210 protein-coding genes (2 of these 210 running past the window's edge) are annotated in these 230686 nt (G+C 46.2%); 96 read left to right on the plus strand and 114 right to left on the minus strand.

From position 1 onward, the window contains the following. The 5 genes in view from ABIE50_RS02000 to ABIE50_RS02020 are tightly spaced (at most 47 nt apart) and all read right to left on the minus strand, a layout consistent with a single transcriptional unit that may run on beyond the window. A protein-coding gene (locus ABIE50_RS02000; protein ID WP_209856535.1) for an ABC transporter permease crosses the window boundary here: on the minus strand, positions 1-625 show its beginning. 1763 nt of this gene lie to the left of the window's left edge; only the first 625 of its 2388 coding nucleotides appear in the window; the start codon lies at positions 623-625; its stop codon lies off the left edge, out of view. Between the two features lie 3 nt (positions 626-628). Further along, positions 629-2986 (minus strand): ABC transporter permease, encoded by a 2358-nt coding sequence (locus ABIE50_RS02005; protein ID WP_209856533.1) that lies wholly within the window; start codon positions 2984-2986, stop codon positions 629-631. Between the two features lie 2 nt (positions 2987-2988). After that, entirely contained in the window at positions 2989-5397 is a 2409-nt protein-coding gene (locus ABIE50_RS02010) for an ABC transporter permease (RefSeq protein ID WP_209856526.1), read from the minus strand. Between the two features lie 29 nt (positions 5398-5426). Further along, on the minus strand, positions 5427-6116 hold the full coding sequence (locus ABIE50_RS02015; RefSeq protein WP_209856524.1) for an ABC transporter ATP-binding protein: 690 nt from the start codon (positions 6114-6116) through the stop codon (positions 5427-5429). A gap of 47 nt (positions 6117-6163) precedes the next feature. Continuing rightward, a complete protein-coding gene (locus tag ABIE50_RS02020; protein ID WP_142684744.1) occupies positions 6164-7411 on the minus strand; it encodes an efflux RND transporter periplasmic adaptor subunit in 1248 nt (415 codons plus the stop codon). A 225-nt stretch (positions 7412-7636) separates the two neighbouring features. On the opposite strand from ABIE50_RS02020, the gene ABIE50_RS02025 reads away from it, so the two are divergent. The 5 genes from ABIE50_RS02025 to ABIE50_RS02045 all read left to right on the plus strand — a co-directional run bounded on the left by ABIE50_RS02025 (position 7637) and on the right by ABIE50_RS02045 (position 13681). Beyond that, complete coding sequence (locus tag ABIE50_RS02025) at positions 7637-8977, plus strand: sigma-54-dependent transcriptional regulator (protein ID WP_354027844.1); 1341 nt, start codon at positions 7637-7639, stop codon at positions 8975-8977. 117 nt (positions 8978-9094) lie between these two features. Further along, complete coding sequence (locus ABIE50_RS02030; protein ID WP_142684743.1) at positions 9095-10435, plus strand: sensor histidine kinase; 1341 nt, start codon at positions 9095-9097, stop codon at positions 10433-10435. Positions 10436-10474: 39 nt separating this feature from the next. Beyond that, complete coding sequence (locus tag ABIE50_RS02035) at positions 10475-11149, plus strand: lysoplasmalogenase (RefSeq protein WP_209856519.1); 675 nt, start codon at positions 10475-10477, stop codon at positions 11147-11149. A gap of 19 nt (positions 11150-11168) precedes the next feature. Then, the gene (nadB, locus tag ABIE50_RS02040; protein ID WP_209856517.1) at positions 11169-12767 is read left to right on the plus strand and encodes an L-aspartate oxidase; all 1599 of its coding nucleotides are present in this window, start codon (positions 11169-11171) and stop codon (positions 12765-12767) included. 53 nt (positions 12768-12820) lie between these two features. Then, positions 12821-13681 carry a lysophospholipid acyltransferase family protein gene (locus tag ABIE50_RS02045; RefSeq protein ID WP_209856516.1) on the plus strand — a complete coding sequence of 287 codons (861 nt, stop codon included), beginning with the start codon at positions 12821-12823 and terminating at the stop codon, positions 13679-13681. Positions 13682-13731: 50 nt separating this feature from the next. Here ABIE50_RS02045 and ABIE50_RS02050 read toward each other — a convergent pair whose 3' ends face one another. From ABIE50_RS02050 to ABIE50_RS02070, 5 genes are all read right to left on the minus strand, one after another. Beyond that, on the minus strand, positions 13732-14238 hold the full coding sequence (locus ABIE50_RS02050; RefSeq protein WP_209856514.1) for a BON domain-containing protein: 507 nt from the start codon (positions 14236-14238) through the stop codon (positions 13732-13734). A gap of 121 nt (positions 14239-14359) precedes the next feature. Continuing rightward, on the minus strand, positions 14360-15763 hold the full coding sequence (locus ABIE50_RS02055; protein ID WP_209856513.1) for an MBL fold metallo-hydrolase: 1404 nt from the start codon (positions 15761-15763) through the stop codon (positions 14360-14362). Positions 15764-15895: 132 nt separating this feature from the next. Next, positions 15896-16255: an ArsR/SmtB family transcription factor gene (locus ABIE50_RS02060; RefSeq protein WP_012788619.1), complete on the minus strand. Its 360-nt coding sequence runs from the start codon at positions 16253-16255 to the stop codon at positions 15896-15898. Positions 16256-16468: 213 nt separating this feature from the next. Next, entirely contained in the window at positions 16469-17146 is a 678-nt protein-coding gene (gene tsaB, locus ABIE50_RS02065; RefSeq protein WP_209856510.1) for a tRNA (adenosine(37)-N6)-threonylcarbamoyltransferase complex dimerization subunit type 1 TsaB, read from the minus strand. A 7-nt stretch (positions 17147-17153) separates the two neighbouring features. Continuing rightward, positions 17154-17819 (minus strand): 3-hydroxyacyl-CoA dehydrogenase family protein, encoded by a 666-nt coding sequence (locus tag ABIE50_RS02070; protein WP_209856502.1) that lies wholly within the window; start codon positions 17817-17819, stop codon positions 17154-17156. Between the two features lie 98 nt (positions 17820-17917). On the opposite strand from ABIE50_RS02070, the gene ABIE50_RS02075 reads away from it, so the two are divergent. After that, the gene (locus tag ABIE50_RS02075) at positions 17918-18301 is read left to right on the plus strand and encodes a RidA family protein (RefSeq protein WP_209856500.1); all 384 of its coding nucleotides are present in this window, start codon (positions 17918-17920) and stop codon (positions 18299-18301) included. 49 nt (positions 18302-18350) lie between these two features. Here the strand turns inward: ABIE50_RS02075 and ABIE50_RS02080 are convergent, their stop codons facing one another. After that, a complete protein-coding gene (locus tag ABIE50_RS02080; protein ID WP_209856498.1) occupies positions 18351-20021 on the minus strand; it encodes a L,D-transpeptidase family protein in 1671 nt (556 codons plus the stop codon). A 165-nt stretch (positions 20022-20186) separates the two neighbouring features. Here ABIE50_RS02080 and ABIE50_RS02085 point away from each other — a divergent pair, with 165 nt between their 5' ends. Next, complete coding sequence (locus ABIE50_RS02085) at positions 20187-20513, plus strand: cupin domain-containing protein (RefSeq protein ID WP_142684733.1); 327 nt, start codon at positions 20187-20189, stop codon at positions 20511-20513. A gap of 35 nt (positions 20514-20548) precedes the next feature. On the opposite strand, the gene ABIE50_RS02090 is transcribed toward ABIE50_RS02085, so the two are convergent. The 3 genes from ABIE50_RS02090 to ABIE50_RS02105 all read right to left on the minus strand — a co-directional run bounded on the left by ABIE50_RS02090 (position 20549) and on the right by ABIE50_RS02105 (position 23746). Further along, positions 20549-22099 carry an Rne/Rng family ribonuclease gene (locus ABIE50_RS02090; RefSeq protein ID WP_209856496.1) on the minus strand — a complete coding sequence of 517 codons (1551 nt, stop codon included), beginning with the start codon at positions 22097-22099 and terminating at the stop codon, positions 20549-20551. A 456-nt stretch (positions 22100-22555) separates the two neighbouring features. Then, positions 22556-23398, minus strand: coding sequence for a tetratricopeptide repeat protein (locus tag ABIE50_RS02100; protein ID WP_142684731.1), 843 nt, complete (start codon positions 23396-23398; stop codon positions 22556-22558). Between the two features lie 24 nt (positions 23399-23422). Continuing rightward, positions 23423-23746 carry an HU family DNA-binding protein gene (locus ABIE50_RS02105; RefSeq protein ID WP_502913955.1) on the minus strand — a complete coding sequence of 108 codons (324 nt, stop codon included), beginning with the start codon at positions 23744-23746 and terminating at the stop codon, positions 23423-23425. Between the two features lie 182 nt (positions 23747-23928). Here ABIE50_RS02105 and mutY point away from each other — a divergent pair, with 182 nt between their 5' ends. From mutY to ABIE50_RS02135, 6 genes are all read left to right on the plus strand, one after another. Then, the gene (gene mutY / locus ABIE50_RS02110; protein ID WP_209856495.1) at positions 23929-25002 is read left to right on the plus strand and encodes an A/G-specific adenine glycosylase; all 1074 of its coding nucleotides are present in this window, start codon (positions 23929-23931) and stop codon (positions 25000-25002) included. A gap of 197 nt (positions 25003-25199) precedes the next feature. Next, entirely contained in the window at positions 25200-25658 is a 459-nt protein-coding gene (locus tag ABIE50_RS02115) for a single-stranded DNA-binding protein (protein WP_142684729.1), read from the plus strand. Between the two features lie 132 nt (positions 25659-25790). Continuing rightward, positions 25791-27128 (plus strand): gliding motility-associated protein GldE, encoded by a 1338-nt coding sequence (gene gldE, locus ABIE50_RS02120; RefSeq protein WP_354027845.1) that lies wholly within the window; start codon positions 25791-25793, stop codon positions 27126-27128. A 28-nt stretch (positions 27129-27156) separates the two neighbouring features. Beyond that, positions 27157-27759 carry a gliding motility lipoprotein GldD gene (gene gldD / locus ABIE50_RS02125; RefSeq protein WP_209856493.1) on the plus strand — a complete coding sequence of 201 codons (603 nt, stop codon included), beginning with the start codon at positions 27157-27159 and terminating at the stop codon, positions 27757-27759. A gap of 72 nt (positions 27760-27831) precedes the next feature. Then, positions 27832-28401, plus strand: coding sequence for a DUF3109 family protein (locus ABIE50_RS02130; RefSeq protein WP_209856491.1), 570 nt, complete (start codon positions 27832-27834; stop codon positions 28399-28401). 46 nt (positions 28402-28447) lie between these two features. Continuing rightward, positions 28448-29821 carry a LutB/LldF family L-lactate oxidation iron-sulfur protein gene (locus tag ABIE50_RS02135; protein ID WP_209856489.1) on the plus strand — a complete coding sequence of 458 codons (1374 nt, stop codon included), beginning with the start codon at positions 28448-28450 and terminating at the stop codon, positions 29819-29821. Here ABIE50_RS02135 and ABIE50_RS02140 read toward each other — a convergent pair whose 3' ends face one another. The 5 genes from ABIE50_RS02140 to carB all read right to left on the minus strand — a co-directional run bounded on the left by ABIE50_RS02140 (position 29822) and on the right by carB (position 38886). Continuing rightward, a complete protein-coding gene (locus ABIE50_RS02140) occupies positions 29822-31018 on the minus strand; it encodes an energy transducer TonB (RefSeq protein WP_209856486.1) in 1197 nt (398 codons plus the stop codon). Continuing rightward, entirely contained in the window at positions 31011-31565 is a 555-nt protein-coding gene (locus tag ABIE50_RS02145; RefSeq protein WP_354027846.1) for an RNA polymerase sigma factor, read from the minus strand. The genes ABIE50_RS02140 and ABIE50_RS02145 overlap by 8 nt, the downstream gene beginning before the upstream one ends. 178 nt (positions 31566-31743) lie before the next feature. Then, on the minus strand, positions 31744-33258 hold the full coding sequence (gene purH, locus ABIE50_RS02150) for a bifunctional phosphoribosylaminoimidazolecarboxamide formyltransferase/IMP cyclohydrolase (RefSeq protein WP_209856483.1): 1515 nt from the start codon (positions 33256-33258) through the stop codon (positions 31744-31746). A gap of 260 nt (positions 33259-33518) precedes the next feature. Then, positions 33519-35621: a ComEC/Rec2 family competence protein gene (locus ABIE50_RS02155; protein WP_209856481.1), complete on the minus strand. Its 2103-nt coding sequence runs from the start codon at positions 35619-35621 to the stop codon at positions 33519-33521. 448 nt (positions 35622-36069) lie between these two features. Further along, on the minus strand, positions 36070-38886 hold the full coding sequence (gene carB / locus ABIE50_RS02160) for a carbamoyl-phosphate synthase large subunit (RefSeq protein WP_142684720.1): 2817 nt from the start codon (positions 38884-38886) through the stop codon (positions 36070-36072). Between the two features lie 705 nt (positions 38887-39591). Here carB and ABIE50_RS02165 point away from each other — a divergent pair. The 3 genes from ABIE50_RS02165 (at position 39592) to ABIE50_RS02175 (ending at position 41505) form a co-directional block, all read left to right on the plus strand. After that, entirely contained in the window at positions 39592-39834 is a 243-nt protein-coding gene (locus ABIE50_RS02165; protein WP_209856479.1) for a hypothetical protein, read from the plus strand. A gap of 85 nt (positions 39835-39919) precedes the next feature. After that, complete coding sequence (locus ABIE50_RS02170; RefSeq protein WP_209856477.1) at positions 39920-40846, plus strand: MbnB/TglH/ChrH family RiPP precursor modification enzyme; 927 nt, start codon at positions 39920-39922, stop codon at positions 40844-40846. Between the two features lie 5 nt (positions 40847-40851). Continuing rightward, positions 40852-41505 carry a hypothetical protein gene (locus ABIE50_RS02175; protein WP_209856475.1) on the plus strand — a complete coding sequence of 218 codons (654 nt, stop codon included), beginning with the start codon at positions 40852-40854 and terminating at the stop codon, positions 41503-41505. On the opposite strand, the gene ABIE50_RS02180 is transcribed toward ABIE50_RS02175, so the two are convergent. After that, positions 41506-42660 (minus strand): MFS transporter, encoded by a 1155-nt coding sequence (locus ABIE50_RS02180; protein ID WP_209856473.1) that lies wholly within the window; start codon positions 42658-42660, stop codon positions 41506-41508. Between the two features lie 26 nt (positions 42661-42686). Continuing rightward, the gene (locus ABIE50_RS02185; RefSeq protein ID WP_209856471.1) at positions 42687-43433 is read right to left on the minus strand and encodes a DeoR/GlpR family DNA-binding transcription regulator; all 747 of its coding nucleotides are present in this window, start codon (positions 43431-43433) and stop codon (positions 42687-42689) included. Positions 43434-43517: 84 nt separating this feature from the next. On the opposite strand from ABIE50_RS02185, the gene ABIE50_RS02190 reads away from it, so the two are divergent. Continuing rightward, on the plus strand, positions 43518-44075 hold the full coding sequence (locus tag ABIE50_RS02190) for a 5' nucleotidase, NT5C type (RefSeq protein WP_209856469.1): 558 nt from the start codon (positions 43518-43520) through the stop codon (positions 44073-44075). 9 nt (positions 44076-44084) lie between these two features. On the opposite strand, the gene ABIE50_RS02195 is transcribed toward ABIE50_RS02190, so the two are convergent. Both ABIE50_RS02195 and ABIE50_RS02200 read right to left on the minus strand, forming a co-directional pair. Continuing rightward, complete coding sequence (locus tag ABIE50_RS02195; RefSeq protein ID WP_209856467.1) at positions 44085-44624, minus strand: hypothetical protein; 540 nt, start codon at positions 44622-44624, stop codon at positions 44085-44087. Positions 44625-44771: 147 nt separating this feature from the next. After that, complete coding sequence (locus tag ABIE50_RS02200; RefSeq protein ID WP_209856465.1) at positions 44772-45371, minus strand: helix-turn-helix domain-containing protein; 600 nt, start codon at positions 45369-45371, stop codon at positions 44772-44774. 491 nt (positions 45372-45862) lie between these two features. Here ABIE50_RS02200 and ABIE50_RS02205 point away from each other — a divergent pair, with 491 nt between their 5' ends. Next, a complete protein-coding gene (locus tag ABIE50_RS02205; RefSeq protein ID WP_142684711.1) occupies positions 45863-46138 on the plus strand; it encodes a hypothetical protein in 276 nt (91 codons plus the stop codon). 158 nt (positions 46139-46296) lie between these two features. Here ABIE50_RS02205 and ABIE50_RS02210 read toward each other — a convergent pair whose 3' ends face one another. Beyond that, positions 46297-46521, minus strand: coding sequence for a hypothetical protein (locus tag ABIE50_RS02210; RefSeq protein WP_209856463.1), 225 nt, complete (start codon positions 46519-46521; stop codon positions 46297-46299). 487 nt (positions 46522-47008) lie between these two features. Between ABIE50_RS02210 and ABIE50_RS02215 the strand changes: the two genes are divergently transcribed. From ABIE50_RS02215 to ABIE50_RS02225, 3 genes are all read left to right on the plus strand, one after another. After that, the gene (locus ABIE50_RS02215; RefSeq protein ID WP_209856461.1) at positions 47009-48154 is read left to right on the plus strand and encodes a tetratricopeptide repeat protein; all 1146 of its coding nucleotides are present in this window, start codon (positions 47009-47011) and stop codon (positions 48152-48154) included. 112 nt (positions 48155-48266) lie between these two features. Further along, positions 48267-50180 carry an acetate--CoA ligase gene (acs, locus tag ABIE50_RS02220; RefSeq protein WP_209856460.1) on the plus strand — a complete coding sequence of 638 codons (1914 nt, stop codon included), beginning with the start codon at positions 48267-48269 and terminating at the stop codon, positions 50178-50180. Positions 50181-50253: 73 nt separating this feature from the next. Beyond that, positions 50254-51198, plus strand: a complete 945-nt coding sequence (locus tag ABIE50_RS02225; protein WP_209856458.1) for an alpha/beta hydrolase — start codon at positions 50254-50256, stop codon at positions 51196-51198. A gap of 174 nt (positions 51199-51372) precedes the next feature. On the opposite strand, the gene ABIE50_RS02230 is transcribed toward ABIE50_RS02225, so the two are convergent. The 6 genes from ABIE50_RS02230 to ABIE50_RS02255 all read right to left on the minus strand — a co-directional run bounded on the left by ABIE50_RS02230 (position 51373) and on the right by ABIE50_RS02255 (position 58074). Beyond that, entirely contained in the window at positions 51373-51939 is a 567-nt protein-coding gene (locus ABIE50_RS02230) for a L,D-transpeptidase family protein (RefSeq protein ID WP_209856456.1), read from the minus strand. Positions 51940-52067: 128 nt separating this feature from the next. Beyond that, positions 52068-55007 carry a M16 family metallopeptidase gene (locus ABIE50_RS02235; protein ID WP_209856454.1) on the minus strand — a complete coding sequence of 980 codons (2940 nt, stop codon included), beginning with the start codon at positions 55005-55007 and terminating at the stop codon, positions 52068-52070. Positions 55008-55162: 155 nt separating this feature from the next. Further along, on the minus strand, positions 55163-55504 hold the full coding sequence (locus tag ABIE50_RS02240; protein ID WP_209856452.1) for a hypothetical protein: 342 nt from the start codon (positions 55502-55504) through the stop codon (positions 55163-55165). A 29-nt stretch (positions 55505-55533) separates the two neighbouring features. Beyond that, positions 55534-56478: an outer membrane beta-barrel protein gene (locus ABIE50_RS02245; RefSeq protein WP_142684703.1), complete on the minus strand. Its 945-nt coding sequence runs from the start codon at positions 56476-56478 to the stop codon at positions 55534-55536. Between the two features lie 19 nt (positions 56479-56497). Then, positions 56498-57565, minus strand: a complete 1068-nt coding sequence (locus tag ABIE50_RS02250) for an anti-sigma factor family protein (protein ID WP_209856450.1) — start codon at positions 57563-57565, stop codon at positions 56498-56500. A 23-nt stretch (positions 57566-57588) separates the two neighbouring features. Beyond that, a complete protein-coding gene (locus ABIE50_RS02255) occupies positions 57589-58074 on the minus strand; it encodes an RNA polymerase sigma factor (RefSeq protein ID WP_142684701.1) in 486 nt (161 codons plus the stop codon). A gap of 381 nt (positions 58075-58455) precedes the next feature. Between ABIE50_RS02255 and kbl the strand changes: the two genes are divergently transcribed. From kbl to ABIE50_RS02275, 4 genes are all read left to right on the plus strand, one after another. After that, positions 58456-59643: a glycine C-acetyltransferase gene (gene kbl, locus ABIE50_RS02260; RefSeq protein ID WP_142684700.1), complete on the plus strand. Its 1188-nt coding sequence runs from the start codon at positions 58456-58458 to the stop codon at positions 59641-59643. Between the two features lie 177 nt (positions 59644-59820). After that, positions 59821-60624 carry a class D beta-lactamase gene (blaOXA, locus tag ABIE50_RS02265; RefSeq protein ID WP_209856448.1) on the plus strand — a complete coding sequence of 268 codons (804 nt, stop codon included), beginning with the start codon at positions 59821-59823 and terminating at the stop codon, positions 60622-60624. Between the two features lie 238 nt (positions 60625-60862). Then, positions 60863-61882 carry a VWA domain-containing protein gene (locus ABIE50_RS02270; RefSeq protein WP_209856446.1) on the plus strand — a complete coding sequence of 340 codons (1020 nt, stop codon included), beginning with the start codon at positions 60863-60865 and terminating at the stop codon, positions 61880-61882. An 11-nt stretch (positions 61883-61893) separates the two neighbouring features. Beyond that, positions 61894-62694, plus strand: a complete 801-nt coding sequence (locus ABIE50_RS02275; protein ID WP_209856444.1) for a tetratricopeptide repeat protein — start codon at positions 61894-61896, stop codon at positions 62692-62694. A gap of 58 nt (positions 62695-62752) precedes the next feature. Here the strand turns inward: ABIE50_RS02275 and ABIE50_RS02280 are convergent, their stop codons facing one another. Continuing rightward, positions 62753-63544 carry a helix-turn-helix domain-containing protein gene (locus tag ABIE50_RS02280; protein ID WP_209856442.1) on the minus strand — a complete coding sequence of 264 codons (792 nt, stop codon included), beginning with the start codon at positions 63542-63544 and terminating at the stop codon, positions 62753-62755. Positions 63545-63646: 102 nt separating this feature from the next. Here ABIE50_RS02280 and def point away from each other — a divergent pair, with 102 nt between their 5' ends. Beyond that, complete coding sequence (gene def, locus ABIE50_RS02285) at positions 63647-64168, plus strand: peptide deformylase (RefSeq protein WP_209856440.1); 522 nt, start codon at positions 63647-63649, stop codon at positions 64166-64168. A 338-nt stretch (positions 64169-64506) separates the two neighbouring features. On the opposite strand, the gene ABIE50_RS02290 is transcribed toward def, so the two are convergent. From ABIE50_RS02290 to ABIE50_RS02305, 4 genes are all read right to left on the minus strand, one after another. After that, positions 64507-65631, minus strand: a complete 1125-nt coding sequence (locus ABIE50_RS02290; RefSeq protein WP_209856438.1) for an efflux RND transporter periplasmic adaptor subunit — start codon at positions 65629-65631, stop codon at positions 64507-64509. Between the two features lie 39 nt (positions 65632-65670). Next, the gene (locus ABIE50_RS02295; RefSeq protein ID WP_209856436.1) at positions 65671-68913 is read right to left on the minus strand and encodes an efflux RND transporter permease subunit; all 3243 of its coding nucleotides are present in this window, start codon (positions 68911-68913) and stop codon (positions 65671-65673) included. Positions 68914-68949: 36 nt separating this feature from the next. After that, a complete protein-coding gene (locus ABIE50_RS02300) occupies positions 68950-70365 on the minus strand; it encodes a TolC family protein (protein WP_209856434.1) in 1416 nt (471 codons plus the stop codon). 113 nt (positions 70366-70478) lie between these two features. Beyond that, positions 70479-71342, minus strand: a complete 864-nt coding sequence (locus ABIE50_RS02305) for a helix-turn-helix domain-containing protein (RefSeq protein WP_209856432.1) — start codon at positions 71340-71342, stop codon at positions 70479-70481. Positions 71343-71485: 143 nt separating this feature from the next. On the opposite strand from ABIE50_RS02305, the gene ispG reads away from it, so the two are divergent. From ispG to ABIE50_RS02335, 6 genes are all read left to right on the plus strand, one after another. Beyond that, the gene (ispG, locus tag ABIE50_RS02310) at positions 71486-73447 is read left to right on the plus strand and encodes a (E)-4-hydroxy-3-methylbut-2-enyl-diphosphate synthase (protein ID WP_209856430.1); all 1962 of its coding nucleotides are present in this window, start codon (positions 71486-71488) and stop codon (positions 73445-73447) included. 80 nt (positions 73448-73527) lie between these two features. Next, entirely contained in the window at positions 73528-73824 is a 297-nt protein-coding gene (locus tag ABIE50_RS02315; RefSeq protein ID WP_209856428.1) for a hypothetical protein, read from the plus strand. A 632-nt stretch (positions 73825-74456) separates the two neighbouring features. After that, entirely contained in the window at positions 74457-75449 is a 993-nt protein-coding gene (locus tag ABIE50_RS02320; RefSeq protein ID WP_209856426.1) for a c-type cytochrome, read from the plus strand. Positions 75450-75470: 21 nt separating this feature from the next. Beyond that, on the plus strand, positions 75471-75890 hold the full coding sequence (locus ABIE50_RS02325) for a DsrE family protein (RefSeq protein WP_209856424.1): 420 nt from the start codon (positions 75471-75473) through the stop codon (positions 75888-75890). Between the two features lie 10 nt (positions 75891-75900). Next, positions 75901-76818, plus strand: a complete 918-nt coding sequence (locus ABIE50_RS02330) for a molybdate ABC transporter substrate-binding protein (protein ID WP_209856422.1) — start codon at positions 75901-75903, stop codon at positions 76816-76818. Between the two features lie 21 nt (positions 76819-76839). Further along, the gene (locus tag ABIE50_RS02335; protein ID WP_142684688.1) at positions 76840-77733 is read left to right on the plus strand and encodes a LysR substrate-binding domain-containing protein; all 894 of its coding nucleotides are present in this window, start codon (positions 76840-76842) and stop codon (positions 77731-77733) included. 16 nt (positions 77734-77749) lie between these two features. Here ABIE50_RS02335 and ABIE50_RS02340 read toward each other — a convergent pair whose 3' ends face one another. The 8 genes from ABIE50_RS02340 to ABIE50_RS02375 all read right to left on the minus strand — a co-directional run bounded on the left by ABIE50_RS02340 (position 77750) and on the right by ABIE50_RS02375 (position 81968). Next, entirely contained in the window at positions 77750-78256 is a 507-nt protein-coding gene (locus ABIE50_RS02340; RefSeq protein WP_209856420.1) for a GNAT family N-acetyltransferase, read from the minus strand. A 26-nt stretch (positions 78257-78282) separates the two neighbouring features. Continuing rightward, positions 78283-79026, minus strand: coding sequence for a metal-dependent hydrolase (locus tag ABIE50_RS02345; RefSeq protein ID WP_209856411.1), 744 nt, complete (start codon positions 79024-79026; stop codon positions 78283-78285). A 107-nt stretch (positions 79027-79133) separates the two neighbouring features. Beyond that, positions 79134-79625, minus strand: a complete 492-nt coding sequence (locus ABIE50_RS02350) for a lipocalin family protein (protein WP_142684684.1) — start codon at positions 79623-79625, stop codon at positions 79134-79136. Between the two features lie 126 nt (positions 79626-79751). Further along, positions 79752-80249, minus strand: coding sequence for a hypothetical protein (locus ABIE50_RS02355; protein ID WP_209856408.1), 498 nt, complete (start codon positions 80247-80249; stop codon positions 79752-79754). A 132-nt stretch (positions 80250-80381) separates the two neighbouring features. Next, positions 80382-80855, minus strand: a complete 474-nt coding sequence (locus ABIE50_RS02360) for a hypothetical protein (protein ID WP_209856406.1) — start codon at positions 80853-80855, stop codon at positions 80382-80384. Next, on the minus strand, positions 80846-81358 hold the full coding sequence (locus ABIE50_RS02365) for an RNA polymerase sigma factor (protein WP_209856404.1): 513 nt from the start codon (positions 81356-81358) through the stop codon (positions 80846-80848). Before ABIE50_RS02365 ends, ABIE50_RS02360 begins: the two co-directional genes overlap by 10 nt. Positions 81359-81462: 104 nt before the next feature. Further along, positions 81463-81684 carry a GNAT family N-acetyltransferase gene (locus ABIE50_RS02370; protein WP_209856402.1) on the minus strand — a complete coding sequence of 74 codons (222 nt, stop codon included), beginning with the start codon at positions 81682-81684 and terminating at the stop codon, positions 81463-81465. Continuing rightward, positions 81654-81968 carry a hypothetical protein gene (locus ABIE50_RS02375; RefSeq protein WP_209856400.1) on the minus strand — a complete coding sequence of 105 codons (315 nt, stop codon included), beginning with the start codon at positions 81966-81968 and terminating at the stop codon, positions 81654-81656. Before ABIE50_RS02375 ends, ABIE50_RS02370 begins: the two co-directional genes overlap by 31 nt. Before the next feature lie 149 nt (positions 81969-82117). On the opposite strand from ABIE50_RS02375, the gene ABIE50_RS02380 reads away from it, so the two are divergent. Genes ABIE50_RS02380 through ABIE50_RS02390 form a run of 3 tightly spaced genes read left to right on the plus strand, consistent with a single transcriptional unit; the run spans position 82118 to position 83975 of the window. After that, entirely contained in the window at positions 82118-82480 is a 363-nt protein-coding gene (locus ABIE50_RS02380; RefSeq protein ID WP_354027847.1) for an acetyl-CoA hydrolase/transferase C-terminal domain-containing protein, read from the plus strand. Continuing rightward, positions 82401-83408 (plus strand): lipid A-modifier LpxR family protein, encoded by a 1008-nt coding sequence (locus ABIE50_RS02385; RefSeq protein WP_209856397.1) that lies wholly within the window; start codon positions 82401-82403, stop codon positions 83406-83408. The genes ABIE50_RS02380 and ABIE50_RS02385 overlap by 80 nt, the downstream gene beginning before the upstream one ends. Before the next feature lie 57 nt (positions 83409-83465). Next, complete coding sequence (locus ABIE50_RS02390; protein ID WP_354027848.1) at positions 83466-83975, plus strand: hypothetical protein; 510 nt, start codon at positions 83466-83468, stop codon at positions 83973-83975. Here the strand turns inward: ABIE50_RS02390 and ABIE50_RS02395 are convergent. Next, positions 83962-84438, minus strand: a complete 477-nt coding sequence (locus tag ABIE50_RS02395; protein WP_209856391.1) for an SRPBCC family protein — start codon at positions 84436-84438, stop codon at positions 83962-83964. The two genes, ABIE50_RS02390 and ABIE50_RS02395, sit on opposite strands and share 14 nt — an antisense overlap. A gap of 106 nt (positions 84439-84544) precedes the next feature. On the opposite strand from ABIE50_RS02395, the gene ABIE50_RS02400 reads away from it, so the two are divergent. Together ABIE50_RS02400 and recR are read left to right on the plus strand one after the other, a co-directional pair. Then, complete coding sequence (locus ABIE50_RS02400) at positions 84545-86002, plus strand: Ig-like domain-containing protein (RefSeq protein ID WP_209856389.1); 1458 nt, start codon at positions 84545-84547, stop codon at positions 86000-86002. Between the two features lie 60 nt (positions 86003-86062). After that, positions 86063-86683, plus strand: coding sequence for a recombination mediator RecR (gene recR, locus ABIE50_RS02405; RefSeq protein ID WP_142684677.1), 621 nt, complete (start codon positions 86063-86065; stop codon positions 86681-86683). 88 nt (positions 86684-86771) lie between these two features. Here the strand turns inward: recR and ABIE50_RS02410 are convergent, their stop codons facing one another. Further along, the gene (locus ABIE50_RS02410) at positions 86772-86990 is read right to left on the minus strand and encodes a hypothetical protein (protein ID WP_209856386.1); all 219 of its coding nucleotides are present in this window, start codon (positions 86988-86990) and stop codon (positions 86772-86774) included. 421 nt (positions 86991-87411) lie between these two features. Between ABIE50_RS02410 and ABIE50_RS02415 the strand changes: the two genes are divergently transcribed. From ABIE50_RS02415 to ABIE50_RS02440, 7 genes are all read left to right on the plus strand, one after another. Further along, on the plus strand, positions 87412-88428 hold the full coding sequence (locus ABIE50_RS02415; protein ID WP_209856384.1) for a homocysteine S-methyltransferase family protein: 1017 nt from the start codon (positions 87412-87414) through the stop codon (positions 88426-88428). 44 nt (positions 88429-88472) lie between these two features. Further along, entirely contained in the window at positions 88473-90512 is a 2040-nt protein-coding gene (locus ABIE50_RS02420) for a dihydropteroate synthase (protein WP_502913901.1), read from the plus strand. A gap of 37 nt (positions 90513-90549) precedes the next feature. Then, positions 90550-91239 (plus strand): vitamin B12 dependent-methionine synthase activation domain-containing protein, encoded by a 690-nt coding sequence (locus ABIE50_RS32225; RefSeq protein ID WP_502913956.1) that lies wholly within the window; start codon positions 90550-90552, stop codon positions 91237-91239. Positions 91240-91363: 124 nt separating this feature from the next. Next, the gene (locus tag ABIE50_RS02425) at positions 91364-92128 is read left to right on the plus strand and encodes an exodeoxyribonuclease III (protein ID WP_209856368.1); all 765 of its coding nucleotides are present in this window, start codon (positions 91364-91366) and stop codon (positions 92126-92128) included. A gap of 12 nt (positions 92129-92140) precedes the next feature. Continuing rightward, positions 92141-92443, plus strand: coding sequence for a DUF4286 family protein (locus tag ABIE50_RS02430; protein ID WP_209856365.1), 303 nt, complete (start codon positions 92141-92143; stop codon positions 92441-92443). Between the two features lie 316 nt (positions 92444-92759). Further along, a complete protein-coding gene (locus ABIE50_RS02435; RefSeq protein WP_029465307.1) occupies positions 92760-93029 on the plus strand; it encodes an HU family DNA-binding protein in 270 nt (89 codons plus the stop codon). Positions 93030-93182: 153 nt separating this feature from the next. Beyond that, positions 93183-93302, plus strand: a complete 120-nt coding sequence (locus ABIE50_RS02440) for a 30S ribosomal protein THX (RefSeq protein ID WP_079471345.1) — start codon at positions 93183-93185, stop codon at positions 93300-93302. A gap of 79 nt (positions 93303-93381) precedes the next feature. On the opposite strand, the gene pdxH is transcribed toward ABIE50_RS02440, so the two are convergent. Further along, positions 93382-94029, minus strand: coding sequence for a pyridoxamine 5'-phosphate oxidase (gene pdxH / locus ABIE50_RS02445; protein ID WP_209856362.1), 648 nt, complete (start codon positions 94027-94029; stop codon positions 93382-93384). Positions 94030-94113: 84 nt separating this feature from the next. Here pdxH and ABIE50_RS02450 point away from each other — a divergent pair, with 84 nt between their 5' ends. Continuing rightward, positions 94114-95220 (plus strand): DUF3298 and DUF4163 domain-containing protein, encoded by a 1107-nt coding sequence (locus ABIE50_RS02450; protein WP_209856359.1) that lies wholly within the window; start codon positions 94114-94116, stop codon positions 95218-95220. A gap of 73 nt (positions 95221-95293) precedes the next feature. Here ABIE50_RS02450 and pyrH read toward each other — a convergent pair whose 3' ends face one another. The 8 genes from pyrH to ABIE50_RS02490 all read right to left on the minus strand — a co-directional run bounded on the left by pyrH (position 95294) and on the right by ABIE50_RS02490 (position 104859). Beyond that, positions 95294-96007, minus strand: a complete 714-nt coding sequence (gene pyrH / locus ABIE50_RS02455) for a UMP kinase (protein ID WP_142684670.1) — start codon at positions 96005-96007, stop codon at positions 95294-95296. Between the two features lie 200 nt (positions 96008-96207). Beyond that, on the minus strand, positions 96208-97032 hold the full coding sequence (gene tsf, locus ABIE50_RS02460; RefSeq protein ID WP_209856355.1) for a translation elongation factor Ts: 825 nt from the start codon (positions 97030-97032) through the stop codon (positions 96208-96210). 134 nt (positions 97033-97166) lie between these two features. Continuing rightward, complete coding sequence (rpsB, locus tag ABIE50_RS02465) at positions 97167-98150, minus strand: 30S ribosomal protein S2 (RefSeq protein ID WP_142684668.1); 984 nt, start codon at positions 98148-98150, stop codon at positions 97167-97169. Positions 98151-98242: 92 nt separating this feature from the next. Next, positions 98243-98632: a 30S ribosomal protein S9 gene (rpsI, locus tag ABIE50_RS02470; RefSeq protein ID WP_089890120.1), complete on the minus strand. Its 390-nt coding sequence runs from the start codon at positions 98630-98632 to the stop codon at positions 98243-98245. Between the two features lie 14 nt (positions 98633-98646). Then, complete coding sequence (rplM, locus tag ABIE50_RS02475) at positions 98647-99090, minus strand: 50S ribosomal protein L13 (RefSeq protein ID WP_142684667.1); 444 nt, start codon at positions 99088-99090, stop codon at positions 98647-98649. Positions 99091-99487: 397 nt separating this feature from the next. Continuing rightward, entirely contained in the window at positions 99488-100888 is a 1401-nt protein-coding gene (locus ABIE50_RS02480; RefSeq protein WP_209856352.1) for a RagB/SusD family nutrient uptake outer membrane protein, read from the minus strand. A gap of 38 nt (positions 100889-100926) precedes the next feature. Next, positions 100927-103902, minus strand: coding sequence for a SusC/RagA family TonB-linked outer membrane protein (locus ABIE50_RS02485; protein WP_209856349.1), 2976 nt, complete (start codon positions 103900-103902; stop codon positions 100927-100929). A gap of 267 nt (positions 103903-104169) precedes the next feature. Beyond that, positions 104170-104859 (minus strand): zinc metallopeptidase, encoded by a 690-nt coding sequence (locus ABIE50_RS02490; RefSeq protein WP_209856345.1) that lies wholly within the window; start codon positions 104857-104859, stop codon positions 104170-104172. 560 nt (positions 104860-105419) lie between these two features. Between ABIE50_RS02490 and radA the strand changes: the two genes are divergently transcribed. From radA to ABIE50_RS02520, 6 genes are all read left to right on the plus strand, one after another. Continuing rightward, entirely contained in the window at positions 105420-106796 is a 1377-nt protein-coding gene (radA, locus tag ABIE50_RS02495; protein ID WP_209856343.1) for a DNA repair protein RadA, read from the plus strand. Between the two features lie 27 nt (positions 106797-106823). Beyond that, positions 106824-107516, plus strand: coding sequence for a ComF family protein (locus tag ABIE50_RS02500; RefSeq protein ID WP_209856339.1), 693 nt, complete (start codon positions 106824-106826; stop codon positions 107514-107516). 96 nt (positions 107517-107612) lie between these two features. After that, positions 107613-108134, plus strand: coding sequence for a glutathione peroxidase (locus ABIE50_RS02505; protein ID WP_142684661.1), 522 nt, complete (start codon positions 107613-107615; stop codon positions 108132-108134). A 113-nt stretch (positions 108135-108247) separates the two neighbouring features. Continuing rightward, a complete protein-coding gene (locus tag ABIE50_RS02510; RefSeq protein ID WP_209856336.1) occupies positions 108248-108793 on the plus strand; it encodes a hypothetical protein in 546 nt (181 codons plus the stop codon). Positions 108794-108828: 35 nt separating this feature from the next. Next, positions 108829-109968, plus strand: a complete 1140-nt coding sequence (locus ABIE50_RS02515) for a DNA polymerase III subunit (RefSeq protein WP_209856333.1) — start codon at positions 108829-108831, stop codon at positions 109966-109968. A 147-nt stretch (positions 109969-110115) separates the two neighbouring features. Beyond that, entirely contained in the window at positions 110116-111636 is a 1521-nt protein-coding gene (locus tag ABIE50_RS02520; RefSeq protein WP_209856331.1) for a PSP1 domain-containing protein, read from the plus strand. Positions 111637-111836: 200 nt separating this feature from the next. Here the strand turns inward: ABIE50_RS02520 and ABIE50_RS02525 are convergent, their stop codons facing one another. Beyond that, complete coding sequence (locus tag ABIE50_RS02525; protein WP_209856326.1) at positions 111837-112889, minus strand: nucleoid-associated protein; 1053 nt, start codon at positions 112887-112889, stop codon at positions 111837-111839. Between the two features lie 153 nt (positions 112890-113042). Here ABIE50_RS02525 and ABIE50_RS02530 point away from each other — a divergent pair, with 153 nt between their 5' ends. After that, positions 113043-113945, plus strand: a complete 903-nt coding sequence (locus tag ABIE50_RS02530; RefSeq protein ID WP_209856322.1) for an SMP-30/gluconolactonase/LRE family protein — start codon at positions 113043-113045, stop codon at positions 113943-113945. 31 nt (positions 113946-113976) lie between these two features. Here the strand turns inward: ABIE50_RS02530 and ABIE50_RS02535 are convergent, their stop codons facing one another. From ABIE50_RS02535 to lptB, 8 genes are all read right to left on the minus strand, one after another. Further along, the gene (locus ABIE50_RS02535; protein ID WP_354027849.1) at positions 113977-116997 is read right to left on the minus strand and encodes a glycoside hydrolase domain-containing protein; all 3021 of its coding nucleotides are present in this window, start codon (positions 116995-116997) and stop codon (positions 113977-113979) included. Positions 116998-117114: 117 nt separating this feature from the next. Further along, positions 117115-118596, minus strand: a complete 1482-nt coding sequence (locus tag ABIE50_RS02540) for a RagB/SusD family nutrient uptake outer membrane protein (RefSeq protein ID WP_209856319.1) — start codon at positions 118594-118596, stop codon at positions 117115-117117. A 22-nt stretch (positions 118597-118618) separates the two neighbouring features. Continuing rightward, complete coding sequence (locus ABIE50_RS02545; RefSeq protein WP_209856316.1) at positions 118619-121789, minus strand: TonB-dependent receptor; 3171 nt, start codon at positions 121787-121789, stop codon at positions 118619-118621. Between the two features lie 242 nt (positions 121790-122031). After that, positions 122032-123135, minus strand: a complete 1104-nt coding sequence (locus ABIE50_RS02550) for a FecR family protein (RefSeq protein ID WP_209856313.1) — start codon at positions 123133-123135, stop codon at positions 122032-122034. A gap of 68 nt (positions 123136-123203) precedes the next feature. Further along, positions 123204-123779: an RNA polymerase sigma-70 factor gene (locus ABIE50_RS02555; protein WP_209856310.1), complete on the minus strand. Its 576-nt coding sequence runs from the start codon at positions 123777-123779 to the stop codon at positions 123204-123206. Positions 123780-123890: 111 nt separating this feature from the next. Then, positions 123891-124640, minus strand: coding sequence for a 3-oxoacyl-[acyl-carrier-protein] reductase (fabG, locus tag ABIE50_RS02560; protein WP_209856307.1), 750 nt, complete (start codon positions 124638-124640; stop codon positions 123891-123893). Between the two features lie 17 nt (positions 124641-124657). Further along, positions 124658-126190, minus strand: a complete 1533-nt coding sequence (locus ABIE50_RS02565) for a GH3 auxin-responsive promoter family protein (RefSeq protein WP_142684649.1) — start codon at positions 126188-126190, stop codon at positions 124658-124660. A 22-nt stretch (positions 126191-126212) separates the two neighbouring features. After that, entirely contained in the window at positions 126213-126974 is a 762-nt protein-coding gene (lptB, locus tag ABIE50_RS02570) for an LPS export ABC transporter ATP-binding protein (RefSeq protein ID WP_142684648.1), read from the minus strand. Between the two features lie 170 nt (positions 126975-127144). Between lptB and metF the strand changes: the two genes are divergently transcribed. Further along, the gene (gene metF / locus ABIE50_RS02575) at positions 127145-128098 is read left to right on the plus strand and encodes a methylenetetrahydrofolate reductase [NAD(P)H] (protein ID WP_142684647.1); all 954 of its coding nucleotides are present in this window, start codon (positions 127145-127147) and stop codon (positions 128096-128098) included. 279 nt (positions 128099-128377) lie between these two features. Here the strand turns inward: metF and ABIE50_RS02580 are convergent, their stop codons facing one another. The 6 genes from ABIE50_RS02580 to ABIE50_RS02605 form a co-directional block, all read right to left on the minus strand. Beyond that, entirely contained in the window at positions 128378-129052 is a 675-nt protein-coding gene (locus ABIE50_RS02580) for a porin family protein (protein ID WP_209856304.1), read from the minus strand. Positions 129053-129130: 78 nt separating this feature from the next. Beyond that, positions 129131-129805 (minus strand): porin family protein, encoded by a 675-nt coding sequence (locus ABIE50_RS02585; RefSeq protein WP_209856301.1) that lies wholly within the window; start codon positions 129803-129805, stop codon positions 129131-129133. A 45-nt stretch (positions 129806-129850) separates the two neighbouring features. After that, entirely contained in the window at positions 129851-130540 is a 690-nt protein-coding gene (locus ABIE50_RS02590) for an outer membrane beta-barrel protein (RefSeq protein WP_209856298.1), read from the minus strand. A 174-nt stretch (positions 130541-130714) separates the two neighbouring features. Then, complete coding sequence (locus tag ABIE50_RS02595; RefSeq protein ID WP_209856295.1) at positions 130715-131335, minus strand: porin family protein; 621 nt, start codon at positions 131333-131335, stop codon at positions 130715-130717. Positions 131336-131490: 155 nt separating this feature from the next. Continuing rightward, positions 131491-132192 carry a porin family protein gene (locus tag ABIE50_RS02600; protein ID WP_209856292.1) on the minus strand — a complete coding sequence of 234 codons (702 nt, stop codon included), beginning with the start codon at positions 132190-132192 and terminating at the stop codon, positions 131491-131493. A gap of 140 nt (positions 132193-132332) precedes the next feature. Next, complete coding sequence (locus tag ABIE50_RS02605) at positions 132333-133739, minus strand: DUF5106 domain-containing protein (protein WP_209856288.1); 1407 nt, start codon at positions 133737-133739, stop codon at positions 132333-132335. 75 nt (positions 133740-133814) lie between these two features. Between ABIE50_RS02605 and rlmD the strand changes: the two genes are divergently transcribed. The 11 genes from rlmD (at position 133815) to ABIE50_RS02660 (ending at position 145965) form a co-directional block, all read left to right on the plus strand. Next, positions 133815-135275 carry a 23S rRNA (uracil(1939)-C(5))-methyltransferase RlmD gene (gene rlmD, locus ABIE50_RS02610; RefSeq protein ID WP_354027850.1) on the plus strand — a complete coding sequence of 487 codons (1461 nt, stop codon included), beginning with the start codon at positions 133815-133817 and terminating at the stop codon, positions 135273-135275. A gap of 5 nt (positions 135276-135280) precedes the next feature. Continuing rightward, a complete protein-coding gene (locus ABIE50_RS02615; RefSeq protein ID WP_142684640.1) occupies positions 135281-136108 on the plus strand; it encodes a rhomboid family intramembrane serine protease in 828 nt (275 codons plus the stop codon). 47 nt (positions 136109-136155) lie between these two features. Next, complete coding sequence (locus tag ABIE50_RS02620) at positions 136156-137088, plus strand: rhomboid family intramembrane serine protease (RefSeq protein ID WP_209856285.1); 933 nt, start codon at positions 136156-136158, stop codon at positions 137086-137088. Positions 137089-137206: 118 nt separating this feature from the next. Then, positions 137207-138304 carry an endonuclease/exonuclease/phosphatase family protein gene (locus ABIE50_RS02625; RefSeq protein WP_502913902.1) on the plus strand — a complete coding sequence of 366 codons (1098 nt, stop codon included), beginning with the start codon at positions 137207-137209 and terminating at the stop codon, positions 138302-138304. 28 nt (positions 138305-138332) lie between these two features. Then, positions 138333-139475, plus strand: a complete 1143-nt coding sequence (locus ABIE50_RS02630; protein ID WP_502913903.1) for an endonuclease/exonuclease/phosphatase family protein — start codon at positions 138333-138335, stop codon at positions 139473-139475. Between the two features lie 144 nt (positions 139476-139619). Beyond that, positions 139620-141119, plus strand: a complete 1500-nt coding sequence (cysS, locus tag ABIE50_RS02635; protein WP_209856276.1) for a cysteine--tRNA ligase — start codon at positions 139620-139622, stop codon at positions 141117-141119. 19 nt (positions 141120-141138) lie between these two features. Then, complete coding sequence (locus ABIE50_RS02640; RefSeq protein WP_209856273.1) at positions 141139-142131, plus strand: M28 family peptidase; 993 nt, start codon at positions 141139-141141, stop codon at positions 142129-142131. A 65-nt stretch (positions 142132-142196) separates the two neighbouring features. After that, the gene (locus ABIE50_RS02645; protein WP_209856270.1) at positions 142197-142838 is read left to right on the plus strand and encodes a DNA-3-methyladenine glycosylase family protein; all 642 of its coding nucleotides are present in this window, start codon (positions 142197-142199) and stop codon (positions 142836-142838) included. Positions 142839-142879: 41 nt separating this feature from the next. Beyond that, entirely contained in the window at positions 142880-143497 is a 618-nt protein-coding gene (locus ABIE50_RS02650; RefSeq protein ID WP_209856267.1) for an alpha-ketoglutarate-dependent dioxygenase AlkB family protein, read from the plus strand. A 15-nt stretch (positions 143498-143512) separates the two neighbouring features. Then, a complete protein-coding gene (locus ABIE50_RS02655; RefSeq protein WP_209856264.1) occupies positions 143513-144412 on the plus strand; it encodes an SIR2 family protein in 900 nt (299 codons plus the stop codon). A gap of 110 nt (positions 144413-144522) precedes the next feature. Then, the gene (locus ABIE50_RS02660) at positions 144523-145965 is read left to right on the plus strand and encodes an META domain-containing protein (protein WP_209856261.1); all 1443 of its coding nucleotides are present in this window, start codon (positions 144523-144525) and stop codon (positions 145963-145965) included. 120 nt (positions 145966-146085) lie between these two features. Here ABIE50_RS02660 and ABIE50_RS02665 read toward each other — a convergent pair whose 3' ends face one another. The 5 genes from ABIE50_RS02665 to ABIE50_RS02685 form a co-directional block, all read right to left on the minus strand. Then, entirely contained in the window at positions 146086-146850 is a 765-nt protein-coding gene (locus ABIE50_RS02665) for an AraC family transcriptional regulator (protein ID WP_209856258.1), read from the minus strand. A gap of 121 nt (positions 146851-146971) precedes the next feature. Then, complete coding sequence (locus ABIE50_RS02670) at positions 146972-147316, minus strand: IPT/TIG domain-containing protein (RefSeq protein WP_209856255.1); 345 nt, start codon at positions 147314-147316, stop codon at positions 146972-146974. A 518-nt stretch (positions 147317-147834) separates the two neighbouring features. Continuing rightward, positions 147835-149265 (minus strand): anion permease, encoded by a 1431-nt coding sequence (locus tag ABIE50_RS02675; RefSeq protein ID WP_209856243.1) that lies wholly within the window; start codon positions 149263-149265, stop codon positions 147835-147837. A gap of 15 nt (positions 149266-149280) precedes the next feature. Then, complete coding sequence (locus ABIE50_RS02680) at positions 149281-150459, minus strand: porin (protein WP_209856240.1); 1179 nt, start codon at positions 150457-150459, stop codon at positions 149281-149283. A 147-nt stretch (positions 150460-150606) separates the two neighbouring features. Further along, on the minus strand, positions 150607-152769 hold the full coding sequence (locus tag ABIE50_RS02685; protein ID WP_209856238.1) for a S46 family peptidase: 2163 nt from the start codon (positions 152767-152769) through the stop codon (positions 150607-150609). Positions 152770-152976: 207 nt separating this feature from the next. On the opposite strand from ABIE50_RS02685, the gene ABIE50_RS02690 reads away from it, so the two are divergent. The 5 genes from ABIE50_RS02690 (at position 152977) to recA (ending at position 157986) form a co-directional block, all read left to right on the plus strand. Beyond that, positions 152977-153414, plus strand: a complete 438-nt coding sequence (locus ABIE50_RS02690; protein WP_209856234.1) for a hypothetical protein — start codon at positions 152977-152979, stop codon at positions 153412-153414. A gap of 89 nt (positions 153415-153503) precedes the next feature. Further along, positions 153504-154103, plus strand: a complete 600-nt coding sequence (gene rnhB / locus ABIE50_RS02695; protein WP_209856232.1) for a ribonuclease HII — start codon at positions 153504-153506, stop codon at positions 154101-154103. Between the two features lie 97 nt (positions 154104-154200). Next, positions 154201-155688, plus strand: coding sequence for an RNA polymerase factor sigma-54 (gene rpoN / locus ABIE50_RS02700; RefSeq protein ID WP_142684625.1), 1488 nt, complete (start codon positions 154201-154203; stop codon positions 155686-155688). A 14-nt stretch (positions 155689-155702) separates the two neighbouring features. After that, complete coding sequence (locus tag ABIE50_RS02705; RefSeq protein WP_209856229.1) at positions 155703-156398, plus strand: hypothetical protein; 696 nt, start codon at positions 155703-155705, stop codon at positions 156396-156398. Positions 156399-156975: 577 nt separating this feature from the next. After that, entirely contained in the window at positions 156976-157986 is a 1011-nt protein-coding gene (gene recA / locus ABIE50_RS02710; RefSeq protein WP_142684623.1) for a recombinase RecA, read from the plus strand. Positions 157987-158331: 345 nt separating this feature from the next. On the opposite strand, the gene typA is transcribed toward recA, so the two are convergent. Beyond that, positions 158332-160140, minus strand: coding sequence for a translational GTPase TypA (gene typA / locus ABIE50_RS02715; protein WP_142684622.1), 1809 nt, complete (start codon positions 160138-160140; stop codon positions 158332-158334). A gap of 263 nt (positions 160141-160403) precedes the next feature. Here typA and ABIE50_RS02720 point away from each other — a divergent pair, with 263 nt between their 5' ends. Next, complete coding sequence (locus ABIE50_RS02720) at positions 160404-161402, plus strand: alpha/beta fold hydrolase (RefSeq protein WP_209856227.1); 999 nt, start codon at positions 160404-160406, stop codon at positions 161400-161402. A gap of 86 nt (positions 161403-161488) precedes the next feature. On the opposite strand, the gene ABIE50_RS02725 is transcribed toward ABIE50_RS02720, so the two are convergent. From ABIE50_RS02725 to ABIE50_RS02735, 3 genes are all read right to left on the minus strand, one after another. Continuing rightward, complete coding sequence (locus tag ABIE50_RS02725) at positions 161489-161719, minus strand: hypothetical protein (RefSeq protein WP_209856224.1); 231 nt, start codon at positions 161717-161719, stop codon at positions 161489-161491. 37 nt (positions 161720-161756) lie between these two features. Then, the gene (locus ABIE50_RS02730) at positions 161757-163988 is read right to left on the minus strand and encodes a patatin-like phospholipase family protein (RefSeq protein WP_209856221.1); all 2232 of its coding nucleotides are present in this window, start codon (positions 163986-163988) and stop codon (positions 161757-161759) included. Between the two features lie 75 nt (positions 163989-164063). Further along, positions 164064-165086 carry a COX15/CtaA family protein gene (locus ABIE50_RS02735; RefSeq protein WP_354027851.1) on the minus strand — a complete coding sequence of 341 codons (1023 nt, stop codon included), beginning with the start codon at positions 165084-165086 and terminating at the stop codon, positions 164064-164066. 217 nt (positions 165087-165303) lie between these two features. Here ABIE50_RS02735 and ABIE50_RS02740 point away from each other — a divergent pair, with 217 nt between their 5' ends. Beyond that, positions 165304-165759: a hypothetical protein gene (locus tag ABIE50_RS02740; protein ID WP_142684618.1), complete on the plus strand. Its 456-nt coding sequence runs from the start codon at positions 165304-165306 to the stop codon at positions 165757-165759. Positions 165760-165845: 86 nt separating this feature from the next. On the opposite strand, the gene ABIE50_RS02745 is transcribed toward ABIE50_RS02740, so the two are convergent. Further along, positions 165846-168830: a serine hydrolase domain-containing protein gene (locus ABIE50_RS02745; RefSeq protein WP_209856215.1), complete on the minus strand. Its 2985-nt coding sequence runs from the start codon at positions 168828-168830 to the stop codon at positions 165846-165848. Between the two features lie 280 nt (positions 168831-169110). Here ABIE50_RS02745 and ABIE50_RS02750 point away from each other — a divergent pair, with 280 nt between their 5' ends. The 3 genes from ABIE50_RS02750 to ABIE50_RS02760 all read left to right on the plus strand — a co-directional run bounded on the left by ABIE50_RS02750 (position 169111) and on the right by ABIE50_RS02760 (position 171486). Beyond that, entirely contained in the window at positions 169111-169701 is a 591-nt protein-coding gene (locus ABIE50_RS02750; RefSeq protein ID WP_209856212.1) for an adenylate kinase, read from the plus strand. Between the two features lie 162 nt (positions 169702-169863). Continuing rightward, a complete protein-coding gene (gene obgE, locus ABIE50_RS02755; protein WP_142684615.1) occupies positions 169864-170889 on the plus strand; it encodes a GTPase ObgE in 1026 nt (341 codons plus the stop codon). A gap of 63 nt (positions 170890-170952) precedes the next feature. After that, positions 170953-171486: a hypothetical protein gene (locus ABIE50_RS02760; RefSeq protein ID WP_209856209.1), complete on the plus strand. Its 534-nt coding sequence runs from the start codon at positions 170953-170955 to the stop codon at positions 171484-171486. Positions 171487-171751: 265 nt separating this feature from the next. Here the strand turns inward: ABIE50_RS02760 and ABIE50_RS02765 are convergent, their stop codons facing one another. From ABIE50_RS02765 to ABIE50_RS02780, 4 genes are all read right to left on the minus strand, one after another. Continuing rightward, complete coding sequence (locus ABIE50_RS02765; RefSeq protein WP_209856207.1) at positions 171752-172300, minus strand: GNAT family N-acetyltransferase; 549 nt, start codon at positions 172298-172300, stop codon at positions 171752-171754. Beyond that, complete coding sequence (locus ABIE50_RS02770; protein ID WP_209856204.1) at positions 172287-172652, minus strand: DUF7674 family protein; 366 nt, start codon at positions 172650-172652, stop codon at positions 172287-172289. The genes ABIE50_RS02765 and ABIE50_RS02770 overlap by 14 nt, the downstream gene beginning before the upstream one ends. A 289-nt stretch (positions 172653-172941) precedes the next feature. Continuing rightward, positions 172942-174150, minus strand: coding sequence for a PepSY-associated TM helix domain-containing protein (locus ABIE50_RS02775; protein ID WP_209856201.1), 1209 nt, complete (start codon positions 174148-174150; stop codon positions 172942-172944). Between the two features lie 162 nt (positions 174151-174312). Further along, positions 174313-174615 carry a YbaB/EbfC family nucleoid-associated protein gene (locus tag ABIE50_RS02780; protein ID WP_142684610.1) on the minus strand — a complete coding sequence of 101 codons (303 nt, stop codon included), beginning with the start codon at positions 174613-174615 and terminating at the stop codon, positions 174313-174315. A gap of 112 nt (positions 174616-174727) precedes the next feature. Between ABIE50_RS02780 and ABIE50_RS02785 the strand changes: the two genes are divergently transcribed. The 3 genes from ABIE50_RS02785 to ABIE50_RS02795 are packed head-to-tail and all read left to right on the plus strand — an operon-like array spanning position 174728 to position 179707. Then, positions 174728-175963 carry an NAD(P)/FAD-dependent oxidoreductase gene (locus tag ABIE50_RS02785; RefSeq protein WP_354027852.1) on the plus strand — a complete coding sequence of 412 codons (1236 nt, stop codon included), beginning with the start codon at positions 174728-174730 and terminating at the stop codon, positions 175961-175963. A gap of 15 nt (positions 175964-175978) precedes the next feature. After that, positions 175979-177085: a DUF2891 domain-containing protein gene (locus ABIE50_RS02790; RefSeq protein ID WP_354027853.1), complete on the plus strand. Its 1107-nt coding sequence runs from the start codon at positions 175979-175981 to the stop codon at positions 177083-177085. Positions 177086-177145: 60 nt separating this feature from the next. Further along, positions 177146-179707, plus strand: coding sequence for a DUF3857 domain-containing protein (locus tag ABIE50_RS02795; protein ID WP_209856196.1), 2562 nt, complete (start codon positions 177146-177148; stop codon positions 179705-179707). Here ABIE50_RS02795 and ABIE50_RS02800 read toward each other — a convergent pair. From ABIE50_RS02800 to ABIE50_RS02810, 3 genes are all read right to left on the minus strand, one after another. Then, positions 179704-180897, minus strand: a complete 1194-nt coding sequence (locus ABIE50_RS02800; RefSeq protein ID WP_209856193.1) for a transporter — start codon at positions 180895-180897, stop codon at positions 179704-179706. The genes ABIE50_RS02795 and ABIE50_RS02800 overlap by 4 nt on opposite strands. A 9-nt stretch (positions 180898-180906) precedes the next feature. Then, positions 180907-181557, minus strand: a complete 651-nt coding sequence (locus tag ABIE50_RS02805) for an ATP-binding cassette domain-containing protein (RefSeq protein WP_209856190.1) — start codon at positions 181555-181557, stop codon at positions 180907-180909. Positions 181558-181663: 106 nt separating this feature from the next. Beyond that, positions 181664-183445: a DUF4836 family protein gene (locus ABIE50_RS02810; protein WP_209856176.1), complete on the minus strand. Its 1782-nt coding sequence runs from the start codon at positions 183443-183445 to the stop codon at positions 181664-181666. A gap of 225 nt (positions 183446-183670) precedes the next feature. Between ABIE50_RS02810 and ABIE50_RS02815 the strand changes: the two genes are divergently transcribed. Continuing rightward, entirely contained in the window at positions 183671-183937 is a 267-nt protein-coding gene (locus ABIE50_RS02815) for a YciI family protein (protein WP_260607387.1), read from the plus strand. 56 nt (positions 183938-183993) lie between these two features. Here the strand turns inward: ABIE50_RS02815 and ABIE50_RS02820 are convergent, their stop codons facing one another. Beyond that, positions 183994-185010 (minus strand): SRPBCC family protein, encoded by a 1017-nt coding sequence (locus tag ABIE50_RS02820; protein WP_209856172.1) that lies wholly within the window; start codon positions 185008-185010, stop codon positions 183994-183996. Between the two features lie 84 nt (positions 185011-185094). After that, positions 185095-185589, minus strand: a complete 495-nt coding sequence (gene msrB, locus ABIE50_RS02825) for a peptide-methionine (R)-S-oxide reductase MsrB (RefSeq protein WP_209856169.1) — start codon at positions 185587-185589, stop codon at positions 185095-185097. Between the two features lie 324 nt (positions 185590-185913). Between msrB and mutL the strand changes: the two genes are divergently transcribed. Continuing rightward, on the plus strand, positions 185914-187809 hold the full coding sequence (gene mutL / locus ABIE50_RS02830) for a DNA mismatch repair endonuclease MutL (RefSeq protein WP_142684601.1): 1896 nt from the start codon (positions 185914-185916) through the stop codon (positions 187807-187809). A gap of 319 nt (positions 187810-188128) precedes the next feature. Here mutL and ABIE50_RS02835 read toward each other — a convergent pair whose 3' ends face one another. Then, positions 188129-189592: a gluconokinase gene (locus ABIE50_RS02835; protein ID WP_209856167.1), complete on the minus strand. Its 1464-nt coding sequence runs from the start codon at positions 189590-189592 to the stop codon at positions 188129-188131. Positions 189593-189673: 81 nt separating this feature from the next. Here ABIE50_RS02835 and ABIE50_RS02840 point away from each other — a divergent pair, with 81 nt between their 5' ends. The 3 genes from ABIE50_RS02840 to ABIE50_RS02850 are packed head-to-tail and all read left to right on the plus strand — an operon-like array spanning position 189674 to position 193628. Further along, the gene (locus ABIE50_RS02840; protein WP_209856164.1) at positions 189674-191413 is read left to right on the plus strand and encodes a GMC family oxidoreductase; all 1740 of its coding nucleotides are present in this window, start codon (positions 189674-189676) and stop codon (positions 191411-191413) included. Between the two features lie 16 nt (positions 191414-191429). Then, positions 191430-192125: a gluconate 2-dehydrogenase subunit 3 family protein gene (locus tag ABIE50_RS02845; protein ID WP_209856161.1), complete on the plus strand. Its 696-nt coding sequence runs from the start codon at positions 191430-191432 to the stop codon at positions 192123-192125. Between the two features lie 48 nt (positions 192126-192173). Next, the gene (locus ABIE50_RS02850; protein WP_209856158.1) at positions 192174-193628 is read left to right on the plus strand and encodes a Gfo/Idh/MocA family protein; all 1455 of its coding nucleotides are present in this window, start codon (positions 192174-192176) and stop codon (positions 193626-193628) included. Positions 193629-193713: 85 nt separating this feature from the next. Here the strand turns inward: ABIE50_RS02850 and ABIE50_RS02855 are convergent, their stop codons facing one another. Next, the gene (locus ABIE50_RS02855) at positions 193714-195468 is read right to left on the minus strand and encodes a RagB/SusD family nutrient uptake outer membrane protein (RefSeq protein ID WP_209856155.1); all 1755 of its coding nucleotides are present in this window, start codon (positions 195466-195468) and stop codon (positions 193714-193716) included. Positions 195469-195478: 10 nt separating this feature from the next. Further along, on the minus strand, positions 195479-198547 hold the full coding sequence (locus ABIE50_RS02860) for a SusC/RagA family TonB-linked outer membrane protein (protein ID WP_209856152.1): 3069 nt from the start codon (positions 198545-198547) through the stop codon (positions 195479-195481). Between the two features lie 375 nt (positions 198548-198922). Here ABIE50_RS02860 and ABIE50_RS02865 point away from each other — a divergent pair, with 375 nt between their 5' ends. After that, entirely contained in the window at positions 198923-199579 is a 657-nt protein-coding gene (locus tag ABIE50_RS02865; protein WP_209856150.1) for a hypothetical protein, read from the plus strand. Here the strand turns inward: ABIE50_RS02865 and ABIE50_RS02870 are convergent. The 3 genes from ABIE50_RS02870 to ABIE50_RS02880 all read right to left on the minus strand — a co-directional run bounded on the left by ABIE50_RS02870 (position 199576) and on the right by ABIE50_RS02880 (position 203313). Continuing rightward, complete coding sequence (locus ABIE50_RS02870; RefSeq protein ID WP_209856146.1) at positions 199576-200868, minus strand: D-alanyl-D-alanine carboxypeptidase/D-alanyl-D-alanine-endopeptidase; 1293 nt, start codon at positions 200866-200868, stop codon at positions 199576-199578. The two genes, ABIE50_RS02865 and ABIE50_RS02870, sit on opposite strands and share 4 nt — an antisense overlap. 107 nt (positions 200869-200975) lie before the next feature. After that, positions 200976-202307 (minus strand): Gfo/Idh/MocA family protein, encoded by a 1332-nt coding sequence (locus ABIE50_RS02875; protein ID WP_142684592.1) that lies wholly within the window; start codon positions 202305-202307, stop codon positions 200976-200978. A gap of 40 nt (positions 202308-202347) precedes the next feature. Continuing rightward, complete coding sequence (locus ABIE50_RS02880) at positions 202348-203313, minus strand: formylglycine-generating enzyme family protein (RefSeq protein WP_209856143.1); 966 nt, start codon at positions 203311-203313, stop codon at positions 202348-202350. A 176-nt stretch (positions 203314-203489) separates the two neighbouring features. On the opposite strand from ABIE50_RS02880, the gene ABIE50_RS02885 reads away from it, so the two are divergent. From ABIE50_RS02885 to ABIE50_RS02900, 4 genes are all read left to right on the plus strand, one after another. Continuing rightward, the gene (locus ABIE50_RS02885; RefSeq protein WP_209856127.1) at positions 203490-204422 is read left to right on the plus strand and encodes a hydroxypyruvate isomerase family protein; all 933 of its coding nucleotides are present in this window, start codon (positions 203490-203492) and stop codon (positions 204420-204422) included. A gap of 106 nt (positions 204423-204528) precedes the next feature. After that, positions 204529-204879, plus strand: a complete 351-nt coding sequence (locus ABIE50_RS02890; RefSeq protein WP_142684589.1) for a phage holin family protein — start codon at positions 204529-204531, stop codon at positions 204877-204879. 34 nt (positions 204880-204913) lie between these two features. Next, positions 204914-206887 carry an alpha-ketoacid dehydrogenase subunit alpha/beta gene (locus tag ABIE50_RS02895; RefSeq protein ID WP_209856124.1) on the plus strand — a complete coding sequence of 658 codons (1974 nt, stop codon included), beginning with the start codon at positions 204914-204916 and terminating at the stop codon, positions 206885-206887. A 71-nt stretch (positions 206888-206958) separates the two neighbouring features. Then, on the plus strand, positions 206959-207102 hold the full coding sequence (locus ABIE50_RS02900) for a hypothetical protein (protein ID WP_209856121.1): 144 nt from the start codon (positions 206959-206961) through the stop codon (positions 207100-207102). A 212-nt stretch (positions 207103-207314) separates the two neighbouring features. On the opposite strand, the gene ABIE50_RS02905 is transcribed toward ABIE50_RS02900, so the two are convergent. The 3 genes from ABIE50_RS02905 to ABIE50_RS02915 all read right to left on the minus strand — a co-directional run bounded on the left by ABIE50_RS02905 (position 207315) and on the right by ABIE50_RS02915 (position 209201). After that, on the minus strand, positions 207315-207857 hold the full coding sequence (locus ABIE50_RS02905) for an O-acetyl-ADP-ribose deacetylase (protein ID WP_209856118.1): 543 nt from the start codon (positions 207855-207857) through the stop codon (positions 207315-207317). A gap of 4 nt (positions 207858-207861) precedes the next feature. Continuing rightward, entirely contained in the window at positions 207862-208611 is a 750-nt protein-coding gene (locus ABIE50_RS02910) for an NYN domain-containing protein (RefSeq protein WP_142684586.1), read from the minus strand. A 119-nt stretch (positions 208612-208730) separates the two neighbouring features. After that, positions 208731-209201, minus strand: a complete 471-nt coding sequence (locus ABIE50_RS02915; RefSeq protein ID WP_142684585.1) for a Dps family protein — start codon at positions 209199-209201, stop codon at positions 208731-208733. Between the two features lie 179 nt (positions 209202-209380). Here ABIE50_RS02915 and ABIE50_RS02920 point away from each other — a divergent pair, with 179 nt between their 5' ends. Next, entirely contained in the window at positions 209381-210568 is a 1188-nt protein-coding gene (locus ABIE50_RS02920) for an MFS transporter (RefSeq protein ID WP_209856115.1), read from the plus strand. A gap of 144 nt (positions 210569-210712) precedes the next feature. Here the strand turns inward: ABIE50_RS02920 and ABIE50_RS02925 are convergent, their stop codons facing one another. From ABIE50_RS02925 to ABIE50_RS02940, 4 genes are all read right to left on the minus strand, one after another. Continuing rightward, the gene (locus ABIE50_RS02925) at positions 210713-212158 is read right to left on the minus strand and encodes a DNA recombination protein RmuC (RefSeq protein WP_209856112.1); all 1446 of its coding nucleotides are present in this window, start codon (positions 212156-212158) and stop codon (positions 210713-210715) included. Between the two features lie 141 nt (positions 212159-212299). Continuing rightward, entirely contained in the window at positions 212300-213376 is a 1077-nt protein-coding gene (locus tag ABIE50_RS02930) for an iron-containing alcohol dehydrogenase family protein (protein WP_209856109.1), read from the minus strand. Positions 213377-213396: 20 nt separating this feature from the next. After that, on the minus strand, positions 213397-214122 hold the full coding sequence (kdsB, locus tag ABIE50_RS02935; protein WP_142684581.1) for a 3-deoxy-manno-octulosonate cytidylyltransferase: 726 nt from the start codon (positions 214120-214122) through the stop codon (positions 213397-213399). Between the two features lie 70 nt (positions 214123-214192). After that, complete coding sequence (locus ABIE50_RS02940; protein WP_142684580.1) at positions 214193-215383, minus strand: DegT/DnrJ/EryC1/StrS family aminotransferase; 1191 nt, start codon at positions 215381-215383, stop codon at positions 214193-214195. A 119-nt stretch (positions 215384-215502) separates the two neighbouring features. On the opposite strand from ABIE50_RS02940, the gene ABIE50_RS02945 reads away from it, so the two are divergent. After that, positions 215503-215940, plus strand: a complete 438-nt coding sequence (locus ABIE50_RS02945) for a YybH family protein (protein ID WP_209856106.1) — start codon at positions 215503-215505, stop codon at positions 215938-215940. 116 nt (positions 215941-216056) lie between these two features. Here ABIE50_RS02945 and ABIE50_RS02950 read toward each other — a convergent pair whose 3' ends face one another. Beyond that, positions 216057-216245, minus strand: coding sequence for a hypothetical protein (locus tag ABIE50_RS02950; RefSeq protein WP_209856103.1), 189 nt, complete (start codon positions 216243-216245; stop codon positions 216057-216059). A 380-nt stretch (positions 216246-216625) separates the two neighbouring features. Between ABIE50_RS02950 and ABIE50_RS02955 the strand changes: the two genes are divergently transcribed. Beyond that, a complete protein-coding gene (locus ABIE50_RS02955) occupies positions 216626-217171 on the plus strand; it encodes a CAP domain-containing protein (protein WP_209856100.1) in 546 nt (181 codons plus the stop codon). Here ABIE50_RS02955 and ABIE50_RS02960 read toward each other — a convergent pair whose 3' ends face one another. Together ABIE50_RS02960 and ABIE50_RS02965 are read right to left on the minus strand one after the other, a co-directional pair. Then, positions 217172-217441: a hypothetical protein gene (locus tag ABIE50_RS02960; protein ID WP_209856097.1), complete on the minus strand. Its 270-nt coding sequence runs from the start codon at positions 217439-217441 to the stop codon at positions 217172-217174. A 15-nt stretch (positions 217442-217456) separates the two neighbouring features. Next, positions 217457-218206 carry a glycoside hydrolase family 25 protein gene (locus ABIE50_RS02965; RefSeq protein ID WP_209856094.1) on the minus strand — a complete coding sequence of 250 codons (750 nt, stop codon included), beginning with the start codon at positions 218204-218206 and terminating at the stop codon, positions 217457-217459. 133 nt (positions 218207-218339) lie between these two features. On the opposite strand from ABIE50_RS02965, the gene ABIE50_RS02970 reads away from it, so the two are divergent. The 3 genes from ABIE50_RS02970 (at position 218340) to ABIE50_RS02980 (ending at position 221601) form a co-directional block, all read left to right on the plus strand. Next, positions 218340-219365: an SPASM domain-containing protein gene (locus ABIE50_RS02970; RefSeq protein ID WP_142684574.1), complete on the plus strand. Its 1026-nt coding sequence runs from the start codon at positions 218340-218342 to the stop codon at positions 219363-219365. 167 nt (positions 219366-219532) lie between these two features. Continuing rightward, positions 219533-219895: a BlaI/MecI/CopY family transcriptional regulator gene (locus ABIE50_RS02975; RefSeq protein WP_209856091.1), complete on the plus strand. Its 363-nt coding sequence runs from the start codon at positions 219533-219535 to the stop codon at positions 219893-219895. Between the two features lie 5 nt (positions 219896-219900). Next, the gene (locus ABIE50_RS02980; protein ID WP_209856089.1) at positions 219901-221601 is read left to right on the plus strand and encodes a TonB family protein; all 1701 of its coding nucleotides are present in this window, start codon (positions 219901-219903) and stop codon (positions 221599-221601) included. Here the strand turns inward: ABIE50_RS02980 and ABIE50_RS02985 are convergent. The 3 genes from ABIE50_RS02985 to ABIE50_RS02995 are packed head-to-tail and all read right to left on the minus strand — an operon-like array spanning position 221549 to position 222597. Then, a complete protein-coding gene (locus ABIE50_RS02985) occupies positions 221549-221896 on the minus strand; it encodes a hypothetical protein (protein ID WP_209856086.1) in 348 nt (115 codons plus the stop codon). The genes ABIE50_RS02980 and ABIE50_RS02985 overlap by 53 nt on opposite strands. A 20-nt stretch (positions 221897-221916) precedes the next feature. Then, on the minus strand, positions 221917-222378 hold the full coding sequence (locus ABIE50_RS02990) for a hypothetical protein (RefSeq protein ID WP_209856085.1): 462 nt from the start codon (positions 222376-222378) through the stop codon (positions 221917-221919). Positions 222379-222402: 24 nt separating this feature from the next. Then, positions 222403-222597 (minus strand): YtxH domain-containing protein, encoded by a 195-nt coding sequence (locus ABIE50_RS02995; RefSeq protein ID WP_142684569.1) that lies wholly within the window; start codon positions 222595-222597, stop codon positions 222403-222405. A 219-nt stretch (positions 222598-222816) separates the two neighbouring features. Between ABIE50_RS02995 and ABIE50_RS03000 the strand changes: the two genes are divergently transcribed. Beyond that, positions 222817-223893, plus strand: a complete 1077-nt coding sequence (locus ABIE50_RS03000) for an AI-2E family transporter (protein ID WP_209856082.1) — start codon at positions 222817-222819, stop codon at positions 223891-223893. Here the strand turns inward: ABIE50_RS03000 and nadD are convergent, their stop codons facing one another. The 5 genes from nadD to paaA all read right to left on the minus strand — a co-directional run bounded on the left by nadD (position 223894) and on the right by paaA (position 227219). Continuing rightward, entirely contained in the window at positions 223894-224463 is a 570-nt protein-coding gene (nadD, locus tag ABIE50_RS03005) for a nicotinate (nicotinamide) nucleotide adenylyltransferase (RefSeq protein ID WP_209856080.1), read from the minus strand. 83 nt (positions 224464-224546) lie between these two features. After that, the gene (gene paaD, locus ABIE50_RS03010; RefSeq protein ID WP_209856077.1) at positions 224547-225041 is read right to left on the minus strand and encodes a 1,2-phenylacetyl-CoA epoxidase subunit PaaD; all 495 of its coding nucleotides are present in this window, start codon (positions 225039-225041) and stop codon (positions 224547-224549) included. A 2-nt stretch (positions 225042-225043) separates the two neighbouring features. After that, positions 225044-225808, minus strand: a complete 765-nt coding sequence (gene paaC, locus ABIE50_RS03015) for a 1,2-phenylacetyl-CoA epoxidase subunit PaaC (protein WP_209856074.1) — start codon at positions 225806-225808, stop codon at positions 225044-225046. Continuing rightward, complete coding sequence (locus ABIE50_RS03020; protein WP_142684564.1) at positions 225805-226173, minus strand: 1,2-phenylacetyl-CoA epoxidase subunit B; 369 nt, start codon at positions 226171-226173, stop codon at positions 225805-225807. Before ABIE50_RS03020 ends, paaC begins: the two co-directional genes overlap by 4 nt. A 47-nt stretch (positions 226174-226220) precedes the next feature. Then, positions 226221-227219, minus strand: a complete 999-nt coding sequence (gene paaA / locus ABIE50_RS03025; protein WP_209856071.1) for a 1,2-phenylacetyl-CoA epoxidase subunit PaaA — start codon at positions 227217-227219, stop codon at positions 226221-226223. A gap of 111 nt (positions 227220-227330) precedes the next feature. Between paaA and ABIE50_RS03030 the strand changes: the two genes are divergently transcribed. Both ABIE50_RS03030 and ABIE50_RS03035 read left to right on the plus strand, forming a co-directional pair. Further along, positions 227331-228035, plus strand: a complete 705-nt coding sequence (locus tag ABIE50_RS03030; RefSeq protein WP_209856068.1) for a hypothetical protein — start codon at positions 227331-227333, stop codon at positions 228033-228035. A gap of 52 nt (positions 228036-228087) precedes the next feature. After that, a complete protein-coding gene (locus ABIE50_RS03035; RefSeq protein WP_209856065.1) occupies positions 228088-229533 on the plus strand; it encodes a S41 family peptidase in 1446 nt (481 codons plus the stop codon). A 47-nt stretch (positions 229534-229580) separates the two neighbouring features. On the opposite strand, the gene ABIE50_RS03040 is transcribed toward ABIE50_RS03035, so the two are convergent. Next, on the minus strand, positions 229581-230510 hold the full coding sequence (locus ABIE50_RS03040; RefSeq protein WP_209856063.1) for a M28 family peptidase: 930 nt from the start codon (positions 230508-230510) through the stop codon (positions 229581-229583). A 44-nt stretch (positions 230511-230554) separates the two neighbouring features. Then, positions 230555-230686, minus strand: the final stretch of a protein-coding gene (feoB, locus tag ABIE50_RS03045) for a ferrous iron transport protein B (protein WP_209856060.1). 2001 nt of this gene lie beyond the right edge of the window; 132 of the gene's 2133 nt are visible here — the last part of the coding sequence; its start codon lies beyond the right edge, outside the window — the gene reads right to left on this strand; its stop codon occupies positions 230555-230557.

The following is a 230686-nucleotide window of genomic DNA, read 5'->3' on the forward strand; positions in this document are numbered from 1 at the left end:
TGCTTTCCTCCAGCAACGGTACAGACGACATGGCCGCAAATGCCTCAAAGTCGATATGCGATTTTGAAGGAGCCGGCTCCATTACCCCACTAACGATAAAACTGCCAAACCGGTCGAACCGGATCACCTTTCCCATTGGATCGGTAGCACCAAAAAAGCGTTGGGCTGTTTCTGCAGTGAGCACAATGCTGTTAGGGGTAACCAATGCCGTGCGGGGATTGCCCGCAGCCAGCTTAAAACCAAACACCTCCAAAAAGGAAGGGGTTGCAAAAGCCCCATGGATGTTTATCTTCTTCTTATCTATCTTTCCTTCTCCATTTAACACACCATATAAAGTAGCTTCATTTTCAACAGCGGCATAACTACTTTTTAATGCAGGCCCCATGGGCAAGGGAACACTTGCCATATGGTACTTTCTTCCATCGGGCGTTTGCGCGTGCGTAGTGATCCGCCATGTGCGTGAGGCCGCCGGGTGAAAATTATCATAGCTTAAGTTTTCACGTACAGATATCAGTACGATCAGGCATACCGACATACTCACTGCCAGCCCGGCGATGTTGATAAAAGTAAACAACCTTTGCCGCTGCAGATTTCTGAATGTTATGACGATATAACGCTTAAGCATATACTATTCTGCTTTTAAAGAATTTACAGGATTTGCCAGGGCCGCTTTCACCGACTGGAAACTCACTGTTGCCAGGGCTATCACTATCGCCAGTATACCGGCAACGATAAAGATCCAGGCAGATAAATCAGTATGATACGCGAACCCGGACAACCAGTTATTCATCATATACCAGCTGACAGGAGTAGCCAGTAAGATACCGATAAGCACCAGGGTAAGGAATTCTTTCGACAGTAAACTGGTAACGTTCATTACAGAAGCACCGAGAACTTTCCTGATGCCGATCTCTTTTTTACGTTGCTCCGCAGTAAAAACCGACAACCCGAACAGGCCCAGGCAGGAAATAAGCACTGCTACCACTGCGAATACCTGCGCCAGTTTACGCAGCATCGTTTCCGATCTGTACATGTTGTCAAAGGTTTCATCGAGAAAATGATAATCCATTGGATAACCGGGATTCAGCCTGGTAAATACTTTTTCCACGGCGGCTACCTGGGCGGGCACATCTCCTTTCGACAGGCGAAGCATCATGTAACTGTTTTGCTTTGGCTCTAGCATTAACACCAGCGGCGAAATATTTTCCCTCATGGAAGCAAAGTGGTAGTCTTTTACTACACCGATGACAGTACCTTTTCCTTTCCAGAAGCTGATCTGTTTTCCTACGGGGTGGGTCATACCCATTACACGGGCAGCCGTTTCATTGATAATATAAGCTCCGGAGTCCGAAACAAAGTCCCGCGAAAAATCACGGCCTTCCTTCATTGCCATTCCCATAGTGGAAACATAATCATAACCCACCAATTGCGGCGCCGTATTCACTACCAGTTTATCCGGTTTTCCTTCCCAGCTAAGGTCGGCACTTGTTCCGTCAATTGACAGTGGCAGGAAATTATTGTAGGTAAACGATTTTACCTGCGGCAGCTGTGCCAGCGATTGTTCAATAGCGTCCTGGTTGGCAGCAAAGCCCTCATCCAGGGATATATACATCACATTTTCCTTATCCATTCCCAGGTTACGGTGGTAGATATACTGCATCTGGTTGTAGATCACCACGCTGCCCACAATAAAAATAAAAGAAAGCACAAACTGCAGCACCACCAGGTTCTTACGGAACAGCGACGCTCCTCCTTCACTGCTCAAATCTCCCTTCAATACTTTCACCGGCAGGAAACGGGATAACACAAAAGCCGGGTAACTGCCTGCCAGCAGACCGGTTACTATTATCACTCCCAGCAATAACAACAGGTATTTACCGGTAACAGGCAGCGTAAATGTAATATGCTTACCTGTAAAATTATTAAATGCCGGCATCAGCAAATACACCGCTATCGCTGCGGTAACAGCTGCCACAGCGCACATCAGGATGGCTTCCCCGGTAAACTGTAATATCAGTGAAAGCCTTGAAGCACCCATTGATTTTCGCACACCCACTTCGCGGGCTCTTTTAGAGGCCTGCGCTGTAGAAAGGTTCATAAAATTGATACAGGCAATAGCCAGTACAATAAGGGCGGTGATAAAGAACAGGCGTACGTATTCTATCCTTCCGCCAGCGACTTTCCCGTTTTCATATTTTTCATGCAGATAGATATCGCGGAAAGGTTGCAGCCATATTTCGTTCTTTTTATCGGGACTAACTGTAGCGTAATGCTGCTGCATTTTTGCAGTGAGGCGGGAAATATCTGTGCCTTCTTTTACCACCATATAATTAAATACGCTGTAACTGCCGGGCTTCAGCAGCCATGGATCTTCCTGCAGGGTAAGCGCAAAGGGAAGTATAAAATCGAACCGGATAGATGATGCAGCAGGTACATCTTTCACAATAGCAGTTACCTGAAATGCTTTATTATTTCCTACATTAATTATCTTTCCTACAAGATCAGTGGTACCATAGTATTTTCTGGCAAATGATTCGGTCAGCACAATGGAGTTGGGCTGAGCCAGTGCAGTATGCTTATCTCCCGCTACTACAGGAAAGTCCATTTCCTCCAAAAGATTGGAAGTAGCGAAGATGTAATTTTTTTCCAGGCCATATTGCTGCTCTTTTTTAAACAGCATATTGGCATTGGTAACACGAACTTTCACATTTGCTGTTATTTCCGGGAAATTATTTTTCAGATCATCTCCCAATATAACAGGCGTAACGCCCATAGTACGTATACCACCCCAATCAACATTTGCCTGCAAGCGGTAAATATTCTTCCCGTTCGAATGAAATTTATCGACGCTGTATTCGTCCAATACCCAGCAAAGGATAAACATACATACGGCCATTCCAAAAGCCAGACCGGCAATGTTCACGGCAGCAAAGAACCGGCTTCTTTTCAGATTCCTCCAGGCAATACGGAAATAGTTCTTAATCATGTTTATTCAGATCTAAGTGATTTAACCGGGTTCATTAATGCCGATCTGACCGACTGAAAACTGACTGTTCCCAATGCAATCAGCACTACAATAACGGCAGTGAGCACAAATACCCACCACTCGATATGTATCCTGAATGCAAAATGCTGCAGCCATTTTTCCATACCGTACCAGGCTATGGGAGAAGCAATACAGATTCCTATTAAAACCAGTTTGAGAAAATCTTTCGATAACAACAGGGAAATATTGGCAACAGAAGCACCCAGTACTTTACGGATACCTATTTCTTTTGTGCGTTGCCGGGAAATGAGCATAGATAATCCCAGCAGGCCCATACAGGCTATAAAGATGGCGAGGCCGGAGAAAATACCGAATAACTTTCCTAACGTGCGTTCCGAAACATACCGTGCCTGGATATCATCTTCCACAAAGGTGAAATTAAACGGCACATCAGCAATAATACTGTTCCAGGCCGATTCCACACGCTTCATGATGGCTTTCTGATCGCCCGCAGCCAGCCGCAGGGTGATAATGGCTACTTCATCCTGCCTTACCATGTAAATGATGGGATCTACCGGTGATTGCAGGGAACGGAGGTTAAAATCTTCCACTACGCCTATAATAGTGCCGTGCCTGCTCATATATCCGGGCCTCCACTCAATTCTTTTTCCTACCGCATCGTCCTTAAATCCCAGTTGTTTCGCAGCTGCCTGGTTAATGATATAGGCATCAGTTGAATCGGTTGACAGGGCCGGGTTAAAATCACGGCCGGCCACCAGCCTGATACCGGTTGTTTTAAGCAGGTCGAAATCCGACTGGATAATCCCGGCTACAAAGCCGTCTTTATCATCCTGTCCTTCACGTACCACAGGATTATTATTAAACACGCCGCTACCCATTAAAAAATTATGCATAGAGGCCTGCTGTACACCGGACTGGTTTAGGAAAGCCGTTTTCAACAATGTTGTTTTAGCGCCATCCACACCAGAGAGGTATACATTTACAAGATGTTCTTTATCGAACCCAAGATTCTTTGTTTGCCAGTAACGGAGCTGGGAGAATACAACAACAGTGGAGATGATGAGCGCCACCGCAACAGCAAACTGCGCTACTACCAGTCCTCGGCGGATGAACACCCGTGAGTCTGAAGTAATAAAATTGCCTTTCAATACCCGCACAGGTATCAGCCCGGATAAATAAAGCGCCGGATAACTGCCGGCGATGAGGCCAACAACCAGCACCAGCAATAACAAACCACCATATAAAAAACTATCTGCAGAAGAAAGCAACAACAGGTTTTTACCGGTAATTGTGTTAAACAGGGGCATCACCAAACCCACCAGCAGAATAGCCAGCAGGAAAGAGATAACGCTGATCACCAGCGATTCCGTGAGGAACTGCAGGATAAGGCTCTTTCTTTCGGCGCCCAGTACTTTCCGTAATCCTACTTCCCTCGCTCTTTCATGGGCTCTTGCCGTGGTAAGGTTCATAAAATTGATACAGGCAATGAGGATCAGGAAAACAGCAATAGCGATATACAGCCAGATCAGCGGGGAATTATCAAGACCTCTATCGCCTTCCGGGTGCAGATGTACATTCCGGATAGGCTGCAGCTCCAATGCAAATTGTATATTATGCCGTTTCAGTATTCCACCGATATGGGTAGATACAAATGTTTGCAGTTCTTTAGTGAGCTTAGCGGGGTCTGTATGATCATTTAGCTGTACATAAGTAACATTATTGCTGAACATAAACCACTGGGCTTCCATATCATTTCCACCTTTTAATGCTTCTTTGAGCATGGTAGAAAGCGATACCATCATGGTCATCCGGAGATCCGTATTCGCAGGAAAATCTTTTGCCACACCGGTTACTGTACAACTATAGGAGTTGCCTACCTTGATCAGCTTTCCGATGGGTGACGTATTCCCAAAATATTTTTTTGCAGCAGATTCGGTAAGTACAATGGAATAGGGTTCTTTTAAAACAGTGGCAGAATTGCCTTCCAGCAAAGGATAATTGAACATCCGGAAAAAGGCTTCATCTACAAACCCTGAATTTTCTTCCCAGATCTTTTTATCGCCCACTGTATAAAGCGTATTTCCCGGCGCGAAAATACGCACAGCTTCTTTTATGCTGCTGATCTCCTTTTTCAGGTTGGGGCCAATGGGAAACTGGGTGGCAGCGCCATATTCCGCAGTACCTGCCTGTCGTATGGATTGAGTGGTAACACGGTAAATATTATCCGCGTTATGATGGAACCTGTCAAAACTCAGCTCATCACGCACATACAGCGCAATCAGTATACAACAGGCCATGCCTACCGCAAGCCCGGAAATGTTGATCACCGTAATAAGCTTGTGACGTTGTAAATGGCGGACAGCAATTTTGAAATAATTCCGAAACATCATGATGTGGTTTTAGAATGGCGGAAAAAAAATCACACATGAAACTGTTCCTTGATATTCTCAGTTACCACGCGTCCGTCGAACAGGTTGATAATACGGTGGGCAAACCCGGCATCGTACGGGGAGTGCGTTACCATGATCAGGGTAGTACCGGCATTGTTCAGCTCCTGCAACAGTTTCATTACCTCTTCCCCGTTGGTGGAATCCAGGTTACCCGTGGGCTCATCCGCCAGGATCAGGTTGGGTTTGGCTACTACGGCGCGGGCAATGGCCACCCTTTGCTGCTGACCACCGGACAGTTGTTGGGGGAAGTGATTGCGACGGTGCATGATGTTCATGCGTTCCAGTACTTCTTCCACCTTTACTTTTCTTTCAGCGGCTGGTACTTTCAGGTACAAGAGGGGTAACTCTACATTCTCAAACACTGTTAACTCATCGATGAGGTTAAAGCTCTGGAATACAAATCCAATGGAGCCCTTGCGGAGCTGAGCCCTTTGTCTTTCACTCATACGCGCTACCTCTTTATCCCAGAAGTGATACTCACCATCGCTGGGGTTATCGAGCAGGCCCAAAATGTTCAGCAAAGTAGATTTGCCGCAACCGGAGGGGCCCATGATCGCTACAAATTCCCCATCCTGCACTTCCATGTTAATACCGTTGAGGGCAGTGGTTTCTACCTCTTCTGTTGTAAACAGCTTCTGTAAGTTAACAGTGCGTATCATAAGTGTTTGTGATTTTAAATACTAGTTTATAAAAAAATGGATGAATACTAAAAAGATAAAACATCTTTATTTCCGAAATTCTCATAAGAGGAAGTAATTACCTGGTCGCCTGGCTGCAGGCCTTCCAGTACTTCAAAATATAGCGGATTTTTACGGCCCAGTGAAATATTCCGTTTTACTGCACGGTTGCCGCTTTTATCCACTACATATACCCAGTTGCCACCGGTGTCGGAGAAAAAGCCGCCGAGCGGTAAAAGGATGGCTTCGGCCGACTTGCCCAATACAAGACGGATAGGAGATGATTGTCCGCGGCGGATGCCCTCAGGCATATTCTTCTCAAAGGTCATATCCGCCTGGAAGCGGCCGCTTTTTACTTCCGGATATACCTTGGTAACCACCATGTCGTAGGATTTACCATCAAATTCAAAGGTGGCTTTCAGCCCTGCAAATACCTGGGAAACATAGTGTTCATCGATATCGGCACGTAACTTAAAACCGTTCAGGTCATCGATCTGGCCGATATTCTGCCCCGCGGTGATGCTGGACCCTACTTCCACATCAATGGAAGAAAGCTGCCCGGAAACTGGGGCGCGCACAATCAGGCTGTTCAGGTTTTCCCTCATCAGGTCAAGGTTGCGCTGGGTTCTGGCCAGGGTGCCCTCCAGCTGGGTTATCTGCATTTTGGCATTGTCCTGCTGGTATTTTTGGGATTGCAGCTGGATGTCTCTCTGACGCAGGAGCCCTTCCAGTTCAAACTTGTTTTTATTAAACTCCTGCCGGGCCACGATCTTCTCTTCCACCAATTGCTTGTTCCGGTCGTACAGATCCTGTGCAGCCTCTATTTTGGCATCAATATCCGAGATAGTCTGTTGCATGGTGAACTCCTGTTGACGGATGCTCAGGCGGGTATTCTGCAGCTCATTGCGTAAGCGGTAGATCTCTGTTTCATGGTTTACGAAGTCCATCATCATGTGCTGGTTATCCAGCCGCAGGATAGAATCACCTTCTTTTACCATGCTTCCCCCCTCCAGGTATTTCCGGCTCACATATCCACCTTCAATGGCATCCAGGCGGATGGTTTTCAAGGGCATTACTACCGCGGTAACGGCAATATATACATCAAAGGTTCCTTTCTTTACTGTAGAGATGGTGATCTTGTCCTTTTCTACATTCAGGGTAGCCCGGTGATCCGCAAAAAGCAGCGTATACAACAGCAGCATTACTACCGCGGCGCCACCACCTATCATCAGGATGCGCTTTTTATTCCAAAACTTCTTTTCTAATTTTCTGTCCATGTTTTTTAGCGAAAAGTTTGCTGCCCGGAGAAAGTCAATCCACATGCCAAAGCTGAAAACACTTCACCAGAAACGTTTTCAACGAAAAACGATTAAAAAAAACGTCCTTTGCCGGACAAGCGGTGTCCATAATCGGACACTTTTAAAAGTTCCTGAAATTAGCTGTGGGTTTGAAAAAATCTTTGTTTAATATTGTCAACTATTCACCATTCGCATATGACTACCATGCAACCAGGAAAAATTTTAATTGTTGATGATGATGTGGATGTTTTACGTGCTGCCCGCCTGTTACTCAAAAGACACTTCGAACAGGTTGATTTTGAGAAGAATCCGCAGAAAATACCCTATCTCGTGTCCAACTTCGATTACGATGTGATCCTGCTGGATATGAACTTCACGCGTGACCTGAGCAGCGGCAAGGAAGGCTTTGAATGGCTGGACCGTATCCTGGACATAAAACCGGAAACGGCAGTTGTTTTATTCACCGCCTACGGCGACGTGGAAATGGCCGTAAGAGCTATCAAGGCCGGCGCTGTTGATTTTGTGCTCAAACCCTGGGAAAACGAAAAGCTCCTGGCTACCATCCAGAATGCCTATAACAAGCGTGCCGCGCAACAGGATAAACCACCTGCTGCCGTACATCATCCGGGCAACCAGGTAATTGGTAAAAGCCCGGGCATGCTCACGGTATTTGATACCGTATCCAGGGTAGCCGCCACAGACGCCAATATCCTCATCCTCGGTGAAAACGGCACAGGTAAAGATATGCTCGCCCGGCAGATACACGCCCAGTCGAACCGCAGCAACAAACCCTTTGTTAGCGTTGACCTTGGCGCCATCAGCGAAACCCTGTTTGAAAGTGAGCTGTTCGGCCATGTAAAAGGCGCCTTCACCGATGCCCGTGAAGACCGCGCCGGCCGGTTCGAAGAAGCCAACGGCGGCACCATTTTCCTGGATGAGATCGGGAATATCTCTATCCCCTTCCAGGCCAAACTGCTTACCGTATTACAAAACAGGTCCGTTACAAAAGTAGGCTCCAATAAAAGTATACCCATTGACGTTAGACTGATCTGCGCTACCAATCGCAACATTTCACATATGGCTGCGCAACACCTGTTCAGGCAGGATCTGCTCTACCGCATCAATACCATCGAAATACAACTGCCGCCACTGCGCGAACGGGTGGACGATATCATCCCGCTGGCAGAACATTTCCTGCAGCTGTACCGCGATAAATACAAACGCCCGGTAAACAGCATGCATGAATCACTCATTACCCAGTTGCAGCGGTACGATTGGCCAGGCAATATCCGCGAGCTACAGCACGCATTGGAAAGAGCAGTGATCCTGTCGCAGGGAAAAACCCTTCAGCCTAAAGATGTATTTGTGAAAAGTAACAACAACTCCGACCAGTCGATGGATACCGGCTACAACCTGGAAGAAATGGAGCGGAACATTATTTCACAGGCCATGAAAAAGTGTAATGGTAACATCACGGAAGCTGCCAAAGAACTGGGACTCAGCAGGGCTGCACTTTACAGACGACTGGAAAAATATAACCTATAGCAGAAAGCAGAAGGGGTAAAGCAAAAAGCTCCTGCATAATATGTTTAACGATACGTTTTTATTTTTTCAAAACAATAGCTTTTTTGCTTTCGCTTTCTGCTTTAAGCTCTTAAAACCATGAATCGCTTCAGCATTAATATCAGCTTACGGGTCATCCTGCTGGCGGCTACCCTAACAGCAGCCATCTGGTTGTATATGCACAATATGCAACCCCTTACCTTTCTCCTTATCCCCCTGATATTGATACAGCTGTATGGCATCTACTATTATCTTAACCGGATCAACCGGAAGCTTACACTGTTCCTGGAATCTATACGCTATGAAGATTTTTCTATCCGCTTCAGCGCCGATAACAAACTGGGCAAAAGCTTCAGTATGCTGAACCACCAGTTCAATGAAGTGTTGGAAGCCTTCCGGCAAACCAGGGCAGAAAAGGAAGCCAACCTGAAATATATCGATACCATTGTACAACACATCAGCATAGGCGTATTGTCGTTTGATACAGAAGGTAAAATAGAGCTTATTAACCCGGCGGCTTTCCGGCTGATGGGCATCTACCGGCTACGCAATATCCACGAGCTGAAAACAGTGCACCCGGGCCTGGCCGAATTACTGATGGAGTTGCCTTCCGGTAACAAAACACTGTATGCCACGCGACAGGAACAACAACTGTCTATACACGCTGCCACCGTGCGTTTGCAGGGCCGGCTCATCAAGCTAATCTCTATTCAGAACATCCATTCCGAACTGCAGAAAAAAGAACTGGAAGCCTGGCAGAACCTCACTAAAATATTACGCCATGAAATCATGAATTCCGTAACGCCTATTGTGTCGCTGATTGGTACCATGCAGGAAATTGTAGACCTGGATATTGCTCCCGGCGCACAGCACCAGGAAGGCATTTCCGACTTACGTGAAGCGCTGCAAACAGTGGAAAGCCGCAGCAAGGGGATCATGAACTTTGTAAATGCTTACCGCGATTATACTACGCTTCCGCAACCGCAGTTTACCAATGTAAATGTAAGATCTCTTGTAAACTCCGTTAGCAGCCTTTTCCAGGCAGATATGAAGCAGGCGGGCATCCGGTTTTCGGTAGAAACAGATGCCGAAAACATGGAAATCCATGCAGATATATCGCAGTTGCAGATGGTGCTGATCAACCTGGTTAAAAATGCGATGGATGCACTGGAACAAACTCCCCAGGCAGCCATCAGTATGAAACTGTATCTTAATAACGTTCAGCAGATCTGTATCGAAATCACTGATAACGGCCCTGGTATTGATGCAGAGGCGATGAACAAAATATTCATTCCCTTCTTTACGACCAAAAAGAAAGGATCCGGCATTGGCCTTAGCCTCTCACAACAGATCATACAAATGCATGGCGGGCAGCTGAAGGTGATAAGCCCGGGCATTAACGGTAACGGCACTACGTTTTATATCCTGTTGAATACTTAGGAGAAATATTGTAAATTACCGGTACAATTCCCGTTTTACATGTTGCGCCCTAAACACCTTATTGTTTATTTCCTTGCACTACTGGCTGATATTCTGCTGATTGCCTTTGACAAAGAAGAATACCGGTATGCAACCAAGCCGCTGCTGATGATTTTACTGGCAGTGTACACGTTGTATACCAACATAAAAATGCCCCGCTCCTTCCGTATTTTTTTATTGCTTGCCTTATTTTTTTCTTCTCTGGGAGATGATCTGTTGTTGTTCGATCACTTGTTTTTGCCCGGGCTGGGCAGCTTCTTTATAGCGCAGATCATGTACTGTATCTTCTTCCTGAAAATACGGTACAGCAATTTGCCGGTACCTTTATGCAGGTATCCGTATATCTTGCTGAATGCAGCAGTGATTATCCTGTTCCTTTTATTCCTGCTGCCACACCTGGGCAGCCTGGCCGTACCCGTTATTGCATATGCCATTGCGCTTTTCTTCCTGGTACAATGCGTGCTGCATGCCTTTCATTTCAGCCGGCAACCAACCGGCTGGTATTCTCTCGTTGGCGCCATATTATTCGTGATCTCCGATGCGCTGATAGCCACAGGCAAATTCTATCGCCCGCTCCCAGCCGGCGATATCCTCGTGATGCTCACCTATGGTTTTGCCCAATGGGGGCTTGTGTATGGCAGCACTGAGTACTTCCGGGTAAAAATTAACCGGTAATGCTTATTTTTGCTTTACTATGCAGCAAACAGATTTTCTTGTCATCGGTTCAGGAATTGCGGGGCTCACTTATGCGCTCAAGGTATCACAACAATGTCCGGATAAAAAGATTACTATCATCACAAAAAGCCGGGAGGATGAAACCAATACCAAGTACGCCCAGGGCGGCGTGGCGGTGGTAAATGACCTGGAGAATGATAGTTTCGAAAAACATATAGAGGATACCCTCATTGCCGGTGATGGCCTCTGTAATGAACAGGTGGTAGAGATAGTAGTAACCGAAGGCCCTGAAAGAGTGAACGAGATCATTGAATGGGGCGCTAATTTCGATAAAAACGCCGACGGCGACTTCTCCCTCGGCCGCGAAGGCGGGCACTCAGTTTTCAGGGTGATCCACCATAAGGACGTTACCGGCAAGGAAATAGAACGCGCACTGCTGGAAGCGATCCATCGCCGTCCGAATATTGAACTGATCACTCACTGCTTTGTGGTAGACCTCATTACCCAGCATCACCTGGGATACCTGGTCACCAAATCCACCCCGGATATAGAATGCTACGGGGTATACGTATTAAATCTTACTACCAATAAAATAGAAAAGATCCTTTCCAAAGTAACCCTCCTGGCTACCGGTGGCAATGGCCAGGTATACCGCAGTACCACCAATCCCAACATCGCTACCGGCGATGGCGTGGCCATGGTGTACCGTGCAAAAGGCCGTATCGAAAACATGGAGTTTATCCAGTTTCATCCTACGGCACTTTACCAGCCGGGTGTAAGCCCTTCGTTCCTCATCACAGAAGCAGTGCGGGGCGACGGCGGTATCCTGCGCAATATTCATGGCGAGGACTTTATGCACAAGTATGATCCGCGCTTGTCATTGGCCCCCCGCGATATCGTAGCCAGGGCCATCGACAGTGAAATGAAGATCACCGGTACCGAGCATGTTTATCTCGACTGCCGCCATATGGACCTGGAGAAATTCATTCATCATTTCCCCAACATCTACGAAACCTGTAAGGCAGCAGGGATCGATGTAGCGCAGCAAATGATCCCCGTATCACCAGCTGCACATTACAGCTGCGGCGGTATCAAAACCAATGAATGGGGGCTCACCTCTATCCGTAACCTGTATGCATGCGGCGAATGCGCCAGCACCGGGCTTCATGGAGCCAACCGCCTTGCTTCCAACTCGCTGCTGGAGGCAATGGTATTTGCACACCGCTGCTTTATGGATGCCACCAGCAAAATAGACCTGCTGGAATTCAAGGATAATGTTCCCGACTGGGATGCCACCGGCACCAGCGCGCCCAAAGAAATGATCCTGATCACCCAGAGCCTGAAAGAGCTGAAGCAGATCATGAGCGATTATGTAGGGATTGTAAGAACAGATGTACGTTTACAACGTGCCCTGCGCAGGCTGGATATCCTCCACGAAGAAACGGAAGACCTCTACGAAAAAACCATGGTATCGCCGCAATTATGCGAACTGCGTAATCTTATAACCGCGGGATACCTGATCGTAAAAGGCGCCGCCTTCCGTAAAGAAAGCCGTGGACTGCATTTCAATACCGACTATCCGTATAAGAGCGAGCTGGTACAAAACATTGTGCTGTAAGCCAAACGGCTGTCTTTCATTACCTTTGCGCTGGATTTACAACAATCAGGAATATGTATTATCTGCTGCTTGCTTTTTGCTATAGCCTTTCCATATTGCCTTTCCCGGTGCTTTACTTCATCAGCGATGTATTATACGTGCTGGTGTACTATGTGATCGGGTATCGCAGGAAAGTAGTGATGGAGAATCTGACCCAGGCTTTCCCTGATAAATCGAAAGAAGAGATCACCCTGCTGGCTAAAAAATATTACCACAACCTTACTGATATGATGGTGGAAACCATCAAGTTGCTAACCATGAGCAAGGCACAGCTGCAAAAGCGGTTCCGCTGTGATCTTACCGTGTTGCATGAACTGTATGCGCAGGGTAAGAGCTGCCAGCTCCACCTGGGGCATAATTTCAACTGGGAATGGGCCAACCTGTTTTGTATGCAGGGTGTGGCGTTTCCTTTCCTGGTAGTGTATATGCCGCTTACCAGCAAGCCCGCCGACAGGATGTTCCGTCACTTCAGGGAAAAATTCGGCACCATTCTTATTCCCGCCAACGATATGGGTAACAGCATGCGGGCATGGACCAACAAACAATATTTAATTGCCCTGGTGGCCGATCAGAATCCAGGCAATCCGCGCAGCTGCTACTGGTATCCTTTCCTCAATAAAATGACACCGTTTTACAAAGGCCCTGAAATGGGCGCTAAAAGAAGCAATATACCGGTGGTATTTGTAGATATCCGTAAAGTAAAGAGAGGATATTATCACGCTTCTCTGAAGCTTGCCTTTGAAGACCCCCAGCTGGAACCGGATGGAGCTATTACAGAAGCTTTTGTAAAATATCTCGAAAAAAATATCCACGAACAGCCCGAAGTATGGGTATGGAGCCACCGGCGCTGGAAACATGAATATAAAGGGAAGTAATTTTTCCGGGAGATGAATACTTCTTTATCTTCTCTCCGCTTCACGCTCTTCTACTTTACCTGTACATTATTCGTTACTTTCTTTGCCGGGAACTGTTGTGCTATCTGCAGCATGTTACGAACGTTTTTCTTCCTCACGCTTCCGCTGAGAATAACTTCTCCATCCGAAACAGTAACTGTTATATTATTAAACCTCCGGGCAGCGTAAACAGAATCGAGTGAACGTTTCAGAATAACGTCCCGGTTAGGCGCCGCTTCCACTGCCGGCGCCGGTGGTGGGGGCGGAACTGCTATGGTCGTTTTCACAGTAATGTTATCCTGTACAGCTGTCATTCCTTTCAGTCCTTTTAACGCATCTTCAGCGGCCGATTTGGCCACTTCATCACTCACTTCACCACTGAGTATCACTACCCCGTTTTTCACGTCTGCTGTGATACCGGGAATATGACTCAGCTTCTCATTCACTTCTTCCCTTAATTTCGCATCAGAAGGTTTACAGGCGAACATTCCTGCGCTTATAAATATTAATAAGGCTATTGCCAGGGTTTTGCTTGTCATGCCCAAACAATTTTGTTGCAAGAAGTTAACAAATACGTAGGGAATAGCCAAAAGAAAACGGGAGTGACAAGAAGAAGTAGGAACTTCTTCTTATCACTCCCGTTTAAAAATATAGAGGGATTTAGTTCAGTACAGTTTTTTCCTGTACAACCTGTAATCCTTTCTGGTCCTTCATTTTATCAAACCCACCTTCCACGTTGCGTAAATTGTGGATGCCTTCTCTTTTCATAATAGAGCAGGCAATGATGCTGCGGTAACCGCCCTGACAATGTACATACAGGTTATGATTATCTTCCAGGTCTGCTAATTTTCCGGGGTCCATCATATCACCGAGGGTAATATTGAGGGCGTTTTTGATATGGCCGTTGGCAAACTCAATTGGTTTACGAACATCAATGATCACCAGGTTGGGATCGTGCGGAACGTCCATTGCCAGTTCATCTGCTTCCACGGTGATGATCATATCTTTTGCCTCGCCGGCTGCTTCCCATGCGGGGTATCCGCCATCCAGGTAGCCCACCACATTGTCAAAACCAACACGGGCCATTCTTACCACAGTTTCTTCTTCTTTACCGATGGGCGTTACCAGGATGATGTCCTGGTCAAATGGCAGCAGACTGCCTGCCCATTCAGCAAAGCGGCCTTCCAGCCCTATGCTGATGGCGCCCGGAACATATCCATCGCCAAATTCAGTTGCCGGACGGGTATCGAGGATCAGTGCCCCGGCTTTAGCCTTTGCTTTGAACGCGGCAGGGGTAAGTGGCTGCATTGCCTTTTCCATTACCGCTTTCAACGCATCATATCCTTCCTTGTTTATTTTTGCGTTGATCGGAAAATAGGATGGCGGTGTAGCCAGGCCGCTGGTCACTTCTTCTATAAACTTATCTTTATCCGTAGCCAGTAATGCGTAGTTGGTGGCTTTCTCCTCACCAATGGTGCTGTAAGTATTTGGGCCCAGGTTTTTACCACAGGCAGAACCGGGACCATGTGCAGGATATACAATTACTGCATCCGGTAATGTTTTAATGCGGCTGTTGAGCGAGTCGAACAGGTAACCGGCCAGTTCTTCTTTGGTGAGGTTACCGCTGAAAAGGTCCGGGCGGCCAACATCTCCAACAAATAAGGTATCTCCGGTAAATACAGCATATGGCTGCTGCTGTTCGTCTGATAACAGGTAGCAGGACGATTCCATAGTGTGACCTGGTGTATGCAGCACTTTGAGGGTTACTGCGCCTATCTGGAATACTTCGTTATCTTTTGCTATATAAGAATCGAAGCTGGTTTCCGCATCGGGGCCGTATACGATTTTCGCGCCGGTAGCTTCTGCCAGTTCCAGGTGCCCTGAAACAAAATCTGCATGAAAATGTGTTTCAAAAATGTATTTAATGGTGGCGTTACGTTCTTTTGCCAGGTCCAGGTATACTTCAATATCACGCAATGGGTCAATCACTACCGCGATCCCGTTGGATTCTATGAAGTATGCCGCTTCCGACAAACAGCTGGTGTACAATTGTTTTACGTACATGGTTTTTGATTTTTACAAATTTACAACTTCTGAGGTTGCACACTCATGGATAAAATCTATACCAAAATAAAAAAGTAGCCGTATGGCTACTTTTTTATATAATACCTTCCGTAATGATACGGATCAATGCTTTTAACCAACAAGTTCTTCCACAAACTTCGCCACTTCAGCAATACGTTGCTTGTTGATGGTGTAGTGAATAAACTTACCATCTCTTTCTGTAATTACAATGCCTGCACGCCTTAATATGGCGAGGTGTTGCGATGCTACCGATTGTTCCAGACGCAATTTCACATAAATCTCCGTCACGGTCATTTTCTTGTGATCTTCCAGCAGCTTAATCATCTGCTGGCGCAGCTTATGGTTGATAGCACGTAAAACCATAGCAGCCTTCTTTACGGCAATGTAATCCAATTTGATCTGGTCTTTTTCATTGGTACCTCTAGAAATAATAAGAGTATTAGAAGAGGTAGTTAATAATGTTTTTTCCATCGCATAATAGTTTTAAAAAAATGATGAAATGAAAGGGATCAACGGACAGTACTCGCAAACAGTTAGACAACAACTGCGGTAATCGATTTATACAAAAATATAATATCTGTCACAATAAAAAAAATTTCCATACCTTATTTTATCATATATATGCCCCGGATACTTGCAAATTAGATGTAATTTGACTATTCTATGACAAAACTATTAGATATGTTATGGCTTCTGAGGAGAATAAAAAGGCTTGAGGTAAAATGGACTAAAATAGGCCAGGTCTGCAAATAATTTTTTGTCATAAGCCTGGGCCGATAAAGATGCCATGTGCGCGGCACTTATCTTATATTCTGTAAAAATAGCATTTTTATGTGAAGATAGCATCAGTTGCCATTTAGGGCTGCCATCCCCGAAAAAGTAGATCTTATACTCTGCCAGCGGGCCTTCCAGCGAAGATGGCTCCAGGATCATTGCCTGTGGAGGCATTATCTCCTGCAGGCGCGCGTCGTATAAGGCGGTGAACACTTCCTGCCTGCGGGCATCCAGCATAGGACAATACAATGCCTGCTCATCTTTTAGATCGGCAATTAATCCCTGCGCCATCATCTGAAGCGTGGAAACTGCCAGCAATGGCTTGTTCCAGGCATAACACAAACCTTTAGCGGTAGCCACGCCTACACGTAAACCGGTATACGAACCTGGTCCCGCGCTTACCGCTACTGCATCCAGCTGCGCGGGTGCGATACCCTGCTCTTTCAATATCTGCTGAACAAACAGGATCATAGCGGCGGCATGATCCTGCTGCTTTTCATTCACCAGCGTTTGAATGGCTTTCCCATCCCGGGAAAGACTCACAGAACCTGTTGTGGTTGCGGTATCTATATTCAGTATAAGTGCCATGTAAAGATCAGATTGCTTCGTAAGCTGTTTGCAATGAGGCTGCCACCTGGTACCGGTCGTCGCCGGTAGCGTCGTGTACAGCTTTTAATACTTCGTATACTTGTTTTATACCTATCCGTTCGCTCCATTCAAAAGGCCCGAAAGGATAATTGGTGCCTAAACGCATAGATGTATCAATATCTTCCCTCGATGCGGTGCCCTCCTGCGCAGTGAGATATGCTTCATTGATGATCGTGCATATCACCCTGGGTGTTACCAATCCTACGGCATCCGCCACCAGCAGGTATTCCCAGCCAAGCTTGTACATTAGCTCGTCCAGCGTTTTCCTTTGCCCATCGTCGAGTACCGATACTTCCAGCACCGGCCTGTTCACCATACCTGTCAGAAAGTTACAGCCCATGATATTGAAACCCTGCTCAAACGCATACTGGCCAATGATTTCACTTAATGAGGTTTTCACTATTCCAGCCAGCACCGGAATACCCGGATTTTTAGCATACACGAGCGCGTGATCCGGCCGGTCATCAAAAATAAGATCCAGCACCAGGTCAAATGCTTTAAGGGATAAAACCTCTTCCAGGCTTGTTTTCCATTGTACATTGTGATGCTGTTCCATTCCCTTTTCCTGCAATTCATCAAAGCGCTGCGCATCTGCTATTACCAGGATATTCATGCGTTAAATTTCGGCAAACCTAATAAAGAATCATTAATTATAATGCATCTGCACGGCATACATTGGTGCGTTCTCAATTATTATTTACTTTCGTTTTCATGGAAAAGCAAATTATTAACACCAACAATGCGCCCGCTCCTATAGGGCCTTACAACCAGTCGGTAAAAGCAGGCAACACCCTGTATGTATCCGGTCAGATAGCCCTGGATCCCGTTTCCGGCGAACTGATCAAATCCGGTATCATAGATGCAACGCACCAGGTAATGAAAAATTTACAGGCCGTTCTCACTGCAGCCGGGCTCGGATTTGAGCACGTCGTAAAAACCACCATCTTTTTAACAGATATGAAAACTTTCCCGCAGGTGAACGAAGTATATGGCAGTTATTTCAAGGGCGATTTTCCGGCCCGGGAAACTGTAGAGGTGTCAGGATTGCCTAAAGGAGTGGAAGTAGAGATTTCTGTAATTGCAGTAGGCGCATAGTCTTAGAGCAGTGCAGCGGAAGGCAATTGCCCCTCCGCTGCATTATATATTATTTGCCAAACAGGGAGGCTGCCAGTTTCTTATCGTGGCCATACACATCATCCCTGAAATTCAGACGCCCGTCGCTGTCTACAAAGGCGGTGAAATACACAATGAAAACGGGTACCTTCTCTTTTATCGTTACATATTTTTCTTTGTTTCCATTCAGTGCCTCGTCAATCTTCTTCTCTGTCCAGGCTGAGTCCCCACGCAGCAGCCATTCTGCCAGGTGTTTGGGTTCTGCTACCCTGATACAGCCATGACTGAAGGAACGCTTGTTCTCTCCAAACAGGTAACGGGCAGGCGTATCATGGAGGTAAATGTTATACTCATTGGGGAACAGGAATTTCACTTTGCCGAGCGAATTTTTACCACCGGGTTTCTGTCTTACGATATATGGAAAATTCGCGCCTGAATATCTTGCAAAATTGATAGACCCAGGAGCAATCACTTTTCCGCTTGCTCCTACAATCTCCATATTCTGTCGGGCAAGATATCCACTGCCACTACGTTTCAGGCCAGGCAATACTTCTCCGGCCAGGATGCCGGGGGGTACATTCCAGTAAGGACTGAACACTACATAACGCAGGTCCTTTGTGAAAATAACGGTATTGGCGCCAGGCTTCCCTACTACAACGTTGCAGCTCCACGACAGCTTTCCTTTATCATATACATGCATTTTAAACTGCGGGATATTGACCAGGATATAGTCTGTAGTGGGCTCAATGGGTACCCAGCGGAGGCGTTCCATATTAACCAGTATTTTCTGGATACGGTCCTGTACCGGGGTATTCAGCGCATCCAGTACGCCTTTGGTAATGAGGCCATCTTCTTTCAGTCCCATCCTCAGCTGGAAATTGCGCAGTGCAGAGTCAAGTGCGGCATTGAAGCGTTTGCTGGTATCGGTTCCGGGAAGGTCGCCATAGGCTTCCAGCCTGGCTTTTACCGCTGCAATCACTTCAGCCGAATCTCCTTTCTTAAAGCTTTTCTGGGTGGTGCGTATGGAATCCCATTTAACGGAAGATTCTATTTTCGCCAGTTTTTTCAGTTGCTGGCGTAACATAATGTATTGCCTGTTTACCGGCTCATCATCTTCAAAAGCATTGTTCTTTTTATTCACCATGGAATCCAGCAGGCTTTCCATGTCTATTTTCTTACGGGGAATAAACCACTCCAGGTCTTTTGCCGAATCGGCAGTAAGCCCGCCCCATACTTTATTTCCGTAGGCAAAGAACTGCGCGGTGAGCAGCATTTCAATGCGGGGCACCGCCGTGTCTCCGGCCTTCAGGCCCACATCACTTACCAGGAGTGTATCGGTAAGCCGCTGCAGATCAGGGTTCATCAGGCTGCTGTCTTTAATACCGTAGGCAGCATCATTCTTCATCATGTTAATGAAGTTGCCGGCCTGCTCGGTAAGCCCGTCTTTATTGATCCATGCGAAGTGATAGTCACGCTTACGGTAGAAGTTCCGTATATACTCATCATACGCGTCGTACGATGTATGCGACTGCAGGAAATTATTTACATAATTGCTGTCGATAGTCTGTTCAATATACTCTTGTTTAGTATAGTGAGTAGTATCTCTTGCTTTGTTTTTTTTCCGGGATCCGCTCTGCTGCTGGCAGGCAGCAAAAATAATCAGTGTCAGTAAGGCCAATGAGGAGTAAAAGCGTATAGTCATAAGCGTAATGGATGTTAATTATTTACTTAAACAAACATGACAATCAAACTGTAGGGATTATAAGGGTATTATTGCGGTAAATGTATGAAATATATGCGCTGATCGCTTCAGGCCGTTGTTAAAATCTGTTGTATCAGCTATATTTAATATTAAAAAGATATAAAAATGAACAAACCTGCTCCTTTGGATACCATTCCTGTAAAAAATACGATTGCCGGGCATTATGGCCGGTTTGTACATGGCAATAAGAGTACGCTGGCATTCTGGGAAATAAAAGCGGGATTTGAGTCGCCGGTACATCAGCATCCGCACGAGCAGATCACCTATATAGCTGAAGGGGTTTTTGAAATGAGCCTGGATGGCCATAAGTATACGCTGAAGCAGCATGATACACTGGTAATTCCACCGGATACGCCGCATGGCGGCCGGGCGTTGGAGGATTGTAAGATCATCGACAGTTTCAGTCCGGCGAGGGATGATTACAGATATTAAAAGAAAAGGCCCTGGTTAAACCAGGGCCTTTTCTTTTATAATTTAATCTCTTCGTCGTTTGCGTCAAAGAAGCGATATTCAGTAAGATGGTAATTGGAGTCTGCTTTGAGTTTGATCCATTTTTTATATTGGAAATACCATTTCCATTGTTTGGATGCCAGGAAACCTTTGGTAAGGTAAGCATGTAATATGGGATGAATGCGGATAGTAAGACCTTTGTGTTGATGATTCAGCAGGTATTGCAGGTTTTTCTCGATGTCTTCGAGAATGAGCATGGATGCGCCGATTTTGCCTGTTCCCCTGCAGGTAGGGCAATCTTCTGCCACGGAGATGGTGATCTCCGGTTTTACCCGTTGGCGGGTAATTTGCATAAGCCCGAATTTCGAGATAGGCAGGATGGTGTGTTTAGCTCTGTCCTGGGCCATGAATTTCTCCATGGCTTCAAAGATAGCCTTCTTGTTTTCCGGCAGTTTCATATCAATGAAGTCAATGATAATGATACCACCCAGATCACGTAATCTTAGCTGCCGGGCAATTTCTGCAGCTGCTTCGAGGTTGGATGCGAGGGCATTCTGTTCCTGGTTGTTGCTGGAGCTTTTATATCCGCTGTTTACATCTACCACATGCAGGGCTTCTGTAGCTTCAATGATAAGGTAGACCCCGCTGTCGAGGTTCACGGTTTTACCAAAAGAGGCTTTTACCTGCCGGGTAATGCCGAAGTTATCGAAGATGGGGGAGCCGTTGTTATAATAGTTAACGATATCAGACTTTTCCGGTGCTATCTTCTGGATATACGTTTTGGTGTCTGTATAGATATTTTTATCGTTTACAACGATGCGGTTAAAGCTTTCATTGAGCAGATCACGGAGGATGCTGGCCGTTTTGGTTTGTTCGCTCAGGATCTTTTGGGGGGCTACGCCTCCGTTGAGATTTGCCTGGATATTTTTCCAGGTTTGAACGAGGGTGGTCAGATCTTCGTGTAATTCTGCAGTTTTCTTTCCTTCAGCGGCGGTGCGTACAATAACGCCAAAATTGGGCGTTTTGATGGCTTCCACTATTTTCTGCAATCTTTTTCTTTCTTCGGAGGAGTGGATTTTTTTAGAAACCGCAACAATATCATTAAAGGGTGTTAACACTATAAATCTTCCGGGTAAAGAAATTTCGCAGCTAAGGCGTGGGCCTTTAGAAGAAATGGGTTCTTTCAGAATTTGTACGAGGATATTGGGTTTACCTCCCAGTACATCCGTAATTTTACCGGTCTTGACTATTTCCGGTTCATTTTTAAATTTGGTAAAGTCAAAACCATCGGGCGTTTTATCGCTGATGGCCATTGAAGTAAATTTAAGAATGGAGCGGATATAGGGGCTGAGATCCGTGTAATGTAAAAAGGCATCTTTTTCAAAGCCTACGTCAACAAATGCAGCATTTAAGCCGGGTATCAGCTTTTTTACCTTACCTAGGTACAAATCGCCCACTGAGAAGTTAGGATTGCCACTTTCGTGATGTAACTCCACTAGCTTCTTATCTTCCAGTAACGCAATTTCCACCCCTGTGGGAGCCGCATTTATAATAAGTTCCTTATTCAAGCGTCCAAAATTTTAACCTTTAAAACTTCACCTTTATGCTATGCACACGGCTATTTAAGAACAGCTTACTGCATACCAAAACAATAGCTCACCTATAAAGTTAGCGTATTTCTTCACGTTCGTGATGAATGGATTGCTTAAGGGTTCAGCGATCACTGCAGGTAATGTCCGGAAAATTCAATTGCGGGATCTATGGAAACAACCTGCATGACTATAGCAATTTAAGAAGTAAATGCTAGAATCATGCAGGATATATGAAAATTTTTATCCGACCACCGCGCCGGGAGCATACCTTGTTAGTATAAATGGCGGGAAACTGGAGTAATTATTTCTTCTTACTTTTATGCCGGTTCTTTCTCAGTCTTTTTTTACGCTTGTGAGTGGCAATTTTATGTCTTTTTCTTTTCTTACCGCAAGGCATACGCTGATACTTTTTTAAATGATTGAAAAATAATATTATTGAATACTTTTAATGTAACTATCTACTTCCTTCTTCAGTTCCGGGTCGGTCATGAGTTGTTTGCTTTTTTCAAACAGTTCAATCGCTTTTTTCTTATCACCCTTGCTCCGGTACGATTCTGCCAGTACAAATAACACTTTTGCGTTATCCGGGTGGTTCTTCGCAACGCCTTCCAGTCTTTCGATAGCTTTATCGTACTGACCTGATGTAATAGCAAGGTTAGCCAAAGTAACCTGTGCGTCAATATTATCAGGATGTGCTGCAACGACTTCTCTCAGCTTAGCCACGCCGGTCATAGGTTCCCCGGTGTTCATGTACACCATGGCCTGTGATATTTTCAGCGTATCGTTTGCCGGGTTCAATTGTATAGCCTGGTCAAACAAAGTAATTGCCTGTTGGGCTTCCCATTTTGCTACACGGGGATCTTCCGCATGCTGCAAGTGGGCTAAAAATAAATTGGCTGCAAAGGTGAGGCTTTTTTCGGAATTTTCCAACTTAGCGGCTTCTCCGAGATAATAAGCTGCTACGGGCAGCTGGTTGAGGCTGTCCCAGGTGTTATACAACTGATGGTACGCGGCTATCTGTTGGGTTTTCACATCCCCGCGGACAACATTTGTTTCAATAGTATTTACCTGTAAGAGTTTATCAGCAGGAATTTTCCCCTTAGCTGTTTCCAGCAGTTCGGAGAAAGCAATAGGTGCTACATCCTGTCCACCCTGCATAGGGGCGGCAGATGACATAGGCTTCTTTTCCGACCGGGGCACAGTACGGCCAAAGGCGAATAATATCACCAATAGTGCTACTGCAGCACCCACCAGAAGAACTTGTGATTTTTGCATCGCCTAAATTATTAGGCTGCAAAATTAAGAACTTTTGAGCTTCTTTACTTCAGCAACAAATTCTTTCGAAGGTTTAAATGCCGGAATAAAGTGCTCGGGGATCTCCACAGCTACGTTCTTCTTGATGTTACGTCCAATTTTTGCGGCTCGTTTTTTTGTGATAAAACTTCCAAACCCACGGATATAAATATGTTCTCCGTTAGCAAGAGCTTCTTTCACCTCTTTAAACATAGCCTCAAGTGTGACTAGCACATCAACTTTGGGGATGCCGGTTTTTTCAGCAATGTTGTTAATTAAATCAGCTTTTCTCATATGAAAGCGAGAGATTACTTTACTCTCAAAGTTAATTTAAAAATTCTAATTGCTGAATTTTAAGCAAATAAATTTTATCATTTTTTCTTATAACTGGTATTGGCGATAAATTATATTTATTTGCAGGCCCGGAAATGAGTATCCGTTGTACCTTATAGGGTTGTGTACAGCATTTGCCATATCAATATACTAAATAATTTTATTAAAATAATATATAAATGATATCACCCCGACAATTTTTTACGGAAAAATTACTGGAATGGAACCGGGAAACGAATACCCGCAACATGCCCTGGAAAGGTGAAAAAGATCCATACCGTATCTGGTTATCGGAAATCATTCTCCAGCAAACCCGCGTGGAGCAAGGCTGGCCGTACTATGAACGGTTCATTCAGCATTACCCTACTGTAAAAAAACTGGCAGCAGCACCAGATGAAGAAGTATTCCGTTTATGGCAGGGATTAGGATATTATGCCCGCTGTAAAAATATGCTGGCAGCGGCACGCGAGATCACAGATACCTATCAAGGTAAGTTCCCCGACCGGTATGAACAGATCAAAGCGCTCAAAGGAATAGGCCCCTACACGGCGGCCGCGATCGCTTCCTTTGCCTTTAATCTTCCTTACGCTGTACTGGACGGCAACGTTTTCCGGGTCCTCTCCCGCTATTTCGGGATCGAAACCCCAATCGACAGCACCGCCGGAAAGAAGCAGTTTGATACGCTGGCCCAGGAGCTGCTGCCACAAGGGCATTCGGCAGAATACAACCAAAGCATTATGGACTTCGGAGCCGTAATATGCAGGCCCCAGCAACCCCTTTGCGGGGAATGCGTGCTACGCAAAAAATGCGTAGCCCTGCATGAACAAACCATTCCGCATCTCCCGGTAAAAACAAAAAAACTGGTTATCAAAAAAAGATATTTCAATTATCTCCTCGTACAATATAAAGATGATATCTATATCCGTAAAAGAACGGACAGCGACATCTGGCAGAACCTTCATGAGTTCGTTCTTATTGAAACGGCAGCCCCGGCAGATATCACTACGTTGCAGTCGTCCGGCGCCCTCGCCCCTATCCTGGGGAAAACCGCTTTTGAGATAGAAAGGATATCAGCTCCTTTCAAACAACAGCTCACCCATCAAACCATTCACAGCCAGTTCATCAGCATCACCGTAAAAAAAGCGCCGGTGATCCCCGGATATATGATGGTGCCCAGGAACAGCCTGAATAATTATGCCTTCCCAAAGACGATTACAACTTTCCTGGAAAGTAATCATCTTCAATTATTTTAAGGAACACGCATAGAGAATAAAAATATACATTAAGTGCTAAGCCACTTTCCTAATAGCGCCTGATAACAAAATCCGGCTTAACCTGCTGCCAGTAAGAAATTTTTCCCTATCGATTGGAAAAAAATATTAACTTTAAGAAGGTTGTTTATTTATTAAAAGAAGAACTTTTTAACAATAGACTAAAAAAACCTACAACTATGAGAGGTGTTAATAAAGTAATCCTGATAGGCAATTTGGGCAGAGATCCGGATGTACAGTTTCTGGAAGGTAATATTGCAGTAGCCAAATTTTCACTGGCTACCACTGAAACATTCAAAGACAGAGCCGGCAAGCTCATTTCACAAACAGAATGGCATACAGTGGTGCTATGGCGGGGACTGGCCGAACTGGCGCAGAAATACCTGCACAAGGGCAGTCTGGTTTACATTGAAGGCCGCCTGCGCACCCGCAGCTGGGAAGACAAAGAAGGCAATAAAAAATTTGCCACTGAAGTTGTAGGAGATAACCTGGTTATGCTGGATAAACGCATGGACCTCAACAACCAAGATCACCCCATACCTCACCATAGCAGTACAGGTTCTGGCGGTGGAGAAAACTTTCCGGGACTGGAGATACCCCCTTCACTGAATGAACCCGCAGACGATCTGCCTTTTTAGTTGCAAAAAAATATTAAGTTTCAGACCTAGGTAATCCCTTTTAGGGACATTACTTATATTTGCGTGCAGGGAAAGCAATTCTAAGAATTACTTTCCCGCTATTTTTGATTAATTACATCAAAGTTGAACATCTTGGGCATCCTTTCGGCAAGCTACGTATCCTATTTTTTACAAGCCAGCGCACCAATTGGCGCCCCTAACGTGGTGGTATTTCTGCTTGTTATTTTTATTCTCCTTCTGCTCACCTTCATTGTTGCAGGTGCAGAGGTAGCCTTCTTTTCCCTTAATCACAAGGATCTGAATGTGCTCAAAACACGGCAGAATGCGTCCGGCAAACTGATCACCAGGTTGCTTGAAAAGCCTAAATCACTGCTCGCCTCCCTTCAGATAGCAGGAGTGCTGCTCATGATCGCGTTTATCATGATCACCAATTATCTGATTACCCAGATGGAAGACCTGCAAACCTTGCCGGTAGTTTCCCTCCTGGTAAGGATTTCCGCGATCTGCCTCATCTTGCTGTTTTTCGGCCAGATCCTCCCCAGGGTATGGGCTGCGCAAAACAATATCCGTTTTGCCACCTATTTTGCCTGGTTTGTGAGTGGCATTCACGCCACCATGGAACCGATCAGCGATTTTTTTGTTGGCCTCAGCGCCAGCATCGAAGACCGGTTCTTTCACCGGGGCACCGGTCCGGTGAACTACCAGGAAATTGACCAGGCCATCGAAATGAGCGTAGATGCTACCGCTTCACAGGAAGAGAAAAATATCCTGAAAGGGATCCTGAAATTCGGTAATATCACTGTAAAGCAGATTATGCGCGGCCGTTTAGACGTAAATGGCGTGGAATACGACAGCTCCTTTGGCGATATTGTTAAAAGCGTGGCAGACCTGCATTATTCCCGTTTGCCCGTTTATAAGGATAACCTGGACAATATTGTGGGAGTTATTCATACCAAAGATCTCCTGCCCCACCTTGATAAAGGCAGTACTTTCGACTGGCACGAAGTAATGCGCCAGCCCTTCTTTGTACATGGTCATAAGCTGATTGAAGACCTGCTGTCTGAATTCCAGAGCAGGCGCATGCACTTTGCCGTGGTAGTAGATGAATTTGGTGGCACTTCCGGCATTGTAACACTGGAAGATATTATGGAAGAAGTGATCGGCGATATCAAAGACGAATTTGATGAAGAAGAATTTAACTACAATAAGGTAGATAATTTCACTTACGTATTTGAAGGCAAAACCATGCTGAACGACGTTTGCCGCATAATGAACATCTCTCCTGAAACATTTGAAACTGTAAAGGGCGAAAGTGACTCCCTCGGTGGCCTTATACTGGAACTGGCCGGAAAATTTCCTGAAGAAAACAGCGTTATTAACTACAATAACTTCGATTTCACTGTACTGGAAGTCAATAAAATGAGGATCCAGAAAGTACAGGTAACCATCAGGCCGGATGCCGCTGAATAAGTATTACTGCCTGCTAAATAACCGTAAGATGCCAGCGATTAATGGAAAGGCCCTCGCCCTGATCATCGGGCTGATGTGTATATTTGCCGCCTGTGAAAACGTACCTACACCAAAACCACGGGGCTATTTCCAGGTGAAGTTCCCGGAAAGGAAATACCGCACCTTTGACATGGCCGGATATCCCTACACATTTGAGTATCCTGTATATGCGAATATCGTTAAGGACACCTCCTTTTTTGGTGCAGCACCGGAAAATCCCTACTGGATCAATGTCGACTTTCCTTCCCTGAACGGAAAAATCTACATGAGCTACAAGATCATCGGCCCGGGCAACAACAGCTTTCAGAAGCTGGTAGACGATGCCTTTAAAATGACCTACAAGCACACCTATAAGGCGGAATATATCGATGAAAACCGGATCTATACTGCAAATAATGTAAGCGGCACCTTTTACGAAGTAGGTGGCAACGCCGCTTCCTCCAAACAGTTCTTCGCTACAGATTCGGTAAAGCATTTCCTCCGGGGAGCCCTTTATTTTGATGTTACTCCGAATGCAGACTCGCTCGCACCCGTATACAAATTCCTGGAACAGGATATGTGGCATATGGTGGAAACCCTGCGCTGGAGATAAGCCCCGAATACTGTAACTTTGTGGTCTTAATAAGATTGTCTGTATACCATTTCAGGCAAAAGACCATTCCCGATGATCATCATTGACGATAAATACATAAGTGACGAAGTAATTGAAGAGCAATTCGTGTGCAATCTGTCGGCCTGCAAAGGTGCTTGCTGTGTAGCGGGCGACTGTGGCGCTCCTTTGGATAAAACAGAAGTTAAAACCCTGAAGAAAATTTATCCGAAAATCAAATCCTACCTCCGGGAAGATGGTATCAGGGAAATTGAGCACACCGGTACCAACACCATTGATGATGAGTATGGGTATGTGACCCCGATTGTAAATAAGGGCATCTGTGCATATGCCACTATAAACGACCAGGGCATAGTAGGTTGTGGTATTGAAAAAGCATACAACGATGGCGTGGTTGATTTCAAAAAACCCATTTCCTGTCATCTCTACCCTATCCGTATTAAGAAGTACGAAACATTTGAAGCGGTGAACTATGACCGTTGGGATGTGTGCAAACCGGCCTGTAAAAATGGTAAAACCCTGCAGGTGCCGGTGTATCGCTTCCTTAAAGATGCTTTGATCAGAAAATACGGCACGGAATTTTATGAAGTGCTGGATAACATCGCAAGAAACGAACACGGGTAAATCATTTTCAGATTTAACTATCTTTAATTAGGAATATTGCTTGCTTATGCATCAGATAGCATCTACTTTTCTGGAAGAAAGTGAAAAGAAAGCGTCAGATCTCGGCCACCGGCAGACGATCAACTTCAATATAAGTAAATACAATACAGCTGTAAAAGCCGGTAAACAACAGTTTACGGATTTGCCCGGGGCCAGGGAGAGAGCCAAGAACATCAAGTGGAGAGCTATTGAGCACCTGGATAATCACCTGGAAGAATTTGAGCAGAACTTTACCCGTCGCGGAGGTAAGGTGATATGGGCCGAAACCGCTGAACAGGTGCAACAGGAGATACTGGCAATTTGCCAGGCAAAGCAGTGCAAAAGCATAGTGAAGAGTAAGTCGATGGCTACCGAAGAAGTACACCTGAATGCCTTTATGGAAAGCAATGGCATCGAATGCGTGGAAACTGATCTCGGCGAATACATACAACAGCTTGACGGAGAGCCTCCCTACCATATTGTTACACCTGCCATGCACAAAAGCAAGGAAGATGTAGCCCGTTTATTTGCGGAAAAACTGGGTACTGATCCAGGTCTCACTCCTGAACAGTTAACCCTGGTAGCACGCGAAAAGCTGCGCCACAAATACCTCCAGGCAGAAATAGGCATCACCGGCGCCAACTTCATCATAGCAGATACCGGTTCTATAGCCGTTACGGAAAATGAAGGCAACGCCCGTTTAACCACTGCATTTCCTAAAACGCATATTGTATTGGTGGGTATTGAAAAAGTATTGCCCTCTATTACAGACCTGGGCCTGTTCTGGCCGTTGCTGGCTACTTATGGCACCGGACAGCAGGTTACCGTTTATAACAGTATTTTCAGTGGTCCGCGCCAGGAAGGGGAAACAGACGGCCCGGAAGAAATGTACGTGATCCTGATGGACAATGGCCGCACGAATATCCTGCAGGATACCACTGCCCGCGAGAGCCTTTACTGTATCCGCTGCGGCTCCTGTCTTAATGCCTGTCCTGTTTATAAAAATATTGGCGGGCACTCCTATGCCGCCACTTACAGTGGCCCTATTGGCTCCGTGATCACCCCACACCTGAAAGGGATGGATTCATACATGCACCTGAGCTTTGCATCATCGCTTTGTGGCAATTGTACCGAAGTATGCCCGGTTCGCATTAACCTGCATGAACTGTTACTCCACAACCGCCAGAAGGCCGTAGAGGAAAACTATACTTCCGGTGGAGAAAAATTTGCCTGGTTTATGTGGAAGCAGGGCTGTGGCAGCCGTAAAATGATGAATATGGCGAGTGGGAAAATGAAAAATTTCCTGCTGCGGAGATTCTTTGCCAAAAGCTGGGGAGATAACCGTGAATTACCTGTATTTGCAGCCAAATCCTTTAACCAGCTGTGGAAAGAACGGAGATAGCTACTTATCTTTTTTTACTGTAAACTTTACCCTGACTTTTACTTTGGCCGGCTTTCGGTCTGATGCAGGTATCCACGCAGGACCTTCTTTGATCACACGGATAGCTTCAGTATCACATACCTCATTCAGGTGACGGATAATTTTGAAATCCTGCAAGCTGCCATCCGGCATAACGATAAAGGATACACGTACTGTACCGGAATACTTATTCTCAGGGTTAACCGTTTGGGTTTTCAGGTAATTTTCAAAGGCAGTTTCCCCCGTTACCGGAGCGGGCGCCCGGTAGGCCATGTTATCTGCGTCTGATGATACTTCCAGCCCCGCTACTTTACCCGTTACCACTACCTGCGCACTATCAGTGATACTATTCTGCTGGAGTACGCTTACCGAACCTGTGGCATTTTGTTTCTTTTGTACGCCATAACCTATCACCACTACTTCATTCAGCGCATTTCTCTGACTGTCGGGTTTTCCCAATGCCAGGCTGTTTTGCCCACGGATCCTTGTCTGGGTATCTTTTTTACCGGGCTCAGAAGGCACAAAACTCCGCTGATCTTCCCGGCGTTCTGCCTGTACACCCGGCGTTACAGCAGGGATACCGGATAAATCAGGCACCCTTTTGCTGGCAGAAGGAATTGTTTCATTAGCAGTTTCATTTTTAGCGTAAGGTACAATCCTGTCCGTTGCATTCAGAGCCTGTTCCCGGCTTGCCTTCTGCTGTTTAGCTGCTTCAGGCGCAGTTGTTGCAGAAGGAATACTTTTTTCAGCAAGATGATCGGCATTTGCCGGTGGCAGGGCAGTGTCTCCATGTTCAGAGAATACAGGTGAAGCCTGCGGAGATGGCTTCGATGTGTTTACACCGGCAATAGGTGCTGTCCGCTGTTGATTCCAAAGGAACCAACCTGCTGAAAACATCAGGAGTAAAATAGCTGCGGCAGCTGCTGCCCGGTAAATCATAGGACGGATGCGCGCTCTGGAAGCGATCCTTTCCGATAACCTGGAAGCAAGCTCTTTCTGGTGAGCGGCTTGTTCCGGCGTATGCAGCGCGTATCCCTCCAGGGCATCTGCCAGGAACGGATCATCCAGGGCCTGCCGTTCCAGGGCATGCATAGCCCTATCGTCCAGCTCTCCTGCCAGGTATTGGCGGATGAGCCCGGCGAGCTCCTCGGGTTTTATATGTGGCTGCTTATCAGTCATCCTGTTGTTCCATACATATTTTCAGGTTACGCTTTCCATTCTGGATATAGCTTTTTACCTTGTTCATTTCATACCCGGTAATAACACTCACTTCCCGGTAGCTCTTTTCTTTCAGATAGAAGAGGTCTACACTGCGTTTTTGCTCTTCCGGCAAGGTTTCCAGACATTTTTCCATGCTCTTCAGGTTATCTTCCAGGGACATCCCATTTTCATGATGCCCGTTTTCCGGGTTTTCCACAACGGGGTGGTCATCAATAGATACCTGCCGGGATTCCTTATTTTTCATGGCCCGGAGTTTCATTAAACAATGATTCCTGGTAAGTACATGCAACCAACTTTTAAAATTCTGGACCTCATGTTGCTTCAGCTTTACAATTAACTCTTCAAAAATCAGCATTACAGCGTCCTTGCTGGCTTCTTCATCAAAATATCTCAGGCATACTCCATATACCAGGTTCATATAACGCTGATAAAGGGCTGCCAGAAAATCCAGTTTCCCGGTGGCTTTAAACTCACCGATCAACCAGGCATCATCTGCATCCTGCATGATATTTTGTTTGATAAAAGACATTTATGGCTGCTGTTCGCGTTTATAGCCTTAGCTTTTAAAATTATATTGATTTACAAGCCAGCAATACTATTATTTTTTTTGAATATTTATAAGATGAAAATAAGAAAGCACCGGGAATTCCGGTGCTTTCTCTTATAAATTCCAGTAATTGCTGTTAGTGTCTGAAGTGGCGCATACCTGTCATTACCATTACCATACCATGCTGTTTGCAGAACTCAACTGAGTCGTTGTCTTTCACAGAGCCACCGGGTTGAATTACGGCTGTAATACCATGTTCATGTGCAATGCTCACACAGTCGTTGAATGGGAAGAAAGCATCAGAAGCCATGGCCGCACCCTTCAGATCGAAACTGAACTGTCCTGCTTTTTCAATAGCATGACGCAGGGCATCAATACGGGAAGTTTGTCCGCAGCCTTTACCGATCAGCTGTTGATCCTTCACCAGGGCGATGGCATTTGATTTCAGGTGTTTGCAAACGATATTGGCAAATTCCAGGTCGGATTTTTCAGCCGGTGTAGCAGGACGGGCGCCTACCTCATTCCATTCTTTGTAATTCCCGTTATCGCTATCCTGCAGTAATACGCCGTTCAATACATTTTTGAACATGTATTTGCTTTTCACCGGTTGCTTCTGTTCCAGGAGAATACGGTTCTTTTTAGCCTGCAGTACAGTAAGCGCATCTGCATCAAAGCCAGGTGCGATCAGGATCTCAAAGAAGATCTCACTGATAGATTCAGCGGTAGTTTTATCAATAACCTTGTTGGTTACCAGCACGCCGCCAAAAGCGCTTTCCTTATCGCCGGCCAGGGCTGCATCCCAGGCTTCTTTCAGAGTGGCCCTTGATGCGATACCACAAACGTTGGTATGTTTAATAACGGCAAAGGTAGTAGCTTCAAATTCCTGGATAAGCTGGCAGGCAGCATCTACATCCACCAGGTTGTTGAAAGATAATTCCTTCCCGTGCAGTTTGTTAAAAATCTCATCAAGATTGCCATAGAAAACGCCACGTTGGTGCGGGTTTTCTCCGTAACGGTTCACCTGCCCTTCCGGAACAGAAAGCTGGAAATTTGCTCCCGGCTCATTATTCAGGAAATACTGTGAAATTGCCACATCATAGTGGGCGCAAACTTCAAATGCTTTGGCTGCAAAGCTCCTGCGTTCTTCAATAGTAGTAGCGCCATTATTATCGATCAATACCTTTTCAAGGTCTGCATACTGATCTTTGGAAGCAACAATTACTACATCTTTATAGTTTTTGCCGGCGGCACGGATCAGGGAAATCCCGCCTATATCAATTTTTTCGATAATGGTTTGCTCAACCGTAGTACTCTTTACGGTTTCCTCAAACGGATATAGGTCAACGATTACCAGGTCTATTTCCGGGATCTGGTATTCCTTAAGTTGTTCCAGGTCCTGAGGGTTATCGCGACGTGCCAGAATACCACCAAATATTTTTGGATGCAGGGTTTTAACGCGTCCGCCCAAAATAGAAGGATAAGCGGTCAGGTCTTCAACAGCTACGCATTTCACACCAAGGTCTTCAATAAATTTTTGCGTACCCCCGGTGGAGTAAATGGTAACACCCTGTTCACCTAATTTTTTAACTATGTTCTCCAGGTTATCTTTATAGAAAACGGAGATCAGCGCTGATTTAATTTGCTTTTGCATGAATGGAAAACATTAGAAATTAATAACATAGGCTCCCTGGTCCGGAACCGAAAAGAAGCGCAAAGTTAACACGTAACATTCATTTTTCCATTTTCCGGGCTTCGAAATGTAGAGAAGCGACGTAAACCGAGGAAGCACCGGTTATAAATAGTTGTGAAATAATTCATTACATTATAAAAATCCGTATTTTGACCTCGTATCTTTTTTACTTCTCTCCCTAAAGCAAAACGGGAAGCACTAATCAGTTGCCATCAAACTGTTCAGCGCAACTTTAAAACAAATGCGCCCTGCTCTCCAATGGAGTAGTACCTTATTCGCATCATCTCACATTCACTTTTCCATTTCCTGATCCTCCATGAACTGTTGGAAGTAGCCAGAATTAGGGTATCAAAAGTATAAAAATCACTCACCCGGTGGATACTAACAGGCGGGTTACATGTTAACAAAATATAGTTAGTCCGGAATTTTTCAGGTGGTAGCCGTCGGGGTAGCATACTGTCTATGATCAGTAGTTTCTTACCCTGAAAACTCAGAAAACGTCCATATCGCTGAAAAGTGGCTATACTTCCTGTTTGAACGCGCAGATCAGATCGTGCATTCAGAAGTTGTTGTGCCACCGGCAGTTGCCATACACTGTCATTGCCGGCAAATTGTACGTTATTACCTTTTACACAATCAATGGCCGTATAGGCGGGCACGTTATAGACTATCAGACTGCATTGTTGTCTGCAAATCATAATCCGGTGTACACGAACAATGAGGAATGCCCAGGTACAGAAAAGTCCCGTCCACAAACCAGGTCTGAACTTTACCAGCAGCCACAATGCCAGCCCCGCGATTAACAGATAAAGCAACAGGGTTTGAGCAAGAGAGCAGTGAATGTTCCTGATCAGCGCACCTGGCAACTCTCCGATCCATCCAACGCAACTGTTCATTAAAAAAATGAGGTACTTCAGCGTCTTGCCCAGCCAAACTGCCGCCCCTCCGAAAGGGGCAATAAACAGGAGGATCACTTCTCCATAAATAATCAAGGTAGATAAGGGAACGGCCAACAGATTAGCTGGCAGAAAGTAATTAGGGAACTGGTGAAAGTAAAATAAACTCACCGGCGTGGTGCTGATCTGGGCAGCCAGCGATACGGATATCATTTGCCAAAGCCAGTCGGCCCACCTGTATTTACATTGAAGTAACTGATAAACCGGCTGATAAAAAAGCAGGATCCCTAGTACCGCCAGGTACGACAATTGAAATCCTGCATCTGCTACCAGGTAAGGGTTAAAGCATAATAACATGGTAGCTGAAGCGGCCAGAGTGTTATAAATACTACTATGTCGATACAATATGAAACGCCCTATGGTAATGCCTGTAAACATCACGGCAGAGCGGAGCACCGAGGCCGATGCTCCTGTAAGCAATGCAAATCCCCATAGCACCAGCAGAACGATCACTGCTTTTGTGATATTGATCCAGCGATGTACGGGCAACCATTGTAATAACCACAACAGCGTACCATATAACATGGCAAGGTGCATTCCTGATATGGCAATCACATGCACGATTCCTGTATTGCTGTAGCTCCGTACCACTTCCCGGTCAAGATCCTGGCGGTAACCGATCAGCAATGCTTCCGCCATACCTGCTTCAGGTCCGTTGCCGATATATTTTTTCAAATTAGATAAACAATACTCCTTTGCCTGTAGCAATAACTGTTGAACAGGCTGGCCACGGTTATTTGGTAGCCGGTAAAAGTCCTGCGGACGCAGGTACAACTGCTGATAAACCTGTTGCCTTACCAGGAATTGCTGATAATCAAACGCACCGGGATTACCATTGAACTTAACAGTTTCAGGCCTTTTACGGACTATCAGCTCATCACCATACCGAAGGACCTGCGAACCGCTATCTTTTCCCGTATAAAGCAGCAAATACCCTTTTACTGGCATCCATTCACCCAATCTGTGTACCGCCACTACCTGCGCAATGGTTTTAAACGAACGGGGGGTTTCCTGTGGGGGTTCGTTGATACGCAATAAATATAACGGCGTATCATTAGTGCTGGAATAACCGTAAAATCCTTTACTGTGGCGGAGATCAGCTTTATGCAACAGGAGGCCTCCACAACAGCAGATCAATATAAAAATAAATGTTCCCGGTAACCAGGCAGCGGTGAATCGCCACTGTAGCGGCAAATAACGAAATGCCAACACGGCGGCAATGCAACTGCCTGCCAATGCAAAATATAAAGCTGGATACAGCGGTGTATACAACTGAAGTATTATGCCGGCCACTAAGGGTACAATGATACGCAGAAAGGGCGCACGCTTCCAGCACATCACAACAAACAATGTTGATTCAAATTCCATGTAGGGTTAACTTTTATCAGGTATAACAAACCTCGCATTTGCACCTGGCAAAAGTGTTTTGTAAATGTTAAAGGTGGCCGTTTGAGCCGCTAATATTTATATATGATAACTTGAAAACTTTCACTTTCAGTAAATAAATCTTCATCAACCAGCAAATATTAATATTTATACAACATTTTAATAATCAAATCTTAATAAATTATATATTATATCATCTGTTATTGATTAGTTAACATCTCTTTTAAATATAATATTATTTGTAAACTGCATTACCGGTCACGCTATATGAATTGTATCAAGATTCAATAGTCGTGTCTTTAATGGTTATTTTGAGGGAAAAGAAGGAGCCTGATTTTTATCAGGCTCTGTTTTTTTTCAGCTAATCGATAAATAATAAAAGCCCTTCCGATACCGGAAGGGCTTTTATTATTTTATCCTTAAAGGGAGTTTATTTGCTCAGATACATGCTCTTTTCCTTGAACAGCTGCCTGAAGTACGGATCACGCAGATCTTTGATAAAGCGGATCGCTTCTCCCGTAGATTTCATTTCAGGTCCAAGCTCCTTGTTTACACCCGGGAATTTGTTGAAAGAAAATACCGGCTCCTTGATTGCAAAACCGGTCAGTTTCTTTTCAATAGTGAAGTCCTTCAGCTTATTGGCGCCAATCATCACTTTGGTAGCAATATTCAGATAAGGCACCTGATAAGCTTTGGCGATAAACGGTGTGGTACGTGATGCACGCGGGTTAGCTTCAATCACAAACACATTGCCATCCTTGATCGCAAACTGAATGTTGATCAGGCCACGGATATTCAGGGCCCTGGCTATTTTCTCCGCGTAGTACTCCATGGTGGTCACTTCAATCGGCGACAAATTAAAGGCCGGCAGCAAAGCATGGCTGTCGCCACTGTGGATACCTGCCGGTTCAATATGCTCCATCACTCCCATCACATGGAAATCAGTACCGTCAAAAATACCGTCTATTTCTGCCTCCTGGCAACGATCCAGGAAGTGATCGATCAATATTTTGTTTCCTGGCAGATGCCTGAGCAGGCTCAGTACAGATTCTTCCAGTTCTTCTTCATTAATAACAATCCTCATACGCTGTCCACCCAATACATAAGAAGGGCGTACCAGCACCGGGTAACCTACTTCTTTCGCTACATCAATAGCGTCATCTGTATTATAAGCAGTGCCATATTTAGGATAAGGAATACCCAGTTCTTTCAGCATGTCGGAAAAACGGCCACGGTCTTCCGCAATATCCATGTTGTCAAAGGAAGTCCCGATGATCTTCACCCCGTTTGCTTCCAGGCGTTTGGCCAGTTTCAATGCGGTTTGTCCGCCCAGCTGCACAATCACACCTTCCGGTTTTTCCAGTTCAATTATTTCCCAGAGATTCTCCCAGAACACCGGCTCAAAGTACAGTTTATCCGCCATGTCAAAATCGGTGGATACTGTTTCAGGGTTACAGTTCACCATAATCGCTTCATATCCGCAATCCTGGATGGCCTGCAAACCATGGGTACAGCAGTAATCAAACTCAATGCCCTGGCCGATCCTGTTAGGGCCGGAACCTAGTACAATGATCTTCTTCCTGTCTGTAGGAATACTTTCGTTGACAGTATCGAAGGTCGAATAGAAGTAAGGCGTTTTAGCTTCAAACTCTGCACTGCAGGTATCTACCATTTTGAAAGTACGGGTAATGCCCAGTTGCTTACGTTTTGCGTATACTTCGTCTTCATCACAATCACCGAACAACACAGCCAGCTGTGCATCAGAGAATCCGAGTTTCTTGGCATCCCTGAGCATATCTTCGGAAACAGATTGCAGTTCGAGTTCCGCCAACTGTTTTTCCATATTCACGATATCCTGGATCTGGTTCAGGAACCAGCGGTCAATATAAGTGAGCTGGTGAATATGCTTTACGGATACACCGGCCATCAGGGCATCTTTGATACGGAAAATACGGTCCCAGGTAGGGCGCTTCAGTTTCTCTACCAGTTGTTCACTCTTCATAAGCGACTTACCATAGTAACCGAGTCCGATTGCATCGTTCTCGAGGCTCTGGCAGGCCTTCTGCAGCGCTTCAGGGAAAGTACGTCCGATAGACATTACCTCTCCTACTGATTTCATCTGCAAACCTAAAGTATCATCGGCACCTTTAAATTTATCGAAGTTCCAGCGTGGCATTTTTACAATCACATAATCCAGTGCCGGTTCGAAGAAAGCAGAAGTAGTTCTGGTGATCTGGTTTTCCAGTTCATCCAGTGTATAACCAATGGCCAGTTTAGCGGCTATTTTTGCAATCGGGTAACCGGTTGCTTTGGAAGCCAGTGCAGAAGAACGGCTTACACGCGGATTAATTTCAATAGCGATCAGCTCTTCGTTTTCAGGATTGAGAGAGAACTGCACGTTACAGCCACCGGCAAAGTTGCCAAGGTCGCGCATCATTTTCATGGCCTTGTTGCGCATGTCCTGGAATGCAGTGTCGCTCAGGGTCATTGCTGGCGCCACGGTAATGGAATCTCCGGTGTGGATCCCCATCGGGTCCAGGTTTTCCACGGTACAAATGATAACCACGTTATCGTTCTTGTCACGCAATAATTCCAGTTCAAACTCTTTCCATCCGAGTACGGCTTTTTCTACCAGTACCTCATGGATAGGAGATGCTTTCAAGCCACGGTCCAGCGCTTCGTCGAGGTCTTCCCTGCTATGCACAAAACCTCCACCGGTACCACCCAGCGTGAATGATGGACGGATCACCAGGGGAAACCCTATTTCCTGGGCAAATTCTTTACCTTCCAGGAAGGAGTTAGCTGTTCTGGCCGGCGCTACCGGTATACCCAGCTGGATCATCCACTGGCGGAACTGTTCACGGTCTTCCGCTTTATCAATGGCTTTGATGTCAACCCCGATCAGACGAACGTTATTTTTTTCCCATATTCCCAGTTCGTCTACTTCTTTACAAAGGTTCAGCGCAGTTTGGCCGCCCATAGTAGGTAATACGGCATCTATCTGGTTTTCTTCCAGGATCTGCTCAATGCTTTCCACGGTCAGTGGCAGCAAATAAACCTTATCAGCCATCATTGGATCCGTCATGATGGTAGCCGGGTTGGAATTAATCAAAATCACTTTAATTCCTTCTTCCCGCAGCGAACGTGCTGCCTGGGAACCGGAATAGTCAAATTCGCAAGCCTGACCAATAATAATGGGTCCAGAACCGATAATGAGTACAGATTTGATAGATGAGTCTTTTGGCATTTGTGTAATCTATTGAAAATGAAAAACCAAATTGATTTTTCTGCCGTTCGAGGGAACAAAAAAATCGTGCAAAGCTACGGCATTTGAATTTTATAAATGGAAATAAATTTTGTTTGGAAGAAGATTTTTTTGAGAGAGAGAATAAATACCCGTTGTTTTATATGTTAATTTTATCTCATTCAGATAAAAATTTCTTTTATGGAAGGATCGGATGATGGTTTTCTGAACGACGGGTATGAGGAGGCAGATTACCCCGGAAAAAAAACCAGCGTTTTGTCACCATAGCCCACCCCAGAAGCATCATTGAAAATATATACAAGGAACTTGAATTCCTGCTGGATCCGGACCTGGGAAGATCATTATCGCTCATCACCAATTTTGAAGACGCCATCACCTTACGCTTCTACCTTCAGTTACGTATCAACAGGCTCATCACCGAAGAAGCATCAATGGAGAACCTGCTCAGGCACACACTGGCATTGATAAAGAAATTAAACTCCCTGAATTAACAGCAAAAGAACGGTCCCGGATTTTTCCGTATAAATACTTATCCTGATCTCATCTTAATCTCCTAACTTTATCATCCGCAGTTAAAACATACCTGCGCTACAACCCCAAAACGACTGGCACTAATTCTACATCAGCCCTGCCCTGCAGGGAATCTTGCTTCTATTTTATATTTAAACACCCCAAAAATCAAATGTCATGCGTACAGCTGAAATTCATTATGGCGACGATGGTCGCGTAGATGTTGCCGTTCCTAAAGGCACCAAACTGGAAGAAATTACCAAACTGCAATCCATGGTGATCAAACAGATCAATCCCCGCGGCTGCCAGGCCTGCTTATCCGGCGTTCATTTTAACATCCGTGAAAAACTTGAACAGGTGATCAAGGTAGACCTGGATAAAATGGCTGTGATCAAAGACATTGCCATCAAACAACATTAATCCGGATGGGGGTGTGTCAATGGTACAGGGTAGCTCTTAGCAACCTCGTTTAAACCCGATGCACCCTCATTTTAAACTTCCCGCCATGTCACAAGTATTGTCAACTGCCAGGACTGGCCGCCTTTATCAGCAAACTATTCCACAGCTGGGTGTAGGCCTGCTTTATAATCCTTCGCTGGAGTTATACCTCGATGCCTGCCCAGGCATATGCGATTATGTGGAAATCATTCCTGATATGTTCTGGACGGACCGCGGCAACCTCGCACCACACAGGTTTGAGGAAATTGAATCGTGGATGAAAGTGCTGGATAAAATAGCAGCACAATATCCCCTGACCTCTCACAATATCTCCTACTCCCTGGGTAGCGCAGGCATCTTCGATAAATCCTATCTCTATAAAATGAAAGAATGGCATGAGCGCTACCACTTTAAATGGCATAGTGATCATCTCTCTTTTGTAAAAGTGCATAACGAACAACAGGAAGAGCATAATGCCGGGCTGGCCGTACCTGTACCATACGATTATGAAGTGCTGGATATGATAGGTGGGCGCATCAATGCCATCAAACGCGCTATCAGCACACCATTCCTGGTAGAGAACAATGTTTACTTCATTGACCTTCCCGAACAGGAGCTGAGTGAAACAACTTTTCTGAATGAGCTGTCGCACGATACTTCCTGTGGACTACTGCTCGATATCCATAACGTATATACGAATGCGGTAAATCATCACTTCGATGCGAAGGCTTTTATTGCGCAACTGGAACTGGATAAAGTTATTGAAATACATATTGCAGGAGGAAATGAAATGGCCGGCATGTACACAGACTCCCACGCAGGGCCTTGCCCGCCGGAAGTATGGAACCTGCTCGATTATACGTTACCGTTAGTACCAAATTTATGCGGTATCACCTTCGAGTTTCATGAATCTTATTTTCACCTGTTGCAATTTGACGGTATTACCCGCGAGCTGAACAGGGCAAAAGCAGCCTGGAACCTTTATCATACCTGAATACTATGTCACTTCTATCTTTTCAGAAAGCATTAACAGACCTGATTGCCTCCCCGCAATTATGTTTGCAGCTACGCAATGATCCGCAAGCGGTATTGCTACAATACGATTTAACCAACCGCGAGCGCCTGCGACTGCGAACTGTGGTGTATCAGCGGGGCATGTCTGTAAGCTGCACCCTTTACCGGGTTAACCGGATCACGCCTGTTTACACGATGCTTCCCTATACCTGCTTTTTACTGGGAGCACAGCTGATGCCGGTAATAGAAGAATTCTGGGCAATTGATAACCGGTCGGATCTTCAATTCAAAAGGGAGATCAGCATCTTCGGGGAGTTTCTGTTACAGAAACTGCTGAGCGGGGAACTTGTAAATCCTTATCTGCGGGAGATTGTAGTAATGGAACTGGCCATCAATGAATTGAAATTTTTACCGAGGAAATTACTGATAGAAAACAACAACGAAGAAACAGGGCTGCATCCGTTGGTAAGATTGGTGCCATTTGATCATTCGCCCGGGCCATTGCTCACAGCGCTAGCCAACATGCAGCTACCGGAGCAGGAGGAAGATACCGGCGAATACTGGTTACTGCTCGATCACCGGGAGGAAGAGCTTTCTTTCCGTGCGCTGCCCCACAAAAGCAGGGCAGCAGCAGGATGATTATAATTTTATTCTGGAAGACATGACTGCGATAGCTGCTCCCATAACTGCGATCATAGTAAAGGCCACACCAAGATTAGTGGCTTGAGCCACAAATCCTATCAGCGGCGGGCCAAACAGGAACCCGAAATAGCCGATGGTGGAAACCGTAGCCAATGCCATTCCAGGAGGTAATTTCGTAGACTTGCCGGCAGCACTGTATACCAGTGGCACTACGGCAGACACTCCTGCGCCCACTAACATAAAGCCCAGCATAGCCGGAACAAAGTAAGGAAAAATAACCGCCACCAGTAAGCCACTGGCCGTGAGGCCTCCGCTTATCAGCAGCATCTTTTTCACGCCCAGCCGTGTAGTCAGGTAATCGGCTACAAAACGGCCGGAAGCCATTGTGCTCATAAACGCGGCATAACCGGCGCCGGACCATCCTTCCCTTACCTGTATTACCCTGCGGAAGTATACCCCGCTCCAGTCAAACATAGTGCCCTCGCAAATCATTGAGCACATTGCAATAATTCCAAGTGTGAACAGGAACGCATCCGGTTTTCCAAACAGAGAAGGAGCGTTGTTTTCATTGGTAACCCGCACCACCAGCCGGTTCATTGTGAGCGCAACAAGGATCCAGGAGACTGCAGTAACAATTAAAAAGTGATACACCGGCGCAAGATGCAAACCTGTCATCCAGGTACCAAAAGCTGCGCCCGTAAAACCGGCTACGCTCCACAACCCGTGAAACGACGCCATAATAGAACGGCCATACATAGCTTCCACTCCTACTGCCTGCGTATTCACTGCTATATTGGCGAGGTTACCACAAAAACCAAAGAATACAAGACATACACTCAGCTCCCAGGAAGTATGCGCCAGCCCGAGCATTGGCAACACAACAGAATAGGCAACCGCCGCGATAAGCAATACCTGCCGGCTGCCATATTTAGATACCAGTATACCCGCCACCGGAAGGGAAATGATGGACCCTACCGGCAAAGCCAGCAAAACGCTTCCAAGCCCGGCATCATTTAATTTTAATGCCAGCTGTATATCCGGAATACGCGAGGCCCAGCTGGAAAAACATAATCCGGTTAAAAAAAACAAGGCACTCACCGCGATACGGGTAGCCCTTTTATTAATCATTACCATCGATAAATCGTGTAACATCTTCGGTCAGATAAAAGTTGAATTGATCAGATTACCTGTATACCCAGGTTAATATAAGGTTTCAAGGAAGGCAGGTCCGGTTTGTCTGTAATAATTGTATCCAGGCCTGTAATATTACATACTTTAAAAGGTTCTGCCGTTCCCATTTTATCGCTGGTTGCCAGTGCAATGGTTTTATTGGCAGATTCCACCATTGCGCTTTTTACGTCTGCTTCACCAAGATCCAGGCCGGTTACACCTGCATCGGGGTGCAAACTGCAAATGCCCAGGAAGCATATGTCTGCCCGCATTTTTTCCAGCATACGGATGGTATCCATACCGCCGGCTGTTTGGGAATCCTTACCAATCAGCCCACCGGTAAAGATCACTTCAATCACCGGATGCTCAATCAGCTGCGCTACGATGGGTACACTGTTGGTAATAACCCTGATATGCAGGTTAGCAGGAAACAATTTCGCCAGCATCAGGGTAGAAGTACCCCCATCGAGAATAATGGTTTGCCCGTTGTGCAGGTACGACAAAGCTTTGGTAGCAATATGCTTCTTATCATCTTCATGATATACGATACGTTCCTTAAAAGAATAAGGATTCGGGGAATGCGGGATAGCTCCTCCCCGAACTTTTATCAGCTGCCCGTTCTGTGCAAGGGATTCCAGGTCCCTGCGCACAGTATCCTCCGATACCTGCAAGTCGCTGCTAAGCTCTGCCTGCAGTACCTTATGATCTGTTTGCAGCTTTTTAAGAATATAATCCAACCGTTCCTCTCTCAACATAAGTCATGCTATTTTATGCAATATTATGAAAGATTATGCAATAATTTGCGAATTATGGCATAACTTTGCATAAAACAGCAAAATATGGCAAGAATAGCAATCGACATGGACAATGTAATGGCAGATCTCACCCAGCATCTGCTGGACGTATACGCTAAAGAGTACGGGGAAGTAATAGACCCGGAGCGTTTAAACAACATCCCGGAGGGCAGTGCTTTTCCTGAAGGCGTGGCCATGAAAATATTAAGGACTCCCGGCTTTTTCAGGGATATACCGGTAATGGCCGGGGCAAGGGAGGTAGTGAAGGCGCTGGCAGACCAGCATGAAGTTTTTGTAGTGTCTGCAGCAATGGAATTTCCTTTATCACTGGCGGAAAAACACGCATGGCTGAATGAGCATTTCCCTTTCATCAGCTGGAAAAACATTGTATTCTGCGGATCTAAAACCATTGTGGAAGCGGATTATATGATCGACGACCACGACAAAAACCTGAGTACATTTAAAGGAACGCCGCTTCTGTTTACAGCGCCGCACAATTTGCCCCTTACGGATTATAAAAGGGTCAATAACTGGGAAGAAGTAGCCGCCTACTTTGCATTAACTCCTGCCAAAAGCAATGGGGAGCTCCTGGCTGTAAACTAAGCTCAGGACTCACCTGGCTTCCAGGATATTGATCTTTTTTTCAAGGGTGCTCACTTTACGGATATACTGCTGTACTTCCATACACTTATCCAGGTAAGCCTCCGCCCAGTTAACTTCCTGCTTTATTGACTGCGGCCCCATAAAGTAGCCGGGCAACAATCCCAGGTGATGATGTAGCTGCTGTAGCTGTGTATCGCTGAATGCCGCGGAATCGAGCCATTCATGCACTTCACTTATTGATAGCTGCAGCCGGGCCGCCAGTTGTTTATCTTTTATTTTCTGCTTCGCAAGATAGAGCTGCAACAGTTCTCCATGATGCCAGGAATTCCCTTCCAGTGAATTCCAGTTACAGAAATCTTCCAGCGTGATAGGGATGGCTCCCAGCAATATATCCAGCTTTTCTCTTTTGATAGCTGCCAGTGAAAAATAACGATACAATCCCTGTGGGGTTAGTCCGGTTTTCTTTGCATAGTGAAGGATTACAATTCGTTTCTGCCTTAAAATACGCCGTAACCTGGCGCCCGCGTGAACATAATATGGAACTGACATTTACAGAATTCCTGTTTTGGTGAGAAATGGGGTGCATACACAAATATAATACTTTTTTATTCTCAAAACAGGGGTTACTATCTCATTTTATAAATGATTATCAGGATAGCTATCAGCAAATATTATTATAATAACAAACCCGTGATTTTAATCCTTTTGTTTACGGAAGGCAGCCAATTCCTTCTTTAACTGCAGTACTTCATCTTTCAGGGCGGCATGGCTTTTCAGCAGCTGTGTATACTCTTCCAGCTGTTTATAATACTTTTCCCGTAACAGCATCATTTCCTCGCTGTCTGTGTTCCTGCCTTCCTGCAGGGCACCTGGATTAAGAAAACTTTCCACGCTCATATCCAGTCCTTTCGCTACTCTTTCCAGTTCATCCGGTGAGAAACTTTCCTTTTCAAATAGATTGTACATTGTGCGGCGACTCATCTCCAAACGCCCTGCCAGCTTACTTTTGTTCAGCCCTTTCTCTGCGATAATGTGCTGTAAGCGTTCCCCGTGGTGTATGTTTTTTCCATTGGTCAGCTGCATAGCGCCATTCCACCTCATAAACTCTTCCGGGGTAATGCCGATAAGGGAACAAAAGCGCTCCATGGTAGCACGTTTCATGTCGCTTTTCCGCAAGTGGTAATGAGCTATTTGATTTGTAAAACCGGCCATAGTGGCGAAATCTACAATCTTTATCTTTTTCTGTTTTAAGATCTGCTTCAACCGGTGTCCCATGTGTATCAGGCTCGACTGCATCCTTTTTTCATTTTAAATTATGATGCTACATACAGGATGACCTGTCGTATTATCGTATAATTTAACAATTAATATTTCATTCTGTAAATAAAAATATCAATTTAACAAAAAAAATATAAGCCTGTAAACAGCCCTGGCCAACAAAAGGCATACTAACTGTAAAGCGTATACGCAAAAACAGCAACAAGAAATATTTATCGATTTAATAGTTATGAAATCAGAATGATAACAAGCAGGATTATTGTGTAACCAATACACATCATTTTTAGCTTAACGAATCATAAACAAATACATGATTTCACCTCCAAATCAGCCACAGCAGCCTATTACATCACTATATAATTTTTTTATAGAAAGTAAAGTTTTATAATTATAAATTGCATGATTATAAATATATTTGCTTACACCTTAAAGTAACTTTAAAACATGTTCTACTACTCTGACAATTCATTTGTTAACCATATCCGATCATTCTCAAAACAATATCCATTATGAGCAAGGAACCAATAAATGTGCTGCTCGACATTCACACCAAACTTTCAGGTTTACCGGTGGTATTCAGGGAAAAAGTATGTGAAGAATGCAACTGGAGCACACCCACATTCTATCGCAAGATGCGCGGAAAGGATAAGCCTAATCCAAATGAGAAGGGGAAAATCATTCCTGCTCTCAGCAATGCGGAAAAGCAAAAGATCATTGAAATCATGGAAGAGGTATTTGCATCCTGCGAAGAAGACCTGGAAAAATACCGGAAACGTACCCGGTGATCACTTTGCCTTTCATCCGCTGTCTGTAGAAACATCTTCCGTAAAAATCATCATGCGCCGTAAAGCCTTGTTCCCCACCCCGGGCAAACAAGGCTTTACTTTTTGATCGCAGCGAATTTTGTCTGACTCAGGATTATGCTGATTACATAGATTTTATTTTAAGGGGGCTTTTCTATTACACCCTCGAGTGATATTTGCCTGGGCACACCTTCTATTTCAATAACACCCTTTAATGATAGCCTCGCATTGCTGATCCGGACCGGCACACCGTCTGCTTTCCATTCGAACCCGATATTTACCTGTAATACCAAGCAACAGGCATACCTTCCGCCTTCTATTACGCCCTTGAGTGATGTTTGCCTGAGCACATCTTCCATTTTCATTAAAACTCATTAATATTAATAATGCCCGCTGTATTGCTGATCCGGACCGGCATACAGTCTGCTTCCATTGGAACTTCCCTGGCAATGACATCCACCACACAGCTGTGATACCGGCATACAGTCTGCTTCCATTGGAACCCGATGTTTGCCTGCAATGCCTGAGCACAGGCACATCTTCTGTTTCTATTAAACCTTTGTACAATACCTGTCCTCAATGCGGGCTAACACGCTGCTGTTCCGTTAAAAACGCCGACCACCGATAACCTTTTAACCGGAGCCTTATTTAACTTCCCCACTGTTTCGTTGAAACTCATTGGATCCGGATGCTGTCGGGTTTGTGCATATCGATTCCGTTGAAACCCATTGGAAAAATCCCGCCTGCACCTGCAAACTATCCTTAATGCTTAGCACATTACTAAATCTCTCATCAACTAAGTTTTTCTTTTTAAAACTAAATTCTTAGTTTTAAGATTATAAACAACTTTTTATGCATCGGACAATCCAATGTTTTTTCAGCCTGATTTTGCTTATTTCTATAGCTTCTCCCGCACGGGCACAGGATTCTATCAATCGCGCACAGGTAATGGACTATCTTCAGAACCAGCAATATGAAGCCGCCATCAGCTATCTGCAGCCGCGGGTACAGGAAAATAATATCGGTCAGCTATCCCTCCTCGCCTATACTTACTATCTGTCCGGAAAAACAAAAGATGCTATTAACCATTATGAAAAAGTATTATTGCTGGATAGTAACAATGTGGCGGCCCATCAATATCTTGCCGGCATCAGTATGCAGATGGAAAGCCCTCTCCCCGCCGTTTTTCATTACCGGCACCTCATCCGGCTACAGCCCACTAATGCCACTGCATGGAAACAACTTAGTTTTGCCTGCTTCGCTGCACAACAACCGGACACAGGGTTCGTTTACTTGCAGAAAGCATATGTCCTTAATCCGGCAGATCCAAAAGTGACCGCCCGGCTTGGGGAAGAACTGATAGAGAAACAACAGTATCCGCTGGCAGACAGCATTCTACGCGCCTTCCTGAAAACGGACTCCCTTCAACCCTCTGTTATTATGACCGCTATCAGGTCTGCCTGGTTCCTGAAAAACTACACCCGCTGTACAGACCTGGGCACCCAACTGATGCGAATGAATATTTTATCGCCCAATACCTTCAGTATTGTAGCTGCCGCCTGGTACACCCTTAAACAATACCAGCAATGCATTGGAGTATATGAATACCTGCAGGCTAACAAAGGGCAGTCGGAAACCATTATGTATTATGCCGCCCTTGCCTATACGGAATTAAAAAACTATACCGCCAGCAATGAACTGCTGCAAACCTGTATAGATATGGCTACTTCCAAAAGCCTGAATAGCTATTACAGCGGGAAATCAGCAAACTATGAAGGCATGCGTCAGTACAAACCGGCTATCGCCAACCTGGACACAGCCTATTACCTGTTCCACCAACCCCTCCACCAGTATAGCATTGGCCGTATCTACGAAGTACGTTTGCATAACAAACAAATGGCCACGCGATACTATAAACGTTACCTGCAACTTGGCAATCCTGCTAACCCCCAGGAAGCAGATGTTTACAAATACCTCCGCACATATGTTGAAAAATAATCTGCTTCTAATATGATTTTTTAGATTATTTCCAGCAAAACATCTGGTTTTTCTTAAATTTAAAGCCCGTTAGGAAAATGCATGTACTTAACCAATAAACAATTACGGTGCTATGTCGTACCCACACCAGATCAAGAGTATCGAAGATTATCAGCAGGCTTATCAACAGAGTGTTATTGACCCCGAAGGTTTCTGGGCCAATGTAGCAGACCATTTTTACTGGCGTCGCAAATGGGACAAGGTATTGGACTGGAACTTCAAAGATCCCGAAATCAAATGGTTTACCGGTGCAAAACTGAACATCACAGAAAACTGCCTGGACCGGCACCTGGGCACATTGGGAAATACACCTGCCATCATCTGGGAACCCAATGATCCTGAAGAACACCACCGCATTATCACTTACCGCGACTTATACAACAAAGTTTGCCAGTTTGCGAACGTGCTGAAAAACAATGGTGTTAAAAAAGGCGACCGAGTGTGTATTTACATGGGCATGATACCCGAACTGGCTATTGCCGTGCTGGCCTGCGCCCGTATCGGCGCCGTACACTCGGTGGTTTTCGGAGGCTTCAGCGCGCAATCCATTGCCGACAGGATACAGGATGCCCAGTGCAGCCTGGTGATCACCTGCGACGGCGCCTATCGCGGTGCTAAGGATATCCCGCTGAAATCAGTTATGGACGACGCTTTGATGGCTTGCCCATCTGTAAAAAAAGTAATTGTATGCACCCGTACCCGCACCCCGGTAAGTATGCTGAAAGGCAGGGACCTGTGGTGGGAAGATGAAATAAAACAGGTGGAAACAATGGGTAACCCTCCCTGTCCCGCTGAAGAAATGGATGCAGAAGATCTTTTGTTCATCCTCTATACTTCCGGATCTACAGGCAAGCCCAAAGGCGTAGTACACACCTGCGCCGGCTACATGGTATATGCCAACTATACTTTCGTAAATACCTTCCAGTACCAACCCGGCGAAGTATACTTTTGTACCGCAGATATCGGATGGATCACCGGCCATAGCTACATCGCCTATGGTCCACTCAGCGCCGGCGCCACCACCCTTATGTTTGAAGGAGTGCCCACCTATCCGGACGCAGGCAGACTGTGGGAAATTGTAGATAAATTCCGTGTAAACATCTTATATACCGCTCCTACAGCTATCCGTAGCTTAATGAGCTATGGTCTCGGACCGGTTAATCATAAAGATCTCAGCTCCCTTAAAAAACTGGGCAGCGTGGGAGAACCGATCAACGAAGAAGCCTGGCACTGGTTTAAAGATAATATCGGCAAAGGCAAATGCCCGATCGTAGACACCTGGTGGCAAACAGAAACCGGGGGTATCATGATCACACCAATTGCCGGCGTCACCAAAGAAAAACCTGGATATGCCACCCTCCCGCTGCCCGGTGTACAACCTATCCTGGTAGATGAAAATGGTAAGGAACTTAAGGGCAACGGCGTAAGCGGTAACCTCTGCATCAAGTTCCCCTGGCCAGGCATGCTGCGCAGCACTTACGGCGATCACGAACGTTTCCGCAAAACCTATTTCTCCACCTACGAAAATCTCTACTTCACCGGCGATGGTTGTTTGAGGGATGAAGACGGCTACTATAAAATTACCGGCCGCGTAGATGATGTGCTCAATGTAAGCGGTCACCGTATCGGTACTGCAGAAGTAGAAAACGCCATTAACATGCATGCCGGCGTAGTGGAAAGCGCCGTGGTGGGCTATCCTCACGATATCAAAGGTCAGGGTATTTATGCTTATGTGATCACCGAACGGGTCACACATGATCCTGAACTGACCAAAAAAGATATCGCACAAACAGTGGCCCGTATCATAGGCCCCATTGCAAAGCCTGATAAAATACAGATCGTAAGCGGGTTGCCTAAAACCCGTTCCGGCAAAATCATGCGCCGCATTTTGCGCAAAATTGCCGAAAATGACCTGGATAACCTGGGCGATACCTCCACCCTGCTGGATCCTGGCGTGGTAGACGAAATCAAGAAAGGAAAACTATAATAAATTCCTGAGCTTAAAAACGAAGGGATGCAGCACGATGCTGCATCCCTTCGTTATACATGAATACCCGGTTATGAAGCGTTTCTTTAAAAAGCTGGCCTGGACCCTCATTGTCCTGTTTGTACTGCTTAATATCATCGGGGCTTTCCATGCCTGGAAATTCACTCATTTTTATGAAGACGGCGGCCGCAGGAACAAACTTCCTGAACAAATGAGCACGGCCGAAAAATTAAAAATGATCCTGTTTGGAGTACGCATCGCTAAATCGGCTACCACCGTTTTTCCATCTGTCCCCTATGAAACCGCATTGCTCCACACTGCCGGCGGCTTACGGCTGGAAGGCTGGTGGATACCGGTCCGGGCAGCCAGGGGTACTGTGATCCTGTTCCATGGCTACAATGGTAGTAAAGGCTCTCTTTTCCCTGAGGCAAACCGTTTCCGTTCCTTAGGCTATAATACTTTCCTGCTGGATTTCCGCGCTCATGGCAACAGCGAAGGATATACCTGCAGTATAGGCTATAAAGAAGCAGAAGATGTAAAACTTGCCTGGGATTATGTAAAACAGAAAGGGAATCAGCCCATCATTCTCTGGGGCGTAAGCATGGGCGCTGCAGCCATTTTAAAGGCTGTTCCCGAATATGGACTCACGCCAAAGCAACTAATCCTTCAATGCCCGTTTGCCACGCTCACAGATGCCGTAAAAAGCAGGATGCGTTCTGTTCACCTGCCGGCCACTCCGCTTTCACAGATCCTTACTTTCTGGGGAGGAATAGAACAGGGATTTTGGGGGCCCGGTTTCAAACCGGAGCGCTATGCACGCCGGATACATATGCCGGTATTATATTTTTACGGGAAACAGGATATCCGGGTGATGGCTAAAGAAACACAGGAAGTATTTTCCCACCTGGGCACCCGTCAGAAAAAACTGTACATCTTCCCCGATGCAGGTCACCAATCGTTCTGTGGCAAGGATTCCACAGCATGGATGAAAGAAGTCTCCGCTTTTCTCCAACAATAAAAAAGCGCGCACCATACGAGTGGAGCGCGCTCTTCACAGGATCTGACCCGCCGTTTATATTTGAGTCATGGTGCAGTATCACTGCGCCACTAGATGCCGTACCTGTGTATCAGTATCCTAAATTACAACTGGTAACTGCCAACCGGAGTCACCACAAAATATTCAGCAAAAATCTTACCGGCGAATTACCACCGGGGTCCCTACTTTTATCACCTCATATAATTCGTTTACATCTGAGTTCTTCATGCTAACACAACCTAATGTCCAGTTAATACGTCCTTCCACATAATTATCCCGGATACCTGAATTGTACTCTACTCCGTGAATGCCAATAGCACCGCCAATACTGGCGTTGGCAGGTACCATACCCTGTGCCTGGCGGTCATGGAATTTCTGCCATGATATCTCATTCGGATAATCCAGCAGCATAAACCGGCTCCAGCTTTTATCTACTCTTTTTGTTAAAATATGAAAGGTCCCTTCCGGTGTTCTGCGATCACCTTCCATTTGTTTATCGGTTTGGTCGCGGTTACCAAATACCACCTTGTAGATTTTTCTCAACGTAACATCCTCATACACGTACAACCGGTAATCGCTTTTATCTATCAGCAGGAAAATTTTATCAGGATCAATGTTGGCAGCATTTAACCTTACACTATACAAATCAGATTCGTTGATAAATCCACTTAGCGGCAGCAGCAACAGAACAGCTACCAACCAGTAATGATGGCACTTCTTCATAGGAGTTATAAATATGCAGATAACGTAGCGGAATATTAATTTATTGTTCGGGAGATGGGTGAAAAAGCAAAGGCACAAAGCGTAAAACTTTGTGCCTTTGCTTTTTATATGATTTTTTCCTGTTATTCTCAATACCCGAAGATCTCTTCCAGCGTGAGTTTCTTCACATCTCCATATTTTTTCAGATCATCCATGCTCACCTTCTTTTCGGAGGCAACAATGCAATAAGTATATGGTTTATGCGCAAGGTGCTCATCATGGAATTTCTTCACATCATCAAAGCTCAGTTTGTCGATAGACTCATACACCTGCTTACGGATATCCTTATTCAGTCCCAGTTTCTGTGCAGCCAGATAACTGAAAATGATATTGTCGTTGGTGATACGTTCTGTTTCAATATCCTGCCTTATGCCTTCCTTAGCGGTTTGCAGCAACTTGTCAGCGCGGGGAATATCATTCAGCAGTTCATTCATAGCGGAAATGGCCTCATTCATTTTATCGGCCTGGCTACCTACATAAGCCTCTACTGAATAACGTTCATCTTTCTTACCAGGGGACGTATATAATGCTTTTGTGGAATAGGCCAGCGCTTTGGATTCACGGATCGTCTGGAAAACAACAGAGCCCATACTGCCGCCGAAATAACTGTTGAACAAGGCTACTATTGCTGTGTTGGCGGGGTCGTATACTGCCGAGTTTCTCAGCCAGTTCACTTCTGCCTGTACCATATCATAGTCTGCAAACAACACCTGGTTCTTATCCTGGTTGCCTTTCACAAATTTCACTGCTTCGGGCGCTGTTTTAAAGGTGGCAGGTAAAGGATGCAGTTTCTTCACCTCTGCTGCTGCAGCGGTCAGGGACTGGGGGCCCCAGTAAATCACCATATGCTTATAGGTAGGCAGCTCATGCAAAATGGTAACCAATTCTGACGCGGAAATACCATCCAGCTCTGCCTGGTTCAGCTGGTTGTTAAACGGATTTTTAGCGCCATACGTGGCATAATTCACCATCCCTTCCATGATAGCGCCCTTATTCAGTTTACTGTCTGCGCGGGCTTTCTGCAGGCGGCCTTTAAGTGCGGTCAGTACCTCTTCATTAGGCTTGCAGTTGGCAATCACGTGCTCAAACAGGGCAACAGCCTTATCAAAATTTTCCTGCAATCCGCTGATAGTAATGAAGGTTTTTTCTGCGGTAGTAAATACACTGAAGTTACAGGCGATGTTGTAAAACTCTTTGCTGATTTGTTCAGAAGTATATTTATCGGTGCTCAGGTATTCGAGGTACTGTGCTGCCAGATCGAGCTTTTTATCATTCCAGGTACCAATATCGAAACGATAGTATAGGCGGAAAAGACCATTGTCTTTATTTTGTACATACATCATATCGGTATTGCCGAGAGATGTTTTCTGGATATCCTTTTCATAATCCAGCCATTGTGGCTTTACCGGTGTGGCAGGCATGGCAGCGATCTGTTGCAGGAACGGCGACTGCGCTTCCCTGTTCACTTCTACCGGGGTGATAGCTGGTTTTTCCACTTTTTCGATGTTCTTATCTTCACCTTTACGTTTGTAGATAATAACATAGTTATCGTTGAGATATTTATTGGCGTAGTCAACAATTTGTTTTTTGGTAACTGTACCCATATCATCTACAAAGGCTACATCATACTGCCAGTTCTTACCCCGGCTTTTGATGAAACCGTTCATCAGGGCGGTAGCACGGTTATTATTGTTTTCCAGGCCCTGCAGTTCGTCCAGTTTGGTGTTGTTAACAATGGCTTTTACGAGGGTTTCATCAAAGTCTCCTTTCTTGAGGATATCCAGCTGGCCCAATAAAAGCGCCTTTACATCCTCCAGGGTCTGCCCCTGTTTGGCTTTACCGCTGAGGGAGAAGATGGAGTAATCTTTCAGGCCCAATACACCTGCATTGGCGTTCAATACTTTCTGTTGCCTGTTGATGTTCAGATCAATTAAACCGGTCTTACCATTTTGCAGGATAGACGACAGTACACCCAGTACCAGGTTGGATTTGGTATCCAGCGCACCGGGCATTCTGAAGGCAATATCCACGCTTTCAGCATCGGGACCCAGTACTTCTTTCACTACCGGCGATTTAATAGGCGCTTCCGGTGCGGGGTTATATTCCTTTACCGGTTTGGCTTTCATATAGCTGAATTTCTGATCAATAGACCTGATCACATAATCCGGGTCGAAATCACCTGCCATAACGATAGCCATGTTGTTAGGCACATAGTATTCGTTATAGAATTCACGGATCACTTTCAGATTTGGATTTTTGAGGTGCTCCACGGTACCGATGGTAGACTGCTGACCATAGTTATGCGTAGGGAACAGCGCCGCAAGCATGGTTTCGTATACTTTGCGGCCATCATTATCCAGTCCGCGGTTCTTTTCTTCGTACACGGCTTCCAGTTCTGTGTGGAACAAACGGAAAACCGGGTCGCGAAAACGCTCTGCCTGTACGGTCAGGTATTTATCTACTGCATTAGACGGAATATCTTCCTCGTAGATGGTTTCCTCCACCCAGGTGTGTGCATTGGTGCCCTGTGCGCCCATGCCCGACATCATTTTGTCATATTCATTGGCGATGGCGTATTTGGCGGCTACGCCGGAAACGCTGTCTATTTCGTGATAAACCGCTTTACGGGCCGCCGGATCTGTTGTTTTGTTGTATTTGTCGTATAAATCGGAGATCTCGTTTATCAGGGGCTTTTCTTTTGCCCAGTCGAGCGAGCCAAACTTCTCGGTGCCTTTAAACAGGAGATGTTCCAGGTAGTGTGCGAGACCGGTGTGGTCTTTCGGGTCGTTATCGCTGCCGGCACGGGTACCGATCAGTGTCTGGATGCGGGGATCTTTCTTATTAACGCTCAGGATAACTGTGAGGCCGTTTTTCAGTGTGTAGAAACGTGCCTTCATGGGATCATTGGAAACGTACTTATAGGTATAACCGCCAGCAGTAGCTTCCTTCCATTGATATTTGCCCTGGGCTCCCGCCACTTTCAGCGAGCAGGCAAACAGGAATAGTAATACGACTCTTTTAAGACTCATACAAATAGTTGGTTTTTTGAAATTATACTGTCAAATATACCGGAAGTCAAAATTATAAAGCGGGAAAAAAAGGGAGAATTGTATGAGCGGTAGAGGCATAGGGGTTGCAACCGGTTGCCGGGCCGGTAATTTGCTTAATAAGCCGGCGGATGATCTCAGGGATTTGGATTGCTGTAAATCGTGTACTTTCCCCTTACAAAAACCTGGTTAAAAAGCAGGGAATCAATAGCCCCATTGTTATTGGGGACCTGTTTTTTCGCCTTCAGGCGGTTCCTGTTACGGTTAACGGGAACAACTTTAGTATTGGAGGCAGGAATTACCTGGGAAAAATACCTGGCTGGTGGGATACCAGCTGGCACCACTGCCAGTGGCAATTGTTCCGGCTGATCAATAAGGATATTCTTTTTTTCGAGTCTAACGCCTAATAAACGTTTCTCACAGGAGTGAATCCATGCAATGCAACCAATACATGTCATCAAAGCAACAAAAGAACGCATAAACACAATTTAGGACTGGCTAAAAAATCTTAGAATCCGTTTAACCGGATGCCTATCGAAAATGGATATTGCTGTAACCCATAATCGTGTAATGCCGTTAAGGCAAAGTTTGCATACAACTTCACAGGTCCATAACCCAATTCACTGGTAAGGCCAAAACGCCACTTATTAAGATTAAAGTCGTCCGTTTTCCTGACCTTGCCTCTTTCTTCACTTACCTGCTTTGTTCTGGATTTGAGGAGATAACCACCGGAGACACCGAAGCTCGCCTGGAACGCGCGTCCTGGGCGGGCGGGGTTAGAATTGAAATTAAGCATTACCGGAATCGAGATATATTCGGCAAACAGCTTATTTTTCGAAAATTCTACGGAATCCCGGATTATTTGTGTAGGATAGCCAGGCAAATATGTAATGCTGCGGGCATACCTATAGTTATTCATCTCCAATCCTAAAGCATATAACAAGTTAAGCTTGTGTTTTGTTAAATTAAGTCGCTGTTGAAACAGCCAGATATTAAAATTGATCGATTTTCCGGTAATAAGTTTAAATTCCGAAGGTGTTAATGGCTCGCTGGCTTCCCTGGGTGCAAAAGTTGCCAGGCCTGCAGCTGAATAATCATATGATTTACTTACCGGCGACATGGCGGGAGCCCCGTTATAATACATATTGCTATTGGGGTAATAATTGATAAAGCTGGCCCCGTTATAGTCACTGTGATCAATATAATTATTGAAACCCACATCAAAAACGAACCATTTGGTTTGCAGGTTCTTTTTGAGTTTCTGGCGGGCATAGGCAGTATCATTATAGAATTTATAGCTGGTACGGCCCTTATCATTCTTCCCTTTGATAATGATCAATCCCTTGATCTGTATGGTGTCCGGAGGAGCCGGTGTATTTTTATCTGCCTTTTGCGCATGAGCCCATCCGCCACATAATACCAGTAACAAAATGAGTAAAAATTTATGCTTCATATGCTATGACCATGATTTATTATTTATTCCGTTTACGGGAAAAAAACTTTGCAACATTGGTTACCTTGTCCAGGATCCGGCTGTCGCTGCCGCTTACTGAAATGATCAGCTCACCGGGAGCGCCAGGTTGTTCGGCCGTGGGGACTATTTTATTATTTAAGTGATCGTCTGTTTTGGTTGTATTAGCCGCCAGTACTGTTTCTTTGGTGTCGGGGCGGGCAGCAACATGGGCATTGCCGGCCTGCTGCAGATGTTCTTCCACTACTTCACTCATGGAATTACGCTGCGGAGCCAGCTGGGAAATAACCGGTAGATCTGTTTTAGGGGCATCTGCGGAAGCCAATACAGGCTCATTTGCCTTGGTAGCCGGTTCGGCAACAGGTGATGTTACCGTTTTGCTGCGTTTTGCCGGCAATGCCTGATTAGTTTTCGGAGTAACGGCAGGAGTGCCCTTTGTTATTGCGGCATCAGCAAGCTGACCAGGTGTAGCAGATGGGGTAATATCCGGGACTACAGCCGGAGTATTTACAGGCGCGGTAACCGCCGGTGGCGTATTTACCGCAACAGCCGGTTGCTGTACCGGCCCATTGCCTGCCGGCAATAACCAGATAACCAGCCCTGCCACTACTGCGGCGGCGGCAGCTACCCATCCCATGCGGCGGTACATTGGCAGCACCCTGCGTTTACTGCTTCTATATAAAGATGCTTTATCCTTAAATACAATTGAGGTATCGGGTGTAAGCCTGGTGGCCTGAAACAGCGCCAGCTCCTGTCTTGCAGCCGGATGCTGCTGCAGATGGGCCTGTAAAACAGCCTCTTCTTCAGTTGTTAACTCTCCATCTATATAACCCAGCATTAAGGTCTCATAATCAACGGAAGCTGTTTTGTACAAGGCAGCTTTATTATCAAAAACGAATTGCCTGTCCGGTACCAGTTTGGTTCCTTCCAGCAATTCCAGTTCCTGCCGGAACTGCGGATGTTTTTGCAGGAAAAGTTCCAGTGCAGCCAGTTCTTCCGCATTCAGCTCACCATCGATGTAACTGAGAAGATAGGACTCGTAGTTTGATATGTTAATTTCTATCGACAAAAATCTAAATTATTATAAAAATATTATATAACATTTTCCATTTTCACCAGGTAATTTTTCAGGTGAATCCTCGCCCGGTGCAGGTAAACCTTTACCTGGGAAGGACTCAGGTCCATCATTTCTCCAATTTCCTCATAGGAATACCCTTCATAATCCTTGAGCATAATCAGGGAACGCTGTACTTCACTGAGCTTGGACAATGCCTTTTCTATGACTTCCTTTGCGTTATGTATCTTATGATCCGCTACTTTATCCTCATCCTTAAACTGGTCTACAAGTGTGATCCGCTTTACCTTACGCACATGGTCTATCATATTGTGGTAGCCGACTGTAAACAGGTATGACTTAGCCTTCTCAAAAGGCACATCCTGGCAGTGCTTCCACAATATTTCGAATGAATTCTGTACTACGTCCCTGGCATCTTCCGCATGCTCCAGATTTTTAACTATAAAGCGGAATAAATTGTCCGAATACAGATCCACGCATTTATTGTACTCCTTTTCCGTCATTCCGGTGGTGCGGGATTTTAGTGCTAAGTTCCGACAAATACTTTAATACCCATCATTGACTAAATCCATATTTGTTACCCACACCTCCTCTAAAGTTAGTACGTTCTTCCCTCACAGTTGTAGTAACAGCTCCTTTCAAACTGAGTGTCAACCTCTTATCAAGTATGCTCTTTTAGCATCTTTTAGCAAAGTGACGAATCATCAGTTTTTCACTTCATGGCATTTATAATCATGATAGTACTATGACGGAGGGCGGCGGGCAAATGTTACACCTGGGTCAAACTTTTTGCATATCCATCCGTTAGTCATTTACGCGATAAATAATCGTAATACATTTATTGCCCATAACTTTGGTAGATCCACTTAAATATTGCAATTTTTATGAATGAGAAGTTTATAACCCGTTTACGGGAGGAACTCGGTGATATCAATAAAGCCGGCCTGTACAAGAGAGAGCGCATTATTACATCTGAGCAGGGAGCTGAAATACAGGTGGGTGGCAAAACCGTGCTAAATTTTTGTGCGAATAATTACCTGGGCCTGTCGTCTCACCCGGCTGTGATAAAAGCAGCCAAAGACGCGATTGATACCCACGGTTATGGCATGAGCAGTGTCCGTTTTATTTGTGGTACCCAGGATATTCACCGTGAACTGGAAGAAAAGATCTCGAAGTTCCTCGGTACAGAAGATACCATCTTGTATGTAGCGGCTTTTGATGCCAATGGAGGTGTGTTTGAGCCCCTGTTCAACGAACAGGACGCCATTATTTCCGATGCCCTGAACCACGCTTCCATTATTGACGGCGTTCGCCTCTGCAAGGCACAACGTTTCCGCTATGAACATAATAATATGGCCGACCTGGAAGCAAAACTGCAGGAAGCCAAAGATTGCCGCAGCCGGATCATTGTTACAGATGGTTCTTTCAGCATGGATGGCACCATAGCCCAGCTGGACAAGATCTGTGACCTGGCCGATAAATACAATGCTATTGTGATGTCCGACGAAAGCCATTCTTCCGGGTTCCTGGGAAAAACCGGCCGCGGTACACATGAATACCGTGGCGTTATGGGCCGGGTGGATATCATCACCGGCACCCTGGGTAAAGCCCTGGGCGGTGCCTCCGGCGGATTCACCAGCGGACCAAAAGAAGTAATCGATATCCTGCGCCAGCGCAGCCGCCCTTACCTCTTTTCCAACTCCGTAGCACCCAGCATTGTAGGCGCTTCTATCGCTGTACTGGATATGCTGAGCGAAACCACCGCATTACGCGACAAACTGGAATACAATACCAAGTATTTCCGCAGCAAAATGACGGAAGCCGGCTTCGATATTAAACCCGGCGACCACCCGATTGTTCCGGTTATGCTTTACGACGCGGTACTGAGTGCCCAGTTCGCCGATAAATTGCTCCAGGAAGGCATCTACGTGATCGGCTTCTTCTTCCCGGTAGTACCGAAAGGACAGGCCCGCATCCGCGTACAACTGAGCGCCGGCCATGAACAGGAACACCTCGACAGGGCCATTGCCGCCTTTACCAAAGTGGGTAAGGAACTGGGAGTGATTAAATAAGACTTGTTACCCTAACCCGGTGCATAAAGATTGAGTATGATTAAATAAGATTGCGGGTTAGTGGGGAGATAGCCGCCGGGATAATCACGGTTACTATCTCCCTGCTAACCCGTAATTCGTTTTTCTTACGCCGTAATCCTTACTTTTGCACCTCATAACTATTTAATCATTATGCAGATGAAACGATTTGGCTGGATGTTACTCGCGGTGAGCCTGTTCTTCGCTGCCTGCGCCCCGAATAATGTAAAAGAAGAGAAAGACTGGGAAAAGTATTTTGCCCAATACAAAGTAGAAGGTACTTTCATGTTATTCAACAACAGCCAGGGCGTTTTTAAAGTTTACAACCTCGACAGGGCTAAAAAGCGCTTTCAGCCTGCATCTACGTTTAAAATATTCAACTCCCTCGTAGGCCTGCACACTGGCGTTATAAAAGATACCGGCATGATCATTCCCTGGGACGGCGTAACCCGCCAGTTCCCGGCCTGGAACCAGGACCTGAGCATGGCACAGGCCTTTAAACAGTCGGCCGTTCCCTACTTCCAGGAAGTGGCCCGGCGCATTGGCCAGCCTACCATGCAGCTCTGGCTCGACTCCATTAAGTATGGTAATATGAAGATCAGCCGCCTGGATACATTCTGGCTGGACAACTCCCTGCTCATATCTCCCGATGAGGAACTGGGCTTTGTAAAAAAGCTATACTTCGATCAGTTGCCTTTTGCGAAAACAACGATGAAAACCGTGCGGGATGTAATGCTCATGGAAAAAACACCGAAATATGAACTGTCTTACAAAACAGGCTGGGATTATAACGATGTGAAAAAATTAGGCTGGATAGTAGGTTGGATTGAAGAAAATCGCCACCCTACTTTTTTTGTGCTGAATATAGAAACGGAAGATCCGAAAGTAGATATTCCTAAAGTACGCATGGAAATCCTGAGAAATATTCTCACAGATGCCGGCTACTTCAAAGGCGAAATGTAATATTATGTTTACTGCAGGCTGGTGTTCTAAATAAGGACTGGTTCCATATTTACAATATCAGCCTGCTGCTTTTCAGGCACTTATCTCCTGCCCCCGGCTGCTTTTCTTCTGTAAACTCCACAGGTATCGTTAAAAAAACGATAAAACCCCACCCCGACGGCTTGCAATACGTGACAAAAAAATTATTTTTGATATCTTACCTGGTTTACTACCGGTAACGGATATCTTAAAATCGAATATGTTACGATTTCAGCATAGTGAATATTTATGGGCATTGGTGCTCCTGTTGATTTTGCAGGTAGCCTTCCTGGGCGTATCGTGGTGGAAACGCCGTTCCATACGCCGTATCGGGGATCAGGCACTGGTGGAAAAGCTTTTTACCGGCTACTCCCGTAAACTGTTTGTGTTAAAGTTCCTGCTTATTTTCCTCGCCTTCTTTTTTGGAGTGATAGGGCTCGCCAACCTGCAGAAAGGCAGTCGCATGGAAAAGATTACCCGTAAAGGCGTGGATGTGATGATAGCGCTGGATGTAAGTAAAAGTATGCTGGCCACTGATGTGCAGCCCGACCGTCTTACGCGTGCCCGCCAGCTGATCAGTAAGCTGATGGATAAACTGGATAACGATCGCGTAGGCCTGGTGGTATTTGCCGGTAACGCATACCTGCAGATGCCTCTCACGGTTGATTACTCCGCCGCCAAAATGTACCTCAGTACTGTATCCCCGGACATGATTCCCACACAAGGAACCGCTATTGGCCAGGCCATACAGGTATCAGACGACGCTTTCAATAAAAAAGAACGCAAACATAAAGCCCTCATCATTATTTCTGATGGGGAAGACCATGATGAAACCGCTCTCCAGCGCACAAAAGCCGCTTTTGAAAACGGCGCTGTCACCAACACTATTGGTATTGGCTCTGCAGCTGGTTCCCCCCTGCCAGACCCTGAAACCGGTGGTTACAAAAAAGACAGGGAAGGCAATACCGTTATTTCCAAACTGAATGAAGCAGAGCTCAGGGGAATTGCTGCTGCCGGTAAAGGCATTTACCAGCATCTTGATAACAACACCGATGATGTAGTGAATACCCTTGTCAGCAAGATCGATGGGATGGAGCAAAAAGAATTCGGCGAGAATGTATTTACAGATTACAACAGTTATTTTCAGTATTTCCTGGGCATTTGCCTGGCGCTGCTGCTGATTGAGTTCTTTATCCCGGAAGTCCGTTACAAACGTACACCCGGATCACCGGCAGTTTAATTTTATTAGACATGAAAATCATCTTTATAAAATATTGTTTTCTTATTGCTGCTGTAATGCTTGCCAGCCTGAACGGCTTCGCCCAAGACGGCAGTAACAAATATATCCGCAAGGGGAATGAGCTGTACAAAAAGCAGCAATACTCTGATGCGGAAGCCAACTACAAAAAAGCCCTGGAAAAAAATGCACAGTCGGCCGAAGGCAGCTATAACCTCGGCAATTCCCTTTACCAGCAAAAGCGCTATGACGACGCACGCGCACAATACGCCAACAGCCTGAAGCTGGGCGGTAAACCGGCAATAAAATCGGACGCCGATTATAATATCGGGAACACTTTCATGGAAGGAAAAAAATGGGAGGAAAGCATCAAGTCCTATAAACAGGCCCTGAAAATCAACCCTGCCGATGAAGACGCCCGCTATAACCTTGCCTATGCCCAGGCCATGCTGAAAAAACAACAGCAAGGCGGTGGCGGCAACGATAATAAAGATAACAAGGACAAGAATAAAGACAAGAACAAGAACGATAAGAACAAAGACAAAAATAAAGACCAGAATAAAGATCAGCAGAACAAGGATAAAGACAAAGATCAAAACAAGGACCAGAACAAGGATCAACAGAACAAAGACCAGGATAAGGGCGACAAAGATAAACAGGACCAGGAACAGCAGAAGCCTGAGCCACAACCCAGTAAGATGAGCAAACAGGAAGCAGAGCGCCTGCTGCAGGCTTTATCACAGGAAGAGAAGAAGTTGCAGGACAAAGCCAAAAAAGTAAAAGGTCAGATAGTACCAAAAGACAAAGACTGGTAACATTTTCATCCTCTCCATAACACGCGTCCCAAAGCCGGCATTCCCGCTTTGGGATGTTCTATTTAACAGCTGAAGGCACGCTGCCGGTATATTTCTTATAGGCTTTAATGAAATGGTTCTGATCATAGTAACCATTGTCCAATGCAATACGTGTAAGCGGTTGCTTTGCATTGTGAACATCGGTCCAGGCATGTAAAAACCGGATGTTGCTGATATAATGCTTGGGAGTAACACCAGTGGATATACGAAAATTTCTTTCCAGCCATTTGTAATTTACATGCAGGGCATCACAGACCTCCGCAACTGTTGTTCTTCCACTGCATTGTTTTATCATCATAGCAGCAGTTTGCAGGAGATAGTTACCCATGATATTACCAGGCACCTGCTGTTCCAGGAACTCATTGAGCAACCGGCTTTGCTGCCTCCGGGACCCTACTTTCCTTACATTCTCCAGCAATGCCAGCCACGCTGCAGGCAATGGTACCAATGGCGCACCCGTTTGTGGCAACAGCGGCCTTAACCATCCCCATCCATCTGCCGTAAATTTCACTACCAGCAACTGTGCACCGGCAGTAATTTTTTCCAGGTAAGTATTTTCAAGGATACCATTGCAAAAGAATCCGTTGTTGAAATTCATTGTATTCCTGCCGGTAAACTGAACGGCGCCGCGGTTCAGCAAAAACACCAGCGCCGGCTGCCCGTCAAGCGCAGCCCAAACCTTCCGGCTATGCTGCTGTGTGTACCAGCAAAAACACTCCACCACCCGTTCCAGCACAGGCGACGGCGGCAGCACCCTCACCGCTGGTGATGGCTGATGACAAAGAAGATGGGCAAGAATATCTACCGGCATAGCAACCAAAATTACGCAGAAACAAATTATCTGTTTTTACAAGTGTCTAAAATTTACTATTACAGTTTCCACGGCCCCGGTTTCTTTGCAGAAAAAAGAATAATGATCTTACCTATCAATGCCTATGGCGCTAACATATTAAGACAACAATGTGAAATAATCACCCCTGCCACTCCCGGGATCACCACCCTGATCCGGGATATGTGGGCAACGCTGGAACATGCCAACGGAGCCGGTTTGGCGGCTCCACAGGTAAACAGGCCACTGCGCCTTTTCATAATAACGACCGATGATTTTAAGGATGTATTCATTAACCCTGAAATACTTTTGTACAGTGAAGAAATAATATACAATACGGAAGGATGCCTCAGCATTCCCGGAATATGGGAAGATGTTCCGCGGGCAGCTTCTGTTACACTGCAGTACCAGGATGAACATTTCGCAACACGCACCGCCACTTTCGGCGGAAATATTGCAAGAGCCATACAACATGAATATGATCACATCAACGGGAAGCTCTATCTTGACTATCTATCTCCCTTAAAAAAATCATTGTTAAAAAACAAATTGCAGGCTATCGCAAAAGGCAAAGTAAAGGCAGCTTACCCCATGAGAACATTATAAAAACCAAACGCAATCATCCAAATCCCTGGCCACAACAAAATTCGCGCGCATAAAAAAACCGGAACAGGAATATTCCGGCCGTTTTACCTAAACCTACAACTGTTACGCGGTGTAACAATTCTCTTTCGTGTTTTAAAGCAACAGCGCCCCCTTTGCGGAAGCGCTGTAATGCTTGATTCATCAGGGAAGTTGTTTTAACTGCTACCCGTCACTCTTTACCTTGCCGAATACAGTCCGATTAAATGATTCTTCTGTCCGTTGATTCTTTCTTTTGCCTGATGATCCTTGTTCCTGTTGATTCTTTTTTCTGCAAACAACTTCCCACCTTTAAACACACATTATTTTGTAACCGCCGCTAAAGGCGTTCCTTCTTTTATTTCATCGCTACCGTTCTGCACCAGCTGATCATTGTCGGATAAATCACCAAAAACTTCTACCTGCCCGTTGGATTCGTTCCCGCATTTCACCGGCACCCATACCGCTTTATTGTTTACCGCCTTGATCACAAATATTTTTTCGGAATTGCTGATAATGGCGGATTTAGGTACGATGTACACATCTTTCTTTCCCGGCATGGGCATTTGTACTTCGGCATACATACCCGGAAGCAAACGGGCTTCTTTATTGGCTACATCCATCTCCAGTATTTCGGAGCGCAGCTTCACATCCAGGCTACCTGCAATACGGTTTACCTTCGCCGTAAAAGTATCTCCGGGCAGGGATTTCACTGTAAAGCGAACATCAGTTGCATGATGCGCTTCGTCAGTATAAATTTCGGGTACGGCTACAGATAAACGTAGTTTTTGCTGTTCTTCCAAACGGAACAGCGGTTTATCCGAACCTTTCCCGGCCGGGCCTACATAGGTACCCGGGTGCACATTACGCTGGCTGATCACACCGCTGAACGGTGCGCGGATCACCAAATAACCCAGCATTTGCTGCACTTCATGATAAGATGAACGGGAAGAGAGCAGCTCGGCACTATCTGCGCTCATTTTCTCAAACGCCATATCCAGATCATTGGGAGAAATTGTTCCAGGCACCTTGCTTGTTTTCAGTAAACGTTCGTATGTAGCACGGCTGGCGCGGAACATGGCTTCTTTTGTATGCAGCCTCGACTGCGCTTCCAGCAACTGTGTATTCATTTCCGGGGCTTCCAGGGTAGCTAGTACCTGTCCGGCGGTTACCTGGCTGCCCAGATCCACATTTACATTTTTCACATAGCTGTTTACTTTGGCATAGAGATCGGCAAACTGGAAAGGCTTTATTTCCCCGGGTAATTTCAGGGAAGCATCCAGCTGGCTTTTCTGCAGATGAATAATTCTCACCTGAACACGTTCGTCTTCACTTTCATTGTCGTCATCTGCCCGCGAACTGTGGCAGGAGGTGAATAATACGCCGAGGGGCAATAATGCAGCAGCCGTCAGGATCCGGTACGACAGGCTGTATTTATTTATATTCATGATATTGATATGTCGTTTAGTCATTATAGTTATACCTCATTATACACGTGCCGCGCCCGGAACGTAATACTGGCTGTTTTCGTCTTCCGGATCCAGCGACACCGATTTCACGGTCGTTTTCTGCTGTACCCAGGAGAAGATCAGGGGTAAAATAAACAGCGATGCAAAAGTACTGGCAATCAGTCCGCCAATAACTGCGCGGCCCAACGGTGCTGTCTGATCACCTGCCTCACCCAGCCCCGAAGCCATCGGGATCATACCTGCCACCATCGCAATGCTTGTCATGAGGATAGGACGCAGCCTGATAGAGGTGCCCTCCAGTGCGGATCTGCGGGAGTCCTGGTTTTCCAGCCGCAGTTTCTCTGCATTGGTGATCAGCAGGATCGCGTTGGCTACAGACACGCCCACCGACATAATGATCCCCATATACGATTGCAGGTTAAGCGTAGATCCGGTGATCAGCAACATGATCAGCGATCCCGCCAATACTGCCGGAATAGTAGAAACAACTACCAGCGCTACTTTGAACGATTGGAAGTTAGCCGCCAGCAACAACAGTATTACGATAATTGCCACCAGCAATCCCGATTGTAAACTATCAAGTGTCTCATTCAGCAGGTTCATCAAACCGCGCTTCTCTACGGAAATACCACGTGGCGGCTCACCGGCGCGCTTAATAGCTGCAGCTACTGCTGCGGATGCATTACCCAGATCTTTTTTGTGGATATTGGCGCCAATAGATACGATCCTCACCGCGCCAATTCGGTCGTATTCTCCTACCACTGTATCCGGCTGCAATGTGGCCACATCGCCTAAAGACGGACGGGTGCTGTTTTTGCTGACCGGAATAGCGGCCATATCGTTAATACTTGACATCTCGTTTTCCGGTACGGAGATCTGTACGAAATAAGACGTCGCATTCTTTTCATCCAGCCAGTTATTTTTTTCGGTAAAGCGGCTGGAAGATGTAGAAGCCGTCAATGATTTGGCGATATCCGTAATACTTACCCCCAACTGGCCAGCCCTTTCCCGATCGATATTTATGCGGATAGCCGGGTAATCCATCGGCTGATTGATCTGCACATCCCTCAGGTAAGGGATCTTCTTCATTTCCGCCAGTACCTTCTGTGCATAGGGTACGCTTTCTTTCAGGTTTTTACCCATGATGGCAATTTCAATGGGCGTGGATGCTCCCTGGCTCATTACCTTATCAGTAAGGTCTATCGGCTCAAAGCTCATCTTTACTTCCGGCATCTGCTCATGGATACGCTTGCGGAATTTCTCTTTGAATTCGTCCATGTTAATGTGGAAGTCTTCTTTCATATTTACCTGCAATACCGCTTCACTTGGTGTAGCCATAAACAGGTAAATGGGGTTGGTAGAATAGGACGATGGATGAGTACCGATGAAAGAAGATGTAATGTCGATGTTTTTGGCGCCGACGATCTCCTTCAGGATTTGTGTTGATTTAACAAGCATGGCTTCCGTCCGTTCGATGCGTGTTCCTGTAGGCTCTTTCAGTCTTAACTGGAACTGTCCGTTGTTCAGTTTAGGTAAGATATCACGGCCTATAATACTCATACACAACGCTACTATACCAATAACCCCAATAAAGTAAGCGCCGATAATCAGTTTCCTTTTTTTCATCAATCCTTCCAGCCAGCCAATAAAGCGAAGCTTGAAGCGATCGAACCCGGAAATAGTTTTAGCGTGCTGTTTCTCGTCTGCAATTTCTGTTTCAATATACCCGGCTGTTTTATGCGCATCATCACTATGTACATGTGGATGGCTATGATGCTTAAACTTATTGGCGTCCAGCATCCAATTGGCCAGGATGGGTACCAGCGTTTGCGACAGCAGGTAGGAGGCGATCATGGAAAAGCCAATGGCCAGCGACAGCGGCATAAACATCGCACGGGGCACACCTTTCATGGTAAAGGATGGTGCAAACACAGCGAGGATACACAACAGGATCAGCAATTTCGGGAAAGCAATTTCCTGGCAGGCATGCCAGATAGCCTGTGCTTTGGGCTTGCCCATTTCCAGGTGCTGGTGGATATTCTCAATGGTTACCGTAGATTCATCTACCAGGATCCCAATAGCCAGCGCCAAACCACTCAGGGTCATAATATTGATAGTTTGGCCAAAGAGTTTCAGGAACATGACCCCGATGATGATAGACACCGGGATGGTAATAATCACGATATAGGCGCTACGCCGGTCGCCGAGGAACAGCAACACCATCAGCGCAGTGAGTACCGCACCTATTACCCCTTCACTGATAAGACTTTTCACGGCATTGATCACATACACGCTCTGGTCAAACACAAACGAGATCTTTACATCTTCCGGTAATAATTTCTGGATATTTGGTAAGGCAGCTTTCAGGTTGTTTACTACTGTCCAGGTAGAAGCATCTGCGGTTTTTATAATAGGGAGATATACAGAGCGCTTTCCATTGATCACTGCATAGCTGCTGGTAATATCCGCAGCATCTTCAACTTTCGCCACATCTCTTACAAACACGGTAGGACCATCTCCCATTAACAGCGGAATGTTCTCAAATTCCTTTACCGTGCGGATCACCGTATTGGCCGGTGTGAGATAAGTAATGTCGCCGATACGCACATTACCTGCCGGGGAAATCTGGTTATTATCTTTGATGGCGGCTACCACCTGGTCGGCCGTAAGGTGGTGACTGCGCATCAGTTGCGGGTCCACATGGATCACAATGGTACGTGAGTTACCCCCGAAAGGCGCCGGCGAAGTAAGGCCTCCGATACGGCTGAACGAGGGCCGGACAAGGGTCATGGCCATATCCTGCAATTCATTATTGGAACGCGTGGGGCTGCTCAGGGCCAGCTGACCGATAGGCAAAGTGGATGCATCAAAACGTATGATAAAGGGCGGCTGCGTGCCCGCCGGCATGGAGGAAAATGCACGGTTAGCCATGGCGGTTACTTCCGCCGCTGCCTGCGCCATGTTGGTCCCTTCATAAAAAGTGATCTTGATCATGGTAAGCCCCTGGATATTCCTGGCTTCAATATCTTTTACACCAGTTACATACAGGAAAAGGTTCTGGTAGTTGGTGGCAATAAACCCTTCCATCTGCTGGGGCGACATGCCCCCGTAAGGCTGTGATACATAGATCGCCGGCAGGTTAAGATCCGGGAAGATGTCTATTTTAATATCCCGCGTTGCCTGAATGCCAAAAAACAATAGTCCCATCACTACTACAATGATGGCTATTGGTTTTTGTAATGCGGTTCTGATCAGGTTCATACAATTATATTCAGGAAAGGATGGCCTTTCGGTTAATTACAGTTGATTCAAAAAAAGTTGCAGATCCCCTACGGTAGCAGATTTATATAATATTGCCTGCCATACGCCATTGTAGGCAATATCCCTGTCTGTTTCCGCACGGTTAATGTTGTACAGTGCCTGGGCCAGGTCGGCAATATTTGTCAATCCATTCTCATACAAGGTGCTTTTCTGCAGGAAGGCATCGCTGGCGGCTTTCAGCCCTATCGGCGCTTCCCGGTATTTCTCCACCGCATTATCTATCTGCTGTTCCGACAGCTGCAGCTGATGTTGCAGGCGGCTGTAGGTTTGATTGTATTCATTTTTCAGTCCTTCTGTGGTGTAATGCTGGCGGGCCACCTGGGAATGTGTGCGCCAGAGGTCTGTTACCGTCCATGAAAGGTTGAGGCCCACGAGATAATTGGATACCTGCGGTTTCACGCCGGACCAGTATGCCTGGCTGTAATGACTGAGGTTAGCGGCGCTGTAGTCGTAGTCAAAGCCCGAGCCGCGTGTTTGCATCACGCCCATAAACGACAGGCGTGGCATTGCGTTTTTACTGATCAGCTTCTGATTGGCATCGCTTAATATTACCCGGGAACTGAACAGTTTCAGCAACGGTTGATTTTTAAGCGATACGGAATCCTGTGCGGATACGGTTTCCAGCAGCTGATTGGGTATTTTCGTTACAAAAGTGGTATCGAGTATAAAATCCTGCGGAGGTACATCCATCAATTCCGCCAGTTTATTGCTTTGCGCATTTTCGTAGTTCACTGCATCTACCAGTGTCAGTTTTGCCTTGGATACTTCGGCATTGGCGATGGAGCTGTCGACCCCGGCACTGAGACCGTTGAGTGCCCGCGATACAATGATATGCTGCAGGTCCTGCGCCCGTTTCAGGTTAGATTCCATGGAAGCTCTCAATCTTTGTGCTGCCAGGAGATTAAGATATGCCCCTGCGATGCGCACCTGCTGTTCAAATTTTTCCTGTTCCAGGTCGGCCTGGTTGGTGTACAATTGTTCCTTTGCAGCCTGTACTCTGGCGTGCTGGCGGCCAAAGGTGACTACATCCCAGCTGATATTGGCCAGGTATAATCCGCCGAAGGCTGCATTCCAGTTCTGCGAGGGCAGCGTAGGGCCCGAGGCGCCGGTGGTCCAGCCCTTGTATCCCCACATAGGGCCGGTTTCGCCGTTCACGGTACCATAACTATTCTGGGCGGCGAGGTTCAGGTCAGGTAAATATTCTCTTTTTACTGCACTGATATTTTCTGTAGCTGCTTTAGCATAGTTTTCTTTTGCTTTGATAGACTGGTAATTTTTCAGTCCTGTTTGTAGTGCTTCCTGCAAGGTAAGCGGGCGGGTTTGACCCATCACTGCCGCCGAACTGCAGCCTGCCGCAATAATCAACAGGCAAAGCGGTTTCCAGATGTTCATAAATTAATCTATAGCGTCCAATAAAAGCCGACTGATGCAGGCTCACAAATAAGTATGCAAATATAGACCGGGGTAAGTGGCAGGTGTTAGGACAATTCAGCTATTGACTTGTACTATTTGAACATCATGTCGCGGAAATCCTGGGGGGAGATGCCGGTATTATTTTTAAAAAATCGGCTAAAGTAAGCAGGGTCCTCGAATCCCAGCTCATAGCAGATCTCCTTGACACTTTTGTGACTGAAGGCGAGATTTCTTTTGGATTCAAGTATAATCCGGTCGTGTAATAATTCTGTAACGGTACGGCCGGTAGTTTCTTTGGTGATTTCGTTCAGCCTTTTCGGGGTAAGGGCAAAGGCACTGGCATAAAAGGTTACCTGGTGTTCCGTCCGGTAATGTTCTTCCAGCAGGCGGCGCAGCTGCATTACACGTGCATCGTGAGCCAACGGCATCATGGTTTCCGCGGCATTGCGTTTCTTTTCCCGTTCTATAAGCAACAGGAAGGCATTCAGGTAATGCTTCACAATGCCCCGGCTGCAGGCGGGCGCGCAGGCTTTTTCCCTGCTCATTAGCTGTATCAGTCCGAAGAGAGATTCCGTGGTATTGCCGCTGGTACTGATGGGCCCGTATCCGTGCCAGTTATCGAAAAGCGAGGTGAAATCGTAAAGGGTTTCCTTATCGTGCTTATTGGTAAAGTAAAACTGCTCGGTGAAATACAGGAAATAGCCTTCCCGCTCACAATCCAGCTGATGTACCTGTCCCGGGCGAAGCAGGAAGATCATATTATCTTCCACATCATACCAAACAAAATCCACCATATGCCTGCCTTTTCCTTTGGTGATCCAAATAATCTGAAAGTGATCATGGCGGTGAGGCTGGTCCGTTAGTTCATTTCGGAACATGCCCAGGGGAGCTACATTGAACTGTCCGGAATAAGGTAACTGCTGGTAAGGTATATCTATGCTTTTATTCAGTAACATAAAGTGCCTCAAAAGTACGCCTTTATCCCCTATTTATATAGCCCTGCATCTGCCATTCATGGAATTTAATGTAGCTTTAAGTTTGGGTGGTATATCACCCGGCTTTTACTAACTTTGCTTCCGCAGGAAAACAAAAAATACGTATGCAGCTTTATTGCGACTCTCTTACAGAATACAAGCGACTGGCCACACTGGAAGTAAAGGTGGGAGATCTTATCATTGGAAATTTTAACCCGGTCCGCATCCAGACCATGACCACCACCGATACCCTGGATACCGCCGCTACCGTAGCGCAAACCATCCGTTGTATTGAAGCCGGTGCAGAACTGGTGCGCATTACCGCCCCCAGTAAAAAGGAGGCTGATAACCTGCAGGTCATCAAAAACGAATTACGCAAACAGGGATACACCACTCCGCTGGTAGCCGATATCCATTTTACCCCGAATGCAGCCGAAATTGCGGCCCGCATCGTGGAAAAAGTACGGGTGAACCCCGGGAATTATGTTGATAAAAAGAAATTTGAGCAGATCGATTATACCGACAGCGAATACCTGGAAGAAATTGACCGCATCCGCGAACGCTTTTCTCCACTGGTAAAAATCTGCAAAGAGTATGGCACTGCTATGCGGATAGGTACCAACCATGGCTCCCTGAGCGACCGTATCATGAGCCGCTATGGCGATACGCCCATGGGAATGGTGGAAAGTGCAATGGAGTTTTTACGTATTGCAGAAGACCTGCAATACCGCAATATTGTGCTGAGCATGAAGGCCAGCAACCCGCAGGTAATGGTGCAGGCCTATCGCCTGCTGGTACAAACCATGCAACAGGAACTGGGCCACTGCTATCCCCTGCACCTGGGCGTTACAGAAGCCGGCGACGGTGAAGACGGCCGTATTAAATCGGCCATTGGTATAGGCACCCTCCTGGAAGACGGAGTAGGCGATACCATCCGCGTTTCCCTCACGGAAGACCCTGAATTTGAGCTCCCTGTTTGTAAGGATATTGTGAAAAGATATACTAACCGTAACGACTATACGGCTATTCCACCTGTAACAAATATCCCTTACTCTCCCTTCGAGTACAAACGCCGCGAAAATGCGCCTGTAGAGAATATTGGTGACAAACAGGCACCTGTGGTAGTGGCAGACTTCAGCGACAATAAAGCGTTGCTGCCTTCTGATCTCATTGCCATTGGTTATGTTTATGATGAGCCCAGCGACAAATGGAACATCGGAGATGCTGCGGCAGATTATATTTATACCGGCACACAACTGCCCTCCTTCGGATTACCTGGTACCCTCCGGGTAGTGATAGACGCAGAGTACTGGCAGAGCATCGCCAACAAACAGGAACTGGTTCCTTATTTTGACGCCCGCCACTATGTAACCGCCTGCGAACAAAATGAGACCGGCCGGATCAACTTTGTACAATTTGATTGTAACCACCTGGATACAGAGCATCACGAGCAATTGTTGCTGCAACTGGCCAATCCGGCTGTTGCTGCCAGTACCGTTCTTGTAGCCAGGGCCACCGGAAGCAATGCCATGGCAGCTATCAGACGGTTGTTCATCTTACTCCTCAATAAAAATATCAGGGTACCTGTTATCATCCGGAGTATCAGCAATTGGCCTTCGGCAGATGAACACCTGATCCACCATGCCACTGAAGCCGGCGCACTGCTACTAGATGGCTTCGGTGACGGATTATGGCTGAGCAACCCGGAGCCACAACCCGGCCAGCATGCTACATTAAACAACATTGCATTTGGTATCCTTCAGGCTACCCGTACCCGCATCTCCAAAACGGAATATATCTCCTGCCCTTCCTGTGGCCGCACCCTGTTTGATTTACAGGAAACCACCGCCCGGATCCGCGCAGTAACCCATCACCTGAAAGGCGTGAAAATCGCTATCATGGGCTGTATTGTAAACGGCCCGGGGGAAATGGCCGATGCCGATTTCGGCTATGTAGGCAGCGGCGTTGGTAAAATTACTCTCTACCGTGGCAAGGAAATCGTGAAGCGGGGCCTCAACAGCGATGTAGCCGTGAACGAACTGATAAACCTGATCCGCGAAAACGGTATGTGGGTGGAGAAAAACTAATTATTAAATCTGGCTTAAAAACAGCGGAAGCGGATACAGCAATGCCGGAAAAAGCTTAAATTTTCATAAAACATCTTAATATGAAAAAGCTCCTGACCGGATTGCTGGCCATGTTTATGGGTTTAACCGTAACAATGGCGCAAACACCCGCCACCGCAAAAAAAGAAGTAAAATCCGCTAAAGCAAAAACTGAAAAAACAACCGCTGCTGCTCCTGCTGCTGCCGCCACCACTAAGACAAAGAAAGACGGCACACCTGACAAACGCTATAAAGAAAACAAAGCAGCTGCAACTCCCGCAGGCCCTACAAAAAAAGACGGAACGCCTGATATGCGCTATAAATCAAACAATAAAAACGCAGGGAAGAAGAAAGCATAAAGCTGAATATCAACGGACCATAATTTTCTGGCAAAGGGCTGCATCAAAGGTTGATGCAGCCCTTTGTGATTAAACCTTCGGAGATCTCCGGTATTATTGCAGCTATTGGTTTTAATACAGCTTTTTATATTGAACCATCAAAGATCCACGGTATTCCACTCTTATCTGCCCTTGATACCCTCCCGGTAAAACCGTGAGCACCCCTGTTTGCTACAGCCTTCAGTAATTAAACCGTTGAACGTCCACGATATTATTGCAGCTACCTTTTTTGATACAGCCTTTTATAATTGAACCCTTGGAGATCCCGTTGCCTGCTTTGATACAGCCGGTTGTAATTAGAATTATGAATAGCCCTGATATTGCCTTTGATACAGCTCTTTATAATAAAGCCAGGTTCCCCCTTCTTTTCAAGTCACAGCGGGGATTACAGGCGAAGTGGCCATCCTCCGATCTCTTCAAAATTCCCCACTATTTTAACCGTCCTTTTCTTTTTCGGTTTAAACTTTCTACTTTTATCGTTCACGTTTTTTTATTGTCAATAACCATTTGTTATCGCTGATAGTTATTAGTTATTTGACTTCGCACTGGTGGCTTTCTATTTTTGTAGCGTAATCCACCAACCTGTAATTTTAATGGAAACCAATAAAATCCAACATTATAAACGGATCCTTTCCGGATCGCTTGCATGCATGTTGATATTAACGCTGCTGGTAGCTCTCGAAACATTTTTCCTGTGGACCCGTTACCTGGTTCCGGGAACAGTATCTACTTTGCAGGCCGCTCCTGCAGAGGGCTGGCACCCTCCGGCGGTGACTACCCTTCCTCCCGGCGAAAAAGCCGCAGCCATCATTTACGGACAAGCACTGATCCGGGAAACAGCACGGTACCTGGGCCCCAAAGGAAGCGTACTGCAAATTACCAACGGGATGAACTGCCAGAACTGCCATCTGCAGGCCGGTACAAAGCTTTATGGGAATAACTATAGTTTTACCGCCGCATCATATCCTAAATTCAGAGCCAGGTCCAATAGTTTGGAAACATTGAACAAACGCATCAGCGATTGCTTTGAGCGCAGCCTGAATGGCGTAGCGCCCGATAGCAACAGCAGGGAAATGGTGGCCATCAGGTCTTATATAGAATGGCTGGGAAGCGAGGTTACGCCTCATGAAAAACCCAATGGCAGCGGCCTGCAGAAACTGCCCTATTTGCAACGTGCAGCCGATCCGAAGAAAGGCATCCGCATTTATACCCAGCAATGCCGGCATTGCCATGGCGCCAATGGCGAAGGGGTAAAAAGTGCCGATGGCATTGCTTTTATTTATCCTCCCCTGTGGGGACCACAAAGCTATAACGATGCCGCAGGGCTTTATCGCCTGTCTAACTTCGCCGCCTATGTGAAATATAACATGCCTTTTGGCGTAGACTATAACTCAACGGTTCTTTCCGATGAAGAAGCCTGGGATGTAGCAGCATTCATCAACTCACAACCCCGGCCACATAAGGATCAGTCGGCCGACTGGCAGGATATTACAAAGAAACCTGTCGACTTTCCTTTTGGTCCTTATGCAGATGCTTTTTCAGCAGAGCAACATAAATACGGACCATTTAAACCCATGCAACATTAAATAAAATCAAAAACGTACACCATGAAAAAAATAACACTGCTGCTTTGCCTCTTTACCCTGTTAACGGCGCAATATGCCATGAGCCAGCACAAAACCAAATACAGGGCCATTTACCAGTTGAACAGTGATGATGATAAAGTGATCCGCAATACCCTTCGCAATATTAAAAACGCCCTGGAAGATCCGCGCCTGCAAAGCAAACTAACCATTGAGCTGGTAGCCCATGGCGGTGGTGTAACCGCCTATAAAAAAGATCATCCCTATGAATCGCTGCTGCAGGAACTACAGTCAAAAGGCGTAATCCTGGTAGAATGTGAGAACACGTTGCGGGAAAGAAAGATTTCAAAGGAAGAATTATTCCCTTTCATTCAATACACGCCCAGCGGCAATGGCGAGCTGATTATAAAACAGGCTGAAGGCTGGAGTTACGTACATCCGTAAATCATAAATAATGAAACAATTTAATACAGTGCTGATAGTAACCATCCTATTAGCAGGGGCGCTCCATGCCCAGGACTTCCGTTTTGATCCGCCCTGGAACACACCACCATCCGGGGGTGTAGCCTTTACCGTACCAGGCATCGATAATGTACCCGACCTTTATGGCGATATTATAGATCCCCAGCTGGTCATCTTCTTTGCCGGTAACCAGTTTATGGTAATTGATTCACTGATTGCTGGTTTTAAAAAAGCTTACCCTCAGTACCGGCGCATATTTGCAGAAACGCTGCCACCAGGCATCCTGGCTCAGCAAATCATCAGTGGATCACTGGTACTGGGCAATCTTCGTATAGCCGTAACACCCGATATTTATACTGCCGGGAAAAGTCGTATAGATCAGCTGCGGGACAGCTTCTCGGTGGTAAAAAACTATGCTGGTAACGCACTCGCTATTATGGTGCAACAGGGCAACCCGAAAAAGATCAAAGGACTCGCAGACCTGGCCCGTAAAGATGTACAGGTAAGTATGCCCAATCCTGCCTGGGAAGGTATCGGCAAACGCATTGAGGAAGCTTATATAAAGTCTGGCGGTACCAGACTGCAACAGGTAATAATGAAAGATAAAGTAGCCGGAGGAAGTACCTATCTTACTAAAATACATCACCGGGAAACACCGCTGCGCGTTCTCCGGCAACAGGCAGATGCAGGGCCGGTATGGCTTACGGAGGTGCTTTACCAACAAATGGTCCACCACCCGGTGGGCATAGTGAACATACCCGAAAAAGAAAACATCAGGGCATCCTATTGGGCCGGTATATTGAAAAGCGCACCACATCCGCAGGCTGCAAGGGATTTCATGAATTATCTCCTGGGCCCTGCGGGGCAGGGTATTTATAAGCACTTCGGCTTCACGCCGCCTGAATTGTGAGGTATTTTGTATTTTTAGTGCATGTTCGATTTCAGACTCAGGGTATTTCACACCGTCGCCAAACGCCTCAGCTTCACCAAAGCTGCAGAAGAATTATATATTTCACAACCAGCTGTTACCAAACATATACATGAGCTGGAGCAGCAACTTGGCATGGCGCTGTTTGAAAGGATCGGTAATAAGATAAAGCTCACCCGTGCAGGTGTACTGGTAATGCATCATGCAGAAATTATTTTTACCGATTACCGTAACCTGGAATATGATGTAAATCAACTAAAACATATGCAGGGCGGCCTGTTGCCTATAGGCGCCAGTACCACTATTGCGCAATACCTGATTCCTCCCCTGCTGGCGAAGTTCAACCAACGGTACCCGGATGTAAAAACATCGCTTACCAGTGGAAATACAGAACAGATTGAACAGGCGTTGTTTGAAAAAAGTATACAGCTGGGTATCATTGAAGGCAGCTCTAAAAATCCGTTGCTGAAATACGTGGAGTTTGCAAAAGATGAAATTATACTGGTGGGCAATATGAAGCACCAGTATGGCAATGGTGAGCCGCTTACCCCGGCCGATCTTAAAACCATTCCCCTGTTAATGAGGGAACACGGGTCCGGCACGCTGGAAGTAATTACCGAGGAACTGAAACGCCTTAAATTAAAGATCACCGATCTGAACGTGGCCATGTATATGGGCAGTACAGAAAGCATCAAATCATACCTGCATCATTCGCCCTGTGCAGCCTTTATTTCTTCACAGGCTGTGCAGCGCGAACTGGAGCTGGGAGAATTCAGGGTATTGCCGGTAAAGAATTTCAAGCTGGTGAGAAAGCTTCACTTTACTTATTTGCAGGGTTTGCAGGATAAACTTTGCCAGCTCTTTATCCGTTTCGCCAGGCAGAACATGGCGGAATAACGGCAATGTGCCTACGTTATTTATTCAGCAGCTGCCAGTGCAGCATTTCCCCCGGCGATTTCAATTCTTCCATGCCAAGGTGTTGCAGCACTTTCATGGAAGCCGTGTTGGTAACATCGCATTCAGCAATCAGTTTTTTTACATGCGGTTGCCGGAAGGCCCATTCTACCAGTATTGTAGCAGCTTCGCGCATATATCCTTTTTTCCGCCAGGAAGGTAACAGGGTATAGCCAATTTCCACCACCCCGTTTTTATCGGGTCGGCCCTTAAAACCGATATCCCCGATCACCACAGCGTCTTCTTTATGTACAATGATCCATAGCATCCAGGGAAACGACTGCGGGTCGTGCTGAAGCAACTCAATAAAATGAGGCAGCTGTTCTTTCAGGTCGGGTTGCGGCCAGTTTTCCGGTATATGTGCCTGCAGTACTTCGCGGGCATGCGGATGGTTTAAAAATATCTCTGTTAGCAGCGGCAGGCGGCAGGGATATAAAAGTAATCGATCGGTATTGAGGGGTAACATATTTTGAAATTTAAGGCAATTGTTCACTAATGGGCTTTTACCACGGCGGTGCCCAACACCTCACCGGGTTGCAGCACGTGGATCTCAAGCCGGTCAAGATCTTCTGTCAGCTCCCGTAACCTGGCTGGCGTGCCGCTGAGGGCAGGCATTGTTCCATAATGACAGGGGATCAGGTGTTTTACTTTGAGCAGACGTGCGGCAAATGCAGCTTCCAGCGGTCCCATTGTAAAGCGGTCGCCAATTGGCAGGATGGCTATATCCGGTTTATATATCTCTCCAATCAGTTCCATATCCCCAAACACAGAAGTGTCTCCGGAATAATACACAGAAATATCATCACTCATCCGCACAATAAACCCATTGCTGGTATGTGGGTAGCCTATTTTGCCATCCGGCAGATTGATATGCGCAAAGTGGAAGGCGTTGGTCATGGTTACTTTTATATTCATAACAGATATGGTCCCCCCGGCATTCAACGGTTCAAACACATGCTCCGGTACTCCCTGTTCCTGTAAATAAAACCGTACCATAGGATTGGCAATCACTTTGGGTGATTTTATTCGTATGATATCTGCCATTTTACTATCCAGGTGATCGCGGTGCCCGTGTGTGATAAGGATCAGGTCTACTTTATCCGGGATTGTTAAACCAGGAGGCAAGGCAGGGTTATTGGTATACCAGGGGTCTATTAATATAACATGACCTTCCGGAGTAGTTATCCTGAAACTTGCATGGGCCAGGAACTGAATCTGGGACTGCTGCGTGCTCATAGTACCTGTACTTAATGATCTAAATATACATCTTTTGAAAAAGACAGCGGAGATCATAAAACATGATCTCCGCTGTCTTTCTATACTAACACTATGATTGATAGCAATTATTTGCGTTGCAGTGTGTATATGATGGCTGCGCTTTTATTCTCGAAGTTAACATTTGCCCTCCAGGTCATCACGCTACCAGCACCGGTGATTTCCATACGATAGCCTTCAGTTACATTCTTTGCTTTATCGCCACTATACAGCTTTTTAAAGCCAAACATACTCACACCGCCACTTTTGGTGAGCGACCAGGCAATTTTCTGGGTAACTGCGCTGCAGCCATCTTCGGTAGAAGTAAGCGTGTAGGAACCCATTGCATAGTTATCCGGCAGGATCCACTGGCTGCCAATAAAACACTTGGCATTGGCTTCATCAAATACGGTTACTTTGGCGTTATCAGGAATTCCTTCGTACTTAATATCGGTTAAAACCCAGTTGCCTTTTACGGCGCCTTTATTGATGTCCTGGGTAACACCTTGTTTTGGGGAGCAGGAAGATGCAAAAACGGCAACTATTGCCATCAGTAACGCTGCAAATGAAAATTTTCTCATGGGAAATTAGTTTGTGTGTTTAAATGCCAATGTATTCAACACGCAGCTATCAAATAAGGTTTTATAACAGCCGGAATACAGGGGCAATTTCAGCATTTGCAATAAACGTACCAAATGAAAGTATCGTTACTTAGCGGGTACTGAGGCCGGATGATTTACGGAAGGGACTTTCAGCTCAAAAAGGATCTCTTCCAGCATTTGCGAGCGGTGATAGAAATGCCAGGTACTTGCTGCCAGCGCCATGGCAGTTACTGCCAGAGCAATAAAGGCACAGCGCCACCAGATGCTTACAGTTATCCGGCGGTTCCAGAATGAGTCGATAGGAATATATGTATGGTGATGGGAATTCGTATGTTCATATGGGTTATAACCGCTCCGGTACCTGTCTTTTGGCTCCTTTTCCAATTTAACCCGCTGCAGTACTGCTTCCTTTATTTTTACTGGCGGCAGGGGGCCTTCCTCCATCAGTTTATTTTCTATCCGGAGTTCAGCTGCTGTAAATTCCAGATCGAGCAACGGGTAGATACGACGCAGGTACAGTAACTCGTCTTCCTGTTCAGGAGAGGCAAGTCCCAGCAGATAACGCTCAATAATGCCGCTTTCTATATAGTTACTGATATTCAAACTGTCTGCTTATGTTAACCAGATGCACAAGATATAAATAATAAATAATATGTTTATAGATACGTTATATTCCGTCCTGGTGGATTCTCAAAATTGTAAAATCTTTAAAATAACGATAATCCGGATAGAAAATTATAACAAGGGGCTTTGTGTTTGTTCCTGCCGGATCATCTGGTGAAGATTATCGCTACGTTGCTGCTCCTGCGACATACGGTATTTGAGATAATAAAAAATGGCGAGGAAAAGGAATACCTTGGACATGATAAAGAAGATAATAAAGAAGATCTTCCACCAGCGGTGAACCATGATATGGTTGCCGTCTTTCGGCTGAATATTGATGAAAGTGTAATTGGAAGAGGGATCTGAATGGCCATGCCCTTCCTCCCACCTGATTTTTTGCAATACCCGTTCACGTATTTCTACCGGGGGCATAGCGGGCTCATCAAACGCGGCTCTTTCCAGGCGGCGTTCAACGAATTCGACTTCTGTATCCAGTTCCGGATACAGCCTTCTCATGTGTTGCAGCTCTTCTACCTCTTCTTCAGTAGCCAGGCCAAGCACAAAGGACTCGATAATACCGCTTTCTATGTAAAATTTTAGTTCCAAGTCTTTTTTAAGAATTGTCTGAAAGACTTCATCGCTTCTTTCAGGATTTCATTTATTTGCGCCTCCGGCAGGGCCAGCAGGCGAGCTATCGTTGTGATTGATAATCCTTTAAAATAATTAAGCCGGAACACCTGCTGTTGATCGGCTGGCAGTATCAGATAAAACTGCTGTAGTATGCCTTCTTCCTGCTTCATCAGCTCAGCACCGGTTAATGCGGTTTCTGGCAGCGCTTCTTTAATGGCGAATTCTCTTGTTTTACGAAGTAACCAGGTAAACAATGTCCGGTGGCCTGAAGTCCTGAACGTTCCGATATGGAGGAACGACCAGTGAAAAACTTTTACAACCACTTCGTTGGCTCGTTCTTTTACAGGCACCAGCTGCAATGTAATGTTATAAAGAGCCCCGGCGTATCGGTCGTATAACAACTCTTTTGCCGCAGAATCCCCTATTACTAGCCGCTCAATAAGCATTTGCTCACTTATATGTGCCAGATCTCGACGCAAAGAAGTTGTGTACCAGGTTTAGAATGCTAATATATAGAAATAAAATTAGGTGTAGGTCATAACACCTATATGAATTTATCAACATGCACAGCTAAAATGGATAACTATGGTCGCAGATCCAGCCGGTACAGCCAGTATTGCTGTCCTGACAGAGGCGCCAGTTCCCTCACCTGCAGAAAGCCAAGCCGTCTGTACAGATGTTGCGCATCCGGCATGATAGCACTGGTATGCAGCCCAAGTACATGCTCCGCTCCCAGTCTGGCTTCCTTAATGCACATTTCCATCAGGCGGCGGGCTATTGCCCTGCCACGGAAAGCCGGATGCACCGCCAGCCGGTGGATATAAGCCCAGTCGGCCGGTAGATCGGGGTTGGATTTCCCGAAGGCACCAGGAACATTACGCCTACCAGTTCGCTACCGGTGTCACAAACAAAAGTTGCGGCATTATTCATAAGCAATGGCAGCCCTGCGTGGTCTGATAACCCTTGCCGCATTTTTTCCCAGTGTTCCTGGGAAAGCACCGTGGCAAACTGACTGTAGCTGGCAAGTGATAGTTCCCAGATCGCAACAGCATCCAAAGCAGTGGCTTTCCTGTAAATCAGTGTATCCATAACCGTTATTTAACTGCCCTTCTCCAACAATTTCCAACACGATGTTGTTGGAAACTATCAGTGCTATAAAGATCGATATCTTTGGCCAGGTATGTGCTGACTCAATTGGGTTCAGGCAATAAAGTAGTGTAGGCCGACAAGTGGATTTTATGCGGGGAGCTGCCCTTTCCGAAGAAGGCAAATCCATTATTGCCATTCCATCCACTACCTCCAAAGGCATTTCGCGCATTGTATCGCAGCTGCAACCCGGCGCCAGCGTGGTTACCACCAGAGCGCACGCACTATGTAGTTACAGAGTACGGCGTTGCCCACCCGGGAAAAACCTCCGGCAAAGGGCACAGGCCTTATTAATATCGCCCACCGGGATCATCGCGAAGCATTGGAAAAGAACGCTTTTGAAATATTTAAGGTATTCGGATAAATACCGGTTCTATGAAAAAGTTGCTATCAGGCCTGCTGCTTTACATCATCACGGCAACGGCCCACGCACAGGTCACACAGGATGCTGTTAAACAACTAAGAATATACGAAGATGACGACTTCTTTAATGTATGGGGGCGTGGAACAGACCGTGGCTACAGTAACGGCAGCAGCGTAGGTTATCTTTATATAAAAAAAAAGAAATCTGTATTCCTCGATAAATGGATACTTCCCGTAGCAGGCCGCAATGCTATCAATGTATTTGAATGGAGCCTTATGCAAATCATGATCACTCCTAATGAGATTGCCGACACGAGCTACAATCCCAAAGACTTTTACTACGCCGGCGCCCTGTACGCCACGCACGGGCTCACTTCCTATAATCCCGAAAAAAAGTACAGTCTCCATTCAGAGTTTGTATTTGGCGTGCTGGGCCCGTGGGCACTCGCCAAAGAAACACAAACCTTCTTCCATCACCTTATCGGCTACCAGCCGCCCAGGGGGTGGGAAAACCAGGTGCCCAATGCCCCGTTGATCAACTACAACCTTACTTATGAAAGAATGCTGTGGAACCCGGTTAATTACCTGGAAATTATTGGCGGCGCCAATGCCCGGTTGGGAACCATGACTACCGCCATAAGCGCCTGGTCTTATATCCGGGCGGGGCTGTTCAATCCTTATTTCGGTCACCGCGATTTATCCGCAGCCACTAAAAAGAGGTTCCAGTTGTACATCATGGCCAGGCCCCAGTTCGGCTTTATAGGATACAATGCGCTGCTGCAGGGTGGTATTTTCAAATCGAGAGATACCAATTTTGAAGAAGTATCCGATTACCAGCAAACACATATGCGGCACTTTACCATCGGCATTGACTACGGCATCGGGATTGTGATTAACCGTGCCTCCATCAGCTATACCCAGAAAACCCGCACCGAATGGATGAGCGGCACCGGGAAACATTCCGTGGGCAATATTACCCTTCTTATTCCTGTCTCCCGTAAAACTATTCCCGGCAATTAATGTTATCTATCAAAAACTTATTTACCATGCATGTTAAACTGATGGTCATTTCTTTTTGTGCAATTGCCGTTTCCTGCGCCAGCAGCGGCTCTAAACCGGAAAAACGACAGTACCGGCACAGGCAGCGATACCACGCTGAATGTAGCCGCAAATCCCAGCAGCCAGCTGGAAGTAAACCCTCTTTCCGGGTACTTCCTGAAAAACACGATTACGGTAAACGACAGTCTTACCTTCTGGCTCATTGATAACCAGGCTTCATTCGACAGCCTGTTTGGCGTAGCCAAAACCATGAACAATACCATCGATCACCCGGACTTCGGTACCCATATAGTAGTAGCCGCCACCATGCCGCCTACCTTTTATGGTACCCAAATCCAGCTGGAATCCGCTACCTCTGACAATGCGAATAACAATGCCACGCTGCGCTTCGTAGCTACTGCCAATCCCAACCGGGGCAGTGCCAGTACCGCTCCGTTGTGGCTGGGGGCCGTTCCGAAAACCGGTAAAAGTACTTTTCTCCTTTACACCGGGGACCATTTAACCAAAACGATTACTACCCGGCAGTAGGCTTGCCGAATATTTTCTCTATTGCCTGGAAACGGTATCTGAACAGGGCTTCCAGCTGTTTTTTTACAAACAGCTGGTGGGCCAGTTTTCCCAGCCAGCCGAAAGGCAGCCGGTAATGAACCAGGTCCGTCATTTTTACACCACCGGGTACTGTTTCGAAGTGATGCTCGTGATGCCAGATGCTGTAGGGGCCCACCCGTTGCTCGTCTACAAAATATTCCAGGTAGGATACATGGGTGATCTCTGTCATCCATTCCAACGGGATCCCCGCTACCGGCGATACAAAGTAAGTGATGATCTGCCCCGGGTATACCTGCCCGGTATAAGGCGGGGAAGTAACAACAAACCGCATATAGGGAGGGGTAATATGCGCCAGGTTACCGGGGTTGGAAAAATAGTTCCATACCTCCTCCGGCCGGGCCGGGATCACCTGCGTATGCTGCATAAAATAAATACTGGCCATATATAAGATTACTGAAAAAATATCGTTCCGGCTATAAGCAACCGTCAAATTCGTGATTCTTTGAAATGAGTTCGTAAGTTTGTGCCTGATTAATCCGATCAGGTACATGAATCAATATATCAGGGGCTGGGTTTTCTGGCTGATGTTCATCCTCATTTCCATTTCATTTACGCGATGTGCCAACATTGTGCCCCCCAGCGGCGGGCCAAGGGATAGTTTGCCTCCTGTATTGCTGCAGGCTACTCCCAGGGACTCCACCCTTCACTTCAACAGCAAAAAGGTGACGTTTATTTTCGACGAGTATGTGGAACTGGATAATGTGAACGATAAGCTGATTGTGTCGCCAACGCTGAAACGCACACCTATTGTGACTGCCAAGCTGCACACGGTGACCCTTGAAATAAAGGATACCCTGAAGCCAAACACCACGTATACCTTCAATTTCGCCGATGCCATCCGGGATATCAACGAGCGTAATATATCGGCGGATTTCCAGTATGTAGTGTCTACCGGCGATTATCTCGACAGTCTGCAGGTATCCGGCCATCTTATAGATGCGGAGAACGGTCGTGTAGACAGCAATGTGGCGGTTATGCTGTACCGCGACCTTACAGACTCCATTGTATCAAAGGAAAAGCCGGTATATTATGCCAAAACCAAAGGGGATGGCTCTTTCCGCTTCAAGAACATAGCACCCGGCTCTTATAAGATCTTTGCACTGAAAGAAGAAGACCGCGACCTGCAGTATAACCAGCCTTCAGAAATGATCGCTTTCGTGGATGCGCCGGTTGTATTAACAGAAAGCAACCTCTCAGATGTGAATCTCCTGCTGTTTATGGAAAACGACAGTACCATCAAGCCGCCACCGGAGCCCATCGACTCTTCCCTGATTGAACAGGAAGGAGAGGAAAAGAAAAAGAAGAAGCTGCCTAAATTAACGGCCACGGCTACCCTTGACGGAGGTATGCAGGAATTACCTGCGCCTCTGAGAATTACATTTGCGCTGCCATTGAGGAACCTCGACAGCGCCAGGACCATTCTTGGTGAAGACAGCGCCTACAACCCGGTTACCTTTACCAGTACAATGGATTCTACCCGTACCCGTTTATCGATAGGTTATGACTGGAAAGAAGGTACCCCGTACCGGTTTATTATTCCTAAAGATGCACCAACAGATACTGCCGGCCAACAGCTGGCCCGGGCAGATACCATTAATTTCAGGACCAAAAAGGCAGCGGATTACGCCATTTTCACCGTTACAGAGCTCAATATCAGCGACAGTACAAAGAACGCTATCAATGATACTGCTATGCATTACGTGGTGCAGCTGGTACAGGATAAAACCATCAAATACTCCGGCACTATTGTTAATGGCAAATGGAGTCAGCGGTTTATTACACCGGGAGAATACGATATCCGGCTGCTGCTGGATACCAATGGCAATGGCAAATGGGACCGCGGAAACTATTATACCACTCCGAAAAAACAACCGGAAAGGGTGATCAATATTGAAAAAGTGAACCTGAAGGCATACTGGACGGTACCCAAGAAGATAAGCATTTAAATCATTACTGCGGAGGGAACAATGCGGCTTCCTCCGCCCCAATATTCCTAACTTTGCATTATGATATTTTCCTCTGCGCTGATAGAAAACGCGGTAAATGAATTTGCCAAACTGCCGGGTATCGGTAAAAAAACAGCTTTGCGGCTGGTGCTGCACCTGCTGAAGCAGGAAACAGCGCAGGTGCAGCAGTTTGGGGATGTGATAGCACGGATGCGGCAGCAAATACAGTTCTGCAAGGTTTGTCATAATGTATCCGATGCTGAAGTATGCAGTATTTGCAGCAGCCATTCCCGGCAGAAGCAGGTAGTATGCGTGGTAGAGAGCATCCGTGATGTGATGGCAATAGAAAACACACAGCAATTCAATGGCTTATATCACGTATTGGGTGGTATTATTTCTCCCATCGATGGTATCGGCCCGGACCAGCTTAATATCCAGTCACTGGTAGAAAGAGTCCAGTACCAGGGTGTAGAAGAAGTGATCATGGCGGTAAGTCCTACTATTGAAGGCGACACTACCATTTACTATCTCTCTAAAAAATTAAAGGAATTTCCTGTAAAAATCACCACTATTGCCCGGGGGATCGCATTTGGGGGAGAGCTGGAATATGCTGATGAGATGACGTTGGCCAGGTCTATCAGTAACCGGTTGCCGCTGGAAAGCTATGTACAGAACAAATAACCGCTACCTAACGGGTATACAAAAAAATACGGGTGCTCAACAGCACCCGTCTTCGTTTAACCTGTAATTCCACGTTATGAAAAGTTTGTCAGACAGCATCTTTTGCAGGATGGTCTGGAAATATTTTATGATTGGTTTCTGATTCCTTCTGTTGTTGCAGCTCTTTCCACCGCTGCATTTCATATTTATTCAGGAAACATACCTTAAACACTTCAGACTGGTTTCCATCGCCGGTTTGCGGCACGGGTTGCAATCCCAGGCTTGCCAGGTGCTGATGCAGGGTATGAATATGTTCTGATATAGTCATGACTGACGTTTATTTTTGTTGTAATAAATTTCTGAGAAGCACTAATGACGAATCTGTTAATTGCAGCAACGGCAACTACAAGGAGTGCAGGCGGAGGGCTGGTGGGAGGCCATAACCGGGTAAATCACTATATTTCTATCATTTTGTTGCATTGTACCTTTCTATTACCCTACAAATATAGTAGACTTTGTAGACTACTTCCAAATTAAATTTATAGGTATAAACAAAATCTATTCTCTATCAGAAAGATATACAGGTTATAAAAACCTTGGTTAAACAGGCTCAAAACGCGGATCCAAACAAATCACAAAACAATAAAATAGCCGGGAAAAGGTTATATTTGTGGACTCGTTCAGGGTGGATTTGTTTATTGTTCGACCCTGTTCTTTCTTAACTGTAACTAATAAACGCCTTGAAAATTATGAAATCTTTACAAGACTGCGCGAATGAGCGCATACTTATCATCGATGGTGCAATGGGCACCATGATACAACGCTACCAACTTCAGGAATCAGACTACAGGGGCACCCGCTTTGCCAACTATCCAAGTGATCTTAAAGGCAATAACGACCTTCTTAATCTTACACAGCCACAGATCATTGAGGCCATTCACAAAGAGTACCTGGAAGCAGGAGCTGATATTATTGAAACCAATACTTTCAGCAGCACCTCTATTGCTATGGCCGACTATGATATGCAGGCACTGGCATATGAGCTGAATGTGGCAGCAGCACAGATAGCCAAAAAGGCTACCGCGGAGTATACCGCCAAAAATCCCGATAAGCCGCGTTTTGTTGCCGGCGCCATAGGCCCAATGAACAAAACCCTGTCGCTGTCGCCGGATGTAAATAACCCCGGCTTCCGCTCTGTATACTTCGATGAAGTGGCCGCAGCCTATGAAGAGCAGATACGTGGCCTTTCCGATGGCGGAGTGGATATCCTGCTGATAGAAACTATTTTTGATACGCTGAACTGTAAAGCGGCCATCTATGCCATCAAGAAATACTACCGTGAATCGGGCAAGCCTGAAATCCCGGTAATGATTTCCGGCACCATTACAGATGCCTCCGGCAGAACCCTCAGCGGGCAAACCCTGGAAGCATTCTATATCTCAGTTATGCATGCCAACCCGTTTTCCATCGGCTTAAACTGCGCCCTGGGCGGACAGCAGATGCGCCCTTACGTAGAGGAGCTCTCCAACATAGCCAGCTGCTATGTGAGCTGCTACCCTAACGCCGGCCTGCCTAATGCCTTCGGGGAATATGATGAGGAACCGGAAGATACTGCCTGTATCATTGAGGACTTTGCCGCATCCGGCTTCGTTAACATTGTAGGCGGCTGCTGCGGTACCACCCCGGATCATATACGCCACATTGCAGAACATGTGAAACATATCAAACCACGCCTCAAACCCGTATTGGTCGAAACACTCGCCTGATCAGCCGTGGCAGGTTTTCTATTTAAATATCACTTACAGCAGAAATGAGCGAAACAATTATAAACAATACAGATACTGTCAACGAACCTATTGCCGGCGAGGAACGCAGGGTGATCAAACCCTTTATGCGCCTGAGTGGCCTGGAACCGCTGGTAGTACGGCCTGAAACCAATTTCATTAACATAGGGGAACGTACCAACGTAACCGGTTCGAAGAAATTTGCCCGTCTCATCAGGGAGGGACAGTTTGAAGAAGCCCTGTCTGTTGCCCGGCAACAGGTGGAAAGCGGCGCGCAGATCCTGGACGTTAACATGGACGATGCCCTGCTCGACGGGGAAACGGCTATGTCTACTTTCCTTAACCTCCTGGCAGGGGAACCGGATATTTCCCGTATTCCCATCATGATCGATTCCAGTAAATTTTCTGTAATTGAAGCCGGGCTGAAATGTGTTCAGGGCAAATGTATTGTTAACTCCATCAGCTTAAAGGAAGGAGAAGCCAAATTCATTGAGCAGGCCCACATCTGTAAAAGCTATGGCGCCGCCGTGGTAGTAATGGCATTCGACGAACATGGCCAGGCAGATACCGAAGAAAAAAGGGTGAGCTTCAGTCACCGTGCCTATAAAATACTCACCGAAGTGGTAGGGTACAATCCCCAGGATATCATCTTCGACCCCAATATCTTCGCTATAGCTACCGGTATTGAAGAACATAATAACTACGCAGTAGAATTTATCAATGCTACCCGCCGTATCAAAGAACTGATGCCGCTTGCCAAAGTAAGCGGAGGCGTAAGTAATGTTTCCTTCTCTTTCCGCGGTAACGAAACAGTGAGGGAAGCCATGCACTCCGTATTCCTGTTCCATGCCATCAAGGCGGGAATGGATATGGGTATTGTAAATGCAGGGATGCTGCAGATCTATGATGATATAGAGCCCACCCTGCGGGAACTTTGTGAGGATGCCATACTAAACAGAAGAGATGATGCTACAGAAAGGCTGATACAGTTTGCTGAAACCGTTAAGGCCAAGGGAAAGGTAGTGGAGAAAGATGAAAGCTGGAGACAGGGAACTGTGGAAGACCGTTTAAGCCATGCCCTCGTGAATGGTATCACCGACTACATAGATGAAGATACTGAAGAAGCCCGTTTAAAATATCCCCGCCCGCTGGATGTGATTGAAGGCCCGTTGATGGCGGGTATGAACATCGTAGGAGATCTTTTCGGCAGCGGTAAAATGTTCCTCCCGCAGGTAGTGAAAAGTGCCCGTGTAATGAAAAAATCCGTGGCCATCCTTACGCCATATATTGAACAGGAGAAATTAAGGATACAGGCAGAACACGGCGGGGAAATAAAAGCCGCCGGGAAAATCCTGCTGGCCACTGTAAAAGGTGATGTACACGATATCGGTAAAAACATTGTAGGCGTGGTACTGGCCTGTAACGGTTATGAGATCATTGACCTTGGCGTAATGGTGCCTGCTGAGAAGATCCTTCAGACCGCGCGCCAGGAAAAAGTGGATATCATTGGCTTAAGTGGCCTGATCACCCCTAGTCTCGACGAAATGGTGCATGTTGCCCGTGAACTGAAACGGCAGGATTTCAACATCCCGCTGATCATTGGAGGCGCTACCACCAGCCGCACACATACCGCTGTTAAAATAGCGCAGGAATATGCGCATGGCGTGGTACATGTACTGGACGCATCCCGCAGCGTTACCGTAACCGGCAGCCTGCTTAATAAAGCGCTGAAACCCGGGTTCCTGGCTGGTATACAAACAGAATATCAGAAGCTGAACGAGGCTTTTAAGAATAAGAAACAAACCAAGCAATTCCTGCGCATCGCTGAAGCGCAGGCCAATAAAACCAACATCAACTGGGATGCTTTCACCCCCGTGAAGCCTAAAATGACCGGCGTGATGAAGTTTGAAAACTATGATCTGGGAGAAATTGCGAAATATATCGACTGGCAGCCCTTCTTTATTGCATGGGAGCTACACGGTAAATTCCCGCAGATCCTTACCGATGAAGTGGTTGGCGTAGAAGCCACCCGGCTGTTTAATGATGCAAAAGAATTGCTAAATTAAAATAATTGCAGAAAAATGGCTGGGCGCCAATGCTGTTATTGGTCTCTATCCAGCTAACAGGGTAGCTCCGGATTCTGTAAAGGTAACACCTGAACAACCGGAAATTAAACCGGTACAGCTGGAATTCCTTCGCCAGCAGGTGAAGAAAGCACCGGGCCAGCCCAACCTGTCCCTCGCCGATTTCATTGCTCCCGCCGAATCCGGCAAAACCGATTATATAGGCGGCTTTGCGGTAACCACCGGTATTGGTATTGAAAAATGGCTGGACAAATTCAAAGCAGAACATGACGACTATAACAGCATTATGCTGAAAGCGCTTGCGGACAGGCTTGCAGAGGCCTTCGCAGAACTGATGCACGAGCGCGTGCGTAAAGAGTTCTGGGGGTACGCGTCGGATGAGCACTTGAGCAATGAAGACCTCATCAAAGAAGCCTATGCAGGTATCCGCCCCGCACCGGGTTACCCCGCCTGCCCGGACCATACCGAGAAATGGAAATTGTTTGAGCTGCTGAACGCCACTGAAAACACCGGCATCACACTCACCGAATCGCTGGCCATGTACCCCGCTTCCAGTGTAAGTGGCTGGTATTTTGCCAACCCTGAGGGTAAATATTTCGGCCTCGGAAAAATTGAAAAAGACCAGGTGACAGACTATGCTGCCCGTAAAAACTGGACAGTGGAAGAAGCCGAACAATGGCTGCGTCCCAACCTTGAATACGATATATAAAAGCATTACAGGTTAATTGTTACGGATCTGTGGAGGGATAAGGGCGGATTTTTTCGCGTTATTATCTGTCCGCAGGTCCGTAATTCGTAAATTTAATGATGTAATGCCCTAAACAACACCCGACATGAGAATCATATCTTACAATGTGAATGGCCTGAGATCAGCCATGACAAAAGGCTTCACAGAATGGTTACAAACAGACCCCGCTGATATTATCTGCCTGCAGGAAATAAAAGCCCACCAGGAAAACATCGATTTTCAGCAATTCGACAACCTCGGTTATATGCATTACTGGTATCCTGCCCAAAAGAAAGGATACAGTGGCGTAGCGGTGCTTACCCGGATAAAACCCGACTTTGTACAATATGGCAGCGGCCATGGGCAGAGCGACCAGGAAGGCCGTTTTATAAGGCTCGATTTCGGCGATATTACCCTTATCAATACTTACTTCCCTTCCGGTACCAGCGGAGAGCTCCGTCAGACCTATAAATACCAGTGGCTGGAAGAGTTCTTTCAATACCTGGAAGAACTGAAGAAAACCCGGCCCAACCTGGTAGTATGCGGGGATTACAATATCTGCCATAAACCAATAGATATCCATGACCCTGTGAGCAATAAAAACTCTACCGGTTTTTTACCCGAAGAACGGGCATGGATGGACCGCTTCTTTGAGAGTGGCTTTGTAGACAGCTTCCGTCATTTTAACACCGACCCCCATCAATACAGCTGGTGGAGCTTCCGGGCAAATGCCAGGAACAATAACAAGGGCTGGCGTATAGATTATATCAACGTTGCTGTTCCACTGAAGGAGCGCCTGAAACACGCCACTATTTATCAGCAGGTAAAACACTCAGATCATTGTCCGGTGTTCGTGGAACTGGCAGTATAAACAAAGCCATGTATGATTATATATAATGTAACTACCAAAGTGGCCACAGATACGCATTTCAGGTGGCTTCAATGGTTACAGGAGGAGCATATCCCGGCAATGCTGGCCACGGGGATATTTCATGATTACCGCATCAGCCGCTTACTGGAGCAGGACGATGAAGAGGGCCCTACCTATGTTGTACAATATTTTGCGGATAGCCTGAAAGACTACCAATCCTTCGCAGACCAGCACCAACAGGCGCTGCGGCAAAGAGGGTATGATCTTTTCGGCGACCGTTTTATTGCTTTTACAACCGTAATGGAGGTCATTTAAGTAACGTGTCTTTACTAAACTTATCCACAGGAAATCCACTATTTCCGGGGCATCCGGACTTTGGTACAATAGTTGGTTTGATCCTGCGTTAATAGTAAAAAAGCTGGCAAACAAGCCACAGCACAGGGTTTTATGTGATCCTGCTAATGATCCGGTCTTTAGCATGGAAAACATCAATCAGCTGTAACCGTTACCAGTAGCGTTTTTCAGCCGATAAAATTTTCTATAAAAAAGTTGTAAAAAATTTGGTAATCTGATAAAACGCGCTATATTTGCTCACATCAAACATTTTTTCACTAGTTAAATCTTACTAACTATGAACAAAGCCGAATTAATCGACAAGCTTGCTAAAGATGCAGCTATTACCAAAACCCAGGCTAACGAAGCGCTGGACTCTTTCACCAAAGCTGTTGCTGATACCCTGAAAAAAGGTGGTAAAGTAACTTTGGTTGGTTTCGGTACTTTCTCCGTTTCTAAACGTGCAGCACGTAACGGTAGAAACCCACAGACCGGTCAGATCATCAAGATCAAGGCTAAGAAAGTTGCTAAGTTCAAGGCTGGTAAAGCTTTATCCGACAAGCTCTAATCAGTTAACACAACTTATTCAAGCAAGGAACAGTTCATGTTTCTTGCTTTTTTTTTATATCAAACCGCCAGTACTACGCTATTTCGTCGAATTGCAGTATTTTGCAGCCTGATAACATCATATTTAACAACATCAAACTTCAAATTATTCGTTATGGGTAGAGGAGATATTAAAACCAAGAAAGGTAAGATCTTCAGTAAGTCTTTCGGTAAAGTTAGATCTGCAAAGACCAGAAAAAATACTGCCGCTAAAGCTGCTGCACCAAAAGCTTAATTTTACGCTTTTAGTAAAATGCCGCTAAGATTATTCACATAATCTTAGCGGCATTTTTATCTGATACGTTTAAAGATCATCAAGGCGCCAGGCGCTCAATCTTCCAGCTCCCTTCCGGTAATAAGGTATACAGGATCCTGTCGTGTAACCTGCTGCTTCTTCCCTGCCAGAATTCCATCGCCTGTGGCTTTACCACATAACCACCCCAATAATCAGGTCTTTGAGGGGCTTCCTGCTGATATTTTGCCGCTACCTGGTCTACCTGTTCCTCCAGGAAAGACCGGCCCGGAATGACCTTACTTTGCGGTGATGCGATAGCGCCGATACGGCTTCCCACCGGACGGCTGTTATAATATTCATTACTTACAGATACTGAAGCCTTGCTAACAGTACCCTCTATACGAACCTGGCGTTGCAGCTCCCGCCAAAAGAACAACAGGGTAACATGTGGGTTCTGTGCCAATTCCTGTCCCTTCCGGCTTTCGTAATTAGTAAAAAATAAAAAGCCATCATCATCAAAACTCTTCAGTAATACGATCCTTGCAGAAGGCCTTCCATCAGGCGTACTGGTGGCCAGCGTCATGGCATTGGCTTCATCAATTTCACTATTGATGGCATCGTCCCACCATTTCCCGAACTGGGATAACGGATACGGCGCCACTTCACTTTCATCCAGCGAGGCCAGTTGATAATCTTTTCGTAAATCTGCTATTTTCTGGTTCAACATGGTCTGTTATTTTTATGATTCAACGGGTCCTCAAAGGTATGGAAGGATAATAGTAATTTTGAGGTACCTGATATAAATCATACTATGAAAAGAGTTTTATTACCGGTATTGCTGATGGCACTACTCTCCTGTCATACCCGCAACAACAGCAACGCACCGGTTAACACCGCCAACATGGTTGTACCACTGGTTTCCACTCCCCTGTTTTATACCCAGCTGAAAGGAAAACTGGGCAATAAAGAAATCACCATGCAATTGCTGAAAACTGCTCCCCACCTGTTCCGCGGCTACTATTGCGATGACAGTACCGGGCAGCCCATTCCTTTATGGGGCACCCTGGACTCTACCCTGGTAAATATTTATGAAGAAACCAATAATAGTTCGGAAGACCGGCTGTTCAGCGGCTATTTTTCAGACGATGGAAAATTTAATGGGGTATGGCATGGCGATGGTACCTCCTATCATTTTGAGCTGCATACTGACCTGAAAAATGCCATCCCATTGAAAGTATTCTACCAGATCGATTCAGCAAAGCTGGTCCCTTCCTTATCAAAATCGCCGGTAGGTACCGTAACCTACAGCATCATCTGGCCCGATTCGCTGGTTGACAGCACCACTGCCCGTTTTATTATCAACCAGGTAACCGGCAGCAGCCACACCACAGATCCGCAGAAGTTTCTGAGAAAAGGGGTCGACTCCTTCATCCTGAGTTATCGTTATTCAGCTAAAGATGCCGACAGCAGCGAGTTTAGCGATAATACTAGCGCCTTGTCATGGAACTGGACCACGGACAACGATATGAAAGTAGTGTATAACACCTGGCCTTTACTGGTTATAGAGAAGTACGCCTATAATTTTACCGGCGGGGCACACGGCAACTGGGGCGCCACTTATTATACACTGGATCTGTCTAAACACAAAGTGCTCACTCCGGATGACATTTTCAAACCGGGTTATAAAGAAGCGGTAAGCAGGTTGCTCGATAAAGCTTTTAGAAAACGGTTCAATATGAGTGAAGAAGATGCGCTTGACCAGAACCTGCTGGTAAAGAACATTCCGCCTAACAATAATATGATTGTTACCGGCAAAGGAGTTGCTTTCAGCTATGTACCTTACGAAATAGGTCCTTATGCACTGGGGCAGGTAACATTATATATTCCGTTTACAGAGATGAAAGGAATATTAAAATAAATAACGCCGGTAGCCCACATAAAAAAGCAGCGAAGATCGATCGTTCTTCGCTGCTTCTTTTTATGCGTTTTTATTATCCTTTTACTAAAGTGCCAACATTTTTACCCATGATCACATTCAGGAGGTTACCCTGGCGGTTCATGTCAAACACGATAATAGGCAGCTTATTTTCCTGGCAAAGGGTAAATGCTGTCATATCCATCACGTTGAGGGATTTCTGGTATACTTCTGAGAAGGTAATAGTTTCGAAGCGGGTAGCTGTTTTATCTTTTTCAGGATCGGCAGTGTAAATGCCATCTACACGGGTTCCTTTGAGGATTACATCCGCCTGGATTTCAATAGCGCGCAGGGAAGCTGCGGTATCAGTAGTAAAATACGGGTTACCGGTACCTCCCCCAAATATTACCACACGACCTTTTTCCACGTGGCGGATGGCGCGGCGGCGGATATAGGGCTCTGCAATCTGTTCCATTTTAATGGCAGACTGGAGGCGGGTATACAAACCTACCTTTTCCAGGCCGCTTTGGAGGGCCATGCCATTGATCACAGTGGCAAGCATACCCATATAGTCCCCCTGGGCTCTTTCTATACCGGTATCGGCTTCGTTCATTCCGCGGTAGATGTTACCACCACCTATAACGATGGCCACCTGAACTCCCAGATCTGTAACTGCCTTAATATCGTAGGCATACTGAGATATCACCTTCGGATCAATACCATAATTTGCATCCCCCATGAGGGCCTCACCGCTCAATTTGAGCAAAATACGCTTATACTTTGGCAACATGACGCTATAAAATATTGTAAGATTGTGATTTTCCTAATATTGATTACGGTATTCTAATATACAACTTAAATGCAAAGGAGGGAAGGAAGAAAAAAAATGCCTTTTCTGATATCCGGTTACTGCCCTTTTATGTGTATGATTAGTTATGCGCAAAAAAAAGGAGAGAAACGAATTCTCTCCTTTTTTTTGATATTTTATTATTAACCTAAAGCAATTCGCTTAAAGCCATTTACTTTCAGATCAGCATCTACAGTTTTCAGGTAATCCGCTACAGACTTGTTATTGTCTTTAACGAAAGCCTGTTGCAGCAGGGTGCTTTCTTTGAAAAATTTATTTACTTTACCGGCAGCGATCTTTTCAGCCATTTCAGCAGGTTTGCCTTCAGCTTTCACCTGTTCAACAGCAATTTCTTTTTCGCGGGCGATCAGTTCAGCAGGAACGCTGTCAGCATCTACTGCGATAGGGTTCATAGCTGCGATCTGCATAGCGATATCTTTACCTACTTCTTCAGAAACAGGCTTAGAGAAAGCAACCAGTACACCCATACGGTAGTTACCGTGAATGTAAGAAGTTACGCCACCAGCTTCAACGAATTCAAATTTATTAAGGGTGATCTTTTCACCGATTTTTGCTACCTGGTCGTTTACTTTATCAGCAACGCTGGCGCCATCCAGTTGAGCGGCATTCAGGTCATCTACATTTTTGATACCGTTAGCCAGTGCCAGGTCTACGATAGACTGTGCAAATTTCACGAAGTCTTCGTTCTTAGCTACGAAGTCGGTTTCACAACCCAGTCCTACAATAACACCGGATTTACCATCTGCTGAAGTTTTAGCGATGATAACGCCTTCTTTGGTTTCACGATCGGAACGTAAAGCGGCCACTTTCTGACCTTTCTTACGCAGGTAGTCTACTGCTTTTTCAAAATCGCCATCACTTTCTACCAGTGCCTTTCTGCAATCCATCATACCAGCACCAGTTTGCTGACGCAGTTTATTTACATCAGCTGCTGTAATTGTTGCCATGAGCTATAATTAGTTTATTTGTTGTAAAAATTATTGCAAGTACTAAATCTGCCTTCAGCTATTAGCCTTTAGCTGTTAGGACCTTATGGTTGAACTAACAGCTAAAGGCTAATAGCTAAAAGCTTAAATAAATATTATCTTCCGCCGCCTGGTTTTCTTGGACCCTGGCTACCGGCACCAGATGGACGACGTTGTCCGCCTGCTGCACCACCGCCACGGTTAGCGCCACCACCACGGTTAGCACCGCCCTGGCCACCAGGACCACGACCGCCGCCACGGTTAGCACCACCCGGACCGCCCGGACCACGACCACCCTGTGCACCTGGTTTACGACCTCTTTCACGGTCTTCACCACCTTCCACTTCAAATTTGCGGGCCTTATCATCTGCTTCTTCTTCTTCCTCTACTTCTTCAGATTTCTCTGTAGCTCTTTCAGAAAGACCTTCAGCGATAGCTGCACAGATATAGCTGGTGATGATAGCGATAGATTTAGTAGCATCGTCATTCGCAGGGATAGCGAAATCTACTTTAGTAGGATCGGAGTTGGTATCTACCATACCGAAAGTAGAAATACCCAGACGCTTAGCTTCAGCCAGTGCAATGTGCTCATGGCTGATATCAACCATAAACAGTGCTGCCGGTACACGTGCCAGTTGGGCAATACCACCCAGCACTTTCTCCATTTTCTCTTTATCGCGGCTTAAAGTAAGACGTTCTTTCTTAGTGATGTTATCGAATGTACCGTCCTGCAGCATTTTTTCAATGCTCTGCATTTTCTTTACACTCTTACGGATCGTAGAGAAGTTAGTGAGCATACCACCTAACCATCTTTCAGTTACGAAAGGCATGTTGATGTTACGCGCAGCGTCTGCCACGATTTCTTTCGCCTGCTTCTTAGTAGCAACGAACATGATCTTCTTACCGCTTTTAGCGATGGATTTCAGGGCAGCAGCTGCTTCCTGCAAACCTTCTACGGTTTTGTTCAGATCAATGATATGAATACCTTTCTTTTCTGCGAAAATATAAGGCAGCATCTTGGGATTCCACTTTTTCTTCAGGTGACCGAAGTGAACACCTGCCTCCAGTAACTGCTGCTGCAATGAGGTATTATTTTCCATGTTTATATTACTCAATTAAAAGGATCAAATAATGTTTAGCTTTTAGCATCCGGCGAATTAGCCCGGAGCTAACGGCCAATAGCTCAAAAATATTAGCGTTTAGAGAACTGGAAGCTTCTTCTTGCTTTCGCTTTACCTGGTTTCTTACGTTCAACTCCACGTGGATCACGTTTCAGCAAACCTGCAGCTTTCAATGCAGGACGGAACTCAATGTTCACTTCGCACAAAGCACGGGCAATACCCAGCTTAATTGCTTCAGCCTGACCTTTGATACCACCACCCTGTGCATTCACTTTCACATCAAATTTATCGAGTGCATCGATAGTTTTGAAAGGCAGTTCCACCTGGTTCTGCAGGTAGATTAAAGAAAAGTAGTTTTTATAATCTTTGTCGTTTACAGTAATGTTACCGGTACCCTTGTTGATATACACACGGGCAACAGCTTCCTTACGACGACCTATTGTATTTTTTTGCTTTTCCATGTATCAGAGAAAAATTAGAAAGTTAAAGGTTGTGGTTTCTGCGCAGCATGAGGATGTTCAGCACCAGCATATACAAATAATTTTTTGTACATAGCACGGCCCAGACGGTTTTTAGGCAACATACCTTTAACTGCCTTTTCGATCAACACTTCAGGACGGCGACGAACCAGGTCCTTTGCTAATTCGATTCTCTGACCACCTGGGAAACCAGTGTAGTGCATATATTCTTTTTCCTGCATTTTATTGCCGGTCAGGGCAATCTTCTCTGCATTGATTACGATGATATAATCACCACAATCAGTATGAGGCGTATAGTAAGGCTTGTTTTTACCTCTTAGGATAGCAGCCATCTTAGCAGCAACCCTTCCGAGTGTCAGGTTAGTAGCATCTACTATATGCCAGTCACGCTTTACGTAAGCGTCGTTAGCCGATTTAGTTCTGAAACTTAATGTATTCATTGTTGTATACGATAAAAATTACGTCTTGTAAACAATTCCCCGATTATGAGGAGTGCAAAGGTACACTGCACATTCTTAATAACCATACATTTTAGGCACTTTTTTACAAGACACCTTTGTAATTAACTGATTTTCAATAAAAAATTTGTATTAAAGTTATTAACAACAGTTGGCGACACGGTTGATAACTGTTTTTTTTATTATATAAACGCAAAAAAAAGCAGCCACCTTTTATGGCAGCTGCTTATCTTATTATTTATTGTGTGCTGAGTAAACCCCAGGCATCTCGGCTTGAGATTCTTTTAGAACCGTGTGTAACATTAGCCTTAAAAGTGGTTTGGGTTGCCCCTGAAAACCGCCCCCGATAGGCCAGTCATCATTATCTGATATGATTTACTCAATAACCAGGATTTTGAACCAATGATGAATTGGCATTTATCTCCCTTTCAGGAATAGGGAATACCAATTTATCTGCATTCCAGGGATATACTGTGGTCATATCACTACCACCGTTGGTAGACTGCTTCAACCGTTTAATATCGTGAATGCGCAGCCCTTCAAATGCCAGCTCAAGTCTCCGCTCCAGTAAGATGTCATCCAGAGTTACAACTGTCAGCTCCGGCAATCCGGCCCGGGTATGTACCACGTTTACATCTTCCAGCGGTGTAGCACCTACAGCCGAACCCAACCGCTCGTTACATTCTGCACGCACCAAATACAGCTCCGCCAGCCTGATCACAGGAATATTTTGTCCCGGATCAAACCATTTGCCTGTATGATACTGTCCATCTGTTTCTCCTTCATATATAAGGAGGGTCAGCCGTGCATCAGCCGGATCCATGAGGTCTACAAATGCCTGGGGAATATCCACATCCCCACCACGGCCAATTCCATTCCTGTCAGCATAAAAAGTGGAAAGCCCGTCATTGGAGGCACCTGCATTATTCTGATCATTCTGCTGGATTTCCAGCAGGGTCTCGCTGGTGTTCTTATTCAGAAAAGCGCCATCCACAGTGGGTGTCAGCTGAAACCCACCATTCTGGATAATATCATCTGCCAGTGGCAGCGCTTCAGCGAAGCGGCTCTGCTGCAGGTATACCCTTGCCAGAAATGCCATTGCCGTATATCTGTTGGCTCTTTTACTGGCATCACGTTCAGGCAGTTTGGCGATAGCGCTCTTTAAATCACTTTCAATCTGTTTATATACCTCGGCTACTGTGCTCCGGGATGATTTTGCTTCTGCCTCAGCCTCTGTAGAAGTTGGTTTGGTCTGGATCACTACACCTGGCTTTGCATTGGTACCTGTCGGATCCCAGGGTAGGGCAAAGAAGCGTACCAGCTCAAAATGAAGGATGCCGCGGATAAAAAGTGCCTGTCCTTCCATATTGGCCTTTTGCGCACTGTCTGTTACCAGATTGAGTTTGCTAAGCACCACATTGGCCAGGTTAATGTCTGCATATGCTTCCAGCCACAGGTTCGCTACACGGGAATTATCGTCAGTAAGTGTTTTACGGTACATCTGCCGGGGCTGTGTGAAGCTACCTGTCCACGCGGCCTGCTGGTACCCACCCATCAGCTCTGCATCCAGATTGAGGTCCGTACCATACAAGCTTGGATCATCCAGCTTTGCATACAAGCCATTCACAGCAGCATTCACATCATCGGCTGTTAACAATGCCTGATCTGCCGGGATACTGTTCTGAGGAGCAATATCCAGTTTTTTGTTGCAGGACATAACATGCAATGCGGCAACAGCTATGAATACTGCTATGGATCTTGATCTAATATGTTTTATCATGATTATTCACTTTAATGTTTTCAAATAAAAGGTTAGGTCTACAATCCGATATTAATACCGATTGTAATAGTCCGTGCCTGCGGAGGTGTATAGAAATCGTGACCAATACTGATAGTAGAGAACGATGCCGTGTTGAGCTCCGGATCATAACCTTTATATTTGGTAGCAGTAAACAGGTTCACTGCTGATACATAAATACGGGCATTATCAATTTTCAGACGGGAAATAGCTGGTTTCGGTATATTATAACCCAATGTTACAGTTTTCACCCTGAAGTAAGAGCCATCCTGTACCCAACGGGAAGATTTGCTGGTACCGTTTCCTGCGTATAGCCGTGCCTGTGGCACATCTGTTTTGTCACCGGGTTTCTGCCAACGGTTTAACTGGTCCCTGGTCTGATTATCGAAGTAATCTCCATTTACGCTCTGGAAGTGGCCGGCCATATTATACAGGTCATTTCCTTTAACAAACTGGCATTGTACGTCCAGGTCAAAACCTTTATAAGAGAAATGGTTGCCAAAGCCGCCATAGAAGTCGGGATTGGGATTACCGATCACAGTATCCACAGCCGCGCCGTAATCGTTGGTGGTCTTTCCGTCCTTGGTCATGTAAAGCGCATCACCATTAGCCTCATCCACGCCCATATATTTTTTGCCATAGAAATATCCGAACGGACGGCCTTCCGAAATGCGGCTGATTTCATCGGATCCACCGCTGATAGTAGCGCCATTCAGGTTGGTAACTTTGTTACGGTAAGTAGAAATATTGAACGTGGTGCTCCACTGAAACTTACCGACAAGGTTCTGGGTAGTGATAGATGCTTCCCATCCTTTGTTGGTCAGAGCTCCCAGGTTCTTGGTAATAACGTTAAAACCATTAGTGCCTGGTAATGGAAAATCCAGCAATAAGTCACGTGTATTTTTGCTAAAATAGTCCACTTCACCAGTGATACGGTCTTTTAAAAATCCGAATTCCAATCCAATATCCGCCTGGCGGGTGCTTTCCCAGCTCAGATCAGATGAACCGATCTGTGTTGGAAAGATACCGGATATAGAACCATAGGGCAATCCGGAGTATAAAGTACGAGACTTGTAGTTACCGATCTCGGCATTTCCTGTAAGACCATAGCTGGCTCTCAGTTTCAGGTTGCTGACAGCTTTTGAGTCATGCAGAAAGTCTTCCTGCGAGATGATCCATCCTGCGGAAACAGCCGGGAATGCACCATAACGGGTGTTAGAACCAAACCTGGAAGAGCCATCATAACGAATGCTTGCACCAAGCAGGTATTTATCTTTAAAACGATAGTTGGCACGCAGGAAGTAGGACAGAAACGTATAATCCTCCACGGTAGTAGCTCCACTGGTTATTTTAGCTGAACTGGTCAGTTTTACAAACTGGTTGCTCGGAAATCCGCGCCCTTCCACCGATGTAACGTTTGTTTTACCAGACTGGTAAGACATCCCCGCTACGGCTTCCAGGTCATGGAACTCTCCCATGTGCTTTTTAAAGGTGAAATAGTTATTGGTATTATAGTTTACAATAGTTGTCTGTGCATTGTAACCATACCCATCCGGAGCACCGTCCTGTGTTTCCTTGCTCAGGTACTGGTCATCCTGGGAGTTTACATAATCAATACCTACTTCACTTCTGAAATTCAGGTAGGGCAGGATATCAATTGTACCATATATACTACTGATTGAACGGTACAGGGTATTTAATGTGTTGGAGTTATTTTCCAGGTTCAGGAGATTATTATAATACAGGGTGCGGGTATTCAGCTTTCCTGTCAGCGGGTCTATTTTAGGTTGGAACGGCGGAATAGCCACCAGCTGTAAAGGATTGGAGAATGCGTTATCATCCGGAAGCCTGTAATTATTGGTTTTAGAAAGGGAGATGTTTGCACCTACCTTTATCTTGTCATTAATGGAATGGTCAATATTTAACCTGCCATTGGCCCTGTTCAAACGGTTACCGATGAGAATACCTTTCTGATTATTGTAACTGCCGTTCAGGTAAAAGGTAGTCCTTTCATTACCACCGCTCATAGAAAGACTGTACTGTTGTACATTACCATGTTGAAATGCATGATCAGACCAGTTTTCATCATAATTATCCTTCCAGAACTCGCCGCCCGGATAATACTGCATTTCGTCATTGAGGTCTATATCAGAATTCTTGGCCGCTTCATTAAAGAGCTCCCGGTATTCCTGGGCATTTAACCATTTTCCTTTGCGGGTAGGTTCGCTTAACCCGCCGAATACACTTGCGTTAATTTTTGTTCTTCCGGCCTTACCACTCTTGGTGGTAACGAGAATTACCCCATTCGATGCCCTGGCTCCATAGATAGCAGCAGCGGCGGCATCTTTCAATACTTCCATGGAGGCAATATCATCCGGATTGATGGAAGCAAGGGGGTTATCCTTAGCCCCCAGATTACTGGCAGTCTGGGATACAACAGGAATACCGTCAATAATGATTAAAGGGTCATTACTGGCTGTAACGGATGAGATACCGCGGATCCTGATATTCAGGGCCTCTCCCAGTCTTCCGCTTCCCGAGTTGATGAATACGCCCGGAGCCCGGCCCTGGAGCGCTGTTTCAAAGGTTGGCAATGGCAGATTTGCTATTTCTTTGGCAGTCACTTTGGAAATTGAACCGGTCAGATTACGGCGTGTTTGTGTACCATATCCTACTACCACTACTTCAGAAAGTTCTTTATTGCCGGTTCCAAGTTCGGCATTTATCACCTGCTGGCTTCCTACAATTACTTCTTTATCGTCATAGCCAACAAATGAAAAAACCAGTGTGGTTCCTTTTGCGGGGACATCTAGTTTGTATGTTCCATCGGAAGCGGTAACAGTACCCACGGCACCATTTTTAATTTTAACAGTCACCCCTGGTAAAGGACTACCATCTTTCTGGTCGGTAACTCTACCGGTAATTTGTTTTGACTGGGCAAATAAGAATGTGCAGAATAGCAACAATATGCCCATCAACGAATAGAATCGCGTCATGGTTCTGGATTTAGATTTAGAATTTAAATAGCAGCAGGCTGAACTATTTGGTTGAATTGATCGGATTTGGTTGAACTTTTATTTTGGTTGAATACTCGGGCTATAATTTCTCTCTATAAGCAAAAACACGAGATAGCAGATGCTATCTAAGCCGTAAATCTAAAAAATATTTTCGATTCTTCTTAATAAAATGTTAACGGCTTCTGTGGTATAAACAAAAAAAGCGACCAGGTAGGTCGCTTTTTTAAACATAACAATATATTTTAATCAATCCCTGTTCCTGGCTCCCATATAAATTAATATATACTGCACAAGTGTGGCAATCGAAGCAAGCGCAGCCACCACATAGGTCATAGCAGCCCACCAGAGTGCATTTTTGGCTTTATCATGCTCTTCCCTTCGCATAATGGTGGTATTGTCCAGCCAGGCCAGCGCTCTCCGGGATGCATCGAACTCTACAGGCAGCGTGATCAGTGAAAAAGCCGTGGTAATTCCGAATAAAATAATGCCTCCCAGCAATAACTGCGGAAACGTATTAATAAGGAAAATACCGGCCAGTAGTACCCAGGAAACGATATTGGAGCTAACCTGCACTATAGGCACCAGCCTGGACCGGAGTCCCAGCCAGGGATAAGCGGCGGCATGCTGTACCGCATGCCCGCATTCATGGGCAGCCACCGCGGCAGCAGCCACATTGGCCCCATTATATACTTCCGGGCTCAGATTTACCGTTTTATCGGCCGGGTTGTAGTGATCCGATAAAAAACCTTCGGCTTCCCGTATCTGAACATTGTATATCTGATTGTCTTTCAACATCTTCTCGGCCATTTGCCTACCAGTTAAACCGGAAGAGGTGGGTATTTCGCTGTAAGCCCGGAACTTACTCTTAAGAACGAAGCTTACCAGCAGGCTGATACCCACAAAAACCAGCGATAAAAACATAATTCCAGGTGTCATAATAATATAAAATTAGATGATCTTATGGTACAAATATCTCACCAGATGCCCCCTTTTAAGTTTTATTTATCACTAACCTGCCAACCCTTCTCTTTGCTGCCTGATTATAAATTTAACACTGTCATTATGGCGCCTAAAATAATTTTTTGAGTAAAAAAGCGTCTGTTTGTCATTTAAAAAAATCTATTTTATTAGATTTTTTTAATATGCAAAAATCATCGACATCAACCCTATTTATCAACATTTTACGAGCCCTCAATGAAAGTAATATTGGACAAAAACAACCCCTGAAACAAGCGATGGCAGCCACTTTCTCCAGTAACACAAACACCTCAAAAGTTATTCACATCAATTAAATAAACTTTTTTATTCTGAAGCCATTTTGTAATTTAGACCTGAATTTAATGGGTTAGTAAGTAGAAAGAGTCAGCGGAATCTTCCGTTTGGCTCTTTTCTCTTTTTATACCTCTTCACTTCCTTTTTTAACACTTCTCACTTCATCATTTCAGTTCAATAAATGTAAAAACGTTACTTTGTAACGCATCTTTTTTATGAAAATTATGAGTAAAATCAGAACTGCTTTTTTCTGTCAGAATTGTGGATACGAATCAGCCAAGTGGAATGGAAAATGTCCGAGTTGCGGAGAATGGAATACGTTCGTGGAAGAAAGAGTACAGAAAGATATTCCACATAAACAGGCGGATTGGAAAAACAATGATACTACCTCTCCCCGGACACATAAAATAATTAATCTTGCCGAAGTAGTCACTAAAGATGAAGAACGGATTCTAACCCCCGACAATGAATTGAACCGTGTGCTGGGAGGCGGCATAGTAGCGGGTTCGCTGGTACTGGTAGGTGGAGAGCCCGGCATTGGGAAGTCAACGCTCTTTCTTCAGAATGCTTTACAGCTGAAGCATATCAAAACACTTTATATCAGCGGTGAAGAAAGCGAACAACAGATAAAAATGAGAGCAGACCGTATTCAGAATTCCAACGAACAATTCTATCTGCTTACAGAAACTTCTACACAAACCATCTTCCAGGAAATTAAAAAATTACAACCTCAACTGGTCATAGTTGATTCTATCCAAACATTGCATTCACCATTCATTGAATCTGCGCCGGGAAGCGTATCACAAATCAGGGAAACAACCGCAGAGTTACAACGCTTTGCCAAAGAAAGTAATACCCCTGTATTCCTCATCGGGCACATCACCAAAGATGGCTCCATTGCCGGCCCAAAAGTGCTGGAACACATGGTGGATACGGTTTTACAGTTTGAAGGCGACCAGCATTATGCTTACCGGATCCTGCGTACTATCAAAAACAGGTTTGGTTCCACAGCCGAACTGGGTATTTACGAAATGACCGGCACTGGCCTGAGGCAGGTAACCAATCCTTCAGAGATCCTTATTTCCCAGCGGGAAGATCTCCTGAGCGGCGTGGCTATTGCTGCCACAATGGAGGGCATGCGGCCCCTCCTCGTGGAAGTGCAGGCGCTCGTTACACAATCCGTTTATGGAACACCACAACGCACTGCTACCGGCTTTGATCTCCGAAGGCTGCAGTTGCTCCTGGCCGTACTGGAAAAACGGGGCGGCTTCCACTTCGGCGTAAAAGATGTATTCCTCAATATTGCCGGCGGCATCCGTGTAGAAGACCCGGCCATCGACCTGGCGGTATTGTGCGCCCTGCTTTCTTCTTATGAAGACAATGCCATTTCTCCCAAGATCTGCTTTTCGGGAGAAGTAGGCCTGAGTGGTGAAATAAGAGCTGTGAACCGTATTGAACAAAGAATTGCGGAAGCAGAAAAACTGGGCTTTGAAAAAATATTTATTTCCCGTTACAACAAAAAAGGAATTGATTTCAGTAAATTCCATATCGAAGTAATTGCTGTAGGAAGAGTGGAAGAAGTGTACCAGCGGTTATTTTAAACATCATCATATCTTTAAAACCATACGATGCTTACCAGTTTGTTTTCCCCACTGGTTCATCTGTTTTACCCGCATTGCTGTGAGCTATGCGGCACTGATCTGTATCAGACAGATGAACTGTTATGCCTGCGTTGCATGCAGGCTTTACCGCTTACCCATTTTCAGCGTTATCCCAACAATCCCGTAGCACAGGTGTTCCGTGGAAGAATTGCTGTGCAACAGGCCACTGCTACTTATTACTATAACCAGTCGACCGGCCTGCAACAGCTTATTCACCGGTTTAAATACCACCATCGCCAGGATATCGCCACCTGGCTGGGCAGGCAAACCGGTTACCAGCTCCTGGAAAGTGACTGGATCAGTACCGTCAGCTGCCTGGTACCGGTTCCCCTGAACCCCAGGAAAGAAAAAAAACGGGGCTATAACCAGGCGGCCTTGCTGGCTAACGGTATTGCCCAGGCGATACCCTCTCTGCCGGTATACCCCGCCACCCTTCGCCGGCAACAATTCACGGCTACGCAAACAAAAAAGGGACGTACAGACAGGTGGGAGAATGTAGCCAACGCCTTCCAGGCCAGTGCCAACCTTCCGGAAGGCGCGCACGTATTACTGATCGACGATGTAATCACCACCGGCGCTACCACAGAAGCCTGCTGCAGAGCCCTGCACCAGGCCGGCGCCCGGGTAAGTGTATGTTGCCTCGCCTATGCCTGGAAATGAGTAGCCCGAAATTCTTCTCCATTATTAACGTGGGAATGCTAACTTTACAGGTACAGCCCTAAACGGCTATTTTAATCTGTCTTTAAAAAAATCTATATGTTCAGATTAGCCATACTATCAGTTGTTATGCTCTTTGCCTCATCCCATCTTTACGATTTCAAAGTAGATGCCGTTGACGGTGGAAAGATCGATTTCTCCAAATACAAAGGGAAAAAAGTATTGATCGTGAATACCGCTTCGCTGTGTGGCAATACCCCACAATACGAAGGCCTGGAAAAGCTGTACAAAAAGTACCACGACAAGCTGGTTATTGTTGGTTTCCCCGCCAACAATTTTGGTTCGCAGGAGCCTGGCACCAACAAGGAAATACAACAGTTCTGCACCAAGCAGTATGCAGTAACCTTCCCGATGGCCGCTAAAATATCTGTTAAAGGCTCAGACATCCATCCCCTGTACAAATGGCTGCTGGAGGAAAGCAAAGCCAAACACATGGAACCGGCCGAGGTTACCTGGAACTTCCAGAAATACCTGTTGGATGAAAAAGGCAATCTGGTAGCTGTATTTTCTCCGAAAACGCAACCTGAATCTGCTGAAGTGATTGCTGCGATTGAGAAATAGTTCTTTACTAACTGTCGCCGATTTCTCTATAAAAGAAAACTGCAGGTACCTGCGTAACGTATATCCGTTTACGTAGGTACCTGTCATTAATTGTACACCGCGCAACCGTATTCATGAAACACTACCTTGTTCCTGCAGTCAATACCTTGCCGCTGATGGCATTACTGTGCATTTTACTGGCCTCCTGCCAGCATGGTGAGGATCTTCCCTCTCTTTCCTGCCCGGAAATGCAGATGGTTACCACTATCGGCAACACCACCAGTACCATGAGCTTTAGCCGGAGCCTCCTGTTCCGCGAACGGACAGATACCGGCGGCCTCAAATTCCTGAGTGTGGAAACGGTGTCTGATTCCTGCAGGGTGGTATTTAATCTGACAGATGGCATGTACGACGAACCAGGATTGCGGAATGACAGCCTGCATCTGAAAACTTATACCTATACCCGACAGGGAGCACAATCCGGCGGCCTTGTAGCCGTTGCAGTAAAAAACAACAACGGCGAATTCACTTTTCTTACCACAGATTCTTCCAGTGTCACGATACGTAAAATGAATCTCCGGTCACAAACAATATCCGGCAGCTTTTATTTCGTTGACAATGAGAAAAAGATTGATGGCTCCGGCACTTTTGAAAATGCCTGTTATGTATCTCTTCAATAAAAAATGATTAGCCCCCTTTTCATTATCTTGCGCCCATGCTTTTTTCTGATATCATAGGACAAGGAGAGGTAAAACAACAACTCATTCAATCTGTTCAGCATAACCGCTTAAGCCATGCCATAATACTGCTTGCCCCTGAGGGCGCAGGCGGTCTTCCACTCGGACTGGCCTTTACCCAATACCTGGTTTGCGAAAACAAACAAACGCAGGATGCCTGCGGACAATGCGCCGCATGCCTCAAAGCTTCACAGTTCATACATCCGGATATACACTATTCCTATCCGGTTATTCCGCGCAAGGCAGGAGATAAACCGGTGAGCACAGATTATATCACAGAATGGCGTGAGTTTGTTGCCACACATCCCTATGGTAATGCGTACGACTGGCTCCAGTTCATAGGCGCCGAAAATAAACAGGGTAACATTACCGCTACTGAATGCCAGGATATCATCCACAAACTGAACCTGAAAAGTTTTGAAAGTGGTTATAAAATACTGGTGATGTGGATGCCCGAATACCTGGGCAATGAAGGAAACCGCCTGCTGAAGCTGATCGAAGAACCACCTCAGAACACACTGTTCATCCTGGTGGCGGAAAACCAGGAACAGATACTGGCCACCATCTTATCAAGAACACATCTTATTAAAATAAACCCGCTGGCCAAAGAAGACCTGGTAGCTGCGCTGGAACAAAAAAGCAATGTTCCTCCCGCAAAAGCCCGGCAGATGGCCACTATTACAGCCGGCAATTACCGTGAAGCCCTTTACCTGCTGCAGCATTCAGACGACGACTATCATGAGCTGCTCCGGAGTTGGCTGAACCATCTTTTTACCGGTAACCGGGTGGCGCTGCAGGAATGGATAGAAAATATTTCAAGCGCCAAAACCGGCAGGGAAAACCAAAAACAGTTCCTGCGCTATTTCATCAACCTGCTGGAACATACCCTGCGCCTGCAATACCTTGATAAAAACCAGCTGGCCTTTTCCCCGGAAGAAATGGACTTTGCTGCCAAACTGGCCAAACTGGCTAACCTTGACCAGATGCAGGAAATTGCCGATGCTCTCAACAATGCCAGCTATTATATAGAACGCAACGCCAATGGAAAAATGCTATTTCATGCCCTGTCTCTCAGGCTGCAATATATATTTAAAAAGAAACCTTTACCGGTTATGTAATAACCACCTGCTTCCTGCAGGTCTTATCGACTGCTTTTCCCTATCTTTGTTGCTTCCGGCCTTTTGTTTTTCTGAAAGGAAAAACGTATTTTGAAGAACTGGAATAACCTGAAATGCTTATTTATAAAATTTAAACTAATTAATAATATGGCTTGTGCCGGATGTGGTACGGGTGTGGAAGGGAAGCCGTCAGGATGCAAGAGTAATGGAGGATGCAGCACAGGAGGTTGTAACAGACTGAACGTGTTTGACTGGCTGTCCAATATTCCCCTTGGTGATAGCTTAGCACCATTTGACATTATAGAGGTAAGTTTTAACAATGGCAGCCGCAAGGACTTTTTCCGTAATGTAACCAAACAATTCTTTGATAAAGGAGAGATGGTTACAGTAGAAGGAGTTAGCGGATTTGATGTTGGAACAGTAAGCCTGACAGGCGAACTGGTAAAACTACAGATGAAGAAGCGACGCGCTGAAGACACACCCGAAGTAAAAAAAGTGCTGCGGCGTTCAACGAACGACGACCTGCAGCGGATGAACGACAATAAGTCCCGTGAAAAGGAGGCGCTCATTAAATCCCGCGCCCTCGCACGCAACCTCGGGCTTGAAATGAAACTGGCAGAAGTGGAAATACAGGCCGATGGCCGTAAAGCCACTTTCTTCTACACCGCAGATGATCGCGTTGATTTTAGGGAACTGATCAAAGTATATGCCTCTGAATTCAGGGCCAAGGTGGAAATGCGCCAGATAGGCGCCCGCCAGGAAGCCGGGAAAGTAGGTGGCATTGGCAGTTGCGGCCGGGAGTTATGCTGCTCCACATGGCTGTCTGATTTCAAAAGCGTGAATACCACCGCTGCCCGGTACCAGAACCTTTCTATCAACCAGGCGAAGCTATCCGGACAATGCGGCCGTTTGAAATGCTGTCTTAACTACGAGCTCGATACCTATCTCGATGCACTGAAAGATTTCCCCGATGATGCAGACAACATTGAAACTGCCGGAGGCGTTGCCCACCTGCAGAAGCGAGATATTTTCAAATGCCTCATGTGGTACTCTTATGAAGGCAGCAATAAACAGTATCCGCTCACCATTGCCAGGGCAAAGGAAATACGCCAGCTGAACAGGCAGGGTATTAAGCCAGATGACCTGAAACCGGTAGAAGTGGTGACTGCCAAACCAAAAGAAGCAGATCTGGGGTACGCAGATGTAGTAGGATTAATCAGTCTGAAATCTCTCGAAAAAACAGCACAGAAACGCAAGCAGAAAGATAAAGACAAGCAAAGGCAGCAAAGGAACGGAGAACGTACAGAACGCGGCGAACCTAAACAAGCTCAGGGCCAGCCAAGAGCCGATGCTCCGAAAGGAGGCCCAAAACCTGATAACCGGCAACCTTCTGAACGTAAGCAGAAACCAGACAACCGTCAACAGCGGCAACAAGGCGGAGGTCAGCCCAAGCAGGGACGTGAACAACAACCCCGTAATGAGCAACAGCAGCAACGCCAGGAGCAAAGGCAGCAGACGCCAAAGCAACCTGGTCAGCAGCCGGCACAACCAGGCCTGCCAGGCGGACAGGGAGCCACCAATCCGAAACAGGACCGGCGCCCACCGCGGCATAAACACCGGCCACACAATCCTAACAAGAACAACAACAATCCTGAAAAAGGGCAATAAGTAATAACAAAAAAGACAACCGGCCTGGTTGTCTTTTTTGTTTGCATACAGCAAGCATTTCATATAAAATAAAAGGCCGCCCAGACGAGGCAGCCTTTGTTAACAATTGGTTTTTGCTTATGAGAAAACTTAAAAAATGCTATCTTATATCTCTTCACAAAATCAATCCCACAGGCGCCTCTACTGACTATTATACGGTCTTACGCTTCATTCTCAAACAGTAGTTTATAATAGTTCATGTTAGTGGCTTCATCAAAACCGCGCTCAATCATCTCACGGTTGCCATGAATATATACATGAAAGTTACGATCCAATTTCAGAATGCTCTTAAATACTTTCTGCTGCTTTTTTACAGCAGGTGCAGATATTTCAAATTCGTCAGGGATATCTTGTTGAAAATGACTGGCGTATTCATTTCTGTACTCTTTAAAAGAAGCGATGGCATCGGGATGACCCAATACTTCTTTTGCAAAATCATCCAGTTGGAATTGCTCTTTTTCTTTAAAATAAGCGGCTGATTTATTTAACAGATCCACCTGGTCTACCCTGTCCATCTCATACTCGGTTGGCAATTTGTTGTGTATAAATTGTTTACACATGTCCACCGCTGTTTCTGTCTGATGGTAACTGTCTTCCCGGCGCTGTACCTGTAAAAAGGCATCCCTCCAATACACCGCTTCGGCTTGTTTGCTGTTACTGTCTACTATACTTACCTTAAAACCTTCGGATTCTTCCGTATTAAAAACAAGACAACCTTTATCGAGCTTATTAATATTTATACCGTCTTCGTAATTTACCTGGTAATTCTCATCTGCAAGGAATACTTTCAAATACGTGTCGCGGTTCTCTGACTTAAAAATGCCTATGGCTTCCACCTCTTCACCATCAACCTGGCATTTGCTAAAGTAGGCTATATAAAGCTCTCCCCCTTTGATTTTAGGATGGGTGGAATGTTTATATAGATGTTTGGCAATATTGACCGACTGCTCCTGGAATTCATTTTGGTCAGTAAATATACGTCGACAATATTGAAATATTTCATTCAATTGCAGATCCGCATCATGACGGAACCTGAAATACTCTGCAGCACTGGCAAACGGCTGAATAAAATATGTTACCAATAACTGGCTGATCGTTTCATCCTCCAGCTGCAAAGGCGCTTTGGAACAGAGCAGGGCCTCGTCGTTAGTGGGATTCCCTACCTTGTGTATCGTTAATTGCGCCAAATCTTTAAACTCCGAAACATGGATCATGGGCGCAAAATTAATAAATTAGTTGACAGGCAACAGAACCGTTTTCCCCGGTAATTATTTCTTGATAATTTCATTACATACCCTACCTCCCATCCATATACGCTGAAAATTCTGGAATAGTTCCTTAATTTAAAGTTTCAAAACAAAATGAACATGAGAAAATATATCTGCCTGCTGGCAATGACCGCCGGATACGGCCTGCCGCTGATGGCCCAGCAAAAAAATGCAGACCGCCCCGTATATGAAACCCGCGACCTGACAGCAGAAAATATGTTTTCCGTAAACATTGAAGGACCCAACTTTGACAAAGCCGGCAATTTTTACGTCGTAAATTTTAAACAAGATGGCACCGTCGGTAAAATAAATACCAAAACCGGCGCCGGTGAGATCTTTGTCACCCTGCCAGATAGCAGCATAGCCAATGGAGTCCACTTCAACAGCAAGGGAACCATGTTCCTCCCGGATTTCATCCGGCATAATGTGCTGTCTGTTGATATGAAAACCAGGAAAGTCAGCGTGTATGTCCATTCCGACCATTTCAACCAACCTAATGATCTCTGCATCAACAGTAAAGACCAGATCTTTGTGAGCGACCCCAAATGGGCCACCAACACCGGCCAGATCTGGCGCATAGACCCGGACAACCATACGCCTGTGTTGCTGGAAGGCAATATGGGCACCACTAACGGTATAGAGCTAAGCCCCGACGAAAAAACCCTGTATGTAAACGAAAGCGTGCAACGGAATATCTGGAAATACAAGGTGGATAAAGCCGGTAACATCTCCCGGAAAACCTTATTCGCTACCTTTCCCGATTTTGGATTCGATGGCATGAAATGCGATAAAGTAGGGAACCTCTATGTAGCCAGGTGGGGGAAAGGCGTAATCGCCGTGCTGTCGCCCAAAGGAAAACTGATCCGGGAAATACCCCTGAGAGGAAAGCAATGCAGCAACCTGGTGTTTGGAGATAAAGACGGCAGAACCGTATACGTTACCCTGCAGGACCTGAAGTGCGTGGAAACCTTTCGGGTAACAATACCGGGTAAACGCTTTTAGAGCGGATTTTGTCTTGGGACAAAATCCGCTCCTACTTTATTATCAGCAGCCAGCCCTTATTCTTCTCTACAGGGATATCAGCGTTTTTGCCGAATACCTGCCCCTTTTGGAAGTTCCGTATATCCGGAGCCGTTATTACAGCCTTCGCAGGGTCGATGCCCAGGGCTTTCCAGTCGATTGTAAGTTTAACAGTAGTGTTTTCCGGCGCCCAGCTGGCAAGGGATACCAGCACCGCCCCATCCTTCCGGTAAATAGTGGCCGGAACCAGGGGATTGCTGGTTTTAACCGGATTGTTTTCCACCCAGTAACCAATCATCTTTGTTCCCTGCATTCCGAAATCATCCCACACTTTCCAGATCGGGCGTGGATCTGAGGTAGCGGTCCACGGCATGCGGTTAGTCATACCATACACCATGCCCCGCCACTGGTTACCACCATCCTGGAGCATTTCGCCCATCAGGCCAAAAGGGATACCGCTTACTTCCGTGAGGAAAAAAGCCGGGTCATTCTTCTCATAATCGAAATACTCACCAAACCAAAGCCGGTTCAGGTAAGGGAAATGCTCCATATAGAGCACCGCGCTGTTAATAAATCCATCAGATTTATTATACTGGTTAGCCGAGTGAAGGTCAATGATCCCCGGGTGGTTATCCTTTGTCAGCACACGTTTCACCCGCTTCATGGTAACCCTGTCAAACGCCACATCATCCAGGTAAATACCGTCGATACCCACGTTCTGTACCAGCCAGTTCATACCTTCCACATAGTAGTTATGCCAGCGGTTCATACCGCTATTGATGATAGCTGCGTCTTTAAACTCCGGTACAAACCATGCAGCGATATAATCTTTACCTACATGTTCCTGCAGCCAGGAGAAGCCCCCACCTTTGCCCCGGCTGTATACCTCATGCCCCAAACTACGCAATGGGAAAGTTTCCCAGGCATGGTTGGAAAGCTCTCTTACCGTGTTATAGATCTTTACTTTCAATCCCCGCTGATGCGCTTCCGTAATGTAATCCTTCATCGCTTTCCATTCAATGAACGGATAATTGATCCATGGATTAATATCGTTGCCGTGATGAATGTTGACCACAGTAGCGCCGGTAGCCTTGATGCTGTCGAGATTATTGTACCTGTGATAAAAACGGGTGGACCATTGGAAATCCGTGTTAATGGGGTGGAAAGGCGTGATAATCAGATGGAAATTATAATACAATACCTCTCCTTTATGCAAGGTTCTTTCGCCACTGTAGCTATTTACCAGTATTGATTTTCCTTTTTCTCCTATGGTGATGCCACCTTTATCTCCATTACCCCAGGAAAGCGGCAGCAGCAAAGGTTTTTGGAGATAAAAATTTGTATTCAGCGGGCGCACATAGTTTTCATCACGCAGGTTAAACTGGATACCGGCATTCACATCGCCAATCCACGCGCCGTCCTGGTTCTTGTTTTTTACATCCCATTTCCAGTCGATCTTTTCCGGGCGCACACCGCCTTTCTGGTTGAGGCCCATCATATACTTTGCTGCCCCCTTATCGAATGGCAGGTGCATGGTGATATCCTTCAGGGTTATCTCTTCCTGTGCGGTTACTTTCACGGTGTAATCGAGAAAACCATCAAATTCAAGCGTAGCGGTTACTTCCATTTCCAAACCGGTGGTGATGTTCAGCGCCTTCCAGCTGATTTTGCCGGGTGTCTTCTGCGTGATCTGCCAGCCATTGCTTTGCCAGTGAAGATCCTTACCTGTGGCGGATTCAATGAAATGAAAATGTACCGGCTCCGTAAAAATATTTTTAGGCTGTGTGGACAGCGAGGTCATTTCAGGGGTAAAGAACGTCTGGATCTGGGCGGGGAAACCATCTTTGTTGATGCCCACTTTACGGCCCAGTAAACTGATTACGCTGTCTTTCAGTTCCAGCGGGGTATACGGCGCAATCACGGCATCGTCCTGTGCCAGCGTGGAGTTCAGCCATTTCAGGCGGGTTTGTTTCCATGGCTCATTAAAGCCACTGTTCACAGCCCGTTTATTTGTTACTGTTAGGGCAATCCTTACCGGCATGGCGGGCATCCCTTCCGCCCTGATGGTAGCTATCCCTTTATAAATGCCTGCTGCAGCATTTTCCGGCACATCTATCCCGCACCACATGGCCTGTACTTTCCCCGGGAGGATATCCACTTTGGCAGAAAAAGGTTTTGCATCGTAGGTGGTACCAGTGGTATTAATGCAGTTGAGTTGGGCCGCAGGAATAGTTTGCCCGGAGGCTGTTTTCAGGTCTGCAAAGGAAATCTGTACATCTTTCATTTCGCGGCGGGCATAAATGCCAAGCTGAAATGCGTAGTATTCTCCTTTGTCGGCGGTACCGGAAAACGACTGGGAAGGCCCTTTCTTTATCCAGCGCTGTGGCAGGTCGTCCGTCATTTTAATGGGGAACTGCCTGTCTTCCGGGAACAACATATACCCTCCTCCGGGATGCTTCAGCAACAGCTGCTTCCGCTCCGCTTCCGTAGCAAATACTTCCATGGGATAAAAAGTATTGAAGCTGTCGATGGCTTCCAGCTGCTTCACGATAGTGTTGGGCTTTATGCCTGCGTGGATGGATTGCAGCCAGTTATTATCAGCTGTTTGCTCCGGCGCCAGGTATACGCCTTTCGGGTAATTATCGCGGCCTTCATTTTTAGAAGGCAGGTAGTAAATATAATAGTCGCCTTTCCCTGAGGTGGGCTCAAAGCAGATATCTCCACGCTCGCGGTTCAGTATCAATGCTTTTACATTGGTAATCTTTTGCTTCGTTTTTGCATCCACTATAATAATGCGTTTCAATTCGGGGTGTTCATCGCGGCGACGCCAGGGTATTACTACCCGGGCTACGGAACTGTTGCCGTTAAAAGTTACTACAGCACGGTGGTTACCGAGCGAGTCGGCATTCCAGTTATTATTTCCATTGGTATACTTCAGTTCCTGGGCGAGCGCCGTAGTGAGAAAGCTGAAAGTAAATCCTGCCAGCAGCAATCCTCTTCTGAAGTTGCGGGAAACGTGGTTTGTCTGATACATGAAGGATAAAAAGATTTTAGATGTTCACCATTATAAATTTACTACTGTTGGTGTATCTTTTCCGGAATATTTTATAAATGCAAAAGCCCCGTTCAGCGGGGCTTTTGCAGGATAATTTTATTGAAGCGGGTTTTGCACCAGATTAGGATCGAGCAATATTTCCTGCTCAGGAATAAAGTGTACCACCCTTGCATCTGTATAAGAAACTGTTTGCGGATTGGTTTGTACACCCGGGTAGTTACGGTATACATTCCGGTTGTTGCGGAACAGGTCAAATACACGGTGTGTTTCAAAGGCCAGTTCCAGGCGACGCTCATCCAGCACCACATCCAGTACGGAAGCATAGCCGTGCAGATCAGACACAGAGAACAGCGCGGCGCCGCTTAAGCCCGCCCTTTTTCGGATAGTGTTCACATCATCGATGGCGGCGGCGTTGTTGTTCAGCTTCGCATTGGCTTCTGCGCGGATCAGGTACATTTCAGCCAGGCGCAGTACTACCGGTGAGCTGAGCGTAGGCACGTTATCCTGGTTGGAATATTTCAGCACATACCATTTAGGAACTCCATTACGGGAAGCCATTACTTTCTGTCCGCCGGCATTTACGGAATCCCTGCCATCGGCGCCTTTCAGGTAAACCGCCTGCACAAAGGAATTACGGACATCGCCGGGATATTTGTGCAGCAGGTCGAGATACGACTGTGAAGCATACATTTCACCATATCCCATACCGCCCGGCGACATATAATACATAGAGCCAATAGAGGCCCAGGTACGGTCGTCCTGCAGAGTATGATGAATAGCAAAAATTGTTTCCTTGTTGTTTTCGTTGGTTTTGGTGTAGTAACCCGGAAGATCGGAAGTATTCACCAGGGTATATTGCCCTGAAGTGATCACGGAGTCGGCATAAATACGGGCAGAATCATTTCTTCCCATATAAAGATATACCCTTGCCAGTAAAGCCATAGCTCCATATTTGGTAGCATAGCTGTTGGTATTGGAGTTATCCATCAGGTCTTTTCCTTTTTTCAGATCTGCTATTATCTGCGCATATACTTCTTTTACGGTATTACGTTTAGGCATAGCAGTTATATCAAACTTTGTAACCACCGGTACGCCCAGGTTTGTTTCAGGACTTTGTGCATAGGGCCGGCCGAAAGACCTTACCAGGCTGAAATGTACAAAAGCGCGGATGAACAGGTTTTCCCCGATCATTTTATTCACTGCATCTGATTTCCCTTCCGGCATCACTTCCAGCAGTTTGTTACAACCATTGATTGCTTTATATCCTGCCTGCCATATCTGCAGCGCATTGGCCTGGTTGGTAAGGTGACCGTAAGTATAAGAATAGAAAAGTGCATCTGTGGTAGCACCGCTCAGTGCTACATCGTCGCTTGGGAATTCTCCCATCTGGAAATAATTGCGCGTAAAAGTTTCTTCTTTCAGTAACGCATAATTACCAATGGTAGCGGCCGGCCATTTCGTTTCATCTTTCAGGATATTATCATCCGGAACAGCGCTGTACGGGTCTTTCTTCAGCGAGCAGGAAGTTGCCACTGATAACAGCAGCAGCCCTGCAAAATATTTTGACATGTGTTTCATGATCATTTCTTTTTAGCTCCTGTTAAAAATTAATTTCAAGTCCTGCAAACCATTTGGTGCTGGATGGATACTTGATGTAGTTGATACCACGGTCATCTACTTCGGGATCCAGCCCGGAGAATTTGGTTAATGTCCACAGGTTATCACCGCCAACAGAAATCCTGGCGCTTCCAATATGCGCGCGGTCCAGCCAGGCTTTCGGCAGTGCATAGCTCAGGTTTACGTTTCTCAAACGCAGGTAGCTACCGTCTTCCAGGAAACGGGAAGATGGCTTATGTGAATTTTTATTTCCTTTGATCGTAAACTTTGGATGGGTGGCTATATCGCCGGGCTTCTCCCAGCGGCTCCAGTCTTTATCCAGCTGCATCATATTATAGGTATAATATGCCCCATCGTTATCCATCAGCTCACGGGTACTGTTGTACACATCATTACCCGAAACAAAAGACAGGAAGGCGCTCAGCTGGAAGTTTTTATAGGAGAAGGTATTACGCATGCCCCCGAAAAATTTGGGAGTGGCAGAACCAACTATCTGCAGGGAAGCATCGTTATAGTTGTTGGTAGTGGTTTTGCCGGTTACATTACCATTGGCATCGGTAATGAGTTTTTCCCACAGCGGATCCCCATTTGCAGGATCTACACCGGCCCATTTGCGCATATAAAAACTACGCATATCCCGGCCCTGTTGCAGGATGAAGTAGCCACTGATCGGATCTACGATCTGGCTCTTCCCGGTATACAGTTCAGTAACCCTGTTTTTATTGAAGCCGATATTAAAATCAGTGCTCCATTTGAATGCGCCCACCAGGTTATCTGTACTCAGGTTGATTTCAAGCCCTTTGTTGCGCACAGACCCAACATTCTGTGAAATATGACCGTAGCCGGCGGTAGCAGGCAATGGCACATTGAACAGGAGATCTTTGTTATCCTTCTGATATAATTCTATTGTCAGGTTAATCCGGTTAAACAATCCCAGGTCAATACCAAAGTTGGTATTGTAGGCTTTTTCCCAGGAGAGGTTTGGTACATTATACACACTCTGGTAAGCACCGGGAAAACCATTATACTGGGTGTTGATAGCATATGCCCCGATAGCTGCATAGTCGCCTATTTCAGCATTACCGGTAGTACCGTAGCTGGCTCTTATTTTCAGGTTAGTGATGGCCTTTATCTGCTTGATAAAATTTTCTTCAGATGCCGCCCATGATGCACCAAAAGCATAGAAGTTACCATACTGCTGGTTGGCGCCGAACTTTGAAGACCCATCCCTTCTGAAGGAAGAAGTGAAGTAGTATTTATAGTTGTAGTTATAATTTGCCTGTACAAAATAGGAATTAAAAGCACGGGATATTTTTGTTCCGCCTATAGACATCGGAGAAGAAGTACCATCCAATACCTCTATCCCCTGTAATACACCTTTTCCTTTTGCATTGATATCATTCAGATTGGCTTGCTGGAACTCGGCGCCCACCAATCCGTCGATGTTATGCACCTTATTAATAGTGTACCTGGCTTTCAACAGGTTGGAACTGATGTAACTGGCAGAATCCTGGTAATAATTGTAAAGGTTACCGCGGTCGTCGGTTCCTGAAGAAGTGCGCACATCACCGTTGCTTTCCTGGTTGTAGTGGTAATACTGCGCACGGTTGGTAGAGCTGAACGACAACCATTTTGTAATATCATACTCCAGTTTTACCAGTGCTTCGAGCGACTGCCTTTTGTTTTTAATATAGTTGTACTGTTGGTCGTACAGGAAATTGGTCATATCCCTGCCATACCAGGTGGCGGCTGTAAGCGGGTTTACCGGTTTGCCCTGGTCGTCGTAGGCCTTGTCCCAGGGTAAATTTGTGTAGTATTGGTACAGGGAGCTATTTGAATTATCGTGATCGGAAGTTTGTGTTCCGGCGAAATTGGCGCTGATGCGGAATTTATCGGAGATGTTATGGTCCAGGTTGAGTCGGGCGCTGAAACGCTCTATCCCGGTGCCTTTCAGGATACCGTCTTCTTTATAATAGTTTCCACCGAGATAGAACTTTGTTTTTTCATTACCTCCGCTGGTAGACAGTTCGTAATTCTGGTTGGTTGCATTCTGGAAGGCGAGTTTCTGCCAGTTGGTATTGATATTCCGGAGAGATGGATCCAGCGTGGCTCCTGCAGCTTTCTGCAAATCGTACAGTTCAGTTCCGTTCATCAGGTGGAAATGACCGGTGTTGAGCTGGGCAGTTCCTATGTTGGTGCGGAAATTCACCTGTGTTTTACCGGCTTTACCTCTTTTGGTGGTGATCACCATTACGCCGTTTGCAGCGCGGGCGCCATACAATGTGGTAGCGGCGGCATCTTTCAGAATGGTAACGCTTTCAATATCGCTGGGGTTGGGTAACCCGCCGATGATACCGTCTACCACTACCAGCGGGGAGTTGCCTGCAGTAAGGGTTCCATTACCACGGATACGGATCACAGGGGCGGAGGCCGGATCACCGGAGGTATTACCTACAAATACACCGCTCACTTTACCCTGCAGCATTTTATCCATACTGCTGGCAGTTACGTCTTTCAGCTTTGCGCCGCTTACAGCCTGCGCTGCTCCTGTAAGATTTTTGGTGGTAGTGGTAGTATATCCCATTACCACTACTTCTTCCAGTTTCTTGGTATCTGCTTCCAGCTTAACATTGAGCTCAGAGCGGCCTCCTAATGCCACTTTCTGTTGCAGGTAGCCGATATAGGAAAATACCAGCACACTGTTTTCAGAAGGCGCCTGGATGGTGAACTTACCGGTAGCGTCGGTTACGGCACCGGTGCTGGAACCTTCTACCGTCACTGTTACTCCCGGCAACGGGTCTTTGGTAGCAGCATCTGTTACATATCCCGTTACTTTTACCTGTGCCATGCCTGCAGGAGTAATTACTACCAGGTTATTTTCCAGCACGCGGTAAGTAACATTGGAATTGTTGAAGAGTTCCCGCAGTACTTCATTGATCTTTTTATCTTTCACATCAATGGTCACCGCTCTATTCAGATCAGTAAAGTTCTCGTTATAGAAGAAGCGATAATTGCTGTTGTTTTCGATGAGTTTAAATACTTCTTTCACGCTCTTGTTTTCAGCATGCAGTTCTTTTATTTTATCCTGCGCGTAAGCATTAGCGGATACCTGTAAAAAACCTCCGAAAATCAGCAGACCTGTCAATTTCATCATGAGCAAAATTTTTCGCCCGGGACATAAAAAAGCCCCCAGGTTTGCAGTGGATTTCATAAACTTGTATAGATTTTAGTTAAACGAATAATTACGGTGGCTGCCCGTCGCAAAGGCAGCCCACCATTCAGTGATTTTCGTTGATTGGGGTAAGTCGCATTACCCCAATTTTTTTAGTCCTTCATACCGGGCATGTAAATTGGTTTTACAGGTGATTGAATGATGGTTTTTCTACGCCCGGGCTATTACCGGCTCTTAAATGCTTTGTTATATTTTTCTTTCAGTTCTTCATCCAGCGCCAGGGTAACTACACCTCTGTCTATCTGGTATTTCAGTGGCGCTGTGAGTTTTAAGATGTTCAGTACCTGCTCCAGTGTTTCCTTACGGAAAGTGCCACTGAAACGGTATTCCTTCAGTTCCTGTTCTTTAAACACCACCTTCACATTAAACCGGCGTTCCATTGTTACCGCCAGTTCATCCATCGTTTGGGCGGCCACTATCCAGTTGCCATCTTTCCAGGCGGTATATATTTCTGTATTGTTCACTTCCCGGCTTTCCACAGGAGCAGCTGAGGAGCTGTCTCCCCCGGCTACAGGCGTTTTCAGTTGTTCACTATTGTTTGCTGACGATGTTTTTTTATACACAACATGTTGATGTGGTTTCATCATTAATCCGAAAGGCGTAGTGGTTTTGCTGCCGTCTATCTTCACTTCCCCGTCTACCAGCGTGGTTACCACCGTTTTATCCTCCGGGTATGCTTTTACGTTGAAAGATGTGCCCAGCGCGAGTATCCTCAGATCAGAAGCTTTTACCGTAAATGGTTTCTGTGCATTGGTATGCACTTTAAAGAAAGCCTCTCCTTCCAGTTTTACTTCCCGGCCGCGAAGGTTATACGACTGTGCATATTGCAGCTTACTGCCTGCATTCAGCCATACTTCGGTGCCATCAGACAATTCTATTTTGGTGGTAGCCCCTTTCGGGCTGGTCACCGTTACCAGTGCATCGCTGTTGCTGTCTTTTTTGCCGGAAGCCCAGGCATATACCAGGCCGCCGCCAATTAAAAAAGGTAATGTATAGGAGGCAGCCACGCGGAAATAGTATCTCCACTTGTTGATGGACAACGGCGCTTCCCCCGGCTGTAAACGATCCCAGGCAGCATTGGCATCGTAACTCCCTTCCTGTGCTGTTGCCTGCCATGCATCCCTGAGCTCCAGGAAATAAGCCTGGTTCTCCTCACTGGCATTGATCCAGTGTATCAGCGCCACCTGCTCCTCAGTGGAAATATTGCCGGACAAAAAACGTGCGATCAGGTCATCTGCCTGCTCCTGTGTATAGTTAGGCCCCATCATATAGAAAACAAGTAGTAAGACAATATTTAATCCCCTTCAGGGTGACAAGCCCGGAAAAAAAATTCAATTTATTTTAAATCCTGTTTCAAAAGGGGAAGTAATTCATCGCGCAATCTTTGCAGGGCGCGGGTCATCTGGGTTTTTACGGTGTTAATGGAAATGCCCAGGCGGCGGGAAATTTCGGGATAGCTCAGTTCTTCAAATCGGCTAAGCCGGAATACGTCCTGGCATTGGGGAGGTAATTTACGGATAGCTTTCTCTGCTATCAGCTCAAGCTCTGATTGCTCCAGCTTTGCTGCCGGCGAATGAGCCGAGGTTATACTGAAAAGGGAAATGCGGGATTCAAGTTGCTGAAGCTGTTCACTGCCGTATTGTGCGCGGACTTTATTCTGTTTGATATAATTAAGACAGTTATTCTGAACAGCGCGGTACAGGTATGCTTTTTCAGATACCTGTATGTCGAGCTCCGCATACTTTTCCCATATCTTCAGGAAAGTGTCCTGCACAATTTCTTCCGCCAGTTCATGTCTGTTTACAAAATCAAAGGCAAATGTACAGAGCGCGGCATAGTACTCCTTGAATAATGATTCAAAAGCTGGTAGCTGACGTTGTTTCCTGTTAATATTTTTACTTACTTCCTCCAAAATGTTCCTTCATCCACGAGATTGTTCACTGTGGCGAAAAGATACGTAAAGTAGGTTCAATAAAAAAACGCGGATCATGGACCCGCGTTTTAACATCTTTAACTTATTGAATTACATACACAAACCGCCACAGGTGCTGATGGTTTGCCCTGTTACATAGCTGCTCATATCGGAAGCCAGGAACAGGCAAACATTGGCAATATCTTCCGGGGAGCCGAAGCGGGCCAGTGGAATCTGGGCAATATAGTTGGCAGCACCCTCTCCTTCTTTGAGGTAGCTGGTCATATCTGTTTCTACAAAGCCTGGCGCCACTGCATTACAGCGGATATTTCGGCTACCCAGCTCCTGTGCAATAGATTTGGTGAATCCAATGATGCCTGCTTTAGAAGCGGCATAACTGCTTTGTCCGGCGTTGCCCATGATACCGATCACGGAGCTCATATTAATGATACTGCCGCTCCTGGCTTTCATCATAGGGCGTATTACCTGTTTGGTCATGTTATACACGCTCTTCAGGTTGATATTCATTACATCATCCCACTGATCAGGGCTCATACGCAGCAGCAGGTTATCTTTTGAGATACCTGCATTATTCACACAAATATCAATTTTACCGAATTCTTTCAATACATCTGCCACCAGCGATTCCGTTTCCTCATACACGCCTGCATTGGATTTGTAAGCTTTTGCCTTTACTCCCAGAGCAATGAGCTTTGCTTCCAGTGCCTGGGCTTTTTCATCGGAGCTAACATATGTAAATGCTACATCTGCTCCCTGTGCTGCAAATTTCAAAGCAATTGCTTCCCCGATACCACGGCTGGCGCCTGTTACTATGGCTACTTTGTTCTCCAGTAATTTCATGTTATAGTTGATAGGTTTTAAGCATTCATATGATTTGCCGCAAATTGCTGGATTTCTTCCAGATATTTACGGTCGTTGTTCAGCCGGGGAACTTTATGTTGCCCACCCAGCTTGCCTTTGCTTTTCAGGAACTCGCAAAAGGTTCCCTGTGGCATTACATGCATTACCGGCATATGCAAGGCAATATCCTTGTATCTTTTGGCCTCATAGTCTGAATTGATGGATTTCAGCGTGCTGTCCAGCACTGAAACAAAGCGGTTCAGGTCATCCGGCGCCACTTCAAATTCAATCAGCCATTCATGTCCGCCGTTACCATGATCGCTGAAATAAACGGGAGCTGCGGTATAATCATTTACCACGGCGCCTGTAGCCTCGCAGGCTTTGGCTATAGCAGTATCTGAATTTTCCACGATCACTTCTTCCCCGAAAGCATTAATAAACGACTTTGTTCTGCCGCTGATCTTAATGCGGTAAGGGATCAGGGAAGTAAACTGTATGGTATCTCCTACCATATAGCGCCATAAGCCGCCATTGGTGCTGATGACCAACGCATAGTTTTTCCCCAGCTCCACTTCCTGTAATTGCAGGGTTTGCGGATTTTCTTTATTCAGCTCTTCCATTGGCATAAACTCATAGAAGATGCCGTGGTTGAGAAACAGGAGTAGCCCTTCTTCTCCTATTACGTCCTGGGCAGCAAAGAAGCCTTCGGATGCGTTGTAGGTTTCCTGGTAATGCATTAAAGGATTGCGTATCAGCTTTTTAAACTGTTCGCGGTAAGGGGTGAAGCTTACACCGCCATGCATATAAAGCTCCAGGTTGGGCCATACATCGGCCAGGTTATCTGTGCCGGTGAGTTCAAAAATCCGTTTGATCAGCACAATGGTCCAGGTAGGCACCCCTGCAATAGAGGTAACGTTTTCATGGATCACGGCGTTGGCCATCCGTTCTATTTTCTCTTCCCATTCGTCCATCAGCGCTATTTCCAGGTCCGGTGTGCGGATCATATTGCCGTAAAACGGCATATTCTGGAGCATTACAGCGCTCAGATCGCCGAAATAGGAATCACTGTTTTCCGAGAGCTTATTCACCTGGTGGCTGCCGCCTATAACCAGCGATTTCCCTGTAAATACGTCAGAGTCCGGGAAATTATTGTAATAAAGGGAGATAACGTCCCTGCCGGAGCGGTAGTGGCATTCATCCAGGCTTTCTACCGTAACGGGGATAAATTTGCTTTTATCTGCCGTGGTACCACTGGATTTTGCAAACCATTTGATAGGCGTATTCCAGAGTACATTCTGCTGGCCCTCCATCGTGCGTTGTATATATGGCTTGATGGTATCATAGGTATGAATAGGCACCTGCTGTTTATACTCGTCTATCTTATAAATCTTTGAAAAGCCGTACTGCTTACCGAATTCGGTATACTGGGCCGCACTGATAAGGTTTTGGAATACCTGCTGCTGCACCTGCACGGGATACTGCATAAAATACGCAATACGCCCCATTCGCAATCTTGCCAGTTGTGATATTGCAGGACTTAAAATTCTCATATAGGATGCTGTAGAATTATTTTTATTGTTTAGCTGCTTCGTCCAGGTAATCTTTACGGCGAAGAATAAAATTCTGGCCAAGATACACTTTTCTTACCTGTTCATCGGCAGCCAGCTCTTCGGCTGATCCTGATTTCAGGATTTTACCTTCAAACAATAAATAAGCCCGGTCAGTAATGGACAATGTTTCCTGTACGTTATGGTCTGTGATCAGGATGCCTATATTTTTGTATTTCAGTTTGGCTACGATCCCCTGGATATCTTCTACGGCAATAGGGTCTATACCGGCAAAAGGTTCATCCAGCAAGATAAATTTAGGATCTACTGCAAGTGCCCGGGCAATTTCTGTACGGCGGCGTTCCCCTCCGCTTAATACATCCCCGGGGCTTTTACGCACATGGGTAAGCCGGAACTCCGACAGAAGGCTTTCCAGTTTGTCTTTCTGCTCTGCCTTCTTCAATTTCGTCATTTCCAGTACAGCAGCAATATTGTCTTCCACGCTCAGCTTCCGGAATACGGACGCCTCCTGGGGCAAATAGCCAATACCCATCTGCGCCCGTTTGTACATCGGTAGCTTGGTAATGTTCTGGCCATCCAGGTACACATTGCCTTCATCGGGCTTAATAAGCCCTACTACCATGTAGAAGGAGGTGGTTTTACCCGCTCCGTTAGGGCCCAGCAGCCCTACAATCTCCCCCTGGGACACTTCCACAGATACATGGTTTACCACCGTTCTGTTGCCGTAACGCTTTACCAGCTGGTCTGTATGTATTCTTAATGCCATATGATCAAACTTAGCAAAAATAAACAATTCATCCAGTTAGCCTAGTTATAGTTATCCTAAGATTAAAAATGATCTGATAATGATAAGGGGATATCTTATTTTTGCCGGCGTAATTTTAGCAGGAAGGCTGGCTCTATAATCCAGCCGCCGTCCGCAAAGCTTATAACTTTATGAAAGTAACTGAACATATTGCCAAGGCCAAAGACACCCTGATTTCTTTTGAAATCCTCCCTCCGCTTAAAGGAAAGAGTATTGAGTCTATCTATGATCACCTGGATCCACTGATGGAATTCAAGCCTGCGTTCATTAATGTGACCTACCATCGCAGTGAACATATGTTCAAGAAAAAGGCAGACGGATCCTTTGAAAAGGTGGAGATCCGCAAACGCCCCGGTACAGTAGGCATTTGCGCCGCCATTATGAACCATTACAACGTAGATGCGGTACCACACCTCATTTGCGGCGGTTTTAGCCGGGAAGAAACAGAAAATGCGCTGATAGACCTTAATTTCCTGGGGATAGATAATGTACTGGTTTTACGTGGAGACGCTCCTAAAAATGAAACTTTCTTTGAACCAGATCCGCACGGACACAGCTATGCCATTGAATTGCTGGACCAGGTGGCGCATATGAATAACGGTGTTTACCTGGAAGACGATCTGCAAAGCGGTGTAAAAACCAATTTTTGTATCGGCGTAGCCGGCTACCCGGAAAAACACTTTGAAGCACCCAATATGCAAACAGACCTCGCACACCTGAAACGCAAGGTGGAGAACGGGGCCGATTATATTGTTACACAGATGTTCTTCGACAACCAGAAGTTCTTTGACTTTGTGAACAAGTGCCGTGAAATGGGGATCACAGTGCCCATTATCCCGGGATTGAAGCCAATAACCTCCAGGAAGCAAATGACCATGCTGCCTCGTATTTTTCATGTAGACCTTCCTACGGATTTGTCCACAGAGATCATGAAATGCAAAACAGACAAGGATGTGGAGCTGGTGGGCACAGAATGGCTCATTGCACAGTCAAAAGAACTGAAAGCTTTCGGCGTGCCGGTGCTCCATTATTATACCCTGGGTAAACCTAAAGTAGTGCGCCAGGCTGTAGAAGCAATTATGTAGTTTATCCTAGCTCCTTATAAAAGCAGAAGGGAAGGACAAAAGTCTTTCCCTTTTTTGCTGTCTTTCATATAAAAAAAATGCCATCACGTAGATACGTAGTGGCATATCCCTATAACTGTCACACTTTTAATTATAACTGTCCAATGATCGAGGCCATCTTCCGATGGCATCTTTCGCTAATAAGACGCGGCAAACAGAAATGACCCCTATGATCTTTTAAAAAAAATAAAAAAGACTGCCATAGGAGGCAGTCTTCTGAAAAGTCCGGCTGGAATGAGATTATTTCCCGGGAAACAGATAACCGACAGATAGACCAAAGTAGCGGTGCTTTTCCAATGTTCTGTCGCTGGCACTTACATCTAAAAACCCGGAGGCATAATTTATACTAAATAATAGGCCGTTTTTAAATTCATACCCTGCCAGAAGATTAACACCCACGTCTAAGGCGTTGGCATGCAATTCTTCCAGATTGGTATTGTCTTCCCCGTCAAATTTAATCTGTCTTGATTTTTTTGTACCGGCATTATATCCCTTATAAGTAACCTTTCCTCCAACTCCATAGGCTACATAAGGACCCAACCCGGCAAAAACTTTACCACGGCCCGCTTCTCCCTTATATAAAAAATTAACAGGCAGTTCCAGGTAATTATACCGATAACTTGTAGTGGCTTCCTCGTTACCACCCATGCCCGTCATAAAAGTGTTAATGGTTTTGGTGCCTTTAACGCTGTATAACAGTGCCGGCTGTACGACAAAGCTTTTTGAAAGAGGAATATCCGCCAAAACACCTGCGTGATAGGCAGGCAGCATCCGGTCGTGAAATAATGTCATTTGAGTCTGGTCCTTCAGTCTCATATTGCCGCTTGAAAAACCAGCTTTTATTCCCCATCTTACCTGGGCACCAAGGGTTAATGAACTTAACAGGGCTACAACAATCAGAATGTTCTTTTTCATAATATAGGTTTTAAAATTTGGGCTATAGGAAACAAAAACGCGCTTAGTCAGGTAAAAAGGATGATCAATGCCTGTCGGTTACTGCCGACGGGCATGGGGAAACAAATACCCGAAAGAAATACGGAAGCTGCGATTCAGTTCCTCTGAATTATCGCGTGTGGTTACATTTATGAAGCCTAAGGAATAACCCGCGGTAAGCAGAAACCCTGGCGTAAACTCATAGCCAACCAGGAAGTTGGCAGAAACATCCACAGGGTTGGCATGAAGCTCCTTTGTATCCCCGGTAACCGCTTCACCGTCGAACTTTATCCTTTCCGTTTTTTCTTTAGTCCCATTGTCGATATAAGTAGCCTTCCCACCAATACCATAAGCCAGCGCCGGACCAAACCCCGCTACTACCTTACCCTGACCAAGTGTTTTCTTAAACAGGAAATTAACTGGCAGTTCCAGGTAGTTGTACCTGAACTTGGTTATATAGTACCAGTTACCCATTTCCGCCTGCGGACGGGTTCTGTACCCGGCAACGCTGTAAAACAATGCGGGTTGTACTGCAAACCATTTGGCCAGGGGAATGTCTGCTAAAACGCCTGCGTGGAATGCAGGCAGCATAAATTCGTTCCGGTCCGGAACATCAACAGGGTCTGTCAGTTTCACAGTGGCGCCACTAAAACCGGCCTTCAATCCAAATCTTATTTGTGCTGTTGCCATTTGAACAGACAGCAGGGCTACAACAATCAGAATATTTTTTTTCATGCGTTTTTTTAATAAAACCAATCCTGTTGACAAAAACCGTTCCCTTTACCAGTCTTCCCTGTCAAAGAAAAAACCAAGGCTGATGCCCCAATACCTGTTTTTATAATCATTATCCTGTGCCCTGTCTATATCTACCATGCCATATCCATATTGCGCACTCAAAGTAAGACAACAGTTCAATTCCACTCCTGCTATAAAATTCAGCCCTGCATCCCAACGTTGCAGATCCATGTTTGTACCAAAAATATTGGGGGATGCTTTAAAGTCCACCTGCTTGGAGCCGGATTGCACCAGTTTTGTTTCAGTGGTATAAGCGGATACACTGTAATCGCCACGTATACAATAAGCAGCATACGGACCGGCGCCAACCAGCAGCTTTCCAAAGCCTACCGGTACTTTGTATACCAGATGAACCGGCAATTCCAGGTACTTTAATTTCAATTTTGTGGTACCCGAAGTAAACAGGTTAAGGGGATGGGAAACAGCATAATTCAGTCCCGCGCCCTTTTCCATATAGCTGACGCCGGGTTGCAGGTAGCCGTTTTTAAACAAGGGTATGTTTGTATATAAACCTACCCTCCAGCTGTTTATACGTTTGGTAGCCGGCGCAAAACCACTCCCGGACGACTCCAGCCCGGTGTTGATATAGCCGCCGCGAATACCTAAACTAACCTGTGCATGTGAAGTTACTGTAACAAAAAAAAATGTTACAAAAAGGAGTGTAAAAATTTTCATTAGTGGTTCGGTACTAAAAGGATTATTAATATCAAATCGACATTACTTATTTTGGGGAAAAGGTCTAATGCTCAGTCGGTTACTTAAGAACGAAAATAAGCAAAGGTTTTCATAAAAATAAAAAACCACCCGGAATTCCCGGGTGGTTAATAAAAAGTTCACTTGAAGTCCGGATTATCTGCCACCAAATTTATAGCCTACAGACACCCCGAATGAGGTATTTTTAAAGCTACGGTCATTGTCTGTATTATCAGCAGTATTTACCAGGCCAAGGCCGGTATTAAGGCCAAAATACAGTCCCATCGGCATTTCATAACCTACATTGATTCCTAATCCGGCATCAAACCTCTTTTGTTTCAGTACAGTGGCTTCATCATCATATACATCTAAATCACCCAAACCGGTGTCTTTAATTTTTCCTCCTAAACCATAAGCCAGGTAAGGACCTGCAGATAACACCAGTTTGCCTGTACCCACTTCCGGTTTAAACATAAAATGAACCGGCAATTCCAGGTACGATAATGTGGTTTTCACATCCGTATCCTTGTTTTTGCCTCCTTTGCCCGAATAAAGTAATCCTGTTCCGATATAAAATTCATCCGCCAGCGGGATATCCACTGTAACCCCAGCCCTGATACCCGTGAGGAGAGAGCTGGTTTCCTTCCCACTGTTTAAAACAGCATTTTTGGCAGTAATGCTCGAAAACTGCGGTCCTGCAACAATACCCCATTTAGCCTGGCCAAAAGAAAGACTTGCTACCAGTAATGCGGCTGCAGATAATAATACCTTTTTCATGTGTGATGTAATTTGAATGATTGAGGAAAGCGATACCCACAGGTCCGGTATCGCTTTCCTGATTTTTTTGATTGCCAACTAATGAATAAACCTGTTTTTTGCTTGCTTGCAGTTATTACAATTTAATCCTGTAATTGTTTGTTCCACATTCACAGTTATTTTCCTCCGAATAAATAACCGACTGATACACTGAACACACGGTTTTTACTCTTATCGTCTGTACTATTGTCTTCACCGGAATTCACCTTGGCAAAACCTATCCCATATTGCGCAGAAATCAGGAAGTTACTGAGTTCCGCACCAATCTGCACGTTACCACCCCAGTCGAAACGTTTCATTTTGTTATATGCCGTGTTCGGATCATTGTTAAACGGGGTATCATCATCCCACTTAATGCTTTCTGAACCACTGGCATGTACACCGGCAATAGTGGTTTCGTACTTCTGCTTACCAGCTACGCCAAATGCAAAGTAAGGACCCACACCGGCAAAGAGACTGGAGCTTTGTCCAATTGGCAACTTAGCCACGAAGTTCAGCGGGATCTCAATGTAAGAGGGGTTTATGGTGTACTTGGCGTAAGGGTTCACGGTAGAATTGTTCTTATCCCCGGTTTCCAGTTTGGTACCTTTGGTTGTATAAAACACCCCGGGCTGGAAAGACAAAATCCTGGGAACTAAGGGTAAATCTGCAATGGCACCCACATTAAAACCGGATAATGAACGACTGTCTTTTGTATTTCCGGAGTTATCATAGGTGATGTTGGAGAGGTTCCAGCCGGCTTTAATCCCAACTCTTGCCTGAGACATAGCCGCAATGGAAAAGGTTAACGCTGTGAATGATAATAAGATCTTCTTCATAATGTTTGGTTTTAAATGTTTGGTTTTATGGTCCGCTAAACCTAAAGCCAAAGACTATGCCAAAGGAATGTTAAACCTAATTAACTGACTGATTATCAATATAAATCGAGGCGCATATTCTACGTTCTACACTCCTATTTCTACATCCTGGCCGCTGAATCTTTTGGGGCAACCCTGTCCAAAAACTCCTGCAATTGCTCTACACCCAATCTTTTTGCAACTATCTTTTTCTTTTCGTCCAGCAAATAAACCATCGGTGTGCTGTAAACATCATAAAGCCGACGGTAGTTTGTTTCGGCCTCCGGATCTGAGCCATGTATCCAGCCTTTGAGATGATGTTCCTTAATAAACTGCAGCCATTCCTCCCTGGTGCCCTCTGTTTTAACTCCAATCATAGCTACGCCCCTGCTCTTCCAGCTGGCGTTCCAGGCGGAGTCGAGGCGCGGGATCTCTGTTTTGCAATGTCCGCAGGTAGGGTCCCAGAAAACAAGCACGGTAAACCTGGCGGGCGTTTTATAAAGGGAAAGCGGCCGGGCTGCGGTATCTTTAAACTGTAGCGGGGCGGCCTGACGTCCAATCAGGTTGGGCGCCATAGTGTATGCCCTGTCCACAATTTTATTGAGCTGCTCGTCATTCAGCCAGAAAGCTTCTCCCGGTACATAATATTTCTCCACAAGATGTACAAAAACCGCATCCATTCCCATGTAGGGCGAGCTTTCATAGTTATAGGTAAGCCACCAAAGCACAAATTTAAAAACCTCTTTGCTTTTGCGGGTGCGGGCAATCATCGCGTCGCAGTCTACAATAATAGAATCCGGGTGCACGGGGACCAGTTGCGTGAAATACTTTTTCAGCTTGCCTTCCAGGATAGGCGTTCTTACCAGGCGGTCGCTTTCCAGGTCCACCTCATCCCAGTAATGACTTTTAAAATAGTGATAGGCAAACAGGGAATCCGCTCCTACCGGCTGCTGCGGTACTACAGGCTCCTTCATGGCCAGGAAAATAGTACTGAGGATATTACCGGGATGCTCTGCAATAAAGCCTGTTCTGAATTCCTGGATCTTTTTCCCCAGTTCCTGCTGCAGTGGTTGCACTTTTGCGGAATCTGCCGCCGTACGGGCTGCTTGCAGCTGCTGCTGGATACTCCGGCTCAATGTTTCCTGTTTGAACAGGAATTTGTTGTAGGCCAGGAATCCTTCATTGTCAGGGCTGCCTTTATACACCGTTTTATTAACGAGATCGCTGGTATCGATAGCGACACTGAAAACCTGTTGTTTATCTATCAGGGTTTCTATGTACTGCTGTTTACCGGGCAATACCAGCAGGTAAATACCAGGTAACAGTTTCTCCCTGCCTTTCAGCACCACCTCTCCTGCCGGGCTTACATCTGCAGAGTCGGCCAGGTAGGTGGACCTGCCCATGTAATGCGCCAGGAAAAATTTCCCGCCGGTGAAGTTTTTCAGCTTTACTGAAATCTGGTACCCCTGCGCCTGCAGGCTAAATGCCCCCATCAGGGCCACAATCAGTAGTGCAAATAATCTACGCATAATGTTTGAAAGCAATATGTAAATGTAAGCGGAAAAAAATAAAAAAGGAAAGCGGTGTGCTGAATGGTAATTCATATGAATTACGAGGCAGGATTCAGCATTTCAATTACCTTTGCAGCCGTGAGGAAAAAAAATGTTGTTTTAGAAAATGTACCGGTTACTGCTTATGCGGCAGAAGGTAAAGCCCTGGCCCGTCACGACGGGAAAGTTGTATTTATTGAAGGCGGGGTAGTTCCCGGCGATGTGGTAGATGTTCGTCTTGGTAAAAACAAAAAAGACTGGGCGGAAGGGAAAGTAGTGCACTTTCACAGCTATTCAGATAAAAGAGTAACTCCTTTCTGCCAGCATTTTGGCATCTGTGGAGGATGTAAATGGCAGATGCTGCCTTATGCGCTTCAACTGGAGTATAAACAACAACAGGTGGCAGATCACCTGCAACGCATCGGGAAGCTGGCGCTACCGCCAATGGATCCTATCCTTGGCAGCGCCCATACCGAATATTACCGCAATAAACTGGAATTTACCTTCAGCAACAAAGCATATCTTACTAACGAAGAGATCAGGGCCAACGATGGTGAAATACCTGTAAGACCCGCACTGGGCTTCCATGTACCCAAACTGTTCGATAAAGTGCTGAATATAGATACCTGCTACCTGATGCAGGAACCGGTAAACCTGATCCGCAATACCATCCGTGAATACGCGGTTTCCCACGACCTCACTTTTTATGATATCCGTGCCCAGCAGGGATGGCTGCGTAACCTGGTAATCCGTTTATGTACTACCGGTGAGATCATGGTAAACCTGGTGATCCGTCATGAAGACAAGCCCAACAGGATTGCGTTGCTGGATCATCTGCTGAAAACGGTTCCGGCTATCACCACAGTGCTGTATACCATAAACCCGAAAGGAAACGACAGTATCTTCGACCTGGAACCGAAAATATATTTTGGTAAGGGATATGCTGAAGAGAAACTGGAAGAATTTGTTTTCAAGATAGGTCCGAAATCCTTTTTCCAGACCAATACCTACCAGGGAGAGGTATTATATAAAGTAACACGGGATTTTGCCGGGTTAACCGGGTCGGAAATCGTATATGACCTATATTGCGGTACCGGCAGCATCGGCATCTTCGTGTCTCGCAACGCCCGCAAAGTGGTGGGTATTGAACTGATCAAAGAAGCAATAGACGATGCAAAGGAAAACGCCGCCCGCAATAATGTGAACAATGCCACCTTTTTTGCAGGCGATGTAGTGGATATTTGTAATGATGAGTTTTTTGCACAGCATGGCCAGCCGGATGTGATCATCACAGATCCCCCACGGGCAGGCATGCACGAAAAACTGGTAAATAAATTGCTGGAAATCGGTGCCCCTAAAATTGTATATGTTAGCTGTAACCCCGCTACACAAGCCAGGGACCTGGCTTTGCTGGATTCACTCTATACAGTGGAAAAGGTACAACCGGTAGACATGTTCCCGCACACCCATCACATCGAAAATGTGGTGTTGTTGAAAAAAAGAGATAATAACTAGCTACAATGAACGAGTACAGGCCCGGAAAATTTCAGTACCTGCCAATGGTGATCAAAAACCTGATGATCATTAATGGTTTGGTCTGGTTAGTGCAGATTACGCTGCTGAGCAAATTTGATTATGATCTGAGTCGTTTGTTTGCCCTCCACTACTGGGGCTCCGAACTATTCAAGCCACATCAGTTTATCACCCACCTGTTCCTGCACGATCCGAAGAACATCACGCATGTGCTCTTCAATATGTTTACCCTGTGGATGTTTGGCGCTACCCTGGAAAATTTATGGGGGCCCAAGCGTTTCCTGATCTTCTACCTGATCTGCGGACTGGGCGCGGCTCTCTGCCACATGGGCGTGCTCACTTATGAAAATGTGAACCTTAACAGGTATGCCGTACAATTCCTGAACGATCCCAGTTTTTCAAATTTTGTGGCACTGGATAATAAATTCGACATCGGCAACCTGGCCAACTTCAATATGGAAAGCCTGAAAGGCGCATTGGCTGCCCATGACCCTGAAGCAATAGAAATGGCCAGGCTGTATGTCAGAAATTATGTGGCCTATTACCGGAACGGTGCTACAGTAGGCGCTTCCGGGGCGGTATACGGTATCCTTTTCGCATTCGGGTACCTGTTCCCCAACCGCTACCTCTATTTCTTCGCTATGATACCTATCAGGGCTAAATTTGTGGTTGGATTTATGATCCTGGGTGAGCTATGGTCCGGTATACAGAATTCTGCAGGCGATAACGTGGCCCATTTCGCCCACCTTGGTGGCGCGCTCTTTGCTTACCTGCTGCTGAGAGGATGGAATAAGAGCAGAACAGATTTTTATTAAGACAACTGTATTATTGACGTATTTTTGTATTGAAAAATATTTGTACCATGCATGCGTTGGAAAAAGAGAAATTGCCCCGCCTCTCTTTAGGAGAAGGAAGAAATATGGTGACACACCTGATGGTCGTTAATCTTACGATTTTCGTTTTCCTTTTTTTCACCCTTGTTATATACCAGATGGAGCAGGTTGGCGAGCCACGGTTCCACCAGGATATTATGACCTGGCTGAGGCTTCCGGCAGATCCCTCTAAATTACTGACCCGTCCGTGGACGCTGGTCACCTCCTTATTTACACACATTAGTTTCTGGCAGATCTTCTCCAATATGGTATGGCTGTGGTGCTTCGGCACTTTCATGCAACACCTGGCAGGCTACCAGCGGATTTTACCCCTCTATCTCTTTGGAGGTATATGCAGTAATCTTGTTTATGTAGCTGCCATGCAGCTGATCCCTTCTTTTCATGCCCTGGCAGCCAATGAGTATGCTCTTGGTGCCGCCGGCAGTATAATGGCTATTGCAGTAGGAGTAACCACCATCGCCCCCCGTTACCGCATATTTCCTTTACTGGCAGGAGGAATTTCACTCTGGATCATTACCCTCGTTTTTGTAATCCTCTCTGTTGGAGCACTGATGGCTTCTTCCAGTTATGGATATACTTATATCCCCGGACTGGCCGGTGGGGCCCTGGCAGGCTGGTTCTTTATGTACCAGTGGAAAAAAGGCACAGACCTGGGCGCAGGTTTCAACAGGCTTACCTTTAAGCTCACGCATGTATTTCACCCTGCATCCCAGCGTATCAACCCGGACGATTTTAAAAAGAAAAACTCCCAGGCAGATGCCGAGCAGCAGCCATACAGGCGCATTGGCAAAGTACCTGAGCAAAAACTGAATGAAATCCTTGATAAGATCAACGAAAACGGGTTAGCCTCCCTTACTGCAGAGGAACGGGATACTTTATTAAGAGCAAGCAAAACAGAATAAAAGTATTACGGATTAGAAAATACTTTCACTGATAAAAGGGAAGATGTTAACGGCAAAGAACCGCTGTCATCTTCCCTTTTTTTTGTACTTTAACCTGGATCGCAATTGCTTGTTCCCTATGCTGAAAATTATTGTACGTAGTGCCTTGCGCTGGAGCAACGTTTGCTTGGTGGCAGCCCTTCTCCTTAGCGTCTTTCTTCCTTATCTCAACCCCGGTAAATGCTGGCCGGCAGGGTTCTCCGGGTTCTTATTTCCTTTGCTTTTCCCACTCTGTTTAATATACACCGGGCTATGGGCCTGGCGCCGGAACCGGAAGTATATGTGGATAAATATAATAGTGATGCTCTGCGCCCTGCCCGCAGCCTTAACTACCTGGGGCGTTCACATCTTCCGGAAAAATATATTACTCCCGCAAACCAATAGCCGGCAGTTTACGCTCATGACCTATAATACCAGCAGTATGGGTTTGGTGAGATATGTAACGGATAAAGACAGGGAAGCTGCGATCTACAATACCATTGCCTCCGGTAGCCCGGACATACTTTGTTTGCAGGAGTTTTACACGAATGATCAACCCGGCAGGGAAGATCATATTCAACGCATCAGGTATGCAGGGAATTACCCGTACCATTATTTCACAGATGATAAAACACACTGGGAAAGCTGGCATTACGGCATTGTGCTGTTTTCCCGCTATCCTGTGATCAAAGCTGCTGCTGTCCGCTGCGGGGAAAGCTCATTTGGAAGCGGCAGTACTTTCCTCCAGGCCGATATTGCGGTAAAAGGAGATACTATCCGGGTATTTTCTGTTCAGCTAACTTCGTATATGTTTAACAGTGAGGATTATAAGAAGATGAAAGCTCCCAAAGGAACCGGCCTTGTGTATAAAATGAGACGCACCTTCCGGGCAAGGTCCGACCAGGCTCTCCAGCTGGCGGCACTGGTTGCCCAAAGTCCTTACCCGGCCATTGTATGCGGCGATTTTAACGATACCCCTGTTTCATTCACCTATAAAACCATCAGCCGCGGGATGCAGGATGCATTCCTGAAAACAAATGCCGGCTGGGGGCGAACACTCTCGTATTTATCACCCTCCCTGCGGATCGATTACATACTGGCACAATCTCCGGTGAACATTCACGGCAGTAAGGTTTTTCACCCCGGGGCATCAGAGCATTTTCCGGTGATGGCCTGTCTTTCATTGAAAAAAAACTAACTTTAGTACTTCAACAAAGTATGACGCGGTGCGCTTTTTAAGACTATTTACGAAAGGATTTTTTCTGATCATCAATTTCGCCGTGGTATTACTTTTCCTGGCAGCCTGTATGGCACCATATATTTCACCGGCGTGGTTCTGGCCCATCAGTTTTATTACGCTGGCGTTCCCCTTCCTGTTGGGTATACTGGTGATATTCCTGGTGGGATGGTTGTTTTTTAATTATCGCTATGCATTATTGTCGCTAATTGCCCTGCTGCTTGGCTGGAAGTCCATCAGTGCTTTTGTAGCCTTTAAGATGCCGGCCGGCAATAAGGCCGTTACAGGGGGCAATACCCTTACTGTAATGAGCTATAATGTAAGCCAGTTTGGGCTATACCGCGAAAAAGACAGCAAATATAACCGGCAGGCTATGTTTGCCATGATCAAAAAACAGGAACTGGATATTGCCTGCTTCCAGGATTTCTATACCTCTGAAAAGAAAAATGATTTTAATAACCGCGAGGATATTTCCCGGGAAATGGAATTGCCTTACCGTTACTTTTCCAGCGATTTTAACCGGGATGGCATGCAGCATTGGGGCTCTATCATTTACTCCCGCTTCCCTATTATTGCATCCGATAAAGTGAAAATGAGCGACGGCCCGAGAAGCGAAAGCCTTATCTATGCCGATATTGTGAAAAACCAGGATACTCTCCGGATCATCAATATGCACCTGGAATCCTATCGCTTCAACGAAAAAGATTACTCTGCCATCCGGAAAATCAAAAACCAGGAAGACACCGGGCTGAAAGCGACCAAAAGCATTATCCAGAAAATGCGCGACGCGTATATCCGCCGCAGTCAGCAAGCCGATATTGTAGGCAATTTTATCCAGCAAAGCCCATATCCTGTGATCGTGTGTGGCGATTTTAACGATACCCCGGCCTCCTACACCTACTTTACCATTAAAGGCGACCTGCAGGACGCTTTTCTGCAAAAAGGTTTCGGAATTGGCCGTACTTTTACAGGGCTTGCACCTACCTTGCGTATTGACTATGTTTTTGTCAGTAACCATTTCAAGGTAAACAGCTTCCGGAAGATAAACTCAGACCTGTCTGACCATTATCCTGTAATTACCAATCTTAGCCTGATCGGTAGCGGAAAAACAGTAGTAGAAGTAAATAAATAACTGTAACCAATTATGAAAATGTATAATATTTTTAGCGCTGACCGATGTTGTTGCCTGCTTATACCAGGAAAACAATTTTTATCTTTGCCATCCATCAATAAAAAATAAGATGTCAGCTATATTGACATCTGTCATTTACAGCATATGTCAGAACTAAGGATATATAATTCATTACACCGTCAGAAAGAAGTATTTACCCCTTTACACCCGGGCCACGTTGGTATGTATGTGTGCGGCCCTACCGTTTCCGGCGAATCACACCTCGGACATGCCCGCCCCTATATCACCTTTGATGTAGTATTCCGCTATTTGCAGCACCTTGGATATAAAGTACGCTACGTACGCAATATTACCGACGCGGGGCACTTTGAAGAAGAAGGCCGCGCTGCAGAAGATAAAATTTCCAAGTTTGCCATACTGGAAAAACTGGAGCCCATGGAACTGGTACAGAAATACACTAACCTGTACCACTGGGCCATGCTGCAGTTTGGCTGTCTTGAGCCAAGCATTGAGCCCACTGCCACCGGGCATATCATTGAGCAGATTGAAATGATCAAAACCATCATGGAAAAAGGCTATGCCTATGAAGTGGATGGCAGCGTATATTTCGATGTAAAAAAATATGCCGCCAGCTTTGATTATGGTATCCTGAGCGGCCGGGTACTGGAGGATATGCTTGAAACCACCAGGGAACTGGAAGGCCAGGACGACAAACATAATAAAGCAGACTTTGCCCTCTGGAAAAAAGCGCCGCCGGAACACATTATGCGCTGGCCAAGCCCCTGGGGCGAGGGTTTTCCCGGATGGCATATTGAGTGCTCTGCCATGAGCGCAAAATACCTGGGCAAACAGTTCGATATTCATGGCGGTGGCATGGACCTCCAGTTCCCGCATCACGAATGTGAAATTGCACAAAGTGAAATTGCGCACGGCGAAATGATGGCCCGTTACTGGATGCACAACAACATGATCACCATCAACGGCCGTAAAATGGGCAAGGCTTATGGCAACACCATTAAGCTCACTGAAATGTTTTCGGGTGAAAATCCGCAACTGGATAAGCCATACAGCCCGATGACCATCCGTTTCTTCGTTTTGCAGACACATTACCGCAGTACCCTTGATTTTTCCAACGAGGCCCTGCAGGCTGCGGAAAAAGGATTGCAACGCTTGTGGGCAGCCTATGAAACATTACAGAAGCTCAACTATACCGGCGGCAACGGCCAGGGCATTAATAAAGAACTGGATAAACAGGTGCGTCAATGGTGCCTTGAATGCCCTGAGTTTATGAACGACGATTTCAATACGGCAAAAGTATTGGCCAACCTGTTTGAGCTTACACCGGTGATCAATTCACTGAAAGGCGGACAGATAAAAATGCATGAAATAAGCGAAGATACTTTCCTGCTGCTGCAACAAACCTGGAAAACCTATCTCGTAGATATTCTCGGTATCCAACAGGAAGCCATTGCAGGGGAAGACAATAAGCTGGATGGTGTATTACGGATGCTCATTGAAATGAGAAAAGAAGCCAAGAGCCGCAAGGACTATGCAACTTCAGATAAAATCCGTAACGAATTATTATCTGTAGGCATTCAGCTGAAAGATGAAAAAGACGGTACCGTTTCTTATAGTCTTCAATAAAATAAATATCCGGAAGATAATGCGTAAAGCTCTTATTGCGCTGACGGCGCTGGCCTTACTGGCCGGCGCCTGCCAGCAGAACAGTCAGACAACCGATAACACCAGCGACAGTACAGGCGCCAGCAAAGTGGCAAAAGTAACCGTACCGGCACCCGCTTTCCAGGCAGATTCCGCATATGCATACACCGCCAGGCAGGTGAGCTTCGGACCCAGGATCCCTAACACCCCTGCACAGGAAAAATGCGCCAGCTGGCTGATCAGCAATTTCCGTAACTGGGCAGATACCGTATATGTACAGCGTACCGCTGTTACGGGGCCTAAAAATGAAAAACTGCCCTGTATTAATATCATCGCCAGTTTCAATCCCGCTGCCAAACAGCGCGTTTTACTACTGGCCCACTGGGATACCCGCCCCTGGGCAGATGAAGACGCCTTTGATAAAACAAAGAAACTGGATGGTGCGGATGACGGCGCCAGCGGTGTGGCGGTACTGATGGAAGCTGCCCGGCAGTTTCATAAACAAAAACCGGAAGCCGGAGTAGATATCCTGCTGGTGGATGTGGAAGATTACGGTGCTAAAAATGATGAAAACTCATTTTGCCTGGGCACCCAGTACTGGGCTAAAAATCCGCATATTCCCGGTTATAAAGCCAACTACGGCATACTCCTGGATATGGTAGGCGGACGGGGCTCCCAATTCTATATGGAAGGCTCTTCCAAACAATATGCAGGCGCTCAAATGAAAATGTTTTGGGATGTAGCCAACCAGCTCGGCTATTCAGACCTGTTCCGTTATGAGAACAACGGCGCCTTTATCACAGATGATCATATCGCGGTAAACACCATCGCCAATATTCCTACTTTCGATATCATTGCGTTACAGGCAAACAACGACTTTGCTCCTCACTGGCATACCCAGAACGATAATATGGATGTGATTGACCGGAAAACACTACAGGCAGTAGGACAAACACTGTTGCAGGTGATTTATACCCAGCCGTTCAGCTACTGATATACGCCGTAAAAGCCGGGGTAATGGAATGATGTGACGTGTTAACTTTTATAAAAAGATAGTTTATGCCCAGGTCAAAAAGTACCCCGGACGTTGCTCCGTCGCATTATGTGACACATCTCAGCAAGGATAAAAAACTACAGAAAATAATCAACGGCCCGTTAACGGAACTGACTATACGAAAAAATATTTGCCTGAAGCTGATCGGCTCTATTATGAGCCAGCAGCTCTCCACCAAAGTGGCAGATGTGATTTACGCCCGGTTCCTGGCCCTCTATGGCGGCAAAGAGCCAACTGCCCGGCAGATACTGGACACTCCACCACTGACACTCCGCGGCATTGGTTTATCCAATGCAAAGGTGACCTATGTACATAACGTGGCGGCGTTTGTGATTGCCGAAAAAATAACCGATAGCAAACTGAAAAAAATGGGCAACGAAGAAGTGATTGCCTACCTTACTCAAATCAAAGGCGTTGGCCGCTGGACAGTGGAGATGCTGCTGATGTTCTACCTGGGTCGCGAAGATGTATTTGCAATGGACGACTGGGGCCTGCAACAGGCAATAGTGAAACTGTACAAACTGGACCGTGAAGACAAGAAAGCGTTCCGCAATAAACTGGTCAGTATCTCTGAAAAATGGTCGCCCTACCGAACCCATGCCTGCCGCTATTTATGGGCCTGGAAAGATAATACGCCGGATAAATAACATTACATATACAGTGCGTAGCACGATGGTAAATTTGTGTTATGAATGTGCAGGGAAGTTTTTTTAATGAAGAGGATGCCACAAAGATTTCATTATTGAATGGAGAGCTGGCTTACTATCCGCAGTTTTTTAACGGGCAGGAAAGCAGTCATTTTATGCAGATTCTCCTGGAAACCATCAACTGGAAACAGGAATCCATGAAAATGTACGGTAAAGAAGTATTATTCCCCCGTTTGATGGCCTGGTATGGAGATGCAGCCACGTCCTACAGTTTTTCCGGGAATGTTTTTCAACCTGAGCCCTGGACAGCCGGTTTGCTGCAGATACGCGACCGCATTACTCCCATCAGCGGCCAGGTATTCAACAGCGTGTTACTGAACCTCTACCGTAACGGCAACGACTCTATGGGCTGGCATGCAGACGATGAACCTGAACTGGGCCGCCACCCGGTAATTGCTTCGGTAAATTTTGGCGCTGCCCGTCGCTTCCAGCTGCGTTATAAAAGTGAGCATCAACGAAAGCATGAACTATTGCTGCAACATGGCTCCCTCCTAGTTATGAAAGGACCGCTGCAGGAATACTGGGAGCACCAGGTCCCGAAAACCACTAAAGTATCAGACGGAAGAATTAACCTCACCTTCCGGTTTATCCACCCCTAAAAGATAGCATGTACTATGAAAAACCTCGTATTATTAATCGGAAATGACATTAACAACATTTCCCGCGGCCAGAGCTGGAAAGACCTGCTGCAGGATATCATCACCTTCTGCCATGCAGGCGACTGCGTGGAACTGGACGATAAAAAACCATTCCCTCTCCTGTATGAAGAAATCTTTCTCACCGCCAGTAAAAATCACCGGATAAGAGAAAAAGACCTCAAATCATTTATCGCCATTAAAGCAGCAGAAATAAAGGCCAACCCGCTGCACGCGGCTATCCGTGAGCTTAAACCCTCACATATCCTGACTACCAACTACGAATTTACACTGGAAGGACAGATACCACTGGAAAACACCAGCATCATCAAAGAAAAGTTCTATAGTATTTTCAGGAGATATGAAGTAGGCAATATCCATTACTGGCATATTCATGGCGATTGCCTCAACCCGATGAGCATTAACCTTGGTTTTGAGCACTATGGCGGACAGTTACAGCTGATGCGCAACTACGTGGTAAGCGGTACCGTGTACTCCTCCAAAGAAGTACCCAAGCCCTCCCTGCTCCGTCGTATTCATTCCAGAGAGGTATACTTCCACTCCTGGATCGACCTCTTCTTTACGGAAGATATACACATCTTCGGGCTCTCGCTCGATTTTGTTGAAACAGACCTCTGGTGGCTGCTGACTTACAGGGCAAGACAAAAATTTCATCATAAAAATGTGCCGGTGCCTAACCAGATCTTCTATTATATCCCCGAAGAATATGTTGCAGCATCCAAGTTTAAGCTGGACCTGCTCATTGCAAATGATGTAACCATTGTGAGCCTTCCGGGGAAAGATAAACTGGCTTATTACGAATCAATTATCAAACAGATAGGAAAATCACACCCAAAAGCCCACGTAGGCAGCAGGTAACACCCGCCCATAAAGGCGAACTGGCAGCGTTTTTGCAAAATGTGGATCATTCCTTCAAAAGAGACAACCTCATGACTCCTTTTGTTGTTAATCATTAAAATCTATATTTTATGTTATTCTCGTTAGCAATCACCCTCGCCACCACCTTTATGGCCCCGGTACAAAACAAACAACAACAGGTCAAAACACAGGTCATCTATGTAAAAGAATCCAGGGAACCCTGTACCGGTGTGGCTCCTATGGAGTGTTTGCAGATAAAAGGAGTAAATGATACAGAGTGGTCAAATTTATATACCAACATCAGCGGTTTTAAATATACACCCGGTTACCGGTACAAACTCCGCGTAAGAATTACGCAAATAAAGAACCCGCCGGCCGATGGGTCCTCCCTGAAATATACCCTGACCAAAGTGCTGGAAAAAAAGAAGATCGCAAACGCAGGACTATCTGCCGCTACAGGAAAGAAATGGGTATTGGTGAGAATGGATAACGAAGCTGTTACCGACGGTGCTATCTGGATGGAATTTGATCCTGCACAAAAACGTATTCACGGCAAAAGCGGCTGCAATAATATGATGGGCGCCTATACCATATCCGGCAATAATATCACTTTTTCCAAAACCGCCGGCACCCTGATGGCTTGCCCGGACCGCGACATGATGCGTCGCGAAACCACTTTCATGAAACAACTGGGCGACCAAACCTTCCAATACACAGTATCCGGGCAAACTGTAAGCCTTCTGCAAAACGGAAATGCAATACTGCAATTCCGTCTGGAAGAAAAAAACGGCAATGCCTCTGGTAATACCAGCAATAATAACTGGGCCTCTGTTAGCAATAAAAAATGGACGCTGAAAATGATCAATGAAGGGGTGATCAGCAACTCCGGTATCTGGCTGCAGTTCGATGCCGCTAAAAAACGCTTCAGCGGCAAAGGTGGTTGTAATAACATTTCCGGTAGCTATACCATCGCTGGTAATAAGATCACCTTCTCCCAGGCAATGAGCACCCGCATGATGTGCGGAGATGCCGATGTAATGCACCGTGAATCCGATTTCCTGAAACAGCTCGGCGGGCATACTTTTACCTATGTTGTAAATGGTGAAACCATCGACCTCCAGGAAAACGGCAAACCGGTGATGCAGTTCACCCTTGAAAATAACGGCAACGAAGCACAGAGCGCCGCTTCAAATGATAAACAGTGGGCTTTCATCGCCAGCAAAAAATGGAATGTTATTAAACTGAACGATGCAACATTGGATAACTCCGGCATCTGGCTGGAATTTGACACCAGTAAAAAACGCTTCCACGGCAAGGGCGGATGCAACAGTATTTCCGGCGGATACAGTGCCACCGGCGATGAAATTAAATTCACAAAAGGCATCAGCACCCGAATGGCTTGTATTGATGCTGATGTAATGCGCCGCGAAACTGAATTCCTGAAACTAATCAGCGATCATTCCTTCCGGTATGATGTAGCGGAACAAACACTCAACCTTTACAAAGACGGGAAAATTGTAGTCATGTTTGGCATGCAGGATAAAACATTATAACCATAAAAAAGCAGGAAGGATAAACCTACCTGCTTTTTTTATTTGATATTCTACGGCTGGGAATAAATCAAATGGTTATCAACACTATCTCTTCTGTCATCTCTCATCCACTCCCGTAAATTACCGTTGCATAAAACCCGTTGGGCTCTCTCCTGCAAAGGTTTTGAATTCACGCGTAAGATGGGCATGATCATAAAAACCATTATCTAATGCAAGCGATAATAAATGAGGGTTCGGCAGCGTTTCCAGTTGCTGCTTCAGGCTTATGAATCTTACAATGCGGCTGAATGTTTTAGGAGACACCCCTGTTACCCGCAAAAAATGTCTTTCAAAATTACGGGGGCTCATATATGCCTGTGCCGCCAGTACATTGATGGCAATATCTCCCTTCGTTTGCTTTATCAAAGCAATACTGTTTTGTATTTTACCGGAGACGATACTCACTGCAGGTAGCCGCTGCAAAAGAAACGATTCCAGGCATTTCACTTTTGCAGCTATTCCTGCAGCCTTTAGCAGCAATGGTTCCAGGGTTACATGCCATCCCGAAGCAACATCGCACAGGGGAGCCTGGGCATCCGTAATTAACTGCAAAGGCATACCGGTGAATGCGCTCATCCCACCCGGTTTAAAACGGACTCCTAACAAATACGTACCGGCATTAAGCGCTGTATCCTGGAAAGTAGTCATGGTTCCTACAACAAAAGCATTGCCCGGTAATATTCTCATCTCCCCATCAGCTGTTATAACATCTTCACTGATATTAAAAATAATATCCGCACAGGTATCCGGCAATATACGCTGCTGCGCAAATTGCGTACCGCCAGCTGTCCAGTAGGCGTCTACATATGAAGTCAACAGCGGATGTGGCCGGAACTCTTTATACATAGCATGTAAATTAAAATATTCTTGCGAATTACGGTTCTATACACAGCTCCGCCAATGGAAGAAGATCTTCGCATTACTACCTGTATATAAAACCATAACCCGCAAGCTTAATTCATCACACTTATTTCGCTGCTACCAGCTTGGAATGATAAGCAAACAACATGGCGTTGGATACATTATTTCCTACTGCAACAACCACCGGCACAGTGCCGGCTTTTTGCGCAGGAACCTGTACCAGCAGGGAATTGGCGTCTGCACGCAAGATCTGCGCAGATACGTTACCAAAATTCACTTTGTTGAGGCGCTTATCTTCACTAAATCCATGTCCTTTAATCAGGACAATATTTCCTGCATATCCTTCTACAGTTACTACTTCAGCGGTATTTTCTGTGGGATTAGGGGAACAAGCCGTCATGGCTGTAATTAACAGCATAAAAGCTGTCACAAACAATTTAAACTGTGTCATCTTGATTTTTCTTTTTGGGGGGTCACAACCCTGTTACAAATAATTCACCGGGGTTAACACTATTGCAATTGCAACTCTCATCGGCAACAGTATATATTCGGTATACAAACGGACGCAAAGCTACAATCATTCCTTCAATAAAAAAAACAAACACCTAAAAAAAATCTTCCGCGACCTAAATGAATACATAATTAATTTCTTCAGTACCTGTGCTTTGTTATACTCTGTACTGAAATCTGTTGCTGTCATTCTGCCTCGCATGTTTCATATCACTGCAGTGTCCAAATGCTTCTGTATCCACCAGGTTCACCATATTTCCTACGCGCGCTTGCGCTTTAATTGTTGGAAGTATAGCCGTGCGCGATATTTTCGCACTGGTAAATAAGGTGGCACCGGAATTTTACACGGCCATACGTGCGCCAAGCCGGTACATGCAGCTACATCAAAGCTGTCCCCAATTCGGGAACCAATTAGAATGCATCCGGTTTTTCCGGGATAAGATCTGTTGTTCCATCTGTTTACCAGATACCTAATACTTTCCACCATACGCCGCCAATACCTATCCAGATAAGGATAAGTACGATGCTCAGTACGAACCCGCATTTCCACCAGTCTTTCAGATCTACATAAGTACTTCCGAAAAATACCGGCGCAGGTCCGTGACCGTAATGAGTTAGTGTGCCGAAGATGCCTCCGCAATACCCCAGCGCCAATGCGAGCAATGTGCCGGGAATACCAACAGAAATACCCACGCCTAAAAACGCAGAATACATTGCAGCAACATGCGCCGTTGCACTGGCAAAAATATAGTGGCTATAAAAATATACCAGCACTATGATCGGGAAGGCCACCGTCCATTTCATGCCGCCTACTTTCTGTTTAATCAGGTCGCTGAACCAAGGGATAAAGCCAAGACTGTTCAGGAAGCTTGCCATCATTACCAGCGCGGAAAACCATACAATGGTGTCCCAGGCACCTTTCTCAGACTTCACATCATCCCAGGTAAGCACCCGTGAAATCAGCAGGAACACCAGCCCTATCAAAGCGGTGGTGGTAGCATCTATTCCAAAAAGATCTCCTGTTATCCACAATCCCAGCAAGATTACAAATGCCAGCAACATCAGCCATTCATTGATATGCACCGGTCCCATCTCCTTCAGTTTTTCGGATGCTATCGCAGGCGCATCTCCAGTAGATTTCAAATCGGGAGGATAGATCTTATAAAGTATCCATGGCACCACAATAATGGAAATCACAGCCGGCACTACAGCTGCGGTGAACCACGACATCCAGCTGATATCAATCCCAAGGTTCTTTGCAAATTTCTGGCACATGGGATTGCTTGCCGTACCTGTTAAAAAAAGGGAAGACGTGATAAGGTTCATATTGTAGCTGTTCAAAGTAAGATATCCGCCCAGCTTACGGTGCGTGGCAGGATCCTCCGGTACGGAACCAAAGTTGATAGCCATGGATTTCATGATCGGGTAAATAATGCCTCCTCCCCTCGCAGTATTACTTGGCACCGCCGGCGCCAGTACCAGGTCGGCTAACCCCAACCCGTAAGCCAGCCCCAGTGAGCTACGTCCAAAAACCCGGATAAACAGGTAAGCAATACGTTTTCCCAATCCGGTTTTAATAAATCCACGTGCTATAAAAAACGAGATCCCGATCAGCCAGATAACTTTGTCGCCAAAACTGCTAAGCGCCAGGGTAATGGATTTTGCCGGGTCGCCCGGCGCCAGTACCCCCGTAACCGCCACCAGTGTAATAGCCAGTACCGACATGGTGCCCATGCTTGCCGCCTTCATGATAATGCCTACAATAGTGGCCAGGAAAATGGCCAGAAGATGCCAGGCTTCCGGCTTCACCCCTGCCGGCGCCGGGATAAACCAGATCAACAAACCTGCTGCGAGCGTAATTAACAGCTGTGGATACTTGATTTCTTTCATACAAACTCCTGTTTATTAAAATCTGCATTGCACCTGCACAATCAGCAGATTGCTGTTATGCGTTTTTGTTCCCGGAATATCTTTGTTGTACTGGTCGATCTGCATTCCCAACTGGATCCGGCCTCCGTAGTCTTTCAGGAAGGCCAGGCTGATCATAGGAATGTAAGACTGACGGATAGCGCCATCGTGTTTTTTATCTTCATCAAAATATTCGTAGCGCATGGAAAACTCGATAGACGTAAGTTTATGGTAGTTGATCTTATAACGGAAATTGGGAAGAATATAAACACCATCCATTATATACCGGCTTACGCCTTCCCTGCTGCGGATGCTGTCGGCCATGGAGTAGTAGAGCTGGTGATTATTACCCAGTTTGTATTCCGACTGCAGCTGCAGGTCCCATTTAGGGGCCAATGGAATTACGCCGCTTACATCCAGCCCCGATGCATATACGCCCTGTCGTTTTACAGCGCCAAAGCCACCATTCAGCCCCAGCGAAAGTTTATTCATATTACCGAATTCCAGCCGGGCAGTTGCCAGCTTGCCATTATCGTTATCCGATACCTGGTTGCGGTTGTTCCCATTTACCACTGAAACAGCATATTTCACGGGCACTTTACTGTCTTTATTAAAAGAGCCGAACATCGACACGCCAATCTGGAAGCTTTGCCATCCGTTGCTGCCAAATGCGTAGTACTGATTCGAAAAGTCCATTGACCGGATAATATCTACCGGGTACAGATCTTCCAGGCCAAAGGAAGGCCTGAACTGTCCCACAGTGAAATTCACCGCATCGTTCCAACGGTACGAGATATAAGCATTTTCAAGCACTTTGCCTTTGGTATCTCCCGAAAATTCCGCCAGGTTGATCAGCACCGCTGCCGTAAACCGGTCGCTTACCTGCGCTTTGGCCTGCAAACGGGCCCGTTTGATGCTGAAACTGTTCCGTACTACTTCTTCGGCATCCGGCCGATGTATCCCGTTCACATCCACATCCCGCACCAGCGATGCAGTGTACCTGGCCTGAAAAACGCCCCCGAAAGAGATCTTCTTGATAAACCCTGTGATTTTTTCAATAGTGGTATCCCTGGCAGTAGTATCTGCCGGCGGCCATACAGCTGTAGACACATATGCATGCGCATATGGGATAAAAAGAAAAAACAGGGCGGCAGAGAATAGGATTCGTGTATGCATGCACGGTTATTATTAGATCTTGGAAACGGCCTATCCGGATAACACCATGTACCAAAAAAAGTTGCAGGTCAATAGCATAACACGCATAAAAAATCCCGTACCGGGGATACCGGTACGGGATTTCCTGATCAAATAATTACTGCCGGCTTATTTCACCAGCTTCAATTCATTAATAATATTTTTTGCACCGCCCAGCTTATCAATACACCACAGTACGTAGCGTACATCCACGCAGATGGTACGATTGTATTCGGAATCGAACTGGATCTTATGGCTCAGGGCTTCGTAGTTGCCATCAAAAGCAAGACCAATCAATTCGCCATTGGCATTGATTACAGGAGATCCGGAGTTACCGCCGGTGATATCATTGGTAGTGATAAAGCCCACTACTATATCATTCCGTTTAGCATCTTTATACTGACCAAAGTCTTTCTTATTGTACAGGTCAATATAATTTTCAGGCAGATCAAATTCGTAATCGCCGGGCACATATTTCTCTATCACACCTTTCATGGTGGTTACATAATCGTAATGCACCGCATCACGGGGAGAATATGGTTTTACCTGGCCATAAGATAAACGCATGGTAAAGTTGGCATCAGGATACCTGTTGGCACTGGGGCTCATTTGCATAACGCCTTTGAGGTAAACGCGGCCCAGATCATTAATTTTAGTATTGAACTGGTTGTATAACGGCAGGTATTTGCTTACATAATTTTTGATGAATGCGCTGGCATAAGCGAATACCGGGTCGTTCTGCAGTGTTACTGCATCCGGGTTTGCTACAAAAGCATTCCATTTTGCATCATCGAAAATAAAGGTATTAGCCATTAAGGAAGCTGCCCAGGTGCTGTAGGTTTTATCTTCATCAAGACTTCCATATTTTGCTTTCAGCGCATCATAAAAACCAATGGGTTGCTGATCTTTCGAGATGTCTGTGTAATACATATGGCAGGTTGCCGCAAGAATTTTCTGATCGCTTGGCTTGTTCTCGCTTTCAATGAATGCTTTGCGTGCTTTATCGGCTGCCTCAACTGCCTGTTTAACAGCATCTTTGGGTGCACCGGGAGTTACCAGTGCTCTTTCCACACCTGTTAGTGAGGCTGCAAAAGATGCTACCGGCGAGCCCAGGATGCCTTCATTCAGGTAAGTGCGTTGTTTTGCGTAAGGGGTCCATGCCTTATACGCAGCTTCGTACTCAGGAAGAACATTCGCAAATTCAGGTTTATCCTGCGCCCATTTGGCAAAGGCCGCTTCCTGTTTCTGTTTATCGGCCAATACACCATGTTTCTCCAGCTGTTTGGTTTCGCCGTCAAAAAATTTCCAGTAGTTGGCGATGCCAGCATAAGAAGAAGCCAGCTGCAGTTTTACCGCAGGGTCTTTCTTCATCTGTTCAAACATGGCTTTCAGTCGTACATCACGGAGATTTACCACTGAAGGGTTTTCTACAGACGTTTTCAGCTTTACACCATAGGAGGTTTCATAACGGTTGGTTCCGCCGGGGTAACCAAATATCATGGCGTAATCATTTTCCTTTACGCCTTTGATAGATACGGGCAGGAAATGCTTCGGTTTTAGAGGCACATTATCTGCGGCATAGGGAGCAGGTTTTCCATCCTTACCGGTATATACGCGGAAGATGGAGAAATCGCCGGTGTGGCGGGGCCATTCCCAGTTATCGGTGTCGCCGCCAAATTTACCTACGCTTTCGGGAGGGGTACCTACCAGGCGGATGTCTTTATAACGCTCATATACAAACAGGAGATACTGGTTGCCCTTGAACATGGGCACTACTTTCGCCTCGTAGCCGGTGTTGGCGATGGCTTTGGAGATGATCTCGTTGTATGCTTGTTGCTCTTTCTGGGCTCTTTCAGCGCCGCTAAGGCCTTTCAGGGCGTCTTCCACCTGTTTGCTCACATCTTCCACCCGTACCAGGAATTGAACAGACAGTTGGGAAGAAGCAATTTCCTCCTGTTTGTTTTTTGCGTAGAAACCGTTCTTCAGGTAGTTATGCTCTACAGAGCTGGCCGCGGCAATAGCGCCGTAACCACAGTGGTGGTTGGTAAAAATAAGGCCTTCGTTACTTACAATCTCGCCGGTACAACCGCCGCCAAAAATAACAATGGCGTCTTTCAGGGATGCTTTATTAATACTGTACAACTGTTCTTTAGTCAGCTTCAATCCTTTCTTCACCATGTCGTTGTACGTTTGCTGCCCCAATAAATAAGGCAACCACATGCCCTCATCTGCTTTAGCCCATTTGATACTTACGCCAAGCAATAAGAGCAAAACCAGTAATTTTTTTCTCATATTAAGTCAGGTTTTGTTTTTAAGGACCTCAAACCTAGCTATTTTTTTGTTACCGGGCGCAGGTATAAGGACCAATGGCTGCTGAATATCTGATAAATATTAAAATATGATAAAGGCATGAACAAAAAACTGGAATATGTTTTGATAAAGGGGTACAGCCGGAAGGCTGTGCCAGTATTTAAAATCATAAAAAAAAATCGTCGTAACATGAAAAGAGTATTCTTACTGGCGGGCATTGCCGCTTTATTTGCCTGCAACGAGAGTAGCACTCAGCAGGAAAAGAAGGAAGAAATAAAGGAAGATTTGAAAGAAGCTGGGCAGGATATCAAGTCTGCTGCCGGCAGTACAGGAGATTATTTGTCTGAACAAAAGAAACAGGCAGAAGATGCTATCCGGGAGCGCATTAATGAAATTGATAAAACTACGGAAGAATTAAAAAAGGACGGGGATGAAAAAAGTGCTGCAGCCCGCAAGAAACTGGAAGCGCTGAAAATACAGATGAACCAAAAACTGGAAGATGTAAAGAACAGCAGCGCCGACAAATGGGACAGCACCCGTGCAGCCGCTGATCAGCTGATGAAAAAATCCGATAAGGAGTGGACAGATTTCAAACAGGATTTTAAGGATCTTTTTAAGAAAGATTAAAAGAAGGCTGCGGTATTACTTCAAAATTCCACAATCCTTGTTCCTTGAACATTAATCTTGTAATTTTACCCGGCTTAATAGATTTGGATTTGCTACTTTCTTATTATCAGGAATTATTAACAGAAGCCGGCTGTGATGAAGCCGGAAGGGGATGCCTGGCGGGTCCTGTGTTTGCAGCAGCGGTAATTCTGCCTAAAAAATTCAGGCACCCGATGCTGAACGATTCCAAGCAGATGAAAGCGACCGACCGGGAGAAACTGAGAAAGGTGATTGAAAAAAAAGCAGTATGTTATGCCGTGGCAAGTGTGGATAACGTGGAAATAGACAAGATAAATATACTAAAGGCCTCTTTCAAAGCCATGCATCTGGCATTGGAGAAGCTGACGCAGCAACCGGAGTTTATACTGGTAGATGGTAACCGCTTTTATGCCTATGGCAACACGCCGCACGCCTGTATAATACAGGGCGACGGCCTATATGCCTCCATAGCGGCAGCCTCCATCCTGGCTAAAACGTATCGTGATGAGTATATGCAGCAGTTACATGCTACATATCCGCATTTTGGCTGGAACGAGAACAAAGGGTACCCTACCAAGCAACACCGCGATGCCATCAGGGAATATGGCGATACGCCATTTCACCGTAAAACATTCCGTTTGTTGCCGGAGCAGCTGGAACTGGATTTATAGCCATTAGCCCTTAAAGGGTTATCTAAAAGCTAAATACGTGCAGCGGGGCGCTCTGTTAACCTTATACTTATTAATTTTGCCCTGACAGGGAATAATTATGTTAAAGCAGACACAACAGCAGAAATTATTACAGAAACTCTCACCTCAGCAAATTCAGCTCATGAAATTGCTGCAGGTACCTACTGTGAACCTGGAAGAAAGGATCAAGGAAGAGCTGGAAGAAAATCCGGCACTGGAGTATGGGGAAGAAGCAGGAGAAGATGAGTTCAAAGAACAGGAAGAATACGAAGCGCCGGCAGAAGAAGATGAATTTGAACCAGACGGCAGTGAAAATGAGTATGACAATATAGATATTTCTGAATATGTAAGTGAGGGAGATGATGACGTAGCGGATTACAAGCTGCGGGATGATAACTATCCTGATCCGGATGAAAGCAATAAAACCATCCCGATCCGGGTGGAAACTTCTTTTCATGAACATTTATTAAGCCAGCTGGGTATGCTCGAGCTGGATGACCACCAGAATGCCATTGCCGAACATATCATCGGCAGTATTGACGACGATGGGTACCTGCGCAGGGAAATCAGTTCCATGGTGGATGACCTCTCCTTTTCACAGAATATAGACACCACGGAAGAAGAGATTAACACCCTCATAAAAAAGATTCAGGATTTTGATCCGGCGGGCGTTTGTGCCACTGATCTGAAAGAATGCCTGCTACTGCAGTTGAAGCGTAAGTCGCAGGATGACCCCGGCGTACACAACGCCTACCTCATCCTGGAAAACTACTTCGACGAATTTACCAAGAAGCATTATGAAAAGATCCAGAAAGCGTTAAGTCTTTCTGATGAAGGTCTGAAAGAGGCCATCACCCAGATCATCCGGCTTACGCCCAAGCCAGGTGGCAATTTCGCCACACTGAACAAGGCAGAAAGCTATGTATTACCCGACTTCTTTATTTTAAATAATGCCGGTAAACTGGAACTTACGCTCAATTCGCGTAATGCCCCCGACCTGCGGATCTCCGGAGGTTACCGCGAAATGCTGAAGGAATACGACCGGGGCGATAAAAAAGACAAGCGCCAGAAAGAAGCCGTATTATTTATCAAACAAAAGATAGATGCTGCCAAATGGTTTATAGACGCCATTAAGCAGCGGCAGCATACTTTGTTGTCCACCATGGAGTCCATTATGGATTACCAGCGGGAATTTTTTCTTACGGGAGATGAAACTACCATGAAGCCTATGATCCTGAAAGATATCGCGGATCGTACACAACTGGATATTTCTACCGTAAGCCGTGTGGCCAACAGCAAATATGTACAAACCGAGTTCGGTACCTTCAAACTGAAGTTCTTCTTCTCCGAATCCCTGTCTACCGACAGTGGCGAGGAAGTATCCACCAGGGAAGTAAAAAAGATCCTGTCGGACCTCATTGAAGCGGAAAACAAACGTAAGCCGCTCAGTGATGAAAATCTCACGAAAATGCTGCAGGATAAAGGATACAACATTGCCCGCCGTACAGTGGCCAAGTACAGGGAACAGCTCAATATCCCTGTGGCCCGTTTACGTAAAGAATTATAAGCACCATACATACCATGCAAGAACAAGCAGTTTTAGACCGGAACGGAAATATACGTTTGGAGCCGGAGTTTCCAAAGTCAATGAAATCCCTGGCACTGGTTATTTCCTATCTCTCTCACCCGCTGTTTATTCCCCTGCTGGTAACATTCCTGATCCTGGAATCTATCCCGGAATATATGGTGGCGTTTAAGTCACTGAGCAAAAGATTCGACTTTGACATGCTCTATTTCAGGGTGGCTATTATCAGTATCGGCTTCCCAGTGCTCACCCTTTTACTGGCAAAGGCACTGAAATTTGTATCCTCTGTTCATATGAGAACCCAGCGGGACCGGATCATTCCATATGTGGCAATGATCACCTATTATTTCTGGGCGTTCTACACTTTTCAACAGGAGGGCCGGGCGCCGAAGTTCTATACCGCATTTTTCCTGGGGGTATTCATCAGCGTTTCTATCTCTTTTATTACCAATAACTTCATAAAAACCAGTATGCATACAGTGGGTTGGGGCGGCATAATCGGGCTCTTGCTTTCACTGATGTGGGGAATGCATATGAATGTATCTGTACCGCTGGTGATCACTTTCTTTGTAGCTGGCATTGTGGCTACCTCCCGCCTGGTGCTGGAAGCACATGAGCCACGGGAAATTTATATCGGTTTCCTGATTGGCATTATTTCACAACTGGCTGCGTGCTGGATACTTGTAAAATAGGTATTTCACCATTCTATCCCTGCTCCCTGCCGGTAAGGCTGAACAAGTCAGCTACCAGTCAGGGATCAGGGAAAACAACATATAGAATGGCGATAAAAAACTTTTGGGGTTTAACCTCTGACCACTTCACCGCTCCTTCTTCACATGGATGCAAGGCCGTAAGGCAGGCTAACAAACAACTTTAACAAACAGTAGGGGATTAACTTCAACAACTAAACTTGACAGTACAAAAGTGAAACTTTCCCGGCTGATACTCAAGCGTATAACTACGCTTTTTAAAAATGCAGTAGAATTCTCACTTTCCCCTGGCAATTATTTTTTTGAGGCTTTTTTGTTACGCATATTCAATGCGTAATGGTATTGCATCTTTGTTATGTCATTGGGGGTTAACCCTAAAAGAAAAATTTGACAGGCAGTTCTTGAACAGTACGGAAAAGATTACTATTTAATTTAGCAAATAAAATAAAATGCTAAAAAATTTAGGAAAATAAAAAATTAGATCATAACTTAGCAATCCAATTAATTTGCTTTCTAATTGTGATCAGCTATCTTTTAAATTTGTAAAAACATTACTTATATGTCTACAGCCAATGCAGAAAAACTGAAGGCCCTGCGCCTCACAATGGACAAGATTGAGAAAGATTTCGGTAAGGGATCTGTGATGATGATGGGGGAAAAAGCAGAAGCACCAATGGAAATTATTTCCACAGGTTCCCTGGGCCTTGATATAGCACTTGGAATTGGGGGTTTGCCGAAAGGAAGGATCATTGAAATATACGGACCAGAATCTTCCGGTAAAACAACCATCGCCATACATACAATTGCGGAAGCACAGAAAAAAGGTGGCATTTGCGCCATTATAGATGCGGAACATGCTTTTGACAGCAGTTACGCAAGAAGACTGGGAGTTGACGTGGATTCCCTGTTGATCTCACAGCCGGATCATGGTGAACAGGCACTGGAAATAGCTGACCGTCTGATCCTTTCCGGGGCAGTGGATGTAGTGGTAATTGACTCCGTGGCTGCACTGGTACCAAAAAGTGAACTGGAAGGAGAAATGGGTGAAAGCAAAATGGGATTACAGGCCCGTTTGATGTCACAGGCACTGCGTAAGTTAACAGCCACCATCTCCAAAACAAACTGCTGCTGCATCTTTATTAACCAGCTGCGTGAAAAGATAGGCGTTATGTTTGGTAACCCGGAAACCACCACCGGTGGTAATGCGTTGAAATTCTACGCATCCGTAAGGCTGGATATCCGTCGTATGAGCCAGATTAAAGATGGTGATGAAGCCGTGGGTAACCGCGTGAAAGTGAAAGTGGTAAAAAATAAAGTAGCTCCGCCTTTCCGCCAGGCAGAATTCGATATCGTTTATGGTCAGGGTATCTCTAAAACAGGTGAGATCATTGATATGGGTGTTGAATATGGCGTTGTTCAGAAAAGCGGTAGCTGGTTCAGCTATGATTCAAATAAATTAGGCCAGGGCCGTGATGCCGTTAAACAACTGCTGAACGATAACCCTGAACTGGCAGCAGAAATTGAAACAAAGATTAAAGTGAAGATCCAGGAAAAACAGGATGCCGCTTAATATTAATTACTGTTGAATTGAATAAGCATTAAACCGAAACTTAGTCTCAAAATATACATAGAAGTTAGTTTTAGTTTTAGTAAGCATTGGGTTAGTATGCACATCCCTGCCTTATCCTGGGCGGGGATTTTTTTTGCCCTCATGTCGTTACCTTCATGCTAAAAGGTATCATCACAACAACAGGTAAAGCTGCTCCGGTATCTTCAATGGGTCTCACCAGAAAAGCATCATCACCTAAAGCGCCGAAACTGGTTTGCCATAAAAGACAAACCCTAAAAACAAAAACCGCCCCGTAAAACGGAGCGGTCCTGCTTTTTTCACCAATTATCTTACAAACAAAGGCAATTAAGCTTCTGCTTTCATGCTTTTAGCTGTTCTCTTACGTTCTTCCTCATCCAGTATTACTTTACGCATACGGATAAAGTTAGGCGTAACCTCTATACACTCATCATGCTGGATATACTCCATACATTCTTCCAGCGTCATCAGTATCTTAGGCGCAATGTTGGCTGCTCCATCAGTTCCGCTTGCACGCATGTTGGTCAGTTTCTTGCCTTCATTAGGATTCACCACCAGGTCGCCCGGTTTATTGGTTTCACCAATGATCATACCCTTGTATACTTCTTCTCCCGGATCAACAAAGAAAGAACCTCTATCCTGCAGCTTGTCAAGAGAGTAACCGGTAGTAGTACCAGCTTCCTTGGCAATCAGTACACCGTTATTACGGCCAGGAATAGCACCCTTCCATGGTTTATAATCATTAAAGCGGTGTGCCATCACTGCTTCTCCAGCTGTAGCTGTAAGCATCTGTGTACGCAAACCGATCAAACCGCGGGATGGAATTTCAAACTCCAGGTGCTGCATTTCACCCTTGGTTTCCATGATCAGCATCTCACCTTTACGACGGGTTACCAGGTCAATTACCTTGCTGGCAAAATCCTGCGGAACATCTACCACCAGGGTTTCGTATGGTTCGCATTTTTTACCGTCTACCAACTTCACAATTACCTGTGGCTGGCCAACAGTTAATTCATACCCTTCACGACGCATGGTTTCAATCAATACACCTAAGTGAAGGATACCACGGCCATACACCATAAAACTATCTGCACTGTCAGAATCCATTACGCGAAGCGCCAGGTTCTTCTCAGTTTCCTTCATTAAACGGTCACGCAGGTGACGGGAAGTAACGAACTTACCATCTTTACCAAAGAACGGAGAGTTGTTAATACCAAACAACATGTTCATGGTAGGCTCGTCCACACTGATAATAGGCAGCGCTTCAGGAGCTTCTGCATCAGCAATGGTATCACCAATGTTAAAACCTTCAATACCAACTACCGCGCAAATATCACCGGCAAATACTTTAGTTACCTTTCTCTTACCTAACGCTTCAAAAATATACAGTTCGCGCACTTTCTGCTTCTTGCTGGTACCATCTGTCTGCATTAAAGTAACCCATTGTCCTTCTTCAATAGAAGCACGGGCCACTTTACCTACAGCAATACGGCCAAGGAAAGAAGAGTAATCCAGCGAAGTGATCTGCATCTGCAGGTTACCTTCCGGAGTCTTAGGCTGTGGAACATATTCCAGGATGCCATCCATTAATGGAGAAATATCTTCACTCTGTTCTAATGAACTGTTGAACCAGCCATTTTTACCAGAGCCATAAAATGTCGGGAAGTTCAGTTGTTCCTCTGTTGCGTCCAGATTAAAGAACAGTTCAAAAACTGCATCATGTACTTCATCAGGACGGCAGTTAGCCTTATCTACCTTGTTGATAACAACAATAGGTTTCAGATTCAGCTGTAAAGCCTTCTGCAATACAAAACGGGTTTGCGGCATCGGACCCTCAAAAGCATCTACCAGCAGGATCACACCATCAGCCATTTTCAATACCCTTTCTACCTCACCGCCAAAGTCGGCGTGGCCCGGAGTATCAATCACATTGATCTTGGTTCCTTTATACTCAACAGAAGCATTTTTGCTGAATATGGTGATACCACGTTCTCTTTCAAGATCGTTACTATCCATGATCAGTTCACCTGATTCCTGGTTAGCCCGGAATACATTAGCCTGATGAAGGATTTTGTCAACCAAAGTAGTTTTACCATGGTCTACGTGTGCAATAATTGCGATATTACGAATGTTCATATACTTAAATCTTTAGCTATCAGCCATTAACTAGTTTTTCGCTAATAGCTACAAAAAGAAGGCGCAAAGGTACGAAAACATAGCGAGAATGAGGGTATCACGTTTTAAATAAATGTAATCATTTGGTCAGCTTGAAAAACCCTCTTACAATAGGCTGGTTATCATTTATTTACAATTAATTATATCCAAATATTGCAATCAAATAGTTTTATGGCGTCAATTTTGCCGCCACCAACAGCGTTTCAATAGTCTAATATAACTTCATGAAAAAGAAATTGTATATCCTCGCTACTGCCTGCCTGTCCTTAATAGTCTCCCGTATATCTGCACAAATACCAGCCCAGGATATCACCCTTACAGATTATAAATACCCTTTCCCGGTTCATTTCCTGAAATTACAGTTGCAAGGCCAGTCCCTTCAGATGGCGTATATGGATGTACAGCCCTCCCGGCCCAATGGCAAAACCATAGTGCTCCTCCATGGCAAGAATTTCTGTGGCGCGTATTGGGATAGTACTGCTGCAGATCTCAGTAATAACGGATACCGCGTCATCATCCCGGATCAGATCGGCTTCGGCAAATCGTCCAAGCCCCCGCATTTACAATACAGCTTCCAGCTGTTGGCGCAAAACACCAAAACATTGCTGGACACTTTACAGATAACAAAAACGGCTGTTCTTGGTCATTCAATGGGCGGTATGCTCGCTACCAGGTTCGCCCTCATGTACCCGGAAATAACTGAAAAACTGATCCTGGAAAATCCTATCGGGTTGGAGGATTGGAAAGTAAAGGTTCCCTATCAGTCAATAGATAAATGGTATAAAACTGAACTGCAACAGAATTACGAAAAAATCAAACAATACATGATGGACAGCTACTACGCCGGTAAATGGTCGCCCGCTTATGATAAATGGGCACAGTTACAAGCCAGCTGGACCAGTAACCCCGACTATTCCCTGGTAGCCTGGAACTCGGCCCTTACCTACGATATGATCTTTACCCAACCGGTACTGTATGAGTTTGGAAATATTACCGCTCCTACCCTTCTTATTATAGGACAACGCGACCGCACGGCATTGGGCAAAGCCAATGCACCTGAAAACGTGCGCAAAACATTAGGGAATTATCCCGAGCTGGGAAACATCACTGCGAAAAAAATTCCACACGCCACACTTGTACCGATCGAAGGTGTGGGACATCTTCCCCACATTGAAGCATATACGAAGTTTATTACTCCCCTGCTGAAGTTCCTGAAAGAATAGCAGGAGCTCACTTTAATCCGGAGTGGAGGCGGCCCGTTGAAAAATCCAGGCGGCGCTGAGCAAAACAAGCCCTGATGCATAGGTTATCATATCTGTATCCATAAGGAACCCATCGATGATATATGATGTTCTGCAGATAGGCGAACAGCAGGATAATGACTACCGCCACCAAAAATTTTATCAACAGCGTTGACAGGGTTATCATTTACTACGATATCTATAGGGAAACCTTTGATGGCAAGCCTGTTGAATGGGTTGTCGTTTACTACGACAGCTGTGCCTGTAAAGACTCCTTCAATGGCACGTAGGAGTATCACACGGAAAAAATAACACGGTGATCACTAAGCCCGCAGCCTATTCCTCCAGTAATTTCACCACATATTCCAACGCGCTTTGGTTGGCCGGGTTATCCAATGCATGCGCAATGTCCAGTTTCTCGCGGGAGGTGAGGTGCCAGGATAGGGCAGCTGCTTTATCCTGCTTCTGCGGCACATACTGGAATATTACCCGGTGAAACTTCTCAGGGAAATATCCTTCTATATAATTCAGTAAATCATCCTGGTCAAAATCCTGCATGGCACTCCAGTGCTGTTGCATGGTAAACAGCGGCTCAAACAGCAGGTCGCCCAGGTCTTTTGTTTTTTTGATGGGAGAAATATCATTTTTGCGGGTATCCCGGATCTGGATATATACTACGCCACTTGTATTTTCATTGATCCACTTACTGAACGTATACAAATACCGCAGGGTAGTTTGCTGACCAAAGTTATCGCGGATTCCCGCATCCATTACATCTACAATAGGGTTGGTGGGCAGAAATGCATTCGGCAGCACATAAGGAAAGGTTGCACACATACGGATCGCACTGGTAACACGCAGGTCCATGGCGCCCTGGGCGGCAAAATACTGCCCAAAATCAACCCCGTCAATATCCCTTACCTGCCGGGTGGGGTACTGGTATTGCGGGCTACACAAATAACTGATAGGCTGTGGGGAAATCATTAGCCTGCGCCCATCTGCATTAATGGTAGCGTTCCATATCAGCATGGGAATTTCCGCTTCGGCCTCCGGCTGCCGGTAATCCTTCAATGTTTTATCCAGCACGCTGTCGGTATGTTCATTCAGTTGCATTTCAAAAGCATATCCCCTGTCTTTGGCATAATGATTTTTCCCGATGTTGAAGCTTCTCCAGGGCGTGATAAAATCATTTACGGCCATGGCGGAGAACACAGAGTTAAGTAAATCCTGCGAAACCTTATCTGCATATACCTTATCAGACAGGTGAACAGGCTTTCCCTGTTGCTGTTCATAGTACAGCTCCCGGAAATAGCTGGCGCCGAGCATGCCCCCGGATGCGCCGGTCATAAGTACGGTATGCTTCATCAGGCGGCCATTCAGCATACTGTCCAGCCGTTGCAGTACGTTCACGCTCCATGTGGCAGAACGACTGCCGCCCCCGCTGAAATTCATTACTATCAATGGCGGCTTTTTCCGGGCCGGAAATTTCTTTCTCCACTTCTCCAGTATCATCAGGGTCTGTTGCCTATCAGCGTCATACTTCTCCCTGGTAAAAAACTGCTGAAGGGCAGCCACACTATATTCGGGACGCGCATTCTTCTCCCGGTAATTCAGACCATAGGCTTTATTCCGGTTATCTACCCAGTTGTTCTCTACCATCCAGTTCAAAGCAAACAACATTACCAGCAAAATAGGAATAGACCAGGTTTGCAGCATATAGGAAAAAGCGCCGGCAACGCCTATAAGGAATGCAAAGAAAATCAGCACGCTGGCCCCGGCCGGAATCCTGAACATATCATAATCCATCAGGTAAGCGAGTATCACCAGGAACACGAGGGAACAACCCACCGTGATCATAGCAGCAAAGTGATGCTGCTTAAGAATGCTGTCAAGATAATGTTTATTGTAATGGTCTACATTCCTGGCTCTCCTGATACGCCAGGGAGTGGAAAAATAGTTATGAACAGGGAGCGCATTTTCATCCGGATCCTGGTTGGGTTTCAGGATCATCCGCAGGAAGTTGCGCGGGTTTCCAAAACGCTTTTCCAGCCGCCGGCCAATATTTTTATCTGCGTTAAAAAAATAGAAAAAACAGAAAAAGAAGATAAACAGCACACCGCAAATAAACCCTTCCCCTAACAACATAATATCAGGAACCGTATTAAGTTGCTCATAACGCTGGTACTCCCATCCACGGTAAAGCATACTGAAAATAAATACGAGGGGAATAATGGCATTATTAAGGCAATACCTGAAAAATGGCTGGGAAGTAGTGGCCAGGAACTTAAATCGTCCTGTATGTAAAATGAAAGTGGTGATTTGCCAGCTCATGATAAACATGCCGGTGGCCAGTCCCAGGATGGTAGTGCTGTAGAAGTTTACCTTGCCAAGATACTCGGGCGCCAGGTAAAGTGCATCTCCGCCAAACACCTTGGCAAAACCGCCGTTGATGGTGCTGAACAGGATCACCCAAAAAATAAGTAATACCTGGTACTTCCTGAAATGCAGGAGCAGCAACTGTATAGGGAAAGAATAGTAAGTTTTTATCAATAATAACTTCACCTTCATCAGACGATTATTACGAATAAACCTACGGAAAATTTACGGATTTATGACCGCGGGAGTTCCTCTCCGGCCGAAAAATCAATTTCCACTTTCCGCCGCCCCTCTGCTAAGGAACAATGTCCAGATCAGCGACAACATCAGCAACATACCTACTCCCTGGTGCAGTATCCCGTAACTAACAGGGATCTTCACCTGGCTATTCAGGAGGGTAAGCACACCCAGCAGCACCTGTAATAATACCAGCAACAGGGGAAGATAACGGATAGCATGTAACAGACTGTTGGCCGGTGTTTGTGCAGCCTTCCACCACCAGATGGCAATAAGAATGGTAATAAGATAGGCCAGCCCCCTGTGTATGAATTGAATGGTAATTGGATTATGCGCAATATCTGTGGCAAAACCTCCTTGTGAAAACATGCCGGCAGGCACCCAGGAACCATTAATATCCGGCCAGGTATTCGCCACCAGTGCAGTGTGCAGTCCGGCCATAAAAGCACCATATACCAGCTGCACTACCAATAATATCAGCAGCCAGATATTCAGTTTATATAAAGCGGGCACTTTTAGTACTTCCACAGGGTGCACACTGAGCTTCAGGGCAAACCAGAACACATATGCCAGCAGCAACAGTGCGGAAATAAAATGAATGGCCAGGCGAATATGGTTTACATACAGGTTCTCTTCATTAAGCCCGCTCTTCACCATAATCCATCCTATCAGCCCCTGCAAACCACCCAGTACAAACAATATGATCATCGGGTTGATCATACTCCTGTTAATCTTCTTCTTAATAATAAAATAGATGAACGGGATAATAAACACAAATCCCATCAACCTCGCCCAATCACGATGCAACCACTCCCAGAAGAAAATAAACTTAAAGTCCGATAATGTGAAGTGATTATTAATATACTTATACTGCGCTATCTGCTTATAGCCATCGAACGCTTTCTGCCAGGCAGCTTCATTCATAGGAGGAAATGCCCCCAGCAATGGCTGCCATTCTGTAATGGATAAGCCCGAACCGGTTAAGCGGGTAATTCCTCCCAGCAACACCTGAACTATCAACATGCCCACGCCAATATATAACCAAATGGCCACGGGGCGGTTATTTTTTATTGTAACTGCTTCCATAAACGGTGCAAAAATAGGGAATGAATGCCGAACAAGCCGGCTAAATTCTCACATTATTTTAACAAAGGCGTAATGTTCTGTTAATCCATCTGTCGGAGCTTTGCCGTGAAAATTAAACGGCACCATTGTATTAGCTAATACCGCCCTAATTAAAAAAAGAAGTACACATTAAAAAAATAATGTCATGAAACACTTACGTTTTGTTGTTTTAGCACCCAAAGTAGCTTTGTTGGTATTTGTAACTATCCTCTTCCCGATTTTACACGCTGCTGCACAGTCAAAAACATTTGCCTATAATGCAGCGCGACTGGCAAAAGAAAAACCAGTGCCCACAGCTCCCATTGAAGCTTTCAATGTACATATCACACAATTGCAGAAAGATCAGCTGTTATTCCAGCTTTCCGTGGATAATCCTTCCAACGAAAAGCTGACCCTTTACATAAAAGACAACTACAATAACACGCTGCACCGCGAAACACTGCCCGCTACCCTGCGCTTTGAGGCACGTTATAACCTCGGATCTCTCGAGGATGGCGACTATACCTTCGAAATCAGGAGCGGAAAAAACAAACTGGCGGAAAAAGCTATTGCCATAAAAACACAAACCCTGATCAACAGGAGCGTTTCTGTAACCGAGTAGTCCCGCATCGCATAATTGAAAAATGAAAGAGGTGGTATCCGTAAAAAACGGTACCACCTCTCTTTTTATTATCTGTTTTATCTTCGTTACATGCGTGCCGACTCATACACCGCCTCAAACATTTTCTCCCGGGTATGTAATGCAGATATTTTCGTATTAACACCGCCGTTGGGATACACCCGGTTACTCAGGAAAATAAATACCAATCCCGAAGCTGGGTCTGCCCATACACAGGTTCCGGTATAGCCGGTATGCCCGAAAGTAGCTGCAGAAGCGCTCCTGGCAGGATATGGCTCCCGGCGGGTGGCATTATCCTTTTCGGGCTTGTCGAACCCCAGCCCCCGACGGCTGATATTACTGTTGTAAGCAGTGAACAACTGCACCGTTTCAGGCTTTATATACTGTACCCCATTATAAGATCCCTTGTTCAGCAACATCTGCATAATCACCGCCACATCATGCGCATCGGAAAATAAACCGGCATGACCAGCTACACCACCAAACATGGCAGCACCGGGGTCATGCACATCTCCCCTTAACAACTGCATACGGAAAGAATACTCCCTTTCTGTAGGAACGATCTGGGACAACGGAAAACGCTCCCTCGGCAAAAAACCGGTGGTAGCCAGTCCCAGTGGCTCGTAAAACGTTTCCCTCACATAATCATTCAGCTTTTTTCCTGATAACGTTTCCACGATCTTGCCCAGGAAAATAAAATCACAGTCGCTGTAAACATAACCCTGGCGGGGCGATAACTTACTATCCAATATCCTTTGCCACATGGTATCCACATAGCTGTTCTCCATGTACATGTTATTAGCCACACGGATACCATGGGTGGCATCTGCAATGGCATGATACAACACGGTATCGGGCCTTGCATTGCTGTAAAGCGTTTCTTTATAGAAAGGGATAAAAGCCACCAGGCCTGCCTGGTGCAGCAGGATATCACGGATACGCAATCCCGCTTTATCGGTTCCCAGCACCTGTGGCAGGTATACACCCAAGGTAGCATCCAGGTTCAGTTTACCTTCATCGTACAGTCGCATCACCGATAAAGTGGTGGCACACACTTTAGTAACAGAGGCCAGGTCGTAGATAGATGTGGGTGTTACTGGTTCCTGTTTGTTGTATTCGTAGTGACCAAAACAACGATTATAGATAACCTTTCCATCTTTCAGGGCCATTACCTGCGCGCCGGGTGCAGCTCCGCGGGCAATCATATCATTTGCCAGGGCATCGATCTGTAATAAAGCCTGTTCATTGATCCCTGCTTCTTTAGCGCTGGCAGTGGGTAATAAATTAAACTTGTTCACTTCGTAAGTGATGCCGGTGCCGGAGGGCAGATCCGGGCAAACAGTTACCGGTAGTTTGCCGGATGGTCCAAGTTGCCCGAAAAGCAAGTCGGCCGCTGCACGTTGGGTAGTACTGTCGTCTTCATAAGCGGCTACCAGGTGAGGCGCGTCACAGAAATACTGGATAGCATAGGGGTTGCCAAAAACAACAGTGGCCGATGGCATCTCGGATTGTAGCTGTCGGATAATGAGCCTTTCCGCCATTGATAACCCAAAATTACCAGCAGGGCGGCGACTGTAATTATGCAGACTGATGATAACCGCCCGATAGTCGCGCTGGATACGGGATACAATTGGTGCAATCTGCTGAACCGACTGGCGCGATGTAAAAATAAATGCATCGGTTCCAGGCTTATAGTTTTTCACCACTTCTGTAAAAGTATTGCTGGCATCGGCCCCTACTGCTACTACTGCCAGTTTTTGCTGGGTCATAGCCGGTGAAAACGGAATTAATTTTTTCTCATTACGTACCAGGGTAATGGCATTTTCAGCAATACGTTTGCGCAGTATATCTGTTTTGGCGTTAATATCTTCCGCCAGATGCTCGGTATTGATATGTTGCGGCTGCCATAGCCCGAGGTTATATTTGGCGCGCAACACCTTTTTCACACGTCCGTCTACTTCTTCCTGGCTGATCTTCCCCGCTTTAATGGCTTTCCTGATAGCGGCCACACTGCCGGCGGAGGTAGACGGAAGGATCATCAGGTCGTTGCCTGCCAGCAGCGACTGTAAGGATTCCTGTCCGTTAGTATAAAACTTCGCGATGCCTTTCATTTCCAGTGCATCAGTAACAATCAACCCTTTAAAACCCATTTCTTCTTTCAGCAGTTTTGTAACTGCATTGTAGGAAATAGAAGTAGGTGTATTTGGTTTTTTGTCGATGGAAGGAATATAAAGATGACCTATCATTACAGATTGCACACCGGCAGCAATGGCCTGGCGGAATGGATACAGCTCGAGGGAATCCAGCTGGGCCCTGGTTTTATTGATAGTGGGCAGATCCAGGTGCGAATCCACATTGGTATCGCCATGACCCGGGAAATGTTTAGCGCAGGCCATAATACCGGCATCCTGCATTCCCCTGATAGTAGCCACGCCCATACGGGCCACCTGGTATTTGTTTTCCCCGAACGAGCGGTCGTTGATCACGGGATTAGCGGGATTGTTGTTCACATCCATGTCCGGCGCAAAATCAATGTGGATACCAAGCCGGCGGCACTGCTCTCCCATGATCTTTCCGGCATCATACGCAAGCGAAGTATCCTGCATGGCGCCTATCATCATATTCCGCGGCAGTGAAATAACACTGTCGAGCCGCATGCCAAGCCCCCACTCGCCATCAATAGCTACCAGGAGCGGCACTTTGGAAATTGATTGGTAATAATTGGTAAGATTGGCCTGCCTTACCGGGCCTCCCTGGAAAAAGATCACCCCTCCTACTTTGTTGTCCTGGATATCTTTAATAACAGCGTTAATATGGTCTTGTCCTAAGTTGGAATGCGCCCGGATCATAATAAGCTGGGCAATACGTTCATCGGGTGTAAGCGACTGGAACACACTGTCGGCCCACTGTACAGCCCTGTCCTGCGCCGGCGCCACTTTTTGTGCAGCCACCTTTTTATGCTTCTTTTTTTCCTTGAACACCAGGGGCGCGGAAATGGCGCTGCCCGTCATCATTAGTCCTGTAAGTCCTGCAACCAATAATTGTTTCCTCATATCATAAACTTACAAATATTCATGCGTAAATCCAGACTGACAGGCTGAATATCAAAGAATTACTAATATTGTTCATATGATTTTGTCAGATCCAAACTATTTAGTTAAATTAGAATACCCTGTTGAAGATATTTTACAGATTACGCCAAAAAATTAAATGCTGTTTACTATTTTGTCAGAATATTTACATTTAGTTTAATCAATCGTAATTTTAATTACCAATACATTCATCTGTTTCTTATATTTGCAACCTTGCGAGTAAAGTAGATTTTTATAAAACATGGTCAATCTCATTTTATTTGGCCCTCCCGGTAGCGGCAAGGGTACACAAAGTGCTAATATTATCCAGAAGTACGGGCTAATTCATCTTTCCACGGGCGATTTGCTTCGCAGCGAGATCGGAGATAAAACACCCCTGGGACTGGAAGCCAAGAAATTTATGGATCAGGGCCTGCTGGTACCGGATGAAGTGGTGATTGGCATGATCAGCTCCAAACTGGACGCCAATCCTGATGCCCGCGGCTTTATTTTCGACGGTTTTCCCCGTACTACGGCACAGGCTGAGGCACTGGACAAACTGCTGGCGCTGAAAAAAACATCTATCTCCACTGTACTTTCACTGGAAGTACCGGAAGACGCACTCATTAAACGCCTGCTGAACCGGGGCCTGACCTCCGGCCGCAGCGATGATGCCTCTGAAGATGTGGTGAAAGCCCGTATCGTTGAATATCATAATAAAACCGCCCCAGTGGCCGATCACTATGCCAAATTCGGCAAATTCAAAAAAGTGAAAGGCGATGGCACCGAGGAAGAAGTATTTGAACTGCTCTCCAAAGAACTGGATGAACTGGTGGGAGAAAAGGTACAGTAAGCGGGACCCGCTGTCATAAAGACTTTTACATCTTTTTATACAACGCAAAGATTGTAAGTAAAGAGCTTCCGGCACAGGATAGTGCTAATTAGCTCAAACTTCACGATCTTTGCGTTCTGTTTTTCCGGGGTAAGGCCCCCGGGATATTAAAAAATAAGACTAGTGGAAAAAGCGAACTTCGTAGATTATATCCGTGTATTTTGTAAATCCGGTAAAGGCGGCGCAGGCAGTATGCACTTTATGCGTACTAAATTTAATGCGCAGGCCGGCCCTGATGGCGGCGATGGCGGCAGAGGCGGACATGTTATTTTAAGAGGCAATTCACAGCTGTGGACCCTCCTTCACCTCCGCTGGCACAAAAACCTGTTGGCAGAAGACGGGGAAAATGGCAGTGGCGATAACTGTACCGGCCGTTTTGGTAAAGATATTATCATCGAAGTGCCACTGGGCACACAGGCTAAAGACGAAGAAACGGGCGAGATAGAAGCCGAAATCCTGCACGACGGACAGGAAATCATCTGGATCCCCGGCGGACAAGGCGGAAAAGGTAATGCCTATTTCAAATCTGCTACTAACCAAACCCCTGAATACGCACAACCCGGAATGCCCGGCAGGGAAGGCTGGAAAATTGTGGAATTAAAAGTTTTGGCAGATGTAGGTCTTGTTGGTTTCCCCAATGCCGGCAAATCTACCCTGTTGTCTACCATTACTGCAGCGAAACCTAAAGTGGCCGACTACGCTTTTACTACGCTCACCCCCCAACTCGGAATGGTGGAATACCGCGACAATAAATCGTTTTGCATCGCTGATCTCCCGGGCATCATCGAAGGCGCCCATGAAGGAAAAGGTTTAGGCCACCGTTTTTTACGACATATTGAAAGAAACGCCGTATTATTATTTCTTATTCCGGCTGATAGCGCAGATCACCGCAAGGATTTTGAAGTACTGGTGAACGAGCTGGAACAATATAATCCCGAATTACTGGACAAACAGTTCCTGCTGGCCATCAGTAAAAGCGATATGCTGGACGATGAGTTGAAAGCTGCCATAGCAGCAGAACTGCCGGAAGATGTGCCGCATGTATTTATTTCTTCTGTTACAAACCAGGGGCTCAGTGAATTAAAAGATATTTTGTGGGAAGCCCTTAACAGGAAAGTAGATACCACCGGCGCTGTAGACGCGGACTAACCGCTTTCCGGATTCACGGGTAACTGTTCCCCGTGCCAATTCGTTTAGAGTATCCCTTATGCCATGAAAATATTTTTACTCCCCGCAATTGCTTTGCTGTTGCTACCCGCCTGTCATCGGCCCGAAAAGCCCGTGAAGGAAAGGCCTGTACAGATAGACACCATGCAGCTTATTGCGGCGCCGGCGCCTACAGTTAAAGTAGCCTCCAATGAAGTATATATAGCGAGCCGCGACTCTACTACGTATATCCATTTCGGTGATTGCTATTTTTCCCTTGACTGGGTCATACCGGATACCCAACTCAATGATTTTGAGCTACGCCCGGATACCCTGTACTTCCGGCTGGCACATCCCCACACCATTGAAGGACAGATGCTGGCCTTTACCACCGGCGAAATAAACAAACTAAAAATATCACAGTGCTATGAAACCAGCGCCGTTGTTGAGCATGAGGCACTGGCCAACTGGAAGCATTACCGCTCCCCCTGGGAAATGATTCCCCCGAAGCCAGCAACTTCTTTATCTGCAAAAGATATTCTGCCGCCGAAAGGAGCCGGTTCCCCTCCACCACCTTACAGGCATTACAACAACATGTAAAACAATATGGATCTTCGGCCACTTATGCCCGGGTTGCCCAGCTGAATAATTTCCCTGCCCCTCCGGTATACATTGAAATCAGCCGCTACTACATACGACTGAATGGAGAATACAAAAAAACAGCCGGCAAAATCAATAAACTACTCATTATTGATGTAAACTTCAACGGGTAATTAACCAGATAAAAACGCTGAAAACCGGCAATGCAAAAGCATTACCGGTTTAAATTCATTGGCTGTATTTTCACCGTAGTCGTTCTCTTGCTTCAATTCCCTGAAGGCTGAAACAACATGGCAGTGCACAAACAATTCCCGTAATTTTTGCCTGCCAGGATAGGATAGTTTACGCAACTTTTACACCCCTCCCAAAAAAGAGGATCATGTGTGATCTCATTATAGGTAACAGGCTCAAAGCCCAACCGGGTATTGAGTTTCATCACCGGTAACCCCGTGGTGATACTGAATATTTTTGCCTGCGGATAAAGCAGCCGGCTCAGCTCAAAGATCTTTTGCTTGATGGTCTGCGCCACCTTCATTCCACGAAAGGCGGGGGCCACAATCAAACCACTGTTAGACACAAAACTGGCGTTCTCCCAGGATTGTATATAGGAAAACCCTGCCCATATTCCTTCTGCCGTGAAGGCTATAACGGCTTTCCCTTCGAGTATCTTTTCCTTTATTGTAGCGGGATTTCTTTTTGCAATCCCTGTGCCCCTGGCCTTTGCGGATGCTTCCATTTCCGCCACAATGGGCAGGGCAAAATCAACGTCCATCGCTGTTGCCAGCCGAACGACTATCTCCTCATCTGTTTCCATTACCGGTAAGTTGATGTTGTATATAAAGTGGATAAATTGAATCCGGGATCAATGAATACATCCGGATCCTGCTAACGGCATCTGCAAGAGGAACCCTGCAGAGCACCGGTAAAAAAATACGGGTAATCGCTTCTTTCACAACCGTATTACCCTTTTCATATAACCGGCCTGCCAGCTGCAGACATTTATCTGCCACCGGGAAATTCTGCGCCCTCAGCTGCTTATCGGTATATTCCGTTAAACAACCGATGGTGTCGTAAATATGATGTATAGCCGGAAACTGGTGCAACGTTTTTCTTAGTGCTGGTATCGTATCTTCAATACAGGCTGGCACTTCATACTGATTAATCATAGTTTATAATTTTACGCTGTTGTGTATTATCTCTGCCAGCGCAGCGATGATAATAACGCCGACAGCGATATAATACATGGCTCTGTGATCAGGTGCAGGTGGTTTTGGATAAGCGCGCATGGTAATATCATTTTGCAGGTATATGCCAAATGCTATTCCAGATTCTGTATAGGAATGTTAAAACTTAGTAGGGGTAAGGGTTTGCAAAGAAAATGTTAACGTCAGTAAAATTAAAATGAGATTAAAACCTTCCGTTTCTGAAGGGTATTTACAGAAACGGAAATCATGATCAGGCCACCTGCGCAGCCGCTCCTGCTTCGGGGACAGCAGGGGATGCTGTTTTCCTTTTCTTCTTCATGGTCCTGTTCAGCCACATAATAGTACCGGTAGTGGGAAATGTAGCGCCCAGCAATGCGAGTATCAAAGCAAATATTTTGGAAGGCGTACCAAAAATGGCCCCGGTATGCAATGGCTTTACAGTGCTGCGGATCTGCTGCCCCAGGTTCCTTTGCGCAAAAGTTTGTGAGGCCAGCACCTTGCCGCTAAATTGGTCCAGGTAATAGGTAGTAGTGGCCGCCTCATGTAAAGCGCCGGCTGGCAGCAGGCTTACTGTGAAAGCCGCTGAACTGTCTTTCGGTACGGTAAAGGAATAGAACAACGCATCCGGTACCGCATGCTTTACCACTGCCAGTGCCGTTTCATAAGAAATACTTTTACCAGTGATGTCCACTGCCGGGGCAGATAGCGGCGCAGCCGCCGGTTTGAGGGAAGCGCCCAGGGAACTATACAACGCCTTGCTAAACCACTCAAACGACCAGGTTAAACCGGTAAAAACAGATACAAAGAGAAAGATGGAAGTATAAAATCCCAGCACGATATGCAGGTCATTATTTACCCGTTTCCAGTTACCATCCCACTTCACTTTGATCCGCTGCCGGAAAATGTTGCGCGTTTTAGGCCACCAGAGAATAATGCCAGTAAGCAGTATGAAAAAAAATATAAGGGTGCTGATGCCGGTAATAAGCTTACCTGTAGCTCCTGCCAATAACCAGCGGTGAAGGGAAAATATCTTGTAGTAGAATGTTTGCGGGTAACTGTATAATTCAATTATTTCCCCGGTATAAGGGTTCACGAAAGCTGTACGCCCTTTTTCTTTTTTAGGGCCGGCGCCTTCTTTCCCGGTATCGCCTTTTCTGCGCTTTCCTGATGCGATCTCCTTTCTGCCCTCTTCCAACTGCACCTGTATGGTACGGGCAGGATCTGCAAATACCTGTACCCGGGCAATTCCTGCGCCGGGAACGGCCTGCTTCACCAATGCCGCCACTTCGTCGAGCTGCAAACGTGCCCCTCCGGGTTCCACAAAATAACGGCGGTGGTTAAACCCTTCCGTTAGCTCCTTCTCAAATACCAGTAAGGCACCAGTTAAACAGCTGATGGTAATTACCAGGCCGGCAGTGAGGCCCAGGTATAAGTGAATACGCCGGAAGAAAACTTTCATGTTGGAATTGATCGTACCTGCAAAGAAAATCCATGCACAGGGTACTATTACATCGGAAACGGAATATTATTTACCGGCGACAGAATTCATTCAGTTTTTATATAAACTGAAATTGCCATATATACCAATGGTACATATGGCAATCGCCTGTATTGAAATATATTACAACAATCCTCCCAGCATTCCGCCGGCGGCGTTCTTCATTTCTGCTTCAAAAGCGCTCTCTCCTTCTTTCAGCGCACGGTTCAGCGCTGTAAGCAGCAGGTCTTCCAGCTCTTCTTTATGCTCCGGTGCAAAAAGACGCTCTGCAATATCAATACTTTTCACCTGGCGGTTACCATCCACGGTTACTTTTACAGCGCCATCACCGGCCTCGCCGGATAAGGTTACCGTAGCCAGACGCTCTTTGCCTTCCTGCATTTTCTGCTTGATCTGTGTTAGCTTTCCAAATAAATCACCAAACATGTTTCGAGTGTTTTTAAGAACCGCAAATATAGCGGATTTTTAACGGAGCCAATCCCCGGTGCTAAATCCACACTATTCCGTATCTTACCGCCACGTAACAGTATCATCAATAATGGAAACAAAAGTTTGTATAATAGGCGCCGGGCCCGGCGGAGCCACAGCAGCACTGCAACTCGCCCAGCTTGGCATTGAATGTATCGTAGTAGATAAAGCCGTTTTCCCCAGGGATAAAGTTTGTGGAGACGGACTAAGCGGAAAAGTACTCACCCTCCTGGAACGTATCGACAAAGGCATCGGGCTACGCCTTCAGCAGGCTATATTTAAGGCCGACAGCTGGGGCGTTACCTTCGTGGCCCCCAACCGTATCGGGATGGATATCCCCTACCGCATGGGCTACCAGCAGGATATGAGCAACCCCCGCGGATTCGTTTGCAAACGCATCGACTTCGATAATTTCCTTGTAGATGAAATAAAGCGCCGTCCGGAAATCCGTTTATTCGAAGGCGTAAGTATCGATAAATACGACCTGCAGCCCGATGGATACCATCTTTCCAGTAAAGATGGCTCCTTCAAGGTGAAAGCCGACGTGGTGATAGTAGCCAACGGCGCGCACTCCGGCTTTACCCGCGATGTGGCCGGCATCAAAATGGAACCGAAACATTATGTAGCAGGTATCCGCGCATATTATAAAGGCATCACCGGCCTGCATAAAGACAACTTTATTGAGCTCCACTTCCTGAAAAATATGCTTCCGGGCTATATCTGGATATTTCCCCTCCCCAATGGAGAAGCCAACGTAGGCGTAGGAATGCTCAGCAACTCGGCCCGTAACAAAAAGGTAAACCTGAAACAGCTCATGCTGGATACCCTCGCCACCGATCCCGTAATGAAGGAACGCTTCAAAAACGCGGAGCTCATCGGCTCTATCGACGGTTATGGCTTACCCCTCGGCAGCAAAAAAAGAAAGCTGCATGGAGAGCGCTATATGCTGGTAGGCGACGCAGGCTTCCTGATAGACCCCTTCACCGGCGAAGGCATCGGCAACGCCCTTTACTCCGGCAGAATTGCCGCCCAACAAGCCGCAGCAGCTATCGCAGCCAACGATTATTCGGATACTTTCTTCAACGCATACGATGAAAACGTATACCGCATCCTCGGACCGGAACTACAGGTGAGCACTAAACTGCAAAAACTCATCAAATACCCCTGGCTGTTTAATATGCTGATGAAAATGGGCTCCCGCAATAAACAGCTGAAAGACCTCATGTCATGCATGTTCCACGAGGTAGACCTCCGGAAAAAACTGGGCAAGCCCATGTTCTATGTAAAATTGTTGTTTAACAGATAAAAGCATCATTACACCGTGAAATTTCCAGGCCAGTTATTCATCATCCTCTTTTTCTCATTCAATATGAGCGCACAGGTACCTTCTTCCAGCCAGGGACATACACCCGCAGCCTCCAGGTTAACGCCTGACATCGCCAATAAACTGGCAGAGCTGCCACTAAAATGCCTGGACCTGGAATTTCCCTATAAAACAGGGATCGTATTCTCCGACAGCTCATTGCTCACTGCGCCTAAAAATTATCACCCCGCCTTCTATGGCTGTTTCGACTGGCATAGCAGCGTACACGGCCACTGGATGCTGGTGCGGCTCCTGAAATCCTACCCGGACCTGGCTAAAGCTTCGGTGATCAGGTCAAAACTGGCAGCACATCTATCTGCCGAAAACATAAAAACAGAACAACAACTGTTCAACAGCGCCGAAAACAAAAGCTTCGAACGGATCTATGGCTGGAGCTGGCTCCTGCAGCTGCAAAACGAATTGCTCACCTGGAACGACCCGCTGGGAAAAACCATGAGCCAAAACCTGCAGCCGCTGGCCTCACAATTCTCCGCCGCATATATCCAGTTTCTCGATAAAATATTATACCCCATCCGGGTAGGAGAACATACCAACCTCGCCTTCGGGTTATGCCTGGCCTGGGACTATGCGGTAACCGCCAAAGACGAGCCCCTGAAAAAAGCCATACACGATGCTGCGATGCGCTTCTACGCTGCCGATAAAAATGCCCCGGTACAATGGGAACCCGGTGGTTACGACTTCCTCTCCCCATCCCTGGAAGAAGCAGACCTCATGCGCAGGATAATGCCGGAAGCAGACTACCGCAAATGGCTATACGCATTTTTACCCGGTCTTTTTGAAAAGAAGATAAGTATTCTCAAGGTGGCACAGGTAAAAGACAGGACCGATGGGAAACTTGTTCACCTCGACGGGCTAAACCTGAGCCGCACCTGGTGCCTCGAAGCCATTGCCGAACATGGTGGTAAAAACCAGCAGGCTATCCGCCAACTGGCCCATGCGCACATGGAAGCCGGGCTGAAACAGGTTTTTAGTGGCAGCTACGCCGGTGAGCACTGGCTGGCATCTTTTGCAGTTTATATGTTAACTATCGGAAAACAACCGTAAATTCATTACCAAAAGTTTTATTGCCCTATACCCGGTTGACAAAAACGGGTATCAACCAACATGACTATGCACGTTAACAGTTCCCGTGCACGGAAGTTAGTATTATCCCTGCTGCTGATACTAATCCAAACCATTGCACCCGCCCAAAAAGTAAACACCAGCCCCGCTCCCACGTGGCTAGTCCCTTTTACGCCCGATCTTACCAAAAAACCCAATGCCAAAAACATCAGCGACGGCTATTACCTTTTGCTACTGGAAGAACAAAGGCAAATGGAACTGAAAAGCACTTACCACCACTTCATCCGGCAAATTGTGTCGGAAGCTGGTATTCAGAACGGATCGGAAATTTCGGTAGATTATGATCCGCAATATGAAAAACTCAGTTTTCATAAAATAGTGATCCACCGCGATGGAAAAGAAATTAACCGCCTTCCCGGCGCGGCTTTCAAACTGCTTCAGAAAGAACAGGACCTTTCACGCTTCATTTACAGTGGCACCTACACTGCTTACCTGATCCTGGAAGATGTAAGGAAAGGCGACCAGATTGAATATGCCTATTCCATCAACGGCGATAACCCCATCTTCAGCGGAAAAGTGGACAGCCGCCTGTATTTCGTGGCCTACGAACCTATTGTGAACTACTACAAAAACCTCATCGTAAGCCCTCAAAGACAGCTGCAGTTTAAACGTTATAATAATGCCGCCGCACCAGTTCAGAGATCCTGGAATGGCCTTACCGTGTATGAATGGAATAAGGTAGATGTAAGGGAAACCGACAACACCAGCTTTGTGCCCTCATGGTATAACCCCTTCACCTATGTACAGGTAAGCGAATATCCTTCCTGGAAAGAAGTGGCGCAATGGGGCATGAAGGTGAACCAAACATCTCCGCCCGGCCCGCTGCTGGCCCGTAAGATCGCCGCCTTTAAAAAGCAGGCCAATGGCGATCAGGCCAGTTACCTGCTCCAGGCATTACGGTTTGTGCAGGACGATATCCGTTATATGGGCATTGAAATGGGAGAATATTCGCATCGTCCCAATAACCCGGATAAGGTACTGGCACAACGTTTCGGGGACTGTAAAGACAAAGCCCTTTTGCTTTGCACCATGCTCCGTGCCAACAATATCACGGCCAGTATGGCTTACGTAAATACTGATATGAGAGGAACCGTAACCGATATGCTTCCCTCTCCCAACGCCTTTAACCACGCCATTGTACATGCTGTGCTGAATAACAAGGTATATTGGCTGGACGGCACTATGTCGTACCAGCGGGGTGACCTGGCTGATATCTGCGAACCGGATTATCAGCAGGCACTGGTAGTTACTGATACCACCACACAGCTTACTCCCATCGCACCGGCTACCCGTGGCAAAATTATAGTCCGCGAGTCCTTCATCCTGCCAGATGATGAAAACAAAGATGGTAAGCTGGAAGTGGTAACCACCTATTACCGCGATGATGCAGACGCCCAGCGTGCGGAGCTGGCGGGCACCAGTATGAAGGATAAAGAAAAATCATACCTCGCCTACTATAAAAAGTTATATGGAGATGTAGCCATCAACGATTCTATCACTACCCGCGATAGCGCTGCCGGCAATACCGTTTTTGTAAATGAAAGCTACTTTATACACGATCTCTGGAAAAAGGATAGCAGCAGTGGCAAACTGGTATTCACTACCAACGCACAGCCCTTCTACGATATGCTTTCCTATATCTCGGACGATAAACGTAAAATACCGGTTAGTATCCGCTATCCTTACGACCTCGACTACCAGATCATCCTGCACACGCCGGTTAAGTGGTCGTTAGACCAAACCCCACTGCATCTGCAAAACGAGTACTATACCTTCGATTACACCGCCGAAACCAAAGGGCAGCAAGTCATCCTGTCTTATCATTTCAAAACCTTCAGCGATCATATCCCTGTAAAGTTTATTCCGCAGTATGTAAAGGATCTGAAGAAGATGAATGAAATAACTTCTATGGATCTTAGCTGGAATCCTGCATCTGCCATAATACGGCATCCGGAAGGGAAAGGGAACTGGCTCGCCATTGTACTGGCATTGCTGTTTGCCGGGGGATTTGCCTGCCTGGGGTTTGTTTTTTATAAATACTCGGTTACGCCCAACGGGGAAGTGCAGGAACCACAGCCCATAGGTGGCGGCCTGGTATTACTGGCCATCGGGTTACTGTTCACTCCTATGGGCGAAATAGCCGGTATCTGCAAAATGGCAGTATTCGATTACGCTTACTGGATCAGCATTTCCGACCGGCAGGACCTGGGAAATATTACACTGGTACAACTCTTCCTCATCCTCGAAATGATGATCAATGTATTTTTTCTTGCTTACAGCATCCTGCTGGCGGTACTGTTTTTCCACCGGCGTGATACCTTCCCTTTTGCGCTGGCCACTTTCTATTTCATGGTTACTGTTTTTATTTATGCAGATAATTCACTGAATTACCATTACTTCAAAGCGGAAAAGCCCCGCGATATCTTCAGTGTAAACTCTGTCCTCTGGCCGCTGTTGCGCATGGCCATCTGGGTTCCTTACCTGCTTATTTCACAAAGGGGAAAATCTACCTTTACTGTGCCTTACAGGTCCCCCCAGGGTTAAATATTGTTTACATACTTTCTCACTGTAAAGAGGTTTACAATATACACCAGGCCCAACACCAGTGCAATGCCTGCAAATACAGGAATGCCGGGCCAGGTGCTTACCTGCATTTCATGCCGGGCCAGCTCGCCTGCCGCCCAGTACTGCAGACCGGTTACCAGCAGCAACGACAGAATGCCGATCACAATATACAGGGGTACAAACTGCTTCAGCAGGTACCGTTGCAGCTGCTTCGGCGCCGTGCCCAATATCACCAGTAACTGGATTTCCCGCTTACAGGAAGCGATCACAAGTTGAATAAACATGCTGAAGACCAGCAGGGCAAAGAACAATAAGATAAGCCCGAAAAAACCTACTACCGATACAATCGTTTGTACAATGAGCCTGGTTTTGCTGAACTTCAGTTTATCCTGGTTGGTAGTATAGCCATTGTCTTCCAGGAACTTTACCAGCGCCGGGTTAGAGGGATCCGGCGTTTTTATGATCACGCGGGAGGTACCTGCAGCTGTGGTCATTCCATACTTCTTATTAGCCCAGGCCATAAAAGAAGCCGGCACAAGGAAAGAGGAGATGCGGTCCGAAAAGCCCACAATATGCCCCATATACTGATCCGATAACTGGTTATTGGAGATATTCACCTGCAGGGGTAATGCCTTCACCGTTTCCTGTGAAATCTGCGGCAGGTCCTGGCTCAGGGAAAACCCAAAATTGTAAAGGTTCAGGAAGTCGTTCGGCAAAATAATTGGAATGGTGCGGTCGCCCTCATTCCATTTCCAGTCCTGCGCCTTCACATCCAGGAAACTATCCGGTACCGCTTCAAAAAACATATCGGTGGCAAAATGCAGGTCACCGGGCGCCTGCACCACCACTTTATACTGGCTGGAAGTGACTAACCCGAACGATTGAACGAACGGTTGCTTTTTTATACTGGCAATTTCTTCAGGGGTAAAAATACTTTTGGACGACTGCCCCATCATAGCATTGGTGATGGTTTTATTGATCACGAGGAAGTCGGCGGTTTCATTTTGATTTTTGCTGCTGTACAACAGCTGGCTGAAGTTGGAGTGCGCCTGGATAGCAATGAGTATCAGCAGCATGGCTATGCCTAAACCCACTGCAGCCATCAGGAACCGGGTTTTTCCTACCCCGGTTTGAATAATTTTCTTCAGTAATTCAAAAAATGGACGCATGAAATAACATTAAAGATGATAATGCACATCGTAAGGGAAGTGCTGGTCATTATCCAGGTCTGTTAAAATAAACCCGGCATTGCGGGCTTTACATTCATCGGCAATCAATGCAACGGCACGTTGCGTGTTATCTTCATCCAGGTGGCTGAAGGGCTCATCCATCAGCAGCCAGCGGAAAGGTTGCATCAGCGCCCGGATGATGGCGATACGCTGTCTTTCACCATACGACAGGGTTTTGCCGCTTTGTTCCAGCACATGCGATACATTGAGCCGGGCAGCCATTTCATCTATCTTTTCAGCAGGGTAATAAGGCTTAGGCTCCATCACCCGTTTCAGGGAAATATTTTCCCGGGCGCTGAGCTGTTCAAAAAGGCGGAGATCCTGGAATACAATACTGATATCCCGTTGCCGCATAACGGCTATTTCATTTTTATTATATGCCTGCCAGGGTTGTCCGTTCACCTGCACTTTTCCCGTATAGTCGTAACGGATATGATAGAGGTAATGGATCAGGGTGGTTTTGCCGGTGCCAGACGGCGCCTTGATCTTCACGAAACTGCCTGGCTGGAAAGTTACCTCCTGGTTCCAGATGTCCGACGACCTTTGCCGGAGTTTATCCTGCAACGGTATGGGCATAAGCTGACTGAGCTGAATCTGCATAATGGCATTTGCTGTTAACAGTAGCGAATATAAATGATATATTTTACGCAAAAGAAAAGGGCGCAACGGATATATGCCGGCGCCCTTTTCCTGGTAAGGTTATAATTTACTGCGGTGCAACGGTGGTATCTACCGGTGCTGCAAACACGCTGTCTTCATAAGCTTTCTCTTTGGCTTTTTTTGCCTGCATTACCTTTACGGTTTCCGTGCCCAGGTTGATCAGCTGTACCAGGCTGTTCTGATCCTTATTTTTGAAGGTCAGCACAGCTTCTCCATGCTGCACATCGCCGCCATCAGCTTTACTTACAAAGGTTACATCTTTCAGCAGGTCCTTTGCTTTTTTCACTACTCCTTTTTCGTCTTCATCTACTTTATCTTCAGGAATCACGCTGGTCACCTTCTCAAGGTCTACATAGCCGCCAATCATGCTGCCTTTTACTTTGCTTTCAATGCCATCAGGTAATTTGATATGTCCTTTACCACCCAGGTATTCCTGCAGCAAAGCGCTGTCGGAGCCAAGTGTCACATATTTTTCTGTGATAGACATTGCCGGCATAGTGGCCGCCGCCATTGGGTTTACCACGGTATAATGATCTCCTTCCCTGGTGAACACTTCTTTCAGCATAGGAGAAGTCATTATTTTATTGAAAGCATCCTTATTGCCTACTTTCAGGCTGAAGATCCATTTGGCATCCGGTTTTTCTGTGAATTCGCCGGGAAAATAAGGAGATTCTTTTTTGGTGATAGCGAAATCGGAAGCCACATAAATTAACTGGCCTTCAAATGCGTTCAGTACATCATCCATTGATAATCCTGATTTTCCCATCATCAGGTTTACCATGCCGTCCATACCGGTGGCTTTAACGATATCGCCGATCATACGGAAATCAAAGGCATAGGAAATAAAACCGGTGATATTCTGGGAAGGATACTTCTTCAGCATATCCATATCGATTTCTTTCTTACCATATTTTTTGTAGATGGCTGCCAGCTCTTTACCCATGTAAGAATGACCGTTGAAAACGATTTTGCCGTTTTCGAAGTTAACGGTACCGGTGTAGAAAGAGCCTTCCATCAGCTTCTTTACATTGGCGGGGATCATGGTGAACTGGCCGCTGTTATAAATAGCTTCAGGGTTTACAAAGATACCGGCATCGGCATTTTCTTTCAGCAACTTGGCAAAAGGCTCAATGGTACCTGCCGATTCTTCTTTCTTCAGGTGGAAGAGATGGTCTACCTCAGCTACCCAGTTTTTTATCACCGCGTCGTCTTCTGTAGCTACCAGGGCAGCAGGAATAGCTGCTGCAGCGCTGTCTGCTACAGGTTCTTCTTCCGCAGGATAATCAGGATCAGGAGAGCCGCCTGGTGCATATTTCTCCAGCTTATTCGGGTTAACTGCGCTGATATAGATAACGGCAGATTTATTCCACCCGATTACGGCATGTTGCTTTTCTTCCCATATATATTTGAAATCGTTTTGTGTTTTCAGGGAGAAGTTAGCGATGTTCTTTTTGAGATAGGCCTCAAATTTGTCGGCATCTTTCAGGCTGGCAGTAAGACTGATGTAAGATTTGTTCTCTGCCGGCTGGCCCTGGAATACAAAAGAAGCAAAGAAATGGCTCTGCAGGTCCAGGCCTGAGTTTTCAGCGTCTTTCCATGCTTTCATCATTTCGTTGGCAGTATCTTTGGTTTGTGTGGCTTCAAACAGTTTATCCATAGTGATACCGTTTGTCACCAGCTTGGTGGTCAGCTGTTTAGCGTTCAGATCTACTACCACACCGGCTGTTTTCGGGATATACCGGCTCTCATCAGGGGTCTTGGAGCAGGAAGACAGCATAACCGCTGTCGTTACAGCGGCTAACAAAACTTTGGAAATTGATTTTTTCATAAAAACATTAAAAATTAAGAAATTATTCGGAGCAACACTTGTTCAAGCAGTACATTCCCACTATCGTGGTATTTCATTCGTGCAAAAGTACGTATATTTTTGTAGCGCATATGTCTCATTTTTCCCTGGTACATACAATATTTCAATACTGATTAAGTTTATACCTTTGCTACTAACTATGAAACTATTACTAAATACCATAGAAAAACCGTTATGTTCCTGATTATGCTACAATACATACGGCCCGTTGCGGCTGTAGAACACTACATGGAGGCGCATACCGCCTTCCTGCAAAAGCACTACGACAGTGGCCAGTTTATCTTATCAGGTAGACGAAAGCCCAGATCGGGAGCTGTTATTCTCTGTAATGCAGCCAGCCGTAAGGAGGTAGAAGAGATCATGAGCGAAGATCCGTTGGAAAAATACCAGCTGGCCCTTTACGAGATCATAGAATTTGAGCCAACCAGTTATGCCAACACATTGGGAAAATAGCACTTCCCCCTTTGTAATGCTGTGCCAACCGTTTTTGCTTCTTTACTTCCGGATGATTACTTCATAAAGTAGATGACCTTCGTGAGCCATTTGCTACTGTCCTTTTCTTTGCCCGGATCAGTCACATACATCTCTATAGTAGGCGGAACAATGGTTCTCCCTTTATCAGTAATGAAATTTTTGATGGCCACATGTGCGTTGGCTATTTTACTGTAAGGCCCTATATAGTCCGCATAGGCAGCCTGTGCGGCCGGCAGGGTAATGATTTCGTACCCGGGGGCAGGTTTGCTGCCTTCCGGTACCGGGATAGCTGCCGCCATATCTGTGGTCTGCAGTTTCCTGTCCCAGCTGAAAAAAATGCCGCAGGGCACGCCTGGCTGTAAATTGGCCGCAGTAGCGGCGTTATAAATGGTTCTCAGGTTGGCGCGGTAATAGTCGGTGATCCTGTTCATCGGGATGGTTTTTCGTACAGCCGCATACGTTGTTGCCGGGAAATTCATCTCTTTTACAGTAACATCAATACCATTAGGGGCATTCGGGCCCCTTACTTCCGCTTCCGCCATACTTTTCAGATTGTTAAGCCCCTGGTCGAAATCCTTTTCCAGCGCACCTTTCATAAAAAGGGTCATCACATTCTGCGGCCGGTCGTAATGGGTGTCAAATCCCCAGGTGACCTTTGTTTTTCCCGCAGCTTCCGACAACCGGAAAAATACATCCGATTCAGAAGCAAACGGCGTAATGAAAGTAAGCTTCTGGGTAACCGATTTATAAGGGTCCATCGCCAGGTGCTGCAGCTTTCCTTCCCCCACCTTACTGCCTTTCCAGGAATCAACTGCGCCAATAGAACCATCTTCGCCGGTAATTGTAAACCTGGCGGTGGAGTCCATCTGTTTCCAGGTATTCCACCCGTTAAATTTTTCGAATTTCACAATGTCATTCCATACAATTGTAGCGGGGGCATTAATTTCCACCGAACGCTCCACATGCATAGTAGTGGGCGCAAAAAAGATCAACACAATTGCAATGAACAGGATGATTCCTATGATCCAGGCGAGTGTTTTAAGTACTTTCATGACTGTCGGGGGTTGATGATAATAAAAATACAGCTTTTTATTATCAACCGGCAGATCACGTTAGCTATCAGGCAGAAGATAGGGTTACTCCAGTTCTTTATCGCTGGGGGTATTGTCTTGCTGATAATGTTGGTCTGCTTCCTTTGCTTTCTCAAAATCCAGGATCACGGAATTAATACAGTAGCGAAGTCCTGTGGGCGGAGGGCCGTCGTCAAACACGTGTCCCAGGTGCGATTTGCAGCGCCCGCATAATACTTCTGTCCTATGCATCCCATGACTGTTATCGGGAGAATAAATTACGCTGGACTTGGTAAGTGGCTGAAAAAAACTTGGCCAGCCACAACTGCTGTCAAACTTAGTGTCGGAAACAAACAACGGGTTCCCGCAGGCAGCGCAGTAGTAGGTACCGTTTTCCTTATTGTTCCAATATTTTCCGGTAAAGGCCCATTCTGTTCCTTTTTCCCTGGCGATATGGTACACATCCGTTGGCAATATTTTCTTCCACTCTTCATCTGGCAGATTTACTTTGTTGGCATTTGTATGGGAGTAAATGTCTCCCTTCTTTTTTCCATCTTCCATTGATTTCTTTTTTTCACCGATTTATGGGTATGTGCAGTTGGTGCCCCTGATAGAGATATTCAAAATTATTAGATTCCATAGGTACATATGTAAAGTTTTGATTCGTTAACTTCTCATTAACACCATCATTGTGATCGTTAGGTCGTTGGCCAGATTCTTTTTTCCTCTACCATAAATTACGTATGAACAAGCATAATGGATTGTTATTTCCTGCAAATCAAGGGGCTAATTAACAAAACAGTTAATTTTTTGTTTAAAACTGTCTGATAATCACCGATGAGCAACTGCATATAAATTGTTAACTTTACGGCAAAAGGCTAGTAAGTGGCGGATATCATCAATTTATTACCAGACAATATAGCGAACCAGATAGCTGCGGGGGAAGTGATCCAAAGACCGGCATCAGCGGTAAAAGAATTACTGGAAAATGCAGTGGATGCAGGTGCAACCGATATTCAACTGATCATTAAAGATGCGGGCAAAGAGTTAGTGCAGGTAATCGATAACGGCGGCGGTATGAGCGAAACAGATGCCCGGATGTGCTTTGAACGCCATGCCACCTCCAAAATACAATCCATAGAAGATCTCTTCCAGATCACCACCATGGGTTTCAGGGGCGAAGCCCTCGCCTCCATTGCAGCAGTTTCACAGGTAGAGCTGAAAACCCGCAAAAAAGGCGCTGAAGTGGGTACCTACGTGGAAATTGACAATAGCTTTGTTAAAAAACAAGAGCCCTGTCAAACCGCAGAAGGCACCAGCATTGCCATGAAGAACCTCTTCTTCAATGTGCCCGCCCGCAGGAATTTTCTGAAAAGTAACGCGGCAGAAATGAGGCATATTGTAGACGAGTTCATCCGTGTGGCCATGTCGTTCCCTCAGCTGCAGTTCTCGCTGACAAGTAATAATCAACAGTTGTTCCATCTCGACAAAGGATCGCTTAAACAACGCATCGTTGCCATCCTGGGACAACATTATAATGCCCGACTGGTAAGCGTAAAGGAAACTACTGACTACATGAATGTGTACGGATTTGTAGGAAAACCCGAAACCGCCAAGAAAACCAGGGGGGACCAGTTCTTCTTCGTCAATAACCGGTTTATCAAGAGCTCGTACCTGAACCATGCGGTGATGAACGCTTTTGCGGATATTATCCCGGCAGACAGTTTCCCGCTCTATGTACTGTTCATTGACGTAAATCCCGAACATGTAGACATCAACGTACATCCTACCAAACAGGAAATCAAGTTCGATGATGAAAAGCTCATGTACGCCTTTGTGCAGTCGGCGGTAAAACACTCCCTGGCCCAGTTCAGCATCACTGCCACACTGGATTTCGATCTCGATCCGAATATCCAGGCCCTGGATGCAGTAAGCAAGCCCTTCACTGTTCAGCAGCAGAATGAATCGACCCAAAGCCCTCTGTATAAATCTTTTACACAGGCTAACCAGGCGCACATGATCGATAAAAGCAGCAACAGCAGCAACCTGAAGCACTGGAAAGATCTGTACGAAACCAACAACGACAATTATACCCAAAGCACTTATACCATCGCCCCGGAGCCCGAAACAAGGCCGGCAGTAACTTACGAAAGCCAGCCTCATGCTACCGCTTCCGTTATCGATGAACGCTGGCAGGATACCGCCAACGATCAGAAAGTGCCGGTACAGGTGCACCAGCAATATATCCTGTCGCAGATAAAATCAGGATTTATATTGATAGATCAGCAGGCCGCCCATGAAAGGATCCTTTATGAACGCTACCAGCGTGCCTTACAGGAAACCCCCATGGCCACCCAGCAAAGCCTTTTTCCGCAAACCCTGCAACTGCCCCCGGCAGATGCAGCCCTGATCAGTGAAATGCTTGGCGACCTCCAGACACTGGGCTACGACCTGGAGCCGTTTGGCAACAATACCTTCATTGTTCGCGGTACTCCCGCCGATATTCAGAATGGTAACGATCATGCCACCATCCAGAACCTGCTGGAACAATTCAAGAACTTCAGCCATGAACTGAAAGTGAATACCCGCGAGCAGCTGATCCGTGCAATGGCCCGTAATAATGCCATCCCCGCCGGCAAAATACTGGCCGCCCGTGAAATGCAGAACATCATCGATGAGCTGTTTGCCTGCAGCATGCCAAACGTGGCGCCAGGCGGCAAGTTCACCTTTATATCATTCAAACTCACAGATCTCGCACGCATGTTTGAACGCGGGAACTGATGACCAGATATTAAAAACCCAGGGAGACAAAGCGGGTTAACCTGCTTTGTTTCCCCGGATCTCCTGGTGTATCGTTTTCCTTAATAGTCCCAAAGCCTCTGCAGCAGCTCATCTTCAGATCAAGTCCACCTCATGTCCTCCATATACGCTGCTGCAATGTCAGTGCTATGCGGGCGCCAGCGGTGACCTGGATTCCCTTACTGCATATAAGCCCTAAGTTTATTCACCCCAAAAGCCTGATTTCTGCTACAGGATCCTTTATAAGATTTAGCCCCTCATGGAAACTACATCCCCTGCAGGCTACTAACACTCCATTTCATTATTCCTGGAGGCTCCCCTCTATCTGCCGGTACAGCTTCAAAAAACGCTCGTATTTCCGTCTGTATCCTTCAAACCTGGAGGCATCCGGGGTAAAAACTGTTTGTGCACGTTGTTTCCGCTGCTCCGGCCATCCCAGCTCCCTTGCTGCCAGCAGGATGGCGCCTAATGCAGAAGCGTCGCTTTCCTGTTGCAGGTGCATTTCCTGGCCAAAGATGTCGGCCAACAACCGGATCCAGCCCGGCGAATTGGTAAAGCCGCCGCTGACAGAGATCTTCTGCACCGGCCCGGCGGTTTCTGCAAGCGCCTCTTTAATGCTCAGGAGCGCAAAGCAAACCCCTTCCAGCACTGCCCGGGTAAAATGCGCCGGTGTATGCTGGGGTTGGATGCCGATAAAGGCCGCGCTCGCATGGCTATTCCATACCGGCGCCCTTTCACCCAACAGATAAGGCAAACAAAGCAATTTACCAGGATCCGTTACCAACGCGGTTTCCACAAGACCATTGAGTGCGCTCAGCGGCTGCTGCAGGAAATCCCTCACCAGCCATTGCAATACCACGCCCCCGTTGTTGGAGGCCCCACCGGTAATATAAATATCATCTGTAAGCAGGTAAGTGAAAAGCCGGCCGGCAGCATCTGTAAGAGGCCGGGCTCCGGCCATCCTTACTGCGCCGCTGGTGCCGATGGTAAGCGTGGCATGTCCAGGGTCCAGTGCGCCGCTGCCCAGCTGCGCCAGGCATCCGTCGCTGCCGCCTATCACAAAGGGAGTGTCTGCCGGGATCCCCAGCGCATCAGCTACTGCCGGCAATAGCCCCTTAACAATATGGTTAGCCGGCACTGGTCGGGGCAGCTGCGCCGCAGTGATACCAGCTACATTTAAAGCGGTACTGTTCCAGCTAAGTGTATGAATATCAAACAACCCCGTTGCTGAGGCAATGGAATGATCCGTTATCCAGCTGCCAAACAAATGATGAAAGATATATTCCTTAATGCCTGGGAACATGGCTGCGGCTTCAAAAACAGCGGGCTGCTGCTCCCGCAGCCACATTATTTTGCACAGGGGCGACATGGCATGCACCGGGGTGCCGGTTTGCCGGTAAATAAGCCCGCCTTCCGGTGTATCCCGCAATGCCAGGGCATTAGGCTCGCTGCGGTTATCAGCCCAGATGATCAGCGGCGTAAGCTCCTTACCATCCGCGCCCACGGCCATTATGCTATGCATAGCACTGCTGAAGGAAACTGCCGCCGGCGCCGCTCCCATCCTGGCCACGGCCTCCCTGATACCGGCCATCACTGCCTCCAGGATCACCCGTGGCGTTTGCTCGCTGTATCCAGGCTGCAGATGGCTGGTTACATATGCCTGTTGAAACACCGTTTGTATTTCACCGTCGATTCCTTGCACAATCGATTTTGTACTGCTGGTGCCGATATCTACACCAATAATATATGCTGTACGATCACTCATAAAAAAAACCGTTCTTTTTCCGCATTTAATTTATAGATTTAAAACCGGTGTTCTTCTAAAAAGTCTAAAATATCCACGCAAATGGCTTTCGAAATCAAAAAACAAGGGAAGGTTTATGACGTTTGTATTGTCGGTTCCGGCGCCGGAGGAGGTATGGCTGCAAAGATCCTGTCGGATGCAGGCCTGAAAGTAGCCCTTCTGGAAGCAGGGCCCAAGTACGACCCGGCTGACCCGGAGCAGGCTACACAGCTGAAATGGCCTTACGAATCACCCAGAAGAGGAGCCAGTACCACCCGTCCTTTTGGTGACTTTGATGCGTCTTACGGCGGATGGGAACTTAACGGTGAACCTTACACGAAAAAAAACGGAACTGAATTCGACTGGTTCCGCTCCCGCATGCTGGGAGGCCGGACCAACCACTGGGGCCGCATTTCACTGCGTTTTGGCCCCCGCGACTTCAAACACAAAAGCTATGATGGCCTTGGCGACGACTGGCCGCTTACCTATGAAGAGGTAGCGCCCTTTTACGACCGGGTCGACAAAATGATCGGCGTATTCGGCACCAAAGAAAACATACCCAATGAACCGGATGGCTTCTTCCTCCCTCCTCCCAAACCCAGATTACACGAACTGATGGTGAAAAAGGCAGGGGATCGTTTAGGCATTCCGGTTATACCGGCACGCCTGTCGATATTAACCCGCTCGGTTAACAAAGACCGCAGCCCTTGCTTTTTCTGCAGCCAATGCAACCGCGGATGTACCGTATACGGCGACTTCTCCGCCTCTTCCGTGCTGGTGAAACCGGCTATGAAAAGCGGACATGTGGACCTGTATACCAACGCTATGGTACGGGAAGTGCTTACAGACAACAGCGGGAAAGCTACCGGTGTGGCTTATGTAGATAAAACAGACCTCCAGGAATATTCCGTTAACGCCCGTGTGGTAGTGCTGGCCGCCAGCGCCTGCGAATCGGCCCGTTTGCTGCTGAACTCAAAATCAGCCAAACACCCGAACGGACTGGCCAATTCCAGTGGCGTAGTAGGTAAATACCTGCATGATTCTACCGGTTCTTCAAGGGGTGGTTTCCTCCCCCAGCTGATGGACCGTAAGCGGTATAATGAAGATGGCGTAGGCGGCATGCATATGTATGTTCCCTGGTGGGGCGATAATAAAAAACTGAACTTCGCACGCGGCTACCATATTGAATTTGGCGGAGGTATGCATATGCCCGGCTATGGTTTCGGCTTTGGCATGGAAAACATGAATGGCAGGGTACCCGGCCGCGATGGCCAAACCAAAGAAGCCGGCGGCTACGGCGCTTCTCTGAAAGATGACTACCGCCGCTTTTACGGCTCCCAGATCGGCTTTGCCGGCAGGGGTGAATGCATTGCCCGGGAAGATAACTACTGTGAGATAGATCCGAACGTGGTAGATAAATTCGGGATTCCTGTACTGCGTTTCAACTACACCTGGAGCGATCACGAAATCAACCAGGCCAAACATATGCAGGATACCTTTGAGGAAATCATTCATGAAATGGGCGGCATTGCCTTCGGCACCAAACCCGGAGCCGATACCAAATACGGGCTTGAAAACCCGGGCCGCATCATTCACGAAGTAGGTACCACCCGTATGGGCGACGATCCCAGGAAATCTGTACTGAACAAATTCAACCAGGCACACGAAGTAAAGAATCTTTTCGTTGTAGATGGGGGCGCATTTGTATCACAGGCAGATAAAAATCCTACCTGGACCATCCTTGCGCTGTCTATGCGGGCATCCGAATATATCGTGGATCAATTGAAAAAACAGAATCTCTAATCTTTTAATTTTTTTCATGGATAGAAGAGAATCACTCAAAGCACTGGCACTGGGAACGTTATCAGTTGGTACCATTTTATCTGCCACCAGTTGTGGCGATAACAAAACAACAGCGGATAAAAATGATCATCCCAATGTGAAAACGCCCGGCTATGGCCGTACTCCGGAAGAAGTGCTGCGGGATAAAGCGTTAATGGACCAAAAGTTCTTTACAGACGCCGAAATGAAGACCATCACCATCCTGGCAGATATCATTATCCCGGCAGATGAACATTCCGGCAGCGCCTCAGACGCCAAAGTGCCGGAGTTCATTGAGTTTATTGTAAAAGATATACCGGAGCACCAGCTGCCTATGCGGGGCGGACTGCGCTGGCTGGATATGCAATGCGCGAAACGGTATAATAAATCATTTGCCGAATGCAGCCCAGAACAACGCATTGAAGTGGTGGACCTGATTGCCTACCCGGCGAAAGCTGCCCCGGAAAACAGCCAGGGTGTTGCCTTCTTCAACCGGATGCGCAATCTTACTGCTACCGGCTTTTTCACCAGCAAAATGGGCATCAAGGACCTGAACTATGTGGGCAATACACCCAACGAATGGGACGGCGTTCCGGCAGATGTACTGAAACAGTACGGCTATGCCTATGATGAAAAAACATTGGCTACCTGCCTGAAAATAGAAGACAGGGGCAAGCTGATGACCTGGGACTAACGAATTAACTTGCTATTTCATAATTTAAATCCAGAAAACTTCACATCAATGATTCCAGAAAAAAAGAATGAGGGAGAAAACAACGTTTCCCGCAGATCATTCCTGAGAAACGGCGCCTTAGCGGCCGCCGGTTTCATGATAGTTCCACGCCATGTATTAGGCAGAGGCTATGTAGCGCCAAGCGACCGCCTGCGGGTAGCAGGTATCGGCGTAGGCGGCAAAGGCTTCAGCGATATATCTGAATTTGCCAAAGGCCCGGCTGATATTGCTTTCCTTTGTGATGTAGATAAACGTCGTGCAGCAGAAGCCGTAAAGAAATTCCCCAAGGCTAAGTTCTATACCGACTTCCGGGAAATGTTTGACAAGGAACACAAAAACTTCGATGCCGTTTCAGTGTCCACACCGGATCACACGCATGCCGTAGCCGCTATGGGCGCCATGCAGCTGAAGAAGGATGTATACGTACAGAAACCACTCACCCACGACATCTACGAAGCCCGTATGCTCACGCAGGGTGCCCAAAAATACAAAGTGGTAAGCCAGATGGGTAACCAGGGCTCTTCCGGCGATGGCGTTCGCCAGCTGATGGAATGGTACAATGCCGGCCTCGTTGGCGATGTGCACACTATCTACTGCTGGACAGACCGCCCCGTATGGCCACAGGGTATTCCATGGCCAACCACCCGCCAGGAAGTGCCACAGGAACTGGATTGGGATCTGTGGTTAGGTACCGCTCCTAAAAAAGATTACGTGGATAACCTGGTACCTTTCAACTGGCGCGGCTGGTGGGATTATGGTACCGGCGCTATCGGCGACATGGGCTGCCATATCATTGAACCTCCATTCCGTGTGCTGGGACTGGGCTATCCTACTTCAGTAGAGTGCAGCGTAGGTAGCGTATACATAGGAGAATTCACCCGCGGATACTTCCCCGAAAGCTGTCCTCCTTCTTCCCATGTAATTATGAAATTCCCTGGTAAGAACGGAAAAGAAGTAACTCTCCACTGGATGGACGGCGGTATTCAGCCGGAGCGCCCAGAAGAACTGGGCCCCAACGAAACAATGGGCGATGGTGGTAACGGCGCACTGTTTATTGGCGACAAGGGTAAAATGATGTGCGGTACTTACGGTATGTATCCTAAACTGCTGCCTACCTCCCGCACCACCGAAGTCAAGGTGCCGCAAACTATTGCGCGTGTACCGGAAGGGCACTATGTACAGTGGGTAAATGCCGCTATTGCCGGCTACGGCAGCAAGCAACAGAAAGCCCTGAGCTCTCCGTTCGATATTGCCGGTCCGCTTACAGAAACCATCCTCATGGCTAACCTGGCAATCCGCAGCTTCGATATCCGTAAGGCAAAAGCAAATGGTAAAGGCTTCGACTACCCCGGCCGTTATATCAAACTGCTGTGGGATGGTAATAATATGAAGATTACCAACTTCGACGAAGCCAACCAGTTTGTAAAACGCACTTACCGCGATGGCTGGTCACTGGGTGTATAAATAATGTTCTCTTATTTTCATAAAAAGAAATGCCGCGATGATCTCGCGGCATTTCTTTTTATGAAAAGCTGGTACATGAATTCCGTTATTTGTAGTCTTCCTGTTGCTTCAGGTTACTGTTCTTCCTGATTTCGTTGGCAGGAAGCGGCAGCAGGTAGTTCTTGGCTTTATTGAACTTCCTGTCCTGGATGCTATATACATGGTATACAAAAGGATGCCCTGCAATCTGAGATCCCAATACTTCAATGCCTTTGGCATTTTCATTGAAAACAGTTTCAGCATCCCTCCAGCGGCGGGCATCAAAAAAGCGATGCTCCTCAAAAGCCAGCTCGTACCGTCTTTCATATTTCAATACCGCCCACAAATCGGCGCCGGAAGCAGTTGTGGCTGGCATACCTGCACGCTGGCGCACCTGGTTCAACACTGTACGCCCGCTTGCTTCATCACCATAGCCCATTGCCGCTTCTGCATAGTTCAGCAGTATTTCTGCATAGCGGAGAAATATCCATGACTGGTCGCCACGGAAGAACTGCGCATCCAGGTTCTTATCCATAAATTTACGCAGGTAATAACCGGAGTAAGTGCCATTCCAGTTTTCAATCACACTGTTGCGGGTGTCCAGTCCCCATACGCTATCCTTTCCGTTGGGGGCTTCATACTTACCGGTTTGTATCACTCCCACCGGGTCCACTTTCGCCGCGTCTGAGGGGCGGGGTTTCCAGCTGGCGCCATCATATAGGATGGTGGCATAAAAACGCGGATCGCGGTTTTCATACGGCGCCTTTGCCTGTGCGGCATTGCTCCAGGAAAAAGGCGTACCGTCTTTCATCTGGTAGCCGGTCACAAAATTTTCTATGGGCACATTGCCTCCCCAGTTGTGATACCCGTTTGGCCCGTTGTACAGATCGTGGGAAGTGCCAAGCAGCGCTTTATCATACTGCTTAATGAAAATCAGTTCCGGGTTGTCTTTATCCAGGAATATGCGGGTATAACTTTCTGTTGGATCATCTGCGGGACGGTAGAGACTGTAAGTATTCAGATCCATTACCACTTTTGCAGCATCCATCGCTAGTTTATAACGGTCTTTCTGGGAGCCGGATTTATATCCCATTAAATCATTCGGCACTTTTGCATCATTGAACAGATCACTGGCGGCGAAAAGCAGTATCCGCGATTTCAATGCCAGTGCGGCGCCTTTGGTTACCCTTCCTTTGCCGGCTGCGGCCCCATAGGATGCAGGTAGTTGCTGTGCAGCCAGGTCACATTCAGCAGTAATGAACTTAATACATTCATCAAAAGTGGCTCTCTTCACACTTAATATCTCCTGTTCATCTCCCTTAATATTAAAAGTCTTGGTGATTAAAGGAACCCCGCCATAGTAGCGCACCAGCATATGATAATACCAGGCGCGCATGAAATGCACTTCGCCGGTCATGCGGGTACGCAGGCTTTCATCTGTAATAGGCACACTGGCAATTTTTTCCAGGAACATGTTACAGTTGCGGATCGCCTTGTAATGCAGGTCCCACCTGGCGAAATCATTGATGGCGCCTACGTCATCGGCAGAGGCGTTCCCCTGCACTACCCTGGAGGTATTATAATCGTGGATAAAGCGGCTCTCATCTGTCATAGAGGAAAGCATCACTTCCAGAAATCCGGGGCGCATCTGTACATACAGGTCGTTCACAAATGCCTGTACCAGGCCCACATCTTTCCACACATCTGTTTCTTCGTATTCCGTCAGCGGTTTCTTTTCGAGAAAGTCTTTATTACAACCGGCAGTCACCGCACATAACAAAAAGGCTCCCGCTATATATCTGATGATGGTTAATTTCTTCATGGCACATTAATTAAAAGGTTACGTTTAATCCCACATTGTAAATCTTGGTTTGCGGATAGAACTGTCCGCTTCCACTGGGCGCCTCAGGGTCAAAAATCTTTACTTTGTCGATGGTCACCAGGTTCTGTCCACTTACGTATACCCGGAGGTTTTGCAACCCTACCCGCTTGCAGAGTTTGGACGGCACATTATATCCCAGGTCCAGGGTTTTTAAACGGACATAATTGGTATTCCAGTACCAGAAGGTGTTCTGGCGGTTCACCCAGTACTCACGGTCACGGTCGTACGCTCTTGGCCATGATCCGTTGATATTGTCTTCCGTCCAGCGGTCTTTTACATATGCCATGGGGAAATTGCCGATCAGCCCTGATTCTGTGCGCAGGTACTGGCTGGCGCCGGTAGCGCCCTGCCATAACATGGTAAAGTCGAAGTTTTTAAACTTGGCGGTCATAGTTAAACCAAAGATCCAGGTCGGATTTTCTGTGCGGTCCATACGAACACGGTCCAGGTCATCGATTACACCATCTCCGTTTTTATCAAGGAAAATGACATCTCCGGCCCTGGCTCCGCCTACGTGCGGGCTTTTATCCACTTCTTCCTGTGTTTTATAAATACCAATTGCCTGGTAATACAGCGGCGCGCCTATCTGTTTACCGGTTGCCTGCTGATATGCCGGCAGGTTGGGTGTTTCATCGAAGAAGAGCACTTTATTTTCTGCGTGTGTAACCGTACCTATGATTTCATAATGGAATTTTTTGATGTCGTTCTTGTGGCTCAGTACCAGTTCGAAGCCTTTATTTTGTACCCTGGCAATGTTTTCCTGTGGAAGGGTCATGCCGGTATAGCCAGGCATCGACTGGCTGCGGCTGGCCAGGATGTTGGATCTTTTGGTAAGAAAATAATCTCCTTCAAAAGCCAGCTTATCTCCCAGGATTTTTGCCTCGATACCAACATCGTAGTTATTGGCTACTTCCCAGGTGATGGCCTCGTTGGGAGATCTCAGCTGGTAAAGCCCTTTGTTCAGATCGCCGCCAAGCATTACACCGCCGGCGCTGAATCCATAGGTGCTCAGGTATTGGAAAGGATCAATCTGGTCGTTACCCATTTGGCCCCAGGATGCACGCACTTTGAAATAATCAAGCGTACGGATACCTTTCTTCCAGAATCCTTCGTTTGATAATACCCATCCTGCAGAAGCGCCGGGGAACAGGCCCATACGGCGTCCTTCCGGGAAGTTCTGGGAACCGTCGTAGCGCATGTTGAAATCAAACAGGTAGGTTTCCTTGTAGTTGTAGGAAACGCGTCCGAAGTAGTTACGACGGGCATATTCAAACCCGCTTCCGGAATTGTTCTTTTCTTTATCACCGCCTAAATTCAACTGGTCCAGCTTATCACTGATAAAGTACCTGCGGTTGGCAGAGAAGCCGTCATTCTTTAAAGTAGCCTGTTCAAAAGCTATGAAGCTGCTGAGATTATGCTTACCGAAAGAACGCACATAGTTTAATTTGAAGTTGACGGTGATTTGTCTTAATGTACTGAACTGCTCCGTTAGCTCGGGGGCACTTACACCCCTGGAACCGGCATTCAGCTTATGTGTAGGGTCATTTGCATCAGCCAGGGTGTATAAGGTCCAGGGTTTGATATAAGATTTGTAGAAGTCAAAGTTCTGATCGTAGGCAAAACTACCATCTGCAAATAATCCTTCCACTCCCGGGATATTTACTACGGCCGACATATTGGTGTTGATCACATAGTTCTTATCATTGGTGTAACCGATTGCATTTGTTCCTGTAACAACGGGGTTGTCGCCGTATTCAATATCAGGCCCTGGCAACCCGTTTGGCCAGATGGCATTTTCCGTAGGGCGGCCACGCATCAGGGATCTGAAGATGGAGCCGGCGCTGCGGGGCGGGAAGTTCCTGTTTTCCAGGCGTCCGGCCAGGTCGAACCGCAAGCGGATGTAATCGCTCACTACCGCATCCAGGTTAGCTCTTACGTTTTGTTGCTTGTAATTGGTAGCACTGTTCTTATAAATACCATCCTGGAATAAGGAACCGAGCGAAACGTAGTACGACATTTTTTCTGTTCCCCCGCTCAGGGACAGATCGTGGCGGTTTTGCAGGGAATACTTTTTAATCGCGGCATCATACCAGTTGGTGTTAGGATACAACCATGGATCGGATCCATCTCCAAATTTCTTGATTTGTTCATCTGTGTACTTCGGCGCATCTCCTCCATACTTTAAAATTTCATTCACCACTTTGGCATATGTGGGCGCATCCGCCATTTCAGGCAGCCTGGTGGGTGTTACAAACGACTGGTTAAAGCCATAGCTCAGTGTTGGTTTACCACCTTTACCACGTTTGGTGGTAACCAGGATAACCCCGTTGGCGGCACGGGAACCATAAATGGCGGCAGCGGCGTCTTTAAGGATGGAAACACTTTCAATGTCGTTTGGGTTCATTCGCTCAAAGCCATCGCGTGGAAAACCATCGATCACTACCAGCGGGTTACTGTTACCTAAAGTACTGCGGCCACGGATAAAAATACGGGAGCCGTCGTAACCGGGCTCACCACTGTTGTTAACGGCAATAATGCCGGGAATACGTCCAACAAGTGAGTTAGAGATATTAACGTTGGGTGACTGCTGTAACTCGGCGCCTTTTACAGATGATACTGCGCCGGTTTTGGTAACTTTCTTCTGGGTACCGTAACCCACTACTACGTACTCATCCAGTGTTTTCTGGTTTTCTTTTAATACTACGTTCAGGGAAGTTTTACCTTCTACTTTCAGCTCCTGTGCATCAAAACCGATGTATTGGAATACGAGCACCGCATCTTTTTTAACATCGGTTAATACATAGTTGCCTTTTTCATCGGTGGTAGCCCCTTTCTTTGAGTCTTTCACCAACACCGTAACTCCTGGCAGCGGGTTACCGTTGATGTCTTTTACTTTTCCTTTAACTGTTAGATTTACCTGTTGCCATACACTGGGTAATGGCGCTCGCGCGATAATAGCGCTGCTGTGGGTTGCAAATAGGCATAGCAATAGCATAGCCTTTGCATAACGTGGGTTCATGCTACAAGTGATTTTGGAAGATGATGAAATTTGTCTGTTAACTAGCTTTTCATAACGACGAAACGGGTATTCATGTCTATGTAAGATAGACATGAAAAGTTTAATTATTTTCTAAAAATAAATGTCGACAGTACAATTATTTTAAAAATTCTCCTTAAAAAGAGAATAAATGCAATTCTTCCCCCGATAAGTGTATGAGTACCTAACCTTTCCTGTTTCAAAAGTTCAGGTATCTTTGTATCATACTCCATTTCTCATCTCTCTATTCAAAAAAATGATATTTATATTATAAAAAAAACATTCGCGAGATACTAATGGCTTTTTTTTGCATAATTTTATATCTCTGAGCGTTATAGATGCATCACCATATGTTTTATGAAGAAACATTACTTTCTCATAGCTATCCTTTCAATGGTAACATTGCTGTTTTCCTGCAGTAAGGAAATGAGCGATGAAGGAGAAGGTACATTACCTTCCAACAGTAATTGCGAATATGCCCCCTATACTAATGGCTCCTCTTTTTCCTACATTAATGTAAACAGTTCCAAAGACACGGTCGCTTATACCCTCACGGTTTCAGAAGACACGACCATTAACGGTATTGTGTATAAAAAAGTGGGAAACGACAGCGTATTCACCTGCTCCAACTGTAAAGACGGGATCTATACACAGATAGCCAGCATTCTTACCTTCCAGGGCTACAGCGCCGACAGCCTGGAGCTTACCTACCTGAAAGACAATGTGCCAGCGGGCACTTCCTGGAAAGACACCATCACCGTAAACAATGGCGGTGTGAATACTTCCGGTATCCTGGAATTTACCATTACCGAAAAGGATATCACCAAAACTGTGAACGGGAAGAATTATGCCTCCGTGATCGCTGTAAAAATGGATGCTTATGCTATTGTTTTTGGTAACCCGGTATCCGTGGGCACTATCTCCACCAGCTATTACAGCAAAGGCGTAGGGCTCATAGAAGCTGATCAGCAGCAAGACACTACCCTGCTGCTTTCCTATACCATAAAACCCTAGTAAGCGGTACTCACCATTGTAAGCAATCGCTCTACCGCCCTTCTCACGCTGCTGGCAGATTCATGATGATTATTCACCATCACACTGAACACCAGTGTTTTCTTCTTCTTTGTTTCAAGATAACCACTCAAAGCCACCACCCCGGTTAATGTGCCTGTTTTGGCATGTACTTTCAGCCGTTGATAATAGTTTTTCAGTGTTCCTCTCCCGCCGCTGGGAAAGATCTGCCAGAGCCGTTCCCCGGGGAACTGTTGCCGCATCAGCGTGAGCAGGGTTACAAAGTCGCGGGGCGTGAACAGGTCGTACCGGGAAAGACCGGAACCATCCTCCCACTGCGGTGGATGCGGCAGGCTTTTGAGGTCGCCGGCAAGCAGGTAATCAATGGTGCGTATGCTGCTGATGGTATCCCATAAAACGGAAGATGCCATCATCAGTGTTTGTTCCGCAAAAAAATTGTCGCTACGTTCCATCATCGGGATAAACAATGAATCTACCGGGAGGCTTTTCAGTATCCTGTAGTTGCCTGCGGGTGGTATAACGGCCTGCCCTATACGTTTATGCAAAGTATCCTCCAGCCGTTGCCGCAAATCCTGTACAGATCCGGTAATAAAAGGCACTTCTGCTTTTTTTTGTTCCCTGTCTTTCGGATTGTATTTCAGGTAGAAGATATTGTTTCGTTCATCTCTCGATATAATTGTTTCACTCAGGGTATCATCTTCTATAACATCCAGATCATAAAAAGCCGGCACAATGCTGTTGTTCTTTCCCTGGTGGCTGATACGGGCCACATTGCCATACATGGGCCACTCGTTTAGCTCCGGTTGGTAGTCGTCGGCATAATCACCCCAGCCCCAGCCCGGGCCAAAGCGTTTGTTGGCATTCACGCCGGGAACGAGATAAATCTTTTTACTGGTTTGCTGCAATAACTGTAGCAGTGGTTGATAGTTATAGTCGGGATGCAGAAAGGACGGATCTCCAGTTCCTTTTACAAAGAGGGCGGTGTCATTTTCGTAGTAACGTGCTGCGGGCAGGGAATCGCCGAGCAGCTTCAACCCTGCATACAATGAAAAAACTTTTACATTGGAGGCTGGTGTAAAAAACTTATTGTCCTGGTACTGGTACCAATATTTCCCCGTAGCCGGTTCATAAATACAGATACCCACATGTGCCTGTTCCATTGGTGTTTTATGCAGCAGTTCTGCTTCCGCCCATTTCTTTATCGCAGCCACCTGGGCTGTTGTACTCCCCCCGGCTAATATGGCTGCAATTACTACCAGTAATTTTTTCATAGATGGAAATTACGAATTGTGCATCACGAAACAGGGATTTGTGAGAAGACCGTTTTACTGATCTTTCCACAAATCCCTGGTCCTCTTTTTATGCCTGGTAATTTTTATCAGGTAAAATATTTGGTAATACCTGGTTTTGCATAAGCATAATTACCGGATGCATCCGGCATTACCGGCGGTTGTGCATCAAATGAATATGTTTTTGGATGCAGGTCCAGACCTGAGTTCAGCGCTACATTCCAGTCGATCACCTGGCCGGAATAAGTAGCCAGACGGCCTATGATAGCAGAGAGGGTCGCCTGGGCACCTCTTTCTGCATCTGCAAATTTGTATTCGCCTTTGGCAATGGCCGCAAACAGTTCATCATGTTCTGTCTGGTAAGGGTTGTTCTCCTTTTTCTTGTCGAACTGGTACAGCACTTTCCCTTTATGATCCACTATCTGTGCTTTATCGCAGAAGATACGGCCCTTAGTCCCTACAATTTCCTCATCAACTTTACTGGGCGCATCTTTCCAGTGGCGGCACTGGCTGTTCATCACTACCCCGTTGGCATAGCGGTACTCTACAAAATGGTGGTCAAATATTTCACCGTATTCTTTACCGGTACGAACGGCGCGGCCGCCCATACCGCCCGCAGTAACTGGGGTAGCACCCATAAACCAGTTACCTACATCGATATTGTGGATATGTTGTTCCACGATATGATCGCCACACAGCCAGTTGAAATAGTACCAGTTTCTCATCTGGTATTCCATTTCTGTGTACTCGGGTTTGCGGGGTTTTACCCACAACGCTCCCTGGTTCCACCACACCTGTGCCGACAGCATATCGCCGATGATACCATCCTGGAAGCGTTTATACAGTTCGCGGTAAGAGTTCTGGTAGCGGCGTTGTAAACCCACCACTACGTTTAATTTCTTTGTTTTAGCCACTGCAGCAGCTTCCAGTACTTTCTTAATACCGGCGGGATCTGTTGCTACTGGCTTTTCCATGAAGATGTGTTTCCCCTGTTTCACCGCTTCTTCAAAGTGAATGGGTCTGAAGCCCGGAGGTGTGGCAAGGATCACCACATCGGCCAGTGCAATGGCTTGTTTGTATGCGTCGAAGCCAATGAACTTATTGCCTTCCGGAACGTTTACCCGGCTGGCTTTATCGCCCAGGGCTTCTTTAATATCATTGTAGCTGTTGCTCAGCCTGTCGGGGAAGGCATCGGCCATTGCCACCAGCTCCACATTTTCCTTTGTGCTGAGCGCCTGGGTAGCGGCGCCGGTACCACGGCCACCACAGCCTATCAGCGCTATTTTTATAACACCGGTAGATCCTGAAAAATAATTAGCTTTTGACAAAATAGGCATAGCCAGTAAACCGCCCGCAAGCAAAGTAGTTTGCTTTACGAACTCGCGGCGGCCCTCACCGTGGAATTTCTTTTCGTTGTCCATAAATGAATAAGATTTTTAGATTTTTGGATGTTGAATCTTTCTAGCGTGCACCTTTATATTTAGCGATCATCTCTTCAAAGAAAGTGTTGGCTTCCGCCTCCGTTGGTTGCTTCACCGGTCTTACTATCCTGAAACCAACAAAGGGAGCGTCTGCATTCCACCAGGAGCTTTTGGGGATCTGCGGATCCCTGCGGTTCCATACGGGGTCTGATTTTAAACGGGCGGCACTGCGGAGCAGCGGGGCTTCGTCCTGAAAACTACCGCCTTTCAGCAGTCGCGGGGTTTTCGCCGTAGGCTGCGTCCAGGGATCCTTAGCGGAAGCATTGGCTACGCCGTTTTCATCGTATTGGTCCAATGTCCATTCTTCAACATTTCCCAGCATATCGTATAATCCCCAGGCATTGGGTTTCAGCTGTGCTACCTTATGGTATTTATTATCGCTGTTATCTTTAAACCATGCATATTCTTTCAGCTGGCCTGCATCGGCGCCAAAAGGATAAGCTGTCGCTGCGCCGGCCCTGCAGGCGTATTCCCATTCTGCCGCAGTAGGCAAACGGTAAAAAACACCTGTTTTTATATACAGCCACTGACAATACATCAATGCACCATACTGGCTCATACTGTTGGCAGGGAAGCCACCGGCTTTTCCCATTCCCAAAGTAAGGTCAATATAAGGCGGGCTGGGGCGTGTCATCCCATCCGGTGTAGGTGTTTTATCTTTTTCCGCATCAGCGTATATATCGTATTCGTCGAAAGTAACCTCAGTAGCGCCCATCCAGAAATCGGAAATCTCTACCTTTTTTGCCGGGCCTTCATCTTTATTCCTGCCTTTTTCATTGTCTGGGCTTCCTAGTTGAAAGCTCCCTCCTTTTATTGGTATCATTTTGAAACTGACATCAGTTCCGGGGATTTGCTGGCTGTAAACTTCGAATGCCTGTTTTGATTGTGCTACAACAACCTGGCTGAGCAATCCACCCAGCAATAAGGTCATATACTGTTTAGTCATCTAACGTGATTGAAATATAAAGTGGGTGAATCTAAAAAAAACTAATCTGGAAAGCAATATTTTTTGATGAATGCGAAAATGGGCTGATGAATTGAAAATTTTTCATCAAAATTAGCATTTCCTTAGAAAAGCGATTAAATTTAGGACCCGTCAATTTTACCATCAATCAAAACGTTATGGAAAGAAGAAAATTCCTGCAAAGCGGCACCCTGGCCGGTATTTCAGCTCTGGCGCTCGGAGGGATCAGCAATGCAGCACACGCCGAAGATAATAACACCGCCAGTTTGGCCGGAAAGCCGTTTAATATGAACTACGGCCCCCACGATGGCATGTTTAAAAACAGCGCCAATGGCGGCAACTTCCTGGACCAGATCAAATATATGTACGACCAGGGGTTCCGGTCTATTGAAGACAACGGCATGCTGGGACGCTCACCTGAAGAACAAAGCAAAATAGGTGATCTCCTGGCCAAACTCGGCATGACGATGGGCGTATTTGTAGTAGACACCGGCAACAACTGGAAACCATCACTGGCTACCGGTAAACAGGAATTTAAAGACGCATTTATCAAAACCTGTAAAGCCAGCGTAGAAACCGCCAAACGCTGTAACGCCAAATGGGCCACGGTTGTTCCGGGCTATTTTGAGCGCAACCTTCCTATTGGCGTTCAAACCGCGCATGTGATAGATGCCTTACGCAGCGGTGCGGAAATTTTTGAGCCGCACGGACTGATCATGGTATTGGAGCCGCTAAGCGATAACCCCGACCTGTTTCTCCGTACTGCCGAACAAAGCTTTGAAATCTGCAAGGCTGTTAAAAGTCCATCCTGCAAAATTTTATACGACATCTACCATATGCAGCGCAATACCGGCAACCTCATTCCTGTAATGGACTGGTGCTGGGACGAAATCGCCTATATCCAGATCGGCGACAACCCGGGCCGTAAGGAACCTGGCACCGGTGAAATCAATTATAAAAACATCTTTAAACATCTCCATAACAAAGGATACAAAGGTGTACTGGGCATGGAACACGGGATAGCTGGCAAAGGAAAAGAAGGCGAAGACGCACTGATCAAAGCTTACCGGGAAGCAGACAGTTTCCTGTAAACCATTCATAGATGGCTGTTGACAGCAGGTTAGACGCCTGCTGTTAACAGCCAAACTTTGCCAGTCCCTTTTTTTTTCGTTACCTTAACTAGTAAAACAACGTACAATGGGTTTCCTGATTCGTATACTAGTTAGCGCCTTAGCTGCCATGGCAACCGCGTACCTGCTGAAGCCGGCAGTGAAAGTGGACAGCTTTATTGCAGCGCTGATACTCGCATTGGTATTGGCTCTTCTGAACGCCCTGGTTAAACCCGTACTCCTTTTTCTCACATTCCCGGTAACCCTTGTTACCCTCGGGCTTTTCCTTTTTGTTATCAACGCCCTGATCATCCTGCTGGCTGCCAAACTGGTACCAGGATTTAATGTGGACGGCTTTTGGTGGGCGATGCTTTTCAGTATCGTAATGACGATCATCAATAGTGTGATGATCAGTCTTGCCGGTGGTAACAACGATTAGCCCTTACCTTTACTGCCTGTTAAAAAGCCAATTCATGTATTTTGACCGGTCAGACCTAAGCGATGCGCAATTACAATCTTTCTATAAAGCACTGGTATATCCACGGCTTATAGAAGAGAAAATGCTGCTGTTACTCCGGCAGGGCAAAATAAGTAAATGGTTTTCAGGCATAGGGCAGGAAGCTATTGCTGTAGGTGCCACGCTGGCGCTGGAAGCTGATGAATGGATCCTGCCACTTCACCGTAACCTCGGCGTATTCACGACCCGCGGGATGCCGCTCGATAAACTGCTGCTGCAATGGCAGGGCAGCGAAAACGGCTACAGTAAAGGCCGTGAACGCTCCTTTCATTTTGGCAGCAGGCCGCATCATATTTGCGGCATGATCTCCCATCTCGGCCCACAACTCTCAATTGCCGATGGCATTGCCCTGGCACATCAGCTAAAGAAAGAGGCAAAAGTATCGCTTGCCTTTACAGGAGAAGGAGGTACCAGTGAAGGGGAATTTCATGAAGCCCTCAATGTGGCTGCAGTATGGGGCCTGCCGGTTATTTTCCTGGTAGAGAATAATGGTTATGGACTAAGCACTCCGGTGAGCGAACAATATCATTGCGCCAACCTGGTAGATAAAGCCATCGGCTATGGCATGGAAGGCGTACAAATAGACGGTAATAATCTCCTGGAAGTATATCAAACCATACGTACCGCCCGGGCCTATGCCATTAAAGAACAAAAGCCCGTATTGATAGAGGCCATGACCTTTCGTATGCGCGGTCATGAGGAAGCCAGTGGTGTAAAATACGTGCCCCCTGCCCTTTTTGAGGAATGGGGCAAAAAAGATCCGATCGCTCAATATGAATCCTTCCTGCTGCAGGCCAACCTGCTTTCTGCCGAAAGTATTACCACCATCAGGGAAGAATTAAAACATGAAATAGAGGAACTGGTGGCCAGGGGCCTTACCGATGCCCCGTTCCCTGCCGATACAGAGAAGGAGCTCAACGACCTCTATGCCGCAGCACCCGCTCCGGTGGCCGCTTCCGGAGCCTCGTCTGAAAAACGTTTCATCAATGCTTTGTCCGATGGGCTTAAACAAGCCATGGAACAACATCCTGAGCTGATCCTGATGGGACAGGATATTGCTGCCTACGGAGGCGCATTTAAAATCACGGAAGGTTTCCTTGAACAGTTTGGCGCCAGCAGGGTGAGAAATACTCCTTTGTGTGAGAGCGCTGTGATCGGCGCCGCGCTGGGCTTGTCTATCGGTAGTTTTAAGAGTATGGTGGAGATGCAGTTTGCTGATTTTGTAACCTGTGGGTTCAACCAGATCGTAAACAACCTGGCCAAAATACATTACCGCTGGGGTCAGAATGCCGATGTGGTGATCAGGATGCCCTGTGGCGGCGGTGTTGGCGCCGGTCCTTTCCACTCTCAAACCAATGAAGCCTGGTTTACCCATGTACCCGGCCTGAAAGTGGTATACCCTTCCAACCCGGCAGACGCCAAAGGCTTACTGACAGCAGCTTTCGCTGATCCCAACCCCGTGATGTATTTTGAGCATAAGGCATTATACCGCAGCATCAGCGGGCTGGTACCCGATAGCTATTATACCACAGAAATAGGGAAAGCCGCACTGGTACAGCCCGGGGAGGATATCAGCATCATTACCTGGGGCAGCGGCGTACACTGGGCGCTGGATTATGCCGGGCAGCATCCGGAGCTTTCTATCGGGATCCTTGACCTGCGCACCCTGCTGCCGCTGGATTACCCCGCGATCCGGGAAGTTGTAGCGGCAACAGGCAAAGTGCTGATCCTGCATGAAGACACGCTGACAGGCGGATTTGGCGCGGAAATCAGCGCATGGATCGCCGAGCACTGCTTTTCCCTGCTGGATGCACCCATAATGCGCTGCGCCAGCCTGGATACCCCCGTGCCTTTTGCCGGCCCCCTGGAAAAAAATTTTCTCGCCAAAGCAAGGCTGGGCGAGTATATCCGGCAATTAACCAGCTGGTAACGTAGCCTTTGATTGGGAATATGCATTGAATGTTTTAATTTGCACGCGGAATAATATAAAATCATTATACAATGTTGATGAATCTTTTAACAGTAGTACACACCACCAACTTTTACAAAGTTGGCGATAGTATCGGAGGATTTCTGGCGCCTGTGGCCATTATCGTTTTTGCTGCCATGTTTATTTATGCATGGGTTAAATACGCAAAACTCTAATTGTAATAGTTTTTACATCGCATTATAGGAAAGGGCTATCTCAATGAGATAGCCCTTTCTATGTATATCCAAACTGGATAACAACTTCCTCTGTAATGTCTACTGCTCCGGCACTTTCAAATTATTTCCCCGAAACGGTGAATACAAAACCGGAACAGACGGTTAAGCTGATAAGTAAATAAACGCAGCAGCATGGGAAAGCGCCTCAAAAGTTATGCTTCCGGAGGTATGTGCTGATTATAATAATGTTCTGTATAGCGCAGGTTCTCTTCGTCATAGCATACCAGGATCACTTCTTCTATACCGGTGTTTCCTTCCAGGTATTTTACGATGGTATCCATAGCAATTTTCGCAGCAAGGTCTTTCGGAAAGTGATAAATACCTGTACTGATGTTCGGGAAAGCGATACTTTTCAAATGATGCCGGTCTGCCAGTTCCAGGGAATGGCGATAGCAATTAGCCAGGAGCATATCTTCTTCACGGGTACCGTTATTCCAAACCGGGCCTACCGTATGAATGACATGTTTTGCGGGTAACCGGCCGGCAGTAGTGATCACCGCTTCGCCTGTTTTGCATCCTCCCTGCCTGGCTACAATAGCCCTGCAATCGTTGAGAATGGCAGGTCCACCGGCGCGGTGAATGGCCCCATCCACACCGCCTCCGCCCAAAAGGGAGGAATTGGCCGCATTAACAATGGCGTCGGCGCTTACCTTTGTAATGTCGCCCCGGATGATGCTGATCTTTTTGTGTGCCATAGGATTATACTGTTCTTACATATACCAGTTTCCCGGTTTTCTTTCCGCTTTCCCTGATATCTATTTCAAAATCAGGAAAGCTTTTCAGCAGCTGCACCAGTTTATTAAATCCAAAATTGCGGGAGTCAAAATCCGGTTGTTTCTTTAGCAACAGGTTGCCAAGTTCTCCCAGGTATGCCCAGCCGTCTTCATCTGCAATGTCGTTGATACTGGTGGATATTAACGATACCAGCTGCTTATCTGCCTTACTGATACTGTTCCGTTTATCTTTGGTGGTCTTTGTTTTTTCTGTATCCGTTTTCTTTTCCCTGACCTGCAGAATTTCGAGGTAGATGAATTTGTCGCAGGCGGCCCTGAAAGCACTGGGCGTTTTTTGTTCTCCCATACCATACACTATCATTCCTGCCTCACGCAGGCGGGTAGCCAGCCTGGTAAAGTCGCTGTCGCTGGATACCAGGCAAAACCCATCTACCCTGCCGGTATACAATATATCCATTGCGTCAATGATCATGGCGGAATCGGTGGCGTTTTTACCGGAAGTATAACTATATTGCTGAATGGGGGTGATGGCATAATCCAATAATACGCCCTTCCATCCTACCACTGTGGGCTTCGTCCAATCGCCATAAATCCTTTTAAAAGTAGGGTTGCCATACTTCGCTATTTCTTCCAGCATCCCTTTAATGTTATGATACGGAATATTATCAGCGTCTATTAACACTGCCAGACGAAGGTCTTTCGAGGTATTATCCATTGTTATTGTTTTTGGGTTGAAGGGGCACATAACAAATGTAGCCAATTACTGAAAACTAAAAACGTGCCGGCTGCAGTTATTTACTGCCACCGGCACGTCGGTTATTTCAGGTAATCAGCTTAGCTAACGTATGCGCGGATCATCCAGGCGAGCTTCATATGCTTTTGCAGCATTTGCGTAGCAAAATCCGCAGCTCCCTTGTCTTTGTATTTTTCATCGAATTCATCAATGAGCCTGCGCAGGTTACGGATTATTGTTTCATGGTCATCCAGTAATTCCTTCAGCTGCTTTTTCTGGTCATTGGAATATTCAGATTCCAGCAGGTTGGTCAATTTTAAAACATCTGCATAGCGACCTTCTGCATAATGACCTATCGAACGGATATATTCTGCCACCTCGTCGCCAAAATCCTGCAGCTCTTCATATTGTGCTTCATAGAACTTATGCATTTCCATGAAATTACTTCCTTCGATATTCCAGTGGCAATTGCGTGTTTTAGCATAAATCAACAATTCATCTGCCAATACTTTATTCAATTCTAACGCTATTTTTTTTGTGTTTTCTGCTGAAACACCAATGTTTGCTTTCATATCATTGACTTTTTTTGGTTACTATAAATTTAATATTTCCCTGGATATTGAACCATGATGATTATCATAATTTAACCGCCGGTTAATATAAACAGGTCACTGTTGATTTTTGTTCATAAGATTACTATGGCGGGCAATTACTTTGCTAAAATTGTACCATAGTTCCTAATTTTGCTGGCATGTATCAGTCGAAGGAAAGGATTTACACCCTGCATTTCATATTACTTTGTCTTAGTAACGCACTCTTTTCTGCCAGCTTCAATATGATGATCCCCGAGCTGCCGGCTTATCTTACCCGGATGGGTGGTGCGGATTACAAGGGATACATTATTGGCTTATTCACTTTAATGGCGGGGTTGTCAAGACCATTCAGCGGCAAACTGACAGATACGATAGGGCGTGTGCCCGTTATGATTTTCGGGTCGTTGGTATGTGTGGTATGCAGCCTGATTTATCCGCTGATCAGTTCTGTTGGCGCCTTTCTCCTGTTACGGTTCTTCCATGGGTTTTCCACCGGGTTCAAACCAACAGGCACTTCTGCCTATGTATCTGATTTGGTGCCGGTTACACGACGCGGCGAGGCAATGGGTATGGTGGGATTATTCAGCACCATCGGTATGGCCATGGGGCCTGCCATCGGAGGATACGTGGCTGTACGGTGGAATATTAACGTCATGTTCCAGCTGTCTGCCGTGTTTGCGTTATTGTCTGTGGTGATTCTCATCGGGATGAAAGAGACTCTCACCAATAAGCAACGTTTCCGGTTTTCCCTGCTGAAGATCTCCGGCAGTGAAATTTTTGAGCCGCTGGTTTGGTCGCCGGTGATCATCACATTCCTTACCTATTTCAGCTATGGCGCCATTCTCACAATCATCCCGGATTTCAGTGCCTACCTGGGGATAAGCAATAAAGGCCTCTTCTTTACTTTCTTTACGGGCAGCTCCATTGGCATCCGGTTATTGGCGGGTAAGGTATCAGATCAGTTTGGGCGCGTGCCTGTGTTAAAAGTTTCTGCAGTGATGATGGCCGGCTCTATGCTAATGATGGCGTTGGCCCACAACAGCCTGTTACTTCTTTCCTCCGCTGTAGTGTATGGCATTTCAGTAGGACTCAACTCCCCGGCAGTAACCGCGTGGACGGTAGATCTTGGCCGGCCGGAACACCGGGGCCGCGCGCTCGCCAGCATGTACATCGCCATGGAAGCCGGTATTGGCCTGGGTGCCTACTTTTCCGCCTTCATCTATAATAATCACTCAACTAATTTCCCCGTTACATTCTATGTATTTGCCGGCATAACACTAATGGCCACGCTATATCTTAGTTTCATTTATAAACCCGGGAAAACCACGGATACTGCTATGCAATAGTCATATCAGCAACATGCTTTTTATCAGCCCTGTTCATCAGGTAACACAACATTATTGCCACCAGTCTGATACTATTAATAATCCCTGGTTTTCTCAATCAGCCGTACTTATAGGCTGATGGTGATCCCACCGCTTACCGGCCCTTTACTGATCTGTAGCCTCTTCGTCCGGAATTGCTTTGGCGGGAATCACAGTGATCTGCTCCTCATCAGGCAATAATAAATCTTCTGTTGCGGCTATCTTTAAATTTTTAGGCAGCTCTTTCTTATTATCGAGCCCAAGTTTACGCATTCTTTCTGCACGCCCCACCAGATTGCCATTCCCGGCAGACAGCTTATTCATCGCATTTTCGTAAGCCCCCTGGCTCCTCTTCAAATGCTCCCCTATCAGTCCCATATCTTCTGCAAACCCCACAAACTTATCATACAAAGCACTTCCCTGCCTTACAATTTCTTCCGCGTTTTTATTCTGTTTGTCCAGTCTCCACATATTATCAATTACCCGGAGTGTAGCCAGCAAAGACGGTACGCTTACCAATATGATCCTTTTACGGAACGCGAAATCATACAGGTCTTCATCTACCTGCATGATAGCAAGTGCGTAAGCCGGCTCAATGGGAATAAATAACATCACAAAGTCCGTGGTATTCTTATATAACGTATGATACGCTTTGGCACTCAATTCCGTTACATGGTTCTTTACCGACTGTAAATGCATCCTGAGCGCCTGTTTCTTCTCTTCCTCACTGGTTGCGCTGCAGTACTGTTCGTATGCTTTCAGGGATACTTTGGAGTCTATAACCAATTGCCTGTCTTCCGGCAACAGCAATACCAGGTCCGGCTTTCTCAGCTGCCCCGTTTCATCCCGCTGGGCATCCTGGGTAAAGTAATGCACGCCCTTTTCCAGTCCGGAAGCCTCTAATACCCTTTCCAGGATCATTTCCCCCCAATTTCCCTGCCTCTTTGTATCAGCCTTAAGTGCATTTGTCAGGTTATTTGCTTCTTTCGACAATGTTTGATTGAGCAGCAGCAGCCGCTGTAACTCATTCTTCAATTCTGTGCGCTGTGCCGTTTCTGCTACAAGTGATTGCTGCACACTACTACGGAAATTATCGATCTTCTCTGCCAGCGGCTTCAGCACATCATCCATTTTAGCCTTATTCTGTTCCATGAATGTGCCGGAAATACGCTGCAACAATTGCTGGGCAGTATTCTCAAACTGTATTCTAAAGTCCTGTTGTACCTGCTGCAGCCGCTCCTTTTCCCCACTCAGTTGCAGTTGAAGATATTTATTCTGCTCCATGATACGCCCCTGCTCAGACATCAATACTGAAAACTCCTCATTTAACCGTTCCAGTTGCTCCTGCTTCTCTTTCAGCAACATTCCTTTATCATCCAGCATGTTCTGCAGGTATTCCTGCCGGGCTTCCAGCAGGTTATACTTTTCCTGCAAGGTGGCCTGGCTTACCTGCCAGGCGTTCTGCTGCCGGGCAAGCTCCCTCTCACCGGCCTGTTGCTGCTGCCGCGCAGCGAACAACAGGTAGCCGAGCACCAATATTACAATTCCCGAAATGACAATAAGTATGATCATGATAATTTCCTCTTTTAGCAAAATAATCTGTTACTACGCACTGAATTTGCGTTGAGGCAGACGAACTTCTTCCTAAAATAAAAAGCAGGAACAACCGGAAATTACCCCGCCCGTTCCTGCTTCCAATATAATTAAACCCTGTTATAAGCGCTCGTACAGCTTACGCAGCCTTTCACGGGTCATAATCTGCTGCCAGTCTTTACCCAAGGCATTTTCCCATAAAGGAGCCATGCCCAGCGACACATTGATCATTGTTTCAAACTGCTCATCTGTTAAGCCTTTGGTAATACCCTGCGGAATAGTGATGTTATGCTTTTTCACCATCTGCTTGAATTTTATCACTCCCTCCGGGTAAAATTCCTCCAGTTTATCAAACACAATACAGTTCCCAATACCATGTTTGGTACCAAGCAGGTATGCCAGCCCATAGCTCACGGCATGCGCCACACCTACCTGTGAATAGGCAATGCTCATACCTCCCGCATAAGATGCCATCATCAGTTTTTCATCAGCATCATCATCCCAATGTTCTTTCTGCAGGAAGATTTCTTCACACAACTCCTGCGCCTTCTCTCCATATGATTTACTGAATGCATTCAGATAAGTGCCCTCCAGCGATTCCACACAGTGAATAAAACAGTCCATAGCTGTATAAAACCGCTGATTTGCTTCTACCGTTCTTGTCAGTGAAGGATCCAGCACAATCTGGTCAAACGGTGTAAAGTCAGAGTTCATTCCCAGTTTACGGGTAGGCCCTGTTAACACACAGGTACGGCTTACCTCCGCTCCCGTGCCGGAAATGGTAGGTATGCCCACTTTGTATACACCCGCTACTTTCACAAGATCCCAACCCTGGTAGTCCGCAGATGAACCGGGGTTGGTCATCATCAGAGACACTGCTTTGGCCATATCCATCACAGATCCGCCACCAATACCAATAATACCGGATACAGTACCGAATTCCGCTTTGAGCTCATCCCGGATCTTATCTACCGTTTTGGTTTTAGGCTCATCAGTTACATCTATCACTACAATTTTATCCTTCCCTTCCAACGGGATACGGGATAAAAATTCGTTCTTATCCTGGAAATACTCATCCACGAAAAATATCATGGGAGCATCGCTTATACGCCTGGGGGCCAGTATTTCACCCAGCTGATCAAAACATCCGCTGCCGTAAACCACGTAATCCACCATTTTAAAATTCCTGAATTTCATATATCCGTAATAGTTAGGTGTTATAAAAGTTTTGCTGCCTTTTGCAAATCCTCAGGGGTATCTATTTCCACGCCCATGTATGAAGTTACCACCATTTTCATGGGAATCCCGTTCTCCAGGTAACGTAAACATTCAATCTTCTCCGCTGCTTCCAAGGGTGTTACCTCCAGCTGCGTGAAGTCGAGCAGGGTTTGTTTGCGGAATGCATAAATGCCAATATGCTCGTAATAAATGCTTTTAATATCCTTATTACGTGGATAGGGAATAACGGAACGGGAAAAGAATAATGCGTTGAAGTTCTTGTCTACCGCTACTTTCACATAATTAGGATCCTCTATAGATGCCTGGTCTTTCAGTTCCTGCATCAGTGAAGCTACCTGCACTTTCTTTCCTTCTTCTCCTTCAAATACCTTCAGCAGTTTTTCCAGTGGCTCCTTTTGTGTAAACGGCTCGTCTCCCTGCACATTCACTACAATATCCACCTCCATGTCTGCTACGGCCTCGGCTATACGATCAGTACCACATTCATGCTCCTTCCTGCTCATAACAGCTTTCCCGCCATTATTCACAATTTCATTATAGATCAGGTCACTGTCTGTCACTACCATTACATCGTCAAAAACCCCTGTATTTACTGTAGATTCATACGTTCTGAGTATCACTGTTTTATCACCCAGCCTGGCCATCATTTTACCGGGGAAACGGGACGCGCCATAACGGGCAGGTATCAACGCTATTTTTTTCATGTAGTCTGATTTTAACTGCAAAAGGCGCTGGTAAAACAAATATACATTGCACCACACACCTTCAGATCAATTATAATGCGCTTTTCACTGCTTTCACCAGTTTTTCTGCCCTCTCCTGTATCTCGGCATCGCTCCAGCTCAGGTTGATCGGGGTGGAAATATTCCGGCCGATGATAGCATCTGAAGCGGGGAATTCTTTGGTCTTATATACTTCCATTGCCTGTTTCAGTTCTTTGGCAAAAGGAGTTAACACACTGCCTTGCTTAAAATGCTGCCATTGGCGGATATAATGCCAGTTGTTTTCATAATAATGAAACGCCACCAGTCCGGCTGCTTTCATCGCTGCAGCCGCTTTGGCTGCCTGCGCGGTTTCCGGCAGGAAAAACGAAAGAAAAGTGGCACTGTCGCCGGCTTCATCCGGCAAACGGCGGAAAGTTATGCCCGGTACTGCAGCCAGGGCATCCTTAAATATTTTCTTGGTCTTACGCTGTATTTCCAGGAAAGTATCCAGTTTGCGGATCTGTGCCAGTCCCACCGCTGCGTGCAGCTCGGAAATACGGTAGTTGTAACCAATAAACGGATGAAGATCTGCTCCACGGTCTGCCCCCAGGTGATCATGCCCATGGTCCGTATAGCCGTCACATTTAGTATAAATATCTTTATTGTTGGTGATGATCGCCCCGCCTTCTGCGCAGGTGATCGTTTTTACAAAATCAAAAGAGAAAGTTCCTGCATCGCCGATCGAGCCCAGCGCCTTTCCTTTGTAAGATGCACCGAAGCTCTGGCAGGCATCTTCGAGGAGAAACAGGTTATGTTTTTTGCAGATGGCCTGCAATGCATCCAGGTCTGCCATTGCTCCACACATATGCACCGGCATAACAGCCTTTGTACGCGGGGTAATAGCGGCTTCCACTGCTTTGGGGTCAAGTGTCAGGGTATCATCCACATCAACCAGTACCGGCGTGGCGCCTACAGAAAACACCGATTCAAAGCTGGCCACAAAAGTAAAGGTCGGCATAATGATCTCATCGCCGGCGCCCAATCCCAGGGCGGCCATAGCGGTGGTTAATGCAGCTGTACCACTGGAGGCAAGTTGGGTATACTGTACATTCAGTTTATCGCAAATGGCCTGTTCCAGCTCCTTTGCTTTCCAGATGCCTTTACGCGGACCATCAAATCCGTAGCGCATCATGATCCCTGTTTCCAGTACATCGTTTACTTCTTTCCTTTCCTCGGCTCCAAATAGTTCAAATCCGGGCATAAACTGTTGATTTTAAAATATAATTTTGAATGAGTGCTTTTTAAATAGTGCTGCAAAGTTACTATAATAGGCATTGCATTACATCGGAAAAACTGTTTATCTTTTGCTAAAAATTTACCATGCGTTTTGCACTGTTTCTTATCCTGTTGGGCGTTTTAGCTGGAATGCCCACCCGCGCGCAGAAAGCCGGTTCTTCCGATCAGCAGCAGATTTCGGCGCTGATGTCGATCCAAACAGCTGCATGGAATAAAGGGGATATAGATGGCTTCATGGCCACTTACTGGCATTCTGATTCCCTTCTTTTTATTGGTAAAAATGGAGTAACCTATGGCTGGCAGGCTACGCTGGACCGTTATAAAAAAACCTATCCCGACGCTGCGGCTATGGGCAAACTGGATTTTCAATTACTGGAATTCAAGCCCCTGGCGCCCGGAACCTATCTCCTGATAGGCAAATGGCACCTGGAAAGAACTATTGGTGACCTGCAGGGCCATTTCAGTCTTGTCCTGAAAAAAATAAAAGGACAGTGGAAAATTATTGCTGATCACAGCAGTTAAAAAAAACCATCCCAGGAATAGGATGGCCGCTATACACCACAACATTAAAGAAGTTTGGCACTTCTTTATTTTGGAAATAAATTTTAGCTTGTTTTCATTTCGATATGGTAAAAAGTTCAATGCGTTGATTTTTTCCCTTTTTCTTCATTATCCCTCACCGCCTTGTTCTCTTTTTCCGGCTTTTCAGACAAGTCGCCATGCAGAGGGTTGCGGTTGACAGTTCCTTTATCCTGCGATAAAATATCTACCGGCCTCTTCTTTTTATCATGATGTTCGCCGGTACGTTCTGTTTCCTTCTTTTTCATAATCTCTTTTTTTGAAGATGAAAATATGGGAGATGTAAAGAAGATAACAAACACTATTCCACCCACCTAACAGGCCATTTTACATACTTAGCGAACTGGCGCCGGGGCATCATCTCCACAAAACCCTGATGCACAGTGAGAAAGAATAACAACACCATAAATGCAGGAATATGACAGTTATGATTAACATTAGATTTACAAAAACTATGTTCCATATCTCATATCTACGCACTATCTTCGGTGCCTCAATGTGATTTTAACCCGTAACCTCTGATCAACCACGAGTAGTTTTAATCAAGTTCGTTCCTAAAGCCGATTTAAGTTTTAATCCAAGTCCTGTTTAGAACCCGGTATCTATTTACTATAACTTATTACTGGTTATGTCCGGGAAAATTATGCGTGTTGCCACCACTTTGCTGGCCCTTATTATTTACTGCGGTTGTACTAAAACAACAGATCTCAGTCCCGGAGAACCGGGAAAAATATCTCCTGCAGATACCTCCACGGTACCTGAAAACAAAGTAGATCGCAACGCCCTGTTAACGCTGGTAAACGGAATGCGCAGCCGCGGCTGTAACTGCGGCACCGATAAAATGGCGCCCGTAGGCCCTGTTACCTGGAACGGCCTGCTGGAAAGAGCCGCCTATGATCACAGCAAAGACATGGCACTGAATAATTATTTCAGCCATACCGGCCTCAATGGTTCCACTCCCGGCTCACGTCTTGATGCGGCTGGCTATAAATGGAATTACTATGGTGAAAACATTGCCACCGGCAACCTGGATGAACAGGCCGTGATACTTGGCTGGCTGAACAGCCCCAGTCATTGTCATAGTATGATGGATGCAAAATTTACAGAGATGGGTATTGGCCGTTATAATAACGCCTGGACAATGGAGCTGGGCAGGAGGTCTGTTACCCGGTAATCAGGGAGCACTCATTTTTTTACGCCACAGGCGCCATACGAAATACAGATAGGCTATCATGGAAACCCCAAACCAGGCATAAAAAAAGATCATCCTGCCGGGGGTGGATTCCTCCGGTATGGCAAATCCCAGGTACAAGCCCAGGAATACATTGATCATCATCCAGAAAAAACCAATAAAAATGGTCCTCATAATTTTTATAAGGAAATGAAATAACTCATAGTCCATTTTATTGGGATCCTCCGGTGGTTTGTCCTGTTCTTCTTCCATAACCTGTATATGATGCTAAGGTATGCATAGTTTGGCTAGGTCTGTACTATCCCCCTTAAATACATTGAAATCCACTGTGGTCCGGATACCGTTCACCCGGCCAATATCGCTGTGCTGCCAAAACAACCAGGCCCTATCGGACCGGGGACGCTCCTTCTGATAATAATGCGCGATCCATAGAGGATAGCGGTCAAACTCGCTGCCAAGATAGGTTTCGTAAAAATGAATATTGGTATAGATGATCGGTTTTACTTTGTACACTTTCTCCATTTCCTCCAGCCAGATCTTCGCGGTACTCCTGATCACCGCCGCAGGTTGATTGTTGCTGGTTTCAATATCCAGTACCGGCGGCAGGTCGCCCGATTGCAGGTCGGCCACATTATGAAAGTTAATAGCCTGTTTCAAAGGATCACGGGTGGCATAAAAAAAATGATATGCCCCCCTGATTAAGCCTACCTTTCCGGCCCTGTCCCAGTTTTGTTTGAAGGCGGCATCCTGTCGTGTAATGCCTTCCGTGGCCTTTATAAATGCAAAGGATATACGAATTTTATCCACCTGCATTTGTTTTACTGCTGCCCAATTAATGTCTTTCTGGAATTTGGAAACATCGATGCCATGAATCTTGTAATTCACCGGCATATCAATGCCGAATTCTTCATACCGTACAAACTTCACTTGTTTTTCCTGCCCGCGCCACCACAGGTAAGCCGCTGCGGCCAGTACTACCAGGAGTATCAATAATAATCGGATCCGGATGCTTTTCACTTTTTGTTGCTGTTAGTTGCAGGTAATTGGGTCAGGATGCTCTGATAAATACCGGCAGCCCTACTTTTTTACAGCAAGTATAGGCTATAATTTGTTTAAAGAAGCTACTTTTACAATGCTCAAGTGATTTTTTATGCCCGATTTTAACCTGAAGGATACCCTTAATTTGTTTTCCAAGTTCACACTGCGCCGTGGTTTAAATGCCGGCAAAGTGCTCGGAAGCTATTTTGTAAGCAAGTGGACCGGCAAGCCGGTTCAGTGGGGTTACCCTATTTCCATATCTTTTGAGCCTACCACTTCCTGTAACCTCCGCTGCCCCGAATGCCCCAGCGGTCTCAGGGCCTTCACACGGCCTACCGGTATGCTGGAGCAGGATTTCTTCAGGAAAACGATCGATGAAATTTCCAAAGAACTATTATATCTCATCTTTTATTTCCAGGGAGAGCCCTATCTCAACACAGGGTTCCTCGACATGGTGAAGTATGCGGCAGGTAAAGGAATTTATACTGCTACCTCCACCAATGCCCACTACCTTACAGATGCCAATGCAAAAAAAACAGTGGAGAGCGGACTTGACAGGCTCATCATCTCCATTGATGGCACTACCCAGGACGTATATACGCAGTATCGTGTGGGTGGTCATCTTGACAAAGTAATACAAGGAGCAAAAAACATCGTAAAATGGAAAAAAGAGCTTAATTCGTCCAAACCTTTCGTTTTTTTCCAGTTTCTCGTCGTAAAACCAAATGAGCACCAGATAGAAGATATTAAACGGCTGGCCAAAGAAATAGGCGTTGACCAGGTACGGTTCAAAACTGCACAGGTATATGATTATGAAGAAGGCAACCGCCTGATTCCTACCATTGATAAATATTCACGCTATCATCGCAACGAAGATGGCACCTATGCTATTAAAAATAAACTCGGGAATCACTGCTGGCGTCTCTGGCATTCTCCCGTGGTTACCTGGGACGGATTGGTAGTGCCCTGCTGCTTCGATAAAGATGCACAACACCGGCTGGGCGACCTGAAAAAAGAATCGTTCAAAGCGCTGTGGCATAATAAAGAGTATATCCGTTTCCGTAGTGAAATCCTTGAAACCCGCAAAAACATAGACATCTGCGCCAATTGCAGCGAAGGCACCAAAGTATGGGGATAATCTAAAGCAAACATTCCTTATAACTTCAACCGCAGCAAAGGCGCCAAAGTATGCTCCCCGCCCTTCCTGGATTTTTTTCCTGTTGACACTCAACATCTTAACTACATTTATAGTTAATTACTACAAAAATAGTTTTTAAACTACAAAAATAGTTATAGATTCGTGTTATGAAAAAGCTATCCCGTAAAGAAGAAGAGTTAATGCAGGTGATGTGGGACCTGGAAAAAGCATTTGTAAAAGATGCTATAGAACAGCTTCCTGACCCCAAGCCGCATTACAACACCATTGCCACGCTCATGAAGCGCCTGGAAGAAAAAGGGTACCTCGCCCATCATGAATATGGTGGCTCCTTTGAGTATTATCCTATCATAGCCAAGGAAAGTTATAAGGACACTTTTATGAAAAAGGTACTCAATACTTTCTTTGATAACTCCTATCTCAATATGCTGGCTTACTTCGCCAAGGAAGAAAAAATAAGTGCAGAAGAAATGAAAATGCTGGTGAAGATGATTGAAAAAGATAAAAAATAACGTGTATGCCTACCCTGTTTATTTATATACTGCAAACATCCTGCGCAATGACCCTTTTTTATCTGCTGTATATCAGCTGTTTTAAAAAGGAAACATTTTACAGATACAACAGGATCCTGCTGCTGAGCGCTTTTATATTTTCGGCAGTGTTGCCGCTGTTGCCCATCCCGGCGCTGCGCTGGGTGGAAAAGCCAACGGAAAATGTATCTCCTGTAAGCGTTTATTTCAGTAATAACCCACAAGTACAAACGCCGGTACAGGAAGTAGCAGCGGTACATCACTGGTGGGACCCGTTTCTGCAGCATGCCGGCACAACTTTGCTTACAGCCTATATAATAATAGCCGCCATGTTGCTGCTGATCCATTTGTTACAGCTGCTGAAAATCAGGCGGCTGGCAGCATCCGGCAATGTCTATGAGCGTAACAACATTCGCTATGTACAGCTTCCCGGCATAACGGCGCCTTTTTCTTTCCTGAGAACCATTTTTTTTGATCCTAACGCACACGCCCATACGGAACTTCAGCACATTCTCCGGCATGAGGAAGCCCATGTACAGCAATACCACTCTGCCGATATGCTGCTGTCTGCCCTGTACTGCTGCATTTGCTGGATCAACCCCTTCGCCTGGCGCTGCAAAAGGGCCCTGCAGTTAAACCTGGAGTTCCTGGCAGATGAAGCCGTTATCCAAACCACAGACGCCCCGGATGCCTACCAGTACAGCTTACTGAAGATAGGCATGAAGGAAAGTAGGATAGCCCTGGTAAATCATTTCAGCAAGTCATTCATTAAAAACAGAATACTCATGATGAACAAAACCCAATCTCCCCGGTTACGTACCTGGCGGTACCTGCTGCTGCTGCCGGTGCTCGGGCTGGCAGCCGGCCTTTTATCCGCTACCTCGCCCCTACCCGAAAAAAAGAGTCCGGCAGGCAGCAAATATCTCGCTACAGATAAGGACGCTCTTTATGGCGTTGTTACGCGACTAACTACAGATGATGACCTGGCGGAAATGCAAAAAGTGCTGAAAGAGAAAGGGGTAATTGTAGACATCCCGACCCTGAAACGCGACGGGAACCAAGAAATCACTGGAATAGAATTCAGGATGACGTCTGCCAGATGGTCTATGAGTACCACACGTGATCCGTTTGGTACCTATTTCTTCTATTGTGCCCCAAAGGAAGGCGCAATAGGCCCTATTCCTATGAAGAATTGTCCGCAAAGCCTGCTGAAAGTGGCTATTGCTGAAAGCAAGGAACCACTGAAGGGAGTTACCAGTGATACTTCTTTCATAAACCGGTTCCCGGGTGGAGAAACTGCGTATCGCAAAACAGTGGCAAAGAATGTTCGCTATCCACGGGGTAGCCAGCAAAACAAAATAGCAGGCGTAGTTGCACTACAGTATAAAATTCAACCCAATGGAAGCATTAACGATATAGAAGTATTGTTTAGCCCGGACAAGGCATTGGGTGAAGAAGTAAAACGCGTTGTTGAACAGTTCCCTGCGTTTGCAGCAGATCCTTCCGGGAAAACTGTTACCGTTTCCCTCCGCGTATCCTTTATGTTGGATAACGGTTCGGGAGGATTTATCAAAGGACAGGACGCGGATAATGCGGATGTGGTTGTTGTAGGATATTTACCAAAACCTATTTCCTTTATTCAGCCACTGGCTCCTTCTTCTTTCTTCGGCCCTTCGTCACCTTGTTGAAAAGGTTGATTCCCAGCTGAACGCCTACAAATTCCAGTACCGTCATTAATGCCCCGGTAGCGAAATTCTTGAATTTGCCACTTCCCCATGCGATCTTAGCTACATTCATAGCTAGGTTCAGGGCACCGCTATGTTTTGCGCTACCGGGGATAACGGCGTTCAGGGCCATCTTTTTATAATTGTCCCTGAAGTAATCTACCCTGTTACCCATTTCATTTTCCAGCTGCTTGGATTTCATTTTCAACCGGGCAATTTCCAGCTCCAGTGATTCGAAGCTGTTTATTTTTTTACTCATGTGTAAACATTTATCATTGTTTATCCTCTCATGGTGTTTTCGGTGGCCTCTTCATCCGGAACATAACCGGGATCTTCCGGTTGCTCCTTTGGCCGTTGATTGTGAATATGATTGGAGTGCTCATCCTGCTCGGTAATTTCATCCACCAGCTCGGCAATCAGCAACCTTGAAAGAGGGCGCTGTATCAGCTGTTCCCGGAACAGCAGGATAACAATAAACAAGAGAATGAATAGCCCTGCAGCACAGCTGAAACCAATAGCAAAACTATTCGTCATTTCCCCGATCCAGAAGCCTACTACCATTCCAAGAAATAAAATCACAAAAAAGAACAGCAGGAAAGCCATCAAAAGCGAGAAGAATAATCCCAACGCTTTTGACAACTTTCCTGCTGCCTGGAGCTTAATCAGGTCCAGTCTGGTTTCCAGGTACTCCCTGGCTACTTTTCCCGTTTGGTTAAAGTAGTTGCTGAAATTATCTTCCATGCAAATCAGTTTATTCAAATAGGGTTAAGCCAACTCGTTCTCTAATTCATCCTGGAACTGATCTTTTCTTTTTCTCCATTTTTCTTTCAGCTTTTCAGACTGATCTTTTAATTTTTCCACCAGTTCATCTTTCTTGTCTGAATTAAGGAAATACCCTACCGCAACGCCAACGGCTGCACCTACTATAAATGAAACCACGGCTTTGGAACTTGTACTCATAATTAAGGTTTTTAAGATGTTATAAATTAGGTTTTCTTTTTTGGTACCATAGGTTTAACAAACATTATTCCATAAATGACATTTAAATAAAAAGCTATGTTAAACCTCGGCTAAATAAGAACAAGCGCCCCGCAATTTTGTTTATCATTCAGAAAAAGCTTCTTCCGTTCAGCCGGTCTGTTTTTTGACATACCAGATAATTACACGATATTATGTACTATGAGCTATCTTGATAATGACCGCCTTAAACAAATTGGCTTCCTGTTACTGATCCTTTTCCTTGCCGTACTCCTGTTTATGGAGATGTTTACCTTTTTCCCCGGCTTTCTTGGAGCTGTGACCCTGTACGTGATCAGCAGGAAATGGATGTTTAAACTTGTAGAACAGCGCAATTGGAGAAAAAACCTTGCTGCAGCCCTGCTGATGGTACTTTCTTTCCTGGTGATCCTGTTGCCTATAGGGATGCTCATTAACATGCTTGGAGCGAAAGCTGCTTATGCCGCCAATCACTCTACAGAACTCATCAACAGCCTGAAACAAACCAATGCCCGGCTGGAAGGCTCCCTGGGCTTCAGCCTGCTCACTCCCGAGCGGTTACAGAAAATCCAGGAAGGTATAACAGCCTTTCTGCCGGGGTTCCTCGGTGCCACTTTTAATACCCTTACCACCATCGCCCTGATGTATTTTATGCTGTACTTTATGCTGGTCAACGGTCGGAAGATGGAAGAAAACCTGTATGAATATATTCCCCTGAAAGATAAAAATGTGGAAAGATTGGGTAAAGAGTTCAACACTTTGGTAATTGCCAATGCCGTCGGTATTCCGCTAATAGCGGTAGTACAGGGCATTATTTCCTTAATTGGTTATCTGATTTTCGGGATCCCCCAGCCCTTTTTCTGGTTTGTTATAACCTGTTTCACCGCCATGCTGCCTGTAATAGGCGCAGCTGCAGTGTATGTACCACTTGGCGTTTACCTGCTGGCCTCTGGCAGCACCTGGCAGGGAATTGCTGTACTGGTGTATGGATTCGGTGTAGTGGGCACCTCAGATAATGTTGCCAGGATGTTGCTGGCCAAAAGAATTGCTGATGTGCATCCGCTCATTACTATATTCGGTGTAATCATTGGCGTTAGTCTTTTCGGCTTCATCGGCCTGATCTTCGGCCCACTGCTTATCTCCATGTTCATCCTTTTACTGGATATCTACGGAAATGAATTTGTGGTTAAAAGAAGGGATATTGCCCAGAAAAAACCGGCTGCAAATATTGACATCCATGATACACCCGGAACAAAATGATCAGCGGTAATAATTATTTTCAGAGATATAATTAATCACGCTGTCGGGCACCATATACCTCACCGATTTACCTTCTTTCAGCCATCTGCGGATATCTGTTGCGGAGATATCGAGCATAGGTGCGTCCAGTATTTCAACCTGGGCGCCAAAGGTATCTGTTATTTCATGTCCCGGCCGGCGGTAAATATAAATCGGGTAGTTTTTCACTATCTGCTCATAATTTTTCCAGCGCGGTAAATTCTGAAAGCTATCGCTTCCCATAATAATAGCAAATTCCTGCGTCGGAAATTTTTCCTGCAAATAGGTGAGGGTATCCACCGTATAGGAAGGCCGGGGAAGGGAAAATTCAATATTGCTGGCGCGCAGCCGCACTTCATCTTTAATAGCCAGTTCCACCAGGTGGAAGCGGTCGTGCTCATTCAGTAAGGCCGATTGTGGTTTCAGCGGGTTATGCGGCGAAACCACCAGCCATACTTTATCAAGATCAGTATTGTGCGCTACGTAATTGGCAATGATCAAATGCCCCGTGTGTATAGGATTAAAAGACCCAAAATACAAGCCTATTCTCATGTTTTCATCGTATAAATTGCCAATGGCTACTTCATTAATGCGTGTAAAAATAGGTATTTATAGCCGGAACATGGAAATAAGGGTTATTCCAATGGTTTGAATTGCTCGAACACCTGGCCGCAGGCCTTGCAAAAATGGATAGCGCGGCACAACGTAGAGCCAAAAGGAGAACGCAAATACGTTTGCCCGCTGCCGCAATGAGGACAGGGAACCTCCATCATAATTTCTGTGCTTACCTCGCCGGTCAGCACCTTTGGAGGGGCTATTCCAAAGGCTTCCAGCTTCTCCCTGGCTGCAGCCGTCATCCGGTTGCTGTGCCAGTGCTCCTGTTTATCTATCTCAACGTTAACGGCTATACCGAGTTCGCTTTCCAGCACAGTTTTTATATTATGCTGTATATAACCCACCGCCGGACAGGCGGCAAATGTGGGGATCATTTTGATGTGTACTGCGGCTGTATCAAGGGTAACCCCCGTGATCATGCCCAGTTCTACTACGCTTAACACAGGGATCTCCGGGTCCATCACATGGGCCAGCGATTCGTACACTGCTGCTATGGTAATTGTTTGGGACGACATGATTACCAGCTGGCCTCCGTATCCAGATTAAATACTTCACTCATTTCTTTTAACAATGGCTGCAGGTAGGGCGTATGGATCCCTTGACGGCCACCGTATACCGGTACAATATCACTGATTTCCGGCAGGTTAAGCGACGCCTTCACCAGCACCGGGTAAACGCGATCCAGCCATCGCTGATACAATACCTGTTCGCCCGGGTATACCTTATCTGCTATCAACACTTCTTCATACTCCTGCGATGGCTCAAAAATACCGGCGGCCAGTGCAAATGCCTGGTTCAACGCCTGCTGCATACGGTTGTAGCTTTCCTCCCCAGCCTGGCTCAGTTGCATAATCCAGGCATTGGCATGCAACGTATGATACTTCAATTCCCCTTTTACTTTTTTACTTAATAACCGTAAAGGCTCATAACTGCTGTCCTGCAAGCTCTCATAACGGATCGCTTCCGCCTGGTCAAATAAAAAGTGCCGCATCAGGCTAAAATCATATTCACCATTGGGCATCTCCACCAGGTGCGACGATTTAAACTCCTTCTCCGGCCGCAGAAAAGCAAAGGCATCCGGATGCCGACCACCAAGATCCTCATGAAGCGTGCGGTACAGCGCCCAGGCATGGCCAATTTTGTCCTGCGCCATGGAAGAAAAAGCGATATCCTCTTCCATCACAGGCCCCAGTCCTGTCCATTCAGAATTACGATGCCCCTGGATCAGTTCATCGTCCGCCATTTTTATAATCAGATCTGTTAGTGCTGCGCTGTTTATCATTTGGATTGTTTGAATTTGTTGATCTTTTCCATCACTTTAAAGCCGCTGGCATCACGATAGGTTTTCTCCATATTGTTGGCAAACATATCTTCATCTTCCACATCAAAAGCCAGAATATCTGCACTTTTCACCACCCAGAGATTTACGCATTTCTTACGCCTGGCAAATTGCTCTTTTGCAAATACCAGCGCCAGTTGAGGATCGGGAGCATGTACACATCCTACATGCTCGTGATGGGCGCCTCTTTTTTCCTGGTGAAACACCTCATATATATTCCAGTTTTCCCCTTCCTCTACTTTCACTACCTCCCCGGCCTCGCCTAATTTCAGCCGGTTTACCCGGGGATCTAAAGAATCGTTAGACATGAATATTTAAGTGATTTTAATGGTAAAGTATAGATTGCTAAATGATCCTATGCAACTGGTAACACCCGTTTTTCCATCGGTTTCATAAGCGCTTTGCGCACCCACCGGCCCCGCTCTTCCGCCCATTTGCGTACCTGCAATCGTTCCATATTACACGGGCCTCCGCCATTGATCACCCTGAAAAACTCATCCCAGTCGGGGTCTGAATATTCCCAGCGGCCGGTTGCTGTATTTTTACGCAGGGCCGGGTCCGGCAGGGTAAGTCCCAGCTCCCATATCTTGGGCACATAAGATTCCAGGAATTGATTCCTCATATCATCATTACTGGCCATCTTCACTTTCCATTGCATTAATTTTTCGCTGTGGCTGGAACTTTTATCAGGAGGACCAAAGAAATGCATAATTGGCTGCCACCAACGGTTAAGGGCATCCTGCAACATTTGTTTCTGTGCCGGGGTTCCTGTTGCCAGTTCAATAAAAGCATCATGCCCCTGTTTGAGATGGAAACTTTCTTCATAACAAATGCGTTCCAGCGCCCTGCAATACGGCCCATAAGAGCCTTTGGCATTAGCCACCTGGTTTACAATTGCTGCCGCATCAATCAGGAAGCCGATAACGGCCACATCGGCCCAGGTTTCGGCAGGATAATTAAATACGTTGGAATATTTGGATTTCCCGCTGAGCAGATCATTGATCATGGCTTCCCTCGATTTTCCCAGCGTTTCGGCTGCGTTGTAAAGTAATTGCCCGTGACCTATCTCGTCCTGTACCTTGGCAATCAGTGCCAGTTTACGCTTAAAGCCCGGCGCCCTGGTGATCCAGGTGCCTTCCGGCAATGCTCCTATAATCTCGGAATGAGCGTGTTGCTCAATAAGGCGTATCAGCTGCCTGCGATATTCTGCCGGCATCCAGTCGCCGGGTTCTATCTTTTCTCCATTGGCTATACGAGCTTCAAATGCAGCAAGCTTTTCAGGTTCATCATGCTGTTGTTCTTCCCGCAACTGATTCCTGTTGGGCTCATCAAAAATATATCCACCGCCGTACATAATGCGATTGTTTTGGTTGGTAGTAAATTACGGAAAAAAGACCGTTTCAGCAGGAATAGATTGTTAAAACACCGGAAACCAAATGTTATAGAATCGCCAAATTTTCCCTGCATGAAACAGATAGCCGGTCATTCCCTTAATTTTATTGACTGCAATCTGATAATGCTGTTGGCTGTTACCATACTGAGCTTTCTGTTACTGCCACCCGGGGATAAAAAGCCATGCCCGGAAAATCATCGCTTTACCGTTATTCAGCTCAGCTTCGAAGAGAAACAATCACCGGCTCTACCCGGCTCTGATACTATTTACTATGATTTTGAAAGAAAACTGCAATGGGACGATTTCCAGGCCAAACCATCGCCAAATGGGCCCAGTGCGGCGGTATCCTACACCAGCTTCGCCTATGAGGGCAACAGCAACCTGGTAAACGATACCCTCAGAATCACTTTAAGGCTGCAGGTCTTTTTTATAAAAAGCGCTTCCTGGGTACGGCCGGAAGCCAGGAACAGCTACGCCCTGGCGCACGAACAGCTCCATTTCGATATAACCCGCCTGGTAGCGGAACGGTTTAAACAAAAGCTGCGGCAAACAGCATTAAACCGCGACGACTACGATAGTATCATACAATATCAGTACCTTCAGTCCTTCCGGGAAATGAACCGCCTTCAGTACCGGTTCGACCAGGAAACCCACCACGGGCTTAATGTTGCAGAACAGATCCGCTGGCGGGATAAAGTAAATGTAGGCCTTAAAAATAACGGCGTGCTTCCGGAAGAACTCGGCGTTGAAGGTATTAACTTTACACCCATACAATAACAACCCGTTTTAACGTTTATTCTCAGCGGTTATGCAGCATAAAAAAGGATCTATGCAACCAAATAACTTTTACCACTCACTACTCACCGGCCTGGCGCTCATTTTTTTGATGTCGGCCTGTAATAAAAAAGACAGCAACACTCCACGGAACAGGGGGAATAACAGTCCAACCGGCTCGGTTAACGACAGCATCTTTTTTATAGCAAAAGATATTTACCTCTGGAACGACGTATTGCCCGATTCAGCCACCTTTAAGCCCAATCAATATCCTAACCCGATACAGATGTTTGATGCGCTGACAACCTATAAAAAAGATGCTTCCGGTAATAACCTTGACAGGTATAGCTTTATAGACAATGGTGGTACATCCAGGGCCTTACAACAGGGTATTGCCGGCGATATGGGCTTCGAAGTAGGCTACCAGACAGATACAACGCTGTTCGTGGTATATGTATACCCCGGCTCACCGGCAGATAAAGCCGGCATAAAAAGGGGATGGGAACTGATTAATGTAAACGGGGTTACCCGGTTCCGTGTAAACGACGGCACTACCGACAACATGCTGAATACTGCTTTTGGCAGTGAAAGCGCCACCTGGGGCTTCCGTAAGCCGGACAACAGCACACAACAGAATACGTTAGCCCGTACAGATTATAAACTGAATCCCATCCTTTATTCGCATTTATACGATTTCAGCGGCAATAAGATCGGCTACTTTGTATTCAATAACTTTGTGGCATTGGCAGATGTAAAAGCGCAGATAGATTCGATTTTTGATGCTTATACCAAAGCCGGTGTAAAACAGGTGATCATTGATCTGCGATATAATGGAGGCGGGCTTATTGAAACAGCAGAATATCTTGCCAACATACTGGTACCAGCGGCGAAAACCAATACCACTATGTATTCCCAGTTCTTTAACAACAACGTAACTACTAATAATTTCGGCCCTTACTTTAAATACATGAAGGCGGTGCCTTATTATCCCAGCGTAAACTGGTCGGATATCTTTTACAGTGAAGCTACTACTTACAAAACAGCGAGGTTCCAGAAAAGCGGCGCCCTGGCCTTGAACAAGGTCACTTTCCTCGGAACGCGCAATACGGTATCTGCGAGCGAATTGCTGTATAACGTGCTGAAACCTGTGATGACCACTAAACTCGTTGGAAGCAATACTTATGGCAAACCGGTAGGTTTTATCAATATTTCCTTTGGCAAATACGATATGTACGCTGTGAACTTCCAGACAAAAAATTCGGCTAACGAAGGCGATTATTTCAGCGGCCTTCCGGCCGATATAAGAGCGGATGATGATTTCTCTCTCGACTGGGGCTCTCTGAGCGATCCAATGCTACGTGCTGCCCTCACCGATATGGGCGTTGCTGCCGGCTCATTGGGCCGCATGGCCAGATTAAACGGGAACAGGCTCGCGGTAACCCCTGCCAACAGGCTTGAATCCACTAAGTTTAAAGGAATGATCCAAACTATAAGGAAATAATACTTACCGGCCGGTAGCTCCTCCGCAAAGGAGTTACCGGCTTTTCTCTACATCGTTCTGGCCCCACTGTATTTGTTCTCCGGCATATCACTATCCAGCTTTTTCACTACCTCCAGCACAGCCTGCACTGCCCTGTAATAAAAAGAGTGGTTAATACGTGAATATTCATCAGTAACATGATGATAATCCGGGTGATCCTCCACTCCAAAATACAGGAACGGTATCTTCTGTTTAAAGAATTCATACTGGTCGCTCTGTTTCGTCCAGTCGTCTGCCCCGCTTTCCGGCTTGTCGTGCCCCGCTATGAGCTTCACACTGCTACGTGCTGCTACCTCATCTGTGTATTTTTTCAGATCCGGAAAATGCTGTGTGCCGCATACATACAGCTCATTTTTATCATTGTGGGCAATCATGTCCATATTAATGTTCTGGCGCATCTGTGTAACCGGTACCGGCGGCTGTGCTACAAAGGCTTTAGCTCCCTGCAACCCCTCTTCTTCCCCGTCAAATGCTGCGAAAATGAGGGTATAACGGGGAGGGTGCTTTTTAAAGTATGCAGCTATTGCCAGTAATCCGCCAATGCCGGAAGCATTATCATCTGCGCCGTTGAATACAGTATCTGCGCCGTTTGTTTTGGAATTACCAAGATGATCATAATGTGCAGAGATAACGATCACCGTGCTCAGCTTCCCCGGAATATAGCCGTACAGGTTAGTGCCCATTATTTTTTTATCTCCTTCCTGAAAATAGAAAGGATACTCATAGGTGTCGTGATAGGCGGATATCCCGATTTTTTTGAAACGGTCCAGGATATAGAATTGCGCCATACGGCTGCCCCGGGTACCGGTTTTCCTGCCCTCCATCTTATCGGCCGACAGGGTGCGCACATCCTTCATTAGTTGTGCTGAATCAATGGATGTTTGCGCCAGTGCAGGAAGCGCAAAGAGCAGGCAAAAGCTGTAACAAAGCCATTTCATAAACATTGCATTTATGGTTAACTATACCTGCAATGTACAAGATATTATTTGAAGATATTAAAGATGATCAAACTGCACACATAGGCCAGTGCAGTCATATAAACAAGCTGTATCACCGGGTATTTCCATGATTTGGTTTCCCTTTTTACAATCGCCATAGTGCTCATACACTGCAT

Origin of the sequence: Chitinophaga sp. OAE865 (assembly GCF_040546735.1) — a bacterium.
Classification (GTDB): domain Bacteria; phylum Bacteroidota; class Bacteroidia; order Chitinophagales; family Chitinophagaceae; genus Chitinophaga; species Chitinophaga polysaccharea_A.

Excerpts from the sequence above, each read along its gene's own strand:
- ABIE50_RS02005 (WP_209856533.1), bottom strand. The coding sequence starts at position 2,986 with ATGATTAAGAACTATTTCCGTATTGCCTGGAGGAATCTGAAAAGAAGC.
- ABIE50_RS02010 (WP_209856526.1), bottom strand. The coding sequence starts at position 5,397 with ATGATGTTTCGGAATTATTTCAAAATTGCTGTCCGCCATTTACAACGT.
- ABIE50_RS02015 (WP_209856524.1), bottom strand. The coding sequence starts at position 6,116 with ATGATACGCACTGTTAACTTACAGAAGCTGTTTACAACAGAAGAGGTA.
- ABIE50_RS02020 (WP_142684744.1), bottom strand. The coding sequence starts at position 7,411 with ATGGACAGAAAATTAGAAAAGAAGTTTTGGAATAAAAAGCGCATCCTG.
- ABIE50_RS02025 (WP_354027844.1), top strand. The coding sequence starts at position 7,637 with ATGCAACCAGGAAAAATTTTAATTGTTGATGATGATGTGGATGTTTTA.
- ABIE50_RS02030 (WP_142684743.1), top strand. The coding sequence starts at position 9,095 with ATGAATCGCTTCAGCATTAATATCAGCTTACGGGTCATCCTGCTGGCG.
- ABIE50_RS02035 (WP_209856519.1), top strand. The coding sequence starts at position 10,475 with ATGTTGCGCCCTAAACACCTTATTGTTTATTTCCTTGCACTACTGGCT.
- nadB (WP_209856517.1), top strand. The coding sequence starts at position 11,169 with ATGCAGCAAACAGATTTTCTTGTCATCGGTTCAGGAATTGCGGGGCTC.
- ABIE50_RS02045 (WP_209856516.1), top strand. The coding sequence starts at position 12,821 with ATGTATTATCTGCTGCTTGCTTTTTGCTATAGCCTTTCCATATTGCCT.
- ABIE50_RS02050 (WP_209856514.1), bottom strand. The coding sequence starts at position 14,238 with ATGACAAGCAAAACCCTGGCAATAGCCTTATTAATATTTATAAGCGCA.
- ABIE50_RS02055 (WP_209856513.1), bottom strand. The coding sequence starts at position 15,763 with ATGTACGTAAAACAATTGTACACCAGCTGTTTGTCGGAAGCGGCATAC.
- ABIE50_RS02060 (WP_012788619.1), bottom strand. The coding sequence starts at position 16,255 with ATGGAAAAAACATTATTAACTACCTCTTCTAATACTCTTATTATTTCT.
- tsaB (WP_209856510.1), bottom strand. The coding sequence starts at position 17,146 with ATGGCACTTATACTGAATATAGATACCGCAACCACAACAGGTTCTGTG.
- ABIE50_RS02070 (WP_209856502.1), bottom strand. The coding sequence starts at position 17,819 with ATGAATATCCTGGTAATAGCAGATGCGCAGCGCTTTGATGAATTGCAG.
- ABIE50_RS02075 (WP_209856500.1), top strand. The coding sequence starts at position 17,918 with ATGGAAAAGCAAATTATTAACACCAACAATGCGCCCGCTCCTATAGGG.
- ABIE50_RS02080 (WP_209856498.1), bottom strand. The coding sequence starts at position 20,021 with ATGACTATACGCTTTTACTCCTCATTGGCCTTACTGACACTGATTATT.
- ABIE50_RS02085 (WP_142684733.1), top strand. The coding sequence starts at position 20,187 with ATGAACAAACCTGCTCCTTTGGATACCATTCCTGTAAAAAATACGATT.
- ABIE50_RS02100 (WP_142684731.1), bottom strand. The coding sequence starts at position 23,398 with ATGCAAAAATCACAAGTTCTTCTGGTGGGTGCTGCAGTAGCACTATTG.
- mutY (WP_209856495.1), top strand. The coding sequence starts at position 23,929 with ATGATATCACCCCGACAATTTTTTACGGAAAAATTACTGGAATGGAAC.
- ABIE50_RS02115 (WP_142684729.1), top strand. The coding sequence starts at position 25,200 with ATGAGAGGTGTTAATAAAGTAATCCTGATAGGCAATTTGGGCAGAGAT.
- gldD (WP_209856493.1), top strand. The coding sequence starts at position 27,157 with ATGCCAGCGATTAATGGAAAGGCCCTCGCCCTGATCATCGGGCTGATG.
- ABIE50_RS02130 (WP_209856491.1), top strand. The coding sequence starts at position 27,832 with ATGATCATCATTGACGATAAATACATAAGTGACGAAGTAATTGAAGAG.
- ABIE50_RS02135 (WP_209856489.1), top strand. The coding sequence starts at position 28,448 with ATGCATCAGATAGCATCTACTTTTCTGGAAGAAAGTGAAAAGAAAGCG.
- ABIE50_RS02140 (WP_209856486.1), bottom strand. The coding sequence starts at position 31,018 with ATGACTGATAAGCAGCCACATATAAAACCCGAGGAGCTCGCCGGGCTC.
- ABIE50_RS02145 (WP_354027846.1), bottom strand. The coding sequence starts at position 31,565 with ATGCAGGATGCAGATGATGCCTGGTTGATCGGTGAGTTTAAAGCCACC.
- purH (WP_209856483.1), bottom strand. The coding sequence starts at position 33,258 with ATGCAAAAGCAAATTAAATCAGCGCTGATCTCCGTTTTCTATAAAGAT.
- ABIE50_RS02155 (WP_209856481.1), bottom strand. The coding sequence starts at position 35,621 with ATGGAATTTGAATCAACATTGTTTGTTGTGATGTGCTGGAAGCGTGCG.
- carB (WP_142684720.1), bottom strand. The coding sequence starts at position 38,886 with ATGCCAAAAGACTCATCTATCAAATCTGTACTCATTATCGGTTCTGGA.
- ABIE50_RS02165 (WP_209856479.1), top strand. The coding sequence starts at position 39,592 with ATGCGTACAGCTGAAATTCATTATGGCGACGATGGTCGCGTAGATGTT.
- ABIE50_RS02170 (WP_209856477.1), top strand. The coding sequence starts at position 39,920 with ATGTCACAAGTATTGTCAACTGCCAGGACTGGCCGCCTTTATCAGCAA.
- ABIE50_RS02175 (WP_209856475.1), top strand. The coding sequence starts at position 40,852 with ATGTCACTTCTATCTTTTCAGAAAGCATTAACAGACCTGATTGCCTCC.
- ABIE50_RS02180 (WP_209856473.1), bottom strand. The coding sequence starts at position 42,660 with ATGTTACACGATTTATCGATGGTAATGATTAATAAAAGGGCTACCCGT.
- ABIE50_RS02185 (WP_209856471.1), bottom strand. The coding sequence starts at position 43,433 with ATGTTGAGAGAGGAACGGTTGGATTATATTCTTAAAAAGCTGCAAACA.
- ABIE50_RS02190 (WP_209856469.1), top strand. The coding sequence starts at position 43,518 with ATGGCAAGAATAGCAATCGACATGGACAATGTAATGGCAGATCTCACC.
- ABIE50_RS02195 (WP_209856467.1), bottom strand. The coding sequence starts at position 44,624 with ATGTCAGTTCCATATTATGTTCACGCGGGCGCCAGGTTACGGCGTATT.
- ABIE50_RS02200 (WP_209856465.1), bottom strand. The coding sequence starts at position 45,371 with ATGCAGTCGAGCCTGATACACATGGGACACCGGTTGAAGCAGATCTTA.
- ABIE50_RS02205 (WP_142684711.1), top strand. The coding sequence starts at position 45,863 with ATGAGCAAGGAACCAATAAATGTGCTGCTCGACATTCACACCAAACTT.
- ABIE50_RS02210 (WP_209856463.1), bottom strand. The coding sequence starts at position 46,521 with ATGAAAATGGAAGATGTGCTCAGGCAAACATCACTCAAGGGCGTAATA.
- ABIE50_RS02215 (WP_209856461.1), top strand. The coding sequence starts at position 47,009 with ATGCATCGGACAATCCAATGTTTTTTCAGCCTGATTTTGCTTATTTCT.
- acs (WP_209856460.1), top strand. The coding sequence starts at position 48,267 with ATGTCGTACCCACACCAGATCAAGAGTATCGAAGATTATCAGCAGGCT.
- ABIE50_RS02225 (WP_209856458.1), top strand. The coding sequence starts at position 50,254 with ATGAAGCGTTTCTTTAAAAAGCTGGCCTGGACCCTCATTGTCCTGTTT.
- ABIE50_RS02230 (WP_209856456.1), bottom strand. The coding sequence starts at position 51,939 with ATGAAGAAGTGCCATCATTACTGGTTGGTAGCTGTTCTGTTGCTGCTG.
- ABIE50_RS02235 (WP_209856454.1), bottom strand. The coding sequence starts at position 55,007 with ATGAGTCTTAAAAGAGTCGTATTACTATTCCTGTTTGCCTGCTCGCTG.
- ABIE50_RS02240 (WP_209856452.1), bottom strand. The coding sequence starts at position 55,504 with ATGCGTTCTTTTGTTGCTTTGATGACATGTATTGGTTGCATTGCATGG.
- ABIE50_RS02245 (WP_142684703.1), bottom strand. The coding sequence starts at position 56,478 with ATGAAGCATAAATTTTTACTCATTTTGTTACTGGTATTATGTGGCGGA.
- ABIE50_RS02255 (WP_142684701.1), bottom strand. The coding sequence starts at position 58,074 with ATGACGGAAAAGGAGTACAATAAATGCGTGGATCTGTATTCGGACAAT.
- kbl (WP_142684700.1), top strand. The coding sequence starts at position 58,456 with ATGAATGAGAAGTTTATAACCCGTTTACGGGAGGAACTCGGTGATATC.
- blaOXA (WP_209856448.1), top strand. The coding sequence starts at position 59,821 with ATGAAACGATTTGGCTGGATGTTACTCGCGGTGAGCCTGTTCTTCGCT.
- ABIE50_RS02270 (WP_209856446.1), top strand. The coding sequence starts at position 60,863 with ATGTTACGATTTCAGCATAGTGAATATTTATGGGCATTGGTGCTCCTG.
- ABIE50_RS02275 (WP_209856444.1), top strand. The coding sequence starts at position 61,894 with ATGAAAATCATCTTTATAAAATATTGTTTTCTTATTGCTGCTGTAATG.
- ABIE50_RS02280 (WP_209856442.1), bottom strand. The coding sequence starts at position 63,544 with ATGCCGGTAGATATTCTTGCCCATCTTCTTTGTCATCAGCCATCACCA.
- def (WP_209856440.1), top strand. The coding sequence starts at position 63,647 with ATGATCTTACCTATCAATGCCTATGGCGCTAACATATTAAGACAACAA.
- ABIE50_RS02290 (WP_209856438.1), bottom strand. The coding sequence starts at position 65,631 with ATGAATATAAATAAATACAGCCTGTCGTACCGGATCCTGACGGCTGCT.
- ABIE50_RS02295 (WP_209856436.1), bottom strand. The coding sequence starts at position 68,913 with ATGAACCTGATCAGAACCGCATTACAAAAACCAATAGCCATCATTGTA.
- ABIE50_RS02300 (WP_209856434.1), bottom strand. The coding sequence starts at position 70,365 with ATGAACATCTGGAAACCGCTTTGCCTGTTGATTATTGCGGCAGGCTGC.
- ABIE50_RS02305 (WP_209856432.1), bottom strand. The coding sequence starts at position 71,342 with ATGTTACTGAATAAAAGCATAGATATACCTTACCAGCAGTTACCTTAT.
- ispG (WP_209856430.1), top strand. The coding sequence starts at position 71,486 with ATGCAGCTTTATTGCGACTCTCTTACAGAATACAAGCGACTGGCCACA.
- ABIE50_RS02315 (WP_209856428.1), top strand. The coding sequence starts at position 73,528 with ATGAAAAAGCTCCTGACCGGATTGCTGGCCATGTTTATGGGTTTAACC.
- ABIE50_RS02320 (WP_209856426.1), top strand. The coding sequence starts at position 74,457 with ATGGAAACCAATAAAATCCAACATTATAAACGGATCCTTTCCGGATCG.
- ABIE50_RS02325 (WP_209856424.1), top strand. The coding sequence starts at position 75,471 with ATGAAAAAAATAACACTGCTGCTTTGCCTCTTTACCCTGTTAACGGCG.
- ABIE50_RS02330 (WP_209856422.1), top strand. The coding sequence starts at position 75,901 with ATGAAACAATTTAATACAGTGCTGATAGTAACCATCCTATTAGCAGGG.
- ABIE50_RS02335 (WP_142684688.1), top strand. The coding sequence starts at position 76,840 with ATGTTCGATTTCAGACTCAGGGTATTTCACACCGTCGCCAAACGCCTC.
- ABIE50_RS02340 (WP_209856420.1), bottom strand. The coding sequence starts at position 78,256 with ATGTTACCCCTCAATACCGATCGATTACTTTTATATCCCTGCCGCCTG.
- ABIE50_RS02345 (WP_209856411.1), bottom strand. The coding sequence starts at position 79,026 with ATGAGCACGCAGCAGTCCCAGATTCAGTTCCTGGCCCATGCAAGTTTC.
- ABIE50_RS02350 (WP_142684684.1), bottom strand. The coding sequence starts at position 79,625 with ATGAGAAAATTTTCATTTGCAGCGTTACTGATGGCAATAGTTGCCGTT.
- ABIE50_RS02375 (WP_209856400.1), bottom strand. The coding sequence starts at position 81,968 with ATGGATACACTGATTTACAGGAAAGCCACTGCTTTGGATGCTGTTGCG.
- ABIE50_RS02380 (WP_354027847.1), top strand. The coding sequence starts at position 82,118 with ATGCGGGGAGCTGCCCTTTCCGAAGAAGGCAAATCCATTATTGCCATT.
- ABIE50_RS02385 (WP_209856397.1), top strand. The coding sequence starts at position 82,401 with ATGAAAAAGTTGCTATCAGGCCTGCTGCTTTACATCATCACGGCAACG.
- ABIE50_RS02395 (WP_209856391.1), bottom strand. The coding sequence starts at position 84,438 with ATGGCCAGTATTTATTTTATGCAGCATACGCAGGTGATCCCGGCCCGG.
- ABIE50_RS02400 (WP_209856389.1), top strand. The coding sequence starts at position 84,545 with ATGAATCAATATATCAGGGGCTGGGTTTTCTGGCTGATGTTCATCCTC.
- recR (WP_142684677.1), top strand. The coding sequence starts at position 86,063 with ATGATATTTTCCTCTGCGCTGATAGAAAACGCGGTAAATGAATTTGCC.
- ABIE50_RS02410 (WP_209856386.1), bottom strand. The coding sequence starts at position 86,990 with ATGACTATATCAGAACATATTCATACCCTGCATCAGCACCTGGCAAGC.
- ABIE50_RS02415 (WP_209856384.1), top strand. The coding sequence starts at position 87,412 with ATGAAATCTTTACAAGACTGCGCGAATGAGCGCATACTTATCATCGAT.
- ABIE50_RS02420 (WP_502913901.1), top strand. The coding sequence starts at position 88,473 with ATGAGCGAAACAATTATAAACAATACAGATACTGTCAACGAACCTATT.
- ABIE50_RS02425 (WP_209856368.1), top strand. The coding sequence starts at position 91,364 with ATGAGAATCATATCTTACAATGTGAATGGCCTGAGATCAGCCATGACA.
- ABIE50_RS02430 (WP_209856365.1), top strand. The coding sequence starts at position 92,141 with ATGATTATATATAATGTAACTACCAAAGTGGCCACAGATACGCATTTC.
- ABIE50_RS02435 (WP_029465307.1), top strand. The coding sequence starts at position 92,760 with ATGAACAAAGCCGAATTAATCGACAAGCTTGCTAAAGATGCAGCTATT.
- ABIE50_RS02440 (WP_079471345.1), top strand. The coding sequence starts at position 93,183 with ATGGGTAGAGGAGATATTAAAACCAAGAAAGGTAAGATCTTCAGTAAG.
- pdxH (WP_209856362.1), bottom strand. The coding sequence starts at position 94,029 with ATGTTGAACCAGAAAATAGCAGATTTACGAAAAGATTATCAACTGGCC.
- ABIE50_RS02450 (WP_209856359.1), top strand. The coding sequence starts at position 94,114 with ATGAAAAGAGTTTTATTACCGGTATTGCTGATGGCACTACTCTCCTGT.
- pyrH (WP_142684670.1), bottom strand. The coding sequence starts at position 96,007 with ATGTTGCCAAAGTATAAGCGTATTTTGCTCAAATTGAGCGGTGAGGCC.
- tsf (WP_209856355.1), bottom strand. The coding sequence starts at position 97,032 with ATGGCAACAATTACAGCAGCTGATGTAAATAAACTGCGTCAGCAAACT.
- rpsB (WP_142684668.1), bottom strand. The coding sequence starts at position 98,150 with ATGGAAAATAATACCTCATTGCAGCAGCAGTTACTGGAGGCAGGTGTT.
- rpsI (WP_089890120.1), bottom strand. The coding sequence starts at position 98,632 with ATGGAAAAGCAAAAAAATACAATAGGTCGTCGTAAGGAAGCTGTTGCC.
- rplM (WP_142684667.1), bottom strand. The coding sequence starts at position 99,090 with ATGAATACATTAAGTTTCAGAACTAAATCGGCTAACGACGCTTACGTA.
- ABIE50_RS02480 (WP_209856352.1), bottom strand. The coding sequence starts at position 100,888 with ATGATAAAACATATTAGATCAAGATCCATAGCAGTATTCATAGCTGTT.
- ABIE50_RS02485 (WP_209856349.1), bottom strand. The coding sequence starts at position 103,902 with ATGACGCGATTCTATTCGTTGATGGGCATATTGTTGCTATTCTGCACA.
- ABIE50_RS02490 (WP_209856345.1), bottom strand. The coding sequence starts at position 104,859 with ATGACACCTGGAATTATGTTTTTATCGCTGGTTTTTGTGGGTATCAGC.
- radA (WP_209856343.1), top strand. The coding sequence starts at position 105,420 with ATGAGTAAAATCAGAACTGCTTTTTTCTGTCAGAATTGTGGATACGAA.
- ABIE50_RS02500 (WP_209856339.1), top strand. The coding sequence starts at position 106,824 with ATGCTTACCAGTTTGTTTTCCCCACTGGTTCATCTGTTTTACCCGCAT.
- ABIE50_RS02505 (WP_142684661.1), top strand. The coding sequence starts at position 107,613 with ATGTTCAGATTAGCCATACTATCAGTTGTTATGCTCTTTGCCTCATCC.
- ABIE50_RS02510 (WP_209856336.1), top strand. The coding sequence starts at position 108,248 with ATGAAACACTACCTTGTTCCTGCAGTCAATACCTTGCCGCTGATGGCA.
- ABIE50_RS02515 (WP_209856333.1), top strand. The coding sequence starts at position 108,829 with ATGCTTTTTTCTGATATCATAGGACAAGGAGAGGTAAAACAACAACTC.
- ABIE50_RS02520 (WP_209856331.1), top strand. The coding sequence starts at position 110,116 with ATGGCTTGTGCCGGATGTGGTACGGGTGTGGAAGGGAAGCCGTCAGGA.
- ABIE50_RS02525 (WP_209856326.1), bottom strand. The coding sequence starts at position 112,889 with ATGATCCATGTTTCGGAGTTTAAAGATTTGGCGCAATTAACGATACAC.
- ABIE50_RS02530 (WP_209856322.1), top strand. The coding sequence starts at position 113,043 with ATGAGAAAATATATCTGCCTGCTGGCAATGACCGCCGGATACGGCCTG.
- ABIE50_RS02535 (WP_354027849.1), bottom strand. The coding sequence starts at position 116,997 with ATGTATCAGACAAACCACGTTTCCCGCAACTTCAGAAGAGGATTGCTG.
- ABIE50_RS02540 (WP_209856319.1), bottom strand. The coding sequence starts at position 118,596 with ATGAAACACATGTCAAAATATTTTGCAGGGCTGCTGCTGTTATCAGTG.
- ABIE50_RS02545 (WP_209856316.1), bottom strand. The coding sequence starts at position 121,789 with ATGATGAAATTGACAGGTCTGCTGATTTTCGGAGGTTTTTTACAGGTA.
- ABIE50_RS02550 (WP_209856313.1), bottom strand. The coding sequence starts at position 123,135 with ATGATGGGGCCTAACTATACACAGGAGCAGGCAGATGACCTGATCGCA.
- fabG (WP_209856307.1), bottom strand. The coding sequence starts at position 124,640 with ATGAAATTACTGGAGAACAAAGTAGCCATAGTAACAGGCGCCAGCCGT.
- ABIE50_RS02565 (WP_142684649.1), bottom strand. The coding sequence starts at position 126,190 with ATGAGAATTTTAAGTCCTGCAATATCACAACTGGCAAGATTGCGAATG.
- lptB (WP_142684648.1), bottom strand. The coding sequence starts at position 126,974 with ATGGCATTAAGAATACATACAGACCAGCTGGTAAAGCGTTACGGCAAC.
- metF (WP_142684647.1), top strand. The coding sequence starts at position 127,145 with ATGAAAGTAACTGAACATATTGCCAAGGCCAAAGACACCCTGATTTCT.
- ABIE50_RS02580 (WP_209856304.1), bottom strand. The coding sequence starts at position 129,052 with ATGAAAAAGAACATTCTGATTGTTGTAGCCCTGTTAAGTTCATTAACC.
- ABIE50_RS02585 (WP_209856301.1), bottom strand. The coding sequence starts at position 129,805 with ATGAAAAAAAATATTCTGATTGTTGTAGCCCTGCTGTCTGTTCAAATG.
- ABIE50_RS02590 (WP_209856298.1), bottom strand. The coding sequence starts at position 130,540 with ATGAAAATTTTTACACTCCTTTTTGTAACATTTTTTTTTGTTACAGTA.
- ABIE50_RS02595 (WP_209856295.1), bottom strand. The coding sequence starts at position 131,335 with ATGAAAAAGGTATTATTATCTGCAGCCGCATTACTGGTAGCAAGTCTT.
- ABIE50_RS02600 (WP_209856292.1), bottom strand. The coding sequence starts at position 132,192 with ATGAAGAAGATCTTATTATCATTCACAGCGTTAACCTTTTCCATTGCG.
- ABIE50_RS02605 (WP_209856288.1), bottom strand. The coding sequence starts at position 133,739 with ATGCGTAGATTATTTGCACTACTGATTGTGGCCCTGATGGGGGCATTT.
- rlmD (WP_354027850.1), top strand. The coding sequence starts at position 133,815 with ATGAATTACGAGGCAGGATTCAGCATTTCAATTACCTTTGCAGCCGTG.
- ABIE50_RS02615 (WP_142684640.1), top strand. The coding sequence starts at position 135,281 with ATGAACGAGTACAGGCCCGGAAAATTTCAGTACCTGCCAATGGTGATC.
- ABIE50_RS02620 (WP_209856285.1), top strand. The coding sequence starts at position 136,156 with ATGCATGCGTTGGAAAAAGAGAAATTGCCCCGCCTCTCTTTAGGAGAA.
- ABIE50_RS02625 (WP_502913902.1), top strand. The coding sequence starts at position 137,207 with ATGCTGAAAATTATTGTACGTAGTGCCTTGCGCTGGAGCAACGTTTGC.
- cysS (WP_209856276.1), top strand. The coding sequence starts at position 139,620 with ATGTCAGAACTAAGGATATATAATTCATTACACCGTCAGAAAGAAGTA.
- ABIE50_RS02640 (WP_209856273.1), top strand. The coding sequence starts at position 141,139 with ATGCGTAAAGCTCTTATTGCGCTGACGGCGCTGGCCTTACTGGCCGGC.
- ABIE50_RS02645 (WP_209856270.1), top strand. The coding sequence starts at position 142,197 with ATGCCCAGGTCAAAAAGTACCCCGGACGTTGCTCCGTCGCATTATGTG.
- ABIE50_RS02650 (WP_209856267.1), top strand. The coding sequence starts at position 142,880 with ATGAATGTGCAGGGAAGTTTTTTTAATGAAGAGGATGCCACAAAGATT.
- ABIE50_RS02655 (WP_209856264.1), top strand. The coding sequence starts at position 143,513 with ATGAAAAACCTCGTATTATTAATCGGAAATGACATTAACAACATTTCC.
- ABIE50_RS02660 (WP_209856261.1), top strand. The coding sequence starts at position 144,523 with ATGTTATTCTCGTTAGCAATCACCCTCGCCACCACCTTTATGGCCCCG.
- ABIE50_RS02665 (WP_209856258.1), bottom strand. The coding sequence starts at position 146,850 with ATGTATAAAGAGTTCCGGCCACATCCGCTGTTGACTTCATATGTAGAC.
- ABIE50_RS02670 (WP_209856255.1), bottom strand. The coding sequence starts at position 147,316 with ATGACACAGTTTAAATTGTTTGTGACAGCTTTTATGCTGTTAATTACA.
- ABIE50_RS02675 (WP_209856243.1), bottom strand. The coding sequence starts at position 149,265 with ATGAAAGAAATCAAGTATCCACAGCTGTTAATTACGCTCGCAGCAGGT.
- ABIE50_RS02680 (WP_209856240.1), bottom strand. The coding sequence starts at position 150,459 with ATGCATACACGAATCCTATTCTCTGCCGCCCTGTTTTTTCTTTTTATC.
- ABIE50_RS02685 (WP_209856238.1), bottom strand. The coding sequence starts at position 152,769 with ATGAGAAAAAAATTACTGGTTTTGCTCTTATTGCTTGGCGTAAGTATC.
- ABIE50_RS02690 (WP_209856234.1), top strand. The coding sequence starts at position 152,977 with ATGAAAAGAGTATTCTTACTGGCGGGCATTGCCGCTTTATTTGCCTGC.
- rpoN (WP_142684625.1), top strand. The coding sequence starts at position 154,201 with ATGTTAAAGCAGACACAACAGCAGAAATTATTACAGAAACTCTCACCT.
- ABIE50_RS02705 (WP_209856229.1), top strand. The coding sequence starts at position 155,703 with ATGCAAGAACAAGCAGTTTTAGACCGGAACGGAAATATACGTTTGGAG.
- recA (WP_142684623.1), top strand. The coding sequence starts at position 156,976 with ATGTCTACAGCCAATGCAGAAAAACTGAAGGCCCTGCGCCTCACAATG.
- typA (WP_142684622.1), bottom strand. The coding sequence starts at position 160,140 with ATGAACATTCGTAATATCGCAATTATTGCACACGTAGACCATGGTAAA.
- ABIE50_RS02720 (WP_209856227.1), top strand. The coding sequence starts at position 160,404 with ATGAAAAAGAAATTGTATATCCTCGCTACTGCCTGCCTGTCCTTAATA.
- ABIE50_RS02730 (WP_209856221.1), bottom strand. The coding sequence starts at position 163,988 with ATGAAGGTGAAGTTATTATTGATAAAAACTTACTATTCTTTCCCTATA.
- ABIE50_RS02740 (WP_142684618.1), top strand. The coding sequence starts at position 165,304 with ATGAAACACTTACGTTTTGTTGTTTTAGCACCCAAAGTAGCTTTGTTG.
- ABIE50_RS02745 (WP_209856215.1), bottom strand. The coding sequence starts at position 168,830 with ATGAGGAAACAATTATTGGTTGCAGGACTTACAGGACTAATGATGACG.
- ABIE50_RS02750 (WP_209856212.1), top strand. The coding sequence starts at position 169,111 with ATGGTCAATCTCATTTTATTTGGCCCTCCCGGTAGCGGCAAGGGTACA.
- ABIE50_RS02760 (WP_209856209.1), top strand. The coding sequence starts at position 170,953 with ATGAAAATATTTTTACTCCCCGCAATTGCTTTGCTGTTGCTACCCGCC.
- ABIE50_RS02765 (WP_209856207.1), bottom strand. The coding sequence starts at position 172,300 with ATGGAAACAGATGAGGAGATAGTCGTTCGGCTGGCAACAGCGATGGAC.
- ABIE50_RS02770 (WP_209856204.1), bottom strand. The coding sequence starts at position 172,652 with ATGATTAATCAGTATGAAGTGCCAGCCTGTATTGAAGATACGATACCA.
- ABIE50_RS02775 (WP_209856201.1), bottom strand. The coding sequence starts at position 174,150 with ATGAAAGTTTTCTTCCGGCGTATTCACTTATACCTGGGCCTCACTGCC.
- ABIE50_RS02780 (WP_142684610.1), bottom strand. The coding sequence starts at position 174,615 with ATGTTTGGTGATTTATTTGGAAAGCTAACACAGATCAAGCAGAAAATG.
- ABIE50_RS02785 (WP_354027852.1), top strand. The coding sequence starts at position 174,728 with ATGGAAACAAAAGTTTGTATAATAGGCGCCGGGCCCGGCGGAGCCACA.
- ABIE50_RS02795 (WP_209856196.1), top strand. The coding sequence starts at position 177,146 with ATGACTATGCACGTTAACAGTTCCCGTGCACGGAAGTTAGTATTATCC.
- ABIE50_RS02800 (WP_209856193.1), bottom strand. The coding sequence starts at position 180,897 with ATGCGTCCATTTTTTGAATTACTGAAGAAAATTATTCAAACCGGGGTA.
- ABIE50_RS02805 (WP_209856190.1), bottom strand. The coding sequence starts at position 181,557 with ATGCAGATTCAGCTCAGTCAGCTTATGCCCATACCGTTGCAGGATAAA.
- ABIE50_RS02810 (WP_209856176.1), bottom strand. The coding sequence starts at position 183,445 with ATGAAAAAATCAATTTCCAAAGTTTTGTTAGCCGCTGTAACGACAGCG.
- ABIE50_RS02815 (WP_260607387.1), top strand. The coding sequence starts at position 183,671 with ATGCTACAATACATACGGCCCGTTGCGGCTGTAGAACACTACATGGAG.
- ABIE50_RS02820 (WP_209856172.1), bottom strand. The coding sequence starts at position 185,010 with ATGAAAGTACTTAAAACACTCGCCTGGATCATAGGAATCATCCTGTTC.
- msrB (WP_209856169.1), bottom strand. The coding sequence starts at position 185,589 with ATGGAAGATGGAAAAAAGAAGGGAGACATTTACTCCCATACAAATGCC.
- ABIE50_RS02835 (WP_209856167.1), bottom strand. The coding sequence starts at position 189,592 with ATGAGTGATCGTACAGCATATATTATTGGTGTAGATATCGGCACCAGC.
- ABIE50_RS02840 (WP_209856164.1), top strand. The coding sequence starts at position 189,674 with ATGGCTTTCGAAATCAAAAAACAAGGGAAGGTTTATGACGTTTGTATT.
- ABIE50_RS02845 (WP_209856161.1), top strand. The coding sequence starts at position 191,430 with ATGGATAGAAGAGAATCACTCAAAGCACTGGCACTGGGAACGTTATCA.
- ABIE50_RS02850 (WP_209856158.1), top strand. The coding sequence starts at position 192,174 with ATGATTCCAGAAAAAAAGAATGAGGGAGAAAACAACGTTTCCCGCAGA.
- ABIE50_RS02855 (WP_209856155.1), bottom strand. The coding sequence starts at position 195,468 with ATGAAGAAATTAACCATCATCAGATATATAGCGGGAGCCTTTTTGTTA.
- ABIE50_RS02860 (WP_209856152.1), bottom strand. The coding sequence starts at position 198,547 with ATGAACCCACGTTATGCAAAGGCTATGCTATTGCTATGCCTATTTGCA.
- ABIE50_RS02865 (WP_209856150.1), top strand. The coding sequence starts at position 198,923 with ATGAAGAAACATTACTTTCTCATAGCTATCCTTTCAATGGTAACATTG.
- ABIE50_RS02870 (WP_209856146.1), bottom strand. The coding sequence starts at position 200,868 with ATGAAAAAATTACTGGTAGTAATTGCAGCCATATTAGCCGGGGGGAGT.
- ABIE50_RS02875 (WP_142684592.1), bottom strand. The coding sequence starts at position 202,307 with ATGGACAACGAAAAGAAATTCCACGGTGAGGGCCGCCGCGAGTTCGTA.
- ABIE50_RS02880 (WP_209856143.1), bottom strand. The coding sequence starts at position 203,313 with ATGACTAAACAGTATATGACCTTATTGCTGGGTGGATTGCTCAGCCAG.
- ABIE50_RS02885 (WP_209856127.1), top strand. The coding sequence starts at position 203,490 with ATGGAAAGAAGAAAATTCCTGCAAAGCGGCACCCTGGCCGGTATTTCA.
- ABIE50_RS02890 (WP_142684589.1), top strand. The coding sequence starts at position 204,529 with ATGGGTTTCCTGATTCGTATACTAGTTAGCGCCTTAGCTGCCATGGCA.
- ABIE50_RS02895 (WP_209856124.1), top strand. The coding sequence starts at position 204,914 with ATGTATTTTGACCGGTCAGACCTAAGCGATGCGCAATTACAATCTTTC.
- ABIE50_RS02900 (WP_209856121.1), top strand. The coding sequence starts at position 206,959 with ATGTTGATGAATCTTTTAACAGTAGTACACACCACCAACTTTTACAAA.
- ABIE50_RS02905 (WP_209856118.1), bottom strand. The coding sequence starts at position 207,857 with ATGGCACACAAAAAGATCAGCATCATCCGGGGCGACATTACAAAGGTA.
- ABIE50_RS02910 (WP_142684586.1), bottom strand. The coding sequence starts at position 208,611 with ATGGATAATACCTCGAAAGACCTTCGTCTGGCAGTGTTAATAGACGCT.
- ABIE50_RS02915 (WP_142684585.1), bottom strand. The coding sequence starts at position 209,201 with ATGAAAGCAAACATTGGTGTTTCAGCAGAAAACACAAAAAAAATAGCG.
- ABIE50_RS02920 (WP_209856115.1), top strand. The coding sequence starts at position 209,381 with ATGTATCAGTCGAAGGAAAGGATTTACACCCTGCATTTCATATTACTT.
- ABIE50_RS02925 (WP_209856112.1), bottom strand. The coding sequence starts at position 212,158 with ATGATCATACTTATTGTCATTTCGGGAATTGTAATATTGGTGCTCGGC.
- ABIE50_RS02930 (WP_209856109.1), bottom strand. The coding sequence starts at position 213,376 with ATGAAATTCAGGAATTTTAAAATGGTGGATTACGTGGTTTACGGCAGC.
- kdsB (WP_142684581.1), bottom strand. The coding sequence starts at position 214,122 with ATGAAAAAAATAGCGTTGATACCTGCCCGTTATGGCGCGTCCCGTTTC.
- ABIE50_RS02940 (WP_142684580.1), bottom strand. The coding sequence starts at position 215,383 with ATGCCCGGATTTGAACTATTTGGAGCCGAGGAAAGGAAAGAAGTAAAC.
- ABIE50_RS02945 (WP_209856106.1), top strand. The coding sequence starts at position 215,503 with ATGCGTTTTGCACTGTTTCTTATCCTGTTGGGCGTTTTAGCTGGAATG.
- ABIE50_RS02950 (WP_209856103.1), bottom strand. The coding sequence starts at position 216,245 with ATGAAAAAGAAGGAAACAGAACGTACCGGCGAACATCATGATAAAAAG.
- ABIE50_RS02955 (WP_209856100.1), top strand. The coding sequence starts at position 216,626 with ATGTCCGGGAAAATTATGCGTGTTGCCACCACTTTGCTGGCCCTTATT.
- ABIE50_RS02960 (WP_209856097.1), bottom strand. The coding sequence starts at position 217,441 with ATGGAAGAAGAACAGGACAAACCACCGGAGGATCCCAATAAAATGGAC.
- ABIE50_RS02970 (WP_142684574.1), top strand. The coding sequence starts at position 218,340 with ATGCCCGATTTTAACCTGAAGGATACCCTTAATTTGTTTTCCAAGTTC.
- ABIE50_RS02975 (WP_209856091.1), top strand. The coding sequence starts at position 219,533 with ATGAAAAAGCTATCCCGTAAAGAAGAAGAGTTAATGCAGGTGATGTGG.
- ABIE50_RS02980 (WP_209856089.1), top strand. The coding sequence starts at position 219,901 with ATGCCTACCCTGTTTATTTATATACTGCAAACATCCTGCGCAATGACC.
- ABIE50_RS02985 (WP_209856086.1), bottom strand. The coding sequence starts at position 221,896 with ATGAGTAAAAAAATAAACAGCTTCGAATCACTGGAGCTGGAAATTGCC.
- ABIE50_RS02990 (WP_209856085.1), bottom strand. The coding sequence starts at position 222,378 with ATGGAAGATAATTTCAGCAACTACTTTAACCAAACGGGAAAAGTAGCC.
- ABIE50_RS02995 (WP_142684569.1), bottom strand. The coding sequence starts at position 222,597 with ATGAGTACAAGTTCCAAAGCCGTGGTTTCATTTATAGTAGGTGCAGCC.
- ABIE50_RS03000 (WP_209856082.1), top strand. The coding sequence starts at position 222,817 with ATGAGCTATCTTGATAATGACCGCCTTAAACAAATTGGCTTCCTGTTA.
- nadD (WP_209856080.1), bottom strand. The coding sequence starts at position 224,463 with ATGAGAATAGGCTTGTATTTTGGGTCTTTTAATCCTATACACACGGGG.
- paaD (WP_209856077.1), bottom strand. The coding sequence starts at position 225,041 with ATGTCGTCCCAAACAATTACCATAGCAGCAGTGTACGAATCGCTGGCC.
- paaC (WP_209856074.1), bottom strand. The coding sequence starts at position 225,808 with ATGATAAACAGCGCAGCACTAACAGATCTGATTATAAAAATGGCGGAC.
- ABIE50_RS03020 (WP_142684564.1), bottom strand. The coding sequence starts at position 226,173 with ATGTCTAACGATTCTTTAGATCCCCGGGTAAACCGGCTGAAATTAGGC.
- paaA (WP_209856071.1), bottom strand. The coding sequence starts at position 227,219 with ATGTACGGCGGTGGATATATTTTTGATGAGCCCAACAGGAATCAGTTG.
- ABIE50_RS03030 (WP_209856068.1), top strand. The coding sequence starts at position 227,331 with ATGAAACAGATAGCCGGTCATTCCCTTAATTTTATTGACTGCAATCTG.
- ABIE50_RS03035 (WP_209856065.1), top strand. The coding sequence starts at position 228,088 with ATGCAACCAAATAACTTTTACCACTCACTACTCACCGGCCTGGCGCTC.
- ABIE50_RS03040 (WP_209856063.1), bottom strand. The coding sequence starts at position 230,510 with ATGAAATGGCTTTGTTACAGCTTTTGCCTGCTCTTTGCGCTTCCTGCA.